Source organism: Cellulomonas cellasea (assembly GCF_006538745.1).
Classification (GTDB): domain Bacteria; phylum Actinomycetota; class Actinomycetes; order Actinomycetales; family Cellulomonadaceae; genus Cellulomonas_A; species Cellulomonas_A cellasea.
In genome coordinates, this window is sequence record NZ_BJLR01000016.1 from 1 (window position 1) to 218,836 (window position 218,836).

Genomic DNA, 218,836 nt, shown 5'->3' on the forward strand with positions numbered 1-218,836 from the left:
GCGCGGGTGCTTGCCGACGCGCCAGCCGCCGGCCTCGTGGGCGAAGTTGTCCGACACCTGTGTAACCGGACCGAAGGTGCCGTCGCCGTTGTTGAGGGACACGAAGACCCCGAAGTCGCCGAAACCCACGATGTCGGCGCGACCGTCCCCGGTCAGGTCCACCCGGCACGTCGGCAGCTCCTCGCCGACCCAGAGGTCGGTGGCGCTGACGGCGGCCAGGGCGTCGATGCGCCCGTAGCCCATCTCGGCGTTCCACGTGCCGTGGGGGTGGGCCGGGTCGTCGGCGTACGCGACGGTGCCCACCTTGGCGGCGGTGGTCTCGATGATGCGCCGCACCTCGGCACCGGTCAGGAGCGGGTTCCGGGAGAGCAGCAGGGCCGCCAGCCCCGCGACGTGCGGGGTCGCGGCCGACGTGCCGTTGAACGTCGTCGTGTAGTCGTCGGCCGAGTAGCCGTCGGCCCCCGTGCGGTCGGGCGCCGGGCACTGGACGCCGGGCGCGACGACCGACACCTGGGGACCCCAGTTGGAGCCCCACTGCTCGCCGTCCGGGCTCGACGGGGACTTGCGGTTGTCGACCCGGTCGCTGGCCCCGACGGCCATGACCAGCGGGTTCGTCGCCGGGTACGTCACGCCGTCCTGGGTGTCGTGGTTGTGCGTCGCGACGCACATGACGACCTCCGCGGCGTGCGCCTCGGCGATCGCGGGGTCGATCACCGTGGGGTCCCACAGGTCCCAGCCGAAGCTCATCGAGATGACGCGCGCGCCCTGGGCCGTCGCGTACCGGATGCCGGCAGCGATCTCCTCGGCGCTCCAGCTCTGGACGGCGATGGGCAGGATCTTCGCGCCGCCCCCGACCCCCGACGTCCCCGTCGCGTTGCCGATCGGGGCGGCGGCGATCCCGGCGCACGGGGTCCCGTGGTTGCCGGTCGGCGCGCCCGTGCCGGACATGGTGCCGAGGTTGATGCCGTCGTGGAGGAAGGCGCCCACGAGGTCCGGGTGCGCGAGGTCGACCCCTTCGTCGAGCACCGCGACGGCGATCATCGAGTCGCCCCGCTGGTGGTCCCACGCGCTGTCACCGGCTCCGCCGGCGTCGATCTGCACCATGTCCCACTGCTGGACGAACAGCGGGTCGTCGGGCTGGAACGCCACCGGTGTCACGACGGGGATGAACTCGAGCTTGACCTCGGTGCCCAGCCGGGCGGCCAGCTCGTCGCGGATGTCGAAGGCCGGCCGCGTGGCGCCCGGGACGTCGAACAGGTCGAACGACCCCAGCAGCGCGCTGCGCGCGTCGTTGCGGACCAGCTCGTACTCCTCGAGCACCGCCGCCTTCTCCGGGTCCCGGGCCACGTCGGACGCGAGCACCAGGGTCGTCGCCAGCGGCGACAGGAGCTCGTCGCGCCCACGCACCTGGGTCCGGTAGACCGGCGCCGTCCACTCCACCTCCGAGCTCGCCGTGACCGTGTCGCGGTCGACACCGCCGCCTTCGCGGGTCCGGGCGAAGACCAGGCCGGGGCTGTCGTTCACCGCGGCGTGCGGCAGCTCCGCCCGGGCGAGCGCGCCGGCGCCGGGCCCGTCGGCCCCCCCGCCGTACCCGAGGGGGACGAGTCCCAGCGCCCCCAGGGCGTCGGAGGCAGAAGCGCCCGGGGCGGAGGCGACCTTGACGAGCACCACGTCGGGCACCAGCGCGAGCTGCGCGCCGGACGGATGGGCGAGGGTCTCGGGGTATGCAGCCATGTCGAGCATCTCCTTCGTCTGCGGGGGGCGCAGTGCCGGGCAGCAGCCGTCGAGACCTGCTCGGCGGTCCTGGACCCGACAGACGCTGGCGACGGGCTGCAGATACCTCCGTCAGCGAGCCACCTGACCCGTCCGGACGGCGGTGACCGCGAGCGAGCACGGCAGCGGTGCCGAGGAGGGCGCCTACCCCGCCGAGCGCACCGCCCCGAGCACAGGGGTGTCGAGGTCGCTGTTGTCCACCACGACGTCCGCGCGCTCCGCGGGCGCGCACTCCCGGAGGTAGATCCGCTGACCCTCGACGTAGCGGCGGTTGCCCGGGTCCTCCGGGTCGGCCGGCGCCCCGTCGCGCACCGCCATCCGGGCCGCCGAGACCGCGAACGGGACGTCGAGGTACACGGTGTGGTCCCAGTGCGCGCGCAGCTCGTCGCGGTGCAGGAATATCCCGTCGACCAGCAGGAGGGCGTGCTCCCCGGCCCGCCGAGGCTCGACGTCGAGGTGCGCGTCCGTCGCGACGTCGTGCGCGGCCCCGCGGTACAGGCGGTCGCCCCCGGGGCCGAACGGGTCGAGCACGTCGGTGCGGAAGCGGGCGTAGTCGTAGGAGTCGCGGTAGAACCCGTCGGGGGAGTCCGCGCCGCGTGCGTAGCGTTCGGCGCGCGGCCGGTGGAACCCGTCGACCGAGACGCGCACGACCTCGTGCCCGTGCTCGCGCAGGACCTCGGCGAGCTCGTCGGCGAACCAGGTCTTGCCGGAGCCGTCGACGCCGTCCACGGCGACCCGGACCGGACGCCCGGTGCGGCGGGGGTCCGGCAGCCCCTCGGCGACCGCCCTCAGGACCGCGCGGCGGGTGGGCGTCATGGCCGGCGACCCTAGCCGACGGGCGTGCCCGACGCGGCCGGGTCCGGGCGTGGCGGACCCCACCCGCACGCACGGTTGCCCGGGGCGCCCCACGCGGTGCACCATCGAGGGTCGGTCGCCGCGTGCTGAGCAGCGGCCGCGTCGTCGGAGGGACGAGGAGCGAGCGCATGCGGGGCGTCGCGGGATGCGGGGTGGCCGTGCAGGCCTGCTCAGGTGCACCCGGGAGCCTCGTCACGCACCTCTGACCTCGAGCACGGCAGCAGCCGGTCCACCGTCCACCCGGACGACCCGACCCCTGCCCGCCGTGCCCCGGTGAGCGTGCGCGCGGGGCTGACCCCGTCCCCGCCACCAGCCGCCCGCCGCCCGGACACCCGGATCGCGGACGCGTCGCCGTGCACCGCCCGGTGCGCCGGCCGGTGGCCCCGACCCACCGGAAGCCGAGAACCCGCATGAACCCCCTGACCGAGAAGCAGCTCCGTGCCTGCTTCGTCAACGCCTCCCGCCGCGAGGCGGCCCAGGCGACCCTCCCCGACCTCGACGCGCAGCGCTGGGACCGCCTCGACTACCTCGGGTGGCGCGACCGCAAGGCGCCGCTCGCCGCGTACGTCGTGCTCGAGCTCGACGACGAGCCCGTCGGGGTCCTGCTCCGCTCCGGCGACGCGACGAAGGGCAAGCGCCGCCGGGCGGTGTGCGCGTGGTGCGAGGACGTCGTCGAGACCGACGACGTGTCGCTCTACGTCGCCCGCCGCGGCGGTGCGCTGGGCCGGCGCGGCGACACCATCGGGACGCTGGTCTGCACCGAGTTCCGGTGCTCGCGGAACGTGCGCCGGACCCCGACGCGCGCCGAGGCGGGCAGCGACCTGGAGTCGGTGCGCGAGCAGATCGTCGCCCGGCGGGTCGCGGGGCTGCGCGAGCGCTCCGCGCGGTTCGTCGCGGAGGTGCTGCGGACGCGGTGACGTGACCGGGTGAGGGCGAGGGGCGGCGACCGGTCGCGGACGCCGCCCCTCGCCGCCGGTTCACGCCGGGCTGCGGAGCTCGCGGAAGGTTGCGCGGATCTCCTCGGTCAGCACCAGCGGCTGCTCGAGCGCGGCGAAGTGCCCGCCGCGGTCGAGCCGGGCGTAGCGCAGGACCGTCGCGTACCGCCGTTCGACCCACCGCAGGGACGCCTGCACGGCCTCCCCCGGGAAGATGCTGAAGCCGGCCGGCGTCGGGCCGGGTCCGCGCGGTCCGGCACCGGCCGCCTGCTCCTGGCGGGACTCCCAGTACAGCCTCGCCGCGGAGGCCCCGGCGTTGGGCAGCCAGTACAGCATCACGTCGTCGAGGATCTCGTCGCGGCCGAGGACGTCCTCGGGGGAGCCGTGGTGGTCGGACACGTCCTCGAACAGGGTGTAGATCCAGGCGGCGAGACCGGCCGGTGAGTCGGCGAGCGAGTACCCGATGGTCTGCGGCCGGGTCGACTGCTCGCGCGCGTAGGCGTCCTGGTCGGTCGAGTACCGCTGCGAGCGGGCGACCATCGCCCGCTCCTCGGGTGTGGCCTCGTCGAGCTCGTCCTGCGTCGGGAAGACGAGGGGCAGGTTGAAGTGCAGCCCGACGCACCCCGAGTCCGGACGGCGGCCGATCGCGTCGACGACGGCCGCGCCCCAGTCGCCGCCCTGGGCGAACCAGGAGTCGTAGCCCAGCCGGCGCATCAACGTGATCCACGCGTCCGCGATGCGCGTCGGGCCCCAGCCCGGACCGGCGGGCTTGTCGGAGAAGCCGAAGCCGGGCATCGACGGGACGACGACGTGGAACGCGTCCTGCGCGCTGCCCCCGTGCGCGACCGGGTCGGTGAGGGGGCCGATCATCCGGCGGAACTCCAGCACGGACCCGGGCCAGCCGTGGCACAGCAGCAGGGGCCGGGCGTCCGGCTCGGCGGAGCGCACGTGCAGGACGTGGATGCCCAGGCCGTCGATGACGGTGCGGGAGGACCCGAGGCCGTTCAGGTCGTCCTCGCAGCGCCGCCAGTCGTAGCCCTCGGCCCAGTAGGCGCACAGCTCCTGGACCCGGGATAGTCGCGGTCCCTGTCCGTCGGCGGTCGCCTCGTCGGGCCAGCGGGTCGCGGACAGGCGGGTCCGGAGCAGCTCGAGGTCGGCGTCCCCCACCCGGATCGGGTACGGCAGCACGGCATCGGCGGGGGTGGGTGCATCGCTCATGAGGTCGCTCCAGCGTCCGGTGGTGCCCTGGGGTGGGTGGTGACGCAGTGGACCACGATCCGGAAGATGTATTCAACTTGAGAGTCGGTATTCCGATTCTGCTACCGTCGCCCCGTGCCCTCCTCCGCTGCACCCCTGCGCCGCGACGCTGAACGCAACCGCCGGCTCCTGCTCGACACGGCCCGCGACCTCATGGCCCAGCACGGGCTCGACGTCGCCTACGAGGAGATCGCCCGTGCGGCCGGCACGGGGATGGGCACCGTGTACCGGCGCTTCCCGGACCGCCAGGACCTGGTGGACGCGCTCTTCGGCGAGCACGTCGAGGCCGTGTGCCGCATGGCGGAGGACGCGGCGCAGCAGGAGGACCCGTGGGGCGCGCTCAGCGACTTCCTCGAGCGGCAGCTGGAGCTCGAGGCCGCGAACCGCGCGCTCGGGCAGATCCTGCGCGGCCAGAAGGGCTCGTACGCCATCGCGCACCACGCGCACGAGCGCATGACGCCGATCGTGCGCGCGCTCCTCGACCGGGCCGTCCGCGCCGGGCAGCTGCCCGACGGCGTCACCTCGGCCGACCTCGTCGCCGTCCACCTCATGGTCGGCAGCGTCATGGACGCCTCGCGGGGCGTCGCGCCCGAGCTGTGGCGGCGCGCGCTGGCCGTCGCCCTCGCCGGGCTGCAGCACGCGCAGCTGCCCACGCCCGCACCGGCGGACGACGTCGTCGACCGCCTCTTCGCCACCGAGACCACCTGAGGACCCCCACGTGCCCCTGCCCCACCCGCTCACCGACGTCCTGCGAGCGAAGGCGATCTGCTTCGTGACGACCCTCATGCCCGACGGCTCCCCGCAGATCAGCCAGACCTGGGTCGACACCGACGGCGAGCGCATCGTCATCAACACGGTGGACACCCACCAGAAGGCCCGCAACATCGCCCGCGACAGCCGGGTGGCCCTCGGGATCGTCGACCCGGCGAGCCCGCTGCGCTCGTGGGCGATCCGCGGGCACGTGCTGTCCACGAGCACCGAGGGTGCGCGCGAGCACCTCGACGGGCTGTCGACCAAGTACCTCGGCCGGCCCTACCCCGGCTTCGGGGGCTCGGGCGGCGGGCAGCGCGTCGTCGTCACCATCGCCGTCGACTCGGTGCACACGCCCTGACCCGCGCCCGTGCCGGGGTTCCGGTGCGGGACGAGGTACGACGGGCGGCGCTCCGGACGGGACGACCCGCCGCGGTGCCAGACTCGCCCCGTGGCAGACGCGAGGGACCGCGACCGCGCGACCGCCCGCGCGCGGCGGTACTTCGACACGCACGCCGACGGCTACGACGAGGAGATGCGCGTCGCGGAGCGGCGGCTGCTCGGCGAGCAGCGGGCGTGGGCGACGTCGCGCGCGTCCGGTGCGGTCCTCGAGCTCGCGGTCGGCACCGGGCTCAACCTCCCGCTGTACCCGGCGTCGGTGCACCACGTGCTCGGGATCGACCTGTCTGCGGCGATGCTCGACCGGGCGCGCGCCCGCGTGCGCGACCTCGGGCTGGGGGAGCGTGTCGCGCTGCGGCAGGGCGACGTGCAGCACCTCGACCTGCCCGACGAGGCGGTCGACACCGTCGTCGCGACCTACGCGCTGTGCACCGTGCCCGACCCGGGGGCGGCGCTGCGCGAGGCGCGGCGCGTGCTCCGCCCGGGCGGGCGCCTCGTGCTCGTCGAGCACGGGCCGGCGGCGTCGTGCTGGATCCGCGCGGTGCAGCGCGTGCTCGACCCGCTCGCTGTCCGGTTCCAGGCCGACCACCTGCTCCGCGAGCCGCGGCGGTTCGCGGCGGACGCCGGCTTCGTCGTCGAGCACGCCGACCAGGTCGGCACGGGCGGGCTCGCGCACCGCGTCGACGCGCGGCGGCCGGGGTGACGGGCGGCGGCTGACGGGCGCCGGCGGAGGGACGTCGGGCTGACGGGCGCGGGCTGAGGGACCTCGGCTGAGGGGCGCCGGGCTGACGGGCCGCGGTTGACGGACCCCGGAGTGCGGCCGGGGTCCGGCGGGTCGTCAGGCCCGGGCGTCGGCGGCGGCGCGGGCGTCGGCCACCGCGCGGGTGTGCACGGCGTCGGCCGGGCAGGCCGGGTCCCGCAGCGCGATGGTGCGCAGGTCCACGAAGCGGATGCACGTGCAGGCGACGAGGGCCACGGTGACTCCCAGGGGCAGGGGCGCAGGTTCGTCCTGCGGCGCTGCCCGCCCTATCGGCAGCGCCGGACGTCCCGTGAGCACCGGACGGCGCACGGGCCCGGCCGGGCGGCGCGCCGCACCCGCGCCGCGCCGCCCACCGCCGGTCAGGGGAAGTTCGACCGCGCGTACGTGATCAGCGCGCTGAGCGCCGACCCGCCGCCGAACTCGTTGTCGCCGGACGTCGTCGGTCCGGGCGTGCCGGCCTCGGCCGACTGCACACCGACGACCCGCGGCCACGGCTCCGACCCCCACCAGCCCCACACCGGCCCGCCGGAGTGCCCGCCCGTGATGTCGTTGAAGTGGCCCATGACGAGGCCGTCCTGGCCGGAGACCGACTCGTCGGACGTCGACGACACGACCGCGCTGCCCACGAACGCCGGGCGCTGCGTCCCGGTCAGGTCGCCGGGGTAGCCCATGTGCTGCCAGTACGCGCCGCCGTTCCAGCCGTCGTCGTACGCGCGGTAGCCCGCGTAGCCGACGTGGTCGCCGACGGGCCGGTCCATGACGAGCACGACGTAGTCGAACGCGGTCTCGAGGTCGGTGAGCCCGCCCTCGGCCTTGTTCCACGACAGGATCGTGGTCGCGTGGTACTCGCCCCACGGGCCGTTGGTGTTGTAGTACCCGGGCGAGAACGTGACCCACCCGGCGCCGCCGTCGTCGTGCCAGTCGATCATGTGGCTCGCGGTCAGCACGTGCCGGGGGCCGACGACCGCGCCGCTGCCCGTCCCGCCCGCGCCCCAGACGCGGCCGACGATGCGCCACGGGAAGGACGTGTCCTGGTAGACGTAGCGCGAGTCGGGCTGGAACACGTTCGCGGGCCGGTCCTCGTCCTCGCCGAGCTTCCCGGCGCGGTCGAGCACGTGCGGCCACGAGCGCAGCGCCGCGAACGGCGGGCGGTAGCCGTCGAGCTCCCGGACGTCGCCGAGCTGCTCGACGAGCCCGCGGTCGAGCCGCTGGACCTCGAGCGTCGGATAGGGCGGCTCGACGCGGACGCCGTCCCCGCGGGTGCGGGCGACGACGCGGTAGGTCCCGCGCTCATCCCGCACGAGCTCGACGTCGTCGCCGTCGGGCAGGGCGAACTCGTAGAGCGAGAACTCGCCGCCTGGAGGGGCCTCGGTGGCCTCCTCCTCGCGGCGCCGGCGCAGCGTGCGCGCGGTCACCGGGGCGTCGACCTTCTCGGGTGTGGTGGTCATGGGGTGCCTCCTGGTCGGGCCGCCGGGGGTCGGCGGTCTCCTCGGTGGAGGCCGTGCGCGGCCGGGGGATACGGCCGGGGAGGGCACGGACGGTGCCCGATAGGGCGCACCGCACCGCACCGCACTGCACCGCGCCGCACCGGGCAGGGCGACGCGTCAGCGCGCCGTCAGGCCGACCTCGTCCTCGACGGCCGCGCACACGTCGCGCGCCGGGGTGATGCCCCGCACCGCGCACGCGGCGGCGGAGAGCAGGTGGCGCAGCGTCGCGCGGTCGGCGGGCGGGAGGACCTGCAGGGCGGCGTCCTCGGCGGTGCGGACGTCGGCCTCGAGGCGGGCCAGGGTCGTGCGCCCGTCGGCGGTCGCGACGAGGCGGCGCTGGCGCCGGTCGGTCGGGTCGACCTGGCGCTCGACGAGCCCCGCGGCCACGAGGTCGTCGACGAGGTAGGTCATGACGGTCCGGTCGATCCCGAGGTGCCCGGCGAGCGCGAGCTGGCTGCGCTGGTCGCCGTGCACGACGGACGCGAGGACCTGGAAGCCGCGGTGCCGGTGCGGGACGGCGTCGAGCACGGGCCCGACCTGCTCCTGGTAGTGCCGCAGCAGCACGCCGAGGGTCCAGCCGAGCTCGTCGTGCCCCAGGCGCCCGCCGTCGGCTCCGGTCGTCGTCTCCACCCGCCGAGCATACGCCGAGGACGTCGCTTGCGCAGATCGTCTGTCACGCATACGGTCTTGCACACCACACGAATGCGTCGAGAGGACCGCCCGCCATGGCTGACCACGGCCACGACCTGCTGCTCGGGTCGTTCATCACGCCGACCAACGGCGACCCTCAGGCGCCCGTCCGGCTCGCCGTCGCGAGCGAGGCCGCCGGGCTCGACCTCGTGACGTTCCAGGACCACCCGTACCAGCCGGCGTTCCTCGACACGTGGACGCTGATGTCCTACGCCGCCGCGCGCACCGAGCGCATCCGCCTCGCGGGCAACGTCCTCAACCTCCCGCTCCGGCCGCCGGCCGTGCTGGCCCGCGCGGCCGCGAGCCTCGACCGGCTCTCGGGCGGGCGCGTCGAGCTCGGCCTCGGCGCCGGGGCGTTCTGGGACGCGATCGAGGCGATGGGCGGGCGCCGGCTCACCCCGGGCCAGGCGGTCACGGCGCTGAGCGAGGCGATCGACGTGATCCGCGGCGTGTGGGACGACACGACGCGCCAGCCGCTGCGGGCGGGCGGCACCTACCACGCCGTCCACGGCGCCAAGCGCGGACCCGCCCCCGCGCACCCCATGGAGATCTGGCTCGGCGCCTACAAGCCGCGCATGCTCGCGCTCACCGGGGAGAAGGCCGACGGCTGGCTGCCCTCGCTGTCCTACCTCGGCTCGCCGCAGGACATGGTCGACGCGAACGCCCGCATCGACGACGCCGCGCTCGCCGCCGGACGCCGGCCCGCGGACGTCCGGCGCCTGCTCAACGTCGGCGGGACGTTCTCCGACCGGTCGAGCGGCCTGCTCCAGGGGCCCGTCACGCAGTGGGTCGAGCAGCTCGGCGAGCTCGTGCTCGAGCACGGGTTCAGCGCGTTCGTCCTGGCCGGGGACGACGAGCGCGCGCTGCGGCTGTTCGGCGGCGAGGTCGGGCCCGCGCTCCGCGAGCTCGTGGCGGCCCACCGCGGCACGCCCGGGGCCGGCGCGTGAGCGGCCGGGGCGACGCGGGCCACCCGCTGCGGCTCGGGGCGGCGGTCCGGGCCGACGCGGGCGACCCGGGGGCGCTGACCCGGCTCGCCGCCGTGGCGGAGGCGGGCGGGCTCGACGTGCTCGCGGTCGACGGCGGCGCGGGCGGTGGTGAGGGGCTCGACGCCTGGACGGCGCTCGGGTGGGTCGCGGGAGTCACGCAGCGGATCACCCTCGTCGCCGAGGGGCTCGGGGTCGCCGCACCTCCGGCGGTCCTCGCGCGGGCGGTGGCGAGCCTCGACCTGCTGACCGGGGGACGCACCGAGCTCGCGCTGACGCGCGCGGCGGACGGGGGAGCGGGCGGCGCGACGGACGCGCTCGCCGAGGCCGTCGCCGTCGTTCGGGGAATGTGGACGCCTGGCCGGTCGCCGCTGGTCGCCGCCGGTCCGGCGCACCCCGTCCCGGGTGCGGCGCGCGGGCCGGCGCCGGCCCACGACGTGCCCGTCTGGGTCGTGGGGGCCGACGACGACGCGGTCGACCTCGCCGCCCGCACGGCCGACGGCTGGTGGCTCGACCTCCGGGCGACCGGCGACGCGCTCGCGGACGTCGGGCGCCGGCAGGAGCGGCTCGACGCGGCGGCCGCGCGGCACGGCCGGGCACCGGGCGAGCTGCGTCGCGTGCTCACGCTCGCCGGAGCCGCCGGTGCGCCCACGGTCGAGGAGGTCGTCCGGCTCGTCGTCGACGACGGCGTCGACACCGTCCTGCTCGCGACCGACGACGCCGCGGCCCTGCACCGCTGGGCCACCGAGACCGCCCCGGCGGTCCGGTCCGCCGTCGCCGCGACCCGCGCCGCCCGGGGCACGCCCCCCGCGACGACCCGCAGCGCCCGCGTGCGGTCCGCCCGGCGCGCCGGAATCGCGTACGACACCGTCCCGGCGGGCATCGAGACCGTCGAGCCGGGCGACACCCGGTACCCCTCGATGCGCTCGAACTACCTGCGCAGCGGCCGCCCGGGCCTCGTCCTCCTGCCGCGCGACACCGCCCAGGTGGCCGCGGCGCTGACGTGGGCCCGGACCCAGCCGGTCCCGCTCGCGGTGCGCAGCGGGGGCCACGGGATCAGCGGCCGGTCGACGAACGACGGCGGGATCGTCCTCGACCTGCGCCGGCTCGACGGCATCGAGGTGCTCGACGCCGCGACGCGGCGGGTGCGGATCGGAGCCGGCGCGCGGTGGGGTGCGGTCGCCGAGGCGCTGCAGCCGCACGGGTGGGCGCTCACGTCGGGCGACTACGGCGGCGTCGGCGTCGGGGGGCTCGCCACCGCGGGCGGCCTCGGGTTCCTCGCGCGCGAGCACGGGCTGACGATCGACCACGTCCGCGCGGCCGAGGTCGTGCTCGCCGACGGATCGGTCGTGCGCGCCGACGCCGAGCACCACCCGGAGCTGTTCTGGGGTCTGCGCGGCGCGGGCGGCAACCTCGGGATCGTGACCTCGTTCGAGTTCGAGGTCGACGAGGTGGGCGACGTCGGGTTCGCGCAGCTCTCGTTCGCCGTCGACGACGTCGCCGGCTACCTGCACGACTTCGGGGCCCTCGTCGAGGCCGCGCCGCGCGACGTCACGCCGTTCCTCATCGTCGGCGCGCCGCGCGACGGGCAGGTCGTCGCGCACGTGCTCGCGGTCGTCGACTCCGACGTCCCCGAGACGATCGTCGAGCGCCTCCAGCCGTTCGCGATGCTCGCCCCGCTCGTCCAGCAGGCCGTGCACGTGCTCCCGTACACCGGGGTCGTGCGCCGGACCGCCGACGTGCACGCGGGCCACGGCGAGCCGGTGTCCCGCTCGTCGCTCGTCGACCACGTGACGCCCGCGCTCGCCGAGGACCTCGAGCGGCTGGTCCGCAGCGGCGCGGTGCACTTCTTCCAGATCCGCTCCGCGGGGGGTGCCGTCAACGACGTCCCGGCCGACGCCACCGCGTACGCGCACCGCAGCGCCGGGTTCTCGCTCGTCGCGATGGGGGCCGAGCGGGACCGGGTGGACCGCCTTTGGGACGCGCTGGGCCACCACTGGACCGGCCTCTACGGGAGCTTCGACTCCGACCCGCGGCCCGAGCGGGTCGAGGACGCGTTCCCGCCGGCGACCCTGGCCCGCCTGCTCGCGCTCAAGGAGCGCTACGACCCGGACGACGTCTTCCGGCAGAACCTCCCGGTGACGTCGACGCTGCGCCGGGAGCCGCGCGCGGACCGGCCGCTGCTCACCCCGTGACCCGCAGGTGCGCCGTCGACCCGAGCTCGGCGACCTCGCGGCTGTGGAAGCGGCCGTCCTCGCGCAGCACCGTGATGCTCCCGGCCGGCAGCCGGAAGCGCGCGTAGCCGGTGGCCTCGACCGGGATCCCGAGCCACGCCGCGACGACGAGCTGGCCGCTCCCGCCGTGCGCGACGAGGACCTGGTGCTCCCGCGCCCGGGCGAGCAGGTCGGTCACGCCGGCGTAGACGCGCCGGGCGAAGGTCAGCCACGTCTCCGCGCCCTCGACCCCCTCGTCGTGCCGGAGGCGGTCGCCGGACGCGGGCGGCACGACGAAGCGCTCCTCGAGCCACGCCTGCGGGCGTCCGCCGGCCACGCCGTACGACTTCTCCCGCAGCCGGGCGTCGAGCGTCGGCGTGACCCCGAGCGCGTCGCCCACGGCGTCGGCCGTCTGCCGGGCACGGCGCAGGTCGGACGTGACGACCTCGACACCGGTGCCGTGCGGCACCTGCCGCCGCAGCGCCTGCCCGACGAGCGCGGCCTCCCGCTCGCCGCGGGCCGTGAGCGCGGAGTCGAACCACCCGCCGACGAGCCCGTCGACGTGGTGCGACGCCTCGGTGTGCGTGACGAGCCACAGCGTCCGCGCGCGCGGCCCGACCAGGTCAGGGGTCGGTGGGGGCTGCATGCCCCCACCCTGCCGCACGGCTCGTGTTCACTGGCCGCATGGCCTTCACGCCGCTGCCGACGCGCCTCGTGACCGACCGCTTCGAGCTGACCCCGCAGGAGCCGGCCGACGCCGGGTGGCTCGCCGTGCTGTTCACCACCCGGGGCCGCGGCGAGGTGTCGGAGGCGGAGGCCCGCGAGCGCATCGCCCGCATGCACGCGCTGACCGCGGAGCACGGCATCGGCGCCCTGGTCCTGCGGCCGCGCGACGGCGGTCCGCCCGTTGGGTACGCCGCGGTGGTCGTCGGCCGCGGGACGGTCGAGGAGCCCGAGCTCGCCTACGAGCTGCTGCCGGAGGCGCACGGGCGCGGGTACGCGACGGAGGCGGCGCGCGCGGTGCTCGACGCGGCGCACGCGACGGGCCGGGCGCGGATCTGGGCGACCATCCGCCCCTGGAACGCCGCGTCGCTCCGCGTCGCGGAGAAGCTCGGCTTCCGGCGGGACCACGTGATGACCGACCACGACGGCGACCTGGTCTGGTTCCTGCACGAGGTGCCGGCCGTGCCCGGGCATGGAGGAGGCCCCGCTGCTGCAGGGGGCTAGAGCAGCGGGGCCTCTGCCTCACAGTATCGACCGCAGGGCGCCCGGGGTGGAGGTTCCGGCCGGATGAACCCGGTGGGACGAGCGGGTGAGTCGCGCTCGCGCCGGACGGGCCGGGCCGCCCGCCCCGGTGCACGGCCGGTGGCGCCCGTCAGACGAGGTACGTCCCGTGCCCTCGCACGACGAGCCCGTCCTCGAGCTCGAGGACCTCGCTCACGAGCCCGCCGTCCTGGTTCCGGTAGGCGATGACGACCGTCGCGACGCCCGCGAACACCTGGACGACCTCGAACCGCAGCCCGGGCAGCAGCTCGAGCCCGCGCGCCCAGTAGGCCCGCAGCGCGTCCTTGCCGCGCACGACGCCGTCGCTGCCCGGCACGACCCGCGCGGCGACCGGGGACGTGAAGACGACGTCGTCGGCGACGTGCGCGAGCAGCGCGTCGAGGTCGCGGGAGTTCCAGTCGCGCTCCCAGCGGCGGGCGAGGTCGGCGGCCCAGGTGGTGTCCATGCGCCCAGCATCGACCGCCGGGCCGTCGCGCGGGACCCGGCCATCCGGATCCTGGACGTGCGGCGGCGGACCGGGTCCGCCCCGAGCCGCGTGGGGGAGCGGCTCAGCGACCGGCGCCGAGGACCGACAGCACGAACGCCCGAGCCTCGAGCACCGCGGCCAGGCACGCGTCGACGTCGACGGCCGGGAGCTGCACCCACTCCCGCATCGCACGCCCGGGCTTCGTCTCGCACGGGCTCCCCGCGCCGCTCGCGACGAGCTCGGCGACCCGCGCCGCCGGGAGCTTGACGACCACGTCGGTGCCGCTCGCGAACGCGTAGAACTTCCCGCCGGTCCGCAGACCGAGCGAGTGCAGCATGCGTCCCTCGTCGTCGTCCGGGTGCAGCGCGAGGGCGCGCTCGCGGACGGCGGCGAACACGTCCGTGCCGGCGGGGCCGGAGGCGGCAGTCATACGGCGAGCCTAGGACCGGCGTGCGGGCGGGGGACAGTGCCCGTTCGAGTGCTTGTTGAGAAAGACTCGCGATATCGCTACGGTCGGCGCGCTCACCCGCTGCGTCCCCGGACGCCCGAGGCCAGGAGGCCGCATGCCCACCCCACTCGTCCCCGGACCGACGGGGAACCCGGTCCCCGCCCGCCGACGGCGCTCCCGCGGCGGTGCGCTGACCGCCGGGCTCGTCGGGACGCTCGTCCTCAGCGCGTGCAGCGGGACCGCGCCCGCCGCGGAGCAGACCCCCGACGCCGCACCGGTGCGGACCGCCGAGGAGCGCCTCGTCGTGGCCGACCCCGTCGCCGCGGCCGTGCACACCTACTCCGTGCCGGAGCACGAGCTGCTCGGCACCCTGGAGGACCTCGCCGTCCAGGAGCACGCGGGGTTCGTGCAGCTCGAGGACGGCCGCCTCCTGCTCGCCGACAAGGACACCCCCGAGCTGCTCGCGCTCGACGTCAGCGGCGACGAGCCGGCGATCACCGACCGCGTCGCGCTCCCCGGCTCCGCGGTGCACATCGCCGTCGACCCGGACGGCACGCGCGCCGTGGTGAGCACGTCCGCCGACCCGGGGACCGGCCTGGGCGCCCTCACCGTCGTCGACCTCGCGACCTTCGAGGCCGAGGGGTCCGTGCCGGTGGCGACCGAGGAGCCGGGGATCGCGCTCGTCGGCGACGCGCTGCTCCACCGCGACGGCGCCGAGGCCGGGCGGCTCGAGGCGTTCGCGCTCGCGGACGTGCTCGACGGCTCGGCGGAGCCCGTCACCGGGACGGACGTCGGCGCCTACGGGCACGGCGAGGCCGTCGTCGACGGTCACCTGCTGCTCGCGACCGACGCCGGGCTCGAGCGCTTCCACGTCGACGGCGGGGAGCTGTCGGCCGAGGACGCCATCGCCTGGGGGACGGGCGACCAGGCCTGGGGCCGCGGGTACTACCTGCGCGTCCTGGGGGCCGACGACCCGCACGTGTGGAGCTACGTGCGCGACCAGTCCAGCGCGTCCTGGGGCGAGTGGCGCAACGACCTGTTCGTCGTGCCGCCGGGCCAGGACGAGGCGCAGCGCCGGCCCCTGGGCAACGGGCTCGCGTTCCGCTTCTCGGTGGCCGACGACCGCGTGCTGTTCGCCCGCATGCACCCCGACGGGTACGTCGCGCACGTCGTCGACGCCGACCCGGCCTCGCCCACGTTCCTCGAGACCCTGCACGCCGTGCCGCTGCCGACCCCGAGCCGCGCCCCGGCGCGCGAGGACGACCTCGAGGAGGTGTGGGAGTCGCCCGGCCGGCCCATCACCGCGATCACGGCCGCCGGCGACACCGGCTACGTCTCCCGCGGCGGCGACGGGATCGTCGACGTCCTCGACACCCGCGCCGGCACGGTCGAGGGGACCATCACCGTTCCGACGTCCCTCGACGGCGGCGGGTACCTGATCGTCACGCGCCCCGGCGCGGCGCCCGTCGACACCCTCGGACGCTGACCGCGACGCCGCCGCAGGCCCGGGGCGCGGGGTCCGCGGCGGCGCGACGCGTGCGGTGCCGGACCGGGTGCCGGACCGGTGCCGGGCCGGTGCTGCGGTTGGAGGCTCGACCGTCGCCGCGTCATGATGCAGAGATGGTGAGCCGGGCGGCGGGTCCGCGGGCGCGGACGGTCCTGTGGCCGCTCGTCGCGCTGCTGACGCTCCTGGGGTTCGCCTGGATGCACGTGGTCGCGGTCACCGACCCGGGGACCGCGCAGCACCATCACGTCGCGGGCGTCGCCGGCGCTGCGGGGGAGACGGGCGCTGGGGGTGTCGCCGTGGGCCGGGCGGCTGTCGCCGGGGCAGCGCCCGTCGCGCACGCGGTCTGGTCGTCTGCCGCGGATCTGTCGGGACACCACGCGGGGCGCGCACACGCCGCGCACGACACGTGGACGGCGACCGCGACGGAGCCCGACGTCGGGGCGACGAACGCGACCGCCGTCGGCGCCGGTCCCGGCCTCGGCCCGGTCACCGGGTCACCCGACCGGGCTCCGCACCGAGACGGGGACGACGGGGGTGGTCACGCCGCGATGGTCGGCTGCCTGCTCGCGCTCACGGGCGTCGCGGCGTGGGTGCTCCGGCGCCGGCCGTCGGGACCCGGCCTCGCGCTCGCGCAGCGGCAGGGTCGTCCGGCCCGTCGTGACCCCGCCGCCACGTGGGCGGTGCCGGCCCGGGGCTGCGGTCCACCGCGCATCGCGCTGTGCGTCCTGCGGGTCTAGGAGCGGGCCCGCGCGCCGGGCGACCACCACGACCCCACGACCGCACACCCCAGGGAGCTCCACCATGACCACGCACACCCGCACGACGACGCACGCCCCCGAGACCGCAGACACCCGCCTGACGGCGCGCACCCGCCTGACCGCACGCACCGGCCCCGCCGGACGCGCCCGGCCGACCGCCACGCTGACCGGTGCGGCCGCCGTCGGCGTCGCGCTGCTGCTGGCGCTGACCGGCTGTGCCGGCGACTCCGGCGAGGTGGGCTCGAGCGCACCGGCCGCTCCCGAGCCGGCCTCGACGGCCGAGGCGTCCGCCGAGCACAACGACGCGGACGTGCAGTTCGCGCAGATGATGATCGTGCACCACCGGGGTGCGGTCGAGATGGCGGAGCTCGCGGCCGACCGCACCGAGACCCCCGAGGTTCTCGACCTCGCCGAGCGCATCGCCGCGGCGCAGGGCCCGGAGATCGACACCATGTCCTCGTGGCTCGAGGCCTGGGACGCGGAGGTGCCCGCGGACGACGCCATGGCCGGGATGGACCACGGGGACATGGACCACGGCTCGATGCCCGGGATGATGACCGACGAGCAGATGGCCCAGCTCGAGGACGCCGAGGGCGCCGCGTTCGACGAGGCGTTCCTCACGATGATGATCGAGCACCACCAGGGTGCGATCACGATGGCGCAGGACGAGATCGACGGGGGCGAGAACCCAGACGCGGTCGCGCTCGCGGAGACGATCATCGAGGACCAGACCGCCGAGATCTCCGAGATGACGGCCCTGCTCGGCTGAGCCTCCCCGCGCACGTGGTCCGAGCACCGCGCCATGGCGCTCGGACCACGTGCGGGCGGCTCGCCGCCGCCAGCCACCCGGCGCCGCGGGTCACCCCCGGTGCTGGTGACGTCACCCAGCGGGTCGTTCACCGCCGTGGTCGTCGGCGTGGGCGTCGGGATCGTCGTCGGGCCCGGGGTCGGGAGCGGCTTGCCGGGCTCTCCTCGCGGGCGTGCGTCGGTCGCCCGGGGCCGCAGCGGGCGCTCAGCTCGGCTTCGTCGCGATCCCGTCCAGCCAGAGCGTGTCCGACGCGTCGCTGTGGGTCCCGTCGGTGCCGACGTGCTTGCTGCTGATCGTCGGGCCCTTCGTGATCACGTGCCACAGCGCCATCGCGTGCCCGCGGCCGACGCCGTAGTCGGCCTGGAGCCACTCGACGACGCCCGCGGCCTTGGCGCCCGGCGCGTCGAGCCCCTTCTCGTGGGCGATCGCGACGAGCTCGCGCGGGGTCAGGCCGGTCTTCTGCTCGAGCGTGTCGAGGTACGCCTGGAAGGACATCGGACTCCTGGCTGCGTCGAGGCGGCGACCACGGTGGACCGCCGATGTTGGCCCCACCTGCGGCCGCGACGGCAGGCGGCTGTCGCGGCCGCCCGAGCGGGTTCCCCGAGCATGGCGCACGCCACCCACACGGCCGAGCGGGGCATCGGTGGCGAGCAGCGGCAGCCGCAGCAGAGCCGGAGGAGGGCGGGTCGGCGGCGACCGGGAGCCGTCGCCGACCGATCGGTCGGGGTTCACCCGGCCGGTGTCCGCCGGGGTCTGGGCACGCGACCGGTCGGGCTGTACTCTCCAACTCCCAACCCGGTCGGGCACGCCCGACGTCGTGCGGTGGAGCACCCTCACGACGACCGGGAGACCCGATGTCTTTCGCCCCTGCCGCGACCCTCGACGCCGCCGCGCTCGGCACCCGCACCGCCACCGACGTCCCCCTCGGCGCGGGCACGGACCGGGACGCCACCGGGCCCGCGGCGCCGACCGTGCACGACCACGGCCCCGCGGCACCCGCCGCCGCCCACCACGTCACCGACGAGCGCACCGACCCCCTGCCGCTGCCGACCGCCGGCTGGGGTGTCGAGCACGCGCTCGACGCGGTGGCCGAGGCCCGGCTCGCGCTGCCGTTCCGCCTGCCGCGCGCCCACGTCGTCAGCGCGCTCACGACCGTCGTCCTGCGTGCGGGCCGCCGCGCGGTCAAGGTCTACCCGCCCGGCACCGACCCCGCGCACCTCGCGGCGACCGCCGAGGCGCTCGCCGGCACGCCGTTCGCCGTGCTGCCGGTGTGCGCGCCGGTCGTCACGTCGGGCGGCGTCGTGACCGTCTCGCCGTGGGTGACCGGCGGGCGGTCCGCCGACTGGGCCGAGACCGGTGCGCTGCTGCGCGGCTTCCACGACGTGCACGCCGACGCGGCGGTGCCGCTGTGGGACCCGCTGCGCCGCGTCGTCTCGCAGGTCGCCGCGCTGCCCGACGACGCGGCCGCCGTGCTCCTCGACGCCCGCACCGCGCTGCTCGACGCCGTCGCCGGCCTGCGCTCGGAGCTCGGGGTCGGGACCGTGCACGGCGACGTCTCGCCCGGCAACACCGTGCGCTCCGGCGCGACGCCGCTGCTCATCGACCTCGACTTCGTCGCCCGGGCCCCCCGCGAGTACGACCTGACCAGCGCCGCCCGGCGGTTCGTCGCGGGCGAGATCGACGCCGCCGCGTACCGCGGGTTCTGCGACGCCTACGGGTTCGACGTGCTCACGTGGGACGGTCGCTCGGTGCTCGACCGGGTCGCGGCCCTCGGCGGCGTCGCGTTCCGGCTGTGGGACGACGTGCACCACGGGCGCGCGCACGACTGGCTGGACGACGCCGTGCGGGAGTGGCGCACGCCGCTCTGACGGGGTGACCGTCCGCGGTGGCACGGTCGGCTCGTCGCCGCTCGCCGCTCGCCGCTCGACGGCTGGACGGCGGGACGGGCCGCCGTCGGCCTGCTCCGGGTGTGCCCGGCGGGACGCGCGGGCCGGCAGGTCGCGAGGGGTCAGCGCGGGGCCGGGAGGCTGCGCAGCCACTCCGCGAAGCGCGCGTTGTTGACCGTGCCCTCGCGGTGCCGCTGCACGTGCGCGAGCGCCTCGGCCCCGGTGATCCCGAGCGCCTCGCGGACGACGAGCGACACGAGCAGCCCCGAGCGGTTGCGGCCGAAGGTGCAGTGCACGAGCACGCGGTAGCCGTCGTCGAGCAGGCCGGCGACGAGGGTCGCGAGCCGCAGGGTCAGCGCCGGGTCGGGCAGGTCGTCGCCGTCGACCAGCGGTGCCTTGAGGTACAGCAGGCCGTCGGTGGCGCCGGCCGGGGGGTGCGCGTCCGCGTCGGCGATGTCGATCACCGCGCGGATGCCGGTCGCCGCGACCCAGTCGAAGTCGACCGGGCAGCCGCCGTGCCACAGGCGGCCGGGCAGCATCTCGGTCGGCGGGTCCGCGGGGCGGACGCCGGGCAGGTCGACCGGCTCGGTCGTCAGGGAGGTCAGCTCGGTCACCTCGCGAGGCTAACCGCGCCCGCCGACGCCCGCCGGTCGGCCGCGTGAACGTCGGGTGGCGGGTGCGGGGCGCGACGGCGGCAGCGGGGTCGTGGAGCGGGCGCGTCGCCGGGGCAGCGGGCGGCGGGGCGTGCGCAGCCCGTGGCGGGCGGCATACGGCCGGCAGACAGGCGGGACGGTGCTGCGGGCGCGTCAGGTGTCGGCCGGCCCGGCGGGGAGACAGCGACGGCGAGCCGCGTCCGCCGGGCTCAGCGCGGGAGCGCCGCGGCGAACGCCCGGGCCAGCCGCTCGTGCCCCTCGCCGTCGGGGTGCACGCAGTCGGTCCCGCCGACGAAGTCGCCGGTCCCCAGGAGCCCGAACGTCTCGACGACCGTGACGTCGTACCGGGCGGCGACCTCGCGGATCCGGTCGTTGAACCCGGCCGGCAGGACGGCACCGCCGAGCTCGCCGCCCTCGAGGATCGCGTCGCCGAGCAGCCGCACGCGCGCCGGGTCGGCCGCGCCGAGGTCGCAGAACGGGAGGGGGTTGTAGTAGGTCATCCCGAGGATGAGCGTCCGGGGCCCGGCGTGCTCGCGGAGCGTACGCAGGATCTCGTCGTACCGGGTGACGAAGCCGGCGAACGTCGTCTCGAGCGTCGGCAGGCACGCGGGCGTCGTCACGAGCACGCACGCCGCGACGGCCGGCCCGTAGACGTCGTTGCCGCCGACCGACACGGTGACGACCTCGACGTCGTTGCGCCGGGAGCGGTCCTGGTTGCGGGCGTCGAGGAGCGCGACGGCCTGGTCGAGCTGGTCACCGGGCGCGAGCACCGTCCCGGTCGTGACGCCGCCCGCCACGCCGGGGATCCCGGTCCGCGACAGGTTCACGAGCTCGATCCCGCGGCAGCCGCGCCCGCGGTGGTCGGGGTCCGCGCCGTGCCGGCCGCGGCCCGGCGCGCAGTCCAGCCGGCGCGGGAGCACGGCGTGGAACCGGGCCACGAAGCCGTTGGCCTTCCACAGCGCGGCCGTCGTGGGGAAGTCGACCGCAGGCGGCACCGACTGCTGCCCGGCGGGGACGGAGTCGCCGATCGCGACGTGCAGGGGGCGCCCGGGCCGCGGGTGGTGGCGGCCGCCGTCGGGCGCGCCCTCGCCGGTGACGTCGGGGAGGTCAGTGACGTCGGGGACGTCGACCAGGCCCGGTGCCGGTGCGCGCCCCGGTGCGACGTCCGCCGGGGCCGCGCCGACCGCCGTCGCGGCCGACGCGGCGTTCGCGGGACCGGCGAGCGCGGTGGCCGCGCCCGGTCCGGCGAGCAGGGCGGTGATCAGGGTGAGGCACGTCCACGAGCGCTTCACGGTGATCCCCCTCGACCCCTGCGCGACGCGTTCCACGCTACGCCGGGCGGCCTGCGCCGCCGCCTGCCCGTTCGTGCCGTCGACCACGCCGCCGCCCGAGGCCCTCCGAAGGGCGGCGGGCGGCGGCGCGGTGGTGCCGTCCGGGTCGGCCGGGAGGGGACCGGCCGACCCGGGGGCGGTCAGCGCACGTACACGTTCGGCCGCGCGGGCATCGCGAACGGCGCCCCGATCGCGAACGACGGGTGCGGCGGCTGGTTGTACGCCGTGTTCTGCCACGCGATCGCGACCCGGTACTGCTGGTCGTGCAGCAGGGTCCACAGGCGCGTGTCCGTCGGGTGCGGCGTCGCGTAGATCCGCAGCGCGCTGTCGTCGGACGTCGCCCAGACGACCTCCTCGCGCCAGTCGCCCAGGATGTCGCCCGAGAGGGTCGGCGTCGACTTCGTGCCGTTGTTGCTGTGCACGCCCGAGCCGGTCAGCAGCCGGGTGTCGCCGCCGGTGCCGTACTTGTCGATCCGCGTGCCGTCGAGCAGCTCCCGGACCGGGTCGCCGTCCCACCACGCCAGGAAGTTCGCCGACGAGGGCTTGCGGGCGACGGCCGTGCCGGAGGTGTTGCGGAGCTGGGAGTCCGACGACGACCACGACTCCGCGCCGGGGCTGCCCGCCCAGATGTCGGACGAGACCCCGCGCCCGTTGTCCGTCGTGCCCGGCGTGCGCCACAGGATCGCCCCGGTGCGGGCGTCGGCCATGAAGGAGTCGGGCTGCGACGCCGTCTCGGTGACCTTGTAGTACTCGAGGCCCGGGCGGCTCGGGATGAAGTCGCCCAGGTGACCGGCGTCGCCGTGCCCGTACCGGGTGTTCCACAGCCCGCGGCCGTCGTCGTCGATCGCGGCGGCGCCGTAGAGGATCTCCTGGCGGCCGTCGCCGTCGACGTCACCGACGGACAGGGAGTGGTTGCCCTGCCCGGCGTAGGTGCTGTTGCCCGACGAGCTCGAGTCGAACGTCCAGCGCCGCGTGAGCTTCCCGTCGCGGTAGTCCCAGGCCACGACGACGGCCCGCGTGTAGTAGCCGCGCGCCATGATGATCGACGGCCGCACGCCGTCGAGGTAGGCGGTCCCGGCGAGGAACCGGTCGACGCGGTTGCCGTAGGAGTCGCCCCAGCCCGACACCGAGCCGCGCGCGGGGACGTAGTCGGTCGTGGCGCCGATGGCGCCGGTCTGGCCCTGGAAGACCGTGAAGTACTCCGGCCCGCTGAGCACGTACCCGTCGCCGTTGCGGTGGTCGGCGCTCGCGCTGCCGATGACCTGGCCGGTGCCCGAGCGGGTGCCGTCGGCCGTCTTGACCGCGACCTCGGCCTTGCCGTCGCCGTCGTAGTCGTACACCTGGAACTGCGTGTAGTGGGCGCCCGCGCGGATGTTGCGGCCCAGGTCGATGCGCCACATGCGCGTCCCGTCGAGCTGGTACGCGTCGAGGTACACGTTGCCGGTGACGCCGGCCTGCGAGTTGTCCTTGGCGTTCGTCGGGTCCCACTTGAGGACGACCTCGAGCCGGCCGTCGCCGTCGAGGTCCCCGACGGACCCGTCGTTCGCGACGTACCCGGAGCCCGGCTTGGAGATGGGGACGTCGAGGTACCCGTTGGCGAACCCGAGGGACGGCGCCGACGGTGCCTGCTCGGTGCCGTTCACGACCGCGCGCACGGTGTAGCTCGCGCCCGCGGACGCGCCGGCGTCGACGTAGTTGGTCGAGCCGGTGACGGGTGAGGACGTCACGCGCGTGCCGCCGCGGTACACGTGGAAGCCCGTCGAGGCGGCCTCGGTGCCGAGCAGCCGCCACTGGACGAGGTTCCCCGAGCCGGACCGCACGCTGATGAGCCCGCGGTCGAGGTCCTCCGCCTGCCACGCACCGGCGGGCGGGGTGGTCGTCGTCGGGGTGGGCGTGGGGGTCGTCGTGGCCGTCGGCGTCGGCGTCGGCGTCGTGGTGGACGTCGGGGAGGCGGTCGGGGTCGGCGTCGGGGTGACCGTGCCGGTGCACGCCGTGCCGTTGAGCCGGAAGGCGGTCGGGGCGGTGTTGGCCGACCCGTTCCACGTCCCGTTGAACCCGAACGCGACCGTCCCGCCGGACGGGACCTGCGCGTTGTAGCCGGCGTCCGTGACGCTCACGGTCGTGCCCGACTGGCTCGCGACCCCGTTCCACGCCTGCGTCACGGTCTGCCCGGCGGGGAAGTCCCACGCCAGCGTCCAGCCGCTCACCGCGTCGCCCAGGTTCTCGACGGTGACGCTCGCGCCGAACCCCGTCGACCACTCGTTCGAGACCGCGTACGTCACGCGGCAGCCGATGGCCGCGTGCGCGCTCTCCGCGGCCACGACCCCCGCGCCGACCGCTGTCGCGGCGGCGAGAAGTCCTGCCGCCACCCCTCGTGCTCTCATGGCGTCTCCTTCACGACGTCACGCCACCGGCCGGTCGCCGCGACGCTGCGGGACCGCGGCCCGGGCGTCGTCGCCCCGGACCGTGTCCGCGCCCCAAGGTAGGTAAGCGCTCGCCCGTGAGGAACGGAGCGGAGCCCTCTGAATCCTTTCAAGTCGAAAGTTTCGCTGAGCGGACCGCGGTTCCTCCGGCGGCTCCGCGCTCGTTGGTACCCTCACGTGGTGACGCCCGCCGGCCCCAGCCCCGAGCCCGTGGACCGCCGCGCGTGGGTGCTCGTCGTCGCCCTCGTCGTCGTGGTGGTCGGGCTCGCCGCCGCGGTGCGCACGCTCGGCGCACCCGTGCGGGACCCGCTGACGGCGGCCGCGACGAGCAACGCGCGCCACGGCGCGCAGATCCTCGACGCCGGGCTGGTCGGCGCGCTCGACGACGCCGGCGACGGGTCCCCGGAGGCGCTCACGGCGGCGTTCGAGGAGGCCTTCGACCGGACGCCCTGGATCGACACCTACGAGCCCGTCGACCCCGGCGGGGCGGACGCCGCGTGGCGGGTCCAGATCGCCGGCAGCGCGTCGGTGGGCAGCGGGCTCTTCTCCGAGATGGCGGAGGCGGTGCTGTGCGTGGACGTCACGGTGACCCGCGACGCGGACCCGCCGGTGCGGATGGTCGACTCGGCCTGCCTGACCGAGCAGATCCGTCGCGACGACGACCGGTTCGTGGAGATCGACCTCTCCGAGTGACCGCTCGCCGGCGGCGCCGGAGGCCGTGGCGCCCGTCCGTCAGCCGCGCCGGCCTCCGCCGGCGGCGTCCACGCGCTCAGGCGCCGCCCGGCCCGCCGCTGCGGGTGCTCGGGTCCTCGCCGATCCGCAGCAGCGGCAGGTGCTCCACGCGGTGGGCCGCCCACGTCAGCGTCCGGCTCGCCGTCCGCAGCGCGGGGACCACGCGCTCCGGGCCCCGGCGCGCACCGGCGTCGAGCAGGTCGCGGAGCCGGTCGAGCACGGACAGCGGGACGGCGGACAGGACGTTGCCCGGTGGCCGCCGCGCGACGACCGGGTGCGCGCGGGTCGGGGCCACGCGCCGGACGACCTCCCACAGCACGCCCAGGCGCCGCACGTCGCGGGTGCTCACGGCCTGCTGGAGCCGGGGGAGCAGCACGTCTTCCTCGTCCCGCACGTCCTCGCGGAGCACCTCGGTCAGCCGGTCGAGCACCGCGCCGCGCTCCGGATGATGGTGGCCCATGCCCTCGAGCCGGGTCACGAGCTCGTTGACCTCCTGGTGCTCCTGCTCGACCTCGAGGCTCAGCTCGTGACCGTCGGGCAGCACCCGGCGCAGCGTCGGCCACAGGACGGCCTCCTCCGCGAACGCGTGCGGGAAGACGAGGCGGTAGAGCCGCTGGAGCACCGCGTCCTGCTCGTGCCCGTGCGTCCGGCCCAGCTCGTGCAGCAGGCGGTCGAGCGTGACGTGGTCCTTCTTCTGCCGCGTCAGGACGCTCACGCGCCCGCCGAGCTCCGTCACGCTCTGGTCGGCGATCGATCGGGCCATGGCGGACTCCCTGGGTCGACGGTCCCTCCTCCGACGGTAGGTCGGGTCCGGCCCGCACGCGCGCGCAGGCGCCGCGGTCCTCGACCACGTCCCGTCGGGTCACCGAGGGACGGGGGCCACCCACACCAGCCCAGCGCCCGCGACGAGCCCCGTGGCGGCGGCCACGACCGCGCCCGTCCACGGCACGATCGCCACGACCTGCCACAGCAGCACCCACTCCTTGCGGACGCCGACGCGACGAAGAACGCCGCGGTGAGCATCGTGGGGAGCGCGAGCGGGCGAGGAGGCCGGCGGACCCGTACCCGTACCCGTGCCTGTCCCGCGGTTCCTGTGCCGCCCACGCGCGCCCGCACCCGCCGACGTCCCCGGCGTGACAGGTCCGTCGTCCGGTGGGCACGACCTACCACGCGGCGCCTCGAGCCGTCCGTGCGAAGCGGTCCGCGAGCCGGCCGAACGCCTCCGCGAGCTCGGGCGGACCCACCACGTCGACGTCCGCGTCGAACCGGGCCAACGAGGCCGCGAGGCCGACCCACGACCACGCGCCGAGCACGACCCGGCAGCGACCCGACCCCAGGTCCTGGACGACGCCGTCGGCCACGTAGGGCGCGACCTCCGCCGCGGGTGCGTGCACGACGACCTCGCCCCGGCAGGGCCACTCCGCACCGGCGCCGCCCGTCCCCGCGCCGCCCGCCGCCCCGTCGCCCGCCCCACCGCCGTCCCCGACGCCACCTCCGCGGCGCCCGCCCGCCGCTCCCGGCTCCGGCAGGCCGCGGAACCGGGCGGTCAGGTACCGGTCCAGGTCCCCGCCGGGCACCTCCCGCGGCGTGAACCGTGCCCCGCCGGGGCTGCGCGGGGTCAGGCGGTCGACGCGGAAGGTCCGCCAGTCGTCGCGGTCGAGGTCCCACGCGACGAGGTACCAGCGGCCCGAGCGCGCGACGAGGTGGTGCGGCTCGACCCGGCGCGGCGGACCGGGATCGACGCCGGCGGGCGCGCCGGGCGCGCGATGGTCGAGGCGCAGGACCTCGCGCGCGCTGATCGCGGTGCTGATCGCGGACAGGACGGCCGGGTCGACGGGGTCGCCGTGCCCGGGCGGGCCGGCGTGGACGTGCAGCGCGTCGACGCGCTGCCGCAGCCGGACCGGGAGGAGCTGGCGGACCGTGCGCAGCGCGCGCGTCGCACCCTCCTCGATGCCGGCGCCGGACGCGGCGGCGGTCTGCAGGGCGACGGCGAGCGCGACCGCCTGCTCGTCGTCGAACAGCAGCGGGGGCAGGGACGCCCCGGCGCCGAGCCGGTAGCCGCCCTCGCGCCCACGCGTGCTCGTGATCGGGTAGCCGAGCTCGCGCAGACGGTCGACGTCGCGCCGCACGGTGCGGTCGGTCACGTCGAGGCGCTCCGCGAGCGTCGTGGCCGGCCAGTCGCGCCGGGTCTGCAGCAGCGAGAGGAGCGACAGGAGGCGCGAGGACGTCGTGGGCACGGGCACCAGTCTGCCGCGATATCCGGACCCATCCTGTCCGGATGGCTTGCGACGGTGTGCGTGCGCCGCCCGTACCGGGTGCCGCACCCCGACAGCACCACCACCAGGAGCCGGAATGTCCATCACCACCACGACCCACATCAACCTGCGCGGCGACGCCCGCGCCGCGCTCGAGCTCTACCGCGACGTGTTCGGCGGCGAGCTCACCGTCGTGACCTACGGCGACGCGCACGCCGCCCAGGACCCCGCCGAGGCCGACCAGGTGATGTGGGGTCAGGTCGTCTCGCCCGACGGCTTCCACGTCATGGCCTACGACGTCCCGGCCGCCCAGCCGTGGTCGCCGGGGGAGAACCCCTACTTCGTCTCCGTGCGCGGTGCGTCCGCCGAGGAGATCAGCGGGCTGTGGGAGCGCCTGAGCGCGCGCTCGACGGTGGTCGTGCCGCTCGCCCCGGCCGGCTGGGCGCCGCTGTACGGGATGCTGCGCGACCCGTTCGGGGTGGTCTGGGTGCTCGACGTCGCGGTCGCGTACGACGCGTCCTGACTGCGCGGCCCCGTCACCCGGACGGACCGTCCCGGACGGGTGACGGGGCGCTGGCGTGGCGGTCGGCCCGCGCCCGGTGGGTCCTCCCTCGTGCTCTGGAGCCCTCGTGCGTGCCGTCCGTCCCCTCGTCGCCCCCGCCCTCGTCGCCCTCGCGCTCCTCGTCACGGGGTGCTCGTCCGGCGGCGACGACACCGCCGCGACGCCCACGCCGACCCCCGAGGCCACGGTAGACGCCCACCCCGACCCCCACGCCGACGCCCCTGACCGGCGCGGCGTGCCTCGTCGGCGGCTGGGACGTGGACCAGGCGTCGCTCGCCGCGGGCCTGCAGCAGACGGTCGCGGCCGACGGCACGGTCGGCGAGGTGCAGACGGCCGGTGCCACCTGGATCTCCTTCAACGGCGCGCTGAGCGGTGCGTACACCGCGACCGACACCGAGATCACGGTCCCCGCGGTCGACACGAGCGGTGTCGCGCAGGCCCTGTCGTTCACGCTCGACGGCGCGCCGTTCGAGATGCCGGCCGAGGAGTCGGGCGCGGACGAGTACCAGGGGATCGACCTGACCGGCACGCAGAGCTACACGTGCACCGAGCAGGAGCTCGTCCTCGTGAGCCCGGCCGCCGACGGGGCCCCGGAGACCCAGCAGCTCCTGCGCCGCCGCGCGTGACCCGTCCGGTGCGGCGCCGAGGGACCTCCCCCGGCGCCGCAGCGACCCCGTCGCCCGCCGCCCGCCGTCAGCACCGCGCCCGCAGCGTCCCCACGCCCGGGCCGGTCAGCTCGTCGCAGTACACCGCGCGCCCCGTCATCGCCATGACGAGCGCGAGCGTGGACCCCGAGACCTCGGGCCCCGCGCCGGCCGTGAAGCCGCCGTCCGTCGCGACGAGCCGCAGCCCGCGCACGCGCCGGCGCGCGACCACGACCTGGTCCGTGCCCGCGTAGTACCGCGCGACCGCGTCGAGGACCCCGGCGGGGTACGCCCGCACGATCCCGAGGGGACGCCGGACGTCCTCGCCGTGCACCACCGCCTCGCCCAGGATCGCGAGCCGGGGGAGCGGCGGCGTCGTCGTGCTCGTGACGACGCGCTCGAAGCGGGCGAACGTCTCGGCGGGCGAGTCCCCGAGCTGCTCGGCGAGGCGCATCGCGACCTGCGCGTCGAAGTCGAACCGGCAGCGGACCACCCCGGCGAACCACCGCAGGCCGTCGAGGCTCGCCGCGGCCGTCAGGTGCGCGAGCACCTCGCGGACGGTCAGGCCTGCGCACAGCGACGGAGTCTCCCAGCGCTCGTCGGCGAGGCCGCGCAGGTCGTCGGCCAGCGCGGCGCGCTCGGCGTGGATGAGGTCCCAGGTCCGGGTGGTCGTCGTGGTCACGCTGCAGCAGACCACGAGCCGGGCCGGAACTCATCGCGGCGGTCCGCGCTGCGCCCGTTGCTAGCCTCGGCCGGTGACCCGAGCCCGGTGCGCGCGATGAGCGACGTCCTCGACGACCTGAGCCGGTACCCCGACCTCGAGGCGCCCAACCTGCACGCGGTCGACGCGACGGACCGGCTCGTGCTCGACGAGGCCGCGACGGCCCTCGCGGACGCGGCCGACGGCGGCGTCGTCGTGATCGGCGACCGCTATGGCGCGCTGACGCTCGGCGTGATCGCCCGGCACGGCGTCATCGGGGTCCGCACGCACCAGGACCGGCTCACGGGCGAGCGCGCGCTGCACGCGAACGCCGCGCGGCTGGGCCTGACCGGGTTCACGTCGCACGCGCTCGACGCGTCGCTCGTCGCGGGCGCGCGGCTCGTGCTGCTCCAGCTCCCGCGCTCCCTGGACGCGCTCGACGAGGTCGCCGCGCTGGTCGCCGAGCACGCCGACCCGGGCGTCGTCGTGGTCGCGGGCGGGCGGCTCAAGCACATGACGACGGCCATGAACGACGTGCTCGCGCGGCACCTCGGGACCGTCGAGGCGCGGCTCGCGCGGCAGAAGTCCCGCGTCCTCGTCGCGTCGCACCCCCGCCCGGCGGCCGAGCGCCCGCACCGCCGCTGGCCCGAGCACGCCGAGCACCGCGACCTCGGAATCACGGTGTGCGCGCACGGCGGGGCGTTCGCGGGCACGGCCGTCGACATCGGGACCCGCGCGCTGCTCGCGCACCTCGACGCGGTGCCGCACACGACCGGCTCCGCGGTCGACCTCGGGTGCGGCACCGGGGTGCTCGCGGTCGCGCTGGCCCGGCTCCGGCCGGGGCTGGGAATCACGGCGACGGACGAGTCGGCGGCGGCCGTGGCGTCGGCGCGCGCGACCGTCGAGGCCAACGGCGTCGCCGACCGGGTCACCGTGGTGCGCGCCGACGCCGCCGGCGCGCTGCCCGACGCCTCCGTCGACCTCGTGCTGCTCAACCCCCCGTTCCACGTGGGCGCCGCGGTGCACGCCGGCGTCGCCCGCGCGCTGTTCGCCGACGCCGCGCGGGTCCTGCGGCCGGGCGGGGAGCTGTGGGCGGTGTGGAACTCGCACCTGCGCTACCGGCCGAGCCTCGAGAGCGTCGTCGGGCCGACCCGGCAGCTCGGGCGCGACCCCAAGTTCACGGTGACCGTCTCGACGCGGCGGGACGCACCCGGGGCCGGCCGGGACCGGTCGAGGGCGTCGATCCCCGGCGAGGCGGCCCGGGACGCGGCGACCCACGACGCGGAGGGGAGTGCATGAGCACGACGGACGGCGGCGCCCGGGGCGACGTGCCCCTGACCGCGCGCATCGGACGGCCGGCGCTCGGCGCGCTCGCGCACGTCGGGGTCACGACGCTCCAGGAGGTGAGCCGGAGGAGCGAGGCCGAGCTCCTCGCGCTGCACGGCGTGGGCCCCAGGGCCGTGCGGCTCCTGCGCGAGGCGCTCGCCGCCGAGGGGCTGACGCTGCGCGACGACGGCTGAGCCGCCGCGGCGACGGACGGGCCGCCGCGATGACGGCCGAGCCGGCGTGACGACCGCCGCGCGCCGCGAGGACGCCGAGGCGCCGCGACGACGCCGACCGGCCCGGCACCCACCGCTCACCCGTGCTGCGGCGGGTCCTCGCCCACGAGCCCGTCGACCGCCTCGCGCAGCAGGTCCGCGTGCCCGACGTGCCGCGCGTACTCGTCGTGCAGGTCCACGAGCACGCGGCGCAGGTTCGGCCCGTCGCCGTCCCACATCGGCGAGCGCGTGTGCTGGTCGAGCCCGCCGTCGGCGAGCGTCGCCGCCCACGCCGCGCGCGACCGGGCGACCGCACCGCGCCACAGCGCGTACAGCTCCTCGGGGGAGTCGTCGGCGGCGGAGGTCCAGACCCACTCCGGGTCGTCGGGGTCCGCGGTGTCCCACGGCGGTCCGAGGCGCTGCAGGCCCTCGCCGGTGCGGCTGGGCCGGCCGGTGACGTCGAGCACCGTGCGGTGGTCCTCGACGAGGGCGAGGTGCTTGAGCAGGCCGCCGAGCGTCATGGTCGACGGCGCGAGACGGCGGTTCAGGCCGTCCGCGTCGAGCCCGCCGGTCTTCCACGCGAACGTCGCGCGGGAGCGGTCCAGCGCGAACAGCAGCATCTCGACCTCGCCCGCGGTCATCGAGGGCTCCTCGATGCGCAGCTCGTCGTCGGTGTCGGTCATGGGCGTCTCCTCGGTGAGCGGGTCGGTGAGCAGCGACGGGGACGGTGTCCGCCGCGGGCCCCTGCCGGTGGCCGTGGGACCGACGCTAGGGTCGGTTCCGGACGATCGGCTTCCGGAATGGAGGCGTGAGGCGATGACGGCCGACGAGAGCCCCACCGCACGTGCGCTGCTCACGCTCGAGCTGCTGCAGGACGCCCCGGGCGTGACCGCCGACCGCCTCGCCGCCCGGCTCGGCGTGAGCGAGCGCGCGGCCCGCCGGTACGTCGGGATCCTGCGCGAGGCCGGCATCCCGGTCGAGTCGGTGCGCGGGCCGTACGGCGGCTACCGCGTCGGCCGGGGGCTGCGCGCCGCGCCGCTGCGGTTCACCGACGCCGAGGCGCTCGCGCTCGTCATGGCGGTGCTCGACGGCCACCACGACGCCGACGACCCGGCGGACCCGGTCGGGCGGGCGCTCGACAAGATCCTGCGTGCGCTGCCCGGACCCGTCGCGGCGCAGGCCACGGCCGTGCGCCGGACCGCCGCCGCGGCACCGGACCGCGCGGCCGCCCGGCCCGACCCCGCCACGGCGAGCGCGCTCGTGCACGCGTGCGCGGAGCGCCGGCCCGTCCGGATCGGCTACCGGTCCGAGGCCGGGAACGCCTGGGACTCCGAGGTGGACCCGTGGGCCGTCGTGGTCCGCCACGGCCGCTGGTACCTCGTGTGCCGGCTGCACCGGGCCGACGCGGTGCGCGCGTACCGCGTGGACCGGGTCGGCGCGGTCGAGGTGCTCGCCGGCACGTTCGCGCCGCCCGACGACCTCGACCCCGTCGCGCTGCTCGACGAGCACCTCGCGACGGGGTGGGAGTACACGGCGGACGTCGTGATCGAGGAGCCGGTCGCGGGCGTGCGGCGTCGGCTGCCCCGCGCGCTGGGCCGCCTCGAGGCGCTCGACGACTCGTCGACGCGCCTGACCGGCACCACGAGCAACCCGTTCTGGTACGCCGAGCAGCTCGCGGTCCTCCCGGTCCCGTTCCGGGTGCTCGGCGGGCCGGAGCTGCGCGCCACCGTCGGGGCGCTCGGGCGGCGGCTCAGCGCGGCGGTCGCGGACACCGGTGCCGGTGCCGCGGCGGACGACGACCCCGCTGCGGGGTGAGGGGCGCTGCGGCGTGAGTGGCGCGTCGTGGCGAGCGTGCCGCGGAGCGGGTCGCTCTGGCGCCGGGAAGCCCCGCGCTGCCACAGTGGCTGCCTGACCTGCGGCGACGGGAGCAGCGCGTGCTGGACAGCCTGATCGGCGGGGTGCTGGGCATGGACGTCTTCGCCGCGGTGCTCGTGCTGGCGCGGGCCCGCGTGTTCGGCACCCGGCTCTACCGGCCCATGCTGCTGAACCTGGCGCTGTGCGCGGCGCCGCTGCTCGTGCTCCTCGCGGGGCTCCTCGTCGTGGTGCTCACGCGGCTCGCCGGCGCGCCCGACTGGGTCGAGTGGCTCCTGGCGGGCGTCACCGCGGTCGTGTGGCTGCTCCTGCTGCCGAACGCCGGCTACCTCGTCACGGAGCTCAACCTGAGCCACCGGCGCGACGGGGACGGGGTGCCGATGTGGTTCGACATCGGCCTCGTCATCGGGCTCGCGATGGCAGGTGTGCTGACGACCGTGCTCAACGTCTTCGCGGTGCACCTGTCCTACGCGCTGCTGCGGTACGGCGACCGGGCGTCGGCGCTCGAGCACGCGGACGGTCGCGTGCTCGTCGGCGTGCTGCTGCTGCTCGTCTGGCTCGGCATGTATCTCGGGCGGTACCTGCGCCTCAACAGCTGGGACGTGACGCACCCGACCGCCCTGGTCCGCAAGCTCCACGCGCACGTCGTGACCGAGCGGCAGGCGGGCGCGCTCGTCGGCTTCTGCGTGACGCACACGGTGTTCTTCGCCCTCATGTACGTGGTGGTGATCGGTCCCGTCGTCGCAGGCCTCGCTGCGGCGGAGCGCTGACCGCCCCCCGACCGACCGGGACCGGTCGCGGGACGGTGGCGTCGCCGTCGCGCCCGACGACGACGCCACCGCCCGTCACGTCACGTCACCGCGACCTGGAACCACCCGCCGGCCCAGCCGCCGCTGCCGTCCCACCACGTGCTCCAGACGCGGGAATCCGTGCCGACCGTGAAGACGTCGAGGTGCTCGGCGACCCGGGAGATCGCCGCGACCTGGCCGCCGGGCTTCCCGACCCCGCCGGCGACGTGGAACCAGCCCGCCCAGCCGGACGACTCGTTCCACCACGTGCTGTAGACGCGGTTGTCCGTGCCGATCACGAACAGGTCGAGGTGGTCGGAGTAGCGGGCCACCGCCGTGACGGGCGACCCGGCCGAGGCGACCCCGCCGGAGACCTGGAACCACGTGCCCCAGCCGGACCGGGCGTTCCACCACGTCGAGACGATCCTCCCGTCGGGCGCCGTGGTGAACAGGTCGAGCTGATCGGGGTGCCGCGCCACGACGGTGACCGTGGAGTCGGGCCGCGCCGTCTGCCCGCCGACCTGGAACCACCCCGCCCAGCCGGTGCGCTCGTCCCACCAGGTGCTCCACACCCGGTTGTCGGTGCCCACGGTGAACACGTCGAGGTGGAACGGGTACCGCGCGACCGCGGTGACCGTCGCACCCGGCGCCGCGACCCCGCCGCCGAGCTGGAACCACTCCGCCCAGCCGGAGCGCGCGTCCCACCACGTCGACATGACGCGGCCGTCCGACGCCGTGGTGAACAGGTCGAGGTGGTCCGCGTAGCGGCTCACGACGGTGACGGTCGACCCGGGCCGGGCCACGAGCGACCCGATCCGGAACCACCCGGACCAACCGGTCGACTGGTCCCACCACGCGCTCCACACCCGGTTGTCCGTGCCCACGACGAAGAGGTCGAGGTGCCCGGCGTACCGGGCGACGGACGTGACGGGGGAGCCCGCGCCGCCCGGCGAGGCGAACCCGCCGGAGACGTGGAACCACCCCGCCCACCCGACCGACTGGTCCCACCAGTCGCTCATCGTGCGGCCGTCGGACGCGACCGCGAACACGTCGAGGTGCTCGGGGTAGCGGGCGACGACGGAGATCGGTGTGCGGGCGCGTGCGTCGAGCACCGACAGCGGCCAGAGCCGGTTCCAGATCACCTGGCGGCAGACGCGGCAGAACGGCACGCTCAGGTTCCGCATCTTGCAGTCGAACTCGGGCCGGTACGCGCCGCAGTGGTAGTAGTGGGCGCCCTCGAAGGCCCCGACCGTGCCGGTGGGGACCGGACTGGGACGCGAGTCGACCGTCGAGCAGTCCGGGTTCGACATCGTCGGGATCGCCGTCGCCGCGTCGACCGCCCACGCCCACTTCAGCGTGGCCCGCGTGCTCTGGATCGTCACGTTCGGCTCGGACGGCTCGGTCGCCGGGTGGTGGTCGTGCCCCGTCTCGTCGCCGCCCGCGTAGTACGGGTACTCGTCGGCGAGGCCGAACGCGGTGTGCCCCATCTCGTGGATCGCGATCTCGGTCGCCCCGGTCGCGAGCGAGTACGTCCCGACCGAGCCGCCGGCCCCGCCGTAGACCGTCGAGTTCACGACGACCAGCACGGTCGTGACCTCGGGGACCTGCGCGGCGGCGACCGTGAGCGCCGTGGTGGCGTTCACGAGCAGGAGCCGGCGGATGCCGTTGCCGCCGAAGGTCGCGTCGAAGTAGGTCCGGACGACGGCGCCGGTCCCGCCCGCGGACGCCGGGTCGTCGGCCCCCGAGTCGGTCGAGGCGACGTTGACGCGGAAGACGTTGACCGCCGGGCTGAGCTCGTCGAACGGGGGCGTGCCCGTGAACGCGGTCACGAACGCCGCAGCCGCGGTGTCGAACGCGCCCTGCTCGGCGGCCGTGAAGCCCTCGGCGAGGAGCACGACGTTGAAGGCCCGGTTGCGGGGCTGGTTGCCGAAGATCTGGGTGACACCCTGGACGGTGCCGTCGGAGGTCGTCATGGTCGCCGCCCCCTCAGCCCAGCTCGACGGGGAAGGTGGCGAGCTCGGTGGCGCGGGCGCGCGCCTCGGACGGCGCGGGCGCCGGGCCGGTGTCGCCCTCGGCCGGCCGGGCCGCCGGGGGCACCCGCAGCACCGCGACCTGCTGCGCCAGGTCCGCGGCGGGCAGCACCACGGTGAACGCGCCGTGCGGGCGGTCCACCTCGGTGCGCGTGATGGGCTCGCCCGGGTCCTCGGGGAACACCTCGAGGCTGCTGCCGAGCTCGCCGCGGACGGGGACCGCCGCGAGCGGCGTGCCGTCGGCGCCGCGCACCTCGACGTAGTGGCCGGGCGGCAGGGCGCGCTCCTGGTGCAGGTCGAAGCCGGTGACGGCGACGTCGACGCGCTGCTGGGAGACGAGGCGGACGTCGTCGCCGTCGTACTCGAAGATGAAGCGGACCGCGGACTCGGGCGGGGTCGCGGTCTCGTCGGGCTCGCTCATGGGTGGTCCTCGTCTCTGAGGTGCTGCGGGCGTGGGGTGCTGCGGGTGGTGGGGTCCGCCGCGCCCGGGGGCGGGCGGTCACGGGGGAGGACGGCGGCGTCCGAAGGGTGATACCCGGCTGCGCGTCCGGGCCGGGATGACGGCACGTCGGGGCAGCCACGCGGGCGCGTCGGCTCCCGGACCGCCGTCCCGCACCGCGTGGTCGCGCTCCGTCCCGGCGGGCCCCGACGGCTACGCTCGCCCGTCGTGACCCACCGCACCTCTCCCCACCCCCTCCGGCGGACCGCCGCCGTCGGAGCGCTGCTCCTCGCGCTCACGGCCTGCACCCCGGACGCGACGGACGACCCCGAGCCGACCGCGGCCGCGACCGGCGGACCCGTCGTCGTCGGGGCGCAGGAGTACGAGCCGATCCTCGAGATGACCCTGCCCGTGCCCCGCTCCGCGAAGGGGAACGAGACGACCGTGGGGCTCGTGTCCCTGGTCCAGTCGGGCCGGACGACCGAGCTGCGGCTCGTGCTCACCCCGAGCTTCCCGGAGGCGGAGGAGGGTGAGCAGATCTCGGTCTACGACATGTTCGGCGGCGACGTGCTCCCCCAGATCTGGGACGTCGCGGGCCTGCGCTCGTACAGCGTGGTCTCGGACACCGGGCGCGACTTCGAGACGGACGTCGTGCGCGCGACGGCGGCGAACGGCGAGGCCGTGCTCTACCAGGCGTTCTTCCCGGCGCTCGAGGAGCGCCCCGAGACCGTCGACCTCGTGCTGCACCCGTCCTGGCCCGTCGTCGAGGACGTCCCCGTGACGTACGAGGACTGACGCGTGCGCGCCACGACGCACCGCCGCCTGCTGGCGGCCACCGCCTCCCTCGCCGTCCTCGTCGCGACCGGGACCGCCGCGCCCGCGACCGCCGCGGACGCCACCGACGGTCCGGGGGTCGACGTGCTCACGCTCGACGACCTCGGGGACCCCACCGACTCCGCGCTCGACGCGGCGTCCCTCCAGCACGGGGGCACGCCGCGCGACCACACGCTCGACGGCACGATCACGTCGGTCCAGGTCGTCGAGACCGAGGGCGAGGAGGTCCTGGTCACGCTCGCCTCCGACCTGCTCTTCGCGATCGACAGCGCGGACCTCGGCGAGGCCGCCCGCCAGCGCGTCTCCGAGCTCGCCGCCTCCGTGCCGCAGGGCGCGACGCTCGCCGTCGACGGCCACACCGACTCGGTCGCGTCGGACGAGCACAACCAGGGGCTCTCCGAGCGGCGGGCCCAGGCGGTCGCCGCCGTCGTCGCCACCGCCCGCCCGGACCTCGTGCTCGACGTCCGCGGGCACGGCGAGAGCGCCCTCAAGGTCCCCGAGACGGGCGACGGGGCCGCCGACGCGCGCGCCCAGAACCGCCGCGTCGAGCTGCGCTACCGCGCCCCGGGCGCGGTGGCGACGGACACCGAGACGGCGCGGCCGACCGCGGAGCCGGCGCCCTACGTCCCCGGCGAGCTCCGGGCCGAGGTGCTCGACCCGGACGCCGTGGTCGCCGAGCACGAGGTGGTCGTCCCCTCCGGCGAGGGCGAGGGGGCCCGCGTGCGGGTCGGCGTCGAGGAGGTCGTGGTGCGCGGCTCGGTCGCGCGGGTGCGGTTCCAGCTCACGCCGCTCGACGAGTTCGACGCCGACGGCTGGCACAGCGTCTACGCGCTCACGGGTGAGGGCGAGCTCTACGCGCGGGTGATCGACCCGGCGAACCTCACGACGTACCGGCCCGCCAACTACGTGTTCCTCGAGTGGGAGACGGACACCGTCCGGGTCCAGACCCGCGTCGACGAGCCCGTGCGCTTCGAGACCTACGTCGCGCGGCCGCTCGCCGACGTCGACACCGTCGACGTGTCCCTCGTGCCGCAGTGGCCGGTGTTCACGGGCGTCCCGGTCGTCCGGGGCGAGTAGCGCTCGCGTGGCCGGCGGAGCTGCGGGCGCGCGGGCGAGCGGGACGAGCTGTCGTCGCCGTCGTCGCCCACCGTCCGCCGGACCGTCGCGCGCTGTCCGTCAGGCCGGCGCGTGCGGGACGACGAGCCCTGCGAGCCACGACCGCCACGCGGGCCGGACCAGCGCCGCGAGCGCCGCGTAGCCCTCGGCCCCGGGGTGCGCGCCGTCGCCGCCGTCCCGCACCTGCGCCGTCCACGCCCCGTCCGCGAGGAGCGGACCCAGCACCTCGACGGCCGTGACCCCGTGCGCCGCGGCCTCGGCGCGCAGCCGGGCGTCGACGTCCGCGATCCGGGCGTTGACGCGCTCGTCCGCGATCGGCGGCGGCCCGACGACGAGCACGTCCAGCCCTCGCTCCGCCGAGCCGGCCAGCAGCGTCCGCAGGTGCGCCACGGTCTCGTCGGGCGCGACCCGGGGCCCGCCGTCGTCGCCGTCCGTCGCGTCGTTGACCCCGAACGACACCACCAGCCCGGTGCGCCCGGCGCGGGGGAGGCGCGCGGTCGTCTCGCGCTCCCACCGCGCCAGCACGTCGGCCGAGGTGTTGCGGCGCACGCCGAGGGGGTACGCGGTGAGGTCGGTCCCGGCGGCGCGGGCGTCGGCGACGAGGCGCGTCGTCCAGCCGAGGCCGGTCGGGTCGCCCACGCCGGCGACGAACGAGTCGCCGAGGAAGAGCACGGTGACGGGGCCGGCCTCCGGGGAGGTCGGCGCGGCCGCGCTCACGCGGGCAGCGCCCGGGCCGTCGCGGCGAGCCGCACGCCGAACGCGACGAGCACGAGGCCGGTCACCCGGTCCGTCACGCGCGCGACGACCTCGCCGGAGAGCCAGCGGGACGCGAACCCGGTCGCGAGGATGATCGCCGCGAACCACGCCATCCCGAGCACGTTGTGGACGGCCGCGAGCAGCACGCCCATGAGCAGCGGCGAGACCCCGTCGGGCACGAACTGCGGGATCGTCGCGAGGTAGAAGACGCCGACCTTCGGGTTGAGCAGGTTGGTGCCGAGCCCCATGAGGAACGCCCGCCCCACGGACCCCCGCGGCTCGGGCGCCGCCGCGCTGCCACCCGGCTCGCTGTCGAGGGCGCCGGGGCGTCGGCGCAGGCTCGACCACAGCAGCTGCGCCCCGAGCACCACCATGTACGCCGCGCCGGCGAGCGTCAGCACGGTGTACGCCGTGCGGGACGCCGCCAGCAGCGCCGACGCCCCGACGGCCGCCGCGACGCCCCACGCGAAGCAGCCGGCGTTGACCCCGGCGCCCGCGGCGAACGCGTGCGCCCGCCCGCGGCTGATCGCGGAGCGGAGCACGAGCGCGGTGTCGAGCCCGGGGACGATCGTCAGGAGGCCCGCCACCAGGGCGAACGAGAGGACGGCCTGCGTCACGGTCATGCGCGGCAGGGTAGCGAGACGTTCCCCGCACCCACCGGCGGACCGGCCCGCGTGGACACCGGCGGTTGCGGCACCATCGTCGGGTGCCCGTCCTCGTCGCCCCCGAGCTCCCCGCCGGGCGCCTCACGCGCCTGGCGCAGCCGACCCTCGCCACCTCCTCGCCCGCCGGGCCGGTGACGGTGCGTCCGTGGGCCGCGGCCGACGCCCCCGCGGTGCTCGACGCCTACGCGGACCCCGCGATCCAGCAGTGGCACGTGCGCTCGATGACCTCCGACGAGGCGCACGCGTGGGTCGCGCACTGGCCCGGGCGGTGGGCCGACGAGACCGGCGCCGGGTGGGCCGTCGAGGCAGACGGCGTCGTCGCCGGCCAGGTGAGCGTGCGCCGGCTCGAGCTCGCCGAGGCGTGGGCCGAGATCTCCTACTGGGTGCTCCCGCACGCGCGCGGGCGCGGCATCGCCCCGGCCGCGCTCGACGCGGTGACCGGCTGGCTCGTGTCGGAGGTCGGCATCCTGCGCGCGTCGCTCACGCACTCGACCCGCAACCCCGCGTCGTGCCGGGTCGCGACGAAGGCCGGCTACCTGCCCGAGGGGACGCTGCGCCGCCAGGGCCGCCACGCGGACGGCTGGCACGACATGCACGTGCACGCGCGGCTCGCGGACCTGGGGGCCGACGGCGCGTGACGGGCTGCTCGACGCCGGACGCCCGCGGCGCGCGGGGCCCACGAGGGTGGCGGGCACGATCGGTCACGCGGGATCGTTGTCCCCGTGACGGCGGACCGGCCGCCCACCGAGCGAGGAGTGCGGCGATGAAGTGCCCGATCGACGGTGCTGACCTGGTGATGTCCGAGCGGCAGGGGGTCGAGATCGACTACTGCCCGCAGTGCCGCGGCGTGTGGCTCGACCGCGGGGAGCTCGACAAGATCCTCGACCGTGCGGCGGAGCTCGCCGGCCCGGCCGCCGCGCCCGCGCCGGTCCAGCCGGCGCAGCAGTACCCGACCGCGCCGTACCCGACCGACCCGTACCCGTCCGGCGGCTACGGGCGCCCCTCCGGCGAGGGCCACCGCGACGACCGCGACGAGCGGCACCGTGGCGACTACGACCCTCGCCGCGACCCGCGCAACCAGCCGTACCGCAAGAAGAAGAAGGAGTCCTGGCTCGGGGACATCCTCGACTTCGGCTGAGCGGCTCGGGCCGACGGGTTCAGGCCGACGGGCTCAGGACGACGGCCTCAGCGCCGAGGGTCGCGCGGCGATGTCCCGCACGATGAGGTCGATCGTCGCCTCGTCGCGCAGGATCCGCTGGTGCCCGAGCCCGTCGGTCGCGACCAACGTCGCGGTCGGCCACGACTCCGCGACGCGGTGGCCGACCGCGAACGGGGTCTCCTTGTCGCGCCGGTCGTGCACGACGAGGGTCTGCGGGAGCTGCCCGTCGGCGCCGAGCGGTGCGAGGTCGAAGTCGCTCAGCGCGTGCCCGACGAAGTCCTCCAGCGCGCCGCGCAGCAGGCCCTGGACGCGGGGGGACAGCCGGAGCATCCGGTCGAAGTCCGCGAGGATCTCGGCGAAGTCGTGGTTGGGCGCGATCAGCACGAGCCGCTCCGTGCGCAGCGGCCCCGCGCTCAGCACCTTCGACGCGGCGGTCGTCCCCATCGAGTGCGCGACGACCGCGGCGGAGTCCCCGAAGTGCGCGCCGACGACCTCGAGCGCCTCCATGACCTCGACGAGCGTCCCGCGCCGGGGGCCCAGCACGCTCGGGTCGGAGTCGCCGTGGCCCGGTGCGTCGAACGCGACGACGCGGTAGCCGGCGTCGACGAGCGGCGCGACGAACGCCCCGAGCTGCCCGCGCCAGCCGCCCCACCCGTGCACGAGGTAGACGACGGGACCGGACCCCCACGACTCGGCGACGACCCGGCCCCCGCGCGGCGCGGCCAGCTCGACGACCTCGCCGGCGTGCGGCCGGAAGTCCTTGCGGCGCCCGGTGCCGCCGGGGAGCGTGCACCAGAGGGTGAACGCCTCGGCGCCGGCGCGGCGCGGTGCGACGACGCCGAGCACGTGCAGCCGGCCGCGGACGTAGGCCAGGCGGGCACGGGCGGCGAGCCGGCGACGGGTCGCGCGGGCGGTGCCGGTGCTGGGCGCGGTGGCGGGGGTCGGGGTCGTCCGGGCGGAGGTGTCGACGGCGCTCATGCGGCGGCCTGCTCTCGGGTGGGGGCGGTGCGGGAGGTCATGCGGAGGCGGTGACCGCAGGCGTGGCGGCGGTGAGGTCGGCGCGCGCGGCGTCGAGCAGGCGGTCGATCGCGGTGCGGGCGTGGCGCTCGGCGGCGGGGTCGGAGAGCAGCCGGTAGCCGTGGTACATCGCGAGCATCACGCCGTGCAGGTCGGTCGCGAACTGCTCGGTGTCGGTGTCGGGGCGCAGCTGCCCCTCGGTGACACCGCCGGCGACCATGCGCGCGATGCTCTGCGCGAGCTGCTGGTGCTGCTCGCGCAGCCGGTCGCGCACGGGGCCGTCCTGCTCGTCGAGCTCGGTGCTGGCCTTGACGAACAGGCACCCGCCGGGCTGCCGCTCGAGCCCGCACCGGATCCACAGGTCGGCGAGCGCGCGGACCCGCTCCACGCCGCGCGGGGCACGCAGCGCGGGCACGATCACGGTCGTCGCGAACTCCTCCGCGGCCGCGTCGAGCACCGCGAGCTGGAGCGCCTGCTTGGAGCCGAAGTGCGCGTACATCCCGCTCTTCGACATCCCGACCTCGTCGGCCAGCCCGCCGATGGTGAGCCCGCCGAGCCCGACGCGGCACGCGAGCTCGACGCCGCGCGTGAGCACGGCGTCCCGGGTCCGGCGTCCCTTGGGCAGGGCGGTCGTCGTCATCTCGCGAAAATAGCACGATCGTCCGAAAATAACAGCACGGTCGTGCGGAAAGCCTCCGACCGCTGGTCTGCGCGTGCGCTCCGGGTGCCCGCGCGGTGCGGGACTGGTGCGGGGTCCGTGATCTGGACCGCGGCCGGCCCGTGGGGCTGCGCGGGGCCGTTAGCGTCCGCGTGTGAGAACAGAACGCGTGGTGCGGGACGCCGTGACCGGTGTGCTCGCCGGGGTGGTGCCCTGGGCGTGGCTCGTCGCCACCAGCGCACGCTGGTCGTGGGCGCTGGCGGTGCGAGACGCGCTTCCCGCGGAGGCGATGTTCCTGACGTGGCTCCGCGGCCCCGCCCCCGTGGTGCGCGGGCTCGTCGCCCTCGTCGCGGTCCCGCTGACGATCGCCCTCGCCGTCCTCGTCGCCCGCCGGGCCGGGGCCGTCGCCGGCGTGGCGGCCGGTGTCCTCGTCACGCCGGTCGTGCTGCACGTCGCCCTGCTGGCGATCGCCCCGCCCAGCTACGGGACGCGCACGACGTTCGACGTCATGCGCCCCGGCCTCGAGCAAGCCGTCGCGGCGATGCCCGACGATGCCGAGAAGGCCGGCTACGGCGGCACGCCGCTCGCGCCGGAGCACCGCGCGCTCACGACGAGCGGGAAGGCCGAGGCGTGGGACGGCGGCGTCTTCTTCCCCCAGTGGACACGGATCATCGACGACGCGGGCGGGTACTTCTACAGCCCCCGCGCCTCACCCGAGGGCCGGGACATGCACGGGATGATCTGCGAGGCACCGCTGCGCCTCGACGACGCGTGGTGGGCGTGCGGCATGCCCCCGGAGCCCGCTCCGTCCTGACGAGGCGCGCCTGCGCGGCGGCTGGACGGGGCGGTGCCCGACACGGCAGCGGAGGCGGAGACTCGCCCTAGGCCCGCAGCACGGCGAACAGCGAGTGGATGTTGCCCTCGGGGTCCGCGAAGAACCCGGTGTAGTGACCCCATGCGGTCTCGACGGGGTGCGCGACGGCCTCGGCCCCGTGCGTCGAGAGCCACGCGAAGCGCTCGTCCACCTCGCCGCGGTCGGCGCACTCGAAGTTCAGCTCGAACGCCTGACCGGTCGTCCGGGCTCGGTACGCGGGGTGGTCGTGCGTGTTCGCGAGCATGCCGGCGCGGGAGAAGACGGCGAACCGGACACCCTCGCCGCCGAACGCGACGTAGTGCTCCTCCGCGACCTCGATCGTGAGTCCGAGCGCGTCGCGGTAGAACGCGCTCAGCTGCTCGACGTCGTCCGCGAGCACGGTGATGCCCTCGAGTCTGGGGGTGGCCATGCGCTCAGTCTGGGGGCAGTGGCACCCTCGCCTGTCCCTGCTGCGTCATCCGCGGCGCTCGGCTCGGAGCGCACCTCGGCAGTCGGGTCCGGGCTGTCGGTCAGACCTGCGCGGGGACGGGCTGGGCGTCGTCCGTCCGAGGCCGCGCACCGCCGAGCAGCCCGCGCCGGCGCGCCACGACCTCGAACAGCAGCGTCGTCAGCGGCGGGACGCTCGCGGCCAGCGCGAGCAGCGTCACGACCCACGACCACCGCAGCACCCGCGCGGCGACGAGCGTCGTGACGCAGTAGACGAGGAACGCGCCGCCGTGCAGCCGCCCGAACAGCCACACGCCGGCCTCGGTCGTCTCGGTGACGTACTTGAGGAACATCCCGACGAGGAGTCCGGTCCAGGTCACCGCCTCGACGACGGCGACGGTGGTGAAGGCGCGGCGGGCGAGGGTCTGGTCACGTGCGGTCACGGGTCCATCCGATCACGCCCGCGGAGCGCTCGGGACACGTCGTCGCGGGGACGCGTCCATCTCCCGCCACTCCCAACCTATAAACCACCCGGGGGCTTGTGGCAAGGCCCCCGTCGGGGCGCAGAATCGCCGGCCCAGGCAGTCCCGACGCAGATGGGCGGACCCCGTGCACCCCGTGACGACCAGCGCCTTCGACCTCCCGGCGCGCCTGACCGCCAAGGCCGACCCGGCCCTGACCGCGGCCGACGAGCAGCACCTCGCGGCGGTCGCCGCCGCCCTCGACGAGCAGGTCGCGGACCTGTCGAGGCGCCTCGACGACGCGCGCCGGGCGCCCGGCGGCAGCGGCACCGCGGCGCTCGAGCGCGACCAGGAGATCCACCGGCTGACCGCGCGCCTGCGGCTGCTGCGGCGGTTCGGGCTCGACCTGTGCCTCGGGCGGACGGTGCCGGCCGACGGCTCCGAGCCGGTCTACGTCGGGCGCGCCGGGCTCACGGACTCAGGCGGGCGCCGGCTGCTCGTCGACTGGCGCTCCCCGGCCGCGGAGCCGTTCTTCGGCGCGACGCACGGCAACCCGATGGGCCTCGCGAGCCGGCGCCGGTACCGCTGGACGCGTGGGCGGGTCAGCGACTACTGGGACGAGGTCTTCACCGCGGACGGCCTCGAGGGGCACGCCGCTCTCGACGACCAGTCGGCGTTCGTCGCGAGCCTCGGCGCGAGCCGCTCGCCGCGGATGCGCGACGTCCTCGCCACGATCCAGGCCGACCAGGACGCCATCGTGCGCGCGGGGTCGCGCGGCGCGCTCGTCGTCGACGGCGGTCCGGGCACGGGCAAGACGGTCGTCGCGCTGCACCGGACCGCGTACCTGCTGTACTCCGACCCGCGCCTCGGGCACCGGCGCGGCGGCGTGCTGTTCGTCGGCCCGCACGAGCCGTACCTCGCGTACGTCGGCGACGTGCTGCCGAGCCTGGGGGAGGAGGGCGTGCAGACGTGCACGCTGCGTGACCTCGTCCCCGAGGGTGCCACGGCGCGGCCCGAGCCGGACCCGGACGTCGCACGCCTGAAGTCGTCGGCGCGCCTGGTGGGTGCGGTCGAGCAGGCCGTCGCGTTCTACGAGCGGCCGCCGACGGCGGGCACGACCGTCGAGACCGACTGGGCCGACGTGTGGCTGGACCCCGACGACTGGGCCGAGGCGTTCGGGGCGGCGGAGCCCGGCACCCCGCACAACGAGGCCCGCGACGAGGTGTGGGACGCGCTCCTCACGATCCTCGTCGACAAGCACCGCGACGAGGACGACGACGCGGGACTCCTGCGTCGGGCGCTCGCGCGCGACCCGGACCTCGGGCGCACGTTCGGCCGGGCGTGGCCGCTGCTGGAACCGACCGACGTGGTGGGCGACCTGTGGTCGGTGCCCGCGTACCTGCGGCTGTGCGCGCCGTGGCTCACCGCCGACGAGGTCGCGGACCTGCAGCGCGCCGACGCCCAGGCGTGGACCGTGGCCGACCTGCCGCTCCTCGACGCCGCGCGCCGCCGGCTGGGCGACCCGGAGACGTCCCGCCGGCGCGCGCGTCACGAGGCCACCGTCGCCGCCGAGCGCGAGCGCATGGCCGACGTCGTCGCGCACCTCGTCGAGACCGACGACTCCGAGCTGCACCTCATGTCGATGCTGCGGGGGCAGGACCTCCAGGACGCGCTCGTCGACCCGACGACCCCGCGCTCCGCCGACCCGGACGCGGTGGCCGGGCCGTTCGCGCACGTCGTCGTCGACGAGGCGCAGGAGCTCACCGACGCCGAGTGGCAGATGCTGCTCGCCCGCTGCCCGTCGCGCAGCCTCACGATCGTCGGGGACCGGGCGCAGGCCCGGCACGGGTTCGCCGGGTCGTGGCCCGAGCGGCTCGCGCGCGTCGGGCTCACGCACGTCGAGGTGGCGTCGCTGACGATCGGCTACCGCACGCCGGAGGAGGTCATGGCGGCCGCCGAGCCGGTCATCCGGTCGGTGCTGCCCGACGCGAACGTACCGACCGCGGTGCGCCGGTCCGGTGTCCCGGTCGTGCACGCGCACGTGTCCGAGCGCGACGCGGTGCTCGACGCGTGGCTCGCCGAGCACGACGAGGGTGTCGCCGTCGTCGTCGGCGACCCGGGCTTCCGCCCGCGGGACCGGGTCCGCTCGCTGACGCCCGAGCTCACCAAGGGGCTCGAGTTCGACCTGGTCGTGCTCGTCGACCCCGAGGCGTTCGGCGGCGGGATCGAGGGGGCCGTCGACCGCTACGTCGCGATGACCCGCGCGACCCGGCAGCTCGTCGTCCTCACGCGCTCCTGACGCTGGAGAGGGGCTTGCGGGCCGGGCACGATGCGAGAAACGTGGGTCGTGCTCGCGGCCGAGCCCGCCGCCGCAGCGGTCACCGGCCCGCGTCCGTGCGGTCGGTGGCCCGAGCGCCGCGCACGAGGGCGAAGGAGCCCACGATGACCAGCACTGGAGAGACCGGCAGCGTCACCGGGACCAAGGACAAGGACTACAACATCCTCTGGTTCACCCAGGCGTGCCTCGACAACGCGCTGCGGCTGGAGACCTACATCCAGGACGCGGAGCGCGACGGCGACACCGAGCTCGCGGAGTTCTTCCGCCGCGCGCAGGGCGAGAGCCGCAAGGGCGCCGAGCAGGGCAAGCAGCTCCTGGCGAGCCGCCTGGCCCGCTGACCGGGCCGCACCTCACGGGCGCGACGGGTCCCGCGTCGCACACGCCGGGACCCGTCGCGTCCGCGCGTCCGCTCCGGTCCGCCTCGCCCGTGCCGCCCGGTTCGGCGGACCGAGCCGGGCGCTTGTATTGCCACGTCCCCGCCCAGGTCAAGGGCCTGACGTCCTGCCGCCCGCGGACGCCCGGTGCTACGTTCGCCACGACCTGCCGAGAGTCACGACGACGTGACGAACTGCGAGGGGGCCCCATGTCGGGACGCAGCGGAGAGCCGCACGGTCGTGCCGGGACGGCGCCTCCGGGGCGCGGTTCACGGGGTCGCACGACGGCCGCGACCGCACACGCGCAGCCGCTCGCGGCACCCACCGGCTCGCCGCGCAACCTCGTGCTCGCGATGCTCGGGTTCCTCGTCAACTTCTGGGCGTGGGCGCTCATCAGCCCGCTCGGCGCGGCGTACCGGGAGCGGCTCGACCTGAGCGGGTTCGAGCAGGCGGTGCTCGTCGCGGTGCCCGTCGTCGTCGGGTCGCTCGGGCGGATCCCGGTCGGTGCGCTCACGGACCGGGTCGGTGCGCGCGTCATGTTCCCGGTCGTGAGCATCCTGACGGTGCTGCCCGTCCTGTTCGTCGGCCTGGTCGCGGAGAGCTTCGCGGCGATGCTCGTCGGCGGGTTCTTCCTGGGGCTCGGCGGCACGGCGTTCGCGATCGGGGTGCCGCTCGTCAACGCGTGGTACCCGCCGGCGCGGCGGGGGACGGCCCTCGGGATCTTCGGCCTCGGCATGGGCGGGACGGCGATCTCCGCGTTCACGACCGTGCGGCTCACGAACGCCGTGGGTCCCGAGGCGCCGTTCCTGCTCGTCGCGTGCGTGCTGACCGTCTACGCGGTCGCGTCGGGGCTGCTCGTGCGCGACGCCCCCGGCCGGGTCGTGCCGCAGGGCTCGTTCCTCGCGCGGACGTGGGCGACGGCGCGGCTCCGGGCGACCGCGCAGCTGTGCGTGCTGTACGCCGTGGGCTTCGGCGGGTTCGTCGCGTTCAGCGTCTACCTGCCGACCTACCTCATCAACGCGTTCGACCTCACGCAGGAGGACGCCGCGCTGCGGACCGCGGGCTTCGTCGTGCTCGCGGTGCTCATGCGCCCGGTCGGCGGCGCGCTGACCGACCGGTACGAGGCCACGACCGTGCTCGCCGTGTGCTTCGTCGGCGCCGCGGTGCTCGCCGGCGTCGCGGCGCTCGAGCTTCCGCTCGTCCCGGTCGGCACGGTCGCGTTCCTCGGCCTCGCGGCGCTGCTCGGCGCGTCCTCGGGCGCCACGTTCGGCCTGGTCGCGAGCCTCGCGCCGTCCGAGAAGGTCGGCGCGGTCACCGGGCTGGTCGGCGCGGCGGGCGGGCTCGGCGGGTTCGTGCCGCCGCTCGTCATGGGCGCGGTGTTCGACGTCGTCGGCGACTACAGCCTCGGCCTCGCGCTGCTCGCCGTCGTCTGCGTGCTCACGGCCCTGTTCACGCGCGGACCCGTCCGCCGCCACGCCCGCGCGCAGCGCGCCCCCGCCTGACGCCCGCACCCGGTGCCTGACCCGCACCCGCGCCCCGTCCCGCACCCCCGCCCTCGCACCCGCCGACCACCACCCGTACAGCACGACCCGCACGACCCGCTGGACCCGACCACCCGGAAGGACCGCGCACCGTGACCCTGCAGAACGACCCGCCCCGACTCGACGGCGACGTGACGGAGGCCCTGCTGCGGACGCGGCGGTTCCTCACGAAGAGCTCCGTGTCGCCGGACCTGCGGACGCTGCACCAGATCGGCGGGCGCGACGCCGACACCTTCTACCGGGACCGCTGGAGCCACGACAAGGTGGTCCGCTCGACGCACGGGGTCAACTGCACGGGCTCGTGCTCGTGGAAGGTGTACGTCAAGGACGGCATCATCACGTGGGAGTCGCAGCAGACGGACTACCCGTCGGTGGGCCCGGACTCCCCGGAGTACGAGCCGCGGGGCTGTCCGCGCGGTGCGGCGTTTAGCTGGTACACGTACTCCCCGACGCGGGTCCGGTACCCGTACGTGCGGGGCGTGCTGCTCGAGATGTACCGCGAGGCCAAGGCGCGGCTCGGGGACCCGGTGCTCGCGTGGGCGGACGTCGTGAACGACCCGGTCAGGGCGAAGCGCTACAAGCGGGCCCGCGGCAAGGGCGGTCTGGTCCGGGCGACGTGGGACGAGGCGGTCGAGCTCGTCGCCGCGGCGCAGGTGCACACCATCAAGGAGCACGGGCCCGACCGGGTCGCGGGGTTCTCGCCGATCCCGGCGATGTCGATGGTGTCGCACGGCGCCGGCGCCCGGTACCACGCGCTGATCGGCGCCCCGATGCTGTCGTTCTACGACTGGTACGCGGACCTCCCGGTCGCGTCGCCGCAGGTGTTCGGCGACCAGACGGACGTCCCCGAGTCGGGGGACTGGTGGGACGCCGGCTACCTGATCATGTGGGGCTCCAACCTCCCGGTGACCCGCACCCCGGACGCGCACTGGATGGCGGAGGCGCGCTACCGAGGGCAGAAGGTCATCGCAGTCTCGCCCGACTACGCGGACAACGTGAAGTTCGCCGACGAGTGGCTCGCGGTGCAGCCGGGCACGGACGGCGCCCTCGCGTTCGCGATGGGGCACGTGACCCTCAAGGAGTTCTTCGTCGACCGGCAGGTCCCGTACTTCCGCGACTACGTGCAGCGCTTCACCGACCTGCCGTTCCTCGTGCGGCTCGAGGAGCGGGACGGGCGCTGGGTCCCGGGCAAGTTCCTCACCGCGGAGGACCTGCCGGGCAAGGAGGCGCGGAGCGAGAACGCGGCGTTCAAGACGGTGCTGCTCGACGCGCGGACGGACCGGCCGGTGGTCCCCGGCGGCTCGCTCGGGCACCGGTACGGCGAGCAGGGCGTCGGGCGCTGGAACCTCGACCTCGGCGACGTCGAGCCGCTGCTCAGCGCGGGCGGCCCGGTGCTCGGCGAGGTCGGGTCGGCCGAGTCGGTCGTCGTCGACCTCCCGCGGTTCGACACGCTCGACGGGACGGCGGCGGTGTCCCGGCGCGGGGTGCCCGTGCGGCGGGTCGGCGACCACGTGGTCACGACCGTGCTGGACCTGCTGCTTGCGCAGTACGGCGTCGGGCGCCCCGGTCTGGGAGGGGAGTGGCCCACCGGGTACGACGACGCGTCGCAGCCGGGGACGCCCGCGTGGCAGGAGCAGTTCACGGGCGTGCCCGCGGCCAAGGCCGAGCGGATCGGGCGGGAGTTCGCGGCCAACGCCGAGGAGTCGCGCGGCCGCTCGATGATCCTCATGGGCGCGGGCACCAACCACTGGTTCCACTCCGACACGATCTACCGCACGTTCCTCACGCTCACGACCCTCACGGGCTGCCAGGGCGTCAACGGCGGCGGCTGGGCGCACTACGTCGGCCAGGAGAAGGTCCGCCCGGTCACCGGCCAGCAGATGTACGCGACCGCGAACGACTGGGCCCGCCCGCCGCGCACGATGATCCAGACCGCGTACTGGTACCTCCACACGGACCAGTTCCGCTACGACGCGTTCAGCGCCGACACGCTCTCCGCGGCGACGCCGGGCACGGGCGGGCTGTTCGCGGGCATGACGACGGCCGACGTCATCGCGAAGTCGGCGCGCATGGGCTGGATGCCGTCCTACCCGACGTTCGACCGCAACCCGCTGGACCTCGCGGCCGACGCCGAGGCGGCCGGGCTGCCCGTCGGGGAGTACGTGCCGCGCGAGCTCACCGAGGGCCGGCTGCGGTTCGCGGCGGAGGACCCGGACGCCCCCGAGAACTGGCCGCGCGTGCTGACGGTGTGGCGGGCCAACCTGCTCGGCTCGTCGGGCAAGGGCAACGAGTACTTCCTGCACCACCTGCTCGGGACGGACTCCAACCTGCTCGCCACGGAGGCGCCGCCGGGCTCCCGGCCGCGGGACGTCACGTGGCACGACGAGGCGCCCAGCGGGAAGCTCGACCTGCTGCTCTCGCTCGACTTCCGGATGACGAGCACGACCGTCTACTCCGACGTCGTGCTCCCCGCGGCGACCTGGTACGAGAAGCACGACCTCAACACCACGGACATGCACCCGTTCGTGAACTCGTTCAGCCCGGCGATCGCGCCGCCGTGGCAGACCCGCACCGACTTCGAGATCTTCCACACCCTCGCCCGGGAGTTCTCCCGGCAGTCCGTGCAGCACCTGGGTGTGCGCCAGGACGTCGTCGCGGTCCCGCTCACGCACGACACCCCGGACGCGATGGCCAACCCGCACGGCCGGGTGCAGGACTGGAAGGCCGGCGAGTGCGAGGCGGTGCCGGGCCGCACGATGCCGAAGCTCGTCGTCATCGAGCGGGACTACCCGGCAGTCGCCGCGAAGCTCGCGACCCTCGGCCCGGTCCCCGACACGCTGGGCCTGACGACCAAGGGCGTGACGTTCGACGTCGGGCCCGAGATCGAGTACCTGCGGCGCAAGAACGGCGTCGCGCGGATCCCCGCCGGGGCGCCGGGCGCGGTGGCCGACGGACGCCCGCTGCTGTCCCGGGACGTGCACGCGTGCGAGGCGATCCTCGCGCTGTCCGGCACGACGAACGGCCGGCTCGCGGTGCAGGGCTTCCACACCCTCGAGAAGCGCACGGGGACGCTCATGGCCGACCTCGCCGCCGAGCACGAGGGCAAGCAGGTCACGTTCGCCGACACCCAGGCCGCCCCGACGACCGTCATCACGTCACCCGAGTGGTCCGGCACCGAGCACGGCGGGCGCCGCTACTCGCCGTTCACGATCAACGTCGAGCGGCTCAAGCCCTGGCACACGCTCACCGGGCGGCAGCACTTCTACCTCGACCACGACTGGATGACCGAGCTCGGGGAGGGGCTGCCGGTGTTCCGGCCGCCGCTCAACATGCAGGCGCTCTTCAGCGAGGGAGCGGTGGGCGCGACGGGACCGGCGGGGCCGAAGGGCGAGCTCGGCGTGACCGTCCGCTACCTGACCCCGCACAACAAGTGGTCGATCCACTCCGAGTACCAGGACAACCTGTTCATGCTGTCGCTCTCGCGCGGCGGCCCCGCGATCTGGATGAGCAACGTCGACGCCGCCAAGGTCGGCATCCGCGACAACGACTGGATCGAGGCCGTGAACCGCAACGGCGTGGTGGTCGCGCGGGCGATCGTCTCGCACCGGATGCCCGAGGGGACGGTGTACATGTACCACGCGCAGGACCGGCTCATCGACGTGCCGAAGGCCGAGACGACCGGGAAGCGGGGCGGCATCCACAACTCGCTGACCCGCCTGCTCGTGAAGCCCAGCCACCTCATCGGCGGCTACGCGCAGCTCGCCTACGCGTTCAACTACCTCGGCCCGACCGGCAACCAGCGCGACGAGGTGACGGTCGTCCGTCGCCGCTCGCAGGACGTGGAGTACTGAGATGACGCGACCGACGAGCGTGGCACGGGGAGCGGTCCGGGGCGTGACCCGATGAAGGTCATGGCGCAGATGGCGATGGTCATGAACCTCGACAAGTGCATCGGCTGCCACACGTGCTCGGTCACCTGCAAGCAGGCGTGGACGAACCGGACCGGCACCGAGTACGTCTGGTTCAACAACGTCGAGACCCGCCCCGGCCAGGGCTACCCGCGGACCTACGAGGACCAGGACAAGTGGGAGGGCGGCTGGACGCTCAACAAGAAGGGGCGCCTCCAGCTCAAGGCCGGCGGCCGGCTGAAGAACCTGCTGACCATCTTCGCGAGCCCCAAGCAGCCGTCGATCGACGAGTACTACGAGCCGTGGACGTACGACTACGAGAACCTGACGAACGCCCCGCTGCAGGACCACGTCCCGGTCGCCCGCCCCAAGTCGCTGCTCACCGGCAAGGACATGCAGGTCGGGTGGAGCGCGAACTGGGACGACGACCTCGGCGGTGCCCCGGAGCTCACGGTCCACGACCCGGTGCTGAAGAAGGTCTCGGACAAGGTGAAGCTCGAGTTCGAGCAGACGTTCATGTTCTACCTGCCGCGCATCTGCGAGCACTGCCTGAACCCGTCGTGCGCGGCGTCGTGCCCGTCCGGGGCGATCTACAAGCGCGCCGAGGACGGCATCGTGCTCGTCGACCAGGACGCGTGCCGCGGCTGGCGCAAGTGCGTCACGGGCTGCCCCTACAAGAAGGTCTACTTCAACCACAAGACCGGCAAGGCCGAGAAGTGCACGTTCTGCTTCCCGCGCATCGAGGTCGGGCTCCCGACGGTCTGCTCGGAGACGTGCGTCGGGCGCCTGCGGTACATCGGGCTGGTGCTCTACGACGCCGACAAGGTGCTCGCCGCGGCGTCGGTCACCGACGAGAAGGACCTGCTCGACGCGCAGCGCGGGGTGTTCCTCGACCCGGACGACCCGCAGGTGCAGCGCGAGGCGGAGGCCGCGGGCATCCCGCACGACTGGGTCCAGGCCGCGCAGCGGTCCCCGATCTGGGCGCTGATCAGCACCTACGAGGTCGCCCTGCCGCTGCACCCCGAGTACCGGACGATGCCGATGGTCTGGTACATCCCGCCGCTCTCGCCGGTCGTCGACGTGGTGCAGGAGACCGGCGTCGACAGCGAGGACGCCTCGAACCTGTTCGCCGCGATCGACACCCTGCGCATCCCGGTCGAGTACCTCGCGGAGCTGTTCGCCGCGGGGGAGACGGCGCCGGTCACCGCGGTGCTCAAGCGGCTCGCGGCGATGCGCTCGTACATGCGCGACCTGAACATGGGCCGCCCCGGCAACCCGCGCATCCCGGAGTCCGTCGGGATGGACGAGGCGACGATGTACGAGATGTTCCGCCTGCTCGCGCTCGCGAAGTACGACGAGCGGTACGTCGTCCCCGCCGCCCACGCCGAGCAGGCGCACGGCCTCGAGGAGCTCGCGACCGAGTGCAGCCTCGACTACGACGGCGGACCCGGCATGGGCGGGTCGGGGCCGTTCGGCGAGGGCTCGGGCGGCAACGACCCCATCGCGGTCGAGAACTTCCACATGCTCAAGCAGCGCCAGACGACCGACACCGTCGCCGAGCCCGAGTCGAGGAAGGCGCGCGTCAACCTCCTCAACTGGGACGGCAAGAGCGCGCCCGCGGGGATGTTCCCACCGCGACCCGGGCCCGACGGGGCGAACCTGCGCGAGCCCGAGGGCGACGACTCGGCGGCGCTCGTCCAGCCGCTGCCCGCCGGGGGGTCCGTGCCCGGACCGGCCGGCACGGGCACCGAGCCCGTGGCCCGGACCGACGAGGACCCGACGACCGGGGGCCGGCCGTGAGGCGGCTCGCGCGCCGGGACGCCGCACGGAAGGCGGCGACCCGCGAGACCGCGCTCGTCCACCGGGTCGCCGCGCTCGTGCTCGACTACCCGGGCCCCGAGCTGCTCGCGCTGCTGCCCGACCTGCGCACCGCCGTCGGGACGCTCGACGGCTACCTCCGCGCCCCGCTCGACCAGGTGCTCGACCACCTCGACGCGCACCCCCCGGTCGCGCTCGCGGCCGAGTACGTCACGACGTTCGACCTCGCGCGGCGCCGTTCGCCCTACCTGACCTACTACGCGTACGGCGACACCCGAAAGCGCGGCGTCGCCCTCGTCGAGTTCAAGCAGGCGTACCGCGCCGCGGGCTTCGAGGTCTCGGCGGACGAGCTCCCCGACCACGTGGCCGTCGTCCTCGAGTTCGCGTCGACCGGCGACGAGGCCGCGCAGGAGTCGGGCCTGCGCCTGCTCCTTGCGCACCGCGCCGGGCTCGAGCTGCTCCGGCTCGCGCTGCTCGACCTCGGCTCCCCGTACGCCGGCGCGCTCGTCGCCGTCTGCGCGACCCTGCCGCCGCTCGCCGGCGACGACCGCGAGGCCGTCGCCCGGCTCGCCGCCGAGGGCCCGCCCGGCGAGGAGGTCGGCCTCGAGCCGTTCGCGCCGCCGTCGTACATGCCCGGAACAGGAGCCCGTCGATGACCACGACCGCCGACACCCTGCTGTGGGTCGTCATCCCGTACGTGTGCCTCGCGTTCTTCGTGCTCGGGCACGCCTGGCGGTACCGGTACGACAAGTTCGGCTGGACGACCCGCTCGTCGCAGCTCTACGAGCGCCGGCTGCTGCGCTGGGCGAGCCCGCTGTTCCACTTCGGGATCCTCGCGGTGTTCCTCGGGCACGTCATGGGCCTCGGCATCCCGAAGGCGTGGACCGAGGCGGTCGGCATGAGCGAGGAGCTCTACCACGTCCTGGCCGTCTCGATCGGCGCCGTCGCGGGGTTCAGCACCGTCGTGGGGCTCGTCCTGCTGATCTACCGCCGCCGCACCGTCGGGCCCGTGTTCCGCGCGACGACCCGCATGGACAAGGTCATGTACCTCGTCCTCGCGGTCGTCATCTTCCTCGGGATGTGGAACACGGTCGCCGGGTCGGTCCTCAACCTCGGCGGCCACTACGACTACCGCGACGGCGTCTCGGTGTGGTTCCGCGGGATCTTCCGGTTCGACCTGCACCCCGAGCTCATGGCCGACGCCCCGCTCGGCTTCCAGCTGCACGGCATGGCCGCGATGCTGCTGTTCGCGCTGTGGCCGTTCACGCGGCTCGTGCACGTGTTCAGCGCCCCCGTCGGCTACCTGTGGCGGCCCTACGTCGTGTACCGCTCGCGCTCCGACCGGCTGGGCGCCCGCCAGGCCCGGCCGGGGTGGGAGCGGGTCGAGCGCAAGGAGCCGTCGCGCCGCTGACGGAGGCGGGGCGCAGGGCGGACTGGCGGGCTCGCGGGCTCGCGGACGCGCGGGCCGCGTCGGGAGACCGGGCCGGCGAGCCGGTGGGCCGCGTCGCTCGCACCGGGCGCCCGGTCGTGGTGCGATGCCGGGATGACGAGCGCCTCCACCCCGACCGGTCCGGCCGCGACCCCGACCACCCCCACCGCCGCCGGGCTCCCGCGCAGCGCACCACGGGCCGTCGGGGTCGACCCGGCGGGCGTGCTCGCGTTCCTCGACGACGTCGCGGCCCGCGGCATCGAGCTGCACTCGGTGATGGTCCTGCGCCACGGCCAGGTCGCCGCCGAGGGCTGGTGGCACCCGTACGGCCCCGAGCGCGTGCACCTGCTCTACTCGCTCAGCAAGAGCTTCACCTCGGCCGCGCTCGGGCTCGCCGTCGCCGAGGGGCTCGTCGACCTCGACGCGACCGTCCTGTCGTACTTCCCCGAGCTCGACGACGCGGTCACCGACCCCCGCAGCCGGGCGATGCTCGTGCGCCACGTCGCGGCGATGGCGAGCGGCCACGCCGAGGAGACGATCGACGCCGCGTGGGCGGCGAGCCCCGACGACCTCGTCCGCGGCTTCCTGCAGATCCCCCCGACGCACGAGCCCGGCACGGTGTTCACGTACAACCAGCCGTGCACGTACGCGCTCGCCGCGATCGTCCAGCGCCGCACGGGCACGACGCTGACCGAGTACCTCGGCCCCCGCCTGTTCGCGCCGCTCGGCATCACCGTCGGCGGCTGGCAGCAGAAGCCCCCGGGCCAGGACCTCGGGTACAGCGGGCTGCACCTGACGACCGAGGCGGTGGCGCGGTTCGGGCAGCTGCTGCTCGACGACGGGGTGCTCGACGGGCGCCGGGTCCTCCCCGAGGGCTGGGTCGCGCTCGCGAGCCGGGTGCACGTGCCCACGGCCGGCCGGGTCACCCCGGACGAGCTCGGCGGTGACTGGGACCAGGGCTACGGCTTCCAGCTCTGGCGCTCGAGGCACGGCTACCGCGGCGACGGGGCGTTCGGCCAGTTCTGCGTCGTGCTGCCCGAGCACGACGCGGTGCTCGTCACGACGGCGGCGACCGAGGACCTGCAGGGCATCCTCGACGCGGCGTGGACGCACCTCCTGCCGGCGTTCGACGACGAGGCGGACGGCGGCGCGCACGACGACGCGGACGACGACGCGGGCACGGACGCCGACGGCGCCCGCGTCCTCGCGGACCGGCTCGCGTCGCTCAGCCTCTCGGTGCCGGCCGCCGGCGAGCCGCTCACCGAGGGCGTGTTCGTCCTCGCGCCCGGGGCCGACGGTGGCGTCGAGCGGGTCGAGCTGCGGCGTGACGGCGGGCGGTGGGTGGTCGAGCTCACCGTCCACGGCGACGCGTGGGTCGCCGAGGCGGGCGACGGGTGCTGGGCGGTCACCGAGCCGGACGCACGTCGTCCTGCGCTCGGCGTCGCGGCCGGCAGCCCGGAGCCCGGGACGCTGCACGTCGAGGTGGCGCTGCTGGAGAGCCCGCACCGGCTGCGGCTCGTGGGCGACCGCACCACCGGGCACATGACGGCGACGTGGCGCACGCGTCCGTTCGCGCGGCGGGTGCCGCCGACCATGCAGCGGCCGCTGCCGGGGACCGCTCAGGGCGCGGGCTGAGCGCACCGCCTCCCGAGGTCCCTCGGCGCGCGCGCATCCTTCGTCGCTCCGCCGCTCCGTCCCCTCGTCGGCCGGTCGCTCCGCAACCCGCCACCCCGGCGGGCGCGTGACGCGTCGGGGCGGCGAAGGGAGAGCGGCCGTCAGAACGCGACGGCGCCGATCGTCGCGCGGACCCGGGCCGTGGCGTCGCGCAGGTCGACGTCCGTGATCGTGATGCCCTTGGCCTTGGCGTCGACCGCGCTCTGCACCCCCACGAGCACGACCGGCTCGCTCTCGCCGCGGCGGAGCTGCACGAGGCCGTCGGGCAGGCCGCGCTGCTTCAGCGCGTCGTTGATCGGGCCGACGAGCGGGTTGATGAACACGTGCGCGGGGAGCGAGCGTGCGTGCACGGTGACGCGCAGGCTCGCGACGCCCTCGGCGTAGCCGGTGAACGTCGCGCTCACGCTGACCGTGCCGAGCGCCATCGCCGCCCAGCGCAGGGCGGTCGGCGCGTCCGGGATCGCGTTGAGGTCGATGTCCGCGTGGATCGTCGAGCCCTCCGCGCGCACCGCCCGGACCATCGGCGGCAGCGGCTCACGTGAGGCGGCCAGCGCCAGCACCTCGGTGACCGGGATCTCCACGTACATGCGTCCTCCAGCTCGTCGTCGACCGGAGCCACCGTAGCCGTCCCGCCCACCGGCGGCGTCGGCGCAGGTCCGTCGGTGGGTCCCCGGCGCTACGCTCCCCGGACGCACCGATCCGATCCGCACCGCTGCGTCGGCCTGAGCGCCGGCCCCGGTCCGACCGAGCTGGAGGACGGCATGCCGTCGAGAGTCACCGCGCCCGCGATGTTCTGGTGGGGCGTCGCGCTCCTCGTCGGCGGGTCGGTCCTGTCCCTCGCGACGACGACGCTGCCCTACGGCCTGCTCGACGGCGCCGGGCAGCTCGGGACCATGGTGTTCCAGTGGCTCTGGAGCCTGCTCGGGATCGCGCAGTACCTCGGCGCCGCCCTCGTCGCTGCGGCGCTCGCGGTCCGTGCGCTGCAGCGTCCCGCGGCGGGCGGGCCGGTGCCCTCGGCCGTCGAGCAGGTCGCCGCCGAGCCCGGACCGTACGGGCCCGGCGGGGGGCACCCGAACCCGCAGCCGTGACGGGCGACCTGTTCGACGAGCGCCCGGTGCGCCGCGTCCAGCGGCACCCGAGGGCGGACGTCGACCCCGACCGCTGGCCGTACACCGTGCCGGCCGTCGCGCAGCTCCTGCGCGACGGGATGGACCTCGCGCCGGGCGTGACGTTCCTCGTGGGGGAGAACGGCGCGGGCAAGTCGACCGTCGTCGAGGCCGTGGCGGCCGCCGTCGGGCTCAACGCCGAGGGTGGCAGCCGGAACGCGCGGCACGCGACGCGCGCGAGCGAGTCGCCCCTGCACCGGGCGCTGCAGGTGGTGCGCTCGCCCGGGGCCCCGCGGTGGGGGTACTTCCTGCGCGCCGAGACGATGCACGGGCTCTACACCTACCTCGAGTCGACCGGTGACCCCGCGCCGCCGCTGCACGAGATGAGCCACGGCGAGTCGTTCCTCGAGGTGCTCGGCCGTCACTTCGCGGAGCCCGGCTTCTACGTGCTCGACGAGCCGGAGGCGGCGCTGTCGTTCACGTCGTGCCTCGCGCTCGTGGACACGCTCGGCGCGCTCCGGTCCGCGGGCGCGCAGGTGCTGTGCGCGACGCACTCCCCGCTGCTCACCGCCCTGCCCGGCGCGACGATCCTCGAGCTCGACGAGCACGGCTTCGGGCCGACGGCGTGGGAGGACCTCGCGATCGTCGGGCACTGGCGCTCCTACCTCAGCGACCCACGGCGGTACCTGCGTCACCTCGGCGCCGGCTGAGGAGCCCCGGACGTGCGACGACCCGGCCCCCTGGGGGACCGGGTCGTCGGTGTCGTGCGGTGGTGCGGTGACGTCAGGAGGTCACAGCGGGTACTCGTTGTACAGCGCGTAGACGGCGTCCGCGGGCCCGGTGAACGTGAGCGTCGCGGAGTCGTTCGTCGCGATGAGGGTGGTGACGCCCTCGACGTCGTAGACCCAGTACTGCGAGACGGCGTCGAACTCGCCCGAGTCCGTGAGCGTCTCGGCGGCGAAGCCGGTGGTCTGCGCCGTGGCGAACGCCGTGGCCTCCGTGCCGCTGGACCAGTTGGAGAGCACGGTCTCGACCGTCGACGCGCCGTCGGTGTAGGACGCGGTGTACGCCTCGAGCGCGCCGGCGCCCGTGATGGTCGCCTCGTCCGTCAGGCCCGTCGTGGTGAACGCGCCGACCGTGAGGGGCGCGACGTCCTTGAGCGGGGTCGCGCTCGCGGCGAGGTCGTCGGTGCCGTCGGTCGCCGGGTCGGTCGCCTCGGGGGCGGGGGTCTCGAGCTCCTCGAGCTGCTGGGTGAGCTCATCGAGGCCGCCGGCCTCCTCGACGGACTCCCGGATCGCGTTGCTCGCGACGAAGAGGCTGATCGCGAGGACGATCCAGGCGATGAACGACAGGACACCGAGGATGATGCCCGCGATCGCCAGGCCGCGGCCCGACGTGCCGTTGGCCTTGGTCCGCTTGAGGCCCAGGACGCCGAGGATCACCGGGATGAAGCCGAGGCCGAGGATGCCGGTGACGAGCGCGGCGATCGACATGCCGTCGGTCCCGCGGGCGACGGGCGGCTGGCCGTAGCCGGGCTGGCCGTAGCCCGGCTGGCCGTAGCCGCCAGCGGGGTACGCCGTGGTGTCGGCGGGCGGGTACGGCGCGTCGGCCGTCGCGACCGCGGGGGCGGCGGTGTCGGTCGTGGTCGCGGCGCCGGCGTCGGTGGACGCGGGGGCGGCCGGGGCCTTGTCGAAGCTCAGCGTGCTGGGCGTCGTCGTGTCGGTGGCGGGGGTCCCCTGCGGCTCGTTCGCCGGCGTAGAGCCCTGCTGGTCGTGGGTCACGTGATCCTCGTCGTGTCGCGGTGAGACGGCCGTCATGGTGAGGCCGGCATGGTGAAGCCGCGCCCACCCTAGGGGTACGCACCGACACGGATGCCCGGTTTATCCGGTTCTCGGCTCGCACGCAGCGTGTTTCACCCCTATGGGGGCACCGCACCGACAACTAGTTGCCACATCGGTAACCAGATGCCACAGTGGCACCCATGACCGACATGACCCCCGAGGCGGCCCGCGACGCGCTCGCCGACGCCGCCCGCACGTCCGACCGGCTCCGGGCCCGCGCCCGCTGGGCCTCGACCAAGCTCGCCGTCACCGGGATCGGGATGGGCCTGCTCACGCTCGCCGTGGGCCTCGTCCGCTCCGACCTCGTCGGGTTCGCGGTGTTCGCGGCCTGGGGCGTGCTGATCGCCGCGACCGCGTGGTGGGAGCGGCGCCGCACCGCGCACCTGCCGGGGACGCAGCAGCGCACGTCCCGCTACTGGGCCGCGAGCTTCGCGCTCTACGCCGTCGCGATCGCGTGCGGGGTCGCCCGCCCCGAGGGCGACGCCGGGTTCTGGGTGCCGGCCGCGGTCGTCGTCGCGCTGCCGATGGTCGTCGGCGCCGTGCGCGAGCGCCGCGCATGACCCCGGCCGAGCCCGCCCCCGCGCCGGCCGCCCCCGACGCCGCCGGGCTGACCCACCCCCGGCGCGACCTCGACGAGCTGCTGACCCACGCGGTGCGGTTCTCCGTCGTCGCCGCGCTGTCCGGGGTGCTCAAGGCCGAGTTCGGTGCCGTGCGGGACAGCGTCGAGGTCACAACCCCGATGCTGTCCAAGCAGGTCGCGCTGCTCGAGAAGGCCGGCTACGTCGAGGTCGAGAAGGGCCGCGTCGGCCGGCGTCCGTGCACGTGGATCTCGCTGTCGCCCGAGGGGTCGGCGGCGTACGCCCGGCACGTGGCCGCGCTGCGGGCCATCGCGGGGCTCGACCACTGAGGGACCTCAGGCCGAGGGCCTGACGCGTCGACCGAGGTCGGGGGTCGGCGGCCCGCGCCTCGACCTGGGGCTGATGCCCGGCGCCCGGCCCGCGACCTACGCTGCGAGCATGCCCGCGACACCGCCCTTCACGCCGCCGCCCGTGAGCGCGTGGGGGACCACGTGGCGCCTCACGGTGGCCGTGCTCACGGGCTTCGTCCTGCTGGGGTTCGCCCTCGAGTCGCTCCCGCCGGAGAGCGAGGGCCTGATCCTGCTCGACCTCGCCGCCGGCGTCGTGTGCCTGGTCCTCATGCTGTTCCGCCGCCGTGCCCCGCTCGCGGTCGCGCTGCTCGCGACGCTGATCGGCAGCGTCTCGGCGTTCAGCGCGGGGGCGGTCGTGGTCATCCTCATCTCGCTCGCCACGCGCCGGCGCTGGCTGCGGGAGCTGCTGCCCGTCGCGGTCGTCTGGGTGGCCGCCGGGTTCGTGTACGACCGGGTCTACGTGCCGTCACAGCCCGTGCCCTGGTGGGCGACGACGCTCGTCGCGGGGTTCTTCTTCGTCCTGTGCGTCGCGATCGGCTTCTACATCGGCGGTCAGCGCGAGCTGCTCGCGTCGCTCGAGCAGCGGGCCATGACGGCCGAGCGCGAGCAGGCGGCGCGCGTCGACCAGGCCCGCACCGCGGAGCGCGGCCGGATCGCCCGCGAGATGCACGACGTCCTCGCGCACCGGATCTCGCTCGTCGCGATGCACTCGGGGGGTCTCGTCTACCGCGACGACCTCACGCGCGAGCAGACCGTCGAGACGGCCGAGGTGATCCGCGACAACGCGCAGCTCGCGCTCGCGGAGCTGCGGGAGGTCCTCGGCGTGCTGCGCGACGGCGACCCGGGCGCACCCCCGGAGCGACCCCAGCCCACGCTCGCGGCGCTGCCGGAGCTGATCGACGAGGCCCGCGCGGCGGGCAACCCGGTGACGTGCACGCTGACGCTCACAAGCCGCGGCGCGTCCGAGGGCGACCTCGGCGCGCTGCCCGAGAGCACGAGCCGCAGCGCCTACCGCATCCTCCAGGAGGCCCTCACGAACGCCCGCAAGCACGCCCCCGGCCTCCCGGTGCGCCTCGAGATCGGGGGCCGCCCCGGCGAGCGCCTCGTGCTCAGCGCCCGCAACCCCGTCCCCCTCGCGCCGAACGCGACGTCCGGGCCACCGCCCGGGGTCGGCCTCGCGGGGCTGTCCGAGCGCGCCAAGCTCGCGGGCGGGGAGCTCACGACCGCCGTCGACCGCGGCCACTTCGCGGTCCAGGCCTGGCTGCCGTGGCCGGCGTGAGCGCGGCGCTGCCCGTGGTCCGGGTGCTCGTGGTCGACGACGACGCGCTCGTGCGCGCCGGGCTGCGGCTCATCCTCGGCGGTGACCCGGGGCTCGTCATCGTGGGTGAGGCGGCCGACGGGCTCCAGGCCGTCGAGCTCGCGCGCACCGAGCGCCCCGACGTCGTGCTCATGGACATCCGCATGCCGCGGCTCGACGGGCTCGCGGCGACCGAGCGCCTGCTCGCCGCCGACCCGGAGACGCGCGTCGTCGTCCTCACGACCTTCGACACCGACGACATGGTCGTCAGCGCGCTGCGCCTGGGGGCCGTCGGCTTCCTGCTCAAGGACACCCCGCCCGAGGAGCTCGTCGGCGCCGTGCGCGCGGTCGCGGGCGGTCGGCCGATCCTCTCGCCGAGCGTCACGGCCCAGCTCATCGCGACCGTGCGGGCCGAGAGCCCGCCGGGGCGCAGCCGCGAGGCCGCGGGCCGGCTCGAGGTGCTGAGCGAGCGCGAGCGCGAGGTCGCCGTGGGGATCGGGCGCGGGCTGTCGAACTCGGAGATCGCCGCGGAGCTCTACATGAGCGTCGCGACCGTGAAGTCGCACGTCGGGCGCCTGTTCGCGAAGCTCGGCGTCGAGAACCGGGTGCAGATCGCGATCTGCGTGCACGAGGCGGGGCTGGTCTGACGGCCGCCGGGCCGGCGGCGTCCGACCGGCGCACGGTCGGGTCACGGCCCGGCCCGGCCGATGAGATCCGGCCCGCGCACCGGTCTGCCCCCGTATGACACGCATCGTCGGCGACATCTCGGTCTCCCTGGACGGTCTCGTCACCGGGCCCGACCCCGGCCCGGACAACGGCATGGGCACCGGGGGCGAGGCCCTGCACACGTGGGCGTTCTCGGACGACCCGGCGGAGCGCCGCGTGCTGCGGGAGGCGACGGCGCGGTCCGGTGCCGTCGTGCTCGGGCGCCGGCTGTTCGACGTGGTCGACGGCCCCGGCGGCTGGGACGACACGAGGGGCTACGGCGCCGGTGAGGTCGCGACGCCCCCCTTCGTCGTCGTGACGAGCTCCGTGCCGGAGCGGGTGCGGCTCTCCCACCTCGACTGGACCTTCGTCACCACCGGCCTGCCGGACGCCGTCCGCGCGGCGCGCGAGCGGGCGGAGGCGGCGTCCGCGGACCGCGGGACGGACCTCGACGTGGTCCTCATGGGCGGCGGGGCGACCGTCGCCTCGGCGCTCGACGCCGGGCTGCTCGACGAGCTCATCCTGCACCTGGCGCCCGTCGTGCTCGGCGGCGGGACGCCGCTGTTCACCGGCGGCGTCCCGCGCGCGCTCGTCCAGCGCAGCGTGCGCGCGACGTCGAACGCCGTGCACCTGACGTACGACGTCGTCGGCTGACCGCCGGCCCGGGGACGGGTCGGCGCACGGTGCCCCGGCCCACCGCGTGCGCGGTCCGGGCGCGGCGCGCCGACGCCGTCCGGGCGCGCCGCGCCGACGCCGTCAGGGCCGGTCCGCGCCCGCCGTGAGCTCCTCGGCCGCCGTCAGGACCGCCGCCCGCAGCCCGTCGTCCGCGGCGAGGTCGGCGCCCAGGAAGCCGAGCACCGCGTCGACCGACTCCGCGAGCGAGCCCTGCCCGAGCGCGCGCACGTGGTCCGCGCGCGCGTCCTTGACCGGCGCCCCGAGCCCGCGCAGGTGGCAGGTCCACGCGGCGACGGCGCGCGCCGCACCGGTCGGCACGCGTCCGGCGGCGAGCTCGGCGCGCAGCGTCGGGACGATGCGCACCCCGATCTTCTGCGAGCCGTCGCCGGCGATCTGGGCCAGCACGTGCCGGATCCGGGGGTTCGCGAAGCGCTCGACGAGCGCGCGCCGGTAGTCGGCCACGTCCTCGGCGGGCAGCGTGAGGTGGTGCGCGGCCTCGTCCCACCAGTCCTCGACCCACCGCCGCAGCACCGGGTCGGCGACGGCGTCGGCGACGGTCTCGTGGCCGCGCGCCGAGCCCGCGTACGCGAGCAGGGAGTGCGCGCCGTTGAGCAGCCAGAGCTTGCGCTGCTCGAACGGGAGGACGTCGTCGACCATCGTGACGCCCGCCGCCTCCCACGCGGGGCGTCCGTTCGGGAACCGGCCGGCGACGACCCACTCGGAGAACGGCTCGGTCGGCACGGGTGAGGCGTCCTCGACGCCGAGCGCCGCCCGCACCGCGTCCCGGTTCTCGTCGGTCGTCGCGGGCGTGATCCGGTCCACCATCGTCGTCCCGAACGCCACGTTCTCCTCGGCCCAGGCCGCGAGCGAGGGGTCGACGGCGTCGATCAGGTCGTCGACGACGCGCTGCAGCGCCGGGCCGTTCTCGGGCAGGTTGTCGCACGGCAGGACGGCGAGCGGTCCGGCGCCGGCCGCGCGGCGGGCGAGGTAGCCGGCGACGATCCGGCCCGGGGTCGTCGCGACCACGGCCCGGGGGTCGCCGCCGAGCGCCGAGACGTCCGCGCGCACGTCGTCCCGCGTGACGTCGAGCCCGCCGTCGTCCGCGCGCAGGTAGCCGGCCTCGGTGACCGTGAGGGTCACGACCGCGGTCTCCGGCGCGGCCCAGTACCCGAGCCACGCCTCGTGGTCCGTCGCCGCGTGGACGGCCGAGACCGAGGAGACGACCTCGAAGGAGTCGCCGTCGGCGGCGCGCGTGACGAGCGTGTACAGCCCGTCCTGCGGCGCGAGGGCCTCCGCCGCCGCGGCGGACCGGCCGGTGAAGGCCGCGATGCCCCACGCGTCGGCGTCCGGCGCGTGGTCGGTGTACCAGGCCTGGTGCGCCCGGAAGAAGTTGCCGAGGCCCAGGTGCACGATGCGGACGGGGGCGGCCGGGCGGCCGTGGCCCCCCGCGCGGGACAGGACGGGGACGGTGCCAATCGGGGTGCTCACAGGCGGAAGGCCTTCCTCGGGTTGGTCACGACGAGGTCGACCGCCGTGTCGAGCGCCTCGTCGAGCGTCAGCCGGTGGTCGGCGACGAGCCTCGCGAGGAACGCGGAGTCCATCCGCCGGTTCACGTCGTGCCGTGCCGGGATCGACAGGAACGCGCGCGTGTCGTCGATGAACCCCGACGTCTTGGTGAAGCCCGCCGACTCCGTGACGGCGCTGCGGAACCGGCCCATCGCCTCGGGGGCGTCGATGAACCACCACGGCGCACCCACGTACACCGACGGGTAGAAGCCGGCGAGCGGCGCGAGCTCGCGCGAGTAGACCGTCTCGTCGATCGTGAAGAGCACGAGCTGGAAGCCGGGCGAGGTCCCGAACGCGCTGAGCACCGGCTGCAGCGCGTCGGTGAACTCGACCGCGACGGGGATGTCGGCGCCGACGTCCGCGCCGTACCGGTCGAACGTCGGGGCGTGGTGGTTGCGGTGCACCGCGGGGTGCAGCGTCATGACGAGCCCGTCCTCGGACGCCATGCGCGCCATCTGGAACAGGAGGTCGCGGCGCAGGGCGTCGCCCTCGTCGCGCGTGATCGCTCCAGAGCGGGCGGCGGCGTAGAGGCGCTCGGCCTCGGCGACGGGCAGGGGCTCCATGCGGGCGTCGCGGTGCGAGTGGTCGCTCGACGTCGCGCCGTGCGCCGCGAAGTACGCCCGGCGGTCCTCCATCGCCGCGACCCAGCCCGCGTAGGTGCCGGTGTCGGCGCCGCTGACCTCGCCCAGCCGGTCGACGAGGCCGTTCCAGGCCGGGGTCGCGGGCTCGAGGTACTTGTCGGGGCGGAACGTCGGCGCGACCCGCCCGTGCCACGTGGGGTCCGCCGCGAGCTTCTCGTGGTGGCGCAGGTCGTCGGCCGGGTCGTCGGTCGTGGCCAGGACCTCGATGCCGAACCGCTCGTAGAGCGCGCGGGGCCGGAACGCCGGCGTCGCGATCTTCTCGGCGATCGCGTCGTAGAGGTCGTCGGCCGTCCCCGCCGAGGGCGCGAGGTCGAGGCCGAACACGTCCACGAGCTCGGACTCGAACCAGAGCTTCACTGGGGTCCCGCGGTACGCGCCCCAGTGCGCGCACAGGAGCCGGAACGCCGCGCGCGACGCCTCGGGGCTGAGCTCGCCCTGCCCGACGCCGAGGTCGTGGAGCGGGACGCCCTGCGCGTGCAGCATCCGGGTCACGTAGTGGTCGGGGGTGATGAGGAGCGACGTCGGGTCGGCGAACGGGACGTCGTCCGCGAGCCACTGCGGCGGCACGTGGCCGTGCGGGGAGATGATCGGCAGCCCGCGCACCGCGTCGTAGAGCTCCCGCGCGATCGGACGCAGCGTGGAGTCCGCCGGCAGGAGGCGGTCGGGGTCCAGGGTCAGGTTCGCCATGGCCTCATCGTCGGGACGCCCGGCGCGCCCCGGCAATCGGTTGTCGCCTGTTGCCGCCGGACCCCGTGTGCCCCGCCCGCCGGGTGCGCGCTCCCGGCCGGTGCGCCGGCGGCGGGCACGCGACCTGCGGTCTCACCGCCCGCGCGACGAGGGCCGGGCCCCGCACGTCGCGGCGTGCGCCGCCGGCAGCGCCCCGGACGCGGGCGGCCCCAGCAACTCGTGGCAACCGGTTGCTCGGCCGTGGCCGCCGGTGCCTGACTCGTCTCATCACCGATCCGGCCAGCGTGCCGGCCACCCGAGGAGATCTCCATGACCGTCGTCTCTGAGCCGGCCGCCCCCGCCGCCGCCGTGGCCCCGACGAGGCTGACGTGGCGCAACTACTCCGGCTACGCCGCCGGGGACGCCGCGAACAACCTCGCGTTCTCGATGTCGTCGGCGTTCCTGCTGCTGTACTACACGAACGTCGTCGGCCTGGGCGCCGCCGCCATCGGCACGATGTTCCTGCTCATCCGCTTCTGGGACGCGCTCGCCGACCTCGTCGCCGGCCGCCTCGTCGACGCGAAGAAGCCAGGGCGGCTCGGCAAGTTCCGGCCCTTCATCCTCGTGTTCTCGCTCCCGCTGCTCCTGTCGAGCATGGCGATCTTCTCGGCGAAGACGTTCTTCCCCGACATGGGCCAGACGTCGGCGCTGCTGTACGCCTACGTGACCTACGCGCTCATGGGCACCCTGTACAGCCTCGTCAACATCCCCTACGGCTCGATCGCCCCCGCGATGACGCAGGTCCCGACCGAGCGCGCCAAGCTGGCGTCGTGGCGCGTCTGGGGCTCCAACATCACGATCCTCATGCTGTCGTTCGTCGTCGCGCCGCAGATCAAGCGGTTCACGGGCGACCCCGAGGGGCTGCAGAACTCGCTGTTCGTCACGACCGCCCTGTTCGTCGTGCTCGGCATGGTCCTGTACCTGTACACGGTCAAGACGGTCAAGGAGCAGGTCCAGCGCGACGTCGCCGCCCCGACCCTGCGCGAGAGCGTCGACACGCTGCGCCGCAACAAGCCGCTGCTGTGGCTGTGCGCCGGGAGCCTCGCGTTCCTCACCGGCCTGACCGCGCTGAGCACGCTCGCCGCCTACTACGCGATCTACGTGCTGCAGGACGCGCAGTACATCGCCTGGAACGCGCTCGCGCAGGCCGTCGGCACGTTCCTCATCGCCTCGTACATCCCGCGGATCGTCGCCCGGTTCGGCAAGAAGAACGGGTTCCTGGTGCTCGGCGTGATCGGCATCCTCGCCGGGGTGCTGCTCGCGTTCGCGCCGCCGTCGCTGCCGTTCGTCGCGGTTCTCGGGTTCTTCCTCATCGGGATCGGCATGGGCGGCGTCAACACGCTCATGTGGGCGCTCGAGGCCGACACCGTCGAGTACGGCGAGTGGAAGACGGGCGTCCGCACCGAGGGCACGACGTACGCGCTGTTCTCCTTCACCCGCAAGATGGGCCAGGCCGTCGGCGGCGCCGCCGGTGCGTACGCGCTCGGGATCGCCGCCTTCAGCTCCCAGCGCGCGACCGAGGGCCTGCTGCAGACCGACACGACGGTCGCGGGCATCCAGCTGTGGTCCGGCGCCCTGGTCTCCGGCTTCATCCTGCTCTCGCTGCTGATCATGGCGTTCTACCCGCTGACCGACGCGGTGTTCCAGCGGATCGTCGGCGAGATCGGCGCGCGGCGCGCACAGCGTGACGCGGACGGGCACGCCCGGTACGAGGTCGCCCACGCGCAGTGGGAGACCGACGAGCGCGCGCGTCGTGGGGTCGACGCGCGCCCCCGCCCGGCCGACGAGGTCTGAGCGGAAGCCGCCCGTCGGGGGACGGGCGGGACGACGGCCGGGCGGACGACCGCCCGGCCGTCGTCGTGCGTGGGGGCAGGGTCCCGGGGGCGTGCTCGGGAGTCGCGCCGACGAGCCGCAGACTGCGCGCGTGCGGGGGAGCGGCCGACGCGGGAGGTCAGTCGCCGGGCTGGTCCGTCATCGCCGCGACGACCTTCTCGACGCGTCGCGCGCGCGTCTCGGAGGCCTTGGCTCCCTCGACCGCGAGCACGTGCCGCTGGCGGTTGCTGAACGACAGCGCATCGAACCGGGCGCGGGCGCCGGGCTGCGCATCCAGCGCCGCGGCCAGGTCCTCGGGCACCGTGACCTCGCGCGGCGCGGTGTCGAGCTCGAGCGTGACGTCGACGGCGTCACCGGCCGCGACCCCGGCGGCGGCGCGCCGCTCGGCGCTCAGCGGGACCAGGAACCGCCCGTCCATCGCCGCGATGCTCGTCCGGTACGTGAAGCCGTTGACCGTCGCGACGACCTTGGGGCGCCGGCCGCCGCCCAGCGCGGTGACCGCGTCGTCGGGCACGACGATCCCCGCCGTCGTGCCGCCCGTCCCCAGGACCTCGGTGCGCAGCTCCACGACACCACCTCCCTCTCCGGCCCCTAGCCTGCCGTGCCCGCCACGGCGTGCACCACGGTCGACACCGCGCGGTCCACCGGGATGCGGCTCGTGTTGATCACCAGGTCGTACCGGTCTGGGAGGCGCGGGTCCCACCCGTACAGCGCGAGCGACATCTCGGCGCGCACCCGGTCCTCGACCCGCTGACGAGCCGCCGCGCGCTCGCGGGGACGCCCGCCGTGCGCGCGGCGCGGTCGACCCGGTCCTCGACGTCGCCGGTCAGCAGCACGTGCAGCGTGCGGGGACGCTCGGCGAGCACGACGGCCCCGTTGCGCCCGACGATGACGCCGCCCCGGTCCGCGAGCTCCCACACGGCCAGGTTGTTCGCGATCACGAGGTCGTACTTCTGCCGCTGCGTGGTCGCGACGTCCCGGCCCTCGAGGCCCCCGTACGCGCCGCCGAGCACCCCGTACACCTGCGCGAGCACCGCGCCCTGCTCGGTCGCCGACGCGTCCCCGCCCTCGAGCTGTTCGGACGTGAACGCCTGCGCGTGGAACGGCACGCCCAGCGCGTCGGCGACCGCCCGCCCGACCTCGTCGGCCCCCGCGCCGTAGTGCTCGAAGACCGTCACCACGGGCGGGACGCCGGCGGTGCCCCGCGTGTCCTGGCTCATGCGTCCTCCCGGCAGCCGCTGCCGACGGGCGCCGCCGGGCCCGGCGAGCGCCTCGTCCCATCCTCGTCCCGACGGGGGACGCCGCCACGGGGTCGGGTCCGCGGGCGTCCCGAAGGGGCGGACCGTCGGCCGCGGGCCGGCCGAACCGATTCGGGGGCTGCCGCGGCCCCCGCGCGCCGGGTCTGATGGCCCGTGCCGCCGGCGGCCCTCGTGGTCGCCGCACCGGCTCGGCCCCCGGCCGTGACCGGGCCTCCGGCCGGGGCCGCGAGCCGTCCGCCCGACGCCCGGGGGGCGGGGCCGGACGTCGACGCACCCGTGACGCGTCGCGCGCGGTCCTGCCGGGCGCCGGTGGTGGCGAGACGTCCCCGCCGGCCGCGTCCTAGGGTTCAGCGTGACCTTCCCCGAGCAACCGCTGCGCATCCTGCACCTGTCGGACACCCACCTGAGCGCGCCCGGCGTGCTGCACCACGGCGCGGTCGACACGCTCGAGGCGACGCGCCGCGTGCTGGACGCGTGCGCCGCGCTGCCGTCGCCCGACGTGGTGGTCGTCTCGGGCGACGTGTCCGACGACGGCAGCCCCGAGTCGTACGCGGCGGCGCGGGACATCGTCGGCGGCTGGGCGCGGGCGCGCGGGGCGCGGGTCGTCCTCGCGGCGGGCAACCACGACCAGCGCGGCCCGTTCCGGCGCGTGCTCGGGGACGGTCACCTCGGTGTGGCGGCCGGCGGCGTCGAGGGCAGCGCGGGCGGCGGTCGTCCGGCCCTCGGCCAGGACGGTGGCGGTCGTGCTGCGGCACCGGCCGGGGGCGGGACTGCGCCGGCGGAGGACGACCCGGTCGACGCCACGTCCTGGGTCGGCGGGCGTCGCCTCGTGACGCTCGACAGCTCGGTCCCCGGTGCGGGGTACGGGCGGCTCGACGCGTCCCAGCTCGACCGGTTGCGCGACGAGCTGCGCACGCCGGCGCCGGGCGGCACGGTGCTCGTCGTCCACCACCCGCCGCTGCCGCCCGTCACGCGCCTGCACGGCGTGCTCCGGCTGCGGGGCCTCGACGAGCTCGCCGCGGTGCTCGCCGGGAGCGACGTGCGCGTCATCCTCTCCGGGCACTACCACCACGCGATGAGCGGGGTGTTCGCCGGCCGGCCGGTCGTCGTCGCGCCCGGGGTCGCGAACCGCACCGACACCCTGGTCCGGCCGGGCGCCGAACGGGCGGTGCGCGGCTCGGGCGCGGCGCTGGTCGAGCTCGGGGCCGACGGGTCGCTGCACGCCACGTTCCACGTCGCGCCCGACCCGGACGAGGGCCGGGAGGTCTTCTTCTACGACGCCGACGCCGTCGAGCGCATCGCAGCGGCGGCGGGGCCGCCCGCGGAGGACTGAGCGGCGGACCGGGCCCCGGCTATGGGTGCGCCGCGCCGGTCCCCTGCTGCTCGGACGCGCGCTCGTCTCGCGCCGCTCGCGCCGCCCGCCGCTCGGCCTCGCTCGGCACGAGCGGCAGCCCCAGCCGGCGCAGGCGGCGTCGCTCGGAGAGTCCCACGGCGGCCCCAGCCACCACGGCCGCGAGCGTCCACCACCCGAAGCCGCCGGCGTCGAGGTGCCGCGTGACGGCCCCGCCGCCGAACGCGACGACGCACACCCCGAGGCACGCCTTCCCGAACGCGGTCATGTCGCTGATGCGCCGCCCCGGCGGCTCCTCGCCGGACGGCCACACGCGGTCCTGCTCTGCGCTGTGCTGCACGAGCCACCGCGTCCCGATCGCGAAGACGGAGAGCACCACCCCGATGACGACCACCGGCCAGCCGGCCTCGCTCACGCCGCACCCCGTCCTGTCGTGCCGTCCCCGTGGGACGACCCTGGCGCAGGTCGGCGCCGGCTGCCAGCGCAGGGCGGTCGCTCAGGACCCCGGTGCGTCCGCGGGCCGGCGGCGCCTGCGGGCGGCGCCGCCCACGTCAGCCTCCGACGTCACCACCGGTGGGCGACGTCGACCACCAGCCGGGCCTCCGTCCCGGGCGCGGAGCCTCCGCCTGCACCTGACAGGGTGAACACCCGGAACGGGAGCCGGGCGCGCAGCCGCACGTCGATCTGGCTGGACCCGACGTCCTCGGTCCCGGTGCTGCCGAGCCGGACGTCACGGAACGTTCGGAATCCGGCCACCGAGGGCTCGAACCGCTCGTAGTTCTCCGTCGGCACGGTGCCGGCGGCGACGATGCTGAGATAGATCCTGCCGTCGTCGGTCTCCTGGATGTGGCCCCAGTAGCCGCTCGCCGCCCCGACCATGTCGACGACGAGCCTGTCGTAGCAGGCGTGGCGCCCCACCCGGACGTTCGTGAGAGTGGCGCTGCTCTCGTGCGGCTCGACGAACTTCCCCTGGGAGCCCCAGTGGATCCCGCAGTAGGGCTGATGCGCCGCTGCGGGCGCCGCCAGCCCCGCCACCAACATCAGCGTGACAGCGAAGCACGAAGCGATGACCCGGCGCAGCACGACGATCATGACGACACTCCTTCTGACGAGGCCGGGCTTGACGAGCTCGGGGCCGCCCTCGGCTCCGAGGGATCGATCGGCGCCGCCGGCGGGGCGTCGGCCGGTGAGGACGAGTGAGTGACACGGACCGCGTCGTCGCGGGACATGGCCACCCCGTTCGTCCGGTCGGCCCGGTGGGCCGCTGATGTCGTGATGACGAGCGAGCGGGCCGGAACGTTGTACGGCCCGACCGATCCGGCGGATCAGCCACGTCGCGCTCACGCCGACGAGCTCGCGCGTGAGCCGCACGGACGACCTGCGCCCGCCGCACCGACGCCGGCAGCTCGGGCGGCACCGGCTCGAGACCACCACCCGACTGCGCCCGGGGTGGCCCGGTCAGGTACGGCCGCGCTCGCGGAGCCCCCTCGGCCCACGCTCCTGGTAGCCCGGTGGATGCGCGCGCCCGGCCCTGCGCCTGCGCAGGGCCGGGATCCCGAGGCCCACGAGCACCGCCGCCCCGACGAGCCCGGCGGAGACGACGAGGAGCGCGAGCGACAGGAACGCGGCGTACCCGAAGCCGAGGAACTCGAACGCCTGGTCGAAGATGTACAGCGGCAGGAACAGCGTCGCCGAGTCGGGGCCGCCATCGGTGAGCAGGTACACGGGGACGAAGTTCACGTGCAGCGCCACCGCGACCTCCCGGACGGCGAGCAGCGCGAACAGCGGCGCGAGCCGGGGCCACGTGACGTGCCGGAGCTGGCGCCACGGCCCGGCGCCGTCGAGCGCCGCGGCGGCGTACTCGTCCGCGGGGACGGTGCGCCGGGCCACGAGGACCACCAGGAACGTCTCGCCCAGCGCCAGCGCCATCATGAACGCGACGACCGTGCGTGCGCCCCACGCGCTCGCGAGCCACACCGGCTCGGGGAGGCCGAGGGCCCCGAGGAGCTGGTTGACCGGTCCGGACATCGGGTTGACGGCCCAGGCGGCGACGAGCGTGAGCGCGACGTCGGGCATCACCGACGGGGTGTAGACCGCGGCCCGCGCCCCACGGAAGAACGGCGCGCGGCGCGCGAGCAGCAGCCCGAGGCCGATCCCGGTGAGCAGGCGCAGCGGCACAGCGAGCAGCACGTACGCGAACGACGCGCGCAGGGAGGCGGCGAGCAGCGGGTCCTCACGTGCGCGGCGGAGGTTGTCGAGCCCGTTGAACACGGGGTCACCGAGGCCGGTGTGGTCGGTGAACGCGTAGCCGGCGGCGAGCACGAGGGGCACGCCCAGCAGCAGCGCCACGCCGAGCCAGAACGGCGCCATGAACCACCAGGCGGCGCGCGCGGACCCACGACTCACGGCGTGCGCCGGTCGCGGTCGGTGCTCACGGCCGGGCGAGGAGCCGGGTGGACTCCTCGCTCAGCCGGCGCAGCCCGTCCTCCCGGCCGACCCGGCCGTAGAACATCTCGGTGAGCACGTCGTCGGCGACCTTCTCGAGCTGGGACCACGCGGCGACGTGCGGTGTCGCCCGGACGATCGTGGTGTTGTCGAGGAACGTCTCGGCGACCCCGGGCGGTGCGCTGTCGCGGAACGTCGCGGTGCCGGCGACGTCGCGGCGCGAGGGCACGATGCGGCCCGTCTCCGCGACGATCGTCTGCCCGTCCGCGCTCATCGCGTACCGGACCAGCTCCCAGGCGGCGTCGACGTCCCCGTCGGCGGCGATGCAGTACGCGTCCGCGTGCAGGATGGTCGCGGGCTCGCCCCCGGGGGCCACGGGCAGCGGGAGCGCCGTCCACGCGAAGTCGGCGCCGTCGAGGATCGCCGGGACGGCCCGGCGCGAGTCGAGGTAGAGGCCGACGCCCCCGGCGAGGAACCGCGAGAACGCGTCGAGCGACTCCTCCGCGGCGACGGGCGGGGTGACCTGGTGGACGAGCGCCAGGTCGAGGAAGAAGTCGAGCGCCTCGCGGGCCGCCGGCTCGTCGAGCGTGAGCCGGTGCGGGTCCGTCTCGTCGTCGACGACCGAGCCGCCGTTGGACCACACGAACGGTGCCAGGCGCGGCAGCGAGGCGACGGTGCCGAGGCCGTACACGTCGGCCGCCGGGTCGGTGACGCGGCTCGCGGCGGCGACGAGGTCGTCCCACGTCCACCCCGCGGTGGGCAGCTCGACGCCGCGCTCCCGCAGCAGGTCGACGTTCGCGTACACGACGAGGGAGGACACGTTCTGCGGCATGCAGGTCAGGTCGGTGCCGTCGAACCGGAACGCGTCGAGCGGCGCGGGGAAGAAGTCGCCCTCGTCGAGGTCGGAGGCGTCGAGCAGCGGCTGGACGTCCGCGAGGACGCCCTCGGCGGCGAACTGGGCGTACTCCCGGTAGTTGAGCAGGAAGACGTCGGGCGGGTCGCCCGCGGCGAACCTCGTGGTGAGCCGCGCCAGCAGGTCCGCCTTCGAGGCGACCGGCGAGGTCTGCACGTCGACGCCGGGGTCCTGGGCCTCGAACGACGTCACCATCGCCTCGTAGCCGCGGGCCTCGACCGGGTCGCCGAAGTACACGAGCTCGACCTCGGCGGTGCCGTCACCCTCCGGGGGGCTGCTCGTGCAGGCGGCGGACGCCAGGGCCAGCGCCACGAGGAGCGCGGACGCCCGCAACCTCGTGGTGCCGGGGTGACGGGTCGTGCTCATCGGGCCTCCGCGCTCAGCGTGTCGTCGGACAGGAACCGTCGCTGGGCGACGAGGAACACCACCACGGGCGGCAGCGCCAGCACCGCGACCGCGGCCATGAGCAGCGGCCAGTCGGTCGGCGCGAGCTGCTGGAGCGTGCGGACGCCGAGCGGCGCCGTGTAGGACCCGGGCGAGCGGACGTAGAGCAGGGGGTCGAGGAAGTTGCCCCAGTGCCACGCGAAGGCCAGCGCCGCGACCGCGAACGTCGCCGAGCGTCCCTGCGGCATGGCGATCCGCGCCCACGCGGTCAGGTGGCCGGCTCCGTCGAGGGCGGCGGCGGCGAGCGTGTCGTCGTCGACCTGGTGGTACGCCCACACGTAGACGAGCACGAAGAACGCGCTCGTCCCCATGAGCGCGGGCAGGGCGAGGGTGAGGACCGTGCCGTCGAGGCGCAGGGCCCGCAGGACCTCGAACCGCGTCGCCCAGACGCTCGACGCCGGGACGAGCATGACGAGGACGACGCCGGCGACCGCGGCGACGCGGGCCCGGCGCCCCAGGAGCCGGATGCCCCAGCCGGCGAGCGAGGCGACCACGACGGTCAGCGGGACGGCCACGGCGGCCACGAGCAGCGAGTTGCGCAGGAAGGTGTCGAGCGGGAGGACCCGGAACAGGTCGGCGTAGGCGGCGAGCGTCGCGCCGGCGGGGACGAGCTCGGGACCGGTCGCGGGGGCCAGCCCTCGGCCGCGCAGGCTGCCGTGGACCACGAGGAGGAGCGGGACGAGGAACGCGAGCGCGATCAGCACGGCGACCAGGCGCGCGCCGGCCGGGTGCGGACGCCGGCGCCGACCCGGTGCACGGACGGGGCGCGTGCGGACGGGGTGCGAGGAGGCGGCGGGCGCGGCAGCGGGGCGGACGGGGGCCGGGCGCCCAGGGCTCACGACGGGCCCTCGGACTCGGTGATCACGCGCAGGTACAGGGCCGAGCCCTGCGGGCACACCGCCTGCGCGACGACGAAGAACCGGTGCTCCGGGGAGCGCAGGAGCACCTCCGCCTCGACGGCCTCGTCCTCGGCCGTGACGAGCTCCCACCCGTCGACCGTCGCGGCGACGCCCTCGTAGTGCGCGCGCACCGCCACGGGGTCGAGCGGCACGAAGCCGTTGGCGACGACGAGGGGGCCGTCGCTCTCGACGACCGTCAGGTAGCCGCCCTCGGGGAGCTCGGGGGACCCGTCGACCTCGACGGGCTCGTCCGGGACCGCCGGCGGTCGGCATGCGGGGAGGCTGTCGAGCGGGACGGGCGGCCCGGCCGCGCGCGGTGCGGTGACCCCGCCACCGGCGCAGCCGGCGAGAAGAACGAGCGCGACGCACGAGAAGAGCCGTGCGAAATGCGTGAATTGCACCCGACGTCCCCTCTTTTGGCGGATTGCCCCCGCTGAGCGGACGTCGATAGTTTACCGAGCGTCACGTCTGTGACGAACGAGAACTTTATTGAGGAACCCGAATGGGCGCACACGCCTCGGTTCGACGTCGCATCGCCACATCCCTTGCTGTCCTCGGCGCTGTCGTCGCCGTCCCCCTCGTCGTGGCAGCGCCCTCGGCGGCCGAGGACGGCATCGTCCTGCGGCAGTTCACGGCCGAGGTCCCGCCGTGCTCGGTGAGCACCGGGATCGCCTTCGACGGGTCCGCGCTCTACCTCTCGTGCTGGGACTCCGCGAACCTCTACCTCGTGAGCCCCGAGGACGGGACGCGCCTCGACACGGTCCCGGTGGCCGGGATGGGCGGCATCGGCGCGCTCGCGTGGGACGCCTCGCGCGGCAAGCTGTGGGCGTGCGACTCGGGCGACCAGTCGGTGCACCTGATCACGTTCGACGGCTCCACCGCGACGTCCGAGCGGCGCTTCGTCCCGCAGGGCGGCTGCATCGACGGTCTTGCCTACGACGGTGGCGACGACTCGCTCTTCACCAGCGGCGACGTCGCGTACACCGTCTACCACTTCAGCACCGACGGTGAGCTGCTCGACTCCCGCGAGGTCGGAAACAGCCTCGGCGGCTGCGGCAGCTCCGGGATCGCCGTCGGCGGTGGCGACCTCTTCCTCGCCAACAACGGCTGCTCGGCCATCTACCGCGCGGACAACATCCAGAACTCCACGGCGAGCCTGTTCGCGACGTACGAGCGCCGCATCGAGGACCTCGAGTGCGACGACGTCACGTTCCGCGACGAGGGCAAGGCCGCGATCTGGGCGCAGGACGCCTACGACGCGGAGATCCACGCGCTCGAGCTGAATGTCGGCGACTGCGGGTTCGGTGGTCTGCCGCCGTCCGACGACACGTTCGTGTACGTCGCGCTCGGCGACTCCTACCAGTCGGGCGAAGGGGCCGGGAACGCGATCACGGACACGAGCGACTACCTGGCGTCCGCGTACGAGAACGGCAGCAACTACCCGCTCCAGGTCGGCGCGCAGGAGGACACGTTCAGCCGTGACCTGCTCGCGGCGGGCTCGGGCAACACGTGCCACCGCGCCCTCGAGAACTACGCCAAGCTGAACCGTGACCGGCTCGAGCCGGGTGCCGAGACGGTCCTCATCGACGAGACGTGCAGCGGCGCCGAGATCGAGCCGGGCGGCAAGCCCCCGGTGGTCGGCGACGTCGAGGCCGACGAGATCGACAGCACGAGCCAGGTGCAGCAGGTGCTCGACCGCCTCGACGCGGCCGGGCTCGGCCCGGAGGACGTCGACCTCGTCACCGTCGGCATGGGCGGCAACGACGCGGGCTTCGGCAAGATCGTCGAGACCTGCCTCATGCCGGCGATCGTCGAGCGGCTGCTCGAGCAGTACCCGGACGCGCCCGGCGAGCTGCGCGCCGTCGTGACGAGCCTCGGGAGCTGCAAGAACCTGGCCCGCTTCGGTGACATCGACCAGAAGATCGCGGGGCTCCAGGACAAGGAGGAGTGGGCGCAGGGCAAGCTTCTCGGGGCGTTCGAGGACGCCCGCGTGCTCCAGGTCAACTACCCGGACATCCTCCCGTCGGGCAGCAACCGCCCGGCCTGGTGCGGCGGCATCCGCGACAAGGACGTCGACTTCGCCCGCGACAAGATCGCGAAGATCGACTCCAGCATCCTGCGGGCGGTCAGCGCCACCGACGACGAGCGGCTCGAGCTCGTCGACATCCAGCACGCGTTCGGCTCCGGTGCGCTGTGCGCCGGGTCGCCGGACCTCCAGCTCGCGAACGGCATCTCCCAGGCGAACGTCGACAAGGAGGTCGAGCGGCTGCTCGACATCGGTGGCAACGGGGACGCCGAGTCGCGCCGCCTGATCGACACGCTCGCCGACGAGTACGAGGACTACAAGGGCTGCCTGGGCAACAAGCTCAACCCGTTCGACGGGGACTGCGACACGGGTGACGAGTGGCAGGACGTGACCGACGCGGTCGACGCGCTGGGCACGTACCTGGCCGACAACCAGGAGACGCTGCTCGCCAACGTCACCGTGCCGCCCGGCACCGAGCGCGAGGCCGTGCGCTTCGACCGCTCCCGTGGCCTCTTCCACCCCAACGCCCGCGGCTTCCGCGTCGTGGCGTGCGAGGTGCGGCAGGTCTGGTTCGACGCCGAGGCGGACTGCGTGGAGAACCCGAACGACCAGCCGGACCGGATCAACGGGGACTCGTTCCTGTGGAACACCCCGTTCCTGTTCACCGACCCGCTGGACGTCGAGGCCCACGGCTTCGCCGGCAACGCGCCGATCCGGATCACCTGGCACTCCGAGCCCGTCGAGCTGGGCACCGTCGTGGCCGACGCGAACGGCACGGTCCGGACGGTCCTCGCACCGCCGGCCGGGGCGACCGCCGGTGTGCACCGCTTCGAGCTGAGGGGGGTCGGCGCCGACGGCGCGGAGCTCGTCAAGGAGATCCGCGTCACGATGCCGGGGACCCCGCAGCCCGGCGACGACTACGGCGTCTACCTCAGCGGCTTCGAGCCGAGCGTCGGTGGCGACGGCGTCGAGGAGGTCGTCGACGTGAGCTACCTCGGGATGACGTTCGAGGCGTACCCCGACGCGCAGGGCGGGATCCTCCTCGAGGTCCCGGTCCCCGGTGCGGGTGCCCCCGACGCGACGATCCGCGCCGTGAGCCGTCTCACGGGGCTCGAGGTCACCGCGGTGGTCGTGGAGCCGTCGACGACCGTCTCGGAGTGGCGGGGACCGTTCGCGGCTCCGCCGGCCCTGAACGCGATCAAGGCCGGACGCGCGGTGCCCGTCGAGTTCCGGGTGCTCGACGGCGCCGGTGCCCCGGTCGACGACCCCACGGTCGTCGACCTCCAGGTCCGCACCATCAGCTGCGCGGACCCGGCGGCTGCCGGTCCCGCGGTCCCCGCCGACGACGCGGGCGCCTCGTCGCTCCGCTCGCTCGGTGACGGCTGGTGGAAGTACACCTGGAAGACGAGCAAGGCCTGGTCCGGCAGCTGCCGGTCGCTCGTCGTCGACCTGGGAGGCGGCGGTGGACATGCTCTCCACTTCTCGCTGCGCTGACGCCGCGGCGGTCGGTGACGCTGCGGTGATCGGTGCCGCCCCGATGACGGGGCGGCACCGCCCGCGCGGCGTGCGCGGGACGGCGCTCGTGCTCGGCGTGGGTGTGCTGCTCGGCGGCTGCACGAGCGGGCCGGGGACCGCGTCCCCGTCCCCGTCCGCCTCCGCGCCGCTCCCGTGCGCGGAGGACGGGTCGCACGCGGAGCTCGGCGCCACCCGCCGGGGCGAGGCGCACGCGGAGTTCACGACTGCGGGCGGGACGGTCCACGTGGCCGTGCGGTACTTCCCGAGGGGCGGGCTGTTCGAGTCGGACGGCGGGCAGGCCGCGGTGTACGTCGGCGACGCGGCGACCCCGCCGACGTACGACGAGCAGACCGGTGTCGTCAGCGGGGTCACCGCCGAGACGTCGGTCCGCGAGGGTGCGTGGGGAGAGCTCGAGCTCGAGCCCGGTCGGTACTGGATCTGGGTGAGCAACGGATCGGACGTCGTGGTGGCCGGCTGCGAGCCCGGCAGCGTGACGGAGCCGGCGCCGGCGGCCGCGGAGGGCTGAGGCCGACGCCGGGGGCTTCCTGCGCGGGCGCGGACGCCGCCGCGCCGGGTCGGTCGTGTCACTGCTCGGGCCGTGCCGCCGCCCGCAGGCTGCGCGCGTACCGCGCCGGGCTCGCCCCGACCGCGGCGGTGAAGTCGCGGGTCAGGTGCGCCTGGTCGTACCAGCCGAGCCGCACCGCGAGCGCCCCGAGGTCCGCGCCCGGGTCGGCCTGGAGGTCGGCGACGGCGTCCTGCAGCCGTCCGCGGCGGATCAGCCACTTCGCGCTCACGCCGACGAGCTCGCGGGTGAGCCGCTGGAGGGTGCGGACGGTGAGCCCGTGCGCGGCGGCGACCTGGTCGACCCGGGTGAGGGACCGGTCGGCCATGACGTGCGCGACGACCTCGCGCGCGGTCGCGCAGCGCGGGTCCGGCGTGGCGGGGAGGCGGGCGGCGAGGAACGCGTCGAGCGCGGCGCAGCGGTCCTCGTCGCGCGCGAGGGGGAGCACCTCGTCGCGCAGCGCGTCGGCGCCCGGGAACAGGTCGAGCGCCGGCACGACGCGGTCGGACAGCGGGTGCGCCGGGGCGCCGGTGAGCGCGGTCAGTGCGCCCGGGCGCAGCTTGGCGCCGATCACCCGGCCGCTGCCGCGCAGCGTGATCTCGAAGCGGCGGGTCAGGACGCCGTGCACGAGGGCCGCCGGCATCGCGACGCCGTGCTGCGGGGAGTCGGCGTCCTCGACCGTGAGGTGCAGCGCCGGGTGGGAGAGCACGTCCGAGGGCTGCGTGCGCTCGGTCGGCAGGTCCCACTCGACCGCCCAGTAGTGCTCGACGTAGTCGTCGACGCCGGGCGCCGCCGGGTAGCGGCCGAGGCGGAACACCGGGCCGACGAGCTCGGGGTGCAGGATCCCGCGAGCCGCCGGGACGGCGTCGTCCGTCGCGGCGCCGCGTGTCGCCTCCGTCCAAGACGCCATGCCCCCACCGTAGGCACGATGGGGGACATGACCCAGAGCACCCAGACCACCGAGAGCACCACCTCCGCCGCGGGCACCGGGTCGGCCGGGCAGCCCGCCGTCGCACCCGTCCCGCCCGGGTACACCTCGCTCACGCCGTTCCTCGTCGTCGACGGCGCCGAGCGGGCGATCGACTTCTACACGCGCGTGTTCGGCGCGACCCTCGTGTCCCGCAACGACAACGCGGACGGCACGGTCGCGCACGCCGAGCTCGACTTCGGGAACGGCCGGCTCCAGCTCAGCGACCCGAGCCCGGCCGCCGGGCTCGTCGCGCCGCAGGGCGGCGAGGGGCGCGACCACTCCTACGTCCTGTACTGCGCGGACGTCGACGCGGTGTGGAAGGCCGCGGTCGACGCGGGGGCGACGGCCTTCGAGGAGCCGTCGACGTTCGTCACGGGCGACCGCTTCGGCGCGGTGCACGACCCGTTCGGCCACCGCTGGGCGATCCTCACGCGCGTCGAGGACGTCTCGCCGGAGGAGGCGGAGCGCCGGGTCAACGAGTGGCTCGCGTCGCAGGGCTGAGCAGGAGCGCGACGGCGCGCACCGCAGCACCGAACCTGGCGCCCGCACGACGGCGGGGCGGGGCCCGGGTCTCCCCGGGTCCCGCCCCGCCGCAGTCGTCCCCCCGCGCCAGGTCAGGTCCGCCGTGCGCAGACGCGACCCGACGGCGCGCGGGTCAGGCCGTCACGCCCAGCACTGGCCCGTGCTGAGCCCCGCGACCGTGGCCCCGACGAAGTCGACGGCACCCCAGTTGCTCGCGCACGACAGGTTGCCTGCGACCGTGGCGCTCGCGAGCGTCACCGCACCGAGGTTGTGCTCGACGACGAGCCACCCGCCGACGTTCACCGCGTCCCGCTCGGCGTCCGCGAGCCCCGCACGCGCGTGGTCCGCCGGCAGCGACGCCGTCGAGCACGCGTTGCCCGCGGCGGCCGTCGTCGCGCCGACGCGTCCCGGGTTCGCCAGCCCGCGCACCGCGACGTCCGCGGCGACGTCGGACCCGCACAGCCACAGCTCGCCGGCGCCCTTCGACGTCAGGCCGCGACCGAACGTCGACCACGCGACCTCGGCCTGCTGCGACGCGATGAGGTTCGCCCAGCCGCCGACCGTCGAGAGCTCGACGGTCAGGTCCTTGGCGCGCACGTTGACCGCGCCGTCGACCACGGAGCCGGACACGGTGGCCGTGTCCGCGTAGCCGCGGACGCTGTGCCACACGTGCGAGTCCTGCACGACGAGGCTCGCGGCGCTCGCGAGGATGCCGCCCTGCACGGTCGAGCCGGTGAGGGTCACCAAGCCCTTCGCGCCGAGGTCCCCGCCCACCGTGACGCCCGTGAGCGTGACCTGACGGTCGCCGTAGACCGTCAGGTCACCCGTGACGACCACGTCCGTCAGGTCGCACACCGCGCCGTCGACCCACGCGTCACCCTCGACGGTGACCCCGGCGACGGCCGTCACGCCGTCGGCGCACAGCCCCTGACCGGCGCCGCCGGTCGCCCCTGCCGGTGCGGCCGCCGCTCCGAGCAGCGCCGTCGCCCCTGCGAGCACCGCGCCGACCGCGCGACGTGCCCCCTTGTGTCCAGCCATGTTCCCCTGCCTCCCTGCAAGCGCGAACCGGGAGTGCAAGTGCGCCGCCCCCGGCGTGCACAGGCTCACACGGCCGGGTCGGCGCCGACGCGCGCGCGTCGGGTGTCGTGTTCCTCACGCGCCGACCGGGACGCCGCGGTCCGCGCCGGGCATGCGTGTCGACGCAGGCCAGCGCGATCGCCGGACGGGCCCCGCCGGATATGTCCGAGCCCGGAAATCACCCGCCCGGCGGTGACGGCGTTGGGCCGTCCGGGTGGCGCACCCCGCCGCGCCGCGCGCCGGGCATGTCCGGTATGCGAGGTTGGTCGGGATCCACCGGCGCGCTCGTCGCGCCACCGACCGCGAGGGGGTGACCATGCACGGACGCACGATGCTGCTGAGCCTCGTGGTGCTCGTCGGCGGTGTCGGGGTCGCCCGCCCCGAGCTCGCCGAGCTGCCGCTGCGCGTCGCCGCCCCGGCGTACGACGCGGTCACGCAGTCGAGCGTGCGGAACCTCGCGATGGCGCTCCGGTCGTACGGGCTCGACGCCGGGTCCGTCGACGGTGTGACCGTCGAGGAGCTCGCCGGCTGGGGCTGGGTCCCGCAGGACACGACGGCCGTGACGATCTGGGTCGGGGGCGAGGAGTTCCGCGTCGTCGCGCAGGACGTCCGGCCCGGCGCGTCCGCGTTCGAGTACACGACGGTGGGGACCGACGGCGGTCCCGGGCAGCTCGGGCTGTCCGCCGCGCGCGTCGAGGACCCCCTCCCGGGCGTGACGATCCGGCCGCTGACCGGCTCCTGAGCGACCCGTCGCACGCGATCGGCCTCGGTCAGGGTCGGGCGACGTCGACGAAGCGCCCGTCGACGAGCCCGGGCACGACCCGGCTCGCGTCGACCTCGGCCGCGATCCGCACGTCCTCGGCGTAGCCGTCCGCGGCGAGCTCGCCCCCGCTCGCGCACGCGGCCAGCGCCGCGGTCACGTCGCCGGGCGGGGCCAGCGCCGCGGCCGACCGCGCCTCGGGGGACAGGGCCTCGTCGCCGAGCGCGTCCGCCAGACCGCGCAGCACCGCCGCCGCGCCCCACGCGTCCTCGACCGCAGGCCGCAGCCCTCCGCCGGGCCACCGCTCGCCGGCCGCGACGACCGCGACGGTGAGCCCCGCAGCGTCGGGCCGGTCCGCGACCCACCGGGCCACCGCCGCCGCGTTCCGCAGCGACGCCGCGAGCACCGTCGGCACGCCGAGCCGCTCCGCGAGGTGCCAGCAGATCGTCGACCCGTTGGGCGAGGGCAGCACGAGCCGGCGGACGCCCGACGCCGTGCCGACGCCCGACGCCGCGCGGGCGCCCGACGCCGCGGGCACTCGTGACGCCGCGCGGGCGCCCGACGCCGCGCGGATGCTCGCCGGCGACAGGGACAGGTCGTCCGGCCCGGCGACGGACCGGGGGAGCGCGAGCACCGCGTCGTGCCGCTCCGCGAAGGCTGCCGCCGTCGGGTCGGCCCAGCGGTAGGGGAGCACCTCGGTGCCCGCGTCGAGCGCGACGCCCACCGCGGTCGTGAAGGAGAGCACGTCGACGACGACCGCGACGTCCGCCCCCGCCGCCACCGCGAGCGCGCCGTCGAGCGCCCAGTCGAACCGGACCCGGTGCCCGGCCTGCGCGTGCGCGGAGGTGGCGTCGCGGCTCGTCACGCGGCCAGTCTGCCGGGCGCGCGCCGGGGTGAACCAGCGGCCCGCGTTCGGCGGCACCGGCGCGGGCCTCGTACCCTCGCCGCATGAGGATCCGTCGCGCCCTGGCCAGCACGTTCTGGGCCGTGAGCCGCTACCGGCTCCGCACCGAGCACGTCCCAGCCGACGGCGCCGGCATCCTCATCGGGGCGCCGCACACCTCGAACTGGGACTTCCTGTTCATGCTCGCGATCTGCTGGTCGCAGGGCCTGCACATCCGGTACCTCGGCAAGCGGTCGCTGTTCAAGGCGCCGTTCGGTCCGCTGATGCGCGCGCTCGGCGGTATCCCGGTCGACCGCAGCAACCCGGCCGGGCTCGTCGACGACCTCGTGGCCCGCGTGCGCGCGGGCGAGCGGTTCTACCTCGTGATCACCCCCGAGGGCACGCGCAGCAAGGCCGAGTACTGGAAGTCGGGCTTCTACCGGATCGCGCGCGAAGCCGGGCTGCCCGTGACGCTCGGCTACGTCGACCGCCCGACCCGCACGTCGGGCCTGGGCCTGACGATGACGATGACCGGGGACGTCCGCGCGGACATGGACCGGGTCCGGGCCTTCTACGCCGACAAGTCCGGCGTCGTGCCCGCGCGCCGCACCGAGCCGCGCCTGCGCGAGGAGCTCACCGCCTAGCGAGCGGCCCGGGCAGCGCGCCCCCGAACGCCCGGGGGCGCGGCCCTGAGCGCCCGGGCGGCGCAGCCCTAAACGATTGGAGCGGTGCGAGGCCCGCGGCCCGCCGCTAGCGTCCGAACGCACACGCACCCCACGACGCCGTGGCCCGCGTGCTGCCCGCCACCCCGGGCTCCCGTCACCGCAGGTCACGACCCTGCCCGCCCGACCACGGCCCGACGTGCGCCCCGGCGACGTCATCGCGCTCAGCAGGGGGCGCGTCGATGGCCACCCGAGAGGACGTCACCGCATGAGGACCACGCTCCGACACCGCACGTCCCGGCTCGTCGCCGGCCTGGCCGCGCTCGCGGTCGGCGCCGTGACCGCGGCCGGGCTCGCCGTCTCCGCGCAGGCCGCCGCCGCGTGCACCGTGACCTACCAGCCGAACTCGTGGCCGGGCGGCTTCACGACGAGCGTCCGCGTGACGCCGGGTGACGCCGTGAGCGGCTGGCGCGTCACGTGGACGTGGCCGGGCGACCAGAAGATCTCGGGTGCGTGGAACGCGAGCGTGACGCAGAGCGGCTCGAGCGTCACCGCGACGAACGCCTCGTGGAACGGGAACCTCGCCGCGGGGTCGTCCGCCGAGTTCGGGCTGCAGGGCACGTTCGGGTCGAGAAACACCTCCCCGACGGACTTCGCGGTCAACGGCGTCGCGTGCAACGGCCAGACGCCGACGCCTACGCCGACCGTGCCCACGACGCCGAGCCCGACGCCGACGCTCTGGCCGACGCCCACCCCGACGCCCACGCCCACCGCCGAGCCGACCCCGACGGTCACGCCGACCCCGACGGTCAGCCCGACCCCGACGCCCACGCCGACCCCGACGACCGGACCGGACCCCCAGTGCGGCTCCGCGTCGTTCTGCGACGGCTTCGAGACCCAGGCCGGCACCGCGCCGTCGGGCGCCTGGACGGTCGGCTCCCCGAACTGCTCGGGCACCGGCACGGTGAGCGTGGACACCGCCGTCGCGCACTCCGGCTCGCGGTCCCTGCGCGTCAACGGCGTCGCCGGCTACTGCAACCACGTGTTCGCCCAGGCCGCCGGCGCGCTGACCGGCACGGGACCGACGGCGTTCGTGCGGTTCTACGTCCGCCACACGACCCCGCTGCCCGCCGCGCACACGACGTTCCTCGCGATGCGGGACAGCGCCGACGGCGGCAAGGACCTGCGCATGGGCGGCCAGAACGGCGCGCTGCAGTGGAACCGGGAGTCCGACGACGCGACCCTCCCGGAGCAGAGCCCGACGGGCGTCTCGCTGAGCAAGCCGCTGCCGACCAACACGTGGTCGTGCGTCGAGTACTCGGTCGGCCGGGACGGGCGGCTCTCGACGTGGCTCGACGGCACGCTCGTGACCGGCCTCGTCAACGACGGCACCCCGACGCGCGACGTCGACGGCCAGTGGGGCTCGCGCGCCGGCTGGGCGCCCGTGCTCACCGACCTGCGGCTCGGCTGGGAGAGCTACGGCGACGGCAGCGACACGCTCTGGTACGACGACGTCGCGGTCTCCTCGAGCCGGATCGGCTGCTGACCCACCCCCACCACAGGACCCCGACCCCCGGAGGAGACGGCCCGCCGGGGGTCGGGTGCTCGTCGGGTGACGCCCGGGGGGCGCGTCGCGTCGGGCAGGATCGGGGGATGAGCGACGGAACCCGCCCGGTGCGGGAGCGGCTGTTCGACCGGTGGCCCGACGAGCGGGGCGGGCGGCCGGTCTCGTCACGGGCTGCCCTCGCCGTCGTGGCGCTCGTCGCGGCCGCGGTGACGTGGTCGTGGCAGCCGGCGGAGCCCCTCACCGCGCCGAGTGGGGGCACGACGACCGCGGGGCTCGTCGTCGGCGAGCGGGTCGACGTCCCCGAGCTCGGGCCGCGTGCCGCGCTGACCGTCGTCCGCGTCGAGCCCGTGTGGGACTGCGACGGGCGCTGGTGGACGCCGCGGTTCTCGGACGTCCTGTTCAGCGGGCCGGTCACGCGCGTCACCGTGGTCGCCCGGGGCGTGCCGGACCGGGTCGGGGTCGTCCCGCAGGACGCGTGGGCCGCGCTCAACGTGGCCGGCGCCGCCTACACCGGGGAGACCGCGTGCGAGTGCGACGGCAGCTGCGAGGCGAGCCCGGAGCCCGTCGACGGGGGTGAGCAGTACACCGTGGTGCTGCGCACCGGCGGCACGCTGTCGGGCCTCGCGTTCACGGGTGCACCCGGTCGCCTGCTGCGCTGGGACCTCTGACCTCTGACCTCTGACGTCTGGCCTGGGACCTGGGGTCTCTGACCTCTGACGTCTGACCGCCGAGCGCCGCCGGGGGGCGGTGGGCGCCGTGGGGTCAGTCGACGGTGATCTTCAGGTGCCGTGCGAGCGCGCCCGCGAGCTCGAGGAGCTGTGCCGAGCTGATCGTCGCGCCCGCGAGCCCGGCGACGCCGTCGAGCCCCGCGAGCTCGGCACCGCGCAGGTCGACGTCCTTGAGCTGCGCGCGCGTGACGTCGAGCCGCCCGACGCGGCAGCGGTCCAGCACGAGCCCGTGCACGCGGGCCCCGGCGAGGTCGAGGTCGCCGAGCACGCAGTCCTCGATCCGGACCTGATCGAGGCGCGCGTCGCGCAGGTTGAGGTAGTCGACCTTGCCGCCGCGGATCGTCACGCGCGTGAGCTGCCCGCCGTACGCCTGGACGGCGCCGAGCCGGCAGTCGCCGATCGCGACGTCGCGCCACGTCGCGTCGGGGGCGTCGAGCGTCCCGGCCCGCACCGTCGTGAGCGTCGTGTCGAGGATCTCGGCGTCCTCGAGCCGCACGCCGTCGAGGTCGCAGCCCGTGAGCTCGCAGTCCATGAACCGCGCGCCCTCGGCGTCGTCGCCGCTGAGGTCGAGGCCGTCGAACGACAGCCCCTCGTAGTCCCCGTCGCGCTCCAACCGGCCGTCGAACGTCTCCAGGTGCGGCATGCGGTCAGGGTGCCACACGCCGCCGACGCGCCCGGAGTCAGCCGCCCGGCGTGAGCGTCGACCCCGCCGCGGGTGCGACGCGGCAGCGGTCGAGCTGGCGGTCCATCGCGTCGTGCTCCGCGGCCGTGACCCACAGCCCGTAGGCGGCCTTGACGCGGATCTGCCGCAGCACGTAGACGCACCGGTAGCCCGAGCGCGGCGGAAGCCACGTCGCGGCGTCGCTCGCGCCCTTCTTCTGGTTGAGCGGCCCGTCGACCGCGAGCAGGTTCGCGGGGTCGTTCGCGAAGGCCTCGCGGACCTCGGGCGTCCACTGCTGGGCGCCCTTCTGCCACGCGTCGTTGAGCGCGACGACGTGGTCGATCTGCACCTCGGAGCTGCGGGGGCCGCGCTCGAACTCGATGACCTCGCCGCCGTAGGGGTCGGCGAGCGTCCCGCGCAGGACGACGCAGTCGCGCGTGCCGGGCTTGAACGTCAGCGCGGTCAGGTCGCGCCGCAGGATGTCGTTGCGCGTGTCGCAGCCGTTGCGGTCGACGTCGGCCCACGCCTGCCCGAACTCGTCGCGGTCGTAGCCGGTCTTCGGCGCGCGGCCCTTGACCGCGAGCGCGTCGAGCGCCGCCCGCCCGGCGGCCAGGTCCTCCGCGGTGACCGGGTAGCGCGCGGCGTCGGCGGCCTCGGTCCACGCGGGCAGCCCGACGCCGAGCGCCACGGCGCCGACGAGGACGAGCACCCACACGGCGCGGGGGAGGCGGCGGCGCTGCTCGGGAAGGATCGGGCGGGTCGGGTGCACGCGCGCAAGATGCCACATATGGCCCACAACGGGCGTGCGCGGGCTGCGGACACGCCGGGCGGGTGCGCCTCGAGGCGCTGAGGGTGCCCGGCGTCCCGGCGGGGCCCGAGGTCGGTTGAAGGGTCACGGCGCGGGGGCGCATGCTCGGACGCATGACGATCAGCACCCGCACCCTCGGCTCGGCCGCGCACGGCACCGCCCTCACCGTCGGCTCGCTCGGCCTCGGCTGCATGGGGATGTCCGAGTACTACAGCGCGACCAACCCCACGACGGACGAGGAGTCGATCGCGACGATCCGGCGGGCGCTCGACCTCGGCGTGACGCTGATCGACACCGCCGACATGTACGGGCCGTTCACCAACGAGCGGCTGGTCGGCCGGGCGATCGCGGGCCGCCGCGACGAGGTCGTCGTCGCGACGAAGTTCGGCAACGAGCGCGACGAGTCCGGTGCGCGGCTCGGCATCAACGGCCGCCCCGAGTACGTCCGCCGCTGCGCCGACGCGAGCCTGCAGCGCCTCGGCGTCGACCACCTCGACCTCTGGTACCAGCACCGCGTCGACAAGACCGTCCCCATCGAGGAGACCGCGGGCGCCATGGCCGAGCTCGTCGCCGCGGGCAAGGTGCGCCACCTCGGGCTCTCGGAGGCCGCCGTCCCGACGATCCGCCGCGCGCACGCGGTGCACCCGATCACCGCGCTGCAGACCGAGTACTCGCTGTGGTCGCGCGACGTCGAGGCCGAGATCCTGCCGACGCTGCGCGAGCTCGGCATCGGCCTCGTCCCGTACTCGCCGCTCGGCCGCGGGTTCCTCACCGGCTCGATCCGCTCCACGGCGGACCTCGCCGAGGGCGACTACCGCCGCACGACGCCGCGCTTCGCCGACGACGCCCTCGCGCAGAACCTCCGGCTCGTCGAGGTCGTGCGGGCCGTCGCCGAGCGGGTCGGCGTCACGCCCGGCCAGCTCGCGCTCGCGTGGGTGCTCGCGCAGGGCGACGACGTGGTGCCCATCCCCGGGACCCGGCGCGTGCGCTACCTCGAGGAGAACGCCGGCGCCGACGCGGTGCGCCTGTCGCCCGAGGACCTCGCCGAGCTCGGCGCCGCGCTGCCGCCCGGCGCCGCGGTGGGCGACCGGTACGCGGACATGGGGCCGCTGAACGCCTGACGGTCCCGCGGCGGGTCCAGGAGCGCGAACTCGGCCCTTCGATGCAGACATCGCGGGCGACGGTCACGTCCGTCGCGCGGCGGAGGAGCGTGGTCCCTGTCCGCACCGGCGGGCGTACAGGAGGCACCACCATGTCCACACGCACGATCGCACCCGGGGCGCCGCGCCACGGGACGGCAGCCGGGGAGCCGACGCCGGCCGCACGCAGGCCGTCACGAGCGCGCCGTCGCCTCGGGGTCGCCCTCGCGGTGTGCCCGCTCGCGGTCTCGCTCGTGCTCGCGCCGTCGGGCGCGCAGGCGGCGACCGACGTCTACCACCAGAGCTTCCGCGGTCTGTTCCTCGACGGCTGGACCAGCACGGACGACGGCTGCACCACCACCTTCGTGGGTGCCGCCAGCGACGAGACCACCACGTGGTACGCCAACGAGAGCTACAACCGCTGCACCGGCGAGGGGAGCGGAGTGCTGGGCTCGGCCACCCCGACCACCTTCACGCTCCGGGGCAACCTGTCCAGCGGTCACGTCGTCGCGACGATCCCCCTCACCGACCTCTACACGGGCGAACCGGCGGGCGAGATCCTCGTCGACAACACGTGGACCGCCACCGCCAAGCCGACGAAGAGCACCTGGGTCACGAGCGTCAACCTCCCGGGCTCCTTCCGGTACACGAACCGGTTGACGGCACTCTCCGCGCCGGCCACCGCCACGGGCACCGTGCCGATGGAGGACTCAGGCACCGTGGGCAGGTCGTCGTGGATGTACATCCAGGTGTCGCACGACTGAGCCCGGGAGGGCTCACGCGGCGGGCGCGGGTCGGCCGGGCACGGTGACGCCCCACGACCGAAGGGATCGCGGGGCGTCGTCCGACCAGCCGGGGGTGTCAGCGAGCGGACCCGGCCGGGCGTCGTGCGGAGCGGTGCCGGGGTCGCGGTCTCGTGGGTCTGCTCGTCACCGGCGCACCTCGCTCCTCGTCGTCGGGGGTGCACCGTGCCGCCCCCTACCCCTGCCATCGCCGGACGTCCGCGCAGGGGTACGGGTCGCCGGAAGTTTTTTCTCAGCGCGGGCCGTGCCGGTCGTCGAGGGGTCGACGGGCTGGTCAGGGACTCGGGTCCGGCGCGTGCGGGACGCCAGGCGCGACCGGGGGCGTCGCCCGTCCTCGTGGGCGCCGTGCCCGTCCGGTCAGGGAGCGGCGGGTCCGCGCCCACGTCCCGGCGCCGCGTCGGACGGCGAGGAGCCGCCCCCGGGTCCGGCGCCGGCACCCGCTCCGGGTGTCCCCGGGTCAGCGCCGACGGCGGGAGGGGCGCCGGCACCGGCCCCCACGCCGGGGACGGCGACGTCCGAGCCGGGTGCGTGCGCGGGCGGCCCCGCCACGGGGACGGGCGGGACGGTGACCGGCGCGGCGCCGTTGCCGGGCAGCGCCCACGCCGGCGTTCCGTTGCCCGGGACGGTTCCCGAGGGCAGGCCGTTGCTGGGCACGGCCCCGGCGGGGAGCCCCTTGCCGGGGACGGATCCCGCGGGGAGCCCGTTGCCGGGGACGACCGCGGAGGGGAGGCCCTCGGCGGGCAGGCTCCCGCCCGGGAGCCCGTTGCCGGGCACGGTGAGGGGCGGGACCCCGTTCCCGCGGTCCGACGGCGGCGTCACGCGCTGGCCGGGCGCGGCCGTCGACGGGTCTGCCGACCGCACGCGCTCCCCGGCGGCGGAACCCACGCCCGAGCCCGCCCGGCCGTCCGCCGGCGACCCGTGCCTCGCCGCGAGGGCGTCGGGCACGGTCGGGACGACGCCGCCGGGAGCGACCGGTCCGCCCAGCAAGGCGCCCGCGGGGCGCGAGCCGTGCGGCGTGAGCTCGACGGTGCCCAGCGTCAGCGCGTCGACCAGCTCGACGACGACGGCGCTCGCGGGGTTCTGGAGGGAGTCGGGCACGGCCTCGACGGTCGCGACGGCACCCACGGACGCGAACGCGACCCCGGTGCCGAGCGCGAGCTTGCCCGCGACACCGAGAGCCGCCGCCCTCGCCACGACCCGTCGTGCCCGTACGCGCAGGGGGAACCGCGACGCAGTCGGCACCGCGGCGGGCACAGGGGGGCGGCCCGTCCGCAGGAGCGTGGCGAGGGCGGTGGTCGGTGCCGGCGCCGGAGCGTCGGCCGTCGCACGGAGCTCGGCGATCAACGCGTGCAGCGCCGGTTCGGTGTCACCCGCCCCGGACAGCACCGCGTCGTCCGCGCACGCCCTCACACGAGCGTCATCGTCGAAGGGCCTCACAGGGGTACGCCCTCCGCCTCGACGAGCCTGCGCAGCGCCGCGAGCCCCCGCCGCTGGAGCGCCTTGACCGCGCCGGCCGGCTTGCCGACGACCTCCGCGGCCTGCTCGACGGTGAGGTCGGCGACGACGCGCAGGAGCAGCACGTCGCGCTGGTCGGGCGTGAGCCCCGCGAGCAGCTCGTGCACGCGCGCGGAACCGAGGTCGACGAGCGCCTCGTCCTCGGCCGACGGCGCGGTGCGCGTGTCGTCGTCGGCGTCGTACTCGGCCGTGCCGGGGGTGCGCGACGCGCGGCGCCAGTGGTCGACGACCCGGCGGTGCGCGATGGTGAACACCCACGAGCGGAACTCCGCCTGGCCGCCCGAGAAGCGCTCGAGCCCGGTGAACACCGCGAGGAAGACCTCGCTGGTCAGGTCCTCGACGTCCGGGACGCCCTTGCCGCGCAGGTATGCGGCGACCGGGCGCACGAGGTCGGCGTAGAGCGCCTGGAACGCCTCGGGCGACCCCCGGCGTGCCGAGGCCAGCACGGGGTCGAAGTCGGCGAGCACCGGACCAGCATGCCCGGCGCGACGGGCTGCGGCGGTCGGCGTGAGGATTTCACCCGACCGGCGCACGCGCACGACGGGGTGCCCGCGACGTCCCCGCCGGCGTCTGCCTCGTGCCCGGCGTCGCGGGCATCGTCTCGGGTTGCGTGGGCTGATCCGCGTCCGCCTCGCGCCCGACGCACGCAGAGGCCCGGCCGCGCGGGTCGTCCGCGCAGCCGGGCCAGGTGGTCGGGTCAGCCGAGCCCGCAGGTCCGGCACGCGGGACGACGACGCAGGTAGTACGCGTACGTCGCGGCGCCGAGCGCCGGACCCCACAGCGGCCACAGCAGCATCGGGGCGAGCGCCCCCCAGTTCTCGTCGGCCTCGGCGCGGAGCTGCTCCGGCCCGATGGCCAGCAGCGTGAGGCTCGCGGGGACGACTGCCGCGGCCACGAGCGTCGCGGGCACCACGGCCAGCATGATCGGCACCCGTCGGCCGGCGAGCCCGACCATCCACCGCGGGAACACCTCGCCCCAGCGCTGGAACAGCCCGAGCGTGAGCACCGAGCCGACGAGCGCGAACGCCGCGAGCCCGAACGCCGCGGCGAGCATGCCGTCGGCCACCATCGCGTCGTAGTCGTCCGGCTGCATCCCGAACGGGTAGCCGGCCACCCACGCGAGCCGGGTCGCGGCGTAGAGCGCGGGGATCACGGCCGCGACGACGGCCCAGCGCCGGCCCCACACGGCAGCGCGCGTCGGGGTCCGCCACGCGGGCTCGGGGTGGTCGAGCGTGCGCCCGCACACCTCGCAGGCGCCGCGGGCCCGGCGGGCGAACAGCACGGTCGCCCACGTGAGCAGGATCGCGCCGCCGAGGGCGAGGTACTGCAGGACGACGCCCGGGGTGACGTAGCCGGCGAACGCGTCCCGGAACTGCGCGTCGAACGGCGCCCGGACGACGAGCAGCGGCAGGTAGCCGAGCCGCGCGAGGATCGAGGCGTCGGTCAGGGCCACCGCCCCGGCGACCGTCACGGCCGCGACGACGGTCGCGGCGGCGCGTCCTCGGGCCGCGACCGCGGAGCGGCGTGTCCGCAGCATGACGACCGCGAGCGTCGCGCCGACGAGGGCGAGGAGCGTGACGAGCGGGCTGAGCGTCGTCCCAGGGACGTCGTGCAGCAGGGTGCCGACCGCGTCCCGTGACGCGTCGCCGACGGGGAGCGTGCGGCCGAGGAGGGTGACGGTGAGCGCGACCAGCGCGGCGACGCCCCACCACACGGCGGCGAGCGCGGGCACGACGCGGACGTGCCGTGGCGGGCGGGGGTCCGGGGGTGGAGCGGGGTCGGTGGCGCGGTGCGTGGCGGCGGTCGTGCCGAGGGTGGTGGCGGCTGCGGGGGTCGAGGCGGAGACGGGCTGGGCGGCGGTGGTCGGGCCGGCGGTGTGCCGGGCGGTGGTCGGGTCGGGGCGGTGCGTCTCGTGGAGGTCCATGACTCCACCCTTGTGAGCGGTGGCGGCACGGTGATCCCCCACGGAGGCGGTCCGGGTCCCTCGTGCGGGGGAGCCGGGTGAGCGCGCGCTCGCGGTCGACCGCTCTGGTCCGGCCGTTCGCGCCCGCGGCATGATCGCGGCAGCGGGCGTCGCCCTCGAGGAGAGCCCTCGTCCCCCAGTGCTCGCGGCCGTGCGACCCCGCGCGACACACTGGTGCGGGTGGCGGACAGGTACGGGTATGAGACGCACGCCGCGCGGTCCTGACCGGGAACGCACCTTCACCGCGCTGTACGAGGCGGTCTACCCGGACCTCCTCCGGTTCGTGCAGCGCCGGGCGCGCGCAGAGCACGCGGAGGACGTGGTGGCCGAGGCGTTCCTCGTCGTCTGGCGCCGCCTCGACGAGCTGCCGCGCGATCAGGACGACGCCCGGGCGTGGGTGTTCGGCGTCGCGCGGCACGTCCTGCTCAACGCGGACCGGGGCGAGCACAGGCGCCGAGCGCTGGGGGTCCGGCTCGCGAGCGCCGGGCCGCACGACGTGAGTGACGCGCCCGCCGACGGCGTCGTCGACCGGCTTGACCTGAGCCGGGCATGGGCCGCGCTGCCCGACGCGCACCAGGAGGTGCTCGCGCTCGCGGTGCTCGACGGGGTGACCGGCCCCCAGGCGGCTGCCGTGCTCGGCATCACCCCGGTCGCCTTCCGGCTGCGGCTCAGCCGCGCTCGCCGGGTGCTCCGCCAGAACCTCGACCACGAGCCGCAGCGGGCGACGACGCCGGCCGGCCTCACCGGGAGGACCACCCCATGAACCGCCTCGACCTCGACACCGCGCTCCGCTCGCTCGACCGTGCCGACCGCGCCGTCGACCCCACGAGTCCTCGCGCCCAGGCCGACCTGCGCGCGATCCTGGCCTCCGACCCCTCGGGCGCGATCCTCAGCGACCCGCCGCGTCCTGCCGGTGCGGCGCGGGCCGTCCGGCGCGTCGTCCTCGTTGTCGGGGCCGTGTCGGTTGCCGCGGCCGGGGTCGTCGTCCTGCCGTCGGTCACGGGCGGGGACACCGCCTTCGCGACGTGGACGGCCGCGCCGGGCACGGTGCCCGCGGAGCAGCGACCGGGAGCGGTCGACGCGTGCCGGGCGAGCCACACGTCCGCGGGCGAGGACTACGCCGACGACCTCGCCGTCGCGCGTGGGGTCGTCGCGGAGCGCCGGGGCGAGTGGACGACGGTGGTCCTCGCCGGTACGGACGGGTTCTCGGCGCTGTGCGTGACCGACGACTCGGCGCTGCTCTCGAGCGGCATGATCGGCTCGGTCGGACGGGCCGATGTCGCGGCTCCTGGTCCGCGCGAGGTCGTCGCGACGTCGCTGGGCACGGGCGCGACCGCCGCCGGTGAGCTCTCGCTCGCGGCCGGCACCGTCGGGTCGGACGTCGTCGGTGTGCTCTACCGGAGCGCGACGCACGGTGACGTCGCCGCGACCGTCGCCGAGGGGCACTTCGCGTTCTGGGTGCCCGGCGCCGAGATGGAGGACGGGGCCGGCGTCGACGTCGAGATCACCTACCGCGACGGCAGCACCGGCACGGTCCGGCTCACGCTCTGACCGCCCGGCGTGCGGCTGGGCGGTCGAGGCCTCAGCCCGTCGGCCGCACGAAGCCCGTCTCGTACGCCGCGATCACCGCCTGCGTCCGGTCGCGTGCGCCGGTCTTCGCGAGGACCGCGCCGACGTGCGTCTTGACCGTCTCGACGCCGAGGTACAGGCGCGCGGCGATCTCGGCGTTGGACAGCCCGGTCGCCATGAGGCGCAGCACCTCGGCCTCGCGCTCGGTCAGCCCGGCGCGGCGCAGCTCGTCGCCCGCGGGCGCGCGGACCGACGCGAGGCGGCGCACCGCCGCGGGGAACAGCACCCGGTCCCCGCGCACGACGACGCGGACCGCCTCGACGATCTCCTCGGGCGGCGTGCGCTTGAGCACGAACCCGCTGGCCCCGGCGCGCAGCGCGTCGAGCACGTGGTCGTCGTTCTCGAACGTCGTCACGACGATGACGCGCGGTGCGCCCGGGCGGTCGACGAGCGCCCGGGTCGCCGCGATGCCGTCGACGGCCGGCATCCGCACGTCCATGAGCACGACGTCGGGGTGCGTGCGGGCGACGAGGCCGGGGACGTCGACGCCGTCGCCCGCCTCCCCGACGACCGTCATGTCGGGCTCCGCGTCGACGATCACGCGCAGCCCGGCGCGCACGAGCGGCTCGTCGTCGACCACGACGACCCGCAGCACCGCGCCGTCCTCAGTCCCGAGCCCGTCCATGCCGTTCACGCGCGGTCCCGGGGCAGCGTCGCGCGCACGGTCCACGCGCCGTCGCGCTCGCCGACGTCGAGCGCACCGCGGAGCACCCGGACCCGCTCCGCCATCCCGACGAGCCCTTGACCCGACCCGACGACGCGACCCAGGTCGTCCGCGGGTGCGGCTCGGCCGTGCGCCTGCGCGTCGGCCACCCCCGGCCCCCGCCCTCGCACATCCCCGCCCGCCGGGTTCCTGACCTCCACCTCGACCTCCCCGGCACCGACCCGCACCTCGACCGCGACCCGCTGCCCGGCCGCGTGCCGCAGCGCGTTCGTCAGCGACTCCTGCACGATCCGGTACGCCTCGCGCGACGTCGCCCCGCCGACCGCGGTGACGTCGCCGTCGACGTGCAGCACCACCTCCGCGCCGGCCTCGCGCGTCTCGGCGACGAGCCGGTCGAGCGCGCCCAGGTCCGGCACGGGCGCCCGGGAGGCTGCGGCGTCGGCCGGCTCGCGCAGCAACCCGAGCACGTGGTCGAGGTCGGCCATCGCCGCGCGGCCGGCCAGCTCGATCGCGTGCAGCGACCGGCGGGCGGCCTCGGGGTCGCGGTCGAGGGTCCGCGCTGCGGCGGCGGCCTGCAGCGTCGTGACGGTGAGGGCGTGGCCGACGCTGTCGTGCAGCTCGCGGGCGAGGCGGTTGCGCTCGGCGAGCCGGGTCGCGGCGCGCTCGAGCTCCGCGACGCGCTCGTCGGCCGAGGGCCCGAGGAGCGCGGGGGCGAGCAGCCGCAGGCCCCACGCGCACAGCGTGACGAGGTGGGCGAGCACCACGGGCAGGGCGACGGCCAGGGCGGCCCACAGCACGCGGTCGAGCGCGCCGCCGGCCGTCGGCATCACGGTCAGGCGCGGCAGCCCGTCGGCCCCGGTCAGGCCGTCGACGCCGAGCGCCGAGAGCACGAGCTGTGCGGTGACCGGGACGGTGATCAGCACGGCCGTCAGGACCGCCGCGCCCGCGACGAGGTGGACGCCGTACCAGAGCGCGCCCCGCCAGCGCGTCGCCGCGTCGGGCTCCGCCACCGGCACCGGGACGTCCACCCCGAGGAACGTGCGCGTCGCGTGCACCTCGAGCGTGCGGACCGGTGCGAGGAACGGCGGGGTCGACGCGATCACGGCGGTCACCCCGGCGAGCACGACCCCGACGGCGGTCGGGGTCCCGGGCGTCCGCAGCATCTGCACGAAGCCGACGACGAGCACGAGGTACGCCGTCGCGACGACGCCGCCGATCACCAGGAAGACGCCCGAGCGGACCGTCTCGCCGCTGGTCAGCGGGCGGACGAGCCTGCCCGTGCCTGCGCGCAGCCCCATGCGGACGAGTCTGGCAGCGCGGGCCGCCCCGGCGCCTCCCTCGCGCGAGGTAGGGGCACTGGTCCGGACCGGAGCCGCGCCTCGGGCGGGACGGACGCGCGGGCGCGCCACCGGAGCCGGGCGCACCCCGGTCGAGGGCCGCGAGGCCCCGAGGGGGCCGGGTCAGCTCGTCGCGACCGGTCCCGCGCCGCCCGGGAGCGGCACGCCCGTGTCGGGGATCGCGCCCGGGAGCAGCGTCTCGGGGACGACCCACGAGGCGACGAACTCCCCGACGGCCGAGCCGGCGGTCGCGAGGGACGCCGGGTCGACGCCGAGCGTGACGACCACCGCGGCGAGCAGCGCGAGCGCGACGAGGTCGGCGCGGCGGACGGCCCGGCGCAGGCCGGTGCGGGTCGGTGCGGTCACGGCCTCTGTCCGGGCGGCCACCCGGGCCCGCGACCCGCGGGTGCCCGGCCGCACGGAGCTCGCGGCGGGGTCCGGCTGGTCGAGCGCGGCGGTCGTGAGCAGGTCGGGACCCACCCGCCCGCCGAGCTCGCGCGAGAGGCGACGGCCCAGGTCCGCGACGTCGTACGGGCTGAGCCGCACCGGCAGCCCCGCGAGGTGCGCCCCTAGGCGCTCGCGGCCGACGACGAGCAGCCCGGCCGACGTGCGCACGGGCCCGGCGGCGCCGGGCGGGCACACGACCGCCGTCACCGCGCTGCGGTGCGCCGGGCCGACGAGCGCGGTCACCGCCGCGACGGCGTCGACGAGCGCGTGCAGCTCCCGGTCGTGGACCCGGCCGCCCTGGTGCGGGAGGCCCGCGGTCACGGTCAGGTCGGCGGACCACCGCGAGCCGTCGACCACGACGACCCCGCCGGGACCGATCACGATCTCGTCGAGCAGCACGCCGGGGCGACCGGGCCAGTGCAGGTCGTGCAGCGAGGTCCAGCCGTGCGCGCGCAGGCCGTCGACCGTCCGGTGCGCGCGGGGGTCGGGTCGCGGTCCGCGCGCACGGGAGCGCCCGACGGGCCGGTCGCCGCCGCGGGTGCGGTCGCTGCGGCCGTCGCCGTCGCCGCGGTCGGCGCGCGCGAGGGCGTCGGCCAGCGCGTCGGCCACCGCCCGGCTCGTGCCGTCGGGGGGCGTGGCGCCGTGGTCCCGCCGCCGGCGGTCGAACCGCCGTGCCAGCCGGCCCGTCCGCTCCTGCGCGTCGTGCCCTGCGTCCATGCCGCTCACCGGACCCTGCCTGCCCTCACGTGCCCCCACGTGCCGCGTGCGCCGCACGCCCGGGAGTCGCTGATGTCGACGGCGTCCCCGGGGGACGGCGCCGGGCCCGTCGTGGGCCCACCGTGCTCATCGGCGCGGCGGCCGGGCTGATGACGCACGGGGCGGGCCGGCGACGGGTGCGGCGGGGTGAATCGCGGGCGCGGGGGCCGTCAGCGCGACTGCAGCACGTCGAGCGCGACGGCCATCGCGGCGGCGACCCGGCCGTCGAGACGCCCGCCGGGCACGCTGATCGTGTACCGGTCGCGCAGCGACATGCGGCGCTCCGACGTCATCACGACGTGCCCGTTCGGGTCGGTGAAGTCGAAGTGGAAGACGAACGGCACCGGGATGTCCCCGAGGATCGGGATGACCTCCCACACACGGCGCAGGATCGCGATGTTCGCGTTGCGCTCCTGCCCGACGGCGGTCACGCCGCGCGACTCGAGGTGCCACGTCGAGCGCAGCAGCGACTTGCCGAAGTCCTTCCGGAACGAGCCGATGGGCAGGCCGGTCGCGTCGGTCACGTCGTACGTCGCGCCGAGGTCCATGCGCTGGCGGGCCTTGAACCCGAAGACCGGCGTGGTGCGCGACTCGTCGGTGTAGAAGGTGACCTGCTCCTTGAACGCCATGCGCTTCTGCTGCGCGACGGCGAGCACGGGGCCGGGCTCGTCGTTCGGGCCGAGCGCCCGCACGACGTAGCGGTTGACCATCATGGTGACCTTCTGCTCGACGGCGAACCGCTCGATGCCGGTCAGGTCCTGTGCGCTCACGATGCTCCTCGATGACGGGCTGAGGGCAGAAGCCTGCCACGTGACGTGCGCGTCCACGTGGGACTCGTGGAGGTTCCGTGGATCCGTCCCGGTGCGCGCCCGCGCGTCGCCATGCTGGCGGGGTGCGCCGCCGACCCGCCCTCGCCGTCGCCGCGCTCGTGACGGTCGCGGCGGGGCTCGCGGTGCGGTCCGCCGGGTCGGCCGGGGTGCTGGGCGCGGTCTCCGGGCCCGCGGGCGACGCGCTCTACGCGGTGCTCGTCTACGCGCTGGTCGGGGTGCTCGCGGTGCGCGCCCGGCCCTGGGTGGTCGCGGCGGCCGCGTGGGCGCTCAGCGCCGCGGTCGAGACCGCGCAGCTCACCGCGCTCCCGGCGGCGGTCGTCGGGCTGTGGGAGCCCGCGCGCTGGGTGCTGGGCACGACGTTCCACGCGCCGGACCTCGCGTCGTACGCGGTCGGTGCCGTGCTCGCGGCGCTCGTCGACACCGCGGTGACGCGGCGTCGGCGTCAGCGCGCCCGCGACACGTGGGCCAGCGAGCCCCCGCCACCGGCCGCGAGGCGGTCGACGAGGTGAGCGGGCACCACGTCGTCGTGGTCGTGCTCCGCGACGAACTGCCCGCGCCCGCCCGTGAGCGAGCGCAGCTCCAGGACGTACCGCGCGAGCTCCGCCTCGGGGACGAGCGCCCGGATCTCGTGCCGGCCGTCGTCGAGCGCGGTCGTCGCGACGATGCGCCCGCGGCGCGCCGAGAGGTCCCCGAGCACGTCGCCCTGCGACGCCGCCGGGACGGTCACGGTGACCGCCGAGACGGGCTCGAGCACGACCGACCCGGCCGTCGTGAGGGCCTCGCGCAGGCCGTGGCCCGCGGCGGTGCGGAACGCCATGTCCGAGGAGTCGACCGAGTGGTACTTGCCGTCCGTGACCTCGACGCGCAGGTCGACGACGGGGTAGCCGTGCGGCCCGCCGGCGGACATGGCCTCGGTCAGCCCGCGCTCGACCGCGGGGAGGTACCCGCGCGGGATCGCGCCGCCGACGACCGAGTCGACGAACTGGAACCCGGACCCGCGCGGCGCCGGCGAGACGGTCAGCTGCACGACGGCGAACTGCCCGTGCCCGCCCGACTGCTTCTTGACCTTGCCCTCGACGCGGACCTCGCGCGCGATCGTCTCGCGGTACCCGACGCGCACGTCCTCGGCCTCGACGTGCACCCCGAACTTGCGGGCGAGCCGCTCGAGCGCGACGGCGAGGTGGGTGTCGCCGATGCCGCGCAGCACGGTCTGGCCCTGCCGCCCGCCGCCCGAGCCCCCCGTTCGGTCCACCCGCAGCGTCGGGTCCTCGCCGACGAGCCGGGCGAGCGCGCCGGAGAGCTTGTCGTCGTCGGCCTGGGTGACCGGGCGCAGCGCGAGCGCGAACGGCGCCGGGCGCTCGGGCGGCCCGGGGACCCGCACGGGCGTGGTGCGCGAGCCCAGCGCCGTCCCGGTCGGCGACGCCTGGAGCTTCGCGACCGCGACGACGTCGCCCGCGACGACCTCGGTCACCGGCACGTGCTCCTTGCCGCGCAGCGTGAACAGCCCGTGCAGCCGCTCGTCGGCGCCCGTCGTGGTGTTCACGAGGTGGTCCTCCCCGCGCACGGTCCCGGAGAGCACCTTGAGCAGGGACACCTGCCCGACGAACGGGTCGGCGAGCGTCCGGAACACGAACGCGAGGGGGTCGCCGGCGGGGTCGGCGTCGACCGTGACCTCGGTGCCGCCGACGAGGACCGTGCGCGGGCGGTCCGCGGGCGACGGGCCGAGCGTGCACAGGTAGTCGGCGAGGCGGTCGACGGCGACGCCCGTGATCCCCGAGCCGACGAGCACGGGGACCTCGAGCCCGTCGCGGACCTCGTGCGCGAGCGTGCGGCCCAGCTCCTCGCCGGTCGGCACCTCCCCGGCGAGGTAGCGCTCGAGCTGCTCGTCGTCGCCGCTGACGATCTCCTCGGCGACCTCGTCGTGCAGGCGGTGCTCCTCGGCGGCGACGTCGTCGGGCACCGGGCACGCGTGGTGGCGCCCGTCCGGGTCGTACGCGAGGCCCTCGTCGGACAGCACGTCCGCGACGCCGTGGAACGCGTCCTCCTCGCCGAGCGGCAGCTCGAGCGGCACGATCCCGGCGCCGAACGTGCCCCGGAGCTGGTCCAGGACGCGGTGGAAGTCGGCGCGCGGGCGGTCCTCCTTGGTCACGAACACCAGGCGCGGGAGCCCCGCGGCGACGCAGCGCTGCCACGCGTGCTCGGTGCCGACCTCGACCCCGTCGACCGCGCTGACCACGATCACCGCGAGGTCGGCGACCTGGACGCCGGCGTCGACCGCGCCCACGAAGTCCGCGTAGCCGGGGGTGTCGAGCAGGTTGACCTTGTACGTCTGCCCGTCGGGCGCGGCCCACTCGAACGGCGCGACCGCGAGGGACAGCGAGATGCCCCGCCTGACCTCCTCGGGCTCGTGGTCGCAGACCGTGGACCCGTCCTCGACGCGGCCCGGCCGGGGGATCGCCCCGGCCCGGTGCAGCAGCGCCTCGACGAGCGTCGTCTTCCCTGCGCCGCTGTGGCCGAGCAGCACCACGTTGCGGATCCTCGGCGTCGTTGCCGTGCCCATGCGAGCTCCCCGTTCCGGAGGTCGACCTGCGACCAGGCTAGCCACCGACGCAAGACACCCCCAGGACGTGGGTCCCAGGGGTGTCTCGGTGCTGTGCGGGGTGTCGGGGGTGCCGGGCGGCGTCAGACGCGCGAGCGGACGTCCTGCCAGGCCCACTCCTCGACGGCGCGGCGCTGCGTCGGGATCGTGAAGAAGCCCGCGATCGTGTTCGGCACCTCGACCTCGGGCTCGTCGGTCCAGAAGACCCACCCGCGGGGCGCGCGCGGCCAGCCCGGGTCCGGGATCCAGCCCTTGGGCGGCGTCCAGCCCTCGGGAGCCGGCGGCCAGGTCGGCGGGCGGTGGTAGCGACGGTTCACGTGAGTGCCTTCCCCCTGCGGTCCAGGACGTGTCGATGTCCTGCGGGGTCCTTATCGGGTGGTGGGCGGGCCACCTGAAGGATTCGGGAGGACCTGTTTCCACGGTAACGAGCGGGTCATGTGGTGGTCTGGGACGCAGGGCCCAGAGCGAGGGCGACGCGGTGCCGTATCACCGGGTGGACGCCGGTGTATCTGCAGGTGGGGACGGCGCTCCACGTGGGTGTCCGAGGCAAGGGGAGGGGTGTGCCGTGGTGCTGGAGCAGGTGGAGACCGTCGACGTGGCCGCGTGGTGGGAGGCGCAGCTCGACGGGTCCCGGGGGGTGCGGCGGCGGCCGGGCGGGACGCTGGGCCCGCGGGGCTGGACGGCGGCGGCCGCGACCGCCCTCGCGCCGTACACGACGTCCGTGCACGTGCCGTACGCGTACCACGACTACCGCCCGTACGGGTCGACGCGCACGGTCCACGAGGTCAACGGCGACGACGGGTTCGTGCGCTTCGCGGGCCTCGGCGCCGACGTCGCGGCGCACCTGCTGACGCTGCTCGACGAGCCGCAGCTGGCCGTCCGGCAGGGCGACGGCCCGACGCTCGGGTCGCTGCTGCGTGCCGCCGTCGCGCACCCGGGGGTCGTCGAGGTCTACGGGTACGCCGTCGGGCCGCGCGGCGCGGGCGAGCGGGTCGTCGCCGAGGGGGCCTTCCTGTACGCGCTGCCCGAGCTCCAGGTGCCCGAGTGGCCGCACGACGGGCCGTGCGAGTGCACCGCCCTGTGGGACACGGCGCGCGAGCGGTACGGGGTCGACGACGCGCTCGGCATGCCGCAGGAGCTCCAGCGGCGCACGAACCTGTGGCGCGCCGGGGAGCTGTGCTGGCGGCTCGGCTGGGAGTGAGCCGCGCCGGGCGCCCGCCGGGCCGCGCCGGGCGCCCGGTGCGCGGTCAGGACTTCTCGGGGATGCGGCCGCGCCACTCGTCGGCCACGAACCGGCGGTGCGAGCCCGCGAGCTTGTCGCGCGCCGCCGGGCCCAGGTCGACGCCGAGCACGTCCGCGAGCCGCAGCAGGTAGACCAGCACGTCCGAGAGCTCCTCGCCGATGCGCTGCCGGCGCGCCGGGTCCGCGAACCGCTCGACCGCGCCGTCGGCCGGGACCCACTGCAGCAGCTCGGCGAGCTCGCCGACCTCCCCGACGAGCGCCAGGGCGAGGGACTTGGGGTCCTGGAACGGCGCCCACTCCCGCTCGTCGACGAACTCGCGGATCAGGCGGGTCAGCTCGGCGATCTCGGGCTCGGGGCGCTCGTGCGGGGACGTGGGGGAGGGCTGCTGGGTCACGGCGCCAGCCTGGCACGCGGGCGGCGTCGTCCTCGAGACTCCCGCGCTGCTCGTCGCCGGAGGCGGGCGACGACGGCTGCCCACCGCTCACGTGCTCGCGCGCTCGAAGAAAAGTTGAACGTTCATCATCGATTCCGGGAAGCAGCGCGCGCCGTGCGCCGTTGTGCCGGTGCCGCACGAGCGGCCCCCACGCACCACCCGGAGGAGCACCCATGTCCGTCGTCGTCACCGGAGCAACCGGCCACCTCGGCCGTCTCGTCGTCACCGAGCTGCTCGCCCGCGGGGTCCCCGCGGCCGACGTCGTGGCGACCGGGCGGCGCGTCGAGGCGATCGCGGACCTCGCCGCCCAGGGCGTGCGGGTCGTCGCGTCCGACTACGCCGACCCGGAGTCGCTGCGCGCGGCGTTCGAGGGGGCCGGCGCGGTGCTGCTGGTGTCCGGCAACGAGGTCGGGCAGCGCGTGACGCAGCACGGCAACGCGATCGAGGCGGCGAAGGCGGCCGGCGTCGGGCACCTCGTCTACACCAGCGCTCCGCGCGCGACGACCTCCGACCTCGTCCTCGCGCCCGAGCACAAGGCGACCGAGGAGCTCCTCGCGGCGTCCGGCCTGACGACGACGGTCCTGCGCAACAACTGGTACACCGAGAACTACGTCGCGACGCTCGAGCAGGCGCGGGCCACGGGCGAGCTCGTCGCGAGCGCCGGGGACGGCCGGGTCGCGAGCGCCACGCGGGCCGACTTCGCCGCCGCAGCCGCCGCCGTCCTCACGACCCCGGGGCACGGGGGCAAGGTCTACGAGCTCGGCGGCGACACCGCGTGGACGCACCACGAGCTCGCCGCCGCGATCGGCGAGGTGCTCGGGCGCGAGGTCGTCTACCGGCCCGTGAGCCCCGAGGAGCACCTCGCGGTCCTGACGACCGCCGGGCTCGACGAGGGCACCGCGGGGTTCGTCGTCGCGCTCGACGGCAACATCCGCGACGGCGCGCTCGCCGACGTCACGGGGGACCTCTCCCGGCTCACGGGACGCCCGACGACGCCGCTCGTCGACGGCCTGCGCGCGGCGGTCGAGCCGACGCGCTGAGCGGGGCCGGGCGCCGGGCCACGCGCTGAGCAGGCGTGCAGCTGCCCGGCGGTCCGGCGGTCCGGCGCATCCGGACCGCCGGGCGGGCACCCCCCACGCGTGCCCGCCCGGCCACTCGTCGTGCTCGACGGCGAGCCTGCAGGTCAGGGCTTGGCGGGCGCCTTCGCGGCGCGGCTGCCGCCCTTCGCCGCCGGGGTGCCGGTCGACGGCTGCGCCGGCGCGGCGGGTGCCTCGGCGGTGGCGGCCTTGCGCTGCGCGTTGCGCTCGTGCGCCCGCTCCGCCACCTCGGGGCCGACGACCCCGCCGTCGCGTGCGTCCGCGGCCACCGACTGACCGAACGCGGCGGACGCCGGGAGCTCGTGGTCGGGACCGGGGACGGCCGGCTCGGGCGTCGGCTCGACGGGGACCGCCGTTGGCTCCGGTGCGGGCTCGACGGGGACGGCCGTGGGCTCCCGCGTCACGGTCGCGACCGGCTCGGGCGTGGCGGTCGCGGCGGGCTCCGGGGTGACCGTCGCGACGGGCTCGGGGGTCGCGGTCGGCTCGCTCGTCGCGGGCTGCACGACGGCGCTGTCGACCGGGCCCGCGACCGCGTGCGCCACGGGCACCGCACCGGCGACGGCGGCACCGGCGACGGCGAGGCCGAGGGCCGCCTTGCCGGGCACTCCGAGGCCACCGATCTTCGCGATCACGGCGGCAAGGGTCAGCGTGCTCATGGGACCTCCCGAGTCCGGCGCCCGCAGGTCACACCGGACGGGTGGGGGACGCGCTGTCCGGGCCATCGACGCGGCCGGCGCCGCGGGTACGGCGGGGAGGGCCTTTCACCCGGGTGAGCCCGCTGCCTCCGGACCCGGCGGCCGGTACCCCGACGCTCCCGTCGCCAGGGGCCGGCGTCCGGCGTCCGGCACGCGCGCGCACCCCAGCCCGAGAGGGCGGAGCCCTCGGCGCCCGGGTGCACGAGGGTCCGCCCGCCGCCACGATGGGCCCGAGGAGGTGTGCCGCATGAGCGTGGCCGAGAGCAGGCCGAGGGTCCGTCAGGTCGTCCTCGACACCACCGACGTCCGCGGGCTCGCGGAGTTCTACCGCGAGCTGCTGGGCTGGGGGTACCGATCGGGGGACGAGCCACCGCCGCCGGGCGAGCCGGACCGTGCGGACTGGTTGGTGCTGCGCAGCGAGGCGGGCGTCGGGCTCGCGTTCCAGCAGGTCGACGAGCTGCCCGAGGCCACCTGGCCCGAGGGTCCGCGGCCGCAGCAGCTGCACCTCGACATGACGGTCGAGACGCCCGAGGAGCTCGACGCGCAGCACGAGCGCGTCCTGCTGCTCGGCGGTCGGCTGCTGCTCGACCGCCGGGACGATCCCGACGAGCCGCTGCGCGTGTACGCCGACCCGGCCGGGCACCCGTTCTGCATCTTCGTCTGACCACGACCCGTCGAGCCCGGTGCGGCCCCCCCCGGGCTAGCGTCGGCGCATGGGTGCGCAGGGGGTCCCGTTCCGGTTCGGCGTTGTCGGCAGCGGCTGGCGGGCCGCGTTCTTCGCGCGCATCGCGCGGCAGGTGCCCGAGCGGTTCGCCGTCGCGGGGGTCGTGACGCGGACCGCCGAGCGGGGCGCCGAGGTCGAGCGGGACTGGGGCGTGCCGACGGTCCGCACGGTCGCCGGGCTCGTGCGCGGGGACGCGGGTGCGCGCCCCGACCTCGTCGTCGTCAGCACGCCGTGGGACGTCACGCCGGGGGTGATCCGGGAGCTCGTCGCCGCGGGCGTGCCGGTGCTCACCGAGACGCCGCCCGCGCCCGACGCCGACGCGCTCGACGCCCTGTGGCGCGACGTCGGCGCGTCGGGCCTCGTCCAGGTCGCCGAGCACAGCCCGTTCCTGCCGATGCACGTCGCGCGCGCGGCGCTCGCCCGGCGCGGGCTGCTCGGGGAGGTCACGTCGGTGCAGGTCTCCTCGACGCACCGGCACCACGCGGCCGGCCTCGTCCGGCACCTGCTCGGCACCGGTCTGGCGGACGTGACCGTGCGCGCCCAGGCGTTCACCGCGCCGCTGCTCGACCCCATGAACCGCGCCGGTTGGACGGGCGCGACCGAGCCGCGCGACGCCCGCACCGTGCTCGCGACGCTGGACTTCGGGGAGCACGGCAGCGCGCTGTACGACTTCACCGACAACCAGTGGCACAACCCGCTGCGCGCGGACCGCCTCGTGCTGCGGGGCTCCGCGGGCGAGCTCGTCGACGACCGGCTCGTGCGCTGGACCGACCCGCGCACGGTCGTCGGGTCGCGGCTCGTGCGGCGGCAGTACGGGATCGAGCAGGACATGGACGGCTTCGACCTCGACCACGTGAGCCTCGACGGCGAGGTGCTCTACCGGAACCCGTTCGTCGGGGCGCGCCTGGCCGACGACGACCTCGCCGTCGCCGGGCTGCTCGCGGGGTCGGCCGACTGGGTGCGCGGCGAGGGCCCGGCGCCGTACCCGCTCGCGGACGGCAGCCACGACCACCGCATCGGGCTCGCGATCGAGGAGTCGGCGCTGACCGGCGAGCCGGTTCGGGTGGTCGCGCCGGCGTGGGCCGTCTGAGCGAGCGGCCGACCGACCGGCGGGACCCCGGAGCGAGGCGGGGGCGCGGCACTGCTGCCGACCTCGACGCCGGACGCCCGATGCCCGACGCGGCTGCGCAGGTCCGGATGCGACCCTCCGGGGCCGGTGCCACGGTGGACGCATGACGCGATTCGGGTACACCCTCATGACCGAGCAGTCCGGCCCCAAGGACCTCGTGCGCTACGCCGTCGCGGCGGAGCGCCTGGGGTTCGACTTCGAGGTGTCGAGCGACCACTTCTTCCCGTGGCTCGACGAGCAGGGGCACGCGCCGTTCGCGTGGACGGTGCTCGGGGCCGTCGCGCAGGCGACCGAGACGGTCGACCTCATGACGTACGTGACCTGCCCGACGGTCCGGTACCACCCCGCGGTCGTCGCGCAGAAGGCCGCGACGCTCGCGGTGCTGTCGGACGAGCGGTTCACGCTCGGGCTCGGCGCGGGGGAGAACCTCAACGAGCACGTCGCCGGGCAGCGCTGGCCCGCGGTCGGCGAGCGCCACGACATGCTCGAGGAGGCCGTCGAGATCATCCGCGAGCTGCTCGCGGGCGAGCGCCTGACGTACGAGGGCGACCACTTCCGGGTCGACTCCGCGAAGATCTGGGACCTGCCCGAGCGGCCCGTCGAGATCGGCATCGCGGTGTCCGGTGCGCAGTCGATCTCCCGCTTCGCGCCGCTCGCCGACCACCTCATCGCGGTCGAGCCGGACGCCGAGGCGTTCGACGCGTGGGACGAGGCGCACGGCCCCGTCGAGCCGGGCGAGCCGAAGCCGCGCAAGATCGGCCAGATCCCGATCAGCTGGGACACCGACGAGGACGCCGCGGTCGCCCGGGCGCACCAGCAGTTCCGCTGGTTCGCGGGCGGCTGGAAGGTCAACGCCGACCTGCCGACGACCGAGGCGTTCGACGCCGCGAGCCAGTTCGTGCGGCCCGACGACGTCGCCGAGCAGATCCCGTGCGGCCCCGACCTCGACAAGATCGTCGAGGCGGTCTCGGCCTACTGGGAGGCCGGCTTCACCGACATCGCACTCGTGCAGGTCGGCGACGAGAAGCAGCAGGAGTTCCTCGACACCGCCGCCGGCCCGCTGCTCGACCGCCTGCGCGCCGCGGCGCCGTCGGAGGGCTGAGCCGTGGCGGTGACCGCGTTCGGGGACCTGCCGCTCGCCGACCGCGACCGGGAGTGGGACGGCGCGGCGGCCGAGAAGCGGGTGCGCGCGTGGGCGAAGGCCGACGACGAGCCCAACGAGCGGTACCGCGACGCGCACGTCTGGTACGACGCCGACGCGAAGGAGAACTTCGGCTCGTACAAGCTGCTGGTCGCGGACGTCGTCAACGGGAAGCTCGTGGCGGTCCCGCGCGGGGTGTTCGCCGCGGCGGCCGTCATGCAGGGCTCGCGCGGCGGCGTCGACCTGCCCGCCAAGGACGTCGACCGCGTGAAGAGCCACCTCGCGAAGTACTACGCGAAGCTCGACGAGACGGCCCCCTGGGACCGCGACGACTGAGCGACGGCCGGGCCCGGCACGCCGCCGGGCCCGGCCGCGAACCCTTCGAGGAGGACCCGTGCGCGTGCACCGCATCATCCCCAACCTCCATGTGCCCGACGTCGGCGCGACCGCGGACTTCTACGCCGGCTACCTGGGCCTGAGCCACGAGGACCTGGGCCTGGGGTGGGTCACCCGGTACGTCGCTTCGGCGGCGGAGGACGGCGCGACCGCGGGTGCCGAGCTCCAGGTGGTGACCCGCGACGGATCCGCGCCGCAGGACGCGGTCGCGTCGGTGCTCGTGGACGACGTCGACGCGGCGTACGACGAGGCGCGGGCGCGGGGGTACGAGATCGTGCACCCGCTCACGACCGAGGCGTGGGGCGTGCGGCGGTTCTTCGTGCGCGCACCCGACGGGAACGTGCTGAACGTCGCCGCGCACCGGCGCTGACGCCGCGGGCGCGGGTCGGAGCCCGGACCCGGCGGCGCGGCGCGGCGCGGCGCGGCGCACAGGCTGCCGCCGGACGGCCTCCCCGGCGGTCGGTGTGTCGGTGGGTCGGTGTGTCGGGGCGGAGGGTCGACGGTCCGTGGCGGTCCTGCTGCTGGTGAGGGCCTCACCCGGCGACCAGGCTGGGCGCCGCGGTGCACCGGGCGCCGCGACGGGTGGGAGGCGGGACGCGGCCATGGAAATGCGACCGGCGTGCGAGCGCTGCGGGGTGGACCTGCCGGCGGCGTCGCGCGACGCGATGGTCTGCAGCTTCGAGTGCACGTTCTGCCGCGGGTGCACGGAGCAGCGGCTGGGCGGCGTCTGCCCCAACTGCGGCGGCGAGCTCGTCCGGCGCCCGACGCGCACCGGCTGACGCCTCCCGTACCCTCGGCGTGACCGAGCCGGTGGGAGGCCGTCGTGACGCTCCACCCTGGTGCGCGCCCCGGGCGGTACGGCGTGTGCGACGTGCACTACCCCGACGCCGGCGGTGCGGTCGCTGCGCTGGTCGTGGCCGAGGACGTGGCGCTCTCGACCGTCCTCGCCGAGCACGTGGCGCTCCTCGTGCAGGTCGCGCCGTACGAGCCGGGAGCGTTCTTCGAGCGCGAGCTGCCGGCGCTCCGAGCGGTGCTCGCGTGTGTCGACGCTCTCGACCTGCTCGTCGTCGACGGGTACGTCGACCTCGACCCCGAGGGGCGCCCGGGGCTGGGGGCCCACGTGCACGCCGAGGTGGGCGTGCCGGTGATCGGGGTCGCGAAGACCCGGTTCCGCGCCGCGTCGCACGCGATCGAGGTGCGACGCGGGTCGGCGGTCCGGCCGCTGTACGTGACCGCGGCGGGCATGCCGGCGGAGCGAGCCGCCGCGCTGGTCTCCGCGATGGCGGGGCCCCACCGGATACCGACGGCGCTGCGCCGGGTGGACGCGATCGCCCGCCGCCCCGAGCTCGCCGGGGTCGCCGGGGTCGCGCTGGGCCCGACGACGCCGGTGGGGCTCTCGTGAGCGACGCGGCGCCGTCCGGCCCCGGTCCCGCTCTCGTCGTCCGCGCCGCCGAGCCCCGCGACCTCGCGGCCGTCACCGCGCTCGTCCGCGAGCTCGCCACCTCGTTCGTGCCCGACGCGGACCGGGTCGCCGCCGGGTTCGCGGAGCTGCTCGCCTCGACCGCGGGCGGCGGTGCGCACGGGCGGCTCACCGTGGCGGAGGAGGGCGAGCGCGTCGTCGGCTACTGCCTCGCCGCGACGCACACGACCCTGCACGCCAACGGTCCGACGGTGTGGGTCGAGGAGCTGTGCGTCGACGCCACCTGCCGGAGGCGCGGGACCGGGTCGGCGCTCATGGCGGACGTCGAGGACTGGGCGGTCCGCCTCGGCGCTGCCGTCGTGGCGCTGGCGACCCGGCGGGCCGGTGCGTTCTATGCCGGGCTCGGGTACGAGGAGTCGGCGGCGTACCTCCGCAAGGTGCTCTGACGCGGGCCGTCGTAGCGCGGCGAGCCGTCAGTTCAGCTTGCGCGTCCCCGCCGGAAGCGCGCCGCCGCCGTGCACCGCGGTCGTGAGGTCCGCGAGCGCGGTCAGCGCGACGTTCTGGCTCCACGGTCCATACGAGACGCGCGCGACGCCGAGCCGCTGCAGCACGTCCAGCGGGAGCGACCCGGGGACGGCGATGACGTTGACCTTCCGCTCGCCGAGCGCCTCGACGAGCCGGGTCACCGTCGGCTCGTCGAGCAGCCCGGGCACGAAGACGGTCGACGCGCCCGCGTCGAGGAAGGCCCGCCCGCGCTCGACCGCCGTGAGCAGCACGTCCTCGCGGTCCTGGTCCCCTGCGCGCAGGAACGCGTCGGTGCGCGCGTTCAGCACGAACGGGACGCCGGCCTTCTCGCCCGCGGCGACGGCGGCCTCGACCGCACGCACGGCGTCGTGCAGCGGCTTCATCTGGTCCTCGAGGTTCGCGCCGACGACGCCGACGTCGATCGCCCGCGCCACCGTGCCGCCCGGGTCGCCGTAGCCGGCCTCGAGGTCGGCGGTGACGGGCAGGTCGACCGCGGCCGCGATGCGGCCGACCGCCTCGATCATCAGGTCGCGGGGGATCCGCTCGCCGTCCTCGTACCCGTACGCCGCGGCGATCGAGTGGCTGGCGGTCGCGAGCGCCCGGGTGCCGGGGACGTCGGCGACGACGCGCGCCGTGATGACGTCCCAGACGTTCACGAGGAGCAGGAGCTCCGGGTCGGCGTGCAGACGCTGGAGCTCACGGGCCTTCTCGACGATGGAGGTCATCCCGTCAACGTAGCGGGACCGCGGACCGGCAGGGACGCCCGTCCCGGGCGGGTGCCGTGCGCCGTCGTTAGCCTCGTGCGGTGACCGACACCGCGCCCCCGAGCGCCACCGCCGCCGCGCCGGAGCGCCTCGGGACGGGCCTGCGGGTCCGGCACCTGACGATGATGGGGCTCGGCTCCGCGATCGGCGCGGGCCTGTTCGTCGGGACGGGTGCGGGGATCGCCATCGCCGGGCCCGCGATCCTGGTGTCGTACGCCGTCGCCGGCCTGCTCGTCGTCCTCGTGATGCGGATGCTGGCCGAGATGGCGGCCGCGATCCCGTCGAGCGGCTCGTTCTCGACGTACGCCGAGGTCGGGATCGGACGGTGGGCGGGGTTCGTCATGGGGTGGCTCTACTGGGCGACGCTGATCATGGTGCTGGGCGTCGAGATCACCGCGGCGTCCGGGATCATCCACGGCTGGGCGCCGGGGCTGCCGCAGTGGCTCGTCGCGCTCGTGCTCGTCGCGGGGTTCGCGGTCGTCAACCTCGTCGGCGTCCGCAGCTTCGGGGAGTTCGAGTTCTGGTTCGCCTCGCTCAAGGTCGGCGTGATCGTCGTCTTCCTCGTCGTCGGCGCGCTGCTCGCGCTCGGGCTGCTCCCCGGCACCGACCCCGTCGGCACGAGCAACCTGCTCGGCAACGGCGGGTTCGCGCCGCACGGGCTCGCGGGGGTCGCGTCGGGGCTGCTCGTCGTGCTCTTCGCGTTCGGCGGCATCGAGATCATCACGATCGCCGCCGCCGAGTCCGACGACCCGCAGCGCTCGATCGCGACCGCCGCGCGCAGCATCGTGTGGCGGATCCTGCTGTTCTACGTCGGCTCGGTCGCGGTCATGGTGCTCCTGCTCCCGTGGGACTCGGCCGCGCTGGTCGCCGGGGAGGGCGAGTCCGGCGACGGGCTCGGCGGGCCGTTCGTCGCGGTGCTCGACCTCGTCGGGGTCCCCGGGCTCGGGCGAATCATGGAGGGCGTCGTCGTGGTCGCGCTGCTCTCGGCGTTCAACGCCAACGTCTACGGCACGTCCCGCATGGCGTTCTCGCTCGCGCAGCGCGGCGACGGTCCGGGCGTGCTGCTGCGGGTCTCGCGCCAGGGCGTGCCGTGGACCGCGGTCGTGCTGTCGGTGGCGTGCGCGCTGGTGTCGATCGTCCTCAACCGGGCGCTGCCCGCGGGGCTGCTGGGCCTGCTGCTCGGCGCGGTCGGGTCGTCGCTCGTCGTGCTGTGGGTGTTCATCGCGGTCTCGCAGCTGCGCCTGCGCCGCCGCCTCGAGGCCGAGGGCCGGCTCGGGGTGCGGATGTGGGCGTTCCCGTACCTGTCGTGGGCGACCCTCGGGCTGCTGGCCGGGTTCGTCGCGCTCATGCTCTCCGACTCCGGCGCCCGGGTGCAGCTCGCGTCGACCGCGGTGCTGTGCCTCGTGCTCCTGGGGCTGTACGCGGTGCACGCGCGGCGTCGCCGGACCGTCGCGGCCACGCCGGCGGACGTCCGGTGACCTTCAGGGCGAGAGAGGGAGCGGCGCGGGACCGGTGAACGAGATCGGCGTGCCGGTCGCGCGGGCGTAGGCGATCTCCCTGCTCGTGGACTCGCCGACGTAGCCGCCGGGGTTGACGACGAGGATCCGGTCGGCAAGGTCGATCTTGCGCAGATGGAGGGCGTCCAGCGCGGCCTTCTGCTGGTCGGTGACCGGCTCGGCCGCCTCGCCCGGCGCGACGACGATGACGCCGGCGAGGCTCAGGGCGAGGTTCGCCGCACGCATCTCGGCGACGAACCGGGTCGAGCCGCAGAGGCAGACGATCTCGGGTCGGTCGGGCACGGCTCGGTCCTCCGGTCGAACGGGACGTCGTCAGTCTGCACGCTGACCTCACGGGCGGGCACCCGAGCCATGCCGACCGCGTGCCGATCGGTCGCCGTCGCGCCGCGCTCAGAGCAGCAGCTTGGCCATGAAGAGGCAGGGAGTGCCCGGCCACAGGTCGGTGAACTCCTCGAGGCGGAAGAACCCCTGCGCCTCGTAGAACAGGCGGGTCCGGCGGTAGCCCTCGTCGGGGTGCGCTTCCCCGAGCGTCTTCACGGTCAGCATGCGCGTGCCACGGGCGACGAGATCGCCCTCGACCTCGGCCAGGAGCGCGCTGCCGACCCCACGGCGGTGCCAGGCGCGCTTCACGGCCATGAGGTGGATCTCGGCCGTCTCGGGGAAGCGCTCCTCGATCAGGACGACGCCGACCTGCTCGCCGGCAGGGGAGACGGCGACGTGGTTCGGGAGCGTGGCGGCGGCGGCGACGTAGCTCTCGGTCGCCTCGGGGCGGCCGAACCACTCGGGCAGGTCCGCCAGGATCGTCCGGACGGCGTCCCGGTCGCCGGGAGTGCGCCGTTCGATCCGCAGGCGGGGCTTCCTCATGCGGGGAGGCTAGGGGACGGAGCCCGGCTCCGGGAGCCACGCGAGGGACGGCGTCCCGACGTCCGCACGCACGACCAGCACCTCTGCCGCCGCGGCGGACGTGGGCGGACGGCTCCTAGCTCGCCGCCGCCGCCACGACGAGCGCCCGCAGCCGGTCCGCCAGGTCCGGGGCCGGCCCTGCGTCGGGGTCGGGCTCGACGGACGACAGGACGAGGCCGGTGAGCACGAACACGGGCGTGGACCACTCAGCGAGCCGCGCCGAGCCGTGCGCCGCCATCACGGTCGTGTCGGTCAGCAGGGTGGGGGTGGCGAGGGCCGCGACGAGGAAGCCCGTGGTCGTCGCGGACAGGGCGCGGGAGACGACGCCGAACCCGGCGGGGCCCGCGAGCGGCGGCACCGGGCGCAGGCCGAACGCGTCGGCCGCGGCGGCCACGAGCGCGGACCCGCGGGCGGCGACGCGGTCCTCGCTCTCGGTGAGCACCTGCGCGATGCGCGTGCGCAGCTCCTCCGAGCGCAGGCCCACGAACGTCGCCTGCAGCCCGAGGTACGTGCGGAACTGGGCCGACCGGGACGCGGCGGCGAGGTCGACGGTGAACGAGAGGCGCAGCAGCTCGACGAGCGCGTCGTGCGCGCTCGCGGCGTCGGCCGGCCCGTCCCCGAGGGAGTCCGCGAGCGCGTCGACGTCCGCCGCGGCCTCCGCCGCGACGCTGAGTACGGTCGTGCGCCGGGCGACCTCGACGAGCAGGTCCTGCACGAACGCGTCCCGCGTCGGCCAGCGGCGGTAGGCCGACGTCCGGGAGACGCCCGCGGCGCGGATGACGTCCTCGAGGCGCACGTCGTCGAGCCCGACGCTCATGCCGTGCTCGGCGAGGGTCGCGAGCGCCGCGTCGAGCATGCGGCGCTCGGTCTCGGTGTCGGTGAGCCGCTGGCGCGGGCGCAGCGGGGCGCCGGAGGACCGTTGACGGCCGTCGCTCATGGGTCTACCTTCCTTGTTTGGGACATGGTATCCCAAGTACCAAAGGAGTCCACCGTGCTCGCTGACCTGCCGTCCCACGCCGTCGTCGGCCACCTGGTCGTCATCGTCGCACCGATCGCCGCGCTCCTGCCGCGGGTCCTCGCCCCCGGGCGCCCCCGAGGCCGGGCCGCGGCCGTGGGGGCCGGAGTCCTCGTGCTCGGCACGCTCGTGACGACCGCGACCACGCTGGTGCAGGCCATGGAGGCCGTCTGGTCCCACCACCCGGGGTGGTCCTGATGGCCGCGCCCGGCCCCGTGACCGCCGAGGAGCCGCGTGGCGGCGCCGCACCTTGGACCCGTGCCAAGCGGTGGATGTACCGCGGGGGCCGCCCCGACCGGCTCGCCCGGGCGATGAACCGGCTCAGCGCCTGGATGTTCGAGCGGGGCGTCCTGACGGGCGGCGGACGCGGCGTCACGCTGCAGGTCCGGGGACGACGCTCCGGCCGGCCCGTCACGTTCCCGCTCGTGCTCGTGCGGCACGACGGCGCCGCCTATCTGGTGTCGATGCTCGGCCAGGACGCGCAGTGGGTGCGCAACGTGCACGCGGACGACGGCCGGGCCGTCCTGCTGCGGCACGGTCCGCAGCCCGTGCGGCTCGTCGACGTGCCGGTCGACGAGCGGCCGCCGATCCTCCGGCGCTTCCTCGAGGTCGCCCCCGGCGCCCGGCCGCACGTCGCCGTCGACCGGCACGCACCCGTCGAGGCGTTCGCGGCGGTCGCCGCGCAGCACCCTGTGTTCCGCGTCGTCCCGCGCGAGCGAGGGGACGACGACGCGCCCTGACGTCGGTCGGACCCGGCCCGCCGCGTGCGCCCGGGTCGCGCCCCCGTCAGCCCGTGACCCGGCCCGCCGCGTGCCCGCCCGGTCGCGTGCCGTCAGCCCGTCGTCGTCTCGACCGGCCGGGCCTCGTGCCCCTCGCGGCCGTGCGTGCGGTTCGACTCCTTCATCTGCGCCTCGTACACGTGGCGGCGGCCGTCCATGAGGCGGTCGCGGACCTCGCGCTCCCAGTGCCGGAACGTCGACCAGTACCCCTCGTCGTAGTCCTCGACGATCTGGAACGTCCAGCGGCCCTGCAGCACGTTGCGCCCGACGAGGTCCGCGCGGATCTCGTCGGCGAGCCCGGGCTCCCCGGCGGCGGCGAGCTTGTCGAGCGCCTCGGCGAGCTCGATGTCCGCGCGGCCGGTGAGCCGGTGGAACGCGTAGAGCATGCCGCGCGCGTGCTCGGTCACCTCGAGCGCGGCGGTCACGCCGCCGACGGCCTCGACGAGCGCGTCGCTCGCGCCGTCGGGGACGCGGTGGGCGGGGTCCGGGAGGTCACGGGGGTCGTCAGTCATGCGAGCCATCGTCCGACGGCGGCCCGCGGCTCGCACCCGGAGAGGGTGCGGGCCGCCGGACCCGGCCCTGGAGCGACGAACGCCCCGCACCGGAGGGTGCGGGGCGTCGCGGTCGGTCGGGAGGCCGTGGTCAGTCCTCGATCGGCGTCAGGACGAACACCGGGATCTCGCGGTCGGTCTTCGTCTGGTACTCGGCGTAGTCGGGCCATGCGGCGACGGCCCGCTCCCACCACGCCACCCGCTCGTCGCCCGTCGCCACGTGCGCGAGGTAGTCGCGCCGGACCGGGCCGTCCTGCAGCTCGACGTGCGGGTGCTTGACGAGGTTGTAGTACCAGACGGGGTGCTCGGGGGCACCGCCCTTCGACGCGACGACGGCGTACTCGCCCTCGTGCTCGACCCGCATGAGCGGGGTCTTGCGCAGCTTGCCGGACGTCGCGCCGACCGAGGTCAGCAGGATGATCGGCTTGCCGCGCAGCGTGTTGGCCTTCGTCCCGCCGGAGGCCTCGAACTCCTCGGCCTGCTTGCGGGCCCAGTCGGACGGGCTCGGGGCGTACTCACCAGTGAGGGGCATGTCTGCGACAACGGACGTGCGCCCGGGAGCATTCCCGCCGCCGCGAACCGCCGCAAACCGCCAGCGAACCGCCGGCGCCTCGCGGCCCGGCGATCGCGACCGGATGAAATTACCGGGGCATTCCCGGCGCTGGTCTACCGGATCCGGGACGCGGTGGTGACGCTGAGCGCTCGACTCGGCTCAAGGGGGAACCGTGAACAGTGGGGTGCAGTGGGGGGTCCGCGCGATCAGCGCGGCGGTGCTCGGGATCCTGGGGGTCGGCACGCTCGCCGTCCCGGGTGCGACAGCGGCGGCAGAACAGCCGACGACGCTGTGCACCGACCTGTGGAACCAGCGCGAGGGCATCGTGGCGAACGTCGAGGTCGTCGGCGACCTGATCGTCGACGGGAGCTGTTACATGCTGCGCTCGTCGGTCACCGGGGACGTCGTCGTCCCGGACGGGTTGGGCGTCGTGCTGAGCGAGGTCGTCGTCGACGGCGACGTGCGTGTGAGCGGGCGAGCGGCGCTCGAGTTGTCCATCGTCGGCGGCGCGGTCGAGCTCGACGGGGCCGGCACCGCGTCGCTGCGGGTCGAGGGCGGCACCGTGCGCGACGTCGGGGGGCTGGCCCGCGAGGTCACCTTCGCGTGGGGGGCGCGACTCACCGGGACCTACGACGTCACCGCGAGCGAGATGCACCGCTTGCAGGGCAGCACGTTCGTCGGTCCCGTGACGGCCCGGGGCGGACGGCTGCTCACGCACGGCTCGACCTTCGCCGACGTGACCGCCGTCGGCTCGCGGGACGCCATCGTGTGCCGCACCACCGTCACCGGCGACCTCACCGTGACGGCGCTGGCGGACTACGCCCGCATCGGGCTCGAGGGGCGGGAGCGGTGCGGCGTCACGATCGGCGGGTCGCTGGTCCTGCGGGACAACCCGCACAGCGTCGACCTCGGCGAGGTCGCCATCGCCCGTGACCTCGTCTGCGTGCGCAACAGCGGCCCCCGCGTGGTCTCCGGGACGCCGGCGTTCACCGAGGGCTCCCGCGTCACGGTCGGCCGCGTGACCTACGGCGACTGCTGGTACGAGTGGGTCTGGATCTGAGGACCCGGCACGCGCGCCGAGCGGCCCGGCGCACGGGGCGACGGGCCGCTCGGACCGGGCGGTCAGCGGGCGGTCAGCTCGCCGGCGGGATGGGCCCGTAGACCGGCTGGACCTCGGCCATCTCGATGTCCGCGGTCGCCTGGATGAGCGCGAGCAGCTCCGGGTCGGCGCCCGGCGCGAACTCCTCGAACCGCTCCTCGGCGATCGTCATCGGCACACCGGCGGGGGCCTGCTCGGTCGCGTCGAGCTCGGTGCCGTCGTTCGAGGGCGACATGCCGCGGAAGATCTTCCCGGCCTCCGACTGGCTCGTCAGGTCGAACGAGTACTGCTTGCTCTGCAACCCGAGGTCGAGGAGCTTCTTGACCTCGGGGAACTGCTCGGCGTTGGTCTTCGGGATCGGCAGCGTCTTCTTCCAGTCGACGCCGAGGGTCTCGAGGGCCTTCGCGTACGCGTTCTCGTGCGCCTGGTCGCGGACGATCAGGTAGGAGATCGTCGAGCGCGCCGTCTTGTTGTCCGTCATCTCGTAGATCCGGCACTTCTGCAGGCGGCCGGTCGACTCGAGCATGAGGTTGTAGAGCAGGTCGAGCACGAGGTTGCCCGAGTTGTACACGTAGCTGCCGCTCCACGGGTTGCCCGCGGCGTCCACCGGCAGCGCGCCCTGGGCAGCCACGAGGTAGTGGTGGATGTTGCTCTGGTGCGTCGCGATCTCGAGCGGCGTCTTGCCGCCGGCACCCGGCTGGTCGAGCGGGTCCGTCTTCTTGCCCTGGTACCGCGGCGAGCCGTCGAGGAGCCGCGAGATCGTCGTCCCGATGAGCTCGACGTGGCTGATCTCCTCCGTGCCGATGCCCTGGAGCAGGTCCTTGTAGGGCTTCCCGGCGGGCCCACGGAAGTTGATGCTCTGGAACAGGTACTGCATCATCGTGCGCATCTCGCCGAACTGGCCGCCGAGCCCCTCCTGGAGCGCGTTCGCGGCAGCGGGGTCCGGCTCGTCCGGGATGATCTCGTTGATCAGGCGCTGAACGTGCAGGTACATGCGGGTGTCCTCTGTTCGAGGCGGTGCGGCCGCGCGTCTGGACCGCCCTGGCGACGCTAGGCGCGGGTCGGACGCGTCGCCACTGGGGACGTCTGCGGGCGCCGCGGCAGGTCGGCGCCCGCGCCGCCCCGGAGCGCCGCGGCACCTTCGGGCCGAGGTGGCTGCACCTCGGGGCACGCCGAGCCGGATCCCGGTGCGGGTTCCCTACTGTCGGGAACGGCTCGGCCCACTGCGCCGGGCCGGTCGCCGGGCCGCGGTGATGCGTCGGGACCGGTGACCGCTCGAGCACGACGAGGGGGACCCGATGCACCTGACCACGACGGCGGGGCTCGCGCTCGCGCTGACGCTCTCGCTCAGCCCGACGCCCACGCCCAGCCCGACGACGGACCCGACGCCGCAGCAGCCCGCGTGCGGCGCGACCCTCACGACCGACACGACCCTCACCGAGGACCTGGTCTGCGCGTCGGGCGACGGTCTGCGGCTGGTCGGTCCGATCACGCTCGACCTGGGCGGTCACACCGTCCGTGGACCGGGCGCGGACGGTGGCACCGGCATCCTGTTCGACAACGCCACGAACCAGGTCGTCCGCAACGGCACCGTCGAGCGGTGGGGCTCGGGGATCAAGGGCTGGAACGAGTTCCCCGAGGGCTCGGTCGTCGCGACCACGCTGAGCGAGCTCCTCGTGCGCGAGAACGACGACGGCGTCACGGGCTTCACCGCCGAGCTCGACATCACACGCTCCCGGTTCACGGACAACACGACCGGCCTCCGCTCCGCGCTCTGGACGAGCGCGCGGGTCGACCGGTCGACGTTCGCGCGGAACGGGTTCGCGGTGCACAGCGGGGCGCAGGTCGCCATCACGGGCTCGACCTTCATCGACAACGACGTGGCGCTGAGCGCGACCGACGGCGCCGTCGACGTGACGTCGTCACGTTTCGCCCGGAACACCACGACCGCGTCCGAGCACGGCGGTGACCTCATCCTCACCGACAACACCGTCACGGACAGCGAGGTCGGGGTCACGGGCGGGTTGTTCGGGCACACCGTCCTCACGTCGAACACGTTCCGTCGCAACGTCGTCGCCGTGGACGTCGTCGACACCATGACCCTGCGCCGCAACGACTTCGTCGGGAACGACACGGCCGTGCGCGCGGTGGACCCGAACGAGGTAGGTGCGATCGCCGACCTCGACGGCGACACCTTCCGGCGCAACGGGGACGCGGTCTACGCGACGGCCTTCGCGCGGATCGCGAACGTCACCGCGGTGCGGAACACCGGGTGGGGGATCTACGCGCCGAACGCGGCCGACGGGGGCGGCAACGTCGCACGGGGGAACGGGAACGAGCCGCAGTGCGTCGGGGTGGTGTGCAGCGCGAGGTGAGCGGCGTGGAGCGCACGCCTGGCGGGTCGCGCCCGCCGGGGACGAGGATGCGGGTGCGGCGCGTCGCCGCACCGACGAGGAGGTCCACGTGCCGCACCCGGCCGAACCCCACCGGCGCCCCCGCGTCGATCCGGAGGGCGGCGACGGCCACACCGGTGAGCGCGCACGCAGCGCGGCTGCGGGCGGACCCGTGGCCGACGCGGTCCCGGCCGGGCGGCGCGAGCGTGACGCGCACACGTCCGGTGACCCGCGCCGGCTGGTGCGGGTCCCGCGCGTGGTCCTCGCGGTCGCCGGGGTGGTGGTGCTGGTCTGGCTGACCGCGCCGCTCGAGCTCGACGGCGTCGTGCACTGGCGGCGGGAGGCGTGGCTCGTCGTCGGCGCCGGTGCGCTCGTCACGGCGATCCCCGGTGGGCTCGTCGAGGGTGCGCTCGCGCGGTGGGCGCACCGGGCGGCCGTCGTCGTGTGGCTCGCGGTGTTCGGGTTCTTCGCGCTCTGGGCGCCCGTGCTGGTGTCGAGCCGGTGGGTCGAGGGCGACGGCGCCCGGCTGCCGACGTCGGGCCTCGGGGTCGCCGTGCTCGGGTGGCTGCTCGCGCTGGGTGTCGAGCACGGCGTCGCCCGCGGCGTCCTCGCGCTGACGGCACGCGCGTCGGGCACCCGGGCGCCGGCGTCCCGGGGTGCGGCCTGACCCGGTACCTCGGGGTCGACCTCGCGTGGGGGCCCCGGGCGCGGACCGGGCTGGCGGCGCTCGACGAGCAGGGTCGGCTCGTCGCGTCCGGCGCGGTCCGCTCCGACGACGAGATCGCCGCGTTCGTGGCCGAGCACGTGCCCGGCGAGGTCGTCGCGGCGCTCGACGCCCCGCTCGTCGTGCGCAACCCGACCGGCCGGCGCCGGTGCGAGGCTCTGGTGACCGCGGAGTTCGGCCGGTTCCACGCGGGCGCGTACCCCGCGAACCGCAGCAACCCGCTGTTCGACCCGCCGCGCGCGCAGACGCTCGCCGAGCGGTTCGGCTGGGCCACCGACCCGGGCGTCGTCCCCGGGGCCGGCACGTCCGTCGCGATCGAGGTGTACCCGCACCCGGCGACGGTCCTGCTGTTCGGCCTCGCGACCGTGCTGCCGTACAAGGCTCGGCGCGGCCGGGACCTCGCGTCGCGCCGGCCCGCGTTCGGGGCCCTGCTCGACCACCTCGAGCGCGTGTGCGACGAGCCGCTGCGGCTCTCGGCGTCGCCGCGCTGGGCCGAGCTGCGGGCGGTCGTCGCGCGGGCCGCCCGGGCGAGCGAGCTCGAACGCGTCGAGGACGAGATCGACGCGGTGCTGTGCGCGTACCTCGCGTGGCTGTGGGGCGTGCGGGACCCGCGGATGCGCGTGCTCGGAGACGGGGTCGAGGGGTACATCGTCGTGCCTGGGACGGTCGTGGGTGCGTCGGGGCTCGGCGGGGTCGGCTGAGAGCGGCCGGGGGGCGTCGTGAACCGCCGGGCGGGCCCCCGGGCGGCGCGTCCCTTGGCACCCACCCACCCGCTCGCCCGCGCCCGGCCGACCCGCGGCGCTCGACCGTCAGTCGTCGAACACGTGCCAGCAGATGTCGCTGCGGAGCCGCTGGTCGTCGAGGACGAGGTCCCGCAGCGCCGCGGGGACCTGCTCCCGCTGCCAGTCCCGCTCCCGGAGGCGCGCGGCCTCGGACCCGGCCGACGGGGCGGCCGCGGCGGCGGCCCGGATCGCGTACGCCGCGGCGCCGAGCGCGTGCGCGGCGACGTGCGCGACCGCGACCGCCTGCCCGGCCGCGAGCGCCGCGAACCGCGCCGGGTCCGGCAGCCCGCGCCCGGCGGCGTTCGCCCGGAACGACGTCCGGTGCGCCTCCCGCATGGGCACCTCGCCGCGGACCCAGCCCCGGCCCACCGCGAGCGCGTCGCGCGGGCGCGGGTCGTCCGGGCTCTCCTGCTCGAACAGCGGCAGCACGTGCTCGGCGCACCGGGCGGCCCACTCGGCGAGCAGGTGGTGGTGCTCGTCGGTCAGGGTCCCGCCCCGGCGCACCGTGATCAGGCGGGGGTCTCGTTCCTTCGGCAGGATCGGCACCGGCCCATCCTGCCCTCCGGGCGCTCCGGGGTCAGGAGCGTGCCGGGTTCAGGAGCGGGCAGCGGTCAGGAGCGGGCCGGGGTCAGCCCGAGCGACTCGTGCAGCCCGCGGTACACCGCGGTGCGGAGCTCGATCGCGTACGGCTCCAGCGCGGGCATCCCGAGGCTGCGCGCGACCTCGATCTCGGCCTCGACGTCGTACGGCACGCGCACGACCTGGATGCCGAACGGGTCCTGCGCCGTGCCACCCGGCACCCCTTCGAGGACCACGTACGACGCGGTCGGCTCGTCGAGCGGGTTCCCGACGCTGCCCGTGTTGAACAGCGTCCGGCCGCGGAACGTCTCGATGTACGCGTCGTGCACGTCGCCGTACCCGACGACCGTCGGCTCGGGCCCGTCCCCGGTGAGCTCGGTCGCCGCGAACATCCCGGCGAACTCCTCCTCGGTGTGCCGGAACCGCACGCGCGTGTAGACGCTCTGCGCCGACGCGTGGAACAGCCGCACGCGTCGCCCGCTCAGCTCGAGGTCGTGCGAGAGCGGCAGCGTGACGAGCCACTCGCGGTCCTCGTCGGTCAGCTCCTCGTGCCACCACACGAACTCCGGGTCCCGGTGCGGGTCGGGCCGCGGCAGGAAGTCGTCCCAGTTGCCGCGGACCGTCACCGCGCAGCGCTCGCGGCTCAGCGCCACGGCCCGCGAGCCGCGAGGACCCTTCCCGGCGACGTCCCCGAGGTTCAGCACCGTCGTGATGCCGCGCGCGTCGATGTCCCGCAGCACCGCCTCGAACGCGGTCACGTTCCCGTGGACGTCGGACACGACAGCGAGGCGATCCAGCTCCGGCACGGGTGCGACCCTTTCGCGGGGGAGTGAGCGGCCAGCCTAACCAGCGCGGTGCGCGAGGTTCACCCGGTCCGCGGGACCTTCTCCCCGGCGCCGGGCGCCCGGGCGGTGCCACGGTGGCAGCAGTCGCCCCGCACCATCGGGACGCCGCAACCAGGACGAGTGATCGCGATGAAGCTCCACCTCGCACCCCTGCCCGGTGCCGCCCGCCGGGCGCGCAGCTGCGTGCGCCTGCTCCTCGACGAGCTCGACATCCCCGGGTCCACCGTCGAGGTGCTCGACCTGCTGCTCACCGAGGTGGTCACCAACGCCGTCCGGCACGGCACCGTCCGGGACACGCTCACGCTCACGGTCAGCGCGTCGCCCGACGAGGTCACGGTCGGCGTCGGCGACGACAACCCGGACCCGCCGCGCGTGCTCGACCCGCCCCCCGAGGCGCTCGGCGGCCGCGGGATGCAGCTCGTCGACCGGCTCGCGGACGAGTGGGGAGTCGACGACCGGCCGGGCGGCAAGAGCGTGTGGTTCCGGCTCGCGCTGCGGGAGGACGCGGGGTCGGAGGCGCTCGCGGGGTGAGGGGTGTGCGTCCGCTCTCCCCTGGCGGCGTCCGAAGGCGGGACCTACAGCAGGTCGGCGAGCCCGCCCGGGTAGAGCGGGATCGTGTCCTCGGTCGCAGACCGCCAGACCCCGGTGATGTGCGGCTGGTCGAGGCACGGTCGGCGGTCGCGCTCGTACTCCGTCGGGTCGGCCAGCTCGGCCTCCAGGACCAGGGCGATCTCGTGGCCGACGTGACCGGCGTACGTGAAGTGGTTCTCCAGCGCGCCGAGCTGCTGCCCGACCACGATCGCGAGCCGGTACTCCTCCTGGAGCTCGCGCACGAGGGTCTCGGCCGCGCGCTCGCCGAACTCGATGCCGCCGCCGGCCGGGCGGTGGAACGTCCGGCCGGTGCCGGGCTCGACGACCTCGTCGACGAACAGCTGCCCGGTCCCCGGGCGGCGGATCACGGCGAGGGCGAGGGCGCGGACTCCGGTCACGCTGCGACGGTACGTCGTCCGCGGTCCGTCGAGCCCGCGCTCAGCCCTCCGCGCCCGAGTCGCGCAGCGCCTCGACGATCGTCGACCACCGGTCCCGGTCCGCGAGGTCGAGGTCCTCGAGCTGGTGGAGCAGCGCCCGGGCGGCGCGGGCGGCGTCCTGCTCGGGCGGGTCGAGGAGCTGCTCGTAGCGCACGTCGAGCGCGAACGAGGGGCGGGACGCGTGCATCGCCACGTGGTCGAGGAAGACGGCGAGCTCGCGGGCCCGGTCGTCGTGCGGGTCGCGCGACATGGCGACGTAGTCGAACCAGCCGCGCCACAGCTCGCCCTGCGCGGGGTCCTCGCTGAGCGTGAGCACGGTCCCGAACAGCGGCTCGCCGTCCTCGCGCGGGTCGCCGAGGAAGCCGCGGATCTCGTAGGCGAGGCGTAGGAAGTTGTCGTCCTGCATCGACGCGCCGACGACGAGCACGTGCTGGGTCAGCAGGAGCGCCTGCACCAGCGCACCCATCGGCCGGAACGACGAGTCGAAGCCCACGAAGTCGCTGCGGCTCAGCACGATCGACGCGGGGTCCTCGCTGTCGCCGTGCATCTTGAGCAGCCACGGCGCGTGCGCGGCGACCCGGTGCGTCGGCAGGACGCTGATCGGCAGAGCTCCGTCCACGTCGCCCACGGCGAGCTCGTACAGGCGGTCGTAGTTGGTGGTCACGGCGCGGCGGCAGCGCAGCGACGCGAGCAGCGCGTGCGCGACGGCGTACCGGGACGTCGAGCCGACGTGGTCCGCGATGCGCTGCGCGAGGTCGGGCAGCCGCATCCGCAGCAGCTCCGCCTGGTCGAGCGGGGACGCGAGCAGGGCGAGGGCGGTGCGCGTGCCCTCCGGGTCGTCGGTGTCGCCCGCGAGCAGGTCGATGAGCTGCCGCCAGCCCGGCAGACCGGCGCCCATCCCGACGCCGGCGGCGATGAACAGCGCGAGCGAGCCGTCGCGGGCGCGCCTGCCGAGGGCACGGGCGCGCTCGTCGTCGACGTGCCCGGCGGTGTCGCCGAGGCGGGAGCGCCGGTGGTCCTGGAACGCGGCGTAGTCGGACGCGTTCCGGGCGACGACGACGACGTCGATCCCCGTCTCCTCGGCGGCCGCGCGGCACGCCGCGAGCTGGGCGTCGATCACGAGCCCGCGCAGCGACCCGAAGTCCCCGCCGCCCACGCCCAGGGTCGGCAGCGCGACGAGCACCCGGCTGCGCCCCCGGCCCGGTTGCACGTCCGAGCTCGCGACGGCCCGGAGCGCGTGCCCGACGCGGTCCGCGAGCGCGTCGGCGGCGTCCTTGCCGTCGAGCGTGGGGTCACGCACGGAGTCGACGAACCACGTGGGGAGGACCGGCGTCCCGGCGCCCGTCGTGCGGGCGCGGCCGGCGCCGTCGGGCCAGCCCTCGGGGCGCAGGGCGGCGACGAGGGCGGGGGTGGGCGACTCGGACGCGTCGCCATCGCCGTCGCTGTCGCCGGAAGGCAGGTGCGCCGCGCCGTCGCGCTCCGCGGCGACGCCCGGACCGGCGCCGGGTCCGGCATTGCCGTCGGCCAGGCCGAGAACCGGGAACCACTGCCGTTCCACGGTGAACCCGCGGTCCGTGGGCAGGACCATCGCGTCGGCGTCGAGGTGGGCGAGGTCGCCGGGGATCACGAAGACGTGGCCGGGGCTCGGGGTGCCGCCGCGCGGCCCGTGACCCGGAGTCGTGCCGCCGTGGGGACGAGCACCGTCGGGCGTTGCGGTGCCGTGCGGCGCGGGCGGCGTCGGCGGTGAGGCTGCCATGGATCGACGGTACGTGAGCGGGCGGCGCTCCGCGGTCCGGTGGGAGCGCCGCCCGCTCGAGGGGGCGCGGGGTCAGCGGCGGCTACGCCTTGTTCGGATGGCATTGATGGTCCAGCCGATCGCCATGGCGACCGGGATGATCAGGAGGGCCTTCCAGCCGTACATCGCGCCCGCGGAGACCACTCGGTCAGCCCGGGACGTTGCGAGGGTCGTGCCCGTGGCTGTTCTTCTCGTGGATCTGCCCGTCGAGCCCGTGGATCACGTGCTCGACGCCGCGGGCGTCGGCATCCTTGCGCCCGGCGGCGACGGCGTCGTCCTTGCGGTCGAACGTCCCGTCGAGCGGCGCGTGCTGCCCCTCGACCTCGTTGAGCCAGGTCCCGTCGCGGTGCACCGTGTGCACGTCACCGTTCGGCATGGGGATTCTCCTCTCGCTGGGGGGTGCGATCGGCGAACAGTCTTGTGGCGACCCGTCGGGTCCGCTCGTCGAACGCCCTCACCTCGGTGCCCCGGACCAGGGGATCGGCCGCTCACGCCCCGGCGACGAGCTCCCGCGCCCGCACCAGCACCGCGTCGAGCATCGCGGGCGTGAGCCGGCCGGTGAAGGTGTTCTGCTGGCTCACGTGGAAGCACCCGAGCAGCGTCAGGGTGCGGCCGTCCGGCCCGTCGAGCACGACCTCGGCGCCGTGCCCGAACCGCGGCCGGGGCCTCAGCACGTGCCAGCCCTGCTCCTGGAGGGTCGCGAGCAGCGCCTGCCACCCGAACCCGCCGAGGACCACGATCACGTCGGGGTCGACGAGCTCGAGCTCCCGCCCGAGCCACGGCCCGCACGTCGTGCGCTCGGCGGGCGTCGGGGCGTTGGCCGGGGGAGCGCACCGCACGGGCGCGGTCAGCCGGATCCCGGTGAGCGCGAGGCCGTCGCCGCGGTGCGTCGAGGTGGGCTGGTTGGCGAAGCCCGTGCGGTGCAGCGCGGCGAACAGGAAGTCGCCCGAGCGGTCGCCGGTGAACATCCGCCCCGTGCGGTTCGCGCCGTGCGCCGCGGGCGCGAGGCCGACGACCAGCACGCGCGCCGACGGGTCCCCGAAACCGGGCGCGGGGCGGGCCCAGTACGTCTCGTCGCGGAACGACGCGCGCTTGACCCGGGCGACCTCCTCGCGCCACGCGACGAGGCGGGGGCACGCGCGGCACTCGACGACGAGGGCGTCGAGGGTCGCGACGTCGGGGGCCGTGCGTGCGCGCAGCGGATAGCCGGCGTCACCGGTGCGCGGTGCGGGGACCCCGGTCACTCGAACCGGCTCGGGTCACCCGCCCCGACGCGGACCACCTCGGGCGCGCCCTCCGACCAGTCGACGACCGTCGTGGGCTCGGTGCCGCAGTCGCCCGCGTCGACGACCGCGTCGACCAGGTGGTCGAGCTCCTCCTTGACGAGCCAGCCCTCCGTCATCGGCGCCTCGGCGCCGGGCAGGATCAGCGTGCTCGAGAGCAGCGGCTCACCGAGCTCGCGGAGGATCGCCTGGACGACGGGGTGGTCCGGGATGCGCACCCCGACGGTCTTCTTCTTGGGGTGCGCGAGCCGCTTCGGCACCTCGCGGGTCGCCGGGAGGATGAACGTGTACGCGCCCGGCGTCGCGGCCTTGATCGCGCGGAACGCCGAGTTGTCGAGCTGCACGAGCTGGCCGAGCTGGGCGAAGTCCGAGCAGACGAGCGTGAAGTGGTGCTTGTCGTCGAGCCGGCGGATCGAGCGGATGCGGTCCGCACCCGTGGGGCTGCCGATCCGCGCGCCCAGCGCGTACGACGAGTCGGTCGGGTAGGCCACGAGCGCGTCGTCGCGCAGCATCGCGACCACCTGCGCGATCGACCGGGGCTGGGGGTTGGTGGGGTGCACGTCGAGGTACCGGGCCATGCGGCCGAGCCTAGGCGTGTCTCCTCACCCTCGCCGTAGCCGGGACGCACGTCCGGTCGGGCATCGCGGCGGGACGGCCCGCATGCCGGCCGGGCTCGGCCGGGACGTCGAGGTGCTCACCCCGGACGCCCTGCGCGACGGGGTGCTCGCCCGGGCGGACCGCCTGCGCGTCAGCGGGGTGCCGTCGCCGGCACCACGGCTGCGCCGCCGAGTCCGCGAGCGGCACCCCGCCGCACAGCGCCTCAGACGAAGCGCCTCACACGAAGCGCCTCACACGAAGCGCCAGAGGTGGTCGTTGGTGCCGTTGTCGTCCCAGATCAGGGCCTGGGCCCCTGCGGTCGTCGACATGTCGGCGACGCCGAGGACGCGTCCGCCGGCCGCCTGGATGCGGAAGGTGTCGCCCGCGGTGTACCGCAGCCGCCACTGCTGGGGGGTCGCGCCGGTGTCGGTCGCCTGCACCGCGCGGGTGCCGTTGACGGTTCCGCCGGCCTCCACGGCGAGGACCTTGCCGGTGTGCTGGTTGCGCAGCCGGAAGTAGCCGTTGCTCCCCACGACAGCCGTCCACAGGTGGTCCGCGGTGCCGGTGTCGCCCCACTGGATCACGGCTGCGCCGTCGGCCGTCGACATGTCCCGCACGCCCAGCACCAGCCCGGTGTGCACGTTGAGGATCCGACGGGCCCCGGACGGGACGAAGCGCCAGCGGTTGTCGGCCGAGCCGTTGTCGGGGTCCATCACGACCGCCGCGCCGCGTGCCGTCGACCCACCCGCTGTGCCGAGCAGCTTGCCGGTGTGGTTGTTGCGGACCCGGTGGGTGCCGTCGCCGTTGTCGAGCACGGTCCACAGGTGGTCGGCCGTTCCCGTGTCGCCCCACTGGACGACCGGGGCGCCGTCGGCCGTCGACATGTCCCGGACGCCGAGGACCTTCCCGCCGTTCGCGCAGCGCAGCTTGAGGGCGGTGCCCGAGACGACCGGGACCCAGTCGTGGTCGGCCGTGCCGCTGTCGTCCCAGACGAGCGCCGCGGCGCCGTCGGCCGTCGAGGCGTCCTGGATGCCGAGGACGAGCCCGCTCGCCACGTTGGCCAGGCGGAACGCGCCGTTGGTGGCGGCGGTGGAGCCGGTGACGGACCAGTACACGGTGTAGTTGAAGCCGTGCGCGTCGTAGAAGGGGACGAGGTTGACGGCGGAGCCGTTCGCCCGGGCCGAGAACGTGAGCGCGGTCGTGCTGGTGCGCGTGATCGACGACGTCACCAGCGCAGGCGGGCCCGACAGCGACGTGCTGCCGTAGTTCCCCGCGAGGACGACCGGGCCGTAGAGGATCGCGGCCACACCGGGGTTGTCGTTCGTCGGCTCGAGGCGGACCGCCATCGGCAGCCGGACCGTCACCTGGTCACCCGACGCCCACGACCGGGTGAGGCTCGCGTAGGTGCCGGGCGTCGTCGGGATCGCCTGGACGGTGCCGTTCACCGCGACCGTCGCGCCTGTCGCCCACGCGGGGATGCGCACGCGCATCGTCCACGAGCCGGAGACGGAGCCGGTGACCGTGAGCGTCGTGCTGTCGCTCGCGGGGTACGTCGTCGTCTGCGTGACGGTGATCCCGCGCTCCGCCCACGTCAGGACCGACGGCAGGAACAGGTTGACCGTCAGCGTGGTGCCCGACCGGAAGTACGCCGAGTCGGCCAGCTTGGTGTTCGTCTCGATGCCGGTTCCCTGGCAGCACCAGAAGCTGGCGTAGTCGGTGCTCCACGTGCCGCCACCCCAGGCCGGGCCGACGCCCTTGCGGCCGCCCGGCTGCAGCGGCGTGAAGTAGGTGATGTGCCCGTGGGCGCTGGCCGGGTCCTGCGCGCCGACCAGGTGGTTGAGCAGGGCCCGCTCGTAGAAGTCGAAGTACGAGGCCTTGTCCGGCTCCATGACCCACAGCTCGCGGGTCAGCTTGAGCATGTTGTACGTGTTGCACTGCTCGCACGTGTCGTTGCGCAGGTAGGTCGAGATCGCGTTCGGCGCCCGGAAGTGCTCCGCCTGGCTGTTCCCGCCGATCGCGTACGTGTGGGCGCCCACCGTGAGCGCCCACGCGTTGCGCGCGATGTCGCGGTACCGGGTCGTGCCCGTCGCCTTGTACTCGCGGGCGGCACCGATCCACTTCGGCACCTGGGTGTTGGCGTGCAGGCCGTCGAGGCGGTCGGTGCCCGCGGCGAGCGGGTCGAAGACGGAGGCGTGGTCGAACCGTCGGGCGACCGTCAGCCAGCGGGGGTCGTTCGTCATCAGGTGCAGATCCGTCAGGACCGCGTTCATGCCGCCGAACTCGACCCGCAGCGTCGTCTGCATCTGGGCGGTGCTGAGCCGCGCGGTCCGCGCGTCGACCCAGCCGGCGAGCCTCAGCAGCACGTCCCGGGCCTGGGTGCTCTCGAGGTAGCGCCAGACGTCGAGGAGCCCGGCGAGCGTCTTGTGCAACGCGTAGTACGGCACGTTCCCGTTGCCGGTGCCCGTCTCGGCGGCCGAGAAGTCCGACTCCGGGAAGCCCGAGAGGTAGCCCGCGGCGAACCCCCTGGCGCCGTTGTTGGCCTGGCACCGGGCGAGCTCCGCCACCATGGACGCCGCCTTGTCCCGGCACACGGTGTCGCCGAGCGACGCCCACGCCTGCGCCCAGGCCGAGAGGAAGTGGCCCTGGCTGTGGGAGCGGAACGGGAAGTTCGGTGCCTCCCACCCGCCGAGCGGGGCGGCGCCCGCGGTGGACAGCCCGTGGTTGGCGCGGAAGTTGTACAGGAGCCGGTTGACGTCGACGAACCTGAGGTACGCCAGCGTGCGGTTCTGGTTGTCCATCCACCGGCTCGCCGTGAGGCGGACCTGGTCGAGGGAGAACTCCGAGGCGCTCACCCCGACCTCTCCCCGGGCGGGCGGGACGACGGCGGCCGCCGGGGAGGCGAAGAGCGCGGGACCGATCGCCGTGACCGCTCCGGCGAGTGCGGCACCCGCCAGGACCGTGCGGCGGCTGAGATCGGTGGGGCCTGGGGACGCAGGCTGCTGAGGTGTCATCGGATTCTCCGTTGAATCGGTGCGAAGGGCCGATGTTAACGCTCACAGTCGCGGCTCGTCGGGGGTGCGAACCGTTTCAGTTGCCCCACTGAGGGGCACCACGGGTCAGCCCGCCGGGGTGCCCGCTCCTCCCGGAGGAGGAGGCCGGATCGGTCCCCGGTTCGTCCGCGGGCAGGTGATGTCCCCGTGCACCGCGTCCCTAGCGTCGACGACGGCCGCGCGACCGACGCGGCCCACGATGACGGGAGCGACGCATGATCCAGGTGGAGGCGCTGACGAAGCGCTACGGCCCGACGACGGCGGTGGACGGGCTGACGTTCACCGCGCGGCCCGGGCTCGTGACGGGGTTCCTCGGCCCGAACGGTGCCGGGAAGTCGACCACGATGCGGGTCGTCGTCGGGCTCGAGCGGCCCACGGCGGGCACGGCGACGGTCGACGGCCGGCGGTACGCGGACCTGCCCGCGCCGCTGCACGCGGTCGGCGTGATGCTCGACGCCCGGTCGGTGCACCCCGGGCGGTCGGCGTTCCGTCACCTGCTCGCGCTGGCCCGCACGCACGGGATCGGGCGCTCACGGGTCGACGAGGTGATCGGCATGACGGGGCTCGAGTCGGTCGCCCGACGCCGGGCGGGCACGTTCTCGCTCGGCATGGGGCAGCGGCTCGGGATCGCCGGTGCGCTGCTCGGGGACCCGGGGACGCTCGTGCTCGACGAGCCGGTCAACGGGCTCGACCCCGACGGCGTGCTGTGGGTGCGCGGGCTCGTGCGTGCGCTGGCGGCGGAGGGCCGCACGGTGCTGCTCTCGTCGCACCTCATGCACGAGCTCGCGCTGTGCGCGGACCGGGTCGTGATCATCGGCCAGGGCCGGCTGCTCGCGGACGCGTCGGTGCCGGAGCTCGTGGCCGCCTCGGGGGGTGGGTCGCTCGAGGACGCCTACCTGCAGCTCACCGCGGGGTCCGTGCAGTACCGCGGCCGCGCCGCCGACGAGGCGACCGGCCTGACCGCCGCAGGAGGCGCCCGATGACCGCGACCACCACCGTCCCGAACCCGGCACCGGCCCGCGGGCTCCCCGCCCGTCGGGGGCCGAGCCTCCCGCGGGTCGTCGCCGCCGAGTGGAGCAAGCTCACGAGCCTGCGCTCGCCGGCCGCGATCGGGGTCGTGACCGTGGCCGTCTCGGGGGTGCTGACCTGGCTGTCGGCGAACGCCTCGTCGACCGACCCGGGGTTCGACCCGATGGGCTCGCTCGGCACCGGGCTGCCGCTCGCGCAGGTCGGGGTGCTCGTGCTCGGCGTGCTGGTCGGGACGGGGGAGTTCAGCACCGGGACGTTCCGCACGACGTTCACGGCGGTGCCGCGCCGGCTCCCCGTGCTCGTCGCGCAGCTGGTCGTCACGGCGGCTGCCGCGCTCGTCGTGTCGGTGCTCGCCGTCGCCGCGGCGGTGGTGGGCCTGCTGCCCGCCGCTGGGTCGCGCGGGATGACGCTCGACCTCGCCGGCGGGCGGACGCCGCAGCTGCTGGCCGGCATGACGGTCCAGCTCGTCGCGATGGCGCTGCTCGGGCTCGCGCTCGGCGCACTGCTGCGCCGCACCGTGCCGGCTGTCGTCGCGGCCGTCGTCCTCGTCCTGGTGCTTCCCGTGGCGCTCATGCTCGCGTCGGACCCGGGGATCGGCGGCGCCCCGCCGGTCGGGGTGGCGTACACCGAGCCCGAGGTGACCGCGGTGGGCACGGTGACGGCGGTCCTGCCGGGCGGGGCCGTGACGCACCTCGTGCCCGGCGCGGGCGGCTTCGACGGTGCGCCGGACCTCGGGGTCGGGGGCGGCGTCGCGGTCCTCGCCGCGTGGGTGCTCGTCCCGCTCGGGGTCGCCGCGGTGCGACTGCGTGCCCGTGACCTGGCCTGAGGGCGGGCGACGGGTGGGCCGCGCGACGACGGACCTCCCGCAGCGCCGGGCCGCGTCCTCGGAACCGCGCGCGCCGCGCCGCACGCACGCGCCGCGCCGCACGCCCGCGCCCGCGACCGCGACCGCAGCACCGCGCACCCCCGTCACCGTCCGGGCGGTCACGTTCCCCCGGGTGGTCGCCGCGGAGTGGACCAAGCGCACGAGCGTCCGCTCGGCGCTGTGGCTCCCGCTCGGCACGGTCGTCTCCGCGCTGACGCTCGCGTACGCGCTCGGCCTGTTCGTCCGCGTGGGCGACGCGCGCTCCGGGGCGTCGCTGGTGGTCGCGGGCCACGTGCTCGCCCAGCTCGGCACCCTCGTGCTCGGCGTGCTGGTCGGCACCGAGGAGCACGCCACGGGCACCGCGACCACGACGTACGCCGCCGTCCCTCGCCGGCTCGCGGTCCTCGGCGCCCAGGCGCTCGTCACGGCGTCGGTCGCCCTGGTCACCGCCGCGGCGGCGCTCGGCGCGTCGGCCCTCGTGACGCACGGGCAGCGCGCCGCGACCGGGCCGACGCTCGACCTCGGGGACGGCGGGACGGCACGGGTGCTGGCCGGCTTCGTCGTCGTCCTCACCGGCGTCGCGCTGCTCGGGCTCGGCCTCGGGGCGCTGCTGCGCCGGTCCGCCCCGGCGCTCGGCGCGGGCGTCCTGCTGCTCGTCGTCGCCGACCAGCTGCTCCAGGCGAACCCGGGGCGCGTGACCGACACCCTGCGCGCGCTCCTGCCCGGTGCCGGGTCGCGTCTGCTCCTGGACGACGGCGGCGTCGCGGCCCTCGACGCCGCGAGCCTCGGCCCGCACCTGGGGCCGTGGGGCGGCGGGCTCGTGCTCGCCGCCTGGGTCGTCGCGCTCCTCGCCGCCGCCGCGTACCGGCTCCGCCGCCATGACGTCACGTGACGCCGGTGTGGGTCGTGCCAGGGCCGGCCCGGGCCCGGCACGTCCCCACCCGCCCCGACCCCCGATGGGAGAGTGAGACCGTGACGAACCTGCGCCCGCACGGACGCACGGCGTGGAGCCGCGACACGGGCACGACGCACGTGCTGACGGAGACCCAGGTGCAGCGCCGCGGGGTCCTCGCGCGCGCGGTCGTCGCGCACCCGTGGACCGCCGACGTCGCGGTGGCGGCGACCGTGCTCCTCGCGGCCCTCGCCACGGTCCTCGTCGCGCTCGCGACCGTCGAGGGGTCGGTGGGCCTCGGGCTGTACCCGCCGGACACCCCCGCGCTCCGGCTGGTCCCGGGCTCGTGGCTCGTCGGGGCGGGGGCCGGGGCCGTCGCGCTGCTGGCCCGGCGGGCGTGGCCGCTCGCCGTGACCGCGACGCTGACCCTGCTCGCCGTGGTGTCGCTCGGGACGACCGGCGTGCTCGGCGTCCTCGGGCTCTGCCTCGCGTGCGCCCTGCACACCGTCGCGGCCACGCGGCCCGCGCGCACCGCGTGGTTCGTGGGCGGTGCCGTGCTCGTCGTCGTCTCGGCCGCGCTGTGGCGGTGGGAGGACATCGGGCTCGCCGAGATGCTGCTGTGGAGCGACGCGTGGCTCGCGGAGCTCGACGACCCCGTGCACGACCTCACCGAGCCGCCGTTCTCGCCCGGGCGCCGCTCGGCCTCCGTGACGCTGCTGCTCGCGCTCCTCGCGCTGGGCGTCGCGACCGGCTCGGGCGTCCGTGCGCGCCGGCTGCACGCCCGCGACCTCGTCGAGCGCTACGCCGCCCTGGCGCGTGACCGCGACGCGAGCGCGGCGCTGGCCCGCGCCGCCGAGCGGACCCGGATCGCGCGCGAGATGCACGACGTCGTCGCGCACAGCGTCTCGGTCATGGTCGCGCTGTCGGACGGGGCGCGGGCCGCCCTCGACCGCGCGCCGGACCGCTCCCGCGACGCGCTCGTCGAGCTCTCCCGCACCGGGCGCGCGGCGCTCGGGGACATGCAGCGCGTGCTCGGGGCGCTCGACCCCGCGGACGACGGGACCGACGGGACCGACGCGCCGGGCGGAACACCGCGGGCGCCCGGACCGACCGAGACCGATCTCGGCACCGTCGTCGAGCGCTTCCGCGCCGCGGGGCTGCCGCTCACCGTGACCGGCCTCGACACGCTGCTGCCCGAGGACACGACGCTGCGGCTCGCGGTCGTGCGGGTCGTCGCCGAGGGCCTGACCAACGTGCTGCGGCACGCCCCCGGCACGCGGTCGGTGCACGTCACGGTCCGGCGCACGGACTCCGCGGTCGAGGTCGAGGTCCTCGACGCGGGCGGGACCCGGCCCGGGACGGGCGGGGGCACGCACCGCGGCATCCTCGGGATGCGGGAGCGCGCCGCGCTGCTCGGCGGCCACGTCGACGCGGGGCCCCGGCCCGAGGGCGGCTGGCGCGTGCACGTGGTGCTGCCGTGGCGCCACGACGAGGGAGCGGACGGAGGGGACGACGCGTGACGACGGTGCTGCTCGTGGACGACCAGGCGCTGCTGCGCATGGGCTTCCGCCTCGTGATCGAGTCCGAGCCCGACCTCGAGGTCGTCGGCGAGGCGTCCGACGGCCGGGTCGCGCTCGACCAGGTCGCCGCGCTCCGGCCCGACGTGGTCCTCATGGACGTGCGCATGCCCGGCATGGACGGCATCGAGGCGACGCGCCGGCTCGCGCTGGAGCACCCGTCGTCGCGCGTGCTCGTCCTGACGACGTTCGACGTCGACGAGTACGCGTTCGCCGCGCTGCGCTCGGGGGCCAGCGGGTTCCTGCTCAAGACCGCGCGGCCCGAGGAGCTCGTCGAGGCGATCCGGACGGTCGCGTCGGGCACGTCGGTCGTGGCGCCGCGGGTGCTGCGCCGCATGCTCGACCTGTTCGCCCCGCACCTGCCCACCGGGACCGGCGGCGCCGGCGACGGCCTCGACCCCCGCCTGATGGCGCTCTCGCCCCGCGAGACCGACGTGCTGCGGTGCATGGCCGAGGGCCTGTCCAACGCGGAGATCGCCGAGCGGCTCGTGGTGTCCTCGACGACGGTCAAGACGCACGTCGGCAACGTGCTCGCGAAGCTCGACGTCCGCGACCGGGTGCAGGCGGTGATCGCCGCCTACGAGTACGGGCTCGTCGAGCGCGGCGGCGAGGCGTGGTCGCCCGGGCGCCGCTGAGCGTCAGCGCGGGCGACTGAGCAGCGCGACCAGGAACTCCGCCGTCGGCCCGAACGGGCGCAGGTCCCACGTCGCGAACCGCTGGTCGACGACGAGCCCGGCCCGCTCGGCGTCCTCGGTGAGCTGCTCGAACGCGTACCCGCGGCCCGCACCGAAGCCGACCGCGAGGCGGCCGTCGTCGCGCAGGTGCGCCCCGACCCGCCGCAGCACCTCGACGTGCGTGCCGGGCCCGACGAACGTCAGCACGTTCCCGGCCATCACCGCGACGTCGAACGGCTCGCGCACCCCGACGGCCGGCAGGTCGAGCTCCGCGAGGTCGCCCACGTGCCAGTCGCCGCCCGGGTGGTCCTCGCGCGCGGCCGCGACGAGCACGGGGTCCACGTCGACGCCGACCACGGTGTGCCCGCGCCGCGCGAGCTCCCCGCCGACCCGCCCGGGCCCGCAGCCCGCGTCGAGCACGCGTGCGCCCCGCGGGACCAGCGCGTCGACGAACCGGGCCTCGCCCGCGAGGTCGTCACCCGCGGCGGCCATCGCCCGGAACCGCTCGACGTACCACGGCGAGCGGTCCGGGTTCGTGGCGCCGATGGTCTCCCAGAGGGTCGGCTCACGCATGCGTGCTGGGCGCCGGCCACCGGTCGACGTCGCCGTGCTCGAGCTCGAACCACACGCGCTTCGCGGCCTCGCCCCCGGCGGGCTCGATGCCCCACCGGGTCGACAGCTCGTCGACGAACATGACGCCCCGGCCGCCCGTGGCGTCCGCCGGAGGGTGCCGCAGGATCGGCTCGGTGCGCGCGCCGTCGGTCACCTCGACGCGGGTGCGCTCGCCGTCGACGTCGACGCACAGGTGGACCGGCGGGTCCGCGTGCGCCACCGCGTTCGTGACCGTCTCGCTGACCAGCAGCACCAGCACGTCCAGCGCCTGCCCCTCGACACCGGCCTCGACGAGGCGGTCCCGGGCCCAGCGTCGTGCCGGTGCGACGGCCTTGACGTGCGGGCTGATGTGAGTCTCGGCGTACATGACGTTCTCCCCCCGCGCGGTTGCCTGACGCACTTCCACGGTGGGTCACGCTGCCCGGTCCGGCAACCGGAGGGAGCAGCCGTCTCGCGCGCCGGATGGTCGCGTCCCGGGAGGGTACGCGGCCGTGCGTGGAACGATGGACCCGTGGAGAACCGCCCCGAACCGCTGCCCGGCACGGCGGGCGTCCGCTCCCCGAGCCGGGGTGACCTGCGCCGATGGCGCCAGTACCTGGCCGACGAGCGCGCCGAGGCGTCGGTGTACCGCGACCTCGCGTCGCGCCGCACGGGCGAGGAGCGCGACATCCTGCTCGCGCTCGCCGAGGCCGAGCGCCGCCACGAGGACCACTGGCTCGAGCTGCTCGGGGACGACGTCGGGCGCCCGCTGCGGGGCGACGTCCGGACCCGGGTGCTGGGCTGGCTCGCGCGGCGCTTCGGGTCGGTGTTCGTGCTCGCGCTGGCGCAGCGGGCCGAGGCGCGCGGCTCCTACGAGAAGGACGCCGACGCGACCGCGCAGATGGCCGCCGACGAGCGGATCCACGAGGAGGTCGTGCGCGGTCTCGCGACCCGCGGGCGCAACCGCATCTCCGGGACGTTCCGCGCGGCGGTGTTCGGCGCGAACGACGGCCTCGTCAGCAACCTCGCGCTCGTGCTTGGCATCGGCGCCTCGGGTGCGTCGCAGTCGACCGTGCTGCTCACGGGGCTCGCGGGGCTCCTCGCGGGCGCGCTGTCGATGGCCGCCGGGGAGTTCGTCTCGGTGCGCTCGCAGCGTGAGCTGCTCGAGGCGTCCGCCCCCGGGCCGCACGCGCGCGCCGCGCTCCCGCACCTGGACGTCGAGGCCAACGAGCTCGCGCTCGTCTACCGCGCGCGGGGCATGACGGAGGAGGCCGCGCACGAGCGGGCCCGCGAGGTGCTCGCGTCGTTCGGCACGATCCCGACGCCCGCGCTCGGCGTGCCCGCGCTGTCGCCGTCGGGGGCGGGCGTCGTCCCGGCTGCGGGCGCCGACGACGACGAGCACGAGACCGTCGGGACCGCCGTCAGCGCCGGGGCGGCGAGCTTCTGCTTCTTCGCCTCCGGGGCGCTGATCCCGGTGCTCCCGTACCTGTTCGGGCTCGACGGGTGGCCCGCCGTGGCGATCGCGTCGGTGCTCGTCGGGCTCGCGCTGCTCGGCACGGGCGCGACCGTCGGCGTCCTCTCGGGCGGCCCGCCGGTCCGCCGCGCGCTGCGCCAGCTCGCGATCGGGTACGGCGCGGCGGCGGCGACGTACGTGCTGGGGCTGCTGTTCGGGACGACGGTCGGCTGACCTCGTGCGCGCCGGACGGCCGGCGCGTCAGTGCTCGGTCGTCAGCACCACGCCGTGCTCGGTCGGACCGACCGTCGCGACGCCGAGCAGCTCGCCCGACGCCGTCCGCAGCACCAGCCGGTCGGTCGCCGCGCCGAGGAGCTGCGTGCGCGCCGTCTGGAGCTGCACCACGAGCTCGTACGCGCTGAGCGACCCGCGCGCACCGGACGGCGTGCCCCAGCCGACGACCGCCCCCAGCGTGCCGACCGACCCGAGCGACTCCCCGGGCGCCGGGCGCCCGAGCGGTGCGCCGGTGAGCACCGGGGGCAGCGGCGGGGTGGTGGCCGGCTCCTCGGCGAGCGGGGCGGCGGGGACGGCCGTGGGGGTGAGCGCGGTGGGCGCCGCGGAGGGGGTGGACGACGACGGCGCCGTGCTCGGGGTGGACGACGACGGCGTCGCGCCCGGGGTGCCGACGTGCGACTCGAGGGCCGCCACGACCCCCGCACGCAGCGCCTCGACCTGCACCGACTCGTACCCGCTGCCCGACGTCCGGCCCGGGAACGTCGCCGTCCGGATCTCCCGCAGCAGCATCTGCGCGGCACCCGCCGACCCGGCGCGTCCGGCCTCGAGCGACGCGAGCGTCTCGGCGGCGAGGTCGAGGTAGAGGTCGACCTGCGCGGCGTCGTAGCCGTCGCTGCGGTACGTGGTGCTCAGGCGGCGGCGCCGGAGCTGCTCGGCGGTGATCACGGGACTCCTCGGGGCGGGCGTGGGACGGGGACGGAGGTGGGACGGCTGCGGGTCGGCTCGGGCGGGCGACGGGTGAGGTCGTCCGGTGCGAGGTCGCGTCCCGACGAGGTCAGCGCACGTGGACGACCGCGCCGCCGGGCACGACCTCGACGCCCGTGACGCGCAGCTCCGTGCCGTCGGGCCGGCGGACGACGAGCACGTCGCGCGCCGCGCCGAACAGCGTGGCGCGGGCGCGCTGGACCTGGACGAGGACGTCGTACGCGCCCAGACCGTCGGGCGCGGCGGTGAGGTCGACGGGCTCGGGCGCCGGCTCGGGCGCGGGGGTCGTCGCGGACGCCGCCGCGGGGGCGTACCCACCGCCGGAGGCCGGTGCCCCGGGCGGCTGCGTCGCGGTCGGCTGTGCGGGGGAGGTGTGTGCCGGCGACGGGGCGGCGGGCTGCGCGGTCGACGGTGAGCCCGGGCGGCCCCGTGCCCCGGCCGCGGCGCCGCCGCTGAACCGGAGCACGTACTCCTCCAGCGTCGCCACGACCTGCGCCCGGAAGGCGTCGACCTCGGCGGCGGGATAGCCCTCGGCGCTGCGGCTCGCGGGGAGCGGGGCGGTGCGCACGTCGCGCGGCATCAGCAGGGGGGTGCCGCCCGGACCGACCGTGCGGCCGCGCTCCAGCGCGTCGAGCGTGCGGCCCACCTCGCCGAGCAGGTGGTCGACGGCGGCGCGGTCGTACGCGGCGGCGGACCGCGTCGTCGCGAAGCCGACCTGGCGGGTGTGGGCGGCGGTGATCACGTGCGGCTCCCGGGTGCGGACGGCCGGCGGCTCCGGTCCCGGCGCGATCCTCCCACCGGGACGGGCGTCGGCGGGCCGGTCCGGGCGACGGTTCGCCCGGTCAGTCGCCGGTCGACCCGGCGTGCGTCCCGGTGGAGCCGTCGGTCGCCGCGCCGCCGGGTCCGCCGTGGTGGCCGTGCGGGCGGCGGCGGATGAGCACCGCCACGACTACGCCGAGCGCGGCGAGCGCCGCGACCGTCCCGGCGAGCAGCGTGTTCGTCGCCGAGGCCTGGGCCGCGGGGTCCCGCTCGGCGGGTTCGGCCGACTCGGTGGCCTCGGGCGCACCCGCCGCCGTCGTCGGCGTCGGGGCCGGCGTGGGCTCGGCGGTCGGGGTCGCGGTCGCGGCGGCGGTGGCGGGGTCGGACGCGGCGGGCACGTCACCGGCCGTCGCCGGGCCCTGCGCCGTGAACGTCAGCTGCCCCTCGATGGGGTGCCCGTCGGCGGACGTGACGCGCCACAGCACGGAGTAGGTCCCTGCGGGCAGGTCACCGCTCAGGGCCTGCGTCACGCCGGCGTCGGCGAGGACGGCGTCGCCGCTCGACACGACGCGCCCGTCGGGCGCCCGGACCTCGACGACGGTCCCGAGCGCGACCGCGGGCTCGTTGAACGTGAGCGTGACCTGGGCCGGCACCGTCGCGGGGGTCGAGCCGTCCGCCGGGTCGGACGAGACGAGCGCGCTGTGGGCCGCCGCCGGACCGGCACCGAGGACCGCGAGCGCGAGCCCGGCGAGCACGGCCGCGAGCGTGGCGACCAGCACCGCGAACGACCCCCGGACCCGCGCCCGCACCCCCGACCGTCGGTCGCCCGGAGCGGTGCGGGGGAGGGCGGTCGGGCGGTCGGACGCGTGCGGGAGCATGCCCCCGACCCTAGGCCGGGGTCGCCCGCGAGACGGACTTTCGTTCCGGGTAAGGAGAGGCTAACCTCACGCTCGTGACCACCGACGACCTCGCGCCCGCGCTCCAGGGCACCGCGCTCCGCCTCGGCTACCACGGCCGCACCGTCGTGCAGGAGGCGTCGCTGCGCCTGCACGCGGGCGAGGTGACCGCCCTCGTCGGGCCCAACGGCTCGGGCAAGTCCACGCTGCTGCGCTCGCTCGCGCGCCTGCACCGCCCCGACGCCGGCCAGGTCGCGCTGACCGACTGCGCCGACGCGCTCGCGCTCTCCGCGCAGGACTTCGCGCGCCGCGTGACCCTCCTCTCGCAGCACCGCCCGACGCCGAGCGGCGTGAGCGTGCGCGACGTCGTCGGCTACGGCCGCCACCCGCACCGCGGCCGCTGGCGCACGCAGGACCCGGACGGCCCGCGCGCCGTCGCCTGGGCGATGGAGGTCACGGGCACCACGGCGATGGCCGACCGCGGCGCCGACGAGCTCTCGGGCGGCGAGCTCCAGCGCGTGTGGCTCGCGACGTGCCTCGCGCAGGACACCCGCGTGCTGCTGCTCGACGAGCCCACGAACCACCTCGACCTGCGCTACCAGGTCGAGATCCTCGACCTCGTGCGCGACCTGGCCGACGACCACGGCGTCGCCGTCGGCGTCGTGCTGCACGACCTCGACCAGGCCGCCGCCGTCGCGGACCACGTCGTGCTGCTGCGCTCGGGCGAGGTCGTCGGCGCGGGTGACCCGGTCGACGTGCTGACGTCCCCGGCGCTCAGCGAGACGTACGGGCTGCGCGTCGACGTCGTGCACGACCCGGTCACGGGCCGCCTGACGACGCACCCCGTCGGCCGCCACACGACCCGCACCCGCGCCCGCACGCCGGAGCTCGCCGTCGCGCACTGACGACCCGGCGCCCCCCCCCGCGGGACCCCGAAGACCCCCGCTCGACCACCCCACCCCGAGGAACCCATGCGATCCCTGCGCTCCCCCCTGCCCGCGCTCGCCCTGACGGCGGCCACCGCGCTCCTGCTGACCGCGTGCGGCAGCACCGAGGCGCCCGTCGACGCCGAGGAGACGTCGGCGTCGTCCGGCGCCGGCCCGGTCACCGTGACCGACGACCGCGGCGAGGTCGAGCTCGACGCGCCCGCCGAGAAGGTCGTCTCGCTCGAGTGGGGCCTGACCTAGAACCTGCTGTCGCTCGGCGTCACGCCGGTCGGCGCCGCGGACGTCGAGGGCTACAACACGTGGGACCAGGTCGTCCCGCTCGAGGGCGACGTGACCGACGTCGGCACGCGCGGCGAGCCGAGCCTCGACGCGATCGCGGGCCTGGGCGCGGACCTCGTCGTCACCACGACCGACCTGCCGGAGAACGTCATCGCGCAGATCGAGGAGACCGTCCCGGTCCTCACGCTGCGGGGCTCGGACGCGAGCGACCCGATCGGCCACATGCGCCGCACGATCGAGGTGCTCGGCGAGGCGACGGGCCGCTCCGACGAGGCCGCCGACGTGCTCGCGGAGTACGACGCCGCCGTCGAGGAGGGCAAGGCCGCGATCGCCGAGGCCGGGCTCGAGGGCTCGTCCTTCACGATGGCCGACGGCTGGGTCGCCGACGGCACCGTCTCGGTCCGCATGTTCACCGAGGGCGCGTTCCTCGGGGCGCTCGGCCAGGAGATCGGGCTCGTCAACGCGTGGGAGGGCGAGGGTGACCCCGACTACGGCCTCGCGGTGACCGACGTCGAGGGCCTCACGCAGCTCAGCGACGCGCCGTTCCTGTACCTCGCGAGCGCGAGCGAGGCCGACCCGTTCGGTGAGGCGCTCGCGACCAACCCGATCTGGACCGGCCTGCCGTTCGTCGCCGCCGGCAACGTGCACCGCCTGCCCGACGGGATCTGGCAGTTCGGTGGCCCCGCGGCCGCCCAGGCGTGGATCGAGGCGACCGTCGAGGCGCTGACGGCGGCATGACCACCGCGAGCGTGACACCGGCGGGGGGAGCCGCGCGCGGGGACGCGCCCGGTCCGACCTCCGACGCACCCGGCTCCCCGGCGGCACCGTCCGGAGGTGCGCGCCTCGGCGCCGTCCCGGCCCTGCGCGTCGCGGCGGTGCTGGCGGCCGGTGTCACGCTCGTCGTCGTCCTCGGTCTCGTCGACCTGACGCTCGGCACCTCGGGGATCGGCGCGGGCGACCTGCTCGGGCTGCTGACCGGGGGAGCGGGCGGCGAGGCGGAGCAGACGGCCGCGGTGCTCGTCGCCTCGCGCCTGCCGCGCGTCCTGTCGGCGCTGCTCGTCGGCGTCGCGCTCGGGGTCTCGGGCGCGATGCTGCAGTCCGTCGCGCGCAACCCGCTCGCGTCGCCGGACACGCTCGCGGTCAACGCGGGCTCCTACCTGCTGGTGACCGTCGCCGCGGTCACCGGGCTGACGCTGCCGTTCGCCGCGACCGGTGCGGTGGCGTTCGTGGGCGGGCTCGGCGCGGCCGCGCTCGTGCTGCTGCTGAGCCGCGGCGGTGCCTCGGGGCCGACGCGGCTCGTGCTCGCGGGCTCCGCGGTGATGCTCGCGCTGTCCGCCGTGACGTCGCTCCTGCTGCTGCTGTTCGAGCAGGAGACCATCGGGCTGTTCGCCTGGGGCAGCGGCTCGATCGTGCAGTCGGGCCCCGAGAAGGTCGTGCAGGCCGCGCCCGCGGTGCTGGTCGTCGCGGCGTTCGCCGTCGCGCGGGCCCGGCGCCTGGACCTGCTCGCGCTCGGCGACGACACCGCGACGGTCCTCGGACTCGACGTGCGGCGCACCCGCGTGGAGGCCGTGGTCGTCGCAGTCCTGCTCGCCGCGATCGCCGTGACCGTCGCCGGGCCCATCGGGTTCGTCGGCCTGTGCGCGCCCGCGATCGCGCGGCTCGTCGCGCCGCTCGCCCCCGAGCTGCACCGCCACCGGCTCCTGCTGCCGCTCGCGGCGCTCGCCGGCTGCGTCGTGGTGCTCGCGGCCGACATCCTGCTGCGCACCTTCCTGCCGGGGACCAACGGGGTCGCGGTGCCGACCGGCGTCGTGACGAGCGTGTTCGGCGCCGTGGTGCTCGTGGCCCTCGCGCGCCGCGTCCGCGACAGCTCGCCCGTCTCGGCGCCGAGCACGAGCCGCGGCCGGGGCCCGGCGTCGCGCCGCCGGTTCCTCGTCGTGACCTCGGTGCTCGCCGCGCTCGTCGTGGCGACCGTGGTCGGCGGCCTGCTGCTCGGCGACACCCTGCTGCTCACGGGCGACGTCGCGAACTGGCTGTCCGGGCGCAGCGGTCCGGGCGTCACCGCGGTGCTCGACCAGCGCGCGCCGCGGGTGCTCGCCTCGCTCGTCGCGGGTGCCGCGCTCGGCCTCGCCGGCACGACCGTCCAGGCCGTGTGCCGCAACCCGCTCGCCGAGCCCGGGCTGCTCGGGGTCACCGGCGGTGCCGGCGTCGGCGCAGTCCTGCTGCTCGTGCTCGTGCCCGGCGTCAGCATCTGGGCCGTGACCGGCGCCGGTGCGCTCGGGGCGCTCGTCGCGTTCGCGCTCGTCTACGGCCTCGCGTACCGCCGCGGGCTCAGCTCCGACCGCCTCGTGCTGATCGGCGTCGGGGTGAGCGCGGGCACGACGGCGCTCGTGACGATCATCGTCGTGACCTCGAGCCCGTGGGACTCGACGCTCGCGCTCACCTGGATGTCGGGGTCGACGTACGGGCGCTCGTTCGCGCAGTCGCTCCCGGTGCTCGGGATGCTGCTGCTCGTCACGCCGTTCGTGGTGCGCGCCCGACGCGACCTCGACCTGCTCGCGCTCGACGAGGACGTGCCGCGCGTGCTGGGCGTCCCGCTCGAGCGGACCCGGCTCGGGCTGCTGCTCGCGTCGGTGCTGCTCGCGGGGTCCGCGGTCTCGGCGATCGGGGTCGTCGGCTTCGTCGGCCTCGTCGCGCCGCACGCCGCCCGGGCGCTGGTCGGCGCTCGGCACACCCGCGTCGTGCCCGTCGCGCTGCTGCTCGGCGCGGTGCTCGTCGGGGTGTCCGACGTGCTGGGGCGCACGATCATCGCCCCCGCGCAGATCCCCGCGGGGCTCGTCACCGCGCTCGTCGGGACGCCGTACTTCGTGCTGCTGCTGTGGCGGACGCGGGCGTGAGCGGCCGCACGCCGAGCGCCCCCAGCGTGCCCAGCACCACGCTGACGAGGACCCGCTGGACGAGCCCGGCGACGCCCTCGCCGCGCCCGCGCAGACCGGGTCGAGCCCGCTCTGAGCGGGGGACAGGCCGCCCCCTCGGCTCACCGGAGTCCGTGTGACGGACGCCACTCCGCCGTGCCGGAATAGCGGGTTAGGGTAGCCATACCTCGCGGAGGGTTGCCTAACCTTCTGGGCACCTCCGCCCGTGAGGCCCGTCGATCAGGAGTGCATGTGACCGAGCTGCTGGTGGCCCCGACCATCGCACCCTTCCGGGCCTTCGCCGTGCGCGTCACGCGCATCGAGGACCTCACGCCGAGCTTCCGCCGCATCACGTTCACCGGTGACGACCTCGACGTCTTCGCGGACAACGGCCGCGACCAGCGCATCAAGCTGATCCTCGCCCGCACCCCCGGCGACGACGTCACCACGGCTGCCGACTGCGGCGCCGCGCTCGACACGCTCCTCGCGGGCGAGGGCGGGCTCGACTGGTTCACCGCGTGGCGCGAGGCGCCCGACGCCGTCCGCCCGGTGATCCGCACCTACACGATCGCGAACGTCCGCCAGGACCTCCGCGAGATCGACGTCGACGTCGTCCTGCACGGCGACCTCGGGCCGGCCTCGCGCTGGGCCGGCAGCGCCCGGGTCGGCGACACGCTCGGCGTCTGCCGGCCCGACGCGCGCCACCCCGGCCCGCACGGCGGCGTCGAGTGGGCCCCGCCGGAGCACGCGCTCGCGCTGCTGCTCGCCGGTGACGAGACCGCGGTCCCCGCGATCCGCGGCATCCTCGCGTCGCTGCCCGCCGACGCGCGCGGCGAGGCCGTCCTCGAGATCCCGCACGCCGCCGACGTCCTCCCGCTGCGCGCCCCCGCGGGCGTCCGCGTCACGTGGCTCGCCCGCGAGGACGCTCCGCACGGCTCCGCGCTCGTCCCGGCGGTCCAGGCCGCGGCCGGCCGGCTGCTCGACGTGCCCGTGGGCGGCGACCGCCCGGGCGCGATCGAGGACGTCGACGTCGACGCGCAGATCCTCTGGGAGGTCCCCGTCGACCCCGACGGCGAGCCCCTGACCCGCTCGACCGAGCTCTACGCGTGGCTCGCGGGCGAGGCCGGCGCGATCAAGACGCTCCGCCGCCACCTCGTCGCCGAGCGCGGCGTCGACCGCCGGTCGGTGGCGTTCATGGGGTACTGGCGCGAGGGGCGCTCCGAGGGGGCCTGACCCCTCCGACCTTCCCCGGCGCGGCGCGCCCGAGGGACCCGGCGCGCACGTCGACGAGGTGAGCGGAGCCCGCGGTGCCGGACCGGGTGGCGTGGGTCGCCGGGATGCTGGGCGGGCTGCTGCTCGTCTGGCTCGTGCTCCTCGCGGTGCTCTGGGTCAGCCGCCCGGACGAGCTCCGGCTCCGCGAGCTGCTGCGGCTCCTCCCGGACGTCGTCCGGCTCGTGCGCCGGCTCGCGGCCGACCCGACGCTGCCGCGTGCGGTCCGCATGCGGCTCTGGCTGCTCCTCGGCTACCTCGCGCTGCCCGTCGACCTCGTCCCGGACGTCATCCCCGTGCTGGGGTACGCCGACGACGCGGTCGTGGTCGCGCTCGTGCTCCGCTCGGTGGTGCGCCGCGCCGGCCCCGAGGGCCTCGAGCGGCACTGGCCGGGGACGCCCGCGGGGCTCGCGGCGGTCCGGCGCCTCGTGGGTCTGCCCGGCTGACGCCCTCGTACGATCGCCCGGTGCCTCCCCGCTCGCCGCTCCCGGCACGCCACGGCCTCGACGCCGCGCGACTGCGCACGCCGGACCGGGACCGCTCCGCCCCCGACCCGTGGCCGACCATGGGCGCCTGGCTGCGTCACCGCCTCCCGCAGCACGTCGACGTCCCGGGGATGCTCGCGCAGGAACGGTTCGTCGACGAGGACGGCCGCGCCGTCCGGGACGACGACCCCTACGAGCCCGCCCGGTACGTGTGGTTCCACCGCGACCTGCGCGACGAGCCGGTCGTGCCCGGGACGATCCACGTGGTGCACCGGGACGAGCGGCTCGTCGTCGTGGACAAGCCGCCGTTCCTCTCGACGATCCCGCGCGGCGGGCACGTCATGCAGAGCGTCGTCGTCCGGCTGCGCGCCGAGCTGGACCTGCCCGAGCTGTCGCCGCTGCACCGGCTCGACCGCGTGACGTCCGGGCTGCTCCTGCTCGCGACCGAGCAGCGGTGGCGCGGCGCGTACCAGTCGGCGTTCGAGCGGCGCGCGGTCGACAAGACGTACCGGGCGCTCGCGCCGCTGCGCGCCGACCTCGAGGTGCCGGTCGTCGTGCGCAACCACATCCACAAGGAGCGCGGCACGTGGTGCGCCGAGGTGGTGCCGGGCGCGCCGGTCAACGCCGAGACGCTGGTGGAGCTCGAGCGGGAGGTCGAGGCCGGCGAGGTCGGGCAGGAGGTCGACGGTGGCGGCGCCTCGGGCCGCCCGGAGGCCGGCCGCGTCGGCGAGCCAGACCGGTTCGCCGTCTACCGGCTGACCCCGCGCACGGGACGCACGCACCAGCTGCGCCTGCACCTGGCCGGGCTCGGCATCCCGATCGTCGGCGACCCGCTCTACCCCGTGGTGCGGGACGTCCCGGTCGACGACTTCCGCCACCCGCTCCAGCTCCTGGCCGCCGAGGTCGCGTTCACCGACCCGGTCGACGGGCGGCACCGGGACTTCCGCAGCGTGCGGTCGCTTCCTCTCGCCGCGGAGGACTGACCGCGGCCCGACTCCCCGGCGCCCGCACGCGCACCGGCGTCAGGTCAGGTCCAGCAGCCCGGTCAGCGCGTAGTCGATCCGTTGCACGTCCGCGAGCGGGAGGAAGCCGACGAGGTCGCCCAGGCGGGCCTGCGGGTCGACGGCGGTCATCGCGTCGCACAGGGCGAGCGTCTCGCCGTGGCCGGGGACCTCGATGCGCGGCCGGAACACGTACGGGTTCGCACGGGTCGACGTCGGCACGACGAGCCAGGTGCTGAGGTGCTCGAGCCGAGAGGCGAGCACCACGACGGCGAACCGCTCGCCCGCCTGCTCGTGCCCGCGCGTCGTGCCGGCCTTCAGCCGGTAGACGTCTCCGCGCATCAGCCGAGGAGGTCGCTCAGGATCGAGGCCACCTCGGCGCGGTCCTGCGGGTCGGCGGCGGCGGCACGAGCGTCGATCTCGGCCTGCCGGCGCCACTGCTCACGCCGGAGCAGCGCGATGCCGTCGCGGATGACCGCCTCGACGGGCACCCCTCGCTCGGCGCTCAGCGCGTTCAGCTCGTCGCGCGTGCTGGCGCGAACGCGCACGGTCGTCGTCTCAGTCACGGTTGGAGTCTACATCGCGTCTACAGGCAATCGCCGGCCCATGAGTGCACGATGGCGCGTCCGGTCGCTCCCGCTCACCACCGAGAGCTGATCCCCAGCACGGGTCCTGTGCGCCCGGCGACCGCCGATCGGGTGAAAGCGAGCCGACCGGTCTGTCCGGTTTCGCCCGATCGAGCGGTTCCCTGCCTGTGCGGTCGATACAACGATGAAACAGCTCCCATCGCGAGTCGACCCCCGGTCGGCACCGACACGAAGGACGTCCCCCGTGATCCCTCGCAGCACCGCCGTGCGCCGCCGCGCCGTCGCCGCCCTCGCGACCGCCGCGCTCGCCGCCCTGACCGCGTCGCCCGCCCAGGCGGCGGCCACGAACCCCTACGAGCGCGGCCCCGCGCCCACCGTCGCGTCGATCGAGGCGACGCGCGGCCCGTACGCGGTCGCCCAGACCTCCGTCTCCCGCTACGCCGTCAGCGGCTTCGCCGGCGGCACGATCTACTACCCGACCTCGACCTCGGACGGCACGTTCGGCGCCGTGGCCGTCGCACCCGGCTACACCGCGACGCAGTCGAGCCTCGCGTGGCTCGGGCCGAGGCTCGCGTCGCAGGGCTTCGTCGTCTTCACCATCGACACGCGCTCGCGCTACGACCAGCCCTCCGCGCGCGGCGACCAGCTCCTCGCGGCGCTCGACTACCTGACCCGGACCAGCGAGGTGCGCAGCCGCATCGACGCCGGCCGGCTCGCGGTCATGGGTCACAGCATGGGCGGCGGCGGCGCGCTCGAGGCGGCGAAGGACAACCCGGCGCTCCAGGCCGCGATCCCGCTGACGCCCTGGAACGCGGACAAGACGTGGCCGGAGATCCAGACGCCCACGCTCATCATCGGCGCCCAGAACGACTCGACGGCGTCGGTCACCACGCACTCGGAGCGGTTCTACGAGAGCCTGCCGGCGACGCTCGACAAGGCCTACCTCGAGCTGCGCGGCGCGAGCCACTTCGCGCCGAACACGTCCAACACCACGATCGCCCGCCAGAGCATCGCCTGGCTCAAGCGCTACGTGGACGACGACCTGCGCTACGCGCAGTTCCTGTGCCCCGCGCCGACGGTCAGCACCGCGATCTCGGAGTACCGCAGCACCTGCGCCGCGTGACGGCGGCGAGCGCGGGGCGTCCCAGCACGGGGCGCCCCGCGCTCGTGCGTCGACCGGACGGCCTCACGCCACCGGGTGCAGCGCGTCGTACCGCCGGAAGCCCGGGTGCCGCCACGCGAAGAGCAGCACACCCACGACGCAGGCCAGCCCGCCGAGGACCGCGGCCCACCCGACGCCGGTCACGTCGGCCGTCCCGCCGAGCACGAGGTCCCCGAGCCGCGGTCCGCCCGCCACCACGACGATGAACACCCCCTGCAGCCGCCCGCGCATCGCGTCGGGGGTCGCGGCCTGCAGGATCGTCGAGCGGAAGATGCTGCTGATCGAGTCGGCCGCTCCCGCGAGCACCATGCACGCCGTCGCCGGCCACAGCACCCACGTCGTCGCCCCGCCGGGACCCGGGCCGGGGGCGAGCGCGACGACGACGCCGAACGCCGCGACCGCCGTCCCCCAGCCGAGCACCGCGACGACGACGGCGTGACCCTGCCGGCGCACGCGCCCGATCGGCCCCGAGAACAGGCCCGCGAGCGCCGAGCCCACGGCGACGCCCGCGAGCAGGATCCCGGCCGTCGTCGCGCCGCCGCCGAGCACCGTCGCGCCGATCGCGGGGAACAGCACGCGCGGCATCGCGAGCACCATCGCGGTCAGGTCGATCGCGAACGTCGCGCGGATGTTGGGCCGGGTCGCGAGGAACCGCAGGCCCTCGACGACGGACGCGAGCCCCGCGCGACGCACCTGGCCCTCGGGTGGCAGGGACGGCAGCGCGACGAGGGAGACCACGGCGCCGACGAGCAGCACGACCTCCACGGTGTACGCCCAGCCGTACCCGGCACGCCCGACGAGCAGCCCGGCGAGCAGGGGGCCGACGGCCATGCTGATCCCGAACGACAGCCCCGACAGCGCGTTGGCGGCGGGCAGGAGCTGCGTGCCGACGAGGCGGGGGACGATCGCCGACCGCGCGGGGGAGTTGATCGCGAACAGCCCGTTCTGCAGCGCGACGAGGACGTAGAGCACGCGCACGTCGTCGAGCCCGAGCCAGGCCTGCACCGCGAACCCGGCGGCGACGAGCCAGAGCCCGGTCGAGGTCGCGAGGATGACGCGGCGCCGGTCGTACGCGTCGATGAGCGCGCCGCCGTACAGCCCGAGCAGCACGAGCGGGACGAACCCCACGAGCCCGACGAGGCCCACGCTGAGGTTCGACCGGGTCAGGTCCCAGACCTGGAGACCGACGGCCGTCGTCGTGAGGCCCGTGCCGACCGCGGAGAGCGACGTCCCGAGCCACATCCGCCGGTAGGGGACGCTGACGCGCAGCGGGGTCAGGTCGACGAGCAGACGGGGCACCCGGCCCATTCTCCCGTGCGGGCGGACGCCATCGCTCCCGGTAGCGGTCAGGTCAGCGCAACCGTGAACCACACCGACTTGCCGCGCCGGGTGGGCAGCCAGCCCCAGCTGCGGGCCAGCCGCTCGACGACGCGCATGCCCTGCCCGCCGACCTGCCCGGCGCCCGGCTCGAGCAGCTCGGGTGGGTCGGGGTTGTCGTCGGACACGGAGACCGTGAGCGCGTCGAGCGTGCACTCCATGTCGAGGTCGATCGTCCGGGCGACGTGCCCGTACTTCACGGCGTTCGTCACGACCTCGCTCGTGAGGAGCTCCACGACGTGCAGCGTCGTCTCGGACGCGCCGTAGGAGCGGGCACGCTCGACGCTCCACTGCCGGCCGAGCCGGGCCGAGCTGAGCAGCGCGGGGACGCGCATCGAGGCCACCTCGTTCACGTCGGTAGGGACCACCATGCGTCCTGCGGCCCGATCGCGCCGAGTGGGTGAATCTTCATCCACCTCACGCGGGGCCCTCCCGGCGGAGCCGGACCGCGACGAGCGCGACGTCGTCCTCGTGGTCCCCGCGCGACAGGCGCTCGAGCACGCCGTCGACCAGCCCGTCGAGGTCCCGGTCCGCGAGCTCGGCGACGGCCTCGCACAGCAGCTCCATGCCGTCCCGGACCGACCGGTCCCGCCGCTCGACGAGCCCGTCGGTGTAGAGCAGCACCGTCGCGCCCGGCTCGAGCGCGACCTCCTGGTCCGCGCGCGGCCACGCCGTGGACATCCCCAGCAGGAGGTCGTTGGTCCGCGCGTCGAGCAGCGACGTCGTGCCGTCCGGCCGCAGGACCAACGGCGCCGGGTGACCGGCGTTGGACCAGCGGAGCACGTGCGGCCCGTCGCTCCCGGCCGCGGGCTGCTCGACGCGCGCGACGACGGCGGTCGCGGTCGTCCCCACCCCGAGCCCCTGCATCGCGGCGTCGAGCGTGCTCAGGATCCCCGCGGGCGTCGCGCCGGTCGCGTACGCGATGCCGCGCAGCAGCGAGCGGACCTGGCTCATGTCGGCCGCGGCCGTGATGTCGTGGCCCATGACGTCGCCGATCACGAGCACCGTCGCGCCGTCGGGCTGGCGGAAGGCGTCGTACCAGTCGCCGCCGACCTCCGCGGCCTCCGCGGCCGGCTGGTAGCGCACGACGACCTGCAGGTGCTCGGGCTGGACGGGCGCGGCGAGGAGGCTGCGCTGCAGGCCCTCGGCGATGGTGTGCTGCTCGCTGTACAGCCGCGCGTTGTCGACCGCGAGGCCCGCGCGCTCGGCGAGCTCGAGCGCGGCGAGCAGGTCGGTGCCACCGAGCCGCGGGCGGCCCGCGCCGCGGCACAGCGTGATGAGCGCGCTCGTGCGCCCCCGCGCGCGCAGCGGCAGCACCGCCCCGGTCTCGGGTGCGAGCTCACGGAGCAGCGCGCGCGCCTCGGGCGAGCCCAGGTACTGCGCCATCGTCTCGGTGGCGGGCGCGGGGACGAGCACCGGCTCGCCCGTGCTGATGGCCTGCGCGACGAACGACGACGTGAGGTCGAGCGTCCGGAGCCGGATCTCGGCGTAGCTCTCCAGGGTCGCGCGCATCGCCGGGTCGACGTGCCACGTGGCCACGTCGCGCAGCCCGTGCTCCTCGACGCGCGTGATCATGCACCAGTCCGCCAGGGTCGGGACCACGTGCCGCCCGAGGCTCGCGAGCGCCTCGTCGATGTCGAGCGTCGCGCCGAGGTCCTGGCTCGCGCGCGCGAGCAGCTCGAGGCGGCGGGTCGCGCGGTCGGCGCTCGCGAGCGCGGCCTCGGCCGACTTCTGGGCGGTCCGGCGCTCGCTGATGTCGAGGAAGTACACCGACACCCCGTCCGGCGTGGGCCACGCGCGCAGCTCGTACCAGCCGTCGAGCGGCGCCGGGTAGTACGCCTCGAACTCCCGTGGGCGTCCGGTGCGCACGACCTCGCGGTAGTGGGTCTCGAACGGCGAGCCGACGGCGGCCGGGAAGAGGTCCCAGATGACGCCGCCGAGCAGCTCCTCGCGGCGCCGGCCGAGCAGGCGCTCGGCCTCGGCGTTGACGTACGTGAACCGCCAGTGCAGGTCGAGCGAGTAGAACGCCGCCGACATCGTCTCGAGCACGCGCGTCAGGCGGGCGTCGGAGTCCCGGTTCGCGGTCGTGTCGTACGCGACGCCGAGCACGCGCACGGCTGTGCCGCCCGGCCCGGCGACGGCGGTCCCGCGCGCCTGGACCCAGCGCGTGACGTCGCCGGGGAGGACGACCCGGTACTCCGCCTCGTACGTCGTGCAGCCGGTGATCGCCTCGTCGAGCGCACGGCCGACGCGCGCGACGTCGTCGGGGTGCAGGCGGGCGTTGAACGCATCGATCGAGCGCCCGAACTCGGCGCGCGTGTAGCCGAAGATCTCGAGCAGCCGGTCGTCCCACACGAGCGCGCCGGTGCGCAGGTCCCAGTCGAAGCTGCCGACACCGCCGGCCGTGACCGCGAGCTCCCAGCGCATGCGGTCGCGCTCGACGTCGGCCGACACGGCGGACAGCTCGAGCTCGCTCGACGCGGTGCGCGCGACCTCGGTGAGCAGCGCGACGTCGGACGGGGTCCACGCGCGGGGCTCGGGCGCGAACACGCACAGCGCGCCCGCGAGGTGGCCGTCGCGGCTCTCGAGCGGGACTCCGAGGTACGCCCCGACGGTCCCAGAGCGCACGGGCAGCAGGTCGCGGACGCGCTCGTCGGCGACGGCGTCCTCGACGACGAGCGGGACGCCGGCCTCGACGGTCACCGTGCACAGCGAGTCCTCGAGCGGGCCGGTGCTGCCGACCACGCCGGGCGGGAGCCCGCTGCCGCCGGCGACGAGCTGCTCGTGCGAGAGGAGGGACACCTGCGCCGACGGGGCGTGCAGCAGGCGGGCGGCGAGGTCCGCGAGCCGGTCGAGACCGCTCGAGCGGGGGGTGCGCGGGGGCCGGCGGTCGGAGGCCTGCCGGCCGGGCACGACGAGGGCCGGGACGGTCTCGCTCGTCGGGCGTCGAGCTGGGCTCATGGTTCCTCGGTTCTGGGCGCGCCCTGCCCGAGCACGCCCGCCGTGGCGAGCAACCCGCGCGACGTTCCGCACGCGGACCGCGTGGGTCAACAGTAGGCGCACCCGCGGTGATCGCCGCCGCGGCGTGCCCGTGCGGGACGCCCGCCGCCCCGACGCGACGGGTTCCGGGCGTTTTCGTGGGGTCCGCCGCCCGAGATGTCCGCATACCGACCGGTTGGTACGGCTAGTGCTGAGGCGGGTCGCCGGGTCACGATGAGGCGGTGCGCCACCACCGCACCGGGGTACCCCTCAGCCCCGCAGCCGTCCTGAAGGGCTCTGCAGTGAACCGACTCCTCGCACGACCCGGGCGCAGCGTCGCGCCCGGCCGCCGGGTGCCGCTCGTCGCCACCCTCGGACTCGCCCTCGCGGCGGGATCGCTCGCACCGTCCGCCTCCGCAGCGGCGGGCGACCCGGCCACCGTCGAGACGCCGCCGGTCGTGAGCCAGCGCGCCATCGACGAGCACGCGGCGACCGAGCCGCAGCTCAGCCTCGACGCCCCGGCGGCACTGCCCCCGGTCACGATCGCCGCGAGCCCGTACGAGCGCGGGCCTGCACCGACCGTCGCCTCGATCGAGGCGGCCCGCGGTCCGTTCGCCGTCGCGCAGACCACGGTGTCCCGGTTCGCCGCCAGCGGGTTCGGCGGCGGCACCATCACCTACCCGACGTCGACGGCCGAGGGCACGTTCGGCGCCGTCGCGATCTCGCCCGGGTACACCGCGGCGCAGTCGAGTATCTCGTGGCTCGGCCCGCGGCTGGCCTCGCAGGGCTTCGTCGTCATCACGATCGACACGAACTCGCGCTACGACCAGCCGTCGTCGCGCGGCGACCAGCTCCGGGCGGCGCTCGCCTACCTGACGGGGAGCAGCAGCGTGCGCGGCCGCATCGACGCGAGCCGGCTCGCGGTCATGGGGCACAGCATGGGCGGCGGCGGCGCGCTCGAGGCCGCCAAGGACAACCCGGCCCTGCAGGCGGCGATCCCGATGACGCCGTGGAACACCGACAAGACCTGGCCCGAGGTGCAGACCCCGACCCTGATCATCGGTGCGCAGAACGACTCGGTCGCCTCGGTGACGACGCACGCCGAGCCGTTCTACGAGAACCTGCCCGGGTCGCTCGACAAGGCGTACCTCGAGCTGCGCGGCGCGAGCCACTTCGCGCCGAACACGTCCAACACGACGATCGCCCGCCAGAGCATCGCCTGGCTCAAGCGCTTCGTGGACGACGACGAGCGGTACGCGCAGTTCCTCTGCCCGCCGCCCAGCGGCACGGCCATCTCGGAGTACCGCAGCACCTGCCCGTACTGATCGCGGCGCAGCGACCCGGACCTTCCGGGTGACGGTCGGCCCCGGTGACCTTGGTGTCACCGGGGCCGACCCGCGTCACGGGATGTTCACCCCCTGTCGGGCCATTCGTCCCTTGACGTCCCGGGATGTCCGATAGATACGCTCGTGGCGGCGCGAGAGCGCTCTCACGACCTCGGGGGCGGTCGTGGTCGGGCCCGGCCCGCGCACCCGGGGTGTCGCCGTCACCTGGGGGAGAACTGTCATGAACCGTGTCTCGTCGTACGTCCGCCGTGCCGTCGCCGGCCTGGCGGCGACCCTCGTGCTCCTCGGCCTGGGCCTCGCCCCGGCCCAGGCGTCGTCCGGCCTCACCGCCGACATCCGCGGCACCTGCGTGTGCGACTCCACCGTCGGGGAGTGGGTCGTCACATGGGAGGTCACGAACCACCGCGACGTCGCCGGAACCCTCGGCAACGTGCGCGCGTACCCGGCGGGCCGTGCGCTCGTCGGCCTGCCGAACCGCGTCGAGCCCGGCCAGACGATCCAGGGGACCCAGCGGCTCCAGTCGTGGGAGTACACCGGGTCGATCGCGTTCGACATCAACTGGGACGACGGCACGGTGACCTACGGCCACAGCTGGCCGGTCTACATCAAGATCACCTGCCACAAGGCCTGACCGGCGCGGGCAGCCGCACGACGACGGGCCCGGCGCACCGCCACGGGGGCGTGCGCGGGGCCCGTCCCCGTGCGCGCAGGTCAGATGCCCTGCCACTCCGGCTTCTGCGCCCACGTCTGGCGGTAGTACTCGCCGAGCTGGAGCCGGCCGGCGGCCGCGTCGTCGACGAGCACCGTGACGTGCGGGTGGAGCTGGAGGACGCTCGCGGGCCACATGGCCGTGACCGGGCCCTCGACGAGGTGGTGCACCGCCTGGGCCTTGCGGCGCCCGTCCGCGAGGACCACGAGGTGCTTCGCGGACATGACCGTCCCCAGACCCTGCGTGAGCACGTGCCGCGGGACGGCCTCGACGTCGTCGCCGAAGAACCGGGCGTTGTCGAGCCGCGTCTGCTGCGTGAGCGTCTTGATCCGCGTGCGGGACGCCAGCGACGAGCCGGGCTCGTTGAACGCGACGTGCCCGTCGGTGCCGAGCCCGAGGATCTGCACGTCGACCCCGCCCGCGTCCACGATGGCCTGCTCGTACGCCGCGCACGCCGCCGGGAGGTCCTCGGCGAGCCCGTCGAGGCTCCGCACCGCCGCGGGGTCGAGGTCGACGCGGCCGACGAGGTCGCGCTCGATGACGTTGCGATAGCGCTCGGGGTGGTCGAGGGGGAGCCCCACGTACTCGTCGAGCATGAACGCGCGCGCCGAGGCGAACGACAGGCCCTCCTCGGTGTGCCGGCGCGTGAGCTCGTCGTAGACCTTGAGCGGGCTCGACCCGGTCGCGAGGCCGAGCACCGCGTCGGGCCGGCGGCGCAGCAGCGCGTCGATCGCGCCGGCCGCGAGCGCGGCGAGCTGCTCGGTCGAGGGGTTGATGACGACTTCCATCAGCGGACCACCTGGTTCTCGGGGGTGACGGGGGAGATCGGGCTGCGCCGGGCGGCCAGCGCCGCGCCGACCGCCGCGACCTGGAGCTCGCGGGGCACGAGGCTGAGCCGCTCGGCGACGTGCAGGCTGCGCAGGAACGCGGAGCCCTCGGCCTGGCGGCGCACGGCCGCGGCGACCTCCTCGAGCAGCGGGGCGCCGACCTCGGCGACGCCGCCGCCGAGCACCACGTGCTCGACGTCGCACGTGAGGACGAGCATCCGCACCGCGGCGGCGACCGCGTCGACGAACCGGCCCTGCACCGCGAGCGCCTCGCGGTCGCCGGCGGCGGCGGCCTCGAAGACCTCGGCCGGCGCGGGACGACCCGTGCGGCTCGGCCACGCCGCGTCGATCGCGGAGCCCGACGCGTACAGCTCGAGGCACCCGCGCTGCCCGCACGGGCACGGCGGGCCGTCGGCGACGTACGGCACGTGGCCGATCTCGCCGGCCGCGCCGAGGTGCCCGCGGCGCAGCCGCCCGTCGAGCAGCAGGCCCGCGGCCACGCCCGTGCCGAGCGCGAGGTACGCGAGGTCGCCCCCGAGGCCCAGGAGCTCCGCGGCGCCGAGCGCGGCGGCGTTGAGGTCGTTCTCGACGCCGACGGGCACCCCGCCGAGCCGCTCCCGCAGGAGCTCCCCGAGCGGGACGTCCGTGCCGTCGATGCCGAGGTTCACCGCGTGCGAGACGGCGCCCGTGAGCGGCTCGACGACACCGGGCACGCCCGCGCCGACGCCGGCGAGGCCGTCGACCGTGAGCCCGGCCTGCGCGCACAGCGCCTCGACCGCCTCGGCGGCGGACGCCACGACGCCGTCGTGCCCGCGCCGCGTCGGCACGCGCACGCTGGCGTGCACCACCGGGGCGGCGCCGGGCGTGCTCGCGAGGAGCACCCCGAGCACCTTCGTCCCGCCGATGTCGAGCCCGACGGACCAGCCGCCTCGCGGCGCGCCGTCGGGCACGGGAGCGCGACCACCTCCTGCCGGCGCGGCCGTCCGGAGCGCCTGCCCGGGCACCGGTACCGGCACCGTCGCCGTCCCGCCCGGACCTTCCGTCGTCGCACCCACCTGACCGTCGACCTGCACAGTGACGCCCCCGTCCGTCGCTGGACTCACCCCTTCACCGCCCCCGCGACGAGCCCGCTCGTCATCTTGTTCTGCACGAACAGGAAGAACAGGATCACCGGCACCGCGATGAGCGTGGAGCCCGCCATGACGACGCCCCAGTCGGTCGCACGGTTCGCCTCCACGAGGCCCTGCAGCCACAGCGGCAGCGTGCGGCGCGACGGCTCGGTCATGACGACCAGGGCCAGGGTGTACTCGTTCCACGCCTGCAGGAACCCGTACACGCCCGACGCCACGAGCCCGGGGGCCAGCAGCGGGAAGGTGATCTTGAAGAACGCACCGGTGCGGGAGAGCCCGTCGACCATGCCGGCCTCCTCGAGCTCGATGGGCACGCCGGTGACGAAGCCGCGCAGCATCCAGATCGTGAACGGCAGGATCGCCGCGACGTACACGATGGTCAGGCCGAGGACGGCGTTGACCAGGCCCCAGCCGTCGAGCATCTGGTACTGGGAGATGAACAGCCCCTCGGCGGGGATCATCTGCACGACCAGGATCGCGACGATGAACGACTTGCGCCCGCGGAACCGGAACCGGGACACCGCCAGCGCGGCGACGAACGCGAACAGGATCGCCGCGACGAGCGTCACGGCGGTCACGGCCAGCGACGTGCGGAACGACTCGAAGAACGTGGAGTCCCGGAACACGGCCCGGAAGTTCGCGAGGGTGCCGCCGGTGGGGAAGAAGTTCGGCGTCGGTGTCTGCAGGCGGTTGGAGGGCAGGAACGAGCTCGAGATCATCCAGTAGATCGGGAAGACCCAGACGACCGCGACCAGGACGGCGACGGTCCCGAGCGACCAGCGCCCGACCGCGGCCCTCACAGCTCCTCCTCGCGCAGCATCCGGCGGATGTAGAACGAGGTCAGGGCGAGGGTGAGGACCAGCATGATCGTGGCCATCGCTCCGGCCATCGAGAACTCCTTGGAGAGCGAGTAGATGTAGGTGCCCAGCAGGTGGGTGTCGCGGGTGGGTGCCCCGGCGCGCTGCAGGACGTAGACCTGGGTGAACACGCGCAGGTCCCAGATGACCTGGAGCAGCGCGACGACGAAGAGCACGGGCTTGACCATGGGGATGGTGATGAGCCGGAACCGGTCCCAGCCGTTCGCGCCGTCGAGCTGGGCGGCCTCCATCGTCTCGGTCGGGACCTGGAGCAGGCCCGCGTACACCGTGAACACGACGAACGGCACGCTCATCCACACGACGATGACGGTGGCGACGGCGTAGAAGGACAGCGGCTCGATCAGCCAGGAGTGGTAGCGCCAGCCGTCGAGCCCGAGCGGCTCGGCCAGCAGCCAGTTCACGACCCCGTACTGGGAGTCGAACAGCCACTGCCACACCGTCATCGTGGCCAGCACCGGGGTGCCCCACGCGAGCAGCATCCCGACCTGCAGGGTCATGCGGGCGGCACGGCCGACCTTGGCCATCAGCACCGCGAGCGCCATCCCGATCACCATCGTCAGGGCGGCGTTGACCAGGCAGAACGCGATCGAACGGCCGATCACGGCCCACACGTAGGGGTCGGAGAGCAGCTCGGTGTAGTTCGCCAGGCCCACCCACTCCGCCGGCCGGCCGAACTGCTGGGCCAGCCCGTACTCCTGGAAGGACAGCACGAGCTGGCGGACCAGCGGGTAGCCGAGCCCGACGGCGACCGCGGCGGTCGCGGGGACCAGCAGCAGGTAGGCGCCGAGGCGGGTGCGCAGGGGGCGCCTGCGGGGGACGACGGGGGGCCGGGTGCCGGCGGCCGCGGGCGGCAGGTCGGCGGGCGGCAGGTCGGGGGGCGTGAGGCCCGGGGCCGGGACGACGCCGGGCGGGGGAGGTGCGGCGGGGGCGACCGCTCGGCCGAGACGGGGGCCGGACATGGGTGCTCCAGGGGGTCGGGCGGGACCCGGGGGCACCGCGCACGTCGGCGCGGTGCCCCCGGGGGGGAGTTCCGCCGGGTCAGTTGAGCGTGTCGGCCAGGAGCTGGTCGGCCTCGGCGGCGGCGGTCTTGAGGTCCGCACCGCTCGCGACCTGCTGGAAGAAGTCCTCCAGGATCCGCGCGCCCTCGACGTCGGCCCACTTCTCGGCGGCCGGGGTGAGCTTGGCGCCGAGAGCGGCGTCGAGCGCGGCCGAGGCGTACACGTCGTCACCGAGCGACGAGGCGTACTCCGAGTTGCCCGGGATGAGCCCGTTGGAGCCGAGCATGACCTGGAACTCCTCGCTGAAGATGATCTTCAGCAGGTTCTGCGCGAGCTCCTGGTTCTCCGACTTCGCGGGGATCGCGAGGTTGGAGCCGCCGGCGAACACCGTCGCGGGCGTGCCCGCCTCGGCACCGGGGAGCGCGAAGACGCCGGTCTTCTCCTCGTTGCACTTCTGCTGCTCGGTGCGCAGCGCCTTGGCCTCCTCGGACTCGTCCTCGGCGGCGACGCCCTTGTTGCACTCGGGCAGGTCGATGCTCCACCGCGCCCACGTCGGGGCCGAGAACATCGCGGCCTCGCCGTTGTTGAACGGGACCCACGGCTCGTTGGAGTCGGCGTCCTTGGGTGCGCTCGTGCCCGTCTGGAAGAGCGTCTGCACCTCGGCGAGCGCCTTCTGCGACTCGGGGCTCGACAGCGCGCCGGCCCACTCGTCGCCGTCCTTCACGGCGAGCTCGCCACCGTGCGTGTAGACCCAGGCGGTGCCGTTGTACCAGTCCTGCCCGGGGAACCAGAAGCCGGAGAAGTTGGGCGTCCCGGCCGGGTTGGCGGCCTGGAGCTTGACGGCGGCGTCGTTGAACTCGGCGAGCGTCGTCGGCACGGACACGCCGGCCGCGGCGAACAGGTCCTTGCGGTAGAACACCGCGCGGGCGCCCGAGTAGTACGGGAGCGCGTACACGGTGTCGTCGACCGTGCCGGCGTCGACGAAGCCCTGGAGCAGCTTCTCGCCGCCGACCTCCTGGTAGAGGTCGCTCACGTCGCTGAACGCGCCGGCGTAGGCGAACGTCGGCGTCTGGGTGTTGCCGATCTCGACGACGTCCGGGGTCTGGTCGGCCGAGGTCAGGGCCGTCTGCAGGCGCGGGACCAGGCCGTTCCAGTCCTGCTCCTCGATGACGAGCGTCGAGCCGGGGTTCTCCTCGGCGAACGTCGTCTTGAGGTACTCGCGGAGCTCCTCGGACGTGTCCGTCCCGTTGAGCCAGAGGCGGATCTCGGCGCCGCCCTCGGGGGCGGTCGCGTCGGTGTCGGCCTCGTCGCCGGCGCCGGAGCTGCACGCGGCGAGCGCGAGCAGTCCCACGGTCGCGAACGCTGCACTACGTAGAATCCTCACGGTGGGGGTTCCTTCCCATGTCGTGTCACGGCGGTGCGGGTCATTGGCGTGGGCCGCACCGTCTTGTCGGTCGCTCTCGCCTGTCGGTAGTTCTCGACTGCAGGGCGGGCAGCTCGGGTTCGTCAGCTGAACCCGAGCTGTCCCGACAGCACGAGGACGGCGGCCCCGAGGAGGGTGCCGTCCTCGCCGAGCGGGGTCATCCGCAGCTGGAGGTCGCTGCTGATGACCGGGATGGTGCGCTCCTGCAGGGTCGCCAGCGCGCAGTCGCGCAGGGGGCCGTCCAGGAGCTCGGGGGGGCCGCTGAGAACCACCTCGGAGAGGTTCAGCGCACTCACGACCGGTGCGAGGGCGATGCCCAGGCGCCGACCGACCGACGCCAGGGCGGCGTCGGTGGCTTCGGGGTCGAGATCCGCGACGCGCCGGCGCAGGGCCGGCACGGACAGCACGGTCTCGAGGCAGCCCCGGCGTCCGCACGCGCAGAGCGCGGCGCGGCCGAGGGGGGCGGTGTCGTGGTCGTCGCGGTCGTCGACGACGGTCACGTGGCCGAGCTCGCCGGCGGCGTGCCGGTGGCCCTGGACGAGCGCGCCGTCGAGCACGATGCCCGCGCCGACGCCCTGGCCGACGGTGAGCACGAGCAGGCCCTCGCCCGACGCGCCGCCGTACGTGAACTCACCGAGCACCGCGGCGTTGGCGTCGTTCGCGACGTGCACCGGCAGGCCCAGCCCGGCGCTCAGCGTCGCGGCGAGCGGCACGTCGAACCACTCGCGGTTGGGCGCCTGGAGCACGACGCCCTCGTCGTCGACGACGCCGGGGGAGCCGACGCCGACCCCGAGCACGGGGCAGGTCGCGGTCGCGGCGAGCTCGCGGGCGAAGGCGAGCAGCGCGTCGACCGCGGCGGGGCCCGTGCGCCCGTCGACCGGGGTCGAGCGGCGCTCGACGAGCGTGCCGGACAGGTCGAGGACCGCGCCGTGCATCTGCTCGTCGTCGGTGAGGTCGAGCGCGACGATCTGGAACGCCTCGGTGCGCAGGCCGACGAGGATCGCGGGCTTGCCGACCTTCGCCTCGGGGCTCAGGCCGAGCTCCTCGACGAGGTTCTCCGCCATGAGGGACGCGATGAGGTCGGACACGGTGACGCGCGTCAGGCCGGTGGCCCGGGCCAGGTCGGCCCGCGAACCGGGGCCCTCGTGGAAGAGGTGCTGCAGCAGCATGGACCGGTTGTGGGCGCGTCCGTGCTCCGGGAGGACCTTGTCCGTGGGGCGGAGGGTGCGCGTCGTCACATTTGTTAGTAGACCTTCCTAACAAGGGTGTGTCAAGATCTCCGAGTGGCCGAGATCACATCGAGACCTGCGCTTCACACAACCGTCATCCGCGGCCGTGTCGTGACCCCGGAGCAGGTCCTCGACGACGCGCTCGTGGTGGTCGAGGACCAGCACATCACGTGGGTCGGGCCCGTGTCAGCGGCGCCCGCCGGGGTCGACGTCCCCGCGCCCGACGCGCACCCCCGCACGCTGCTCCCCGGGCTCGTCGACCTGCACTGCCACGGCGGCGGAGGCGCGAGCTTCCCCGACGCCACGACGCCCGACGAGGCGCGCGCCGCCGTCCGCGAGCACCTGCGCCACGGCACCACGACCCTCGTCGCGTCCCTCGTCACCGCCGCCGAGGCCACGCTCCTCGAGCGCACCGCGACGCTCGCCGACCTCGCCGACGCCGGCGAGATCGCCGGGATCCACCTCGAGGGACCGTTCCTGTCGAGCGCCCGCTGCGGCGCGCAGGACCCCACGCTCATGCTCGACGGGCGCTCGCGGCTCGTCCGGGAGGTCGCGCGCGTCTCCCGCGGGCACCTGCTCACCATGACCGTCGCGCCCGAGGTCCCCGGCGTGCTGGGGGAGGGCGGGGTCGTCGAGACGCTCGCCGAGGTCGGCGCCGTCCCCTCGATCGGGCACACCGACGCGTCCGCCGAGGTCGCCACCGAGGGCATCGCGCAGGCCGTCCGCGCGCTCGCCGCCGTCGCGAGCCGCTCCGGCCGGCCCACCGTGACGCACCTGTTCAACGGGATGCGCCCGCTGCACCACCGCGACCCCGGCCCCGTCGCCGCGTGCCTCGCCGCCGCCGCGCGCGGGGACGCCGTCGTCGAGCTCGTCGCCGACGGGACGCACCTCGCCGGCGCGACCGTCGCCGCGGTGTTCGACCTCGTCGGACCCACCGCGATCGCGCTCGTGACCGACGCGATGGCCGCCGCCGGGATGCCCGACGGGACCTACCGGCTCGGCTCGCTCGGCGTCGAGGTGGCGGACGGCGTCGCGAGGCTCAGCGAGGGCGGGGCGATCGCCGGGGGGACGGCGCACCTCGTCGACGTGGTGCGCGCGACCGTCGCCGCCGGCGTCCCGCTCGTCGACGCCGTGCACGCCGCCGCGACGACCCCCGCCACGGTGCTCGGCCGGCGCGACGTCGGGGCGCTCGAGGCCGGGCGGCGCGCGGACGTGCTGGTGGTCGACGAGGACCTGACACCGGTGCGCGTGCTGCGCGCCGGTGCGTGGGTCGACGCCGACCTCGGCGCGGCCCGCGCCTGAGCCGACACAGCCGCACCCCGGACGCGCCCACCCGCGCGTCCCCGAGCACGCCCCCCGACCGAGGAGAACGCCGGATGACCGACCTGCCCCTGGTGCCCGCACCCTCGAGCGTGACGCCGACGGACGGACCCGGCTACGTGCTCGGACCCCGCACGCGCGTCGTCGCCGGCACCCACCCGGAGGTCGCGTCCGCCGTCGCGCACCGGCTGTCCCGGCTCGCCGGCTTCGCGGTCCCCGTGACCGCGAACGGCGCCGACGAGCCCGACACGATCGTCCTGCGGCTCGCCGACGACGCCGCGGCGCTGGGTCTCCCGGACGCCGGGCTCACGCCCGAGCGTGCCGCCGGCGCCTACCGGGTCGAGGTCACAGAGCGCCGCGTGACGCTCTCGGCGCTCGCGGTCGACGGCTTGCTGCACGCCGCGACCGTGCTCGAGCAGCTCGCGGTGCGCGACGCCGGAGCTGCGCCCGACACCGCGTCCGCCCCGGGCGCCCTGGCCGCCGCGCCCGCCCCGGACGCCGGGCCCGTCCCGGCCGCCACGCCGGCCCCCGACGCCGCGCCGACCCCCGACGCCGCGCCGACCCCCGTCCGGCTCCCCGCCGTCGTCGTCGTCGACACCCCGCGCTTCGGCTGGCGCGGGCTCAGCGTCGACGTCGCCCGGCACTTCTTCGGCCCCGAGGTGCTCCGCACGGTCGTCGACGTCATGGCGAGCCTGCGGCTCAACGTGCTGCACCTGCACCTGACGGACGACCAGGGCTGGCGCCTCGACGTCCCGTCGCGCCCGCAGCTCGTGGACGTCGCGAGCAAGACGGCGGTCGGCGACGACCCGGGCGGCTACTACACGGTCGACGACCTCGCCGAGCTCACCGCCTACGCGCGCGGCCGCGGCATCACGGTGGTCCCCGAGATCGACCTGCCCGGGCACGTCAACGCGGCGCTGCACGCGCTCGGCGAGCTCACGCCGTCGGGCGAGCCGGCCGACCCGTACACGGGCATCGAGGTCGGCTTCAGCCGCCTGCACGCCGACCTCCCGACGACCGAGCCGTTCCTGCGCGACGTCCTGACCGACGTCGCGTCGATGACCCCGGGGCCGTACGTGCACATCGGCGGCGACGAGGTGCACACGATGGAGGCCGACGAGTTCGCGCGGCTCGTGACGACCGCCGCGCGCATCGTCGAGGAGGCCGGCAAGACGGTCGTCGGCTGGCAGGAGGTCGCGCGGGCGACGCTCACGCCGGGGACGGTCGTGCAGCTGTGGGACGAGCGGGACGGCGCGGAGCTCGTCCGCCCGGCGGTCGAGGCCGGTGCGCTGCTGCTGCTGTCGCCCGCGAGCAAGGTCTACCTCGACCTGAAGTACGACGCGCACACCCCGATCGGTCTCGAGTGGGCGGGCCACGTCGAGCTGCGCGACTCCTACGACTGGGACCCGCTCGCGGTCGTCCCGGGCGTCCCCGAGAGCAGCGTCGTCGGCATCGAGGCCGCGCTCTGGACCGAGACGATCCGCACGCCCGACGACCTGTTCTTCCTGCTCCTGCCCCGGCTCGCGGCGGTCGCCGAGGTCGCGTGGTCGCAGCCGGACCGGCGCTCGTGGGAGGACTTCGGCCGGCGCGTCCGGCACCTCGCACGCTCGTGGGACCGCGCGGGGCTCCCGTGGTACCGCTCGCCGCAGATCCCGTGGTGAGAGCGCCGTCCTGAGAGGCGGAACCGGACACACCTCCCTAGGCTCGGCTCCTCGGGAGACGTCCGCTCCCCCCAGCAGACGGAGGACCGCACATGAAGAACAAGGCAGTGTTCCTTGTCGGCGCAGGCGTCGGGTACGTGCTCGGCACGCGCGCCGGCCGCCAGCAGTTCGAGGTCATCAAGGCCAAGGCGAACCACCTCTGGAACGACCCGCGCGTGCAGTCCAAGGTGAGCACGATCGAGTCGCAGGCCGCCCAGTTCGCGAAGGAGCAGGGCTCGACGCTCAAGGACAAGGCGACGTCCGCGGTCAAGGGCGCCGTCGCGAGCACCGGCCTGACCGGATCCAAGGGCAACGAGGGGTCGACGGACGACATCGCGTACTCGGCCGACTCGCCGTCCGGCACCCAGTGGGCCGGCGACGTGTCCGGCACGGTCGGGACGACCCCGGACATCCAGTCGAGCGACGACTTCACGACGCCCGACTCGCGCGGCACGCACGACGAGCCGACGCGCGGGTACTGACACCCCGGCTCGAGCCCCGCACGACGCGCACGAGGCGCCCGGTCCCACGACCGGGCGCCTCGCGCCGTCCCGGGGTCCGTCGACGGGTCACGCCGGGCCGCGCACCCCGTCGACGAGCGCCGGGAGCTCGAGCAGCGGGACCGGGGGGACGCCGTGCGCCGGGGCCCAGGCGACCTCACCGACCCAGCGCTCGACGGCCTCCTCGCCCAGGAGCGCGTCGAGCAGCAGGAACGTGATCTGCCCCTGCGCGTCGTCGGGCAGCGCGGCGAACTCCGGGTGGCTGACCTGCACGTGCACCTTGCCGCCCTCGACGACGGCCACGACGGTCGCGGACGCGAGGTCGACGGTCCGGTGCTCGTCGAGCCCGATGGCGATGCCGGACGGGTCGGCGACCGGCCGGCGGAAGTCGGCGTACTCGAACGCGTCGTCGGCCGCGGGTGCCGCGTCGAGCCACCGCCGGGCGACGTCGCGGAGGTCCGGGTTCCCGGCCGCGGTGACCGTGAGGACGTGGCGGGCCGCACGCCCGGACCCGGTCTCGAACGACAGATCGGGGTCGACGGCGTGCACGTGCTCGGCGAGCACCGGACCGAGCCGGCGGACCGCCTCACCGTCCTCGCCGTCGAACGTCGCGGCGGCCTGCGCGCGGCCCTCGGCGAGCCACCACGCCCAGAAGGCCGCGATGCCCTCGTCCTGACGTGCGCGGACCTGCTCGAGGGACGGACGGCGGCGGAAGAATCCCATGGCCGTGGAGGCTAGCGGGTCCGCCCGACCGCCTCGGGCCCGCCGTCGCACGGCTCCTCGCCGCAGCGCCACCACGCCTCGGCGCCGTCGACGTGCAGCAGGTACCCCGTGACCTCGCGCCCGTCGGGACGGGTCAGGCCGGTCACCGCGCGCACGCGGTCCCGGGCCACGACCCACTCGGGGGTCGCCGCCTCGTCGGCGTCCGCGGCGAGGCGGGCCTCCTCGGCCAGCAGCGGGGCGAGGAGCTCGAACCCGTCGAGCGGCTCGACGTGCGCGCGCCGCCACGGGAAGTCCGCCTCGGTCACGTGCAGCGACGCGACGACGCGACCGCCGTGGTGCAGCTGCCAGACGTCGTGCGCGGCCATGGGCCCAGGGTAGGTCGGGCGGGTGGGGTCGGCAGTGCCGGCGGGGTCACCCGCGCCGCTCTGGCTGCGTCTACGCGTCCCGTGCCAGCTCCATGCCGGGCGCGTCGTCCGGCCGTCTCCGGAAGCCGTTGCGCTCGTAGAAGCCGGCCCGACCGCGAGCCGCGAACAGCTGGACGTCGTGAACGCCCCGACGACGGGACTCCGTCACCAGGTGCTCCAGGATCTGCGCGCCCACGCCCTGCCCGCGGACGTCCTCGCGCACGATCATCTCGGTGACGAACGCGTGCAGCGCCCCGTCACCGACGACGCGGGCCATCCCGAGGAGCTCCTCGTCAGGCCCGTCCTCCCGTGCCACGCACACCAGCCAGCTGCCCGCCAGCGCCTGCTCGGCACGGTGCGGGTCCAGCGAGCCCCAGCCGGTACCGGCGTACAGCCGCACGAACTCGGCGGGCGTGGGCGGATCGAGCGACAGCAGCACGCGCCGACGGTACGGGATGCACGCCCGGCGGCGGCGTCAGGTGCTCGCGTGCTCGGGGCAGCGCAGCCGTCGCCGGTCCGCCGAACGGTGCTCCACGTGGGCGGGGCGCCCGCAGGCCTCGAACCAGTTGCGGCCGCCCACGTTGGCCCAGCAGACCGGTGGTCGCTCCGCCGCAGCGGCGAGCTCGCGCTCGACCGCGGGAAGCCCGTAGGTCACGACGTCCCGCATCACCTCGCCGGCGATCGCGGCGAGCTCGTCGCCGGGCCGCACGTACCAGGACCGGTCTCCCGCGGTCCCGGGCACGAGCATCCCGATGGAGGCCTGCCACCCGACCCCCCACCCCAGGGTCCCGGACGCGGGTGTCCGGGGGCGCCGGCCCGCGGGGATGTTCTCGGCGTCCCACGCGTCCTTGGACATGACGGCGAGGTGGGCAGTGAAGTCCACCGACGCGGCAGTGGAGTACCTGCCCTTCTGCCAGCCGAGCAGCACCCAGTGGGTCAGGTGCGGACGCACCCAGGCCGCGGCCGACCCCGTCCACCCGAGCTCTCGCAGGCGCGGTCCGAGGTGGTCCTTCACCAGGGACCTGAACTCGTCCTGCGCGGTGACCGTCACCGGCCCACCGTAGGGCGGCGCACCTCCCCGTCGGGAACCGGAGCGCGCGATGCTCGATGTACCTGGTGAAGGCTCAGCGACACTGCGCTCAGGTGTGAGACACCTGTGTCCGAGTCATGCCGGAGCTGCGGGAGGGGACGAGGTGACGGAGCTGTCGCTCGTGTGGCGCATCGCCCAGCACGGGTGGGCGGAGTGCGAGCTCGAGACGCCCGACGGGCGCGTGGTCGTGCCGGCCTCGTACGTGACGGACGCTCCGGAAAACCTCCTGAGCGGACTGACCCACGTGTGCGCCTGGGATGGTTCGACGACGTTCACGTTCGTGGGCGAGCCGGCGGAGTACCGCTGGACGCTGACGGCGGCAGCCGGAGTGCTCGAGGTGGCCATCGAGCATCGCGCAGGGACCGCCGGGGCAGGCTCGCTCTGGGCGCCGGCGTGGAGCGGGGCATCCGCGCTGTCGACGTTCGCCCGTGTGTCGGTGCGCGCTTTCGATGCGGTGCTGCACGAGCACGGGCCGTCCAGCTACGAGCAGGTGTGGGGGAGGCCCTTCCCGGCGGCCGAGCTCGACGGCCTGAGATCCGCGTGGCGTCGTCTGCGCGCCTCCGGAGCGTGAGTCTGCTCTCGCGGGCGCGTACCCGGTCGGTGTCTCGTCGTGCGGTGTTGACCGACGCGCACGGCGACGACGAGACTTTCCGGACCGCCGCACGCAGGCCCTGACGACGGGGTGCTATGCACGAGTACGAGTCGCGAGACGTCGCCCAGCGCGAGACGAACCGCCCAGCGGTGCGCGCAGGGGACCGCGCGGGGCCGCACGGGCTCCTCGCGCTCCAGGTCACCGCCGGCAACCAGGCCGTCGGCCGGCTCATGACGGTGCAGCGTGCCGACACCCAGCCGGTCGGCCCGGAGCCGGCCCGCGGGCCGGACGCCCTGGCGTGGGCACTGCCCCAGCTGGACGACGAGCCGATCACGGGGATCCGGCACGTGATCGACGCCTTCGAGCTGCTCCTGGCGGACGTCAACGCCGGGCGCCTCGCTGCGGGCGCCGCCACGGCGCTCCTCCTGCAGCACCAGGGGGCCGTCCAGGGTCGCCTCATCCACTACCTGACGCCCCGGCCGGGCGAGCTGGGCATCCGGGACCTGGCCCTGCCCAGCGACGCGGAACGGGACTACCTCTGGATGCAGCAGATCCGGCTGTTGGCTGTGGAGCAGGCGCTCGTGCGGCTCACGGCGTCGGGCGCCGCCGCTCAGGCCGCAGCGCTCGGGCTCGCGAGGCGGCGTCACTAGACGACACGGGCGAGCACCCACCGCAACATCACGCTCATCTCGGCAGAGCCGCGAGATGGGCTTGGATGCGTGCGCTCAGTGCACCGCGGAGGAGGCATACAGCGGATGTGCGAGCAGCTGGCTCTGCAACGGGCCGGGGTCGGGGAGCCGGTGAGGTCCCGAGACGTCCGGGGCGTCCAGGTCAGGCCAGTGCTCGGTGAACCAGCCGTGCTCGCCGGGCGTCATGTGCTGCCGTCGCCGCCGCAGCAGGGACGTGAGGTCGCTCGCTCGTCGTGCGTCCTGGTGGACGTGGCGGAGCAGGTGAGTGACGGCGAGGGTCAGCGGGGAGAAGTCGAACGCCTCGGTGGTGCGCCGCCGGGCGAGCATCGCCGTGACCCGGGCGAGCACGACGTCGTACGCCGAATCGTCTCCGATCGCTGCCAGGCCGAAGAGTGCGAAGAGCCGCACGGCGTGATCGCGGTCGTCGACGAGGCCGGCGAGGGCTGGGGTGGCGCCGGGCTCGTCTCGCTTGGCCAGGGCGAGCGTGGCCGCGCAGCGCAGGTCCGAGGTGCCGGCTCCCCCGGTGGAGAGCGTCCGGAGCAGCACGGCTCGGCCCGCCGGTCCGCGCACGTCTCCCAGTGCCGCGGTCACCAGAACGTGGCGCCAGCCCGAGAGGCCGTCGAGCTCCGCGAGCAGGCGGTCGCCGGCCTCACCCATGTCGACGGCGGCGCGCAGCGCGTCCTCGAACTGCTCCGCGCGCGACGCGCGCAGGCCCGCCGCAACCTCCGGGACGACGCGCGGCGTGCTCGACGGTCTCTCGGGGTCCGACTCGGCGCGCACGACGCCATCCTGCCGCGTTCATCAGGACGGCGGCCAGAACCTGGACGAAGGTCGAGGTGCGTGCGACGCTCAGCCGATGGTGCGGAGCGGCGTGTCGTCGTGGTCGCGGACGGTGGTGCGCTCGACGAGGAAGTCGACAGCGGGCAGCTCGGCTGACCGGTAGCTACCGGCTCGGGGGAGCAGCTGCGTGGCGACGGCCTCGGCCTGTCGCAGGGTCAGGCCGATGACCCAGTGACCCGGCTCGTGCTCGTGCGGGTCGCCGTGCGCCTCGGGTGAGAACGTCACGCGGGCGTGCTCGCTCTCGAGGGAGAAGTCGTCCCCAGCACCGATGCGCAGGGGGAGCGCGACGCGCAGGGTGTCCACCACGCTGGCGCCGAGGGTGACGGTCAGGGGAGCTCGACGTCGGAGCCGTGCGAGGCGGCCGGCCCGGGTGACGGTGAGCTGCTCGACGACCAGTCCCCCGAGGGAGGACCCGTCTGCGGCGCGGCCGGCCTCGACGGCGGCGAGCGCGCGCGGGTCGGTGAGGATCGAGTCCCGGTCGAGCCGAGTCACCAGGAGCGGGTGGTACTGCTCGTAGAGCGCAGCGAAGCCCGTGTCGGTCCAGGTCTTCTTCGCGGCGGCCTCGTCGGCGGTCAGGCCGACCACCTGCAGGAAGTCGATCGCGTCGGCGCCGGCGTCACGGGTGTCCCCGCGAGGGCCGCGTCCGAGCTCGGGGTCCTCCATGAACAGGACCTGCCCCACGGGTGTGACCGAGTCCTGCTGGATCGGGCCGTACAGGTCCATGGTGTGGCCGGGCCCGAACGGGGTGAACGACTCCACGACGTAGCGCGTGAGGTTCTGCAGCAGGTTCACCATGAACACCGGGGGGTGCTCGTGCTCGGGACCGTCGGCGCGGGCCAGGCGGGCGGTGAGCTCGAACGTCCAACCGCGACCGTCCTCGGGATCGTCGAGGACATGGCGGGCGTCGGGGGGACCGACGGCGGTCGAGGTCAGGCCGACCGCGACGTAGTGCCAGTGCGGCACGGGTTCGGTGCGGGTGTAGACGAGGACCTCGTCCAGCGGGTCGGGGCCCCCGTCCTGCCAGCGGTGCTCGGTCACCCAGCGGAAGTCCGGCTCCGTCTGCCCGTACACCGCGTCCAGTGCAACGCCGACGCCCGGGGCGCCATCCACGTGAGTCACGCCCCCGGCATCCCGCGAGCCCGAGTCCCGCGGAGCGCCGCCACGAGGTGAAGCAAGCGCGGAGTGCCTCACCCAGCCCGACCGGTGCGCCGGAGCGTTCAGCCTTCGTCGCCCTCGAACCCGATCAGCCAGTGGAGGCCGAAGCGGTCGATGACCTGCCCGTCCGTCGCGCCCCAGGCCCGCGTCTGCAGGTCGTCCACGACCTCGCCGCCCTCGGAGAGCGCGGCGAACCAGGTGCGGAGGTCGGAGGGTGCGGACGCCCCGAGCAGGGAGAGCATCATCCCCTGGCTCTTGAACGAGGGCGTGTCCCCGGCGACGTCGGCTGCGAACAGCGCGACCGGCCCGTCCACGAGGTACCCGTGGGCGACGGCGTCCGCCGGGCCGTCGGTCCTGCCGAACTCCTCGAAGGTGTGCAGCTGTGCGGCGCCGCCGAACACCTCGGCGTAGAAGGTCAGAGCGGCACGAGCCGTGCCCGGGAGGTGGAGGTAGGGCGTCGGTGCGGTCATGTCAGTCTCCGTGGGTGAGCCGGGCGGGCGCCGGCGGCCGCTGGTGCCGCTCGCGTCCCGCACCGCCGGACCATCCGGCGTACTGGGACGACGAGCGGCGACCTCTCGCGAGGACACCTCGGTTCCGCGACGTACCTGTCCGGGTGGTTCTCGACCTGAGGTGTCCTCCGGAACGATTGCCGTACGTCGTCCTCGCCGGCTGCGGGGGGGCAGCCTGAACGTCGAGCCGGTTCGTGCTCGTCTCGGGGTGAACCGGTGGCCCGAGGTCAGCCGGCGTTGCGCACCATGAACTCGGTCTCCGTGTCGCGGCCCATCGTCGGGTCGGGAGCGTGCTGGCTCTCCTGCGTGGCGATGGTGTCTTCCAGTGCGATGCGCTCCGGCAGCGTCGTGTAGTCCACGGCGGTCGGCTGCGCCTCGGGCTCGTGCACGATGACCCCTGACGACGGAGGAGGACGGTCCTGTCGACCGTACCGGTCCGCGCCGGCAGCGAGGGGGCGGACGGCGCGCTGACTGGTCCAGTCGGGTCACGGCGCACGCCCGTCTCAGTGCAGGTATGCACGGGGCGCCGGCATGGGCGGGCAGGTCGGCCGAGCCGCACGGGCCTGCCCGGCGCGGCCGGCTACGGCTCGGGGCGGTGCGCGGGCGGGTCCGCCCGCTTCGCGCGCGCGTCAGCGGACGCTCCGAACGCGATACCGAGCCCGAGGCAGATCGCGAGCCACATGGCGATCTCGCCGGTCGCTGCGCCGATGGCGGCCCCGACGCCGGCCCCGAGTGCCATACCGATGCCGACCCCGCGGCCGTTGTCCTTGCTCCTCGCACCCGCCATACGCGGAGCGTAACCACGACGCTGGTGGGGAGCTCACCGTGCGGTCAGGCGAGGGTGGCGGGGTCGGTGTTGGCGCCGCAGATGACGACGGCGACCCGCTCGCCGGGCGCTGGCTGGTAGGCGTTGCTGGTGAGCCCGGCATACGCGGCGGCTGCCCCGTGCTCGACGGCCATGCGGTAGTCCTGCCAGAGGGCGGTGCGGGCGGCCGTGATCGCCTCGTCGTCGACGAGGACGCTGACCGGCCGGGTGCGCTGGGCGACGTCGAAGGCGATCGTCCCGATGCGTCGCGCCCCGAGCGCGTCCGCCGCGACACCCGAGACGGCGACGTCGACCGGCTCCCCGGCGTGCAGGGCGCTGTGCAAGGTAGGGATGCGGGTGGGTTCGACCGCCACGACCCGGGCGCGGCCCTCGGCCGCAGCGGCGATGCCGGCGAACAGGCCACCACCGCCGACCGCGACGACGATGGTGTCGACGTCGGGGACGTCGGCGAGGATCTCCTCGCCGATGGTTCCGGCTCCGGCGGCGATCTCGGGCTGGTCGTAGGCGTGGCAGAACAGTGCGCCCGCAGCGTCGGCGAAGTCGATCGCCGCGAGGTACGCCTCGGCGTACTCCTGGCCGACCTGCCGCACGGTCGCGCCGTACTCGCGCAGCCGGGCCACCTTGACCGCCGGTGCGGTCTCGGGGACGAAGACGGTGGCCGCGACCCCGACCTGCGCGGCCGCGTAGGCGTTGGCGAGGCCGGCGTTGCCGCCGGACGCGGCGACGACGCCCTTCGCCGGGTCGAGGGTGCCGGTCTCGAGGCCGGCGAGGATGCGGTTGAACGCACCTCGGGTCTTGAACACGCCCGCGAGCTGCAGGAACTCGCACTTCAGCCAGAGGTCGCCGGTCCCCGGATCGACGGCCATCACCGGCGTGCGGCGGACCCGCCCACGGATGCGCCGCTCGGCGGCGAGCACGTCGTCACGGGTGATCACTGGTCCTCCACGCTGTGCGGCTTCACGCGGGCCCGCGGTCACACCACTGTCTCGTTTCGTATGGAGACGCGCACGATCTGGGCCCTGCGACGAGCGCCTCCTGCGCGGACGAGAACGACCGTCGGGGTACGGGTCTCACCGGCGTCCCTGGAGGGCTGTCGTCAGCCTCGGGTGATCGCGCGCTCCACGTGACCGACCTGGTCTTCGTGCGTCACGACCAGGAGACCGCCCGTCGGCCGGCAGCAAGGCCGGGATCCGAGGACCCAGCCCGGAAACGTCGCGGCTCGGCCGGCGGCGACAGCGGCGTCGACCCTGCGGCGACGTCGGCGGCGGATCGCGCGGCTCACCATCCCGTCGACGACGAGGTCTGCCCACCACTGCGCCACGTCCCCGAGGTCGAGCACGGCGCGCCTCCAGACTCTGTACGACGAGGGAGCCCACCTTGTCGTGATGACAGTCGGCGCGGATGGCCCACGACGTGAGCGGGCCTGCGACACGTGCCTGATCTTCTGAGCACAGGCGTCCGGCGCACGGCACCGTCGGCATCTGTCAGGTCACGACCGAGCGACGGCCACGCGGAGCGCGAGCCCCCAGGCGTCACCGCCTGGCTCAGGCGGTGACCGCGCCCAGCCCCAGTCCGCGCAGCGCGGCGTCGGCGACCTCCTCGGGCGGGATGTCGACCGCGATGCTCACGCCGTCCTCGTGCTCGGCGAGCGGCTCGAGCGTGCTGAGCTGCGAGGGCAGGAGCGACGGCGGCATGAAGTGGCCGCTGCGGTGCTCGAGCCGTCCACCGATGACCTCGGGCGCGGCGGCGAGGTGCACGAACCGCACGCGGCCGTCGGCCTCACGGAGCACGTCGCGGTAGGCGACCTTGAGCGCCGAGCACGTGATGACGGTCGAGCGCCCGGCGGCGGCCTGCTCGCTGAGCCAGTCGCGCATGATCCGCAGCCAGGGCCAGCGGTCCTCGTCGGTGAGCGGGGTCCCGGCGGCCATCTTCGCGACGTTCGCCTCGGGGTGGTGGTCGTCGGCCTCGGCGAAGGGCCAGCCCAGGCGGTCCGCGAGGATGCGGGCGACGGTCGTCTTGCCGGATCCGGAGACCCCCATGACCACCAGGTGCTGGATCTCACTCATGCGTGCGCGCTCCTTGACGTCGTCGTCTGCTCTGGCGTCATCCTCGCACCCGCAGCCGGTTCATGAAAGATGATACCAATGTACGTGTCGGGCGTGCACGGTACTCTCTCGCCGGGCCGCGAGGGCCCACCGGCCCGGGCTCTTTCTCCCGGCCGGCACCGTGCGAAGGGGCAGGTGAGCGGGCGTGGGCGCCGAGGTGCTGCACAGCTCGGTGCTCGACGCCCTGGGCCAGGAGATCACCGGCGGCGTCATCCGCCCGGGGGCGGTCATCACGCTCGACCGCATCCAGAAGCGGTTCGGCGTCTCGCGGACCGTCGCCCGGGAGACCATGCGCCTCCTGGAGTCCATGCAGCTCGTCACCTCCAAGCGTCGCGTGGGTCTCGTCGTCCGGCCCGTCGTCGAGTGGGACGTCTTCGACCCGCGCGTCATCCGCTGGCGCCTGCAGGGCAGCGAGCGCGAGGCCCAGCTGCGCTCGCTCACCGAGCTGCGGGCCGCCGTCGAGCCGCTCGCGGCCGGTGCCGCGGCCCGCTACGCGACCGACCACGACCGGGCCCGGATCGTCGACCTCGCGGCGCAGATGCGCGCGCACGGGGAGGACGGCGCGCGCGAGGTCTTCCTCGACCTCGACGTCGAGTTCCACGGCCTGCTGCTGCGCGCGAGCCGCAACGAGATGTTCGCCGCGCTGACCGGCGTCGTGACCGAGGTGCTCGCGGGCCGCACGCGGCACGGCCTGATGCCGGACATCGTGCGCCCCGAGGCCCTCGTCGCGCACGAGGCCGTCGCCCGCGCGGTGCACGACGGTGACGCGGCCGAGGCCGAGCGGGCCATGACCGCGATCATGGCCGAGGTCCGCGACGCGCTCAGCGTGCTCGACGACCTGCCGGGCTGACGCGGCGCACGACGAGCGGCCGGCCAGGCCGAGCCGGACGGGGCGCGCGGCACCGGCGCCGGCGCCGGCGAGCGGTGGCGCGGCGGCGGACCTGCCCCGCACCCACCCGCAGCGCTCACCGCCCGAGCAGCACGTCCAGCGCCCCGCGCACGAGCCGCTCGGCGGTCGCCCGGTGCGGGCCGATCCAGTCGCCGGTGTAGGCGCGGGGCGCGATCTCGATGACCAGCACGAGGCTCAGGTACAGCCGGTAGAGCTGCAGCCGCGTGCGGCCCGCGACGGTGTCGAGCGCGAACGCGCCGCCGGCCGACGCGTAGCCGTCGAGCACGGTCGCCGGGGCCGTCCGGGTGCCCATCTGGTCGGCGCCGACGAGCTCGTACAGCGGGTCGCCCCACAGCGACCGCTCCGTGTCGATGACGCCGACGAGCTCCCCGGTCGTGGGCTCGACGAACAGGTTCCCCGCCCAGAGGTCGCCGTGCACGAGCACCGGGGTCGTGACCTCGGCGAGCGCGTCGGTGTGCCGCGCGAGCGCCGCCCGGACGTCCGCGTCGGGCACCGGCGTGCCCCAGCGGGCCGCGTCGTCGAGCAGCGCACCGAGCATGAGCCCGAACGCCTCGGGCCACGTCGGCGCGTGCAGCCCGGAACCCGCGTTCAGGTACCCGAAGCGCTCCCCGGTCACGGTGTGCAGCCGGGCCATGAACGCCCCGAGGTCGTGGTCGACGCGGGGCGCCCACGGCCGGCGCCGGCTCGCGCAGGTCGACGAGCGGGACGCCGTCGAGGTGCCTCACGACGACGACGTCGCTCGGCAGCACCGTGCGGGAGAAGTCGGTGAGCAGCACGCGCGGCATGAGCAGGTCGGGCCGGTCGGCGGCGAGCGTGTACACCTGCGCCTCGGTCCGCACGAGGTCGTGCTCGTAGCGCAGCAGGCGGCCGGCGTCGGTCGGCGCGGTCTTGACGACGACGCGCGCGCCGTCGGTCAGCGTCACCCGGTACGTCGTCGCGAACGTGCCCCCGGTCAGGAGCTCGACGCGGGCGGGCTCGCCGAGCGGTGCGAGCACGCGCGCGAGGGCGTGAAGGGTCTGCGGGAGGACGGCGTCGTCACGCACGTCGGCGGTCTCGTCGAGCACCCGCCGACCCTAGCGACCCGCGTACCGGGGGCGGCCCGGAACCGCGCGGACCGCACGTCCGGCGGGCGCAGGAGGGGCGGTGTGGCACGGCCGCGGCCGGCGCTCCGGGCGGCCCGCGCACGACGGGTCGACGGCGGCCTCAGCGCCCGGCGTCCTCGCGGGCCGGTGCGGGCTCGTCGACCCCGGTGCCGAGGTCGGCCGTGCCGGCGCGCAGCGTGCGCAGCGAGACCGCGGTCGCGACGACCATGAGCCCCGCGCCGCCGACGACCACGAGGAACCCGCCGTGCGAGCCGCTCGCGTCGATCGCGAGCCCGGCGAGCGACGCCCCGGCGGACACGCCGACGCCGAGCGTCGTCCCGACGATCGTCAGGCCCTCGGTGATCCGCTCGCGCGCGACGAAGTGCTGCACGAGCCCGTTGCCGTTGATGATCGTCGGCGCGATCGCGAAGCCGGCGACGAACATGACCACGGCGAGCACCGTCATCGACGTCACGAGCACGAACAGCGACGCCCCGATGCCGAGCGCGACCATGCCGAGCGCGAACCGCTTCCACAGCGGCATGACCCAGTGCTTCGCCCCGTAGAGCAGCCCGGAGACGAGCGAGCCGGCCGCGAACACGGCGAGGACGACGCCCGCGAGGTCGGGGCGGCCGTTCTCCTCGGCGAACGCGACGGTCGAGACGTCGGTCGCGCCGAACACCGTGCCCATGCCGACGAACACCACGGCGAGCACGACCATGCCGCCCGAGCGCATGACCGAGCGGGTGCGCGGGGCGCCGACGACGGCCGGGCTGGGCGGCGGCTCGGACGCGCGCAGCCCGAGGAACCAGTAGCCGCCGACGAGCATCCCGGCGACCGCGACGACGAGCGCGGCGGTCGGCGTGACCCCGGCGGCGAGGGTGGTCGCGAGGACGGGCCCGACGATGAACACGAGCTCGTCGGCCGCGGACTCGAGCGAGTACGCCGAGTGCAGCTCGCGCGGCGACCGCACGAGGTGGTTCCAGCGGGCGCGCACGAACGCCCCGAACGAGCCGATCGTCGCGCCGGCGAGGACCGCCGTCGCGTAGAGCCAGGGGGTCGGCGCGTGCACGGCCGCGGCGACGGTGAGGCCGACGAGCCCGGCGGAGGCGACGGCGATCGCGGGCCGCATGACGCGTGCCTGGCCGTGGCGGTCGACGAGGCGCGCGAGGCGCGGGGAGCAGAGGGCCTGGGTCAGGACGTAGACGGCCGAGACGCGACCGGCGAGCGCATACGAGTCGTACAGCGCCTCGACCAGCAGGACGATGCCGATCCCGGCCATCGACATGGGGAGGCGTGCGAGCAGACCCGACGCGGAGAACGCCAGTGCGCCCGGCCGCGACAGGATGTCACGGTAGGGGCGGAGCACCCGTCCAGTGTCGCACCGGCCTCCGACGCCGCCCTACGGAAATCCGACCGTGTGGTCGGTGTCACGCGCGGCCTGCCCCACGAGGACGTCCCCGGGGCGTCCCCGGCGTCCCCGGACTGCCCGGAGGTGCGGCGTCGCGCCCCGTGAAGCCTTTCGGACACCGCGGCCCGCTCCCGCGCACCCCGGCTGCCCCTAGCGTGCTCACCACCTTCACGTGGGGAGCTCGACGATGAGACGAACCCGGCTCGGTCTGACCGCCGTCGCGGTCCTGGCCGCCCTGCTGCTGACCCCCGGCCCGGCCTGGGCGGGTGACGTCCAGCGCGAGGAGTTCCGGCGCCCCCCGTCCGCCCCCTGGCAGGTGCGGGGGTTCAGCGGCGACCCGGTCGCGACGACCCGCGGCGGTGCGATCACGATCGGCGCAGAGACGCTCGTCATGCTCCTCGAGTACACGGAGCCGGTGGAGTGGACGGGGTCGGCGAACCGCCTGACCGGGTGGGACGTCGACTTCCGCATGCGGCTGGGCGCCGACACGACGCGCGCGTGCTTCGACGAGCAGAGCGGTGGCCCCGCCACGCTCCTGTGGGTGGGCGACACCACGGACCTCGTGCAGCTCGGGTTCGGCCCCGGCGAGCTGTGCATCATCCACCCGGGGGCGGGCAGCGAGGTCATCCCGCTCAGCACGCAACGCTGGCACCGGTACCACCTCGAGGCGCGCGGGCAGCACCTGCTGCTCACCGTCGACGGCCGCACCGTCCTCGACCGCACGTTCGCCGGGCGCGGCTCCGGGACGGTCGCCCTCGGCTTCGAGACCTTCCAGGGCAGCTCGACGTGGGACTACGTCCGCTACGACACCGCGCCGGGCCACCCGTGCACGGTCCGCGGCACCGACGGCCCCGACGAGCTCACCGGCACGCCCGGCGCGGACGTGGTCTGCGCGGGCGCCGGCGACGACCGCGTGTCCGGGCTCGGCGGGGACGACGTCCTGATCGGGGGCGAGGGCGACGACGTGCTGCTCGGCGGCGACGGCCACGACCTCCTCCAGGGCGGCTGGGGCTCCGACGTGCTCGACGGCGGCGCGGACAGCGGCCGCTCGGAGGGCGGGCAGGGCGACGACCGCTTCGTCACCGGCGCCGAGCCCGACGGCGCGCACCAGCTCCTCGGCGGCCCCGGCCGCGACGTCGCCGACTACGGCGCGCGCACGGGACCCGTCACGGTGTCGCTCGACGGCGTCGGCGGGGACGGGGCGCCTGGCGAGGGCGACGCGGTCGGTGTCCCGGAACCCTGGAACGCGTCACCCGACATCGAGGAGCTCGTCGGCGGGCGCGGCGACGACGTGCTGACCGGCGTGCGGTGGTGGGAGACGCTCGTCGGCGGGCCCGGCGCCGACCTGCTGCGCGGCGCCGGCGGCGCGGACACGCTGCTCGGCTCCGACGGCGTCGAGGGCAACGACCGGCTCGACGGCGGCGACGGGCCCGACACCTGCGGCGCCGACCCGCTCGACGTCCTGAGCTCGTGCAACGACCCGGACCCGCGCCCGACGTTCCCGATGCCCACGCCGTCGTCGTCCGGCTCCCCGTACCCCGCGCCGCCGGGCCCGTCGGCGCCCGGGGCGCCGGTCGAGCCGGTCCAGCCGCGGGGCCTGCGGCCGACGGTGGCGCCGGAGTGGGCCCTCGACGGGCGGTAGACCGCGGGCAGCGGCAGCTGCAGCGGCAGCGGCGGCGGCAGCGTCCGGCGCGGACAGCGGCAGCCCGCGCCGGACGCTGCCCTCATCGCGGACGCCGGGGACGGCGGCGCGGTCCGCCGGGTTGACTGACGCGATGGCGACCGCCGAGCCCCCGACGCCCCGCACCCCGGACCCCGCCCCCGGGAGCCCGGACGCGCCGGGGCCTGCCGCCCCGACCGGGGGCACCCTGCCTGTGCCCGGCGTCGGGCCGGCCCAGCCCGCTGCCGCGGGGGACGCGCCGGTCCGCCGCTCGCTCCGGCGCGACACCTCCGTCTCCGCCGTGGTCGCGGGCTTCGTCGCGGTCCTCGTCTCCTACACCGGCCCGTTCCTCATCGTGCTCCAGGCCGCCGACGACGCCGGGCTGAGCGTGGCGGAGACCACGTCGTGGGTCTGGGCGATCTCGTTCGGCAGCGGCCTGACGTGCCTCGTGCTGAGCTGGGCGACGCGGCAGCCGGTCGTCACCGCGTGGTCGACGCCCGGCGCGGCGCTGCTCGTGACCACGCTCGGCGGCTACCGGTTCTCCGACGTCGTCGGGGCGTACCTCGTCGCCGGCGTCGTCGCGACGGTGCTCGGCTTCTCGGGGCTGTTCGGGCGGCTCCTCGCGCTCGTCCCGCGGCAGGTCCTCTCGGCGATGCTCGCGGGCGTCCTGCTCCCGTTCGTGCTGACCGCGGCGCTCGCGGTCGAGGCGTCGCCGCTCGTCGCGGGCGGGCTGGTGGCGGCGTTCCTCGTCGGGCGCCGCGTCGCGCCGCGGTACGCCGTCCTCGGCGGGCTCGTCGTCGGGGTGCTGCTCGCGGTCCTCACCGGGGACCTCGGCAACCCGCACGTGACGCTGCGGATCGACGGCCCGCACCTCACCGTCCCGACGTTCGACCTGGGCGCGGTCGTCGGCATCGGGCTGCCGCTGCTCGTGGTCACGATGGCCTCGCAGAACGCGCCCGGGCTGACCGTCCTCCGCAACGACGGCTACGACCCCGACGACCGGCTGCTCGTCGGCTCGACCGCGGCCGTGTGGACCGTGCTCGCGCCGTTCGGGGCGCACGGCATCAACCTCGCCGCGATCACCGCGGCCATCTGCACCGGGCGCGAGGCGCACCACGACCCGCGCCGCCGCTACGTCGCGGGCGTGTGGTGCGGCGTCTTCTACCTCGCGCTGAGCCTCGTCAGCAGCGGGCTCGTCGCGCTGTTCCTCGCGATCCCGGGGGACCTCGTCGCGGCGCTCGCGGGGGCGGCGCTCCTCGGTGCGCTGCTCGGGGCGACCAAGGACTCCTTCTCGGGGGACGCCCCGACCTCCGAGGCTGCGCTCGTGACGCTCGCCGTGACCGCCTCGGGGCTCACGGTGCTGACGGTCGCCTCGCCGTTCTGGGGGCTGGTCGCGGGCGGGCTGGCGTACGTGGTGCTGACGCTGGGCCGCCGCGAGCGGGCCGGCTGACGCAGGCCGACTGACGCGGGCCGGCTGACGCGGGCCGCCGGGAGCGGGCCGACTGGCTCCGGCCCCCGGGAGCGGGCCGACGGGCGCGGTCCGCCAGCCGTGGCGCGCGGCGTCGGAGCGACGCAAGATCGTCCGCATGAGCACCCTCACCCCGGACGACCTGACCTACTCCGACGTCCCGAAGGAGAGCCGCTTCGAGGCGCGCACCCCCGAGGACGCGCTCGTGGGCGTCGTCGGCTACCAGCGCCGCGGCGGCGCGCTCGTGATCACGCACACCGAGGTCGAGGACGCGGCCGCCGGCCACGGCGTCGGTTCGAGCCTCGCCCGGTTCGCGCTCGACCAGGCGCGTGCCGAGGGCGTGCCGGTCGTGCCGCTGTGCCCGTTCGTGCGCGAGTACGTCGAGCGGCACGCCGAGTACGCGGACCTCGTGCAGGAGCCGCCGCACCGCGAGGGCTGACGCGCGCCGCCCGGCGGACGCTCCTGTCACCCGCCGGGCGCCGACGGGCCGCGACGTCGGGGTGGTGACCCGGCCCAGGTACGGCGACGCCCCGGCCACCACCCCGCCGTCGGGCGAGGGGTGACCGGGGCGTCAGGGCCGGCGGGCGGCTCAGCCCAGCGCGTCCGACACGACGTCCTTCGCCGCGACCTGCACCTCGGCGAGGTGCTCGGGGCTGCGGAACGACTCGGCGTAGATCTTGTAGACGTTCTCCGTGCCGGACGGACGCGCGGCGAACCACGCGTTCTCCGTCGTCACCTTGAGCCCGCCGATCGACGCGCCGTTGCCGGGCGCCGCGGTCAGCCGCGCCGTGATGTCCTCGCCCGCGAGCGACGTCGCCGTGACCTGCTCGGGCGACAGCTTCCCGAGCGTCGCCTTCTGCTCGAGCGTCGCCGGCGCGTCGACCCGCGCGTACCAGGACTCGCCGAACTCCGACACGAGCTCCGCGTGGTGCTCCGACGGGGACTTCCCCGTCGTGGCGATGATCTCCGAGGCGAGCAGCGCGAGGATCAGCCCGTCCTTGTCGGTCGTCCACACCCGGCCGTCGTGGCGCAGGAACGACGCGCCCGCGGACTCCTCGCCGCCGAAGCCGACCGAGCCGTCGAGCAGGCCCGGCACGAACCACTTGAAGCCGACCGGCACCTCGAGCAGGCGGCGGCCGAGCGACGCGGCGACCCGGTCGATGAGCGACGACGACACGAGCGTCTTGCCGATCGCGGCGTCGGGGTTCCAGCCCGGGCGCGCGCCCGAGTACAGGTAGCGGATCGCGACCGCGAGGTAGTGGTTGGGGTTCATCAGGCCCGCGTCGGGCGTGACGATGCCGTGCCGGTCGGCGTCGGCGTCGTTGCCCGTCGCGACGTCGTACGGCGCGGTCGCACCCGCGGCGGTCATCCGGTTGACGAGCGACGCCATCGCGTAGGGCGACGAGCAGTCCATCCGGATCTTCGCGTCCCAGTCGAGCGTCATGAACGCCCACTGCGGGTCGACGTGCGGGTTCACGACCGTGAGGTCGAGCCCGTACCGCTCGCCGATCGCGCCCCAGTACTCGACGGCCGCGCCGCCGAGCGGGTCGGCGCCGATCCGCACGCCCGCCGAGCGGATCGCGTCGAGGTCGAGCACGTTCGCGAGGTCGTCGACGTACGCCGCCAGGAAGTCGTGCGTGTGCGTCGTGTCGGCCTTGAGCGCCCGGTCGAGCGGCGTGCGGGCCACCTGGCCGACGCCGGTGCGCAGGATCTCGTTCGCGCGCGCCGCGATCCAGCCCGTCGCGTCCGAGTCGGCCGGCCCGCCGTGCGGGGGGTTGTACTTGAAGCCGCCGTCGCGCGGCGGGTTGTGCGACGGGGTCACGACGATGCCGTCCGCGAGCCCCGTGCCCTGCGAGCTCCCGCCGTTGCCGGTCCGGACGCCCTCGGTGCTCGTCGCGCCGTTGTGCAGCAGGATCGCGTGCGAGACCGCGGGCGTCGGCGTGTACGAGTCGCGCGCGTCGACGTAGACCTGGACGCCCGCGGCGGCGAGCACCTCGACCGCGCTCTCCAGGGCCGGCCGGGACAGCGCGTGCGTGTCGCGCCCGATGTACAGCGGGCCGTCGGTGCCCTGCGAGCGGCGGTACTCGACGATGGCCGCGGTCGTCGCGACGATGTGCGCCTCGTTGAACGCGCCGTCGAGGCTCGACCCGCGGTGCCCGCTCGTGCCGAACACCACCTGCTGCGCGGGGTCGTCGAGGTCGGGAGCGCGGTCGTAGTACGCGCCGATCAGCGCGTCGACGTCGACGAGGTCGGAGGACTGGGCCGGGGTTCCTGCGCGGGGATCCATGCCCCCGATCCTGCCACCGGGTGAAGTGCCCGGCACAGGGGCGCCCGCCCCTCGTCGCCCGACCCCCGCCGCACCGGAGGAGGGTCCCGCCGGACGCGCGTCCGAGTTGCGGGCGACCGCCCCGGCGCGTGTCGTGGAGGCATGGACATCCAGTGGCGCAGCAAGCACGGCGAGACCGTGGCGGACAGGACGCAGGACCGGGTCGAGGAGACGCTCGAGCAGTCGCTCGCGCGGTTCGGCGACCGGGTCATGACGGTCGAGGTGCACGTGGCGGACGAGGCGTCGGGCAGCTCCGACGGCAACGACCACCGGTGCACGCTCGACGCGCAGGTCACCGGGCACAAGAACCTCTCGGTGACCAACCACGGCCCGTCGGCCGAGGAGGCCTGCGTCGGTGCCGTCCACAAGCTCGTGCACCTGCTGACGAGCCGGCTCGGCAAGGAGGCGGACCGGCGGCACGGCAGCGAGTCGATCCGGCACCTGCCTGTCGAGGAGGGCCTGGTCTGACCCCGCACCGATGACCCGCGGCCGACCCGGCCACCACCCGCGGGCGGCCGGGTCGGTCGCGCGTCGGTAGGCTCGCGCCCATGGCTTCTGCAACCGTCCCGTTCGTGCTGCGCCCGTTCGAGGGGCTCCCCGGTGAGCCCGACTGGGTCGCGCTCAAGGAGGTCGTCCCCGCGGCGACCGCGACCGCCCGCACGACCGCCGAGCACGGCTCGCGCGAGGTGCTCGTCACGACCGTCCTGCCGATGGGCTGGCCCGCGCTGCACCGCGCCGACGGCGTGATCCTGCTCGCGCTGCAGACCACGAGCGGCTCGGGGGACGCGAGCCGCGACCTCGCCGCGCACCTGCTCGCCGCGATCGAGGTCGAGGCCGGCACCGCGGTCCAGCCCGGCGCGCTGCCCGGCCCCGGCCCGCGGCTGCAGGACGTGCTCGACCTGAGCGTCCCCTTCGAGGTCACCGTCCAGCCGAGCTTCTCCTACTGGCTGGCGCCGGACACCGAGATGACGACCGACCTCCAGGGCGCGATCGAGGAGGCCGACGCCGGGATCGTCGAGACGGTCCGGCTCACGTCGGTCGACTCGGCGTACTGGGCGCGCCTCGGCTCGCGGGAGTTCCTGCGCTGGGCGCAGCCGCACGACGAGCAGCAGGTCCTCGACGCGCTCGCCCGCCTGCACGCGCGCCGCGAGTCCGGGTTCGACGACGCGAAGTTCGTCGGCTACTTCCGCTCGAGCGGTCTCGTCGTCCCCGTGTGGGAGCTCGCGCGCGGCACCGAGGCGGAGGAGCTCGAGAAGCCCGTCGCCGAGTTCGCGCCGCGCTTCGAGGCCGCGCTGGCCGACACCTCGCCGCTCGACGCGAACGCGCGCCGCGCCCGCGCGGGCCTCGTCGCCCGCCAGGTCACGCTGCGCTGACCAGCAGTTCCGTACCGCGGCGTGTGCCGCCCGCCCGTCCCCCGCCCCGCGCGGGTGATTCCGCGGCGCGGGCGGCACACCCCCCGGCGGCTCGCTAGGCTGACGCCCGTGACCGGGACGCGCGGGGATGCCGCTGACGACGAGGCGCCCGTGACGACCCCGGTCCCCGCCGGGCCCGGCACCGGCGCGGCCCGCACCGCGGCCGACGGCGAGCCGTCCCGCACCCGGCCCCCCCGCCGCGGCCCCCGTACGAACCAGCCCCTCACGAGCCCGACGACCAAGGTCCCGGGAGCGCGCTCGCGCCAGCGGGTCGCGGTCGTCATCCCGGCCAAGGACGAGGCCCGGCGCATCGCCGCGACCGTGCGCTCGGCGCGCGCGATCCCGCACGTCGACCTCGTGCTCGTCGTCGACGACGGCTCCGAGGACAACACCCAGCACGTCGCGCGCGAGGCCGGTGCGGTCGTCGTGCGCCACTCGCACAACCGCGGCAAGGCCGCCGCGATGGAGACGGGTGCGGCCGTCGTCGCGATGCGCGACACCCGGGACCGCCCGCCGCGCCTCCTGCTGTTCATCGACGGCGACCTCGGCGACACCGCGGTCAACACCGCGCCGCTCGTCCCGCCGGTCCTCGAGCGCTCCGCCGACTTCTCGATCGCGTTGCTGCCGCCCCAGCCGGGTGCCGGCGGGCGGGGGATCGTCGTCGGGGCCGCGCGCCGCGCGATCGCGGCCATGACGGGCTGGACGCCGACGCAGCCGCTGTCCGGGATGCGCTGCCTCACGCGCGAGGCGTTCGAGGCCGCGACCCCGCTCGCGCGCGGGTGGGGCGTCGAGACGGGCATGACGATCGACCTGCTGCGGCAGGGCTTCGTCGCGGTCGAGGTGCCGTGCGACCTGCGGCACCGGCCCTCGGGCACCGACCTCAAGGGTCAGCTCCACCGGGCCGCGCAGTACCGGGACGTGCAGCTCGCCGTGAACGCGCGGCGCGTGCGCCGGGCCGCGGGCGCGGTGCGCACGACCGTCAACCCCGCGCCGCGGCCCCCTCGGACGCACCGCTGAGGTCGGCGGGACCGGCACCCGCGCCGTGGGCTGCCGCCTCGTCGCCCACCGTCCCGTCGCCGGCCGTCCGGCCGCCCGCGGGCGCGGCGCCGGGCCCGTCGACGCTCCCGTCGCCGTCCGTCGTGCCGTCCGCGCCCGCTGACCCCGCGCCCGCCGAGCCCGCGGCCTCGGGTGCGCCCGGCGACAGCGTGAGCATCCAGCTCGCGCACGCCGCGACGAGCAGCGGCACCGCGAGCGCCCCGCCCATCGCGGGGATCAGCACGCCCGAGTCGTTGAGCGCGAAGCCGATGCCGAGCGTCACCGCGAGCGCGACGAGCCCGGGCCGCAGCATCGGGGCGTCGGTCCCGAGCCGGGTCAGCGGCGCCCCCGACGACAGCCAGCCGTAGGCGCCGCCGTCCGGTGCGCCGACCGCGGTGCGCACGGGCCGGCCGAGCACGAGCAGGAGCAGCAGCAGCCCGCCGGCCGCGAGCAGCGTGAGCTCGCTCCCGACGAGGTTGTTGAGGTTCTGCTCGAGCTTGCGGGTGACGACGGGCATGAGCCCGCCGTCGAGCACGGTCGCGACGAACCGGCCGAGGTGCGTGCGGGAGTCGGCGGGGCGCAGCCAGTCGAGCACTGCGAACGAGGTGACGGTCAGCGCGCCGGCCGCGAGCACGGCGAGCGTGCGCCACCAGGTCAGCCGGACACCCGCGGCGAGGATCGCGAGGACCGCGAACCCGGGCACGAGCGCGGGCGGGCCGCCGAAGTCCGCGCCGATGCTCGGCAGCCCGTCCAGCACGGTCGCGACGACGCCGACCACGGCGACGACCCCGGCGGCGAGGCGGCGGCGTCCGTGGGCGACGAGCGGGTTCGTGATCGCGACCGTGAGCAGGATGCTCGCGGCGGCGAACAGCGAGAACGCGGTGTTGTTGAACCCGTAGAACCGGCCCGCGACCTGCGGCAGGACGCCCATCACCGCGGCGAGCTGGAGCCGCGCGCCCGTCGCGACGTCGACCGTGAGGACGACCGCCGTCACCGCGGCGACGACCCCGAGCGGCCCGAGCGGCCAGCGGCCCCAGCGGGGGAGCAGCGCGAGCGCGGTGAGGACCGTGATCCAGGCGACGACCAGCGCGGCGAGCGCGTACGACGGGGTGCTCGCGCGCCACCACGGCGACAGGTTCGCGAGGAACGTCGCGACCGGGTAGGTGGCGACCGCGACCCCGGCGATCCGCAGCTGGCGCAGGACCGCGCCCGGGCGGGTGGTCGCGGCGACGAGGCGGCGGCCGCGGCCGGGCCAGCGCCGGGCGACGGTGCGCCGGAGCCAGTCGAGCACGCGCCCGTTGAGCCCGACGGACACGAGCGCGTAGAGGACGAGGTTGATGCCGACGAGCACGAGGTAGACCTGCCCCATGAGGGGCTGCGTGGCGAGCGCGTGGCGGTTGGCGTCGATGAGCGCGGCAACCCGCTCGCTCGCGAGCGCGAGCCCCCCGGCGGTGAGCATCGGCGCCCCGACGACGACGCCGCTCGGCGCGACGTCGCGCAGCCCGAGCCCGGTCAGCAGCGTGGGCGTCACGTCGGTCGCCTGGACGTACCCCGGCTGACGCGTCGAGCCCGAGACGAGGAACGCGTCGGTGTACGTGCCCTCGCCGGTCACGACGGGCCCGGTCGCGGCGGCGAGCTGCAGCGTCGCCTTGCGCCGGGAGTCGGCGAGCGAGACCACGAGCACCGTGGCGCCCGTGCGGGAGTCGTCGACCGCGTCGAGCACCGCGCGCACGCGGGCGTCGATCGCCTGCGCCTGCTCGCCGCGGGTCGGCTCGGTCACGGCGTCGGTCCCGCGCACCTCGTCGAGCGACGGGTCGACCGCCTCGCCGGCCAGCGCGGGGTCGCTCGCGGGGCGGGACCGCGTCGCGTACCCGGGGTCGCGCACCGAGCCGACGTCGACGACGAGCAGGTCGGCGGTCTCCAGCGCGTCCTCGGCGCGGCGCTCGAGGTCGTCGGGGTCGACGGGGGAGGCGAGGTGCTCCCCGACGGGCACGCCGTCCGAGCCCGCGAGCGCGATCGCCGCCCCGGGGCCGATCCCGACGACCTGCGCGCCGCCCTCGAGCAGCGTGTCGCCGAGCATCCCGAGCCGCGCGTCGTACGACTCGAGCTCGGCCGACTCGACGTAGTCCGCCCAGCCGGGCACGGCCGACCCCGGCATCGGCTCGCGCAGGCGGCGGCACGTGCCGTCCTCGACGAGCAGGTCGCCCGCGCGGTTGCCCGCGGACACCGCGAGCCAGCCGTCCGCGGGGCACGCGGACGTGCGGATGCTGCGCGCCGCGACGGTCCCGACGGCGCCCTCGCGGGAGAGCGTCCACAGCGCGGGGGTCGTGAGCGAGCCCAGGTCGTCCCAGCGCAGGCCGGTCGTGCCGATGAGGACGACGGGGGGTGCGTCCGTCGGGACGGCGCTGGGTGCACCGGCCGCGCTCGCAGCGGCGAGGCCGAGCGCCGGGCCGACCGCCAGCACCGCCGCGAGCGCCGCGGTCAGCACCGCGCGCCGGGCACGCGCCGGCGCGGACGGGCGCGCGAGGTCGGGGAGGGGCACCGGTCCAGCCTACGGTCGCACTAGGCTCGTCGGGCCGGTGGCCCTGCCGTCGTGCCACGACCGCCCAGGACGTCCACGACCGCCCCGCACGCACGCACGAGACGTCCACGCCCGCTCCGCACGCGCGGCGCGGGCACGGGTGCACCGACCGACACCCCGACACGACGGAGGACCTCGCATGGCAGCCCTGCGCTACGCCTACCTCGGCCCCGCCGGGACGTTCACCGAGGCGGCCCTGCGCCAGGTCGTGAGCCCCGACGAGGCGCAGTACCTGCCGCAGGCCGACGTGGTCTCGGCGATCGAGGCGGTGCGCACCGGGGCCGCGGACCGTGCGGTCGTCGCGATCGAGAGCACCGCCGAGGGCGGCGTGACGGCGACGCTCGACGCGCTCGCGGTCGGCTCGCCGCTCGTCCTGCTGCGCGAGGTGCTCGTGCCCGTCGGGTTCACGCTCGCCGCGGGGCCGGGCGTCACGCTCGACCGGGTCCGGCGCCTGAGCGCGCACCCGCACGCGTGGGCGCTGTGCCGGCGCTGGCTCGCGGAGAACCTGCCCGACGTGGTGCACGTGCCCGCGACGTCGAACACCGCGCCCGCGTCGCTCATCGCCGAGCAGGTCGCGACCGGGCGACCGGTGAGCGGACCCGACGGCCCGGGGTTCGACGCCGCGCTCGTCCCGCCGCCCGCGGTCCAGCACTACGGCCTGCACACCCTCGCGGCGGACGTCGCCGACCACGACAACGCCGTGACGCGCTTCGTCGTGATCGGCCGCCCCGGGGAGGTCCCGCCGCCCACCGGCGCGGACAAGACGACGATCGTCGTGCACCTGCCGAGCAACGAGGCCGGCGCCCTGCTCACGATGCTCGAGCAGCTCGCGGTGCGCGGCGTGAACCTCTCCCGGATCGAGTCCCGCCCCATCGGCGACGAGCTCGGCCGCTACTCGTTCTCGATGGACGCCGAGGGGCACATCGCGGAGGAGCGCATGGGCGAGGCGCTCATGGGGCTGCACCGCGTGTGCCCGCACGTGCGGTTCCTCGGCTCCTACCCGCGGGCCGACGGCGTCCCGGCGGACGTGCACACGGGCACGGCCGACGACGACTTCCGCGACGCGCGCGGCTGGCTCGCGACGCTCCGGCGCGGCGAGGTCGTCTGACCTCAGGGGCGCCCGGGGCGCCGGTCGACGCCCGGCGGGCGGCCCGGTGATGCGGCCCGCGGGCTCGTCAGAGGCTCGGGACCCGCACCACGAGCGCGCCCTTGTCGACGTGCGCGGTGAGCTCGAGCGCGCGGCCCACGAGGTCGCCGTCGACCTGCACGTGCTCGCCGCCCGAGACGCGCACCCGGATCTTGCGTGCCCGCGCGTGGTCGATGCGCCCGATCTTGTTGGGCAGGTCGGTCTTGACGCCGACGCCCTGCAGCGCGACCTCGCCGAGCAGCTGCGCCCAGCCGGCGACCCCGCCGCGCGTGTCGATGGCCGCGATGTCGAGCCAGCCGTCGTCGAGCACCGCGTCGGGCAGGAGCGTGATACCGCCGGGCAGCTTGCCGCAGTTGCCGATGAGCAGGCTGCGCAGGCGCACGGGGGTCGGCTGGTGGTCGTCGAGCCGGACCATCGTGCGCAGCCGGCGCCCGTGCAGGTGCTTGATGCCCGAGACGAAGTAGGCCATCCAGCCGACGCGCGCCTTGAGGGTGTCGTCGGTGTCGGCGACCATCGCGGCGTCGAAGCCGATCCCGGCGATCACGAGGAAGATGTGGTCCTGGTCGGCCGGCGCCTCGGGCGTGGTCTCCGAGGTCGTGTCGATCGGCTCCTGCTTCGGGGTGCCGGGGGGAGCGGGCGGGCCCTCGACGCCCTCGCCCTCGGGCGCGAACTTCGTGATCCGCAGCCAGCCGACGTCGATGGTCTTGTCCTGCCCGGCGAGCGCGATGCGCAGCGCCTCCGGGATGTCGGCGACGGGGATGTCGAGGTTGCGCGCGAGCAGGTTGCCGGTGCCGGACGGCAGGAGCGCCATCGGCACCCCGGTCCCGACGAGCCCCTCGGCGACCGCGCGGACGGTCCCGTCGCCACCGACCGCGACGACGACCTTCGCGCCCTGCTCGACGGCCTCGCGCGTCTGCCCGACGCCCGGGTCCTCGACGCTCGTCTCGATCCACAGCGGCTCGGGGTACCCGCGCTCCGTCACGGCGCGCACGACGCCGTCGCGCAGGTCGGCCACGTCGGGCTTCGACGGGTTCGCGACGAACGCCACGAGGGGATACCGCAGGTCCGCGGCCTCGACGACGTCGCGCGTCTCGGCGCGTGCGGTCTCGACGGTCGTCTGCATCTCGCGCTGCCTCCCGCGCAGCGAGAGACCGAGCCCGAGCGAGACCGTCGCGATCAGTGCGGCCGCGAGCGCGAGCCAGCCCTCCCATGTCATGCGGTCAACCTAGGGGCAGGTGCGCCGACGCGCGCGCGGCGGCGCCCCATCGAGGCGCAGGTCACCCGCGCGGGGGCGGACGGGGGCCCCGCGACCCCTCGGCGCGCCGACCCGTCCGTTATGCCCGTGACGCAGTCGTCGGACCTCTCGATACGCTCGGACGGTGATCGACCTTCGACTCCTGCGGGAGGACCCCGAGCTCGTCCGTGCCAGCCAGCGTGCGCGCGGCGACGACCCCGACCTCGTCGACCGGGTGCTCGAGACGGACTCCCGGCGCCGGGCGGCCCTCACGGAGTTCGAGCAGCTGCGCGCCGAGCAGAAGCAGCACGGCAAGAAGGTCGCGGCGGCGACGGGCGACGAGAAGGCCGAGCTGCTCGCGCACGGCAAGGCGCTCTCCGAGCGGGTCAAGGCGCTCCAGGCGGAGGCCGACGAGGCCGAGCGGGTCGCCACCGACCTCGCGCGGAGCATCGGCAACGTGATCGAGGACGGCGTCCCGCCCGGCGGCGAGGACGACTACGTGGTGCTGCGCCACGAGGGCACGCCGCGCGACTTCGCCGCGGAGGGCTTCACGCCGCGCGACCACCTCGACCTCGGGGAGCGGCTCGCGGCGATCGACACCGAGCGCGGCGCCAAGGTCTCGGGCGCCCGGTTCTACTACCTCACGGGCATCGGTGCCCGGCTCGAGCTCGCGCTGCTCAACGCCGCCGTCGACCTCGCGCTCGCGGCCGGGTTCACGCCCGTCATCACCCCGACGCTGGTCAAGCCCGAGGTCATGGCCGGCACCGGGTTCCTCGGCGCGCACGCCGACGAGATCTACCGCCTCGAGGCCGACGACCTCTACCTGGTGGGCACGAGCGAGGTCGCCCTCGCCGGGTACCACTCGGGCGAGATCCTCGACCTGACCGCCGGCCCGAAGCGGTACGCGGGCTGGTCGGCGTGCTACCGCCGCGAGGCCGGCTCGTACGGCAAGGACACCCGCGGCATCATCCGCGTGCACCAGTTCCACAAGGTCGAGGCGTTCAGCTGGACGACCGTGGAGGACGCCGCGGACGAGCACCGGCGCATCCTCGGCTGGGAGGAGCAGATGCTCCGGCTCGCCGGGCTGCCGTACCGGGTCATCGACACCGCGGCGGGCGACCTCGGGTCGAGCGCGGCGCGCAAGTTCGACTGCGAGGCGTGGCTGCCCACGCAGGAGCGCTACCTCGAGCTGACGTCGACCTCGAACTGCACGACGTTCCAGGCCCGGCGCCTGGGCGTCCGCGAGCGCACCGCGACCGGCGAGCTCCGGCCCGTGGCGACGCTCAACGGCACGCTCGCGACGACCCGCTGGATCGTCGCCATCCTGGAGAACCACCAGCAGGCCGACGGGTCGGTGCGCGTGCCCGAGGGCCTGCGTCCGTACCTCGGCGGCCTCGAGACCCTGGAGCCGGTGCGATGAGCCACACCCGCAGCGTGGCGAGCAGCCTCGTCGCCCTCGACGTCGACGGGACCCTGATGTCCTACGCGGGCGTCATCTCGCCCGAGGTGCGCGAGGCCGTGCACGCGCTGCGGGACGCGGGCGCGCACGTCGTGCTCGCGACCGGGCGGTCCGCGGTGTCGGTCGTCCCCGTCGCGCACGACCTCGGCCTCGACAGCGGCTGGGTCGTCGCGTCGAACGGCGCGGTGACGCTGCGGCTGGACCCTGCGCACGACGGCGGGTACGAGGTGGCCGACGTCATCCGGTTCGACCCCGAGCCGGTGCTGCGGGTGCTCCGGCTCGAGATGCCCGACGCGCTGTACGCGGTCGAGGACGTCGGCACAGGGTTCCGGGTCAGCGCGCCGTTCCCCGCGGAGGAGCTCGGCGGCGACCACCGCGTCGTGTCCTTCGAGGAGCTGTGCAGCGAGTCGGTGACCCGCGTGATCATGCGCGACCCGAACGGCACGCCGCAGGAGTTCCACGCGCTCGTCGAGCGCGTCGGCCTGCACGAGGTGTCGTACGCGGTCGGCTGGTCGGCGTGGCTCGACCTGTCGCCGGGCGGGGTGTCCAAGGGCACGGCGCTCGAGGAGCTGCGCCGGGAGCTCGGCGTCGAGCCGTTCGCCACCGTCGCGATCGGGGACGGCAACAACGACCTCGAGATGCTGCGGTGGGCCGCGCGCGGGGTCGCGATGGGCCACGCCGCGGAGCCCGTGCGGGCCGCCGCCGACGAGGTGACCGGCACGATCGACGACGACGGCGCGCTCGAGGTGCTGCGGAGCCTGCTCGCCTGACGAGCCGTCGCGCACGTCCGGGGTGGACAATCCCAGACATGGCGCACGGCATCGAGGACGTGGCCCGGGTCGCCGGGGTCTCCACGGCGACCGTGTCGCGCGCGCTGCGCGGGATCCCGGGCGTCGCCCCGTCGACGCGCGACCACGTGCTCGCCGTCGCCGGCGAGCTCGGGTACGTCGCGTCGCCGACGGCCGCGAGCCTCGCGACGGGCCGCACCCGCACGGTCGGGATCATCTCGCCGTGGGTCAACCACTGGTTCCACGCCGAGGTCATCGAGGGCGCCGAGCAGGCGCTGCGCGAGCACGGGTACGACGCGCTGCTGCACACGTTCGACATGGAGCGCGAGCGGCCGCGGCGCCGGCTCGACCCGGGTGCGCTGCGGCGCCGGGTCGACGGCGTGATCGTCGTCGGCGGCCCGCTCGTGGCGGACGAGGTGCGGGTCGTCGAGGACCTCGGGGTGCCGGTCGTGTTCGTCGGCTCGGGGGCGCCGGGGCACGTGGTCGTGCGCCTGGACGACGCGCGCACGGCCCGGGTCGCGACCCGGCACCTGCTCGACCTCGGGCACCGCGTCGTCGGGCACGTCACCGGTGCGGTGGTCGACGACGGGCCCGCGGCGCCGTCGTGGTGGCGGCGCGCCGGGTGGAGCGCGGCGCTCGCGGACGCGGGGCTGTCCGCGGACCCCGACCTCGAGGTCGACGGGCGCTACGACGTCGACGGCGGGCGGGCGTCGACGCACGTGCTGCTCGACCGCCGCCCCGACGTCACGGGGGTGTTCGCGGCGTCCGACGAGATGGCGATGGGCGTCGTGCTCGCGGCCCGCGACCGCGGCCTGCGCGTGCCCGACGACCTGTCGGTCGTCGGGGTGGACGGGCACGCGCTCGGCGAGCTCGTCGGCCTCACCACGATGGTGCAGCCCGCGGTCCGGCAGGGCGGCGCGGCGGCCCGGGTGCTGCTCGACCGGGTCTCGGGGGAGCCGCTGCCGCCGCGCGACGTGGTGTTCGAGACCGAGCTGCTCGTGCGCACGTCGACCGCGGTACCGCGCGTGGGCGCCCTCGTCGGGCGGTGAGGGCGCCCTCGTCGGGCCGTGAGGTTGAGTGCCGGCCGGTGAGGGGTTGGTGAGCACCCGGTGAGACGCCGGTGCCCGTGGGCGAGTCGTCGCCTTTGTGACGCAATCGTGACCCGCTGAACTGCGGTTTCGGCTTGCGGCAACGGAATGTAAACGCTTGCATCATCAGCAAGGTTGCGGGCGCCGAGGACGCACGTCGGTGCGGGTCGCCTGTGACGCACAACGACGTGGAGGTCAGATGAACGGCATGCGCAGGCGCCGCGGGACCGCGGTAGTGGCAGCGGGGGCGGGGCTCACCCTCCTCCTGGCGGCGTGCTCGGGCGGCGGTGACGAGGGCGGCGGCGACGCCGAGGGGACCGCGAACGAGACCGACTGCAGCGCGTACGAGGAGTACGGGGACCTGTCGGGCAAGACCGTCTCGGTCTACACCTCGATCGTCGACCCGGAGTCCGAGGAGCAGATCAACTCCTACCAGCCGTTCGTCGACTGCACCGGCGTCGAGATCGACTACGAGGGCTCGCGCGAGTTCGAGGCGCAGCTCCCCGTCCGCCTGACGGCCGGCAACCCGCCGGACATCGCGTACGTCCCGCAGCCCGGGTTCCTCAAGTCCCTCGTCGCGGACTTCCCCGACCAGGTCGTCCCGGCACCGCAGTCCGTGATCGACAACGCCACGGAGTTCTACACCGAGGAGTGGGTGAACTACGGCACGGTCGACGGCACGCTCTACGCGACGCCGCTCGGCGCGAACGTGAAGTCGTTCGTCTGGTACTCGCCGCTGGCCTTCGAGGACGCCGGCTACGAGATCCCCACCACGTGGGACGAGCTCATGGACCTGTCCCAGCAGATCGTCGACGACGGCGGCGTGCCGTGGTGCGCCGGCATCGAGTCCGGTGACGCGACCGGCTGGCCCGCCACCGACTGGCTCGAGGACGTCGTGCTCCGCACCGCGGGCGCCGACGTGTACGACCAGTGGGTCAACCACGAGATCCCCTTCAACGACCCGCAGATCGTCGAGGCGCTCGGCACGGTCGGGGAGATCCTCAAGAACGACGAGTACGTCAACGGCGGCCTCGGCAACGTCCAGTCGATCGCGACGGCGGCGTGGAACGAGTCGGCCAACGGCATCCCCGACGGCACCTGCTGGCTGCACCGCGCGGCCAACTTCTACCAGGCCAACTGGGACGAGAGCCTCGAGGTCGCCGAGGACGGCGACGTCTACGCGTTCTACCTGCCCGGCGTGTCCGAGGACGACAAGCCGCTGCTCGGCGCCGGCGAGTTCGTGACGGCGTTCAGCGACCGTCCCGAGGTCGAGGCGTTCCAGGCGTTCCTGTCGAGCCCCGAGTGGGCAAACTCCAAGGCGAGCGTCACGGCGCAGGGCTGGTTCTCGGCGAACAACGGCCTCGACCCGGAGCTCATCAAGTCCCCGATCGACAAGCTGGCGTTCGAGCTCCTCACGAGCGACGAGTACACGTTCCGCTTCGACGGCTCCGACCAGATGCCGGGTGCCGTGGGCACCGGGTCGTTCTGGACGGAGATGACGGCGTGGGTCGCGAACGACAAGTCCGACGAGGACGTGCTGTCCGCGATCGAGGCCTCCTGGCCGACCTCGTGACCGTCGCCTCCTAGGCCCGACCGGGCCGCGGAGGCCACGCACCAGGCCGCGGCGGGCGTCCCCCTCCAGGGGCGCCCGCCGCGGCCCGTCACGTACCCGGTGGCGCCGCCGCCGGTGGCCGGCCAGAGAAGTCGTGGAGGTGGAGCATGGTGCAGTTCTCGCCCGTCACCGAGTGGTTGACGCAGGCGGACGACGTCGGGCACAAGTTCGCCCTGATGTTCGTCGCGATCGCGCTGTTCGTGGTCGTGATGGGGGCGATCCTCCTCGCGGTCGACCGGCCCAAGCGGGTCCCGCCGTGGGTCGTGCCCGTCGCGTTCCTCGGCCCGACGATCCTCGGGCTCGGGTTCGGTCTCGTGTACCCCGGGCTCCGGACCATCTGGGCCTCGCTGTTCGACGCGCGGGGCCAGAACTTCGTCGGGCTCGACAACTACGCGACCGCCTTCGGTGAGGAGTCGTTCCAGATCGTCCTGCGGAACACCCTGATGTGGGTGATCCTCGTGCCGATCGTCGCGACGTTCGTCGGGCTCGTCTACGCGGTGCTCGTCGACCGCACGCGGTTCGAGTACCTCGCGAAGACCCTCGTCTTCCTCCCCATGGCGATCTCGATGGTCGGTGCGTCGATCATCTGGAAGTTCGTCTACGAGTACCGGCCCGACCAGAAGAACGTGAACCAGATCGGCCTGCTCAACCAGCTGCTCGTGTGGATCGGGCTCGAGCCGCAGCAGTTCCTGCTCAACCCGCCCGTGAACACGCTGTTCCTCATCGCGGTGATGATCTGGATCCAGGCCGGGTTCGCGATGACCGTCCTGTCGGCCGCGATCAAGGCCATCCCCGACGACATCGTCGAGGCCGCGCGGCTCGACGGGCTGCACGGCATCGGGATGTTCCGGCACATCACCGTCCCGAGCATCCGCCCCGCGCTCGTCGTCGTCGTGACCACGATCGCGATGGGCACGCTCAAGGTCTTCGACATCGTGCGCACGATGACCGGCGGCAACTTCGGTACCTCGGTCGTCGCGAACGAGTTCTACACGCAGAGCTTCCGGATCCGTGAGGTCGGCCTGGGCGCGGCGCTCGCGGTCATCCTGTTCGTGCTCGTCATCCCGCTGGTCGTCTACAACGTCCGCCAGCTCCGACTCTCCGAGGACATCCGATGAGCACAGGGATCCCGAGCATCGAGCTCGTCGACGGCGCCCAGCAGGCCGCCAAGGGGCGCCGGGAGCCCGGCCGGCTCGCGCGCATCGAGCGCCGCGCCGCCGCGGCCAAGGGCAAGATCAGCTCGCCGTGGGCCTCGACGCTGGCGATCATCATCGCCATCGCGTGGACGGTCCCCACGTTCGGGCTGCTGCTCACGTCGTTCCGCCCGCGCCTGGAGATCCGCCGGACCGGCTGGTGGACCTTCCCCGCGAACCCGGCGGTCACGTTCGAGAACTACTCCGACGTGCTGTTCGGCAGCTCGACGGCGTTCTCCACGTTCTTCGTGAACTCGCTCGTCATCACGATCCCCGCGGTGATCATCCCGATCTCGCTCGCGCTGCTCGCGGCGTACGCGTTCGCGTGGATCGACTTCAAGGGCCGCAACATCCTGTTCGTCGCGGTGTTCGCGCTCCAGGTCATCCCGATCCAGGTCACGCTCATCCCGCTCCTCACGCAGTACGTGGACTGGGGGCTCGCGGGCTCGTTCTGGACGATCTGGCTCTCGCACTCGATCTTCGCGCTGCCGCTCGCGATCTTCCTGCTGCACAACTTCATGAAGGACATCCCGCCGTCCCTCGTCGAGGCCGCGCGGGTCGACGGCGCCGGGCACGTGAAGATCTTCTTCCAGGTGCTCATGCCGCTCCTCACCCCGGCCATCGCGTCGTTCGCGATCTTCCAGTTCCTCTGGGTGTGGAACGACCTGCTCGTCGCGCTGACCTTCGCGGGCGGCTCGACCGAGGTCGCGCCGCTCACCGTCCGCGTCGCCGAGCTCGCCGGCACGCGCGGCGCGCAGTGGCACATCCTCTCGGCCGGCGCGTTCGTGTCGATGATCGTGCCGCTCATCGTGTTCCTCGCGCTGCAGCGGTTCTTCGTGCGCGGGCTCCTCGCGGGGTCCGTCAAGGGCTGACGCGCAGCACCGCACGTCCGCAGCACCGCACCGCCCGCCCCGGGTCCTCGGGGCGGGCGGTCGGTGCGTCCGGGCTCGCGCGCCGCTGGCCGGCTGCTCCGTGCGGGCTCGTACGCTGCTCGGGGCGCGCGCACGCAGCCGGGCGCCCGTCCGACGACCCGGGGGAGACGCATGACGGCCGACGTGCGCGCCGGCCGCGGCCTCCCGGCGCCGGTGCTGTTCCTCGGCTCCGGCCTCACGCAGTACCTCGGCGCGGCCCTCGCCGTCGGGCTGTTCGCGGTGCTGACCGCCCCGACCGTCGCGTGGCTGCGCATCGCGGTCTCGGCGCTCGTGCTCCTCGCGTGGCGCCGGCCGTGGCGCTTCCGGTGGACCCGCGCGGACCTGCTCGCCTCCGCGCTGTTCGGCGTGGTGCTCGCCGCGATGAACGTCGCCTTCTACGTCGCGATCGAGGTGCTCCCACTCGGCACGGCCGTCGCGGTCGAGTTCGCCGGACCCGTCGCGGTCGCCGCGCTGACCGGGCGGAGCGTGCGCGAGCGCGTCGCGATCGCCGTCGCCGCCGCCGGCGTGGTGCTGCTCGCCGGGGTCAGCCTCGACGCCGGGCCGGACGCCGGGCGCGGGCTCGTCGCGATCGGCGTCTCGGCGGTGTGCTGGGCCGGCTACATCCTGCTCGGGCGGCGCGTCGCGCACGGGCGCGCCGACGGGGACGCGGGGGCCGGGGGCGCGGACGGGCCCGACGGGGTCTCGTCGCTCGCCGTGGCGATGACCGTCGGCGCGCTCGTCTTCGCCCCGTTCCTCGCGGCGCCCGCCGCGCCGGTGCTGCGCGACCCCCACCTGCTCCTGCTGGTCGTCGGCATCGCGGTGTTCTCGTCGGTCGTGCCCTACGCGATCGAGCAGGTCGTGCTGCGCCGCGTGACCGCCGCGACCTTCGCGGTGCTGCTCGCGATGCTCCCGGCGACGGCGGCCGTCACGGGTGTGGTCGTCCTGCGCCAGCTCCCGACCTGGGGTGAGGTCGCCGGGCTCGCGCTCGTGTCCGTCGCGATCGTGCTCTCGGCCCGCCGCACCGGGTGACGCGCGCCTCGGCAGGTCGCCCCCGCGAGACTCGCGCCCGAGGGCGCGCAGCCGACAAGTCGCGCCTGACAGGCGCCCTACGGATCGCGCCCCGACAGGGCGCGCCTACAGATACTGCCCGGGTCGCTGCCGCGGGTCGGCCGGCTCGCCGCCGGGGGCCCCGTGCGCCGGGCCGCCGAGCCCGCCGGGCACCGCGGCGCCGGGCGGCAGCGCGCGGCGCATCTGCGTGAGCTGCGCCTGCGCCGCCATCTGCTGCGCGACGAGCGCCGTCTGGATCCCGTGGAACAAACCCTCGAGCCACCCCACGAGCTGTGCCTGCGCGATGCGCAGCTCGGCGTCGCTCGGCGCGCGGTCCTCCGAGAACGGCAGCGTGATGCGGTGGAGCTCGTCGAGCAGCTCGGGGGACAGGCCCTCCTCGAGCTCGCGCAGCGACCGCTCGTGCACCTCGGCGAGCCGGGCGCGGGCGGCGTCGTCGAGCGGCGCGCTGCGCACCTCGTCGAGCAGCTGCTTGATCATCGTCCCGATCCGCATGACCTTCGCGGGCTGCCCGACCATCGTCGCCGGGTCCTCGCCGCCCGCGGCGTCCTCGTCCGTGCCGTCGTGCGCGCCGCCGGACCCGGCGTCCGCGCGGTGCTCCGCGGGGGCGACGGGGCGGCCGTCCGGCCCGACCACGACGACGCGCGGTCCGTGCCGACCGTCGACGGGCAGCGCGTGCGCGGTCGGCTCCTCGGCGACGGGGGCGGCCGGGGCGTCCGGCCGCGGCTCGGCGGGCGCGTGCCCGGTGGGGGAGTCGGGGGCGTGCTCGTCGCTCGTGTGCTCACTCATCGGGGCATTCTCGCCGCATCGAGCGCGCACCGCAGGGCTTCGGCGCCCTGGATAGGCTGACGCGCATGACGTGGCTCGCGACCCCTGCCCATGCCCGCTGGCTCGAGCAGGAGACGGACCGCCTGCTGGCCTTCGGCGGACCGTCCGCGGTCCCGGGGCGCGGGTTCGCGCGGCTCGACGAGCAGGGCGCGCCGGTCGACGGCCCCGCGGAGCTGTGGATCACGTGCCGCATGACGCACGTCTACTCCCTGGGCGTCCTGCTCGGCCGCCCGGGCTCGGGCGCGCTCGTCGACCACGGGATCGCGGCGCTCGACGGGCTGTTCCGCGACCGCGAGCACGGCGGCTGGTTCGCGGAGGTCGGCCACGACGGGCCGCTCGACGCGGACAAGGCCGCCTACCCGCACGCGTTCGTGGTGCTCGCCGCGTCGAGCGCGACCGCCGCGGGACGGCCCGGCGCCCGCGCGCTGCTCGACGAGGCGCTCGCCGTCTCCGAGCAGCACTTCTGGGACGACGAGGCGGGCATGGCGGTCGAGAGCTGGGACCGCACGTTCACCGAGCTCGACGCCTACCGGGGCGTCAACGCGAACATGCACACCGTCGAGGCGTACCTGGCCGCCGCGGACGTCACCGGGCACCGGGTCTGGCTCAACCGGGCCGTGCGCGTCGTCGAGCGGGTCGTGCACGGGTACGCGCGCGAGAACCACTGGCGCATCCCCGAGCACTTCGACTCCGCGTGGCAGCCCGACCTCGAGTACAACGCCGACGCCCCGGCGCACCCGTTCCGCCCCTACGGCGCGACGATCGGCCACTGGCTCGAGTGGGCCCGCCTCACGCTGCACGCCCGCGCGGCGCTCACGGCCCGCGGCGACGTCGCGCCGGACTGGATGCTCGACGACGCGGTCGCGCTGTTCGACGCGTCGGTCGCCGAGGGCTGGGACGTCGATGGCGCACCGGGCTTCGTGTACACGGTCGACTGGGCCGGCGCCCCCGTCGTGCGCGAGCGCATGCACTGGGTCGTCGCCGAGGGCATCGCCGCCGCGGCCGCGCTGCACGCCGCGACGGGCGACGAGCGCTTCGACACCTGGTACCGGACGTGGTGGGACTACGCCGCGCTGTTCCTGCTCGACCGCGACGGCGGGTCGTGGTGGCACGAGCTCGGCACGGACAACCGGGTCTCCCGCACGGTGTGGGAGGGCAAGGCCGACCTCTACCACGCCGTGCAGGCCACGCTCATCCCGCGCCTGCCGCTCACGCCCGTGCTGGCACCGGCGCTCGCGGCGGGCGCGCTCGACCTGGCCTGAGCCGGACCCGACAGCCGGGCGCGCCGAGCGCCGGGCGGGTCAGGTCGTCAGCAGCACCTTCCCGAAGACCTCGCCCGAGTCGAGCAGGCGGTGCGCGTCCGCCGCCCGCTCGAGCGGGAGCCGCGCGTGCACGACCGGCCGGACGCGCCCGTCGGCGAGCATCGGCCACACGTGCTCCCGCACCGCGGCGACGAGCGCCGTCTTCTCGGCGGACGGGCGCGAGCGCAGCGTCGTCCCGGCCACGGTGAGCCGCTTCGCGAGCAGGTGCCCGAGGTCGATCTCGGCCCGCCGGCCGCGCTGCAGACCGATGACGACGAGCCGCCCGTCGGTCGCGAGCACCCCCAGGTTGTCCGCGAGAGCACCCGCACCGAGCACGTCGAGCACCAGATCGACCCCACGACCCGCCGTCGCGTCGCTGACGGCCCGGGTGAAAAGGCCGGCCCGGTGGTCGATGCCGACGGCCGCACCGAGCTCCTCGCACCGCGCGGCGCGCTCCGGACCCCCCGCGGTCGCCAGCACGCGCGCCCCGAGCGCCGCGGCGAGCTGCACCGCGACGGACCCGACGCCGCCCGAGCCGCCCTGCACGAGGACGTCCTCACCCGCGCGCAGCCGCCCGACGTCGACGAGGTTGGACCACGCGGTGCACACCGCCTCCGGGAGGCCGGCCGCGTCCACGAGGTCGGTGCCGTCGGGCACGGGAAGCACGTGACCTGCAGGAACGGTCACCCGCGACGCGTAGCCGCCGCCCGCGAGCAGCGCCGCGACCCGGTCGCCGACCGCCCAGCCGCCGTCCTGGGGGCCCGCCACGCCCTCCCCGAGCGAGGCCACGACGCCCGCGACCTCGAGCCCCGGCCAGGCGGGGGCGCCGGGCGGCGGCGGGTAGCTGCCGGCCCGCTGCAGGAGGTCCGCGCGGTTGACCCCCGCGGCGACCACGTCGAGCAGCACCTCGCCGGGCCCGGGGACCGGATCGGGCATCTCGTGACACACCAGGACATCCGGACCGCCGGGACGGGCGGCTTCGACGGCTCGCACGGCCTCCACGTTAGGGGGACCCGGGGCGTACCGCTGCGGGTGAGGTCGTGGCAAACTCTGCGCGGGGCTAATGGTCCACTGTCCAGTAGCCGATGAGAAGCGTGCGGCAACCTCTCCACAGAGTGGTTCCGTCGGGCGTCGTCGGTGCGACGCCCGCGTCGGGTGAAGGAAAGAGGTCGACATGCTGCGCAGGCTTGGCATCCGCGCCAAGGTTCTGGCTGTCCTCGCCGTGCCCATGATCGTGCTGCTCATCGCTGGTGGATACATCTCGTACGGGGCTTTCCGCTCGGCGAAGACCGCTGCCGCTGCTGCCACCGTCGTGGAGGTCCTGGACGCGTACGCCCCCCTCGGGGCGAATCTTCAGACCGAGCGCGCACTCTCGCTGTCCCCTGCCAGGGACCAGGCCCAGCTGGACGCGGCCCGTGCCGCGACGGACAAGACGCTCGCCGAGCTGAAGCCGCTCACGGCACGCATCGACCAGGACGAGTTCCCGGCCAGCGTGACCGCGGCGTTCGCCGAGTCCCAGCTCGCGCACAACGAGATGCTCCCGGCCGTCCGCCGCTCGGTGGACACGGACTCGCAGGCCGCGATCATCAAGCGCAACTACGACCAGATCATCGGCGGGCAGATCCAGCTCGTCGGTCAGGTCGCCGAGACGATGGACGACCGCGAGATCGCGCAGTACGTCACGGCGTACCACGAGCTCGTGACCCTCGCCGAGAGCCTCGCGAACGAGCTCACGCAGGGTACGGGCCTCATCCTCACGCAGGCCTCGTCGCCCGCCGCGGTGCGCAACTTCGACACCCAGACGACGTCGACCGAGCTCGCCCGTGCCAACGCCCGCATCGCGCTCGCCTCGCTCGGCAACACGGACATCCGCCTCCCCAGCGAGGACCCGACCTCCGACTTCACGCGCAAGCGGAACCTCCTCACGACCGGCAACGCCGGCTCCGTGGCCGCGGTCGACCGCGTCGCGTGGACCGAGGACATCCAGAAGCAGCTCGTCAGCATCAACGACGTGCGTATCGAGATGCTCGCCGAGGGCAAGGCCGAGGCCGACGTGGCCGCCGGCCAGGAACGCACCGCCGCGATCATCACCATCGTGATCTCGCTGCTCGCGGCCATCGCGTCCTTCGCCTTCGCGATCGTCGTCGCCCGAGGCATCACCGTCCCGCTGCGACGCCTCACGGCCGCCGCCGGTGACGTCCGCGAGCAGCTCCCCAAGCTCGTCGAGCAGGTCGCGGTCCCCGGTGAGGGGCCCGGTCTGGAGCTCGTGCAGATCCCGGTCGAGTCGTCCGACGAGGTCGGCCAGCTGGCCGCCGCGTTCAACTCCGTCAACGCGACGACCCTCCAGGTCGCGCAGGAGCAGGCCGCCCTGCGTGGCTCGATCGCGGAGATGTTCATCAACGTCGCCCGCCGTGACCAGGTCCTCCTCAACCGCCAGCTGTCGTTCATCGACTCGCTCGAGCGCTCCGAGGAAGACCCGAACACGCTGGCGAACCTGTTCCGCCTCGACCACCTCGCGACCCGTATGCGACGCAACGCGGAGTCGCTCCTCGTCCTCGCCGGCATCGACTCGGGCCGCCGCGTCCGCGACGCCATGCCGCTCTCGGACGTCATCCGCACCGCCTCGTCGGAGATCGAGCAGTACGACCGCGTGGAGCTCGACCTCACGGTCGACCCGCAGATGCTCGGCTTCAACGCCCTGAGCGCCGCCCACCTGCTCGCCGAGCTCCTCGAGAACGCGACGATCTTCTCCGAGCCGGAGACGCCCGTCGAGGTCAAGACCGGTGTCGTCGGCGAGTTCGTGATCGTCCAGGTCCTCGACCACGGCCTCGGGATGTCCGACGTCGAGCTCGAGTCGGCCAACGAGAAGATCCGCTCGACGTCCGCCAGCGACTCCCTCGGCGCCCAGCGCCTCGGTCTCTTCGTCGTCGGCCGCATCGCCCACCGCCTCGGCGCGGAGGTCACCCTCGCGAAGAGCCCGCGCGGCACCGGCACGGTCACGACCGTCCGGTTCCCCGTGACGCTGTTCACGACGAACGAGAGCCCCGTCTTCGGCTCGATGCCCCCGCAGCAGGCGCTGACCCAGGCGCCCGAGCGGCGCATCCCGGTCGCCGAGGAGGCGCCCGTCGTCGAGGCGGTCGACCTCCAGGCGCTGACCGACGGCGAGACGTCGCTCGGCCTGCCCCGCCGGCGGCTGCGCGGCGACGAGGACTCCTCGGAGATCCCCCTGCCGCAGAACCCGGTGCTCCCGCAGCGGTCCCACAAGACGTTCGACGAGAGCAAGATCGTCCTCCCGCAGGCGCAGGCGACGACCCTGTCGCCCGAGATCGGCGACAGCTCCGGCTGGACGCCCGCGATCCAGGCGGCCCCGGTCAAGTCCGGCCTGCCGACCCGTTCGCGGGCGGCGACCCCGGCCTGGGCGCAGCCGGAGGAGGAGGCCACGCCGGCCCCCGCCGCCCCGGCCGCACCCGAGGCGCGCGTCGGCCTGTTCTCCGGCTTCCGCACCCGTGGCGACCTGCCCGCGCCGGCTCCGGCCGACCTCCCGGGCGCGCCGCAGCGCGACGAGCAGGCGGACGCCCCGCGGCGTCCCGCGCAGGGCTTCGTCGTCCCGGGCCTCGTGCCCGACGAGGACGAGTCCTCCACGAGCTCGTGGAGCCAGGGCTGGGACGAGCAGCCTGCCGCTGCCGAGCCCGCCGCTGCACCCGCCGCGGAGGAGACCGAGTCGTGGGCACCCGCCCAGGGCTGGGACGCCCCCGCCGAGCAGCACGCCGCGCCGGTCGCCGAGGAGTGGGCCCCGGCCCCGTCCTGGGAGCAGGCGCCGGAGCGCGCCGAGGAGCCCGCACCGTGGGCCGCGACGTCGAGCTGGGAGCAGGCCCCCGAGCCCGCACCGCAGGTCGAGGCGTGGTCCCCGACCCCCGCGTGGGAGGACTCCGCGCCGCTGTCCGGCGCACCCCGCGTCGAGGACGCCCCGGCCGCGCACGCCCCGGTCGAGCACACCGAGCACGTGGAGCACGTCGAGCAGAGCACCGCTGCCGAGGCCTGGGAGCCGACGCCGGTCGCCGAGCGCACGCGTGAGCCGCGCCACGAGGCGTCGCCCTCGACGGGCGCCTACCCGGAGTTCACCGCGTACAGCGGCTACTCGGGCTGGGCCACGCCGGTCGAGTCCGACCAGCCGGCGCCGCGCTACACCTCGCCCTACACGGCCTCGTACGTCCGGGACGGCTTCGCGCCGATCCTCGACGAGGCACGGGCGTGGAACGGCGACGCCGCCGCGCAGGAGGCCCCGGCCGAGCAGGCCTGGCACGAGCCCGAGACCACGCAGCAGTCGTGGGCCGAGCCCGTCGCCGAGCAGACCTGGGCCGAGCCGGCCGCCGAGCAGTCGTGGGCCGAGCCCGTCGCCGAGCAGGCGTGGGAGAACCCGGAGCCCGCGGCCGCCGACCACGGCTGGACCGCACCCCCGGCGTACGAGGAGCCGACGCAGGTCGACTCGCCGTCGTGGGCCGAGCCCGCGTCGCACATCGCCGAGACCGAGCAGTGGACCGTCCCGGCGCTCGAGGAGGACCCGGCCGTCGAGTCGTGGGCCGCCGCCGAGCCCGAGCCCGAGCCGCTCGCCCAGCGCCGCCCGCGCGGGTCGTCCTACGTGGACGCCCAGGCGCAGACGGAGCTGTTCACCCCGGTCGAGGCCGAGCTCCTCGCGGAGTCGCACGCCCAGGCCGAGGCACCCGCCCCGGCACCGGTCGCCGCTGCTCCCGCTCCCGAGCGCGCCGCCGCGACCCCCTCGTGGGCCGCGACGCGTCCCGCCGAGCAGGCGCCGGCGTTCACGGACCTGGTCAACGGCGAGGCCGGCGACGACTCCAAGAAGGGTCGCCGCTGGGGGCTCTTCGGCCGCAAGAAGGACGAGGCGACCCCGGCCGCCGGGACCCCGGCCACGCCGTCGCCGTTCGCGGGCGGTTTCCAGCCGACGTCCGAGCCCGCCCCCGCGGCGGGTCTGCGGACCTCGGCCTGGGCCGACCCCGCCCCGGCGCAGCCGCAGGCCGCCCCGGTGTCGACCTTCGCGCCGCCCGCCCCGCAGGCACCGCCCTCGGCGCCGTTCCCGCAGCGCGAGAGCACGCGTCCCACGGGCGGCGGCTGGCAGCCCCCGGCGAGCCCGGCTCCCGAGCCGGCGAACCCGGGCTCCGGTGCCCCGCAGCCGCTGTCGGCCTTCTTCCGGCCGCCGACGGCTGACCGTCCGGCCCCGGCGGCGCCCCCGGCGTCCTGGGCCCCGCCGGAGTGGGCTGCCCGCCCGTCCGGCACCGCGAGCGGCCCCGAGTCCTCGCGCTCCGTACCCCCGCCGTCAGCGGCACCGCGCATCGGTGCCCTGGACGACGAGGTCGCTGCAATGCTGGCGCTCCGCTCCGACATCCAGGAGCAGGCTCTCTCCGAGCTGAGCCAGCTGTCCGCGTACCGGCCGGCCGCGATGAACGGCTCGACCGGAAGTGCGTCGCTCACCAAGCGCGTACCGAACGCGATCCCGGCTGCACCGCCTCTCGCGGCGCCGGAGTCCGACCGTGGGAACCCCCGGGATGCCGACCAGCTGCGTTCGCGGCTGTCGAGCTTCCAGTCGGGGACGTCACGCGGTCGCCGTGCCGCGGAGGCGCCGGATGCATCGGCCGCCTCCACGAGCTCCGAACCGCTGATCGGCTCCGCCGACCAGCACAGCACCCCGCCGTCGCCGACATGGTGACGACACAGCACGCAGTCAACTCCGGCTGCCACCGCAAGGAGGAAGTGTGACAGCGCTCAGCACCGAGGCAGCCAACTTCGGCTGGCTCCTGGACAACTTCGTCCGGACCGTGCCCGGCACCCGGCACACGCTGGTCGTGTCCGCCGACGGTCTTCTCATGGCCATGTCCGACCAGCTCGACCGCACCAGCGGCGACCAGCTCGGGGCGATCGTCTCGGGCATGTCGAGCCTCACCCGGGGCGCAGCGCGTCAGCTGCGTGCGGGGGAGGTGCGGCAGGCCATCATCGAGATGGACAACATGTTCCTCTTCCTGATGAGCGTCTCCAACGGCTCCGTGCTGTCGGTCGTCGCCGAGGCGAGCTGCGACGTCGGCCTCATCGGCTACGAGATGGCGATGCTCGTCTCGCGGACCGAGGCGACCCTGACCCCGCAGCTCATCAGCGAGATGCGCGGCCAGTTGCCCGTCGACGGCGCCACCCGGACACCGGTGGCGTGAGGACGCGATGAGCGACCACATCGAGTACGAGGCCAGGACGGTCCGGCCCTATGCCGTGACCGGTGGCCGCGTGCGCTCGGCACGCTCCGACCTGCCTCTCGAGGCGCTGGTCGAGGTCATGCCCGGTGCCGTCACGAGCCAGGGGCTGCCCCCCGAGAAGCGGGCGATCCTGCAGCACGCTGCACACAACTACATCTCGGTCGCCGAGCTGTCGGCCCTCCTGCACCTGCCGCTCGGCGTGGTGCGGGTCCTGGTCTCCGACCTCGCGGACGCGAAGTACATCCGTGTGCACACGTCCCAGCCGGTAGAGGTTCACACCGGTCAGTCCCCCGCCCTGTCCCTGAGCGTGCTGGAGAGTGTTCTCAATGGCATTTCCGCCCTCTGACGCCGCAGTGGCCGCCCCGGCGGGCACTCCAGGCAGCGTCGCGCCCACAGTCGTCAAGATCGTCGTCGCCGGTGGCTTCGCGGTCGGCAAGACGACCTTCATCGGGTCCATCTCCGACATCGAGCCCCTGAACACCGAGGCCGCGATGACGGAGCACTCGGTCGGCGTCGACGACGCCGGCGGGGTCTCCGACCGCAAGACCACCACGACGGTGGCGATGGACTTCGGTCGCATCGCGCTGCCGGGTGCGCTGTGGCTCTACCTGTTCGGCACGCCGGGCCAGGACCGCTTCCTCTTCATGTGGGACGACCTGGTGCGGGGCGCGATCGGCGCGGTCGTCCTCGTGGACACCGACCGCCTCGACCAGTGCTTCCCGGCCGTCGACTACTTCGAGAGCCGGGGCATCCCGTTCGTCGTGGGCGTCAACTGCTTCGACGGCGTCGCCAAGCACCAGCTCGACGACGTCCGCGAGGCGCTCGCCATCCCGGCGCACGTCCCGGTCCTCTACACGGACGCCCGCTCGCGCGCGGCGACCAAGCAGGCGCTCATCGCGCTCGTGCAGCTCGCCATGGAGCGGCTGCGCGGCGCCTGACGCCCGCGCTCGACCTCACCACCGGCCGGTCCTCCTCGCGGAGGGCCGGCCGGTGGCGTGTCCGGGCGGTGCGGCGCGCCTGCCGGTCGCCTGCCGTGGTGCCGCTCGCTCGTCGCGCTCCTGCCCGCACGTAGGGCGCCCGCGCGCAGGCCGGGCGCCCGCCCGGCGTGTCCGGTTCGTCCGGAAGCGTCCCCGCGGTCGGTAGGCTCGCGCAGATGGGTGTGTATGTCGACGGGTCAGCACTGAGCAGGTACCTCATCGACGCCACGAGCACCGGCGACTGGTGCGCGTGGGCGGCGGTGTGGGAGGCCGAGCTCCTCACCACGAGGCTCGGGGTCAACGAGCTGCGGCGCGCCGCGGCGTGGAAGGGCTCGGCGGACCGCGCGGTCGCGCACGGCGTCACCGAGCGGCTGCGGGTCGTGCCGTTCTCCGACCAGGCGTTCGGCGCGGCGGTGACCCGGGCGAAGGGCCTCACGCCGTTCCAGGCGCTGCACCTCGGGGTCGCGCTGACCGAGCCCGACGTGGACCGCATCGCCACCTACGACGGGAAGCTCGCGCGCACCGCCGCGAAGGAGGGCCTGCAGGTCGTCTCGCCCGGGCGGCGGCCGGGGTGGTGGACCCAGAGCGACAGCTGATCCGCACGGGCTCCGGCGGCCGGACGACTGGCACAATGGGCCCGCGCCGTGCGGGTCCGGCGGCGCGGGGAGGGCTGGCTGAGCGGCCGAAAGCGACGGTCTTGAAAACCGTTAGGGTGATGAACTCATCCTCAAGGGTTCGAATCCCTTGCCCTCCGCAGCAGCGCAGGTGCAGGTCAGATGCACGCGCTACGCGTGCTCCGGGCCCGGCTTCGGTCTGCTGGACCAGCGTGCCGTGAAGTCGCGTGCGACCACGGTGATCGAGCCCTCCGAGAGCGCGAGCTCGTGGCTGACGCACTGACGACGTCGCTCATGTGCGTGCCTCCGCGGCGTTCCGGTGGTCCGTGGCCGCGGTGAGCCCCCGGTCGAGGAAACCGGTCATCCAGGCGAAGCTCTCGTCGACGTCGGAGTCCAGCTGGAAGCTGCCGATCGCCTCCAGCGACGCGAAGCCGTGCATCATGCTTCGCATCATCCGCAGCGCGTGGACCTGCTGTGCGGGCTCGAGCCGGTAGCCGTGGAGCATGGCCGTCCAGGACGTCATGACCCGGTCGACCGCGGGCAGGAGCGGGTCGTCGAGGCCCGTGAGCCGGGCGGCGTTCCCCGCGGCGTAGCGGCCGGGGTGCGCGAGCACGTACGTCCTCATGGCCTGCGCGCCGGCGACGAGCGCGTCCTTGCCCGACAGGCCCTGGGTGGCGTCGCGGATCGCGTCGGCCAGCTCGTGCATGGCCAGCACGGCGATCCGGTGCTCCAGGGCGGCCTTGTCGGTGACGTGCTTGTAGAGCGAGGGCGCCCGGACCCCGAGCCGTTCGGCGAGCAGGCCCATGCTCAGGCCGTCGAGGCCCACCTCGTCCACCAGGTCGGCGGCCGCCCCGGTGACCGAGTCCGCCGTCAGGCCGGCCCTAGGCACGGGCGAGGGTCCGGTCCAGGAAGGGCAGGGCCAGCGCGAGGACCTGCTCGGGGGTCTGGGCGTGGGGGTAGTGGCCGGCGCCGTCGATGACGGCCAGCTCCCCGAGCCCGGCCGGTAGGTCGGCGAGGATCTTCTCGCCCTCGGCGCGGGGGTCGGCCCAGTCGGGGTCGAGGCTCCCCATGACGACCAGGACGGGGCAGGCGACGTTCGGCAGCTGGGCGCCGGCGTCGGTGGGGGCGGTGCGGCCCATGGCCTGCAGCACCTTCATCCGGCCGGGCTCGCTCAGCCCGGCCCTCGTGCGGTCCAGCTCCTCGGCCCAGTCGGCCGGCTTCGTGGGGTAGGCCAGGTCGAGGTACTCCGCCCACGCGGGCAGGCTGCCGAACAGACCGACCCGGGTCAGCAGCGTGGAGGACGTCCGGTACCGGGCGACCGTCACCAGCCCGCCGAAGGAGATCGTCTGCTTGCGGGTGAACGGGGCCAGCTGCACGACGCCGGTGATCAGGTCGGGGGCCGACGCGGCGGCGATCGCGACGGCGCCGCCGCTCAGCGACTGGCCCACGAGCACGGCGGGGCCGCCGAGGTGGCGGACCAGGGCGACGAGGTCCCCGGCGACGTCGGTGCGGCTGTAGCCGTCCCAGCCGGTGCTGGACTCCCCGGCCCCGCGGATGTCGACGTTGGCGACCCGGTAGCTGGCCGCGACCAGGCCCGGGACGAGGAAGCGGTAGGAGCGGCGGGTGTCGCCCATGCCGTGCGCGAGGACCACGAGGGGGCCGTCGCCGGTCAGGTCGTAGGCGATCGTCCCGCCGGCCAGGGTGAGGTGCTCGGTCATGTCGTCCTCCAGGTGGCTAAGCGCGTTAACTGAAAGCTAGTGCGAGTAGCCACCGCCGTCAAGGGGTCCGGCGCAGCGGGCTCCTCAGCCCGGGTCCGGGACGGGCCGGCCGAGCATCTGGTCCGACGGCCGCCGCCTCCCGCCGGGCGTACGCCTGCCGCACATCGGCGACCCGGAAAACCTCGGGCCACGGAGCACCCGCGCGCCCTACGCTCGCGCACGCTCCTGGTCGGCAGCCGGACGGCGTCGCCGTCGCGGGCCCTGCGCGAACGGCCTGCGAGCACTGCACAGGGATGCAGCGCCTCTCACGCGCCCGGGTTCACCTCCCGATGGTCGTCCGGCGCGCGGTCACCGGGGCGGTGGCGGTCTGCGACGCCGGGCGTGCTCGGGACGTCCCCCGCTGCCGGCCGACCGCGCGCCGGCGATCGACGCGGTGGCGCTGCCCGGGGCAGCGGGACGAGCCGAGGGTCGGCCGGACCGGACGGGAGGAGGGTCGAGCGATGAACGTCGTCGTGCAGGAGTGGGAACGCGTGCTGGTGTACCGGGACGGGCGGTTCGTGGGCGTGCTCGAGCCCGGCCGTCGGTCTGTGACGTGGCTCCGGCACCGGACGGTGCGGGTCGCCGTCCGGCCGCGGCTCCTCGTCGTGCCGCTCCAGGAGGTGCTGACGGCCGACGGGATCGCGGTCAAGGTGAGCCTGACGTCGACGGTCCGGGTCGTGGACCCGCGGACGTGGCACGAGGCGGTCGAGGACCCGGACGCGTTCCTGCACGCGGCGCTGCAGCTCGCGCTGCGGGACGCCGTCGCGACCCGGACGCTCGACGAGCTGCTCGCCGACCGGGCGGAGGTCCCGGCGCAGCTGCGTGCCGCCGTCGCGCCGACGGCCGTCCGGCTGGGGCTCGAGGTCGACGAGGTCGCGCTGCGGGACGTCGTCGTGCCGGCCGAGCTGCGGCGCGCGGCGGCCGAGGTCGTGACCGCGCGGGCGCAGGGGCTCGCGGCGCTCGAGCGCGCCCGGACCGAGGTCGCGGTGACGCGTGCCCTGGCGAACGCCGCGAAGCTCGTGGGGTCGAACCCGGGGCTGCTGCAGCTGCGCACGCTGCAGGTCGTCGAGGCCGGTGGGGCGACGGTCGTGCTGTCCGCGGACCCGGCGGTCGCGCGTGCGGTGGCGACGGGCGGCTGACGGCTCGCGGGTCGGCGCGGGGCGCGGGGGCGCCGTGCGTCAGGCCGTCCCCTCCGGACGACGCTTCTGCGGGTACGGCGTCTCGCCGCGGCTCAGGCGCTCGACGGTCTCGGCGATCTTGCGGGCCCGGGTCTCGGCGCGCTTCACGCCGGTGATCCGCAGGATGCACGCGAACCGGTTCGCCGAGGTCAGCACGTCCCACCACGCCTGGGCCGCGGGCTCGGCGGCGAGCGCCGCGGCGAGGTCGTCGGGCAGGACCGTGTTCTTGGGGCCCTCGTACGCGGCCTCCCACCGGCCGTCGGCCTGGGCGGCGCGGACCTGCGCGCGGCCCGCCTCCTGCATCTTCCCCTCGGCCTCGAGCCGCGCGACGTGCTGGACGTTGCGGGCGGACCACCGGCTGCGCGCCCGGCGCGGCGTCATCCGCTGGTAGGACGACTCCGCGTCGCGCGCGCGGCCCTGCCCGTCGATCCAGCCGTAGCAGAGGGCCTCGTCGAGCGCCGTCGCGTACGTGATCGTCGTGACGGTGCCGCCCTTCTTGTGCAGCACGAGCCAGACGCCCTCGGACGTCGCGTGGTTCTCGTCGAGCCACGCGCGCCAGGTCTCGGCGTCGGGCAGGAGCAGCTCGGGCAGGTCAGGGGCCATCCGCCCATCGTGCCGTGCCGGTCCGACACGCGTGCCCGGCAGGCGTCAGGACTTCCGCTGGTCCATCTTCAGACCCTCGAACGAGTGCTCGGTCCGGTACGGCGGGAGCCCGGCCTCGGTGTCCGCGACGATCTCGTGGCTCAGGTGCGGGCGCAGCGCCGGGTCGACGCGCTCCCAGGCCTCCGCGGAGAGGCGGATGCGCGGCGGGTGCGGGTCGGCGGGGTCCTTGAGGCGGTCGACGATCGCGCGGTCCTCGGGCGAGACGATGCCGAGGATCATGACCTGGCGCATGCGCGAGCCGTTCCCCATCGCGGAGCCCCGGTGCAGCATGAGGCCGGACCGCACCGAGAAGTTGCCGCCCTTGGCGAAGAACGCCTGGAGCCGTGCGTCGTAGTCGGGCGTGCGCTCGTCGGGCGGGAACATCGCGCCCTCGAAGTCCTCGCCGACCTCGAGGTGGGTGCCGAGGACCCCCTGGAACGGGCCGTCGACCACGTCGACCGCCGAGGCGTTGACCGCGATCGACGTGAGGCGGTGCTCGTCGCGCGTCGCCGCCGGCATCGGGAAGTCGCGGTGCCACGGCTGGTTCTCGGCGCCGGGCAGCGGCACGTCGCAGCCGAGCTCCACGACCTGCCAGTCGGGCCCGAACATGTGCTCGGCGAGCGACGTGACGACGGGGTGGCTCGCGAGGTCCCAGAACCCGCGGACCCGCTCGGCGTACGGCTCGAAGTAGAACCGGTTCCAGCCGCGCGGCGCGACGCCCCCCGGGGTGCGCAGGGCCTCCATGAACTCACGCGCGAGGTCGACGTCGAGGTCGCGCGCCCACTCGGGCGGGAACGCGCCGCGGACGACCGCGATGCCCTGCTCGTACACCTCGCGGCTGAGGTCCTCGGCGCGGTGCTCCGTCGCGCCGTGCTGTGCTGCTGTCGTCGTCATGCCCCGACCCCCCGGTCGACAACGCCTGCGCGCCGGTGCGCGGGCCCGGGGACCAGCGTAGGCACGTGTGCGCGGGCGCGTCAGTCGGAGGGGTCGGTCGCGACGCGGTCGCGGCCCGCGTGCTTCGCGGCGTACAGCAGCGTGTCGGCGCGCGCGAGCAGCGTGCGCTGCGTGTCCCCGTCGTGGCTCACGGCCAGCCCGATGCTCACCGTGACCGGCACGTCGTGGGTCAGCGCGGACCAGTCGTGGTCCGCGACGGCCCGGCGCAGGCCCTCGAGGTACGTCACGACGGCCTCGCCCGTCGCGGACTGCACGACGAGCAGGAACTCCTCGCCGCCGAGGCGTGCGGCGAACGCCGAGCCGGGCAGGGGGACGCCGTCCGCGACCTCGTCGAGCAGCGCCGCGACCTGCACGAGGACCTCGTCGCCGACCGCGTGCGAGAACGTGTCGTTGACCCGCTTGAAGTGGTCGAGGTCGATCAGCGCCACCGCGAGGTGCAGGCCCTGCGCGCGGCTGTCGACGAGCAGCCCGGGGAGCGTCTGGTCGACGTGGCGGCGGTTGAGCAGCTGCGTGAGCGGGTCGCGCAGGGACTCGTGCCGGAACCGGGCGGCGGCCTGCCGGGCCTCGGAGGTCTCGAACATCGCCTGCTGGAGCCGGGCCTGCGCCTCGCGCTCCTCGGAGACGAGCGCCTTCTCGAGCGCGTGGAACCGCTTGTACGCGTGGAACGCGCGCTCGTGGTCGCCGCGCGCCGCGTGGATCTCGGCCTGCTCCTCCTCGACCTGCGCGATGCGGTAGCGCAGGCCGTGCGCGTCGCTCAGCGCGCGGCAGCGGTCGAGCGTCTCCTGCGCGCCGTCGTGGTCCCCGAGCAGGCGCAGCGCGGTCGCGAGCGTGAGCAGGAACTCGGCGTCGGCCGTGATCTCGCGCGTCCCGAGGTTGCCGTTCTCCTCGAGGGCCCGGCGCGCGCTCGCGACGGCCGCCGCGTGGTCGCCGCGCCCCATCTGCACGCGCGCGAGGGTGTCCCACACGTGCGACCCCAGCGGCATCCCGTGGCGCGCGCTGACGTCGAGGAGGCGGTCGATGGTCTCCTGCGCGAGCGCGAAGTCGCCGGCCGCGTACTCCCCGTACGCCCGGTTGTTCAGGCAGCGCAGCCGGCGCACGACGTCGTCCGCCTCGACCGCGAGCTGCTCGGCCTGCGTGTAGCGCGCGCGGGCCTCCTCGATCGACCCGGACTCGTCGAGCGCGTCGGCGAGGCGCATCACGTAGTGCGCGCGCATCGAGGGTGGCGCGTCGTCGTCGAGCGCGTCGAGCGCCTTCACCGAGTGCTCGAGGTAGGACGCGTGGTCCCCGATGTCGCGGAACGCCCAGGACAGCCCGAGGTGGCTGCGCGCGAGCAGGCGCGCGCGGTCGTGGTCGGTCGCGTAGTCGTGCACCTGCCACATGATGCGCGTGGCCTCGGCGAGCCGGCCCTGGCGCTCGAAGACGTCGGCGCGGACGAGGCGCGCGCGCCACAGGAGCTCGACGTTCCCGAGGGCACGGGCGGCCTGCTCGAGCTCGACGGCGCGGGCGAGCATCGCGACGAGGTCGTTGCCGCGCTGGTCGTCGAGCACGTCGAGCGCGCGGGCGATCTCCGCGGCGTCGCGTGCGGTGGTGGGGGTCGCGGGCACGGTGACGAGGGCGCCGGTGTTGCCGGTCACCTCGTCCGCACCCTCGACGCACGTCATGCCACAGGATCGGCACGGACGGGGCCGAGGTGAACGTTCCGACACTCCTGGACGCTTGTCAGGTTCGTCACGTGCCGTGCCACGCGCCGGGGTGGGGCGTGCCGGGTCGCCCGTCCGGGGGACGTGGAGCACGTCACCCGGCGCCCGGCCATCCGCAGGCGGCTCCGCTCCGAACCCTGCTCGACCCCGCCCCGAGGAGGAGCAGCGACGATGTCCCCGACCCGAGCACCCGCCGTGCGGCCGCGCCGCACAGCGCAGGCGTGGGGCACACTGTCGCTCGTGACCACGACCCCGGGCGGACCCGCGCTGCCGGCCCCCGAGCCGGTGGCCGACGAGCCGGAGACCACCGAGGAGCTGCTCCTGCGCGCCGCCGCGGGCGACGAGGCCGCGTTCGCGCAGGTGTACGACGCCCTCTCGGCGAGCGTGTTCGGGACCTGCCTCGCGGTGCTGCGCGACCGGGACCACGCCGCCGAGGTGCTCCAGGAGGTCATGGTCGAGGTGTGGCGGACCGCGACCCGGTTCGACCCCGCGCGCGGCACGGCCCGCACGTGGGCGCTCACGCTCGCGCACCGCCGGGCCGTCGACCGCGTCCGCGCCGTGCAGGCGCAGCGCAACCGCGACCAGCGCGCGCTCGACGAGCAGGTCGAGCGGCCGTTCGACGTCGTCGCCGAGGAGGTTGAGGAGAACATGGACCGCGCCCGCGTGCGGCACTGCCTCGACGGGCTCACGCCGACGCAGCACGAGGCCGTCACGCTCGCGTACTACGGCGGGCGCACGTACCGCGAGGTGGCCGACGAGCTCGCCGCGCCGCTCGCGACCGTGAAGTCCCGCATCCGCGACGGGCTGCTCCGCCTGCGCGACTGCCTGGGGGTGGCCGCATGAGCGCGACCGACGGCCCCGGCCAGGCCGGGACCTCCGACGTGCGGGACCTGCTCGGCGCCTACGCGCTCGACGCGGTCGACGACGTCGAGCGCCGCGCGGTCGAGCGGCTCGTCGAGCGCGACGCCGACGCGGCCCGCGAGCTCGCCGAGCTGACCGCGACCGCCGCGCTGCTGGGCTCGGCCGTCCGGGCGCCCGCTCCCGCGGACGTGCGGGCGAGCGTGCTCGACGCGATCCGCTCGACGCCGCAGGTCGGGGCGCGGGGGGTGCGCGACGACGCGCCGACGGCGGCCCGCCCGGCGACGGCCGGGACGACGCTGCCCGGTCCGGCCGTGCCCGGCTCGACGTTGCCCGGTCCGGCCGTGCCCGGCTCGACGGCGCCCGCGTCGTCCTCGTCCGACCCCGAGACCTCGTCCGACCCCGCCGGCTCGTCCGGCCCCGCCGACCGCGGGGTGACCGACCTCGCCGACCGACGCCGCCCGCGCCGCAGCACCGCGTGGCTCGCCGTCGCCGCGACCGCGCTCGGGGCGGCCGCCGTGCCGAGCGTGTTCGCGTGGCAGCAGAACCAGGAGGCCCGCCGCGCGAGCGAGCAGGCCCGCGTGCTCGCCGAGCTGCTCGCCGAGCCCGGCACCGAGGTCGTGCGCGCCGACGTCGAGGGCGGCGGCACCGCGGTCGGCGTGCTCGGCGCGGACCAGGCGCTGTTCACCGCGACGGGCCTCGACGACCCGGGCGCCGGCAAGGAGTACCAGCTCTGGATCATCCGTGACGGGGTCCCGCTGCCGGACGTGGTCATGCCCGACGAGTCGGGCGCGCTGCGCGGGCTCGCCGAGGACTTCACGCCCGGGGACGCGCTGGCCGTGACGGTCGAGCCGGCCGGCGGCTCGCAGGAGCCGACGACCGACCCGGTCGTGGTGCTGGCCCCCGCCGAGGCCTGACGAGGACCGGCGCGCCGGCTCGCGCAGTCCCCGCCGGCTCGCGCGGGCCCACGTCCGCTCACGCCGCCCAGCGCCGCTCACGCCACGCAGCGCCGCCCAGAGCAGCCGGGCGGCGCCCAGCGCCGCGGCTCAGCTCCCGGCGGCGCTCGTCGCCGCGACCGTCGCGGCCATGACCCCCGCCATCACGGCGGCGTTCACGGCCTCGACGGCACCCTTGACGGCGGCGTCCGCGAACCCGCCCTGCGCCACCGCCTTCGCGCGCTGCCGCAGCTCGCGCTTGGGCACGCCGACGTCGCCGAGCACGCGCGGGACCTGGTCGACGGCCTGGAGCATCGAGACGAGCGCGGCCTCGCGGGGCGTGGGGGTGCGGCCGACGACGAGGACGTCGTGCAGCCCGCGGCGGAGGCCGTCCTCATACGCCGGGTCGACGGCGGGCCACGCCGACGTCGGGAAGATGCCGAGCACCTTGCCCTCCTGGAGCCGCAGCACGCCGCTCTCGACGAGCCGCGCCAGGAGCTCGGGGCGGAGCTTCTTCGCGAGCTCCGGCACGACCGCGGCCGGCTTCCGGGGGCCCTTCGCGGCGATGCGGCGCAGGCCCTCGTCCAGGACGCCGTCGCCGGTCGGCCGGGGGTCGCGCACCACGACGCGGCCCGGCTTCACCGGCTCGCCGGGCCCGCTCACGTCGACGCGTCCGGCGGTCGCGAGGTCGAGCAGCACCGCGCCCGCGAGCGCCAGGTCGAGCCGCGTGGTGTCGACGACCGGCTTGCCGGTGACGTCGTCGGTCAGGAGCAGGAGCACGTCTTCCGCGAGGATCATGAGCCCACGCTAGGACGCACCGGGGTGTCCGGACAGGGCCGTGCGGACGGTCGCGACCTGAGACGACGCCGTGGCGACCTGGGACGACGCCGGCCCGGGCGCACGAGGGCGAGGCCCCCGCTCCGTACCCTGAGCGGGGGCCTCGCCTGTCCGTGGTGCCCGTCGCCGGGCGGGTGGTGCCGGGTGTCAGCTCGTGGGCATGAGCACCGTGTCGATGAGGTAGACCGTGGCGTTCGCGGTCTGCACGCCGCCGCAGATGACGTTCGCGCCGTTGACCATGAGCGCGTCGCCCGAGCCGGTCACGTCGACCATGCCGCCCTGGACGGTGCTCTGCTCACCGACGACCATCTCGGGCGAGAGCTGCCCGGGGACGACGTGGTAGGTGAGGATGCTCGAGAGCAGCGCGGTGTCGGTCTTGAGGGTCTCGATCGTCGCGGCGTCGATCTTCGCGAACGCGTCGTCGACCGGCGCGAAGACGGTGAACTCGTCGCCGTTGAGCGTGTCGACGAGGTTGACCTCGGGGTTGAGCTGGCCGGACACCGCCGAGACGAGCGTGGTCAGGAGCGGGTTGTTCGACGCGGCGACCGCGACCGGGTCCTGCGACATGCCGACGACCGAGCCGGGGCCGTCGGGCACCGTCTCCGCGTAGCCCGCACAGCCGGGGCCGACGAGGTTCGCGGCCGGGTCCGCCATCATCTCGTCCTCGGTCTCCATGGGCTCGGGGCTCATGGTCTCCTCGGCCGTCGCCTCGGCGCCGGCCGTCTCGTCGGCCGCCGTGTCGGAGCTGCACGCGGACAGGCCGAGCGTGGCGACCGCCAGGAAACCGAGGGCGGCGAACTGGGTGCGCTTGGTGCTGATCATCGGACTCTCCCTCTCGAGGTCCGGTGCGGGTGCCCCCACCGGATGTTCGTACGTCCCGCCGGAGCGGGACCTTCGAGGGGGATTCGGAGCGGGTGGCGGAGCGGATGGGTCGGATGTGCAGAAGTTTTTTCTACCGCTCAGCGCCGGCCGGGACACGGTGCGCGAGCAGCGGCAGGGCGCCGGTCTCCTGCGAGACCTCGACCGCGGCGCCGAGCACGCGCGCGACGGTCGACTTCGAGACGCCCACGCGTGCGGCGATGCTGCGCTGGGACAGGCCGGACGCGGCGAGCTGGCGGATCGCCGCCTCGCGGATGGCCCCCTCGGCGGCCCGGACCACCGGGCGCTGCGCGGTGTGGGTGTCGGTGAACCCGGCGCCGACCGGCCCCACCGGGCTGCCGAACGCGCCGACGTGGCGGGTGTCCGTGATCTCGGCCCCGTCGTCGACGAGCGCGGTCTCCGGTGCCGGGGCGCGCCAGCCGGCCGGCGGCGCCGTCTCGACGGGCAGCGCGTGGGCGCCCGAGCCGGGGAACCGCCCGAGCCCGGTCGCGGTCGGCAGGAGGTCGACAGCGCCGACCGCCGCGAGCACGGTCGGCAGGTCGGCGCCGGGCGGGACGGCCCGCAGCGCCGCGACGTGCGCGCGGTCGAGCCGCCGGCGGGCCCACCGGATCCGCCGGCCCTGCGC

The 218,836-nt window shown here is 75.4% G+C and carries 225 protein-coding genes and 1 tRNA gene (1 of these 226 cut by a window edge); 116 read left to right on the top strand and 110 right to left on the bottom strand.

Annotation, left to right across the window (positions count from 1 at the left end; all coding sequences use genetic code 11):
* The coding region (locus CCE01nite_RS07035) for a S8 family serine peptidase (RefSeq protein ID WP_141372119.1) at positions 1-1,734 on the bottom strand (1,734 nt) is incomplete at its 3' end.
* A 183-nt stretch (positions 1,735-1,917) separates the two neighbouring features.
* On the bottom strand, positions 1,918-2,589 hold the full coding sequence (locus CCE01nite_RS07040) for a nucleoside/nucleotide kinase family protein (protein WP_034634903.1): 672 nt from the start codon (positions 2,587-2,589) through the stop codon (positions 1,918-1,920).
* A 449-nt stretch (positions 2,590-3,038) separates the two neighbouring features.
* On the opposite strand from CCE01nite_RS07040, the gene CCE01nite_RS07045 reads away from it, so the two are divergent.
* The gene (locus tag CCE01nite_RS07045) at positions 3,039-3,545 is read left to right on the top strand and encodes an FBP domain-containing protein (protein ID WP_034634901.1); all 507 of its coding nucleotides are present in this window, start codon (positions 3,039-3,041) and stop codon (positions 3,543-3,545) included.
* A 60-nt stretch (positions 3,546-3,605) separates the two neighbouring features.
* Here the strand turns inward: CCE01nite_RS07045 and CCE01nite_RS07050 are convergent, their stop codons facing one another.
* Entirely contained in the window at positions 3,606-4,781 is a 1,176-nt protein-coding gene (locus CCE01nite_RS07050; RefSeq protein WP_034634898.1) for an epoxide hydrolase family protein, read from the bottom strand.
* 114 nt (positions 4,782-4,895) lie between these two features.
* Between CCE01nite_RS07050 and CCE01nite_RS07055 the strand changes: the two genes are divergently transcribed.
* From CCE01nite_RS07055 to CCE01nite_RS07065, 3 genes are all read left to right on the top strand, one after another.
* Positions 4,896-5,528: a TetR/AcrR family transcriptional regulator gene (locus CCE01nite_RS07055; protein ID WP_034634896.1), complete on the top strand. Its 633-nt coding sequence runs from the start codon at positions 4,896-4,898 to the stop codon at positions 5,526-5,528.
* A gap of 10 nt (positions 5,529-5,538) precedes the next feature.
* On the top strand, positions 5,539-5,931 hold the full coding sequence (locus CCE01nite_RS07060) for a TIGR03618 family F420-dependent PPOX class oxidoreductase (RefSeq protein WP_034634894.1): 393 nt from the start codon (positions 5,539-5,541) through the stop codon (positions 5,929-5,931).
* Between the two features lie 90 nt (positions 5,932-6,021).
* The gene (locus CCE01nite_RS07065) at positions 6,022-6,672 is read left to right on the top strand and encodes a class I SAM-dependent methyltransferase (protein ID WP_034634892.1); all 651 of its coding nucleotides are present in this window, start codon (positions 6,022-6,024) and stop codon (positions 6,670-6,672) included.
* Between the two features lie 135 nt (positions 6,673-6,807).
* Here CCE01nite_RS07065 and CCE01nite_RS21270 read toward each other — a convergent pair whose 3' ends face one another.
* From CCE01nite_RS21270 to CCE01nite_RS07075, 3 genes are all read right to left on the bottom strand, one after another.
* Entirely contained in the window at positions 6,808-6,945 is a 138-nt protein-coding gene (locus CCE01nite_RS21270) for a hypothetical protein (protein WP_157464224.1), read from the bottom strand.
* Positions 6,946-7,088: 143 nt separating this feature from the next.
* The gene (locus CCE01nite_RS07070; RefSeq protein WP_034634889.1) at positions 7,089-8,177 is read right to left on the bottom strand and encodes a trypsin-like serine peptidase; all 1,089 of its coding nucleotides are present in this window, start codon (positions 8,175-8,177) and stop codon (positions 7,089-7,091) included.
* A gap of 156 nt (positions 8,178-8,333) precedes the next feature.
* Positions 8,334-8,846, bottom strand: a complete 513-nt coding sequence (locus tag CCE01nite_RS07075) for a MarR family winged helix-turn-helix transcriptional regulator (RefSeq protein WP_052104482.1) — start codon at positions 8,844-8,846, stop codon at positions 8,334-8,336.
* Between the two features lie 95 nt (positions 8,847-8,941).
* Between CCE01nite_RS07075 and CCE01nite_RS07080 the strand changes: the two genes are divergently transcribed.
* Together CCE01nite_RS07080 and CCE01nite_RS07085 are read left to right on the top strand one after the other, a co-directional pair.
* Entirely contained in the window at positions 8,942-9,853 is a 912-nt protein-coding gene (locus CCE01nite_RS07080) for an LLM class flavin-dependent oxidoreductase (RefSeq protein WP_034634887.1), read from the top strand.
* Entirely contained in the window at positions 9,850-12,084 is a 2,235-nt protein-coding gene (locus CCE01nite_RS07085) for an LLM class flavin-dependent oxidoreductase (protein ID WP_246056361.1), read from the top strand. Before CCE01nite_RS07080 ends, CCE01nite_RS07085 begins: the two co-directional genes overlap by 4 nt.
* Here CCE01nite_RS07085 and CCE01nite_RS07090 read toward each other — a convergent pair.
* Complete coding sequence (locus CCE01nite_RS07090) at positions 12,074-12,748, bottom strand: histidine phosphatase family protein (protein WP_052103437.1); 675 nt, start codon at positions 12,746-12,748, stop codon at positions 12,074-12,076. The two genes, CCE01nite_RS07085 and CCE01nite_RS07090, sit on opposite strands and share 11 nt — an antisense overlap.
* Positions 12,749-12,786: 38 nt before the next feature.
* Between CCE01nite_RS07090 and CCE01nite_RS07095 the strand changes: the two genes are divergently transcribed.
* On the top strand, positions 12,787-13,329 hold the full coding sequence (locus tag CCE01nite_RS07095) for a GNAT family N-acetyltransferase (RefSeq protein WP_052103440.1): 543 nt from the start codon (positions 12,787-12,789) through the stop codon (positions 13,327-13,329).
* A 148-nt stretch (positions 13,330-13,477) separates the two neighbouring features.
* Here the strand turns inward: CCE01nite_RS07095 and CCE01nite_RS07100 are convergent, their stop codons facing one another.
* Both CCE01nite_RS07100 and CCE01nite_RS07105 read right to left on the bottom strand, forming a co-directional pair.
* The gene (locus tag CCE01nite_RS07100; protein WP_034624923.1) at positions 13,478-13,831 is read right to left on the bottom strand and encodes a nuclear transport factor 2 family protein; all 354 of its coding nucleotides are present in this window, start codon (positions 13,829-13,831) and stop codon (positions 13,478-13,480) included.
* Between the two features lie 103 nt (positions 13,832-13,934).
* The gene (locus CCE01nite_RS07105) at positions 13,935-14,282 is read right to left on the bottom strand and encodes a hypothetical protein (protein WP_034624925.1); all 348 of its coding nucleotides are present in this window, start codon (positions 14,280-14,282) and stop codon (positions 13,935-13,937) included.
* 133 nt (positions 14,283-14,415) lie between these two features.
* On the opposite strand from CCE01nite_RS07105, the gene CCE01nite_RS07110 reads away from it, so the two are divergent.
* The 3 genes from CCE01nite_RS07110 to CCE01nite_RS07120 all read left to right on the top strand — a co-directional run bounded on the left by CCE01nite_RS07110 (position 14,416) and on the right by CCE01nite_RS07120 (position 17,334).
* Positions 14,416-15,786 (top strand): YncE family protein, encoded by a 1,371-nt coding sequence (locus CCE01nite_RS07110; RefSeq protein ID WP_034624927.1) that lies wholly within the window; start codon positions 14,416-14,418, stop codon positions 15,784-15,786.
* Positions 15,787-15,920: 134 nt separating this feature from the next.
* On the top strand, positions 15,921-16,544 hold the full coding sequence (locus tag CCE01nite_RS07115) for a hypothetical protein (RefSeq protein WP_034624929.1): 624 nt from the start codon (positions 15,921-15,923) through the stop codon (positions 16,542-16,544).
* A gap of 64 nt (positions 16,545-16,608) precedes the next feature.
* On the top strand, positions 16,609-17,334 hold the full coding sequence (locus tag CCE01nite_RS07120) for a DUF305 domain-containing protein (RefSeq protein ID WP_084142443.1): 726 nt from the start codon (positions 16,609-16,611) through the stop codon (positions 17,332-17,334).
* Between the two features lie 243 nt (positions 17,335-17,577).
* Here the strand turns inward: CCE01nite_RS07120 and CCE01nite_RS07125 are convergent, their stop codons facing one another.
* A complete protein-coding gene (locus tag CCE01nite_RS07125) occupies positions 17,578-17,868 on the bottom strand; it encodes a DUF4287 domain-containing protein (protein ID WP_034624931.1) in 291 nt (96 codons plus the stop codon).
* 359 nt (positions 17,869-18,227) lie between these two features.
* Between CCE01nite_RS07125 and CCE01nite_RS07130 the strand changes: the two genes are divergently transcribed.
* A complete protein-coding gene (locus tag CCE01nite_RS07130) occupies positions 18,228-19,241 on the top strand; it encodes an aminoglycoside phosphotransferase/kinase family protein (RefSeq protein WP_034624933.1) in 1,014 nt (337 codons plus the stop codon).
* 140 nt (positions 19,242-19,381) lie between these two features.
* Here the strand turns inward: CCE01nite_RS07130 and CCE01nite_RS07135 are convergent, their stop codons facing one another.
* The 3 genes from CCE01nite_RS07135 to CCE01nite_RS07145 form a co-directional block, all read right to left on the bottom strand.
* Positions 19,382-19,873: a protein-tyrosine phosphatase family protein gene (locus tag CCE01nite_RS07135; RefSeq protein WP_034624935.1), complete on the bottom strand. Its 492-nt coding sequence runs from the start codon at positions 19,871-19,873 to the stop codon at positions 19,382-19,384.
* Between the two features lie 248 nt (positions 19,874-20,121).
* Positions 20,122-21,204 (bottom strand): SGNH/GDSL hydrolase family protein, encoded by a 1,083-nt coding sequence (locus tag CCE01nite_RS07140; RefSeq protein WP_141372120.1) that lies wholly within the window; start codon positions 21,202-21,204, stop codon positions 20,122-20,124.
* A 179-nt stretch (positions 21,205-21,383) separates the two neighbouring features.
* The gene (locus CCE01nite_RS07145; RefSeq protein WP_034624958.1) at positions 21,384-23,627 is read right to left on the bottom strand and encodes a rhamnogalacturonan lyase family protein; all 2,244 of its coding nucleotides are present in this window, start codon (positions 23,625-23,627) and stop codon (positions 21,384-21,386) included.
* Positions 23,628-23,846: 219 nt separating this feature from the next.
* On the opposite strand from CCE01nite_RS07145, the gene CCE01nite_RS07150 reads away from it, so the two are divergent.
* A complete protein-coding gene (locus CCE01nite_RS07150; protein WP_141372121.1) occupies positions 23,847-24,359 on the top strand; it encodes a hypothetical protein in 513 nt (170 codons plus the stop codon).
* 76 nt (positions 24,360-24,435) lie between these two features.
* Here CCE01nite_RS07150 and CCE01nite_RS07155 read toward each other — a convergent pair whose 3' ends face one another.
* Positions 24,436-25,161, bottom strand: a complete 726-nt coding sequence (locus CCE01nite_RS07155; protein ID WP_034624964.1) for a hemerythrin domain-containing protein — start codon at positions 25,159-25,161, stop codon at positions 24,436-24,438.
* Positions 25,162-25,561: 400 nt separating this feature from the next.
* The gene (locus tag CCE01nite_RS07160) at positions 25,562-26,635 is read right to left on the bottom strand and encodes a helix-turn-helix transcriptional regulator (RefSeq protein WP_034625041.1); all 1,074 of its coding nucleotides are present in this window, start codon (positions 26,633-26,635) and stop codon (positions 25,562-25,564) included.
* A 115-nt stretch (positions 26,636-26,750) separates the two neighbouring features.
* Between CCE01nite_RS07160 and CCE01nite_RS07165 the strand changes: the two genes are divergently transcribed.
* Both CCE01nite_RS07165 and CCE01nite_RS07170 read left to right on the top strand, forming a co-directional pair.
* Positions 26,751-27,176 carry a VOC family protein gene (locus CCE01nite_RS07165; protein WP_034624967.1) on the top strand — a complete coding sequence of 142 codons (426 nt, stop codon included), beginning with the start codon at positions 26,751-26,753 and terminating at the stop codon, positions 27,174-27,176.
* 296 nt (positions 27,177-27,472) lie between these two features.
* Positions 27,473-27,841 (top strand): hypothetical protein, encoded by a 369-nt coding sequence (locus tag CCE01nite_RS07170; protein WP_034624973.1) that lies wholly within the window; start codon positions 27,473-27,475, stop codon positions 27,839-27,841.
* Between the two features lie 67 nt (positions 27,842-27,908).
* Here the strand turns inward: CCE01nite_RS07170 and CCE01nite_RS07175 are convergent, their stop codons facing one another.
* Entirely contained in the window at positions 27,909-28,541 is a 633-nt protein-coding gene (locus CCE01nite_RS07175; protein WP_034624976.1) for a maleylpyruvate isomerase family mycothiol-dependent enzyme, read from the bottom strand.
* A 96-nt stretch (positions 28,542-28,637) separates the two neighbouring features.
* Here CCE01nite_RS07175 and CCE01nite_RS07180 point away from each other — a divergent pair, with 96 nt between their 5' ends.
* Entirely contained in the window at positions 28,638-29,858 is a 1,221-nt protein-coding gene (locus CCE01nite_RS07180; protein ID WP_052103460.1) for a class I SAM-dependent methyltransferase, read from the top strand.
* A complete protein-coding gene (locus CCE01nite_RS07185; protein ID WP_034624978.1) occupies positions 29,855-30,079 on the top strand; it encodes a helix-hairpin-helix domain-containing protein in 225 nt (74 codons plus the stop codon). The genes CCE01nite_RS07180 and CCE01nite_RS07185 overlap by 4 nt, the downstream gene beginning before the upstream one ends.
* A gap of 116 nt (positions 30,080-30,195) precedes the next feature.
* Here CCE01nite_RS07185 and CCE01nite_RS07190 read toward each other — a convergent pair whose 3' ends face one another.
* Positions 30,196-30,780 carry a mycothiol transferase gene (locus CCE01nite_RS07190; RefSeq protein ID WP_034624981.1) on the bottom strand — a complete coding sequence of 195 codons (585 nt, stop codon included), beginning with the start codon at positions 30,778-30,780 and terminating at the stop codon, positions 30,196-30,198.
* 133 nt (positions 30,781-30,913) lie between these two features.
* On the opposite strand from CCE01nite_RS07190, the gene CCE01nite_RS07195 reads away from it, so the two are divergent.
* Entirely contained in the window at positions 30,914-31,912 is a 999-nt protein-coding gene (locus tag CCE01nite_RS07195; RefSeq protein WP_034624983.1) for a helix-turn-helix transcriptional regulator, read from the top strand.
* A gap of 119 nt (positions 31,913-32,031) precedes the next feature.
* Positions 32,032-32,739 (top strand): DUF1361 domain-containing protein, encoded by a 708-nt coding sequence (locus tag CCE01nite_RS07200; protein WP_052103445.1) that lies wholly within the window; start codon positions 32,032-32,034, stop codon positions 32,737-32,739.
* An 80-nt stretch (positions 32,740-32,819) separates the two neighbouring features.
* Here the strand turns inward: CCE01nite_RS07200 and CCE01nite_RS07205 are convergent, their stop codons facing one another.
* The gene (locus CCE01nite_RS07205) at positions 32,820-34,730 is read right to left on the bottom strand and encodes a M64 family metallopeptidase (RefSeq protein ID WP_034624985.1); all 1,911 of its coding nucleotides are present in this window, start codon (positions 34,728-34,730) and stop codon (positions 32,820-32,822) included.
* 13 nt (positions 34,731-34,743) lie between these two features.
* The gene (locus CCE01nite_RS07210; RefSeq protein WP_034624988.1) at positions 34,744-35,208 is read right to left on the bottom strand and encodes a hypothetical protein; all 465 of its coding nucleotides are present in this window, start codon (positions 35,206-35,208) and stop codon (positions 34,744-34,746) included.
* 246 nt (positions 35,209-35,454) lie between these two features.
* Here CCE01nite_RS07210 and CCE01nite_RS07215 point away from each other — a divergent pair, with 246 nt between their 5' ends.
* Positions 35,455-36,021, top strand: a complete 567-nt coding sequence (locus CCE01nite_RS07215; RefSeq protein ID WP_034624990.1) for a hypothetical protein — start codon at positions 35,455-35,457, stop codon at positions 36,019-36,021.
* A gap of 3 nt (positions 36,022-36,024) precedes the next feature.
* A complete protein-coding gene (locus CCE01nite_RS22055; protein ID WP_052103448.1) occupies positions 36,025-37,137 on the top strand; it encodes an OmpA family protein in 1,113 nt (370 codons plus the stop codon).
* A gap of 99 nt (positions 37,138-37,236) precedes the next feature.
* Here CCE01nite_RS22055 and CCE01nite_RS07225 read toward each other — a convergent pair whose 3' ends face one another.
* Positions 37,237-37,893 carry a DUF459 domain-containing protein gene (locus tag CCE01nite_RS07225; protein WP_052103450.1) on the bottom strand — a complete coding sequence of 219 codons (657 nt, stop codon included), beginning with the start codon at positions 37,891-37,893 and terminating at the stop codon, positions 37,237-37,239.
* Positions 37,890-38,555 (bottom strand): LysE family translocator, encoded by a 666-nt coding sequence (locus tag CCE01nite_RS07230; RefSeq protein ID WP_034624993.1) that lies wholly within the window; start codon positions 38,553-38,555, stop codon positions 37,890-37,892. Before CCE01nite_RS07230 ends, CCE01nite_RS07225 begins: the two co-directional genes overlap by 4 nt.
* Positions 38,556-38,638: 83 nt before the next feature.
* Between CCE01nite_RS07230 and CCE01nite_RS07235 the strand changes: the two genes are divergently transcribed.
* On the top strand, positions 38,639-39,235 hold the full coding sequence (locus CCE01nite_RS07235; protein ID WP_034624995.1) for a GNAT family N-acetyltransferase: 597 nt from the start codon (positions 38,639-38,641) through the stop codon (positions 39,233-39,235).
* A 125-nt stretch (positions 39,236-39,360) separates the two neighbouring features.
* A complete protein-coding gene (locus CCE01nite_RS07240; RefSeq protein WP_034624999.1) occupies positions 39,361-39,735 on the top strand; it encodes a TFIIB-type zinc ribbon-containing protein in 375 nt (124 codons plus the stop codon).
* Between the two features lie 33 nt (positions 39,736-39,768).
* Here CCE01nite_RS07240 and CCE01nite_RS07245 read toward each other — a convergent pair whose 3' ends face one another.
* On the bottom strand, positions 39,769-40,734 hold the full coding sequence (locus tag CCE01nite_RS07245; protein WP_052103453.1) for an alpha/beta fold hydrolase: 966 nt from the start codon (positions 40,732-40,734) through the stop codon (positions 39,769-39,771).
* Positions 40,735-40,771: 37 nt separating this feature from the next.
* Positions 40,772-41,413, bottom strand: coding sequence for a TetR/AcrR family transcriptional regulator (locus CCE01nite_RS07250; protein WP_084142446.1), 642 nt, complete (start codon positions 41,411-41,413; stop codon positions 40,772-40,774).
* Between the two features lie 172 nt (positions 41,414-41,585).
* Between CCE01nite_RS07250 and CCE01nite_RS07255 the strand changes: the two genes are divergently transcribed.
* Positions 41,586-42,245 carry a hypothetical protein gene (locus tag CCE01nite_RS07255; protein ID WP_141372122.1) on the top strand — a complete coding sequence of 220 codons (660 nt, stop codon included), beginning with the start codon at positions 41,586-41,588 and terminating at the stop codon, positions 42,243-42,245.
* A 67-nt stretch (positions 42,246-42,312) separates the two neighbouring features.
* Here the strand turns inward: CCE01nite_RS07255 and CCE01nite_RS07260 are convergent, their stop codons facing one another.
* Both CCE01nite_RS07260 and CCE01nite_RS07265 read right to left on the bottom strand, forming a co-directional pair.
* Positions 42,313-42,714 (bottom strand): VOC family protein, encoded by a 402-nt coding sequence (locus CCE01nite_RS07260; protein ID WP_034625005.1) that lies wholly within the window; start codon positions 42,712-42,714, stop codon positions 42,313-42,315.
* 100 nt (positions 42,715-42,814) lie between these two features.
* Positions 42,815-43,174, bottom strand: a complete 360-nt coding sequence (locus CCE01nite_RS07265) for a DUF3817 domain-containing protein (RefSeq protein WP_034625007.1) — start codon at positions 43,172-43,174, stop codon at positions 42,815-42,817.
* 166 nt (positions 43,175-43,340) lie between these two features.
* Between CCE01nite_RS07265 and helR the strand changes: the two genes are divergently transcribed.
* From helR to CCE01nite_RS07305, 8 genes are all read left to right on the top strand, one after another.
* Positions 43,341-45,491 (top strand): RNA polymerase recycling motor ATPase HelR, encoded by a 2,151-nt coding sequence (gene helR, locus CCE01nite_RS07270; protein WP_034625010.1) that lies wholly within the window; start codon positions 43,341-43,343, stop codon positions 45,489-45,491.
* Positions 45,492-45,634: 143 nt separating this feature from the next.
* A complete protein-coding gene (locus CCE01nite_RS07275) occupies positions 45,635-45,868 on the top strand; it encodes a hypothetical protein (protein WP_034625012.1) in 234 nt (77 codons plus the stop codon).
* A gap of 245 nt (positions 45,869-46,113) precedes the next feature.
* Positions 46,114-47,406, top strand: a complete 1,293-nt coding sequence (locus CCE01nite_RS07280) for an MFS transporter (RefSeq protein ID WP_034625014.1) — start codon at positions 46,114-46,116, stop codon at positions 47,404-47,406.
* A gap of 131 nt (positions 47,407-47,537) precedes the next feature.
* Positions 47,538-51,296: a nitrate reductase subunit alpha gene (locus CCE01nite_RS07285; protein ID WP_034625016.1), complete on the top strand. Its 3,759-nt coding sequence runs from the start codon at positions 47,538-47,540 to the stop codon at positions 51,294-51,296.
* 51 nt (positions 51,297-51,347) lie between these two features.
* Positions 51,348-53,153 carry a nitrate reductase subunit beta gene (gene narH / locus CCE01nite_RS07290; RefSeq protein ID WP_084142447.1) on the top strand — a complete coding sequence of 602 codons (1,806 nt, stop codon included), beginning with the start codon at positions 51,348-51,350 and terminating at the stop codon, positions 53,151-53,153.
* On the top strand, positions 53,150-53,827 hold the full coding sequence (narJ, locus tag CCE01nite_RS07295; RefSeq protein ID WP_034625019.1) for a nitrate reductase molybdenum cofactor assembly chaperone: 678 nt from the start codon (positions 53,150-53,152) through the stop codon (positions 53,825-53,827). Before narH ends, narJ begins: the two co-directional genes overlap by 4 nt.
* Positions 53,824-54,582 (top strand): respiratory nitrate reductase subunit gamma, encoded by a 759-nt coding sequence (gene narI, locus CCE01nite_RS07300; protein WP_034625022.1) that lies wholly within the window; start codon positions 53,824-53,826, stop codon positions 54,580-54,582. Before narJ ends, narI begins: the two co-directional genes overlap by 4 nt.
* A 132-nt stretch (positions 54,583-54,714) precedes the next feature.
* Complete coding sequence (locus CCE01nite_RS07305) at positions 54,715-56,235, top strand: serine hydrolase domain-containing protein (RefSeq protein WP_052103455.1); 1,521 nt, start codon at positions 54,715-54,717, stop codon at positions 56,233-56,235.
* Positions 56,236-56,375: 140 nt separating this feature from the next.
* Here the strand turns inward: CCE01nite_RS07305 and CCE01nite_RS07310 are convergent, their stop codons facing one another.
* A complete protein-coding gene (locus tag CCE01nite_RS07310; RefSeq protein ID WP_034625025.1) occupies positions 56,376-56,861 on the bottom strand; it encodes a hypothetical protein in 486 nt (161 codons plus the stop codon).
* A gap of 174 nt (positions 56,862-57,035) precedes the next feature.
* Here CCE01nite_RS07310 and CCE01nite_RS07315 point away from each other — a divergent pair, with 174 nt between their 5' ends.
* Positions 57,036-57,362, top strand: coding sequence for a hypothetical protein (locus CCE01nite_RS07315; protein WP_141372123.1), 327 nt, complete (start codon positions 57,036-57,038; stop codon positions 57,360-57,362).
* The gene (locus CCE01nite_RS07320; protein WP_246056362.1) at positions 57,359-58,090 is read left to right on the top strand and encodes an AAA family ATPase; all 732 of its coding nucleotides are present in this window, start codon (positions 57,359-57,361) and stop codon (positions 58,088-58,090) included. Before CCE01nite_RS07315 ends, CCE01nite_RS07320 begins: the two co-directional genes overlap by 4 nt.
* Positions 58,091-58,171: 81 nt before the next feature.
* Here CCE01nite_RS07320 and CCE01nite_RS07325 read toward each other — a convergent pair whose 3' ends face one another.
* Positions 58,172-59,161, bottom strand: coding sequence for a DUF4190 domain-containing protein (locus CCE01nite_RS07325; RefSeq protein WP_052103456.1), 990 nt, complete (start codon positions 59,159-59,161; stop codon positions 58,172-58,174).
* A gap of 200 nt (positions 59,162-59,361) precedes the next feature.
* On the opposite strand from CCE01nite_RS07325, the gene CCE01nite_RS07330 reads away from it, so the two are divergent.
* The 5 genes from CCE01nite_RS07330 to CCE01nite_RS07350 all read left to right on the top strand — a co-directional run bounded on the left by CCE01nite_RS07330 (position 59,362) and on the right by CCE01nite_RS07350 (position 62,805).
* Positions 59,362-59,781: a hypothetical protein gene (locus CCE01nite_RS07330; protein WP_141372124.1), complete on the top strand. Its 420-nt coding sequence runs from the start codon at positions 59,362-59,364 to the stop codon at positions 59,779-59,781.
* Positions 59,778-60,128 (top strand): winged helix-turn-helix domain-containing protein, encoded by a 351-nt coding sequence (locus tag CCE01nite_RS07335; protein ID WP_052103457.1) that lies wholly within the window; start codon positions 59,778-59,780, stop codon positions 60,126-60,128. The genes CCE01nite_RS07330 and CCE01nite_RS07335 overlap by 4 nt, the downstream gene beginning before the upstream one ends.
* Positions 60,129-60,237: 109 nt before the next feature.
* The gene (locus CCE01nite_RS07340) at positions 60,238-61,428 is read left to right on the top strand and encodes a sensor histidine kinase (RefSeq protein ID WP_034625071.1); all 1,191 of its coding nucleotides are present in this window, start codon (positions 60,238-60,240) and stop codon (positions 61,426-61,428) included.
* A complete protein-coding gene (locus CCE01nite_RS07345; RefSeq protein ID WP_141372125.1) occupies positions 61,416-62,093 on the top strand; it encodes a response regulator in 678 nt (225 codons plus the stop codon). Before CCE01nite_RS07340 ends, CCE01nite_RS07345 begins: the two co-directional genes overlap by 13 nt.
* A gap of 94 nt (positions 62,094-62,187) precedes the next feature.
* Positions 62,188-62,805, top strand: a complete 618-nt coding sequence (locus tag CCE01nite_RS07350; RefSeq protein ID WP_034625037.1) for a dihydrofolate reductase family protein — start codon at positions 62,188-62,190, stop codon at positions 62,803-62,805.
* 102 nt (positions 62,806-62,907) lie between these two features.
* Here the strand turns inward: CCE01nite_RS07350 and CCE01nite_RS07355 are convergent, their stop codons facing one another.
* Complete coding sequence (locus CCE01nite_RS07355) at positions 62,908-64,314, bottom strand: mannitol dehydrogenase family protein (protein WP_218026453.1); 1,407 nt, start codon at positions 64,312-64,314, stop codon at positions 62,908-62,910.
* On the bottom strand, positions 64,311-65,720 hold the full coding sequence (gene uxaC / locus CCE01nite_RS07360; protein WP_141372126.1) for a glucuronate isomerase: 1,410 nt from the start codon (positions 65,718-65,720) through the stop codon (positions 64,311-64,313). The genes CCE01nite_RS07355 and uxaC overlap by 4 nt, the downstream gene beginning before the upstream one ends.
* Before the next feature lie 309 nt (positions 65,721-66,029).
* Between uxaC and CCE01nite_RS07365 the strand changes: the two genes are divergently transcribed.
* Positions 66,030-67,553, top strand: a complete 1,524-nt coding sequence (locus tag CCE01nite_RS07365; RefSeq protein WP_141372127.1) for a glycoside-pentoside-hexuronide (GPH):cation symporter — start codon at positions 66,030-66,032, stop codon at positions 67,551-67,553.
* Positions 67,554-67,710: 157 nt separating this feature from the next.
* Here the strand turns inward: CCE01nite_RS07365 and CCE01nite_RS07370 are convergent, their stop codons facing one another.
* Complete coding sequence (locus CCE01nite_RS07370; RefSeq protein ID WP_141372128.1) at positions 67,711-68,160, bottom strand: YdeI/OmpD-associated family protein; 450 nt, start codon at positions 68,158-68,160, stop codon at positions 67,711-67,713.
* A 97-nt stretch (positions 68,161-68,257) separates the two neighbouring features.
* Complete coding sequence (locus tag CCE01nite_RS21275; RefSeq protein ID WP_170223949.1) at positions 68,258-68,812, bottom strand: cytidylate kinase family protein; 555 nt, start codon at positions 68,810-68,812, stop codon at positions 68,258-68,260.
* A 391-nt stretch (positions 68,813-69,203) separates the two neighbouring features.
* On the opposite strand from CCE01nite_RS21275, the gene CCE01nite_RS07380 reads away from it, so the two are divergent.
* Positions 69,204-70,184: a metallophosphoesterase gene (locus CCE01nite_RS07380; protein ID WP_052104383.1), complete on the top strand. Its 981-nt coding sequence runs from the start codon at positions 69,204-69,206 to the stop codon at positions 70,182-70,184.
* A gap of 19 nt (positions 70,185-70,203) precedes the next feature.
* On the opposite strand, the gene CCE01nite_RS07385 is transcribed toward CCE01nite_RS07380, so the two are convergent.
* The 6 genes from CCE01nite_RS07385 to CCE01nite_RS07410 form a co-directional block, all read right to left on the bottom strand.
* Positions 70,204-70,617 (bottom strand): hypothetical protein, encoded by a 414-nt coding sequence (locus CCE01nite_RS07385; RefSeq protein ID WP_034633793.1) that lies wholly within the window; start codon positions 70,615-70,617, stop codon positions 70,204-70,206.
* A gap of 149 nt (positions 70,618-70,766) precedes the next feature.
* The gene (locus CCE01nite_RS07390) at positions 70,767-71,294 is read right to left on the bottom strand and encodes an AMIN-like domain-containing (lipo)protein (RefSeq protein ID WP_052104382.1); all 528 of its coding nucleotides are present in this window, start codon (positions 71,292-71,294) and stop codon (positions 70,767-70,769) included.
* Positions 71,295-71,660: 366 nt separating this feature from the next.
* Positions 71,661-72,608 carry a carbohydrate ABC transporter permease gene (locus tag CCE01nite_RS07395; protein ID WP_141372130.1) on the bottom strand — a complete coding sequence of 316 codons (948 nt, stop codon included), beginning with the start codon at positions 72,606-72,608 and terminating at the stop codon, positions 71,661-71,663.
* Positions 72,609-72,633: 25 nt separating this feature from the next.
* On the bottom strand, positions 72,634-73,926 hold the full coding sequence (locus CCE01nite_RS07400; protein ID WP_052104380.1) for an ABC transporter substrate-binding protein: 1,293 nt from the start codon (positions 73,924-73,926) through the stop codon (positions 72,634-72,636).
* Complete coding sequence (locus CCE01nite_RS07405; RefSeq protein ID WP_052104379.1) at positions 73,923-74,708, bottom strand: carbohydrate ABC transporter permease; 786 nt, start codon at positions 74,706-74,708, stop codon at positions 73,923-73,925. The genes CCE01nite_RS07400 and CCE01nite_RS07405 overlap by 4 nt, the downstream gene beginning before the upstream one ends.
* 131 nt (positions 74,709-74,839) lie before the next feature.
* Positions 74,840-75,304 (bottom strand): hypothetical protein, encoded by a 465-nt coding sequence (locus CCE01nite_RS07410; RefSeq protein WP_034633791.1) that lies wholly within the window; start codon positions 75,302-75,304, stop codon positions 74,840-74,842.
* 182 nt (positions 75,305-75,486) lie between these two features.
* On the opposite strand from CCE01nite_RS07410, the gene CCE01nite_RS07415 reads away from it, so the two are divergent.
* Together CCE01nite_RS07415 and CCE01nite_RS07420 are read left to right on the top strand one after the other, a co-directional pair.
* Entirely contained in the window at positions 75,487-78,423 is a 2,937-nt protein-coding gene (locus tag CCE01nite_RS07415) for a PxKF domain-containing protein (protein WP_034633786.1), read from the top strand.
* Positions 78,424-78,466: 43 nt separating this feature from the next.
* Positions 78,467-78,970, top strand: coding sequence for a hypothetical protein (locus CCE01nite_RS07420; RefSeq protein ID WP_141372131.1), 504 nt, complete (start codon positions 78,467-78,469; stop codon positions 78,968-78,970).
* 58 nt (positions 78,971-79,028) lie between these two features.
* Here the strand turns inward: CCE01nite_RS07420 and CCE01nite_RS07425 are convergent, their stop codons facing one another.
* Complete coding sequence (locus tag CCE01nite_RS07425) at positions 79,029-79,916, bottom strand: helix-turn-helix domain-containing protein (RefSeq protein WP_052104378.1); 888 nt, start codon at positions 79,914-79,916, stop codon at positions 79,029-79,031.
* Between the two features lie 27 nt (positions 79,917-79,943).
* Here CCE01nite_RS07425 and CCE01nite_RS07430 point away from each other — a divergent pair, with 27 nt between their 5' ends.
* Positions 79,944-80,477: a VOC family protein gene (locus CCE01nite_RS07430; RefSeq protein WP_034633778.1), complete on the top strand. Its 534-nt coding sequence runs from the start codon at positions 79,944-79,946 to the stop codon at positions 80,475-80,477.
* 162 nt (positions 80,478-80,639) lie between these two features.
* On the opposite strand, the gene CCE01nite_RS07435 is transcribed toward CCE01nite_RS07430, so the two are convergent.
* The gene (locus CCE01nite_RS07435; RefSeq protein ID WP_141372132.1) at positions 80,640-81,536 is read right to left on the bottom strand and encodes a hypothetical protein; all 897 of its coding nucleotides are present in this window, start codon (positions 81,534-81,536) and stop codon (positions 80,640-80,642) included.
* Positions 81,537-81,891: 355 nt separating this feature from the next.
* Between CCE01nite_RS07435 and CCE01nite_RS07440 the strand changes: the two genes are divergently transcribed.
* Complete coding sequence (locus tag CCE01nite_RS07440) at positions 81,892-82,317, top strand: hypothetical protein (protein WP_141372133.1); 426 nt, start codon at positions 81,892-81,894, stop codon at positions 82,315-82,317.
* Positions 82,318-82,345: 28 nt separating this feature from the next.
* Here CCE01nite_RS07440 and CCE01nite_RS07445 read toward each other — a convergent pair whose 3' ends face one another.
* Entirely contained in the window at positions 82,346-83,200 is an 855-nt protein-coding gene (locus CCE01nite_RS07445) for a 2-phosphosulfolactate phosphatase (protein ID WP_141372134.1), read from the bottom strand.
* Between the two features lie 83 nt (positions 83,201-83,283).
* Between CCE01nite_RS07445 and CCE01nite_RS07450 the strand changes: the two genes are divergently transcribed.
* From CCE01nite_RS07450 to CCE01nite_RS07460, 3 genes are all read left to right on the top strand, one after another.
* Positions 83,284-83,862 (top strand): 1-acyl-sn-glycerol-3-phosphate acyltransferase, encoded by a 579-nt coding sequence (locus CCE01nite_RS07450; protein ID WP_084142880.1) that lies wholly within the window; start codon positions 83,284-83,286, stop codon positions 83,860-83,862.
* A 286-nt stretch (positions 83,863-84,148) separates the two neighbouring features.
* Positions 84,149-85,426, top strand: coding sequence for a cellulose-binding domain-containing protein (locus CCE01nite_RS07455; RefSeq protein ID WP_052104367.1), 1,278 nt, complete (start codon positions 84,149-84,151; stop codon positions 85,424-85,426).
* A 107-nt stretch (positions 85,427-85,533) separates the two neighbouring features.
* On the top strand, positions 85,534-86,115 hold the full coding sequence (locus tag CCE01nite_RS07460; protein WP_034633540.1) for a hypothetical protein: 582 nt from the start codon (positions 85,534-85,536) through the stop codon (positions 86,113-86,115).
* Positions 86,116-86,209: 94 nt separating this feature from the next.
* Here CCE01nite_RS07460 and CCE01nite_RS07465 read toward each other — a convergent pair whose 3' ends face one another.
* Both CCE01nite_RS07465 and CCE01nite_RS07470 read right to left on the bottom strand, forming a co-directional pair.
* Positions 86,210-86,818 carry a pentapeptide repeat-containing protein gene (locus tag CCE01nite_RS07465; protein ID WP_034633537.1) on the bottom strand — a complete coding sequence of 203 codons (609 nt, stop codon included), beginning with the start codon at positions 86,816-86,818 and terminating at the stop codon, positions 86,210-86,212.
* 37 nt (positions 86,819-86,855) lie between these two features.
* The gene (locus CCE01nite_RS07470; RefSeq protein WP_246056364.1) at positions 86,856-87,605 is read right to left on the bottom strand and encodes an HNH endonuclease family protein; all 750 of its coding nucleotides are present in this window, start codon (positions 87,603-87,605) and stop codon (positions 86,856-86,858) included.
* A 158-nt stretch (positions 87,606-87,763) separates the two neighbouring features.
* On the opposite strand from CCE01nite_RS07470, the gene CCE01nite_RS07475 reads away from it, so the two are divergent.
* Positions 87,764-88,765, top strand: a complete 1,002-nt coding sequence (locus CCE01nite_RS07475) for an aldo/keto reductase (RefSeq protein WP_371861023.1) — start codon at positions 87,764-87,766, stop codon at positions 88,763-88,765.
* A 131-nt stretch (positions 88,766-88,896) separates the two neighbouring features.
* A complete protein-coding gene (locus tag CCE01nite_RS07480; RefSeq protein WP_141372135.1) occupies positions 88,897-89,547 on the top strand; it encodes a hypothetical protein in 651 nt (216 codons plus the stop codon).
* A gap of 396 nt (positions 89,548-89,943) precedes the next feature.
* Here CCE01nite_RS07480 and CCE01nite_RS07485 read toward each other — a convergent pair whose 3' ends face one another.
* The 3 genes from CCE01nite_RS07485 to CCE01nite_RS07495 all read right to left on the bottom strand — a co-directional run bounded on the left by CCE01nite_RS07485 (position 89,944) and on the right by CCE01nite_RS07495 (position 93,025).
* On the bottom strand, positions 89,944-90,780 hold the full coding sequence (locus CCE01nite_RS07485; RefSeq protein ID WP_141372136.1) for a hypothetical protein: 837 nt from the start codon (positions 90,778-90,780) through the stop codon (positions 89,944-89,946).
* Positions 90,781-91,019: 239 nt separating this feature from the next.
* Entirely contained in the window at positions 91,020-91,568 is a 549-nt protein-coding gene (locus CCE01nite_RS07490; protein ID WP_052104365.1) for an RNA polymerase sigma factor, read from the bottom strand.
* A 230-nt stretch (positions 91,569-91,798) separates the two neighbouring features.
* On the bottom strand, positions 91,799-93,025 hold the full coding sequence (locus CCE01nite_RS07495) for a hypothetical protein (protein WP_052104364.1): 1,227 nt from the start codon (positions 93,023-93,025) through the stop codon (positions 91,799-91,801).
* A 238-nt stretch (positions 93,026-93,263) separates the two neighbouring features.
* Between CCE01nite_RS07495 and CCE01nite_RS07500 the strand changes: the two genes are divergently transcribed.
* Together CCE01nite_RS07500 and CCE01nite_RS07505 are read left to right on the top strand one after the other, a co-directional pair.
* Positions 93,264-93,827 (top strand): RNA polymerase sigma factor, encoded by a 564-nt coding sequence (locus CCE01nite_RS07500; protein WP_034633524.1) that lies wholly within the window; start codon positions 93,264-93,266, stop codon positions 93,825-93,827.
* Positions 93,824-94,615, top strand: coding sequence for a hypothetical protein (locus tag CCE01nite_RS07505; RefSeq protein ID WP_034633520.1), 792 nt, complete (start codon positions 93,824-93,826; stop codon positions 94,613-94,615). Before CCE01nite_RS07500 ends, CCE01nite_RS07505 begins: the two co-directional genes overlap by 4 nt.
* Positions 94,616-94,646: 31 nt before the next feature.
* Here the strand turns inward: CCE01nite_RS07505 and CCE01nite_RS07510 are convergent, their stop codons facing one another.
* The 4 genes from CCE01nite_RS07510 to CCE01nite_RS07525 all read right to left on the bottom strand — a co-directional run bounded on the left by CCE01nite_RS07510 (position 94,647) and on the right by CCE01nite_RS07525 (position 98,667).
* Positions 94,647-95,318: a response regulator gene (locus CCE01nite_RS07510; RefSeq protein ID WP_034633544.1), complete on the bottom strand. Its 672-nt coding sequence runs from the start codon at positions 95,316-95,318 to the stop codon at positions 94,647-94,649.
* 5 nt (positions 95,319-95,323) lie between these two features.
* On the bottom strand, positions 95,324-96,655 hold the full coding sequence (locus tag CCE01nite_RS07515; protein ID WP_034633517.1) for a sensor histidine kinase: 1,332 nt from the start codon (positions 96,653-96,655) through the stop codon (positions 95,324-95,326).
* A 162-nt stretch (positions 96,656-96,817) separates the two neighbouring features.
* Positions 96,818-97,858, bottom strand: coding sequence for a hypothetical protein (locus CCE01nite_RS07520; RefSeq protein WP_141372137.1), 1,041 nt, complete (start codon positions 97,856-97,858; stop codon positions 96,818-96,820).
* 209 nt (positions 97,859-98,067) lie between these two features.
* Positions 98,068-98,667, bottom strand: a complete 600-nt coding sequence (locus tag CCE01nite_RS07525; RefSeq protein WP_246056365.1) for an LURP-one-related family protein — start codon at positions 98,665-98,667, stop codon at positions 98,068-98,070.
* A gap of 122 nt (positions 98,668-98,789) precedes the next feature.
* Between CCE01nite_RS07525 and CCE01nite_RS07530 the strand changes: the two genes are divergently transcribed.
* Positions 98,790-99,236 carry a ribosomal maturation YjgA family protein gene (locus CCE01nite_RS07530; RefSeq protein WP_218026454.1) on the top strand — a complete coding sequence of 149 codons (447 nt, stop codon included), beginning with the start codon at positions 98,790-98,792 and terminating at the stop codon, positions 99,234-99,236.
* On the opposite strand, the gene CCE01nite_RS07535 is transcribed toward CCE01nite_RS07530, so the two are convergent.
* Together CCE01nite_RS07535 and CCE01nite_RS07540 are read right to left on the bottom strand one after the other, a co-directional pair.
* Positions 99,170-101,287, bottom strand: coding sequence for an elongation factor G (locus CCE01nite_RS07535; protein WP_141372139.1), 2,118 nt, complete (start codon positions 101,285-101,287; stop codon positions 99,170-99,172). The genes CCE01nite_RS07530 and CCE01nite_RS07535 overlap by 67 nt on opposite strands.
* A gap of 122 nt (positions 101,288-101,409) precedes the next feature.
* Entirely contained in the window at positions 101,410-101,643 is a 234-nt protein-coding gene (locus tag CCE01nite_RS07540) for a hypothetical protein (RefSeq protein WP_141372140.1), read from the bottom strand.
* A gap of 251 nt (positions 101,644-101,894) precedes the next feature.
* Between CCE01nite_RS07540 and CCE01nite_RS07545 the strand changes: the two genes are divergently transcribed.
* A complete protein-coding gene (locus CCE01nite_RS07545; protein ID WP_141372141.1) occupies positions 101,895-102,527 on the top strand; it encodes a hypothetical protein in 633 nt (210 codons plus the stop codon).
* A 46-nt stretch (positions 102,528-102,573) separates the two neighbouring features.
* Here the strand turns inward: CCE01nite_RS07545 and CCE01nite_RS07550 are convergent, their stop codons facing one another.
* Positions 102,574-102,963, bottom strand: coding sequence for a nucleotide pyrophosphohydrolase (locus CCE01nite_RS07550; protein WP_218026455.1), 390 nt, complete (start codon positions 102,961-102,963; stop codon positions 102,574-102,576).
* 212 nt (positions 102,964-103,175) lie between these two features.
* Here CCE01nite_RS07550 and CCE01nite_RS07555 point away from each other — a divergent pair, with 212 nt between their 5' ends.
* Complete coding sequence (locus tag CCE01nite_RS07555) at positions 103,176-104,042, top strand: SDR family oxidoreductase (protein ID WP_141372142.1); 867 nt, start codon at positions 103,176-103,178, stop codon at positions 104,040-104,042.
* A gap of 143 nt (positions 104,043-104,185) precedes the next feature.
* On the opposite strand, the gene CCE01nite_RS07560 is transcribed toward CCE01nite_RS07555, so the two are convergent.
* A complete protein-coding gene (locus CCE01nite_RS07560) occupies positions 104,186-104,755 on the bottom strand; it encodes a hypothetical protein (RefSeq protein ID WP_141372143.1) in 570 nt (189 codons plus the stop codon).
* A 286-nt stretch (positions 104,756-105,041) separates the two neighbouring features.
* Between CCE01nite_RS07560 and CCE01nite_RS07565 the strand changes: the two genes are divergently transcribed.
* The 8 genes from CCE01nite_RS07565 (at position 105,042) to CCE01nite_RS07600 (ending at position 110,050) form a co-directional block, all read left to right on the top strand.
* Positions 105,042-105,458 carry a VOC family protein gene (locus CCE01nite_RS07565; protein WP_034632448.1) on the top strand — a complete coding sequence of 139 codons (417 nt, stop codon included), beginning with the start codon at positions 105,042-105,044 and terminating at the stop codon, positions 105,456-105,458.
* Positions 105,459-105,507: 49 nt separating this feature from the next.
* Positions 105,508-106,608, top strand: coding sequence for a Gfo/Idh/MocA family protein (locus tag CCE01nite_RS07570; RefSeq protein ID WP_034632444.1), 1,101 nt, complete (start codon positions 105,508-105,510; stop codon positions 106,606-106,608).
* Positions 106,609-106,750: 142 nt separating this feature from the next.
* Complete coding sequence (locus CCE01nite_RS07575) at positions 106,751-107,749, top strand: TIGR03557 family F420-dependent LLM class oxidoreductase (RefSeq protein ID WP_034632441.1); 999 nt, start codon at positions 106,751-106,753, stop codon at positions 107,747-107,749.
* Positions 107,750-107,752: 3 nt separating this feature from the next.
* Positions 107,753-108,124: a hypothetical protein gene (locus CCE01nite_RS07580; RefSeq protein WP_034632438.1), complete on the top strand. Its 372-nt coding sequence runs from the start codon at positions 107,753-107,755 to the stop codon at positions 108,122-108,124.
* A gap of 58 nt (positions 108,125-108,182) precedes the next feature.
* Positions 108,183-108,554: a VOC family protein gene (locus CCE01nite_RS07585; protein ID WP_034632434.1), complete on the top strand. Its 372-nt coding sequence runs from the start codon at positions 108,183-108,185 to the stop codon at positions 108,552-108,554.
* Between the two features lie 232 nt (positions 108,555-108,786).
* The gene (locus CCE01nite_RS07590; RefSeq protein WP_084142826.1) at positions 108,787-108,963 is read left to right on the top strand and encodes a DUF1272 domain-containing protein; all 177 of its coding nucleotides are present in this window, start codon (positions 108,787-108,789) and stop codon (positions 108,961-108,963) included.
* 44 nt (positions 108,964-109,007) lie between these two features.
* Positions 109,008-109,586, top strand: a complete 579-nt coding sequence (locus CCE01nite_RS07595) for an endonuclease V (protein WP_211254583.1) — start codon at positions 109,008-109,010, stop codon at positions 109,584-109,586.
* On the top strand, positions 109,583-110,050 hold the full coding sequence (locus CCE01nite_RS07600; RefSeq protein ID WP_052104293.1) for a GNAT family N-acetyltransferase: 468 nt from the start codon (positions 109,583-109,585) through the stop codon (positions 110,048-110,050). The genes CCE01nite_RS07595 and CCE01nite_RS07600 overlap by 4 nt, the downstream gene beginning before the upstream one ends.
* 27 nt (positions 110,051-110,077) lie before the next feature.
* On the opposite strand, the gene CCE01nite_RS07605 is transcribed toward CCE01nite_RS07600, so the two are convergent.
* Positions 110,078-110,854, bottom strand: a complete 777-nt coding sequence (locus CCE01nite_RS07605; protein ID WP_034632428.1) for an isocitrate lyase/PEP mutase family protein — start codon at positions 110,852-110,854, stop codon at positions 110,078-110,080.
* An 80-nt stretch (positions 110,855-110,934) separates the two neighbouring features.
* Here CCE01nite_RS07605 and CCE01nite_RS07610 point away from each other — a divergent pair, with 80 nt between their 5' ends.
* Positions 110,935-112,371, top strand: coding sequence for an amino acid permease (locus CCE01nite_RS07610; RefSeq protein ID WP_052104292.1), 1,437 nt, complete (start codon positions 110,935-110,937; stop codon positions 112,369-112,371).
* A gap of 3 nt (positions 112,372-112,374) precedes the next feature.
* Here the strand turns inward: CCE01nite_RS07610 and CCE01nite_RS07615 are convergent, their stop codons facing one another.
* The 3 genes from CCE01nite_RS07615 to CCE01nite_RS07625 form a co-directional block, all read right to left on the bottom strand.
* Positions 112,375-112,692 carry a hypothetical protein gene (locus CCE01nite_RS07615; RefSeq protein ID WP_034632425.1) on the bottom strand — a complete coding sequence of 106 codons (318 nt, stop codon included), beginning with the start codon at positions 112,690-112,692 and terminating at the stop codon, positions 112,375-112,377.
* A gap of 108 nt (positions 112,693-112,800) precedes the next feature.
* Positions 112,801-113,274, bottom strand: a complete 474-nt coding sequence (locus CCE01nite_RS07620; RefSeq protein ID WP_034632422.1) for a GNAT family N-acetyltransferase — start codon at positions 113,272-113,274, stop codon at positions 112,801-112,803.
* Between the two features lie 115 nt (positions 113,275-113,389).
* Positions 113,390-114,250 carry a TetR/AcrR family transcriptional regulator gene (locus tag CCE01nite_RS07625; RefSeq protein ID WP_052104291.1) on the bottom strand — a complete coding sequence of 287 codons (861 nt, stop codon included), beginning with the start codon at positions 114,248-114,250 and terminating at the stop codon, positions 113,390-113,392.
* A 54-nt stretch (positions 114,251-114,304) separates the two neighbouring features.
* On the opposite strand from CCE01nite_RS07625, the gene CCE01nite_RS07630 reads away from it, so the two are divergent.
* Positions 114,305-114,526: a hypothetical protein gene (locus tag CCE01nite_RS07630; protein ID WP_052104290.1), complete on the top strand. Its 222-nt coding sequence runs from the start codon at positions 114,305-114,307 to the stop codon at positions 114,524-114,526.
* Positions 114,526-115,068 (top strand): nitroreductase family deazaflavin-dependent oxidoreductase, encoded by a 543-nt coding sequence (locus CCE01nite_RS07635; RefSeq protein WP_211254582.1) that lies wholly within the window; start codon positions 114,526-114,528, stop codon positions 115,066-115,068. The genes CCE01nite_RS07630 and CCE01nite_RS07635 overlap by 1 nt, the downstream gene beginning before the upstream one ends.
* 92 nt (positions 115,069-115,160) lie before the next feature.
* On the opposite strand, the gene CCE01nite_RS07640 is transcribed toward CCE01nite_RS07635, so the two are convergent.
* Positions 115,161-115,619, bottom strand: a complete 459-nt coding sequence (locus CCE01nite_RS07640) for a hypothetical protein (protein WP_034632417.1) — start codon at positions 115,617-115,619, stop codon at positions 115,161-115,163.
* A 130-nt stretch (positions 115,620-115,749) separates the two neighbouring features.
* Complete coding sequence (locus tag CCE01nite_RS07645; protein WP_034632416.1) at positions 115,750-116,190, bottom strand: nitroreductase family deazaflavin-dependent oxidoreductase; 441 nt, start codon at positions 116,188-116,190, stop codon at positions 115,750-115,752.
* A gap of 193 nt (positions 116,191-116,383) precedes the next feature.
* Here CCE01nite_RS07645 and CCE01nite_RS07650 point away from each other — a divergent pair, with 193 nt between their 5' ends.
* Positions 116,384-117,271: a hypothetical protein gene (locus CCE01nite_RS07650; protein ID WP_141372144.1), complete on the top strand. Its 888-nt coding sequence runs from the start codon at positions 116,384-116,386 to the stop codon at positions 117,269-117,271.
* 73 nt (positions 117,272-117,344) lie between these two features.
* On the opposite strand, the gene CCE01nite_RS07655 is transcribed toward CCE01nite_RS07650, so the two are convergent.
* Positions 117,345-118,304, bottom strand: a complete 960-nt coding sequence (locus tag CCE01nite_RS07655; protein ID WP_034632413.1) for a manganese catalase family protein — start codon at positions 118,302-118,304, stop codon at positions 117,345-117,347.
* A 304-nt stretch (positions 118,305-118,608) separates the two neighbouring features.
* Between CCE01nite_RS07655 and CCE01nite_RS07660 the strand changes: the two genes are divergently transcribed.
* The 3 genes from CCE01nite_RS07660 to CCE01nite_RS07665 all read left to right on the top strand — a co-directional run bounded on the left by CCE01nite_RS07660 (position 118,609) and on the right by CCE01nite_RS07665 (position 121,128).
* A complete protein-coding gene (locus tag CCE01nite_RS07660) occupies positions 118,609-119,685 on the top strand; it encodes a NosD domain-containing protein (protein ID WP_034632412.1) in 1,077 nt (358 codons plus the stop codon).
* 190 nt (positions 119,686-119,875) lie between these two features.
* Positions 119,876-120,370 (top strand): hypothetical protein, encoded by a 495-nt coding sequence (locus CCE01nite_RS21280; RefSeq protein WP_170223950.1) that lies wholly within the window; start codon positions 119,876-119,878, stop codon positions 120,368-120,370.
* Positions 120,265-121,128: a DUF429 domain-containing protein gene (locus CCE01nite_RS07665; RefSeq protein ID WP_052104289.1), complete on the top strand. Its 864-nt coding sequence runs from the start codon at positions 120,265-120,267 to the stop codon at positions 121,126-121,128. The genes CCE01nite_RS21280 and CCE01nite_RS07665 overlap by 106 nt, the downstream gene beginning before the upstream one ends.
* Positions 121,129-121,236: 108 nt before the next feature.
* Here the strand turns inward: CCE01nite_RS07665 and CCE01nite_RS07670 are convergent, their stop codons facing one another.
* Positions 121,237-121,755, bottom strand: a complete 519-nt coding sequence (locus CCE01nite_RS07670; RefSeq protein ID WP_141372145.1) for a putative immunity protein — start codon at positions 121,753-121,755, stop codon at positions 121,237-121,239.
* A 65-nt stretch (positions 121,756-121,820) separates the two neighbouring features.
* On the bottom strand, positions 121,821-122,594 hold the full coding sequence (locus tag CCE01nite_RS07675; protein ID WP_307722726.1) for a metallophosphoesterase family protein: 774 nt from the start codon (positions 122,592-122,594) through the stop codon (positions 121,821-121,823).
* 168 nt (positions 122,595-122,762) lie between these two features.
* Between CCE01nite_RS07675 and CCE01nite_RS07680 the strand changes: the two genes are divergently transcribed.
* Positions 122,763-123,164, top strand: coding sequence for an ATP-binding protein (locus CCE01nite_RS07680; protein WP_034630252.1), 402 nt, complete (start codon positions 122,763-122,765; stop codon positions 123,162-123,164).
* A gap of 44 nt (positions 123,165-123,208) precedes the next feature.
* Here the strand turns inward: CCE01nite_RS07680 and CCE01nite_RS07685 are convergent, their stop codons facing one another.
* The 6 genes from CCE01nite_RS07685 to CCE01nite_RS07710 all read right to left on the bottom strand — a co-directional run bounded on the left by CCE01nite_RS07685 (position 123,209) and on the right by CCE01nite_RS07710 (position 130,347).
* The gene (locus CCE01nite_RS07685) at positions 123,209-123,622 is read right to left on the bottom strand and encodes an NUDIX domain-containing protein (RefSeq protein ID WP_034630196.1); all 414 of its coding nucleotides are present in this window, start codon (positions 123,620-123,622) and stop codon (positions 123,209-123,211) included.
* 40 nt (positions 123,623-123,662) lie between these two features.
* Positions 123,663-125,417, bottom strand: coding sequence for an SIR2 family protein (locus CCE01nite_RS07690; RefSeq protein ID WP_141372146.1), 1,755 nt, complete (start codon positions 125,415-125,417; stop codon positions 123,663-123,665).
* 187 nt (positions 125,418-125,604) lie between these two features.
* Positions 125,605-125,832: a DUF2188 domain-containing protein gene (locus CCE01nite_RS07695; RefSeq protein ID WP_034630194.1), complete on the bottom strand. Its 228-nt coding sequence runs from the start codon at positions 125,830-125,832 to the stop codon at positions 125,605-125,607.
* 112 nt (positions 125,833-125,944) lie between these two features.
* The gene (locus CCE01nite_RS07700; RefSeq protein WP_084142700.1) at positions 125,945-126,700 is read right to left on the bottom strand and encodes a uracil-DNA glycosylase; all 756 of its coding nucleotides are present in this window, start codon (positions 126,698-126,700) and stop codon (positions 125,945-125,947) included.
* Positions 126,697-127,317, bottom strand: coding sequence for an L-threonylcarbamoyladenylate synthase (locus CCE01nite_RS07705; RefSeq protein ID WP_034630191.1), 621 nt, complete (start codon positions 127,315-127,317; stop codon positions 126,697-126,699). Before CCE01nite_RS07705 ends, CCE01nite_RS07700 begins: the two co-directional genes overlap by 4 nt.
* A 270-nt stretch (positions 127,318-127,587) precedes the next feature.
* Entirely contained in the window at positions 127,588-130,347 is a 2,760-nt protein-coding gene (locus CCE01nite_RS07710) for a beta-L-arabinofuranosidase domain-containing protein (RefSeq protein ID WP_052104162.1), read from the bottom strand.
* A gap of 254 nt (positions 130,348-130,601) precedes the next feature.
* Between CCE01nite_RS07710 and CCE01nite_RS07715 the strand changes: the two genes are divergently transcribed.
* The 5 genes from CCE01nite_RS07715 (at position 130,602) to CCE01nite_RS07735 (ending at position 135,384) form a co-directional block, all read left to right on the top strand.
* Positions 130,602-131,369 carry an ABC transporter ATP-binding protein gene (locus tag CCE01nite_RS07715; RefSeq protein ID WP_034630188.1) on the top strand — a complete coding sequence of 256 codons (768 nt, stop codon included), beginning with the start codon at positions 130,602-130,604 and terminating at the stop codon, positions 131,367-131,369.
* Complete coding sequence (locus CCE01nite_RS07720) at positions 131,366-132,241, top strand: ABC transporter permease (RefSeq protein WP_034630185.1); 876 nt, start codon at positions 131,366-131,368, stop codon at positions 132,239-132,241. The genes CCE01nite_RS07715 and CCE01nite_RS07720 overlap by 4 nt, the downstream gene beginning before the upstream one ends.
* Positions 132,228-133,172: a hypothetical protein gene (locus tag CCE01nite_RS07725; protein WP_174774683.1), complete on the top strand. Its 945-nt coding sequence runs from the start codon at positions 132,228-132,230 to the stop codon at positions 133,170-133,172. Before CCE01nite_RS07720 ends, CCE01nite_RS07725 begins: the two co-directional genes overlap by 14 nt.
* An 80-nt stretch (positions 133,173-133,252) precedes the next feature.
* A complete protein-coding gene (locus tag CCE01nite_RS07730) occupies positions 133,253-134,692 on the top strand; it encodes a sensor histidine kinase (RefSeq protein ID WP_141372147.1) in 1,440 nt (479 codons plus the stop codon).
* The gene (locus tag CCE01nite_RS07735) at positions 134,689-135,384 is read left to right on the top strand and encodes a response regulator transcription factor (protein WP_034630181.1); all 696 of its coding nucleotides are present in this window, start codon (positions 134,689-134,691) and stop codon (positions 135,382-135,384) included. Before CCE01nite_RS07730 ends, CCE01nite_RS07735 begins: the two co-directional genes overlap by 4 nt.
* 3 nt (positions 135,385-135,387) lie before the next feature.
* Here the strand turns inward: CCE01nite_RS07735 and CCE01nite_RS07740 are convergent, their stop codons facing one another.
* Both CCE01nite_RS07740 and CCE01nite_RS07745 read right to left on the bottom strand, forming a co-directional pair.
* Positions 135,388-135,996 carry a class I SAM-dependent methyltransferase gene (locus CCE01nite_RS07740; protein WP_034630179.1) on the bottom strand — a complete coding sequence of 203 codons (609 nt, stop codon included), beginning with the start codon at positions 135,994-135,996 and terminating at the stop codon, positions 135,388-135,390.
* Positions 135,989-136,402 carry an ATP-binding protein gene (locus CCE01nite_RS07745; RefSeq protein WP_034630176.1) on the bottom strand — a complete coding sequence of 138 codons (414 nt, stop codon included), beginning with the start codon at positions 136,400-136,402 and terminating at the stop codon, positions 135,989-135,991. Before CCE01nite_RS07745 ends, CCE01nite_RS07740 begins: the two co-directional genes overlap by 8 nt.
* A 144-nt stretch (positions 136,403-136,546) precedes the next feature.
* On the opposite strand from CCE01nite_RS07745, the gene CCE01nite_RS07750 reads away from it, so the two are divergent.
* Complete coding sequence (locus CCE01nite_RS07750) at positions 136,547-137,701, top strand: VIT1/CCC1 transporter family protein (RefSeq protein ID WP_371861022.1); 1,155 nt, start codon at positions 136,547-136,549, stop codon at positions 137,699-137,701.
* A gap of 27 nt (positions 137,702-137,728) precedes the next feature.
* Here CCE01nite_RS07750 and CCE01nite_RS07755 read toward each other — a convergent pair whose 3' ends face one another.
* From CCE01nite_RS07755 to CCE01nite_RS07760, 3 genes are all read right to left on the bottom strand, one after another.
* On the bottom strand, positions 137,729-138,427 hold the full coding sequence (locus CCE01nite_RS07755) for a DivIVA domain-containing protein (RefSeq protein WP_034630173.1): 699 nt from the start codon (positions 138,425-138,427) through the stop codon (positions 137,729-137,731).
* Between the two features lie 109 nt (positions 138,428-138,536).
* Positions 138,537-139,208 (bottom strand): hypothetical protein, encoded by a 672-nt coding sequence (locus CCE01nite_RS21285; protein ID WP_052104161.1) that lies wholly within the window; start codon positions 139,206-139,208, stop codon positions 138,537-138,539.
* 100 nt (positions 139,209-139,308) lie between these two features.
* Positions 139,309-140,103 (bottom strand): copper resistance CopC family protein, encoded by a 795-nt coding sequence (locus tag CCE01nite_RS07760; RefSeq protein ID WP_052104160.1) that lies wholly within the window; start codon positions 140,101-140,103, stop codon positions 139,309-139,311.
* A 74-nt stretch (positions 140,104-140,177) separates the two neighbouring features.
* Between CCE01nite_RS07760 and CCE01nite_RS07765 the strand changes: the two genes are divergently transcribed.
* The 7 genes from CCE01nite_RS07765 (at position 140,178) to CCE01nite_RS07790 (ending at position 146,996) form a co-directional block, all read left to right on the top strand.
* Complete coding sequence (locus CCE01nite_RS07765; RefSeq protein WP_034630169.1) at positions 140,178-141,026, top strand: ABC transporter ATP-binding protein; 849 nt, start codon at positions 140,178-140,180, stop codon at positions 141,024-141,026.
* Between the two features lie 66 nt (positions 141,027-141,092).
* A complete protein-coding gene (locus CCE01nite_RS22500; RefSeq protein WP_307722728.1) occupies positions 141,093-141,308 on the top strand; it encodes a hypothetical protein in 216 nt (71 codons plus the stop codon).
* A gap of 6 nt (positions 141,309-141,314) precedes the next feature.
* Positions 141,315-142,085: an ABC transporter substrate-binding protein gene (locus CCE01nite_RS07770; protein ID WP_307722730.1), complete on the top strand. Its 771-nt coding sequence runs from the start codon at positions 141,315-141,317 to the stop codon at positions 142,083-142,085.
* Positions 142,082-144,241, top strand: a complete 2,160-nt coding sequence (locus CCE01nite_RS07775; protein WP_084142698.1) for an iron ABC transporter permease — start codon at positions 142,082-142,084, stop codon at positions 144,239-144,241. Before CCE01nite_RS07770 ends, CCE01nite_RS07775 begins: the two co-directional genes overlap by 4 nt.
* 270 nt (positions 144,242-144,511) lie before the next feature.
* Complete coding sequence (locus CCE01nite_RS07780) at positions 144,512-145,492, top strand: siderophore-interacting protein (protein WP_141372148.1); 981 nt, start codon at positions 144,512-144,514, stop codon at positions 145,490-145,492.
* A gap of 74 nt (positions 145,493-145,566) precedes the next feature.
* Positions 145,567-145,974, top strand: a complete 408-nt coding sequence (locus CCE01nite_RS07785) for a YkvA family protein (protein ID WP_246056366.1) — start codon at positions 145,567-145,569, stop codon at positions 145,972-145,974.
* Between the two features lie 20 nt (positions 145,975-145,994).
* Positions 145,995-146,996 carry a pseudouridine synthase gene (locus tag CCE01nite_RS07790; protein WP_034627697.1) on the top strand — a complete coding sequence of 334 codons (1,002 nt, stop codon included), beginning with the start codon at positions 145,995-145,997 and terminating at the stop codon, positions 146,994-146,996.
* 39 nt (positions 146,997-147,035) lie between these two features.
* On the opposite strand, the gene CCE01nite_RS07795 is transcribed toward CCE01nite_RS07790, so the two are convergent.
* Together CCE01nite_RS07795 and CCE01nite_RS07800 are read right to left on the bottom strand one after the other, a co-directional pair.
* Positions 147,036-147,356, bottom strand: coding sequence for a type II toxin-antitoxin system PemK/MazF family toxin (locus CCE01nite_RS07795; RefSeq protein ID WP_034627694.1), 321 nt, complete (start codon positions 147,354-147,356; stop codon positions 147,036-147,038).
* Entirely contained in the window at positions 147,356-147,580 is a 225-nt protein-coding gene (locus CCE01nite_RS07800; RefSeq protein ID WP_141372149.1) for a hypothetical protein, read from the bottom strand. The genes CCE01nite_RS07795 and CCE01nite_RS07800 overlap by 1 nt, the downstream gene beginning before the upstream one ends.
* Positions 147,581-147,845: 265 nt before the next feature.
* On the opposite strand from CCE01nite_RS07800, the gene CCE01nite_RS07805 reads away from it, so the two are divergent.
* The gene (locus tag CCE01nite_RS07805) at positions 147,846-148,724 is read left to right on the top strand and encodes an alpha/beta hydrolase family protein (RefSeq protein WP_034627686.1); all 879 of its coding nucleotides are present in this window, start codon (positions 147,846-147,848) and stop codon (positions 148,722-148,724) included.
* Between the two features lie 63 nt (positions 148,725-148,787).
* On the opposite strand, the gene CCE01nite_RS07810 is transcribed toward CCE01nite_RS07805, so the two are convergent.
* Genes CCE01nite_RS07810 through CCE01nite_RS07820 form a run of 3 tightly spaced genes read right to left on the bottom strand, consistent with a single transcriptional unit; the run spans position 148,788 to position 153,101 of the window.
* The gene (locus CCE01nite_RS07810) at positions 148,788-150,062 is read right to left on the bottom strand and encodes an MFS transporter (protein ID WP_034627732.1); all 1,275 of its coding nucleotides are present in this window, start codon (positions 150,060-150,062) and stop codon (positions 148,788-148,790) included.
* Between the two features lie 47 nt (positions 150,063-150,109).
* Complete coding sequence (locus tag CCE01nite_RS07815) at positions 150,110-150,511, bottom strand: ATP-binding protein (RefSeq protein ID WP_052103849.1); 402 nt, start codon at positions 150,509-150,511, stop codon at positions 150,110-150,112.
* Positions 150,512-150,557: 46 nt separating this feature from the next.
* On the bottom strand, positions 150,558-153,101 hold the full coding sequence (locus tag CCE01nite_RS07820) for a SpoIIE family protein phosphatase (RefSeq protein ID WP_084142565.1): 2,544 nt from the start codon (positions 153,099-153,101) through the stop codon (positions 150,558-150,560).
* A gap of 320 nt (positions 153,102-153,421) precedes the next feature.
* Between CCE01nite_RS07820 and CCE01nite_RS07825 the strand changes: the two genes are divergently transcribed.
* Positions 153,422-154,444, top strand: coding sequence for an alpha/beta hydrolase family protein (locus CCE01nite_RS07825; RefSeq protein WP_246056367.1), 1,023 nt, complete (start codon positions 153,422-153,424; stop codon positions 154,442-154,444).
* Positions 154,445-154,685: 241 nt separating this feature from the next.
* Positions 154,686-155,096 (top strand): hypothetical protein, encoded by a 411-nt coding sequence (locus tag CCE01nite_RS07830; protein ID WP_034627682.1) that lies wholly within the window; start codon positions 154,686-154,688, stop codon positions 155,094-155,096.
* Positions 155,097-155,176: 80 nt separating this feature from the next.
* On the opposite strand, the gene nagB is transcribed toward CCE01nite_RS07830, so the two are convergent.
* The 6 genes from nagB to CCE01nite_RS07860 all read right to left on the bottom strand — a co-directional run bounded on the left by nagB (position 155,177) and on the right by CCE01nite_RS07860 (position 161,599).
* Positions 155,177-155,962, bottom strand: a complete 786-nt coding sequence (gene nagB / locus CCE01nite_RS07835) for a glucosamine-6-phosphate deaminase (protein WP_034627675.1) — start codon at positions 155,960-155,962, stop codon at positions 155,177-155,179.
* A complete protein-coding gene (locus CCE01nite_RS07840) occupies positions 155,962-156,951 on the bottom strand; it encodes an ROK family protein (RefSeq protein ID WP_052103847.1) in 990 nt (329 codons plus the stop codon). Before CCE01nite_RS07840 ends, nagB begins: the two co-directional genes overlap by 1 nt.
* Positions 156,952-157,100: 149 nt before the next feature.
* The gene (locus CCE01nite_RS07845; protein ID WP_034627669.1) at positions 157,101-157,931 is read right to left on the bottom strand and encodes a carbohydrate ABC transporter permease; all 831 of its coding nucleotides are present in this window, start codon (positions 157,929-157,931) and stop codon (positions 157,101-157,103) included.
* Positions 157,928-158,968, bottom strand: coding sequence for a carbohydrate ABC transporter permease (locus CCE01nite_RS07850; RefSeq protein ID WP_084142564.1), 1,041 nt, complete (start codon positions 158,966-158,968; stop codon positions 157,928-157,930). The genes CCE01nite_RS07845 and CCE01nite_RS07850 overlap by 4 nt, the downstream gene beginning before the upstream one ends.
* 79 nt (positions 158,969-159,047) lie before the next feature.
* Positions 159,048-160,358 (bottom strand): extracellular solute-binding protein, encoded by a 1,311-nt coding sequence (locus tag CCE01nite_RS07855; RefSeq protein WP_246056368.1) that lies wholly within the window; start codon positions 160,356-160,358, stop codon positions 159,048-159,050.
* Between the two features lie 155 nt (positions 160,359-160,513).
* On the bottom strand, positions 160,514-161,599 hold the full coding sequence (locus CCE01nite_RS07860) for an ROK family transcriptional regulator (RefSeq protein WP_084142568.1): 1,086 nt from the start codon (positions 161,597-161,599) through the stop codon (positions 160,514-160,516).
* Between the two features lie 114 nt (positions 161,600-161,713).
* Here CCE01nite_RS07860 and CCE01nite_RS07865 point away from each other — a divergent pair, with 114 nt between their 5' ends.
* From CCE01nite_RS07865 to CCE01nite_RS07875, 3 genes are all read left to right on the top strand, one after another.
* Positions 161,714-162,961 carry an N-acetylglucosamine-6-phosphate deacetylase gene (locus tag CCE01nite_RS07865; protein ID WP_084142563.1) on the top strand — a complete coding sequence of 416 codons (1,248 nt, stop codon included), beginning with the start codon at positions 161,714-161,716 and terminating at the stop codon, positions 162,959-162,961.
* 74 nt (positions 162,962-163,035) lie between these two features.
* Complete coding sequence (locus tag CCE01nite_RS07870) at positions 163,036-164,640, top strand: beta-N-acetylhexosaminidase (RefSeq protein WP_034627655.1); 1,605 nt, start codon at positions 163,036-163,038, stop codon at positions 164,638-164,640.
* Positions 164,641-164,732: 92 nt separating this feature from the next.
* Entirely contained in the window at positions 164,733-165,161 is a 429-nt protein-coding gene (locus CCE01nite_RS07875; protein ID WP_141372150.1) for a YtxH domain-containing protein, read from the top strand.
* Between the two features lie 87 nt (positions 165,162-165,248).
* On the opposite strand, the gene CCE01nite_RS07880 is transcribed toward CCE01nite_RS07875, so the two are convergent.
* The 4 genes from CCE01nite_RS07880 to CCE01nite_RS07895 all read right to left on the bottom strand — a co-directional run bounded on the left by CCE01nite_RS07880 (position 165,249) and on the right by CCE01nite_RS07895 (position 167,357).
* A complete protein-coding gene (locus CCE01nite_RS07880) occupies positions 165,249-165,902 on the bottom strand; it encodes a hypothetical protein (protein WP_052103844.1) in 654 nt (217 codons plus the stop codon).
* Between the two features lie 11 nt (positions 165,903-165,913).
* Complete coding sequence (locus CCE01nite_RS07885) at positions 165,914-166,267, bottom strand: hypothetical protein (protein WP_034627650.1); 354 nt, start codon at positions 166,265-166,267, stop codon at positions 165,914-165,916.
* Between the two features lie 70 nt (positions 166,268-166,337).
* Positions 166,338-166,745, bottom strand: a complete 408-nt coding sequence (locus tag CCE01nite_RS07890; protein WP_034627645.1) for a GNAT family N-acetyltransferase — start codon at positions 166,743-166,745, stop codon at positions 166,338-166,340.
* A 36-nt stretch (positions 166,746-166,781) separates the two neighbouring features.
* Complete coding sequence (locus CCE01nite_RS07895) at positions 166,782-167,357, bottom strand: DUF4304 domain-containing protein (protein ID WP_034627643.1); 576 nt, start codon at positions 167,355-167,357, stop codon at positions 166,782-166,784.
* A gap of 160 nt (positions 167,358-167,517) precedes the next feature.
* On the opposite strand from CCE01nite_RS07895, the gene CCE01nite_RS07900 reads away from it, so the two are divergent.
* Together CCE01nite_RS07900 and CCE01nite_RS07905 are read left to right on the top strand one after the other, a co-directional pair.
* Complete coding sequence (locus CCE01nite_RS07900) at positions 167,518-167,967, top strand: hypothetical protein (RefSeq protein ID WP_141372152.1); 450 nt, start codon at positions 167,518-167,520, stop codon at positions 167,965-167,967.
* A gap of 116 nt (positions 167,968-168,083) precedes the next feature.
* Positions 168,084-168,638 carry a hypothetical protein gene (locus tag CCE01nite_RS07905; protein ID WP_034627636.1) on the top strand — a complete coding sequence of 185 codons (555 nt, stop codon included), beginning with the start codon at positions 168,084-168,086 and terminating at the stop codon, positions 168,636-168,638.
* 75 nt (positions 168,639-168,713) lie between these two features.
* Here the strand turns inward: CCE01nite_RS07905 and CCE01nite_RS07910 are convergent, their stop codons facing one another.
* From CCE01nite_RS07910 to CCE01nite_RS07940, 7 genes are all read right to left on the bottom strand, one after another.
* Positions 168,714-169,457: a HEAT repeat domain-containing protein gene (locus tag CCE01nite_RS07910; protein ID WP_034627633.1), complete on the bottom strand. Its 744-nt coding sequence runs from the start codon at positions 169,455-169,457 to the stop codon at positions 168,714-168,716.
* 69 nt (positions 169,458-169,526) lie between these two features.
* Positions 169,527-170,636: a suppressor of fused domain protein gene (locus CCE01nite_RS07915; protein WP_169743997.1), complete on the bottom strand. Its 1,110-nt coding sequence runs from the start codon at positions 170,634-170,636 to the stop codon at positions 169,527-169,529.
* Positions 170,637-170,734: 98 nt separating this feature from the next.
* Positions 170,735-171,142 (bottom strand): VOC family protein, encoded by a 408-nt coding sequence (locus CCE01nite_RS07920; RefSeq protein ID WP_034627630.1) that lies wholly within the window; start codon positions 171,140-171,142, stop codon positions 170,735-170,737.
* A gap of 266 nt (positions 171,143-171,408) precedes the next feature.
* Entirely contained in the window at positions 171,409-171,570 is a 162-nt protein-coding gene (locus CCE01nite_RS07925) for a heme biosynthesis protein HemY (RefSeq protein ID WP_246056369.1), read from the bottom strand.
* 191 nt (positions 171,571-171,761) lie between these two features.
* Complete coding sequence (locus tag CCE01nite_RS07930) at positions 171,762-171,968, bottom strand: hypothetical protein (RefSeq protein ID WP_034627623.1); 207 nt, start codon at positions 171,966-171,968, stop codon at positions 171,762-171,764.
* Between the two features lie 44 nt (positions 171,969-172,012).
* Entirely contained in the window at positions 172,013-172,942 is a 930-nt protein-coding gene (locus tag CCE01nite_RS07935; RefSeq protein ID WP_034627620.1) for a threonine/serine dehydratase, read from the bottom strand.
* Between the two features lie 609 nt (positions 172,943-173,551).
* Positions 173,552-174,073 carry a gluconokinase gene (locus tag CCE01nite_RS07940; RefSeq protein WP_034627616.1) on the bottom strand — a complete coding sequence of 174 codons (522 nt, stop codon included), beginning with the start codon at positions 174,071-174,073 and terminating at the stop codon, positions 173,552-173,554.
* A 184-nt stretch (positions 174,074-174,257) separates the two neighbouring features.
* Here CCE01nite_RS07940 and CCE01nite_RS07945 point away from each other — a divergent pair, with 184 nt between their 5' ends.
* Positions 174,258-174,962 (top strand): FadR/GntR family transcriptional regulator, encoded by a 705-nt coding sequence (locus CCE01nite_RS07945; RefSeq protein ID WP_034627613.1) that lies wholly within the window; start codon positions 174,258-174,260, stop codon positions 174,960-174,962.
* Positions 174,963-175,077: 115 nt separating this feature from the next.
* On the opposite strand, the gene CCE01nite_RS07950 is transcribed toward CCE01nite_RS07945, so the two are convergent.
* Both CCE01nite_RS07950 and CCE01nite_RS07955 read right to left on the bottom strand, forming a co-directional pair.
* Complete coding sequence (locus CCE01nite_RS07950) at positions 175,078-175,656, bottom strand: phosphotransferase (RefSeq protein WP_141372153.1); 579 nt, start codon at positions 175,654-175,656, stop codon at positions 175,078-175,080.
* A gap of 569 nt (positions 175,657-176,225) precedes the next feature.
* On the bottom strand, positions 176,226-177,473 hold the full coding sequence (locus CCE01nite_RS07955) for an MFS transporter (RefSeq protein ID WP_034627609.1): 1,248 nt from the start codon (positions 177,471-177,473) through the stop codon (positions 176,226-176,228).
* A gap of 229 nt (positions 177,474-177,702) precedes the next feature.
* Between CCE01nite_RS07955 and CCE01nite_RS07960 the strand changes: the two genes are divergently transcribed.
* The 3 genes from CCE01nite_RS07960 to CCE01nite_RS07970 all read left to right on the top strand — a co-directional run bounded on the left by CCE01nite_RS07960 (position 177,703) and on the right by CCE01nite_RS07970 (position 181,082).
* On the top strand, positions 177,703-179,157 hold the full coding sequence (locus tag CCE01nite_RS07960; protein WP_052103842.1) for a calcium-binding protein: 1,455 nt from the start codon (positions 177,703-177,705) through the stop codon (positions 179,155-179,157).
* A gap of 133 nt (positions 179,158-179,290) precedes the next feature.
* Positions 179,291-180,625 (top strand): benzoate/H(+) symporter BenE family transporter, encoded by a 1,335-nt coding sequence (locus tag CCE01nite_RS07965; protein ID WP_141372154.1) that lies wholly within the window; start codon positions 179,291-179,293, stop codon positions 180,623-180,625.
* A 136-nt stretch (positions 180,626-180,761) separates the two neighbouring features.
* Positions 180,762-181,082 carry a GNAT family N-acetyltransferase gene (locus CCE01nite_RS07970; RefSeq protein ID WP_141372155.1) on the top strand — a complete coding sequence of 107 codons (321 nt, stop codon included), beginning with the start codon at positions 180,762-180,764 and terminating at the stop codon, positions 181,080-181,082.
* Between the two features lie 150 nt (positions 181,083-181,232).
* Here the strand turns inward: CCE01nite_RS07970 and pgm are convergent, their stop codons facing one another.
* The gene (gene pgm / locus CCE01nite_RS07975) at positions 181,233-182,930 is read right to left on the bottom strand and encodes a phosphoglucomutase (alpha-D-glucose-1,6-bisphosphate-dependent) (RefSeq protein ID WP_141372156.1); all 1,698 of its coding nucleotides are present in this window, start codon (positions 182,928-182,930) and stop codon (positions 181,233-181,235) included.
* Between the two features lie 141 nt (positions 182,931-183,071).
* Here pgm and CCE01nite_RS07980 point away from each other — a divergent pair, with 141 nt between their 5' ends.
* From CCE01nite_RS07980 to CCE01nite_RS07990, 3 genes are all read left to right on the top strand, one after another.
* Positions 183,072-183,437 carry an HPF/RaiA family ribosome-associated protein gene (locus tag CCE01nite_RS07980; protein WP_141372157.1) on the top strand — a complete coding sequence of 122 codons (366 nt, stop codon included), beginning with the start codon at positions 183,072-183,074 and terminating at the stop codon, positions 183,435-183,437.
* A gap of 80 nt (positions 183,438-183,517) precedes the next feature.
* Positions 183,518-184,342, top strand: a complete 825-nt coding sequence (locus CCE01nite_RS07985; RefSeq protein ID WP_141372158.1) for a DUF5926 family protein — start codon at positions 183,518-183,520, stop codon at positions 184,340-184,342.
* 321 nt (positions 184,343-184,663) lie between these two features.
* Positions 184,664-185,398 carry a glycosyltransferase family 2 protein gene (locus tag CCE01nite_RS07990; protein ID WP_141372204.1) on the top strand — a complete coding sequence of 245 codons (735 nt, stop codon included), beginning with the start codon at positions 184,664-184,666 and terminating at the stop codon, positions 185,396-185,398.
* Here the strand turns inward: CCE01nite_RS07990 and CCE01nite_RS07995 are convergent.
* Entirely contained in the window at positions 185,361-187,958 is a 2,598-nt protein-coding gene (locus CCE01nite_RS07995) for a hypothetical protein (RefSeq protein ID WP_141372159.1), read from the bottom strand. The genes CCE01nite_RS07990 and CCE01nite_RS07995 overlap by 38 nt on opposite strands.
* Positions 187,959-188,136: 178 nt before the next feature.
* Between CCE01nite_RS07995 and pheA the strand changes: the two genes are divergently transcribed.
* On the top strand, positions 188,137-189,105 hold the full coding sequence (gene pheA, locus CCE01nite_RS08000; protein ID WP_034628284.1) for a prephenate dehydratase: 969 nt from the start codon (positions 188,137-188,139) through the stop codon (positions 189,103-189,105).
* A 67-nt stretch (positions 189,106-189,172) separates the two neighbouring features.
* On the opposite strand, the gene CCE01nite_RS08005 is transcribed toward pheA, so the two are convergent.
* Positions 189,173-190,360, bottom strand: a complete 1,188-nt coding sequence (locus tag CCE01nite_RS08005) for a diacylglycerol/lipid kinase family protein (RefSeq protein WP_034628287.1) — start codon at positions 190,358-190,360, stop codon at positions 189,173-189,175.
* Between the two features lie 163 nt (positions 190,361-190,523).
* On the opposite strand from CCE01nite_RS08005, the gene serS reads away from it, so the two are divergent.
* The 7 genes from serS (at position 190,524) to CCE01nite_RS08040 (ending at position 198,458) form a co-directional block, all read left to right on the top strand.
* Positions 190,524-191,798 carry a serine--tRNA ligase gene (gene serS / locus CCE01nite_RS08010; RefSeq protein WP_034628289.1) on the top strand — a complete coding sequence of 425 codons (1,275 nt, stop codon included), beginning with the start codon at positions 190,524-190,526 and terminating at the stop codon, positions 191,796-191,798.
* Positions 191,795-192,607, top strand: coding sequence for an HAD family hydrolase (locus tag CCE01nite_RS08015; RefSeq protein ID WP_034628292.1), 813 nt, complete (start codon positions 191,795-191,797; stop codon positions 192,605-192,607). Before serS ends, CCE01nite_RS08015 begins: the two co-directional genes overlap by 4 nt.
* Before the next feature lie 38 nt (positions 192,608-192,645).
* Positions 192,646-193,674, top strand: a complete 1,029-nt coding sequence (locus tag CCE01nite_RS08020; RefSeq protein ID WP_034628294.1) for a LacI family DNA-binding transcriptional regulator — start codon at positions 192,646-192,648, stop codon at positions 193,672-193,674.
* 238 nt (positions 193,675-193,912) lie between these two features.
* Positions 193,913-195,286 (top strand): ABC transporter substrate-binding protein, encoded by a 1,374-nt coding sequence (locus CCE01nite_RS08025; RefSeq protein ID WP_034628298.1) that lies wholly within the window; start codon positions 193,913-193,915, stop codon positions 195,284-195,286.
* 146 nt (positions 195,287-195,432) lie between these two features.
* Positions 195,433-196,443 (top strand): carbohydrate ABC transporter permease, encoded by a 1,011-nt coding sequence (locus tag CCE01nite_RS08030; protein ID WP_034628303.1) that lies wholly within the window; start codon positions 195,433-195,435, stop codon positions 196,441-196,443.
* Complete coding sequence (locus CCE01nite_RS08035; RefSeq protein WP_034628308.1) at positions 196,440-197,390, top strand: carbohydrate ABC transporter permease; 951 nt, start codon at positions 196,440-196,442, stop codon at positions 197,388-197,390. The genes CCE01nite_RS08030 and CCE01nite_RS08035 overlap by 4 nt, the downstream gene beginning before the upstream one ends.
* Before the next feature lie 171 nt (positions 197,391-197,561).
* Positions 197,562-198,458: an EamA family transporter gene (locus tag CCE01nite_RS08040; RefSeq protein ID WP_034628311.1), complete on the top strand. Its 897-nt coding sequence runs from the start codon at positions 197,562-197,564 to the stop codon at positions 198,456-198,458.
* 105 nt (positions 198,459-198,563) lie between these two features.
* On the opposite strand, the gene CCE01nite_RS22060 is transcribed toward CCE01nite_RS08040, so the two are convergent.
* Positions 198,564-199,283, bottom strand: a complete 720-nt coding sequence (locus tag CCE01nite_RS22060) for a bacterial proteasome activator family protein (RefSeq protein WP_084142593.1) — start codon at positions 199,281-199,283, stop codon at positions 198,564-198,566.
* A 65-nt stretch (positions 199,284-199,348) separates the two neighbouring features.
* Here CCE01nite_RS22060 and CCE01nite_RS08050 point away from each other — a divergent pair, with 65 nt between their 5' ends.
* The gene (locus CCE01nite_RS08050; protein ID WP_034628316.1) at positions 199,349-200,584 is read left to right on the top strand and encodes an AGE family epimerase/isomerase; all 1,236 of its coding nucleotides are present in this window, start codon (positions 199,349-199,351) and stop codon (positions 200,582-200,584) included.
* A gap of 39 nt (positions 200,585-200,623) precedes the next feature.
* On the opposite strand, the gene CCE01nite_RS08055 is transcribed toward CCE01nite_RS08050, so the two are convergent.
* Entirely contained in the window at positions 200,624-201,616 is a 993-nt protein-coding gene (locus CCE01nite_RS08055) for an NAD(P)H-quinone oxidoreductase (protein ID WP_034628320.1), read from the bottom strand.
* Positions 201,617-201,797: 181 nt separating this feature from the next.
* Between CCE01nite_RS08055 and CCE01nite_RS08060 the strand changes: the two genes are divergently transcribed.
* The 6 genes from CCE01nite_RS08060 to CCE01nite_RS08085 all read left to right on the top strand — a co-directional run bounded on the left by CCE01nite_RS08060 (position 201,798) and on the right by CCE01nite_RS08085 (position 208,611).
* Positions 201,798-206,345, top strand: coding sequence for a nitrate- and nitrite sensing domain-containing protein (locus CCE01nite_RS08060; protein WP_084142595.1), 4,548 nt, complete (start codon positions 201,798-201,800; stop codon positions 206,343-206,345).
* Positions 206,346-206,391: 46 nt separating this feature from the next.
* Positions 206,392-206,841 (top strand): roadblock/LC7 domain-containing protein, encoded by a 450-nt coding sequence (locus CCE01nite_RS08065; RefSeq protein WP_034628326.1) that lies wholly within the window; start codon positions 206,392-206,394, stop codon positions 206,839-206,841.
* Positions 206,842-206,848: 7 nt separating this feature from the next.
* Positions 206,849-207,226, top strand: a complete 378-nt coding sequence (locus CCE01nite_RS08070; RefSeq protein WP_034628329.1) for a DUF742 domain-containing protein — start codon at positions 206,849-206,851, stop codon at positions 207,224-207,226.
* On the top strand, positions 207,207-207,818 hold the full coding sequence (locus CCE01nite_RS08075) for a GTP-binding protein (RefSeq protein WP_034628332.1): 612 nt from the start codon (positions 207,207-207,209) through the stop codon (positions 207,816-207,818). Before CCE01nite_RS08070 ends, CCE01nite_RS08075 begins: the two co-directional genes overlap by 20 nt.
* Positions 207,819-208,033: 215 nt before the next feature.
* Complete coding sequence (locus tag CCE01nite_RS08080) at positions 208,034-208,453, top strand: PIN domain-containing protein (protein WP_034628335.1); 420 nt, start codon at positions 208,034-208,036, stop codon at positions 208,451-208,453.
* Between the two features lie 68 nt (positions 208,454-208,521).
* A tRNA-Ser gene (locus tag CCE01nite_RS08085) sits at positions 208,522-208,611 on the top strand.
* Positions 208,612-208,763: 152 nt separating this feature from the next.
* Here CCE01nite_RS08085 and CCE01nite_RS08090 read toward each other — a convergent pair.
* Complete coding sequence (locus tag CCE01nite_RS08090) at positions 208,764-209,360, bottom strand: TetR/AcrR family transcriptional regulator (RefSeq protein WP_034628338.1); 597 nt, start codon at positions 209,358-209,360, stop codon at positions 208,764-208,766.
* Positions 209,353-210,189 carry an alpha/beta fold hydrolase gene (locus CCE01nite_RS08095; protein WP_034628340.1) on the bottom strand — a complete coding sequence of 279 codons (837 nt, stop codon included), beginning with the start codon at positions 210,187-210,189 and terminating at the stop codon, positions 209,353-209,355. Before CCE01nite_RS08095 ends, CCE01nite_RS08090 begins: the two co-directional genes overlap by 8 nt.
* A 500-nt stretch (positions 210,190-210,689) precedes the next feature.
* On the opposite strand from CCE01nite_RS08095, the gene CCE01nite_RS08100 reads away from it, so the two are divergent.
* Positions 210,690-211,367 carry a slipin family protein gene (locus CCE01nite_RS08100; RefSeq protein WP_034628344.1) on the top strand — a complete coding sequence of 226 codons (678 nt, stop codon included), beginning with the start codon at positions 210,690-210,692 and terminating at the stop codon, positions 211,365-211,367.
* Between the two features lie 39 nt (positions 211,368-211,406).
* Here the strand turns inward: CCE01nite_RS08100 and CCE01nite_RS08105 are convergent, their stop codons facing one another.
* From CCE01nite_RS08105 to CCE01nite_RS08115, 3 genes are all read right to left on the bottom strand, one after another.
* Positions 211,407-212,009, bottom strand: coding sequence for a YdeI/OmpD-associated family protein (locus CCE01nite_RS08105; RefSeq protein WP_034628348.1), 603 nt, complete (start codon positions 212,007-212,009; stop codon positions 211,407-211,409).
* 45 nt (positions 212,010-212,054) lie between these two features.
* Entirely contained in the window at positions 212,055-212,942 is an 888-nt protein-coding gene (locus CCE01nite_RS08110; protein ID WP_034628351.1) for a phytanoyl-CoA dioxygenase family protein, read from the bottom strand.
* Between the two features lie 80 nt (positions 212,943-213,022).
* Entirely contained in the window at positions 213,023-214,663 is a 1,641-nt protein-coding gene (locus CCE01nite_RS08115; RefSeq protein WP_084142596.1) for a tetratricopeptide repeat-containing diguanylate cyclase, read from the bottom strand.
* 279 nt (positions 214,664-214,942) lie between these two features.
* Here CCE01nite_RS08115 and sigK point away from each other — a divergent pair, with 279 nt between their 5' ends.
* Positions 214,943-215,545, top strand: coding sequence for an ECF RNA polymerase sigma factor SigK (gene sigK / locus CCE01nite_RS08120; RefSeq protein ID WP_281282371.1), 603 nt, complete (start codon positions 214,943-214,945; stop codon positions 215,543-215,545).
* Complete coding sequence (locus tag CCE01nite_RS08125; RefSeq protein ID WP_141372161.1) at positions 215,542-216,477, top strand: anti-sigma factor; 936 nt, start codon at positions 215,542-215,544, stop codon at positions 216,475-216,477. The genes sigK and CCE01nite_RS08125 overlap by 4 nt, the downstream gene beginning before the upstream one ends.
* A 129-nt stretch (positions 216,478-216,606) precedes the next feature.
* Here the strand turns inward: CCE01nite_RS08125 and CCE01nite_RS08130 are convergent, their stop codons facing one another.
* The 3 genes from CCE01nite_RS08130 to CCE01nite_RS21290 form a co-directional block, all read right to left on the bottom strand.
* Positions 216,607-217,293, bottom strand: a complete 687-nt coding sequence (locus CCE01nite_RS08130) for a GOLPH3/VPS74 family protein (protein WP_141372162.1) — start codon at positions 217,291-217,293, stop codon at positions 216,607-216,609.
* A 186-nt stretch (positions 217,294-217,479) separates the two neighbouring features.
* Positions 217,480-218,154 (bottom strand): fasciclin domain-containing protein, encoded by a 675-nt coding sequence (locus tag CCE01nite_RS08135; protein ID WP_141372163.1) that lies wholly within the window; start codon positions 218,152-218,154, stop codon positions 217,480-217,482.
* Positions 218,155-218,284: 130 nt separating this feature from the next.
* Positions 218,285-218,836 carry the end of a helix-turn-helix domain-containing protein gene (locus CCE01nite_RS21290; protein ID WP_170223951.1) on the bottom strand. 618 nt of this gene lie beyond the right edge of the window, so the window shows 552 of its 1,170 coding nt (coding positions 619-1,170); its start codon lies off the right edge, out of view; the stop codon is at positions 218,285-218,287.

What these genes read in the sequence shown, in the direction of transcription:
- CCE01nite_RS07040 (WP_034634903.1), bottom strand. Translation starts at nt 2,589, where the DNA reads ATGACGCCCACCCGCCGCGCGGTCCTGAGGGCGGTCGCCGAGGGGCTG.
- CCE01nite_RS07045 (WP_034634901.1), top strand. Translation starts at nt 3,039, where the DNA reads ATGAACCCCCTGACCGAGAAGCAGCTCCGTGCCTGCTTCGTCAACGCC.
- CCE01nite_RS07050 (WP_034634898.1), bottom strand. Translation starts at nt 4,781, where the DNA reads ATGAGCGATGCACCCACCCCCGCCGATGCCGTGCTGCCGTACCCGATC.
- CCE01nite_RS07070 (WP_034634889.1), bottom strand. Translation starts at nt 8,177, where the DNA reads ATGACCACCACACCCGAGAAGGTCGACGCCCCGGTGACCGCGCGCACG.
- CCE01nite_RS07080 (WP_034634887.1), top strand. Translation starts at nt 8,942, where the DNA reads ATGGCTGACCACGGCCACGACCTGCTGCTCGGGTCGTTCATCACGCCG.
- CCE01nite_RS07090 (WP_052103437.1), bottom strand. Translation starts at nt 12,748, where the DNA reads ATGCAGCCCCCACCGACCCCTGACCTGGTCGGGCCGCGCGCGCGGACG.
- CCE01nite_RS07095 (WP_052103440.1), top strand. Translation starts at nt 12,787, where the DNA reads ATGGCCTTCACGCCGCTGCCGACGCGCCTCGTGACCGACCGCTTCGAG.
- CCE01nite_RS07100 (WP_034624923.1), bottom strand. Translation starts at nt 13,831, where the DNA reads ATGGACACCACCTGGGCCGCCGACCTCGCCCGCCGCTGGGAGCGCGAC.
- CCE01nite_RS07105 (WP_034624925.1), bottom strand. Translation starts at nt 14,282, where the DNA reads ATGACTGCCGCCTCCGGCCCCGCCGGCACGGACGTGTTCGCCGCCGTC.
- CCE01nite_RS07110 (WP_034624927.1), top strand. Translation starts at nt 14,416, where the DNA reads ATGCCCACCCCACTCGTCCCCGGACCGACGGGGAACCCGGTCCCCGCC.
- CCE01nite_RS07115 (WP_034624929.1), top strand. Translation starts at nt 15,921, where the DNA reads ATGGTGAGCCGGGCGGCGGGTCCGCGGGCGCGGACGGTCCTGTGGCCG.
- CCE01nite_RS07120 (WP_084142443.1), top strand. Translation starts at nt 16,609, where the DNA reads ATGACCACGCACACCCGCACGACGACGCACGCCCCCGAGACCGCAGAC.
- CCE01nite_RS07125 (WP_034624931.1), bottom strand. Translation starts at nt 17,868, where the DNA reads ATGTCCTTCCAGGCGTACCTCGACACGCTCGAGCAGAAGACCGGCCTG.
- CCE01nite_RS07130 (WP_034624933.1), top strand. Translation starts at nt 18,228, where the DNA reads ATGTCTTTCGCCCCTGCCGCGACCCTCGACGCCGCCGCGCTCGGCACC.
- CCE01nite_RS07145 (WP_034624958.1), bottom strand. Translation starts at nt 23,627, where the DNA reads ATGAGAGCACGAGGGGTGGCGGCAGGACTTCTCGCCGCCGCGACAGCG.
- CCE01nite_RS07155 (WP_034624964.1), bottom strand. Translation starts at nt 25,161, where the DNA reads ATGGCCCGATCGATCGCCGACCAGAGCGTGACGGAGCTCGGCGGGCGC.
- CCE01nite_RS07165 (WP_034624967.1), top strand. Translation starts at nt 26,751, where the DNA reads ATGTCCATCACCACCACGACCCACATCAACCTGCGCGGCGACGCCCGC.
- CCE01nite_RS07180 (WP_052103460.1), top strand. Translation starts at nt 28,638, where the DNA reads ATGAGCGACGTCCTCGACGACCTGAGCCGGTACCCCGACCTCGAGGCG.
- CCE01nite_RS07185 (WP_034624978.1), top strand. Translation starts at nt 29,855, where the DNA reads ATGAGCACGACGGACGGCGGCGCCCGGGGCGACGTGCCCCTGACCGCG.
- CCE01nite_RS07190 (WP_034624981.1), bottom strand. Translation starts at nt 30,780, where the DNA reads ATGACCGACACCGACGACGAGCTGCGCATCGAGGAGCCCTCGATGACC.
- CCE01nite_RS07195 (WP_034624983.1), top strand. Translation starts at nt 30,914, where the DNA reads ATGACGGCCGACGAGAGCCCCACCGCACGTGCGCTGCTCACGCTCGAG.
- CCE01nite_RS07205 (WP_034624985.1), bottom strand. Translation starts at nt 34,730, where the DNA reads ATGACGACCTCCGACGGCACCGTCCAGGGTGTCACCCAGATCTTCGGC.
- CCE01nite_RS07210 (WP_034624988.1), bottom strand. Translation starts at nt 35,208, where the DNA reads ATGAGCGAGCCCGACGAGACCGCGACCCCGCCCGAGTCCGCGGTCCGC.
- CCE01nite_RS07230 (WP_034624993.1), bottom strand. Translation starts at nt 38,555, where the DNA reads ATGACCGTGACGCAGGCCGTCCTCTCGTTCGCCCTGGTGGCGGGCCTC.
- CCE01nite_RS07240 (WP_034624999.1), top strand. Translation starts at nt 39,361, where the DNA reads ATGAAGTGCCCGATCGACGGTGCTGACCTGGTGATGTCCGAGCGGCAG.
- CCE01nite_RS07245 (WP_052103453.1), bottom strand. Translation starts at nt 40,734, where the DNA reads ATGAGCGCCGTCGACACCTCCGCCCGGACGACCCCGACCCCCGCCACC.
- CCE01nite_RS07250 (WP_084142446.1), bottom strand. Translation starts at nt 41,413, where the DNA reads ATGACGACGACCGCCCTGCCCAAGGGACGCCGGACCCGGGACGCCGTG.
- CCE01nite_RS07260 (WP_034625005.1), bottom strand. Translation starts at nt 42,714, where the DNA reads ATGGCCACCCCCAGACTCGAGGGCATCACCGTGCTCGCGGACGACGTC.
- CCE01nite_RS07275 (WP_034625012.1), top strand. Translation starts at nt 45,635, where the DNA reads ATGACCAGCACTGGAGAGACCGGCAGCGTCACCGGGACCAAGGACAAG.
- CCE01nite_RS07280 (WP_034625014.1), top strand. Translation starts at nt 46,114, where the DNA reads ATGTCGGGACGCAGCGGAGAGCCGCACGGTCGTGCCGGGACGGCGCCT.
- narH (WP_084142447.1), top strand. Translation starts at nt 51,348, where the DNA reads ATGAAGGTCATGGCGCAGATGGCGATGGTCATGAACCTCGACAAGTGC.
- narI (WP_034625022.1), top strand. Translation starts at nt 53,824, where the DNA reads ATGACCACGACCGCCGACACCCTGCTGTGGGTCGTCATCCCGTACGTG.
- CCE01nite_RS07305 (WP_052103455.1), top strand. Translation starts at nt 54,715, where the DNA reads ATGACGAGCGCCTCCACCCCGACCGGTCCGGCCGCGACCCCGACCACC.
- CCE01nite_RS07310 (WP_034625025.1), bottom strand. Translation starts at nt 56,861, where the DNA reads ATGTACGTGGAGATCCCGGTCACCGAGGTGCTGGCGCTGGCCGCCTCA.
- CCE01nite_RS07315 (WP_141372123.1), top strand. Translation starts at nt 57,036, where the DNA reads ATGCCGTCGAGAGTCACCGCGCCCGCGATGTTCTGGTGGGGCGTCGCG.
- CCE01nite_RS07330 (WP_141372124.1), top strand. Translation starts at nt 59,362, where the DNA reads ATGACCGACATGACCCCCGAGGCGGCCCGCGACGCGCTCGCCGACGCC.
- CCE01nite_RS07335 (WP_052103457.1), top strand. Translation starts at nt 59,778, where the DNA reads ATGACCCCGGCCGAGCCCGCCCCCGCGCCGGCCGCCCCCGACGCCGCC.
- CCE01nite_RS07340 (WP_034625071.1), top strand. Translation starts at nt 60,238, where the DNA reads ATGCCCGCGACACCGCCCTTCACGCCGCCGCCCGTGAGCGCGTGGGGG.
- CCE01nite_RS07350 (WP_034625037.1), top strand. Translation starts at nt 62,188, where the DNA reads ATGACACGCATCGTCGGCGACATCTCGGTCTCCCTGGACGGTCTCGTC.
- uxaC (WP_141372126.1), bottom strand. Translation starts at nt 65,720, where the DNA reads ATGGCGAACCTGACCCTGGACCCCGACCGCCTCCTGCCGGCGGACTCC.
- CCE01nite_RS07365 (WP_141372127.1), top strand. Translation starts at nt 66,030, where the DNA reads ATGACCGTCGTCTCTGAGCCGGCCGCCCCCGCCGCCGCCGTGGCCCCG.
- CCE01nite_RS21275 (WP_170223949.1), bottom strand. Translation starts at nt 68,812, where the DNA reads ATGAGCCAGGACACGCGGGGCACCGCCGGCGTCCCGCCCGTGGTGACG.
- CCE01nite_RS07390 (WP_052104382.1), bottom strand. Translation starts at nt 71,294, where the DNA reads ATGATCGTCGTGCTGCGCCGGGTCATCGCTTCGTGCTTCGCTGTCACG.
- CCE01nite_RS07400 (WP_052104380.1), bottom strand. Translation starts at nt 73,926, where the DNA reads ATGAGCACGACCCGTCACCCCGGCACCACGAGGTTGCGGGCGTCCGCG.
- CCE01nite_RS07420 (WP_141372131.1), top strand. Translation starts at nt 78,467, where the DNA reads ATGACGGGGCGGCACCGCCCGCGCGGCGTGCGCGGGACGGCGCTCGTG.
- CCE01nite_RS07425 (WP_052104378.1), bottom strand. Translation starts at nt 79,916, where the DNA reads ATGGCGTCTTGGACGGAGGCGACACGCGGCGCCGCGACGGACGACGCC.
- CCE01nite_RS07430 (WP_034633778.1), top strand. Translation starts at nt 79,944, where the DNA reads ATGACCCAGAGCACCCAGACCACCGAGAGCACCACCTCCGCCGCGGGC.
- CCE01nite_RS07435 (WP_141372132.1), bottom strand. Translation starts at nt 81,536, where the DNA reads ATGGCTGGACACAAGGGGGCACGTCGCGCGGTCGGCGCGGTGCTCGCA.
- CCE01nite_RS07440 (WP_141372133.1), top strand. Translation starts at nt 81,892, where the DNA reads ATGCACGGACGCACGATGCTGCTGAGCCTCGTGGTGCTCGTCGGCGGT.
- CCE01nite_RS07450 (WP_084142880.1), top strand. Translation starts at nt 83,284, where the DNA reads ATGAGGATCCGTCGCGCCCTGGCCAGCACGTTCTGGGCCGTGAGCCGC.
- CCE01nite_RS07455 (WP_052104367.1), top strand. Translation starts at nt 84,149, where the DNA reads ATGAGGACCACGCTCCGACACCGCACGTCCCGGCTCGTCGCCGGCCTG.
- CCE01nite_RS07460 (WP_034633540.1), top strand. Translation starts at nt 85,534, where the DNA reads ATGAGCGACGGAACCCGCCCGGTGCGGGAGCGGCTGTTCGACCGGTGG.
- CCE01nite_RS07465 (WP_034633537.1), bottom strand. Translation starts at nt 86,818, where the DNA reads ATGCCGCACCTGGAGACGTTCGACGGCCGGTTGGAGCGCGACGGGGAC.
- CCE01nite_RS07480 (WP_141372135.1), top strand. Translation starts at nt 88,897, where the DNA reads ATGTCCACACGCACGATCGCACCCGGGGCGCCGCGCCACGGGACGGCA.
- CCE01nite_RS07495 (WP_052104364.1), bottom strand. Translation starts at nt 93,025, where the DNA reads ATGGACCTCCACGAGACGCACCGCCCCGACCCGACCACCGCCCGGCAC.
- CCE01nite_RS07500 (WP_034633524.1), top strand. Translation starts at nt 93,264, where the DNA reads ATGAGACGCACGCCGCGCGGTCCTGACCGGGAACGCACCTTCACCGCG.
- CCE01nite_RS07505 (WP_034633520.1), top strand. Translation starts at nt 93,824, where the DNA reads ATGAACCGCCTCGACCTCGACACCGCGCTCCGCTCGCTCGACCGTGCC.
- CCE01nite_RS07510 (WP_034633544.1), bottom strand. Translation starts at nt 95,318, where the DNA reads ATGGACGGGCTCGGGACTGAGGACGGCGCGGTGCTGCGGGTCGTCGTG.
- CCE01nite_RS07515 (WP_034633517.1), bottom strand. Translation starts at nt 96,655, where the DNA reads ATGGGGCTGCGCGCAGGCACGGGCAGGCTCGTCCGCCCGCTGACCAGC.
- CCE01nite_RS07520 (WP_141372137.1), bottom strand. Translation starts at nt 97,858, where the DNA reads ATGGACGCAGGGCACGACGCGCAGGAGCGGACGGGCCGGCTGGCACGG.
- CCE01nite_RS07535 (WP_141372139.1), bottom strand. Translation starts at nt 101,287, where the DNA reads ATGGGCACGGCAACGACGCCGAGGATCCGCAACGTGGTGCTGCTCGGC.
- CCE01nite_RS07555 (WP_141372142.1), top strand. Translation starts at nt 103,176, where the DNA reads ATGTCCGTCGTCGTCACCGGAGCAACCGGCCACCTCGGCCGTCTCGTC.
- CCE01nite_RS07560 (WP_141372143.1), bottom strand. Translation starts at nt 104,755, where the DNA reads ATGAGCACGCTGACCCTTGCCGCCGTGATCGCGAAGATCGGTGGCCTC.
- CCE01nite_RS07565 (WP_034632448.1), top strand. Translation starts at nt 105,042, where the DNA reads ATGAGCGTGGCCGAGAGCAGGCCGAGGGTCCGTCAGGTCGTCCTCGAC.
- CCE01nite_RS07570 (WP_034632444.1), top strand. Translation starts at nt 105,508, where the DNA reads ATGGGTGCGCAGGGGGTCCCGTTCCGGTTCGGCGTTGTCGGCAGCGGC.
- CCE01nite_RS07575 (WP_034632441.1), top strand. Translation starts at nt 106,751, where the DNA reads ATGACGCGATTCGGGTACACCCTCATGACCGAGCAGTCCGGCCCCAAG.
- CCE01nite_RS07590 (WP_084142826.1), top strand. Translation starts at nt 108,787, where the DNA reads ATGGAAATGCGACCGGCGTGCGAGCGCTGCGGGGTGGACCTGCCGGCG.
- CCE01nite_RS07605 (WP_034632428.1), bottom strand. Translation starts at nt 110,854, where the DNA reads ATGACCTCCATCGTCGAGAAGGCCCGTGAGCTCCAGCGTCTGCACGCC.
- CCE01nite_RS07620 (WP_034632422.1), bottom strand. Translation starts at nt 113,274, where the DNA reads ATGAGGAAGCCCCGCCTGCGGATCGAACGGCGCACTCCCGGCGACCGG.
- CCE01nite_RS07625 (WP_052104291.1), bottom strand. Translation starts at nt 114,250, where the DNA reads ATGAGCGACGGCCGTCAACGGTCCTCCGGCGCCCCGCTGCGCCCGCGC.
- CCE01nite_RS07635 (WP_211254582.1), top strand. Translation starts at nt 114,526, where the DNA reads ATGGCCGCGCCCGGCCCCGTGACCGCCGAGGAGCCGCGTGGCGGCGCC.
- CCE01nite_RS07640 (WP_034632417.1), bottom strand. Translation starts at nt 115,619, where the DNA reads ATGACTGACGACCCCCGTGACCTCCCGGACCCCGCCCACCGCGTCCCC.
- CCE01nite_RS07645 (WP_034632416.1), bottom strand. Translation starts at nt 116,190, where the DNA reads ATGCCCCTCACTGGTGAGTACGCCCCGAGCCCGTCCGACTGGGCCCGC.
- CCE01nite_RS07655 (WP_034632413.1), bottom strand. Translation starts at nt 118,304, where the DNA reads ATGTACCTGCACGTTCAGCGCCTGATCAACGAGATCATCCCGGACGAG.
- CCE01nite_RS07660 (WP_034632412.1), top strand. Translation starts at nt 118,609, where the DNA reads ATGCACCTGACCACGACGGCGGGGCTCGCGCTCGCGCTGACGCTCTCG.
- CCE01nite_RS07680 (WP_034630252.1), top strand. Translation starts at nt 122,763, where the DNA reads ATGAAGCTCCACCTCGCACCCCTGCCCGGTGCCGCCCGCCGGGCGCGC.
- CCE01nite_RS07690 (WP_141372146.1), bottom strand. Translation starts at nt 125,417, where the DNA reads ATGGCAGCCTCACCGCCGACGCCGCCCGCGCCGCACGGCACCGCAACG.
- CCE01nite_RS07695 (WP_034630194.1), bottom strand. Translation starts at nt 125,832, where the DNA reads ATGCCGAACGGTGACGTGCACACGGTGCACCGCGACGGGACCTGGCTC.
- CCE01nite_RS07705 (WP_034630191.1), bottom strand. Translation starts at nt 127,317, where the DNA reads ATGGCCCGGTACCTCGACGTGCACCCCACCAACCCCCAGCCCCGGTCG.
- CCE01nite_RS07710 (WP_052104162.1), bottom strand. Translation starts at nt 130,347, where the DNA reads ATGACACCTCAGCAGCCTGCGTCCCCAGGCCCCACCGATCTCAGCCGC.
- CCE01nite_RS07715 (WP_034630188.1), top strand. Translation starts at nt 130,602, where the DNA reads ATGATCCAGGTGGAGGCGCTGACGAAGCGCTACGGCCCGACGACGGCG.
- CCE01nite_RS07720 (WP_034630185.1), top strand. Translation starts at nt 131,366, where the DNA reads ATGACCGCGACCACCACCGTCCCGAACCCGGCACCGGCCCGCGGGCTC.
- CCE01nite_RS07740 (WP_034630179.1), bottom strand. Translation starts at nt 135,996, where the DNA reads ATGCGTGAGCCGACCCTCTGGGAGACCATCGGCGCCACGAACCCGGAC.
- CCE01nite_RS07745 (WP_034630176.1), bottom strand. Translation starts at nt 136,402, where the DNA reads ATGTACGCCGAGACTCACATCAGCCCGCACGTCAAGGCCGTCGCACCG.
- CCE01nite_RS07760 (WP_052104160.1), bottom strand. Translation starts at nt 140,103, where the DNA reads ATGCTCCCGCACGCGTCCGACCGCCCGACCGCCCTCCCCCGCACCGCT.
- CCE01nite_RS22500 (WP_307722728.1), top strand. Translation starts at nt 141,093, where the DNA reads ATGCGATCCCTGCGCTCCCCCCTGCCCGCGCTCGCCCTGACGGCGGCC.
- CCE01nite_RS07775 (WP_084142698.1), top strand. Translation starts at nt 142,082, where the DNA reads ATGACCACCGCGAGCGTGACACCGGCGGGGGGAGCCGCGCGCGGGGAC.
- CCE01nite_RS07795 (WP_034627694.1), bottom strand. Translation starts at nt 147,356, where the DNA reads ATGCGCGGAGACGTCTACCGGCTGAAGGCCGGCACGACGCGCGGGCAC.
- CCE01nite_RS07815 (WP_052103849.1), bottom strand. Translation starts at nt 150,511, where the DNA reads ATGGTGGTCCCTACCGACGTGAACGAGGTGGCCTCGATGCGCGTCCCC.
- CCE01nite_RS07820 (WP_084142565.1), bottom strand. Translation starts at nt 153,101, where the DNA reads ATGAGCCCAGCTCGACGCCCGACGAGCGAGACCGTCCCGGCCCTCGTC.
- CCE01nite_RS07830 (WP_034627682.1), top strand. Translation starts at nt 154,686, where the DNA reads ATGAACCGTGTCTCGTCGTACGTCCGCCGTGCCGTCGCCGGCCTGGCG.
- nagB (WP_034627675.1), bottom strand. Translation starts at nt 155,962, where the DNA reads ATGGAAGTCGTCATCAACCCCTCGACCGAGCAGCTCGCCGCGCTCGCG.
- CCE01nite_RS07850 (WP_084142564.1), bottom strand. Translation starts at nt 158,968, where the DNA reads ATGTCCGGCCCCCGTCTCGGCCGAGCGGTCGCCCCCGCCGCACCTCCC.
- CCE01nite_RS07860 (WP_084142568.1), bottom strand. Translation starts at nt 161,599, where the DNA reads ATGCTGCTGCAGCACCTCTTCCACGAGGGCCCCGGTTCGCGGGCCGAC.
- CCE01nite_RS07870 (WP_034627655.1), top strand. Translation starts at nt 163,036, where the DNA reads ATGACCGACCTGCCCCTGGTGCCCGCACCCTCGAGCGTGACGCCGACG.
- CCE01nite_RS07875 (WP_141372150.1), top strand. Translation starts at nt 164,733, where the DNA reads ATGAAGAACAAGGCAGTGTTCCTTGTCGGCGCAGGCGTCGGGTACGTG.
- CCE01nite_RS07880 (WP_052103844.1), bottom strand. Translation starts at nt 165,902, where the DNA reads ATGGGATTCTTCCGCCGCCGTCCGTCCCTCGAGCAGGTCCGCGCACGT.
- CCE01nite_RS07885 (WP_034627650.1), bottom strand. Translation starts at nt 166,267, where the DNA reads ATGGCCGCGCACGACGTCTGGCAGCTGCACCACGGCGGTCGCGTCGTC.
- CCE01nite_RS07905 (WP_034627636.1), top strand. Translation starts at nt 168,084, where the DNA reads ATGCACGAGTACGAGTCGCGAGACGTCGCCCAGCGCGAGACGAACCGC.
- CCE01nite_RS07920 (WP_034627630.1), bottom strand. Translation starts at nt 171,142, where the DNA reads ATGACCGCACCGACGCCCTACCTCCACCTCCCGGGCACGGCTCGTGCC.
- CCE01nite_RS07930 (WP_034627623.1), bottom strand. Translation starts at nt 171,968, where the DNA reads ATGGCGGGTGCGAGGAGCAAGGACAACGGCCGCGGGGTCGGCATCGGT.
- CCE01nite_RS07940 (WP_034627616.1), bottom strand. Translation starts at nt 174,073, where the DNA reads ATGAGTGAGATCCAGCACCTGGTGGTCATGGGGGTCTCCGGATCCGGC.
- CCE01nite_RS07950 (WP_141372153.1), bottom strand. Translation starts at nt 175,656, where the DNA reads ATGGCCCGGCTGCACACCGTGACCGGGGAGCGCTTCGGGTACCTGAAC.
- CCE01nite_RS07960 (WP_052103842.1), top strand. Translation starts at nt 177,703, where the DNA reads ATGAGACGAACCCGGCTCGGTCTGACCGCCGTCGCGGTCCTGGCCGCC.
- CCE01nite_RS07965 (WP_141372154.1), top strand. Translation starts at nt 179,291, where the DNA reads ATGGCGACCGCCGAGCCCCCGACGCCCCGCACCCCGGACCCCGCCCCC.
- CCE01nite_RS07970 (WP_141372155.1), top strand. Translation starts at nt 180,762, where the DNA reads ATGAGCACCCTCACCCCGGACGACCTGACCTACTCCGACGTCCCGAAG.
- pgm (WP_141372156.1), bottom strand. Translation starts at nt 182,930, where the DNA reads ATGGATCCCCGCGCAGGAACCCCGGCCCAGTCCTCCGACCTCGTCGAC.
- CCE01nite_RS07980 (WP_141372157.1), top strand. Translation starts at nt 183,072, where the DNA reads ATGGACATCCAGTGGCGCAGCAAGCACGGCGAGACCGTGGCGGACAGG.
- CCE01nite_RS07985 (WP_141372158.1), top strand. Translation starts at nt 183,518, where the DNA reads ATGGCTTCTGCAACCGTCCCGTTCGTGCTGCGCCCGTTCGAGGGGCTC.
- pheA (WP_034628284.1), top strand. Translation starts at nt 188,137, where the DNA reads ATGGCAGCCCTGCGCTACGCCTACCTCGGCCCCGCCGGGACGTTCACC.
- CCE01nite_RS08005 (WP_034628287.1), bottom strand. Translation starts at nt 190,360, where the DNA reads ATGACATGGGAGGGCTGGCTCGCGCTCGCGGCCGCACTGATCGCGACG.
- CCE01nite_RS08015 (WP_034628292.1), top strand. Translation starts at nt 191,795, where the DNA reads ATGAGCCACACCCGCAGCGTGGCGAGCAGCCTCGTCGCCCTCGACGTC.
- CCE01nite_RS08020 (WP_034628294.1), top strand. Translation starts at nt 192,646, where the DNA reads ATGGCGCACGGCATCGAGGACGTGGCCCGGGTCGCCGGGGTCTCCACG.
- CCE01nite_RS08025 (WP_034628298.1), top strand. Translation starts at nt 193,913, where the DNA reads ATGAACGGCATGCGCAGGCGCCGCGGGACCGCGGTAGTGGCAGCGGGG.
- CCE01nite_RS08030 (WP_034628303.1), top strand. Translation starts at nt 195,433, where the DNA reads ATGGTGCAGTTCTCGCCCGTCACCGAGTGGTTGACGCAGGCGGACGAC.
- CCE01nite_RS08035 (WP_034628308.1), top strand. Translation starts at nt 196,440, where the DNA reads ATGAGCACAGGGATCCCGAGCATCGAGCTCGTCGACGGCGCCCAGCAG.
- CCE01nite_RS08040 (WP_034628311.1), top strand. Translation starts at nt 197,562, where the DNA reads ATGACGGCCGACGTGCGCGCCGGCCGCGGCCTCCCGGCGCCGGTGCTG.
- CCE01nite_RS22060 (WP_084142593.1), bottom strand. Translation starts at nt 199,283, where the DNA reads ATGAGTGAGCACACGAGCGACGAGCACGCCCCCGACTCCCCCACCGGG.
- CCE01nite_RS08050 (WP_034628316.1), top strand. Translation starts at nt 199,349, where the DNA reads ATGACGTGGCTCGCGACCCCTGCCCATGCCCGCTGGCTCGAGCAGGAG.
- CCE01nite_RS08060 (WP_084142595.1), top strand. Translation starts at nt 201,798, where the DNA reads ATGCTGCGCAGGCTTGGCATCCGCGCCAAGGTTCTGGCTGTCCTCGCC.
- CCE01nite_RS08070 (WP_034628329.1), top strand. Translation starts at nt 206,849, where the DNA reads ATGAGCGACCACATCGAGTACGAGGCCAGGACGGTCCGGCCCTATGCC.
- CCE01nite_RS08075 (WP_034628332.1), top strand. Translation starts at nt 207,207, where the DNA reads ATGGCATTTCCGCCCTCTGACGCCGCAGTGGCCGCCCCGGCGGGCACT.
- CCE01nite_RS08080 (WP_034628335.1), top strand. Translation starts at nt 208,034, where the DNA reads ATGGGTGTGTATGTCGACGGGTCAGCACTGAGCAGGTACCTCATCGAC.
- CCE01nite_RS08095 (WP_034628340.1), bottom strand. Translation starts at nt 210,189, where the DNA reads ATGACCGAGCACCTCACCCTGGCCGGCGGGACGATCGCCTACGACCTG.
- CCE01nite_RS08100 (WP_034628344.1), top strand. Translation starts at nt 210,690, where the DNA reads ATGAACGTCGTCGTGCAGGAGTGGGAACGCGTGCTGGTGTACCGGGAC.
- CCE01nite_RS08105 (WP_034628348.1), bottom strand. Translation starts at nt 212,009, where the DNA reads ATGGCCCCTGACCTGCCCGAGCTGCTCCTGCCCGACGCCGAGACCTGG.
- CCE01nite_RS08110 (WP_034628351.1), bottom strand. Translation starts at nt 212,942, where the DNA reads ATGACGACGACAGCAGCACAGCACGGCGCGACGGAGCACCGCGCCGAG.
- CCE01nite_RS08115 (WP_084142596.1), bottom strand. Translation starts at nt 214,663, where the DNA reads ATGACGTGCGTCGAGGGTGCGGACGAGGTGACCGGCAACACCGGCGCC.
- CCE01nite_RS08125 (WP_141372161.1), top strand. Translation starts at nt 215,542, where the DNA reads ATGAGCGCGACCGACGGCCCCGGCCAGGCCGGGACCTCCGACGTGCGG.
- CCE01nite_RS08130 (WP_141372162.1), bottom strand. Translation starts at nt 217,293, where the DNA reads ATGATCCTCGCGGAAGACGTGCTCCTGCTCCTGACCGACGACGTCACC.
- CCE01nite_RS08135 (WP_141372163.1), bottom strand. Translation starts at nt 218,154, where the DNA reads ATGATCAGCACCAAGCGCACCCAGTTCGCCGCCCTCGGTTTCCTGGCG.